The sequence below is a fragment of the Commensalibacter oyaizuii genome (genome assembly GCF_029953265.1).
GTDB lineage: Bacteria > Pseudomonadota > Alphaproteobacteria > Acetobacterales > Acetobacteraceae > Commensalibacter > Commensalibacter oyaizuii.
In genome coordinates this window covers 230,687-461,372 of sequence record NZ_JASBAO010000001.1, presented here as the reverse complement: position 1 = coordinate 461,372, position 230,686 = coordinate 230,687, and the positions used below count along the sequence as shown (strand labels likewise).

At 37.5% G+C, this 230,686-nt stretch carries 209 protein-coding genes, 2 tRNA genes and 1 pseudogene (1 of these 212 only partly in view); 89 read left to right on the top strand and 123 right to left on the bottom strand.

The features are described 5' to 3' along the window. Nucleotides 1-41 precede the first annotated feature (41 nt). The 5 genes from QJV27_RS02015 to QJV27_RS02000 form a co-directional block, all read right to left on the bottom strand. Nucleotides 42-200: a hypothetical protein gene (locus QJV27_RS02015; protein WP_281447317.1), complete on the bottom strand. Its 159-nt coding sequence runs from the start codon at nucleotides 198-200 to the stop codon at nucleotides 42-44. A gap of 187 nt (nucleotides 201-387) precedes the next feature. Then, nucleotides 388-1,449 carry a hypothetical protein gene (locus tag QJV27_RS02010; RefSeq protein WP_281447316.1) on the bottom strand — a complete coding sequence of 354 codons (1,062 nt, stop codon included), beginning with the start codon at nucleotides 1,447-1,449 and terminating at the stop codon, nucleotides 388-390. 935 nt (nucleotides 1,450-2,384) lie between these two features. Continuing rightward, a complete protein-coding gene (locus tag QJV27_RS11130) occupies nucleotides 2,385-2,504 on the bottom strand; it encodes a hypothetical protein (RefSeq protein ID WP_408869633.1) in 120 nt (39 codons plus the stop codon). A 46-nt stretch (nucleotides 2,505-2,550) separates the two neighbouring features. Continuing rightward, nucleotides 2,551-3,072 (bottom strand): hypothetical protein, encoded by a 522-nt coding sequence (locus tag QJV27_RS02005; protein WP_281447315.1) that lies wholly within the window; start codon nucleotides 3,070-3,072, stop codon nucleotides 2,551-2,553. Nucleotides 3,073-3,348: 276 nt separating this feature from the next. Beyond that, the gene (locus QJV27_RS02000; RefSeq protein ID WP_281447314.1) at nucleotides 3,349-3,477 is read right to left on the bottom strand and encodes a hypothetical protein; all 129 of its coding nucleotides are present in this window, start codon (nucleotides 3,475-3,477) and stop codon (nucleotides 3,349-3,351) included. 316 nt (nucleotides 3,478-3,793) lie between these two features. Here QJV27_RS02000 and QJV27_RS01995 point away from each other — a divergent pair, with 316 nt between their 5' ends. The 13 genes from QJV27_RS01995 (at nucleotide 3,794) to QJV27_RS01945 (ending at nucleotide 14,934) form a co-directional block, all read left to right on the top strand. Next, on the top strand, nucleotides 3,794-4,408 hold the full coding sequence (locus QJV27_RS01995) for an invasion associated locus B family protein (RefSeq protein WP_281447313.1): 615 nt from the start codon (nucleotides 3,794-3,796) through the stop codon (nucleotides 4,406-4,408). A 1,792-nt stretch (nucleotides 4,409-6,200) separates the two neighbouring features. Then, a complete protein-coding gene (locus QJV27_RS01990; protein WP_281447312.1) occupies nucleotides 6,201-7,163 on the top strand; it encodes a thiamine pyrophosphate-dependent dehydrogenase E1 component subunit alpha in 963 nt (320 codons plus the stop codon). Nucleotides 7,164-7,178: 15 nt separating this feature from the next. Next, entirely contained in the window at nucleotides 7,179-8,198 is a 1,020-nt protein-coding gene (locus tag QJV27_RS01985) for an alpha-ketoacid dehydrogenase subunit beta (RefSeq protein WP_281447311.1), read from the top strand. 1 nt (nucleotide 8,199) lies between these two features. Continuing rightward, nucleotides 8,200-9,732, top strand: a complete 1,533-nt coding sequence (locus QJV27_RS01980; RefSeq protein ID WP_281447310.1) for a 2-oxo acid dehydrogenase subunit E2 — start codon at nucleotides 8,200-8,202, stop codon at nucleotides 9,730-9,732. A 9-nt stretch (nucleotides 9,733-9,741) separates the two neighbouring features. Beyond that, complete coding sequence (gene lpdA, locus QJV27_RS01975; protein WP_281447309.1) at nucleotides 9,742-11,142, top strand: dihydrolipoyl dehydrogenase; 1,401 nt, start codon at nucleotides 9,742-9,744, stop codon at nucleotides 11,140-11,142. Between the two features lie 88 nt (nucleotides 11,143-11,230). Beyond that, nucleotides 11,231-11,518, top strand: a complete 288-nt coding sequence (locus QJV27_RS11125) for a RepB family plasmid replication initiator protein (RefSeq protein ID WP_408869609.1) — start codon at nucleotides 11,231-11,233, stop codon at nucleotides 11,516-11,518. A gap of 48 nt (nucleotides 11,519-11,566) precedes the next feature. Further along, complete coding sequence (locus QJV27_RS11120) at nucleotides 11,567-11,797, top strand: replication initiation protein (protein ID WP_408869632.1); 231 nt, start codon at nucleotides 11,567-11,569, stop codon at nucleotides 11,795-11,797. 953 nt (nucleotides 11,798-12,750) lie between these two features. Beyond that, the gene (locus QJV27_RS01970) at nucleotides 12,751-12,894 is read left to right on the top strand and encodes a hypothetical protein (RefSeq protein WP_281447308.1); all 144 of its coding nucleotides are present in this window, start codon (nucleotides 12,751-12,753) and stop codon (nucleotides 12,892-12,894) included. 651 nt (nucleotides 12,895-13,545) lie between these two features. Further along, complete coding sequence (locus QJV27_RS01965) at nucleotides 13,546-13,869, top strand: hypothetical protein (RefSeq protein WP_281447307.1); 324 nt, start codon at nucleotides 13,546-13,548, stop codon at nucleotides 13,867-13,869. After that, nucleotides 13,869-14,342 (top strand): xanthine phosphoribosyltransferase, encoded by a 474-nt coding sequence (gpt, locus tag QJV27_RS01960; RefSeq protein ID WP_281447306.1) that lies wholly within the window; start codon nucleotides 13,869-13,871, stop codon nucleotides 14,340-14,342. Before QJV27_RS01965 ends, gpt begins: the two co-directional genes overlap by 1 nt. Before the next feature lie 59 nt (nucleotides 14,343-14,401). Next, nucleotides 14,402-14,479: transfer RNA gene (locus QJV27_RS01955), tRNA-Pro, on the top strand. 55 nt (nucleotides 14,480-14,534) lie between these two features. After that, the gene (locus QJV27_RS01950) at nucleotides 14,535-14,843 is read left to right on the top strand and encodes an ETC complex I subunit (RefSeq protein ID WP_281447305.1); all 309 of its coding nucleotides are present in this window, start codon (nucleotides 14,535-14,537) and stop codon (nucleotides 14,841-14,843) included. A 14-nt stretch (nucleotides 14,844-14,857) separates the two neighbouring features. Then, nucleotides 14,858-14,934: transfer RNA gene (locus QJV27_RS01945), tRNA-Arg, on the top strand. Here QJV27_RS01945 and QJV27_RS01940 read toward each other — a convergent pair. Further along, nucleotides 14,935-15,699 carry a L,D-transpeptidase family protein gene (locus tag QJV27_RS01940; protein WP_281447304.1) on the bottom strand — a complete coding sequence of 255 codons (765 nt, stop codon included), beginning with the start codon at nucleotides 15,697-15,699 and terminating at the stop codon, nucleotides 14,935-14,937. Between the two features lie 137 nt (nucleotides 15,700-15,836). Here QJV27_RS01940 and galE point away from each other — a divergent pair, with 137 nt between their 5' ends. Genes galE through galK form a run of 3 tightly spaced genes read left to right on the top strand, consistent with a single transcriptional unit; the run spans nucleotide 15,837 to nucleotide 19,064 of the window. Then, nucleotides 15,837-16,850 carry a UDP-glucose 4-epimerase GalE gene (gene galE, locus QJV27_RS01935; RefSeq protein WP_281447303.1) on the top strand — a complete coding sequence of 338 codons (1,014 nt, stop codon included), beginning with the start codon at nucleotides 15,837-15,839 and terminating at the stop codon, nucleotides 16,848-16,850. A 19-nt stretch (nucleotides 16,851-16,869) separates the two neighbouring features. Then, nucleotides 16,870-17,916, top strand: a complete 1,047-nt coding sequence (gene galT, locus QJV27_RS01930; RefSeq protein WP_281447302.1) for a galactose-1-phosphate uridylyltransferase — start codon at nucleotides 16,870-16,872, stop codon at nucleotides 17,914-17,916. Beyond that, entirely contained in the window at nucleotides 17,913-19,064 is a 1,152-nt protein-coding gene (galK, locus tag QJV27_RS01925; RefSeq protein WP_281447301.1) for a galactokinase, read from the top strand. The genes galT and galK overlap by 4 nt, the downstream gene beginning before the upstream one ends. A gap of 4 nt (nucleotides 19,065-19,068) precedes the next feature. On the opposite strand, the gene QJV27_RS01920 is transcribed toward galK, so the two are convergent. After that, nucleotides 19,069-19,971: an alpha/beta hydrolase gene (locus tag QJV27_RS01920; RefSeq protein ID WP_281447300.1), complete on the bottom strand. Its 903-nt coding sequence runs from the start codon at nucleotides 19,969-19,971 to the stop codon at nucleotides 19,069-19,071. 164 nt (nucleotides 19,972-20,135) lie between these two features. Next, on the bottom strand, nucleotides 20,136-20,618 hold the full coding sequence (locus QJV27_RS01915) for a kinase inhibitor (RefSeq protein WP_281447299.1): 483 nt from the start codon (nucleotides 20,616-20,618) through the stop codon (nucleotides 20,136-20,138). A gap of 397 nt (nucleotides 20,619-21,015) precedes the next feature. Between QJV27_RS01915 and QJV27_RS01910 the strand changes: the two genes are divergently transcribed. After that, nucleotides 21,016-21,540 (top strand): AAA family ATPase, encoded by a 525-nt coding sequence (locus QJV27_RS01910; RefSeq protein ID WP_281447298.1) that lies wholly within the window; start codon nucleotides 21,016-21,018, stop codon nucleotides 21,538-21,540. A 168-nt stretch (nucleotides 21,541-21,708) separates the two neighbouring features. Here QJV27_RS01910 and QJV27_RS01905 read toward each other — a convergent pair whose 3' ends face one another. Then, complete coding sequence (locus QJV27_RS01905) at nucleotides 21,709-22,812, bottom strand: aldose epimerase family protein (protein WP_281447297.1); 1,104 nt, start codon at nucleotides 22,810-22,812, stop codon at nucleotides 21,709-21,711. Nucleotides 22,813-22,914: 102 nt separating this feature from the next. Between QJV27_RS01905 and QJV27_RS01900 the strand changes: the two genes are divergently transcribed. Continuing rightward, entirely contained in the window at nucleotides 22,915-25,011 is a 2,097-nt protein-coding gene (locus tag QJV27_RS01900; RefSeq protein WP_281447296.1) for an FUSC family protein, read from the top strand. A gap of 15 nt (nucleotides 25,012-25,026) precedes the next feature. Here QJV27_RS01900 and recO read toward each other — a convergent pair whose 3' ends face one another. The 5 genes from recO to QJV27_RS01875 all read right to left on the bottom strand — a co-directional run bounded on the left by recO (nucleotide 25,027) and on the right by QJV27_RS01875 (nucleotide 28,602). After that, the gene (recO, locus tag QJV27_RS01895) at nucleotides 25,027-25,770 is read right to left on the bottom strand and encodes a DNA repair protein RecO (protein WP_281447295.1); all 744 of its coding nucleotides are present in this window, start codon (nucleotides 25,768-25,770) and stop codon (nucleotides 25,027-25,029) included. A 27-nt stretch (nucleotides 25,771-25,797) separates the two neighbouring features. After that, on the bottom strand, nucleotides 25,798-26,703 hold the full coding sequence (gene tsf / locus QJV27_RS01890; RefSeq protein WP_281447294.1) for a translation elongation factor Ts: 906 nt from the start codon (nucleotides 26,701-26,703) through the stop codon (nucleotides 25,798-25,800). 120 nt (nucleotides 26,704-26,823) lie between these two features. Then, nucleotides 26,824-27,600, bottom strand: coding sequence for a 30S ribosomal protein S2 (gene rpsB, locus QJV27_RS01885; protein WP_281447293.1), 777 nt, complete (start codon nucleotides 27,598-27,600; stop codon nucleotides 26,824-26,826). 183 nt (nucleotides 27,601-27,783) lie between these two features. Continuing rightward, entirely contained in the window at nucleotides 27,784-28,155 is a 372-nt protein-coding gene (locus QJV27_RS01880) for a hypothetical protein (RefSeq protein WP_281447292.1), read from the bottom strand. A 312-nt stretch (nucleotides 28,156-28,467) separates the two neighbouring features. Continuing rightward, nucleotides 28,468-28,602 carry a hypothetical protein gene (locus QJV27_RS01875; RefSeq protein ID WP_281447291.1) on the bottom strand — a complete coding sequence of 45 codons (135 nt, stop codon included), beginning with the start codon at nucleotides 28,600-28,602 and terminating at the stop codon, nucleotides 28,468-28,470. Nucleotides 28,603-28,767: 165 nt separating this feature from the next. Between QJV27_RS01875 and iolG the strand changes: the two genes are divergently transcribed. Further along, on the top strand, nucleotides 28,768-29,772 hold the full coding sequence (iolG, locus tag QJV27_RS01870) for an inositol 2-dehydrogenase (protein WP_281447290.1): 1,005 nt from the start codon (nucleotides 28,768-28,770) through the stop codon (nucleotides 29,770-29,772). 21 nt (nucleotides 29,773-29,793) lie between these two features. On the opposite strand, the gene recQ is transcribed toward iolG, so the two are convergent. The 4 genes from recQ to cydD all read right to left on the bottom strand — a co-directional run bounded on the left by recQ (nucleotide 29,794) and on the right by cydD (nucleotide 35,507). Then, nucleotides 29,794-31,641, bottom strand: coding sequence for a DNA helicase RecQ (recQ, locus tag QJV27_RS01865; RefSeq protein ID WP_281447289.1), 1,848 nt, complete (start codon nucleotides 31,639-31,641; stop codon nucleotides 29,794-29,796). Nucleotides 31,642-31,654: 13 nt separating this feature from the next. Beyond that, nucleotides 31,655-32,044, bottom strand: a complete 390-nt coding sequence (locus tag QJV27_RS01860) for an OmpA family protein (RefSeq protein WP_281447288.1) — start codon at nucleotides 32,042-32,044, stop codon at nucleotides 31,655-31,657. 82 nt (nucleotides 32,045-32,126) lie between these two features. Continuing rightward, complete coding sequence (cydC, locus tag QJV27_RS01855) at nucleotides 32,127-33,812, bottom strand: thiol reductant ABC exporter subunit CydC (RefSeq protein WP_281447287.1); 1,686 nt, start codon at nucleotides 33,810-33,812, stop codon at nucleotides 32,127-32,129. Beyond that, nucleotides 33,813-35,507 carry a thiol reductant ABC exporter subunit CydD gene (cydD, locus tag QJV27_RS01850; RefSeq protein ID WP_281447286.1) on the bottom strand — a complete coding sequence of 565 codons (1,695 nt, stop codon included), beginning with the start codon at nucleotides 35,505-35,507 and terminating at the stop codon, nucleotides 33,813-33,815. Between the two features lie 213 nt (nucleotides 35,508-35,720). On the opposite strand from cydD, the gene QJV27_RS01845 reads away from it, so the two are divergent. From QJV27_RS01845 to QJV27_RS01815, 7 genes are all read left to right on the top strand, one after another. After that, complete coding sequence (locus tag QJV27_RS01845; RefSeq protein ID WP_281447285.1) at nucleotides 35,721-36,461, top strand: glycosyltransferase family 2 protein; 741 nt, start codon at nucleotides 35,721-35,723, stop codon at nucleotides 36,459-36,461. 6 nt (nucleotides 36,462-36,467) lie between these two features. Continuing rightward, nucleotides 36,468-37,187, top strand: a complete 720-nt coding sequence (locus QJV27_RS01840) for a TVP38/TMEM64 family protein (RefSeq protein ID WP_281447284.1) — start codon at nucleotides 36,468-36,470, stop codon at nucleotides 37,185-37,187. A 104-nt stretch (nucleotides 37,188-37,291) separates the two neighbouring features. Next, nucleotides 37,292-38,566 (top strand): hypothetical protein, encoded by a 1,275-nt coding sequence (locus QJV27_RS01835; protein WP_281447283.1) that lies wholly within the window; start codon nucleotides 37,292-37,294, stop codon nucleotides 38,564-38,566. 13 nt (nucleotides 38,567-38,579) lie between these two features. Beyond that, nucleotides 38,580-39,833, top strand: coding sequence for a hypothetical protein (locus QJV27_RS01830; protein WP_281447282.1), 1,254 nt, complete (start codon nucleotides 38,580-38,582; stop codon nucleotides 39,831-39,833). 108 nt (nucleotides 39,834-39,941) lie between these two features. Beyond that, the gene (locus QJV27_RS01825) at nucleotides 39,942-41,150 is read left to right on the top strand and encodes a hypothetical protein (protein WP_281447281.1); all 1,209 of its coding nucleotides are present in this window, start codon (nucleotides 39,942-39,944) and stop codon (nucleotides 41,148-41,150) included. After that, nucleotides 41,147-42,214 (top strand): acyltransferase family protein, encoded by a 1,068-nt coding sequence (locus QJV27_RS01820; RefSeq protein ID WP_281447280.1) that lies wholly within the window; start codon nucleotides 41,147-41,149, stop codon nucleotides 42,212-42,214. The genes QJV27_RS01825 and QJV27_RS01820 overlap by 4 nt, the downstream gene beginning before the upstream one ends. A 56-nt stretch (nucleotides 42,215-42,270) precedes the next feature. Further along, a complete protein-coding gene (locus tag QJV27_RS01815; RefSeq protein WP_281447279.1) occupies nucleotides 42,271-44,076 on the top strand; it encodes an ABC-F family ATP-binding cassette domain-containing protein in 1,806 nt (601 codons plus the stop codon). A gap of 10 nt (nucleotides 44,077-44,086) precedes the next feature. Here the strand turns inward: QJV27_RS01815 and QJV27_RS01810 are convergent, their stop codons facing one another. After that, entirely contained in the window at nucleotides 44,087-45,769 is a 1,683-nt protein-coding gene (locus QJV27_RS01810; protein WP_281447278.1) for a DUF262 domain-containing protein, read from the bottom strand. A gap of 56 nt (nucleotides 45,770-45,825) precedes the next feature. After that, a complete protein-coding gene (locus tag QJV27_RS01805) occupies nucleotides 45,826-46,824 on the bottom strand; it encodes a Gfo/Idh/MocA family protein (RefSeq protein ID WP_281447277.1) in 999 nt (332 codons plus the stop codon). 465 nt (nucleotides 46,825-47,289) lie between these two features. Between QJV27_RS01805 and secD the strand changes: the two genes are divergently transcribed. Both secD and secF read left to right on the top strand, forming a co-directional pair. After that, a complete protein-coding gene (secD, locus tag QJV27_RS01800; protein ID WP_281447276.1) occupies nucleotides 47,290-48,849 on the top strand; it encodes a protein translocase subunit SecD in 1,560 nt (519 codons plus the stop codon). Between the two features lie 10 nt (nucleotides 48,850-48,859). Continuing rightward, on the top strand, nucleotides 48,860-49,798 hold the full coding sequence (secF, locus tag QJV27_RS01795) for a protein translocase subunit SecF (RefSeq protein ID WP_281447275.1): 939 nt from the start codon (nucleotides 48,860-48,862) through the stop codon (nucleotides 49,796-49,798). 51 nt (nucleotides 49,799-49,849) lie between these two features. Here secF and QJV27_RS01790 read toward each other — a convergent pair whose 3' ends face one another. Together QJV27_RS01790 and mscL are read right to left on the bottom strand one after the other, a co-directional pair. Then, nucleotides 49,850-50,176 (bottom strand): hypothetical protein, encoded by a 327-nt coding sequence (locus QJV27_RS01790; protein WP_281447274.1) that lies wholly within the window; start codon nucleotides 50,174-50,176, stop codon nucleotides 49,850-49,852. Nucleotides 50,177-50,225: 49 nt separating this feature from the next. Beyond that, nucleotides 50,226-50,714: a large-conductance mechanosensitive channel protein MscL gene (gene mscL / locus QJV27_RS01785; RefSeq protein ID WP_281447273.1), complete on the bottom strand. Its 489-nt coding sequence runs from the start codon at nucleotides 50,712-50,714 to the stop codon at nucleotides 50,226-50,228. A 207-nt stretch (nucleotides 50,715-50,921) separates the two neighbouring features. Here mscL and rpmE point away from each other — a divergent pair, with 207 nt between their 5' ends. The 4 genes from rpmE (at nucleotide 50,922) to QJV27_RS01765 (ending at nucleotide 53,670) form a co-directional block, all read left to right on the top strand. Beyond that, nucleotides 50,922-51,149 carry a 50S ribosomal protein L31 gene (rpmE, locus tag QJV27_RS01780; RefSeq protein ID WP_281447272.1) on the top strand — a complete coding sequence of 76 codons (228 nt, stop codon included), beginning with the start codon at nucleotides 50,922-50,924 and terminating at the stop codon, nucleotides 51,147-51,149. 175 nt (nucleotides 51,150-51,324) lie between these two features. Then, a complete protein-coding gene (locus tag QJV27_RS01775) occupies nucleotides 51,325-52,002 on the top strand; it encodes a DUF1013 domain-containing protein (protein WP_281447271.1) in 678 nt (225 codons plus the stop codon). A gap of 23 nt (nucleotides 52,003-52,025) precedes the next feature. Continuing rightward, on the top strand, nucleotides 52,026-52,523 hold the full coding sequence (gene purE / locus QJV27_RS01770) for a 5-(carboxyamino)imidazole ribonucleotide mutase (RefSeq protein ID WP_281447270.1): 498 nt from the start codon (nucleotides 52,026-52,028) through the stop codon (nucleotides 52,521-52,523). Between the two features lie 16 nt (nucleotides 52,524-52,539). Then, complete coding sequence (locus QJV27_RS01765; protein WP_281447269.1) at nucleotides 52,540-53,670, top strand: 5-(carboxyamino)imidazole ribonucleotide synthase; 1,131 nt, start codon at nucleotides 52,540-52,542, stop codon at nucleotides 53,668-53,670. Here QJV27_RS01765 and QJV27_RS01760 read toward each other — a convergent pair. Further along, entirely contained in the window at nucleotides 53,648-54,340 is a 693-nt protein-coding gene (locus tag QJV27_RS01760; protein WP_281447268.1) for a JAB domain-containing protein, read from the bottom strand. The genes QJV27_RS01765 and QJV27_RS01760 overlap by 23 nt on opposite strands. Before the next feature lie 95 nt (nucleotides 54,341-54,435). Between QJV27_RS01760 and argH the strand changes: the two genes are divergently transcribed. Beyond that, nucleotides 54,436-55,845, top strand: a complete 1,410-nt coding sequence (argH, locus tag QJV27_RS01755) for an argininosuccinate lyase (RefSeq protein WP_281447267.1) — start codon at nucleotides 54,436-54,438, stop codon at nucleotides 55,843-55,845. Next, nucleotides 55,842-55,991, top strand: a complete 150-nt coding sequence (locus QJV27_RS01750; RefSeq protein WP_281447266.1) for a hypothetical protein — start codon at nucleotides 55,842-55,844, stop codon at nucleotides 55,989-55,991. The genes argH and QJV27_RS01750 overlap by 4 nt, the downstream gene beginning before the upstream one ends. Nucleotides 55,992-56,024: 33 nt before the next feature. On the opposite strand, the gene QJV27_RS01745 is transcribed toward QJV27_RS01750, so the two are convergent. Next, nucleotides 56,025-56,783: a trypsin-like serine peptidase gene (locus tag QJV27_RS01745; protein ID WP_281447265.1), complete on the bottom strand. Its 759-nt coding sequence runs from the start codon at nucleotides 56,781-56,783 to the stop codon at nucleotides 56,025-56,027. Nucleotides 56,784-56,924: 141 nt separating this feature from the next. Here QJV27_RS01745 and lysA point away from each other — a divergent pair, with 141 nt between their 5' ends. Both lysA and QJV27_RS01735 read left to right on the top strand, forming a co-directional pair. Next, nucleotides 56,925-58,265: a diaminopimelate decarboxylase gene (gene lysA / locus QJV27_RS01740; protein WP_281447264.1), complete on the top strand. Its 1,341-nt coding sequence runs from the start codon at nucleotides 56,925-56,927 to the stop codon at nucleotides 58,263-58,265. A 15-nt stretch (nucleotides 58,266-58,280) separates the two neighbouring features. Then, on the top strand, nucleotides 58,281-60,854 hold the full coding sequence (locus QJV27_RS01735) for a DUF4175 family protein (protein WP_281447263.1): 2,574 nt from the start codon (nucleotides 58,281-58,283) through the stop codon (nucleotides 60,852-60,854). Nucleotides 60,855-62,108: 1,254 nt separating this feature from the next. Here the strand turns inward: QJV27_RS01735 and tehB are convergent. Beyond that, nucleotides 62,109-62,699: a tellurite resistance methyltransferase TehB gene (gene tehB, locus QJV27_RS01730; protein ID WP_281447262.1), complete on the bottom strand. Its 591-nt coding sequence runs from the start codon at nucleotides 62,697-62,699 to the stop codon at nucleotides 62,109-62,111. Between the two features lie 173 nt (nucleotides 62,700-62,872). Between tehB and blaOXA the strand changes: the two genes are divergently transcribed. Further along, nucleotides 62,873-63,691 (top strand): class D beta-lactamase, encoded by an 819-nt coding sequence (blaOXA, locus tag QJV27_RS01725; RefSeq protein WP_408869631.1) that lies wholly within the window; start codon nucleotides 62,873-62,875, stop codon nucleotides 63,689-63,691. A 38-nt stretch (nucleotides 63,692-63,729) separates the two neighbouring features. Here blaOXA and QJV27_RS01720 read toward each other — a convergent pair whose 3' ends face one another. Both QJV27_RS01720 and QJV27_RS01715 read right to left on the bottom strand, forming a co-directional pair. After that, a complete protein-coding gene (locus QJV27_RS01720) occupies nucleotides 63,730-64,413 on the bottom strand; it encodes a Fe2+-dependent dioxygenase (protein WP_281447260.1) in 684 nt (227 codons plus the stop codon). 33 nt (nucleotides 64,414-64,446) lie between these two features. Further along, complete coding sequence (locus tag QJV27_RS01715; protein ID WP_281447259.1) at nucleotides 64,447-66,744, bottom strand: TonB-dependent receptor; 2,298 nt, start codon at nucleotides 66,742-66,744, stop codon at nucleotides 64,447-64,449. 221 nt (nucleotides 66,745-66,965) lie between these two features. On the opposite strand from QJV27_RS01715, the gene QJV27_RS01710 reads away from it, so the two are divergent. The 7 genes from QJV27_RS01710 to lptB all read left to right on the top strand — a co-directional run bounded on the left by QJV27_RS01710 (nucleotide 66,966) and on the right by lptB (nucleotide 72,625). Continuing rightward, the gene (locus QJV27_RS01710) at nucleotides 66,966-67,766 is read left to right on the top strand and encodes a M48 family metallopeptidase (RefSeq protein ID WP_281447258.1); all 801 of its coding nucleotides are present in this window, start codon (nucleotides 66,966-66,968) and stop codon (nucleotides 67,764-67,766) included. Nucleotides 67,767-67,844: 78 nt separating this feature from the next. Then, a complete protein-coding gene (locus tag QJV27_RS01705; protein WP_281447257.1) occupies nucleotides 67,845-68,282 on the top strand; it encodes an EVE domain-containing protein in 438 nt (145 codons plus the stop codon). A gap of 72 nt (nucleotides 68,283-68,354) precedes the next feature. Continuing rightward, complete coding sequence (locus QJV27_RS01700) at nucleotides 68,355-69,020, top strand: ribonuclease D (RefSeq protein ID WP_281447256.1); 666 nt, start codon at nucleotides 68,355-68,357, stop codon at nucleotides 69,018-69,020. Between the two features lie 77 nt (nucleotides 69,021-69,097). Further along, on the top strand, nucleotides 69,098-70,093 hold the full coding sequence (locus QJV27_RS01695) for a KpsF/GutQ family sugar-phosphate isomerase (protein ID WP_281447255.1): 996 nt from the start codon (nucleotides 69,098-69,100) through the stop codon (nucleotides 70,091-70,093). Further along, nucleotides 70,090-70,866 (top strand): LPS export ABC transporter periplasmic protein LptC, encoded by a 777-nt coding sequence (lptC, locus tag QJV27_RS01690; protein WP_281447254.1) that lies wholly within the window; start codon nucleotides 70,090-70,092, stop codon nucleotides 70,864-70,866. Before QJV27_RS01695 ends, lptC begins: the two co-directional genes overlap by 4 nt. 5 nt (nucleotides 70,867-70,871) lie before the next feature. After that, nucleotides 70,872-71,816: an LptA/OstA family protein gene (locus QJV27_RS01685; RefSeq protein ID WP_281447253.1), complete on the top strand. Its 945-nt coding sequence runs from the start codon at nucleotides 70,872-70,874 to the stop codon at nucleotides 71,814-71,816. A gap of 41 nt (nucleotides 71,817-71,857) precedes the next feature. Beyond that, complete coding sequence (gene lptB, locus QJV27_RS01680) at nucleotides 71,858-72,625, top strand: LPS export ABC transporter ATP-binding protein (protein WP_281448953.1); 768 nt, start codon at nucleotides 71,858-71,860, stop codon at nucleotides 72,623-72,625. A 74-nt stretch (nucleotides 72,626-72,699) separates the two neighbouring features. Here the strand turns inward: lptB and QJV27_RS01675 are convergent, their stop codons facing one another. The 5 genes from QJV27_RS01675 to kdpA are packed head-to-tail and all read right to left on the bottom strand — an operon-like array spanning nucleotide 72,700 to nucleotide 80,521. After that, nucleotides 72,700-73,398 carry a response regulator gene (locus QJV27_RS01675; RefSeq protein ID WP_281447252.1) on the bottom strand — a complete coding sequence of 233 codons (699 nt, stop codon included), beginning with the start codon at nucleotides 73,396-73,398 and terminating at the stop codon, nucleotides 72,700-72,702. An 18-nt stretch (nucleotides 73,399-73,416) separates the two neighbouring features. Beyond that, nucleotides 73,417-76,113: a sensor histidine kinase KdpD gene (locus QJV27_RS01670; protein WP_281447251.1), complete on the bottom strand. Its 2,697-nt coding sequence runs from the start codon at nucleotides 76,111-76,113 to the stop codon at nucleotides 73,417-73,419. After that, nucleotides 76,113-76,703 carry a potassium-transporting ATPase subunit KdpC gene (gene kdpC, locus QJV27_RS01665; RefSeq protein WP_281447250.1) on the bottom strand — a complete coding sequence of 197 codons (591 nt, stop codon included), beginning with the start codon at nucleotides 76,701-76,703 and terminating at the stop codon, nucleotides 76,113-76,115. Before kdpC ends, QJV27_RS01670 begins: the two co-directional genes overlap by 1 nt. Nucleotides 76,704-76,714: 11 nt before the next feature. Beyond that, nucleotides 76,715-78,790, bottom strand: coding sequence for a potassium-transporting ATPase subunit KdpB (gene kdpB / locus QJV27_RS01660; RefSeq protein WP_281447249.1), 2,076 nt, complete (start codon nucleotides 78,788-78,790; stop codon nucleotides 76,715-76,717). 12 nt (nucleotides 78,791-78,802) lie between these two features. Continuing rightward, the gene (gene kdpA / locus QJV27_RS01655) at nucleotides 78,803-80,521 is read right to left on the bottom strand and encodes a potassium-transporting ATPase subunit KdpA (RefSeq protein ID WP_281447248.1); all 1,719 of its coding nucleotides are present in this window, start codon (nucleotides 80,519-80,521) and stop codon (nucleotides 78,803-78,805) included. Nucleotides 80,522-80,835: 314 nt separating this feature from the next. Here kdpA and QJV27_RS01650 point away from each other — a divergent pair. Together QJV27_RS01650 and hpf are read left to right on the top strand one after the other, a co-directional pair. Then, nucleotides 80,836-81,603: pseudogene (locus tag QJV27_RS01650) on the top strand (DUF817 domain-containing protein). 203 nt (nucleotides 81,604-81,806) lie between these two features. Continuing rightward, nucleotides 81,807-82,391 (top strand): ribosome hibernation-promoting factor, HPF/YfiA family, encoded by a 585-nt coding sequence (hpf, locus tag QJV27_RS01645; protein ID WP_281447247.1) that lies wholly within the window; start codon nucleotides 81,807-81,809, stop codon nucleotides 82,389-82,391. Between the two features lie 108 nt (nucleotides 82,392-82,499). Here the strand turns inward: hpf and QJV27_RS01640 are convergent, their stop codons facing one another. Continuing rightward, a complete protein-coding gene (locus QJV27_RS01640; RefSeq protein ID WP_281447246.1) occupies nucleotides 82,500-82,766 on the bottom strand; it encodes a DUF1150 family protein in 267 nt (88 codons plus the stop codon). A gap of 64 nt (nucleotides 82,767-82,830) precedes the next feature. After that, nucleotides 82,831-83,364, bottom strand: a complete 534-nt coding sequence (locus QJV27_RS01635; protein WP_281447245.1) for an Hsp20 family protein — start codon at nucleotides 83,362-83,364, stop codon at nucleotides 82,831-82,833. 206 nt (nucleotides 83,365-83,570) lie between these two features. On the opposite strand from QJV27_RS01635, the gene def reads away from it, so the two are divergent. The 3 genes from def to truA are packed head-to-tail and all read left to right on the top strand — an operon-like array spanning nucleotide 83,571 to nucleotide 85,840. Continuing rightward, nucleotides 83,571-84,101 carry a peptide deformylase gene (gene def / locus QJV27_RS01630; RefSeq protein ID WP_281447244.1) on the top strand — a complete coding sequence of 177 codons (531 nt, stop codon included), beginning with the start codon at nucleotides 83,571-83,573 and terminating at the stop codon, nucleotides 84,099-84,101. Between the two features lie 28 nt (nucleotides 84,102-84,129). After that, nucleotides 84,130-85,059 (top strand): methionyl-tRNA formyltransferase, encoded by a 930-nt coding sequence (gene fmt / locus QJV27_RS01625; RefSeq protein WP_281447243.1) that lies wholly within the window; start codon nucleotides 84,130-84,132, stop codon nucleotides 85,057-85,059. 4 nt (nucleotides 85,060-85,063) lie between these two features. Next, nucleotides 85,064-85,840 carry a tRNA pseudouridine(38-40) synthase TruA gene (gene truA, locus QJV27_RS01620; RefSeq protein ID WP_281447242.1) on the top strand — a complete coding sequence of 259 codons (777 nt, stop codon included), beginning with the start codon at nucleotides 85,064-85,066 and terminating at the stop codon, nucleotides 85,838-85,840. Here the strand turns inward: truA and QJV27_RS01615 are convergent, their stop codons facing one another. The 9 genes from QJV27_RS01615 to rpmH all read right to left on the bottom strand — a co-directional run bounded on the left by QJV27_RS01615 (nucleotide 85,841) and on the right by rpmH (nucleotide 92,773). Beyond that, nucleotides 85,841-86,518, bottom strand: a complete 678-nt coding sequence (locus tag QJV27_RS01615) for a hypothetical protein (protein ID WP_281447241.1) — start codon at nucleotides 86,516-86,518, stop codon at nucleotides 85,841-85,843. Next, nucleotides 86,508-87,647 (bottom strand): succinyl-diaminopimelate desuccinylase, encoded by a 1,140-nt coding sequence (gene dapE, locus QJV27_RS01610; RefSeq protein ID WP_281447240.1) that lies wholly within the window; start codon nucleotides 87,645-87,647, stop codon nucleotides 86,508-86,510. Before dapE ends, QJV27_RS01615 begins: the two co-directional genes overlap by 11 nt. A 22-nt stretch (nucleotides 87,648-87,669) precedes the next feature. Further along, entirely contained in the window at nucleotides 87,670-88,518 is an 849-nt protein-coding gene (gene dapD / locus QJV27_RS01605) for a 2,3,4,5-tetrahydropyridine-2,6-dicarboxylate N-succinyltransferase (protein WP_281447239.1), read from the bottom strand. Between the two features lie 46 nt (nucleotides 88,519-88,564). Further along, a complete protein-coding gene (gene argB / locus QJV27_RS01600) occupies nucleotides 88,565-89,494 on the bottom strand; it encodes an acetylglutamate kinase (RefSeq protein ID WP_281447238.1) in 930 nt (309 codons plus the stop codon). 34 nt (nucleotides 89,495-89,528) lie between these two features. Further along, on the bottom strand, nucleotides 89,529-90,140 hold the full coding sequence (yihA, locus tag QJV27_RS01595; RefSeq protein ID WP_281448952.1) for a ribosome biogenesis GTP-binding protein YihA/YsxC: 612 nt from the start codon (nucleotides 90,138-90,140) through the stop codon (nucleotides 89,529-89,531). 53 nt (nucleotides 90,141-90,193) lie between these two features. Next, nucleotides 90,194-91,960, bottom strand: a complete 1,767-nt coding sequence (gene yidC, locus QJV27_RS01590) for a membrane protein insertase YidC (RefSeq protein WP_281447237.1) — start codon at nucleotides 91,958-91,960, stop codon at nucleotides 90,194-90,196. 44 nt (nucleotides 91,961-92,004) lie between these two features. Continuing rightward, a complete protein-coding gene (gene yidD / locus QJV27_RS01585) occupies nucleotides 92,005-92,223 on the bottom strand; it encodes a membrane protein insertion efficiency factor YidD (protein ID WP_281447236.1) in 219 nt (72 codons plus the stop codon). After that, nucleotides 92,224-92,565, bottom strand: coding sequence for a ribonuclease P protein component (gene rnpA / locus QJV27_RS01580; protein WP_281448951.1), 342 nt, complete (start codon nucleotides 92,563-92,565; stop codon nucleotides 92,224-92,226). Nucleotides 92,566-92,638: 73 nt separating this feature from the next. Next, on the bottom strand, nucleotides 92,639-92,773 hold the full coding sequence (gene rpmH, locus QJV27_RS01575) for a 50S ribosomal protein L34 (protein WP_188909907.1): 135 nt from the start codon (nucleotides 92,771-92,773) through the stop codon (nucleotides 92,639-92,641). 199 nt (nucleotides 92,774-92,972) lie between these two features. Here rpmH and QJV27_RS01570 point away from each other — a divergent pair, with 199 nt between their 5' ends. Further along, nucleotides 92,973-93,377: a hypothetical protein gene (locus tag QJV27_RS01570; RefSeq protein ID WP_281447235.1), complete on the top strand. Its 405-nt coding sequence runs from the start codon at nucleotides 92,973-92,975 to the stop codon at nucleotides 93,375-93,377. Here QJV27_RS01570 and QJV27_RS01565 read toward each other — a convergent pair. The 21 genes from QJV27_RS01565 to folK form a co-directional block, all read right to left on the bottom strand. Next, complete coding sequence (locus QJV27_RS01565) at nucleotides 93,374-93,619, bottom strand: MmcQ/YjbR family DNA-binding protein (protein ID WP_281447234.1); 246 nt, start codon at nucleotides 93,617-93,619, stop codon at nucleotides 93,374-93,376. The genes QJV27_RS01570 and QJV27_RS01565 overlap by 4 nt on opposite strands. 130 nt (nucleotides 93,620-93,749) lie before the next feature. Then, complete coding sequence (gloA, locus tag QJV27_RS01560) at nucleotides 93,750-94,145, bottom strand: lactoylglutathione lyase (RefSeq protein WP_281447233.1); 396 nt, start codon at nucleotides 94,143-94,145, stop codon at nucleotides 93,750-93,752. Between the two features lie 13 nt (nucleotides 94,146-94,158). Further along, complete coding sequence (locus QJV27_RS01555; RefSeq protein WP_281447232.1) at nucleotides 94,159-95,016, bottom strand: LpxI family protein; 858 nt, start codon at nucleotides 95,014-95,016, stop codon at nucleotides 94,159-94,161. A gap of 10 nt (nucleotides 95,017-95,026) precedes the next feature. Further along, entirely contained in the window at nucleotides 95,027-95,902 is an 876-nt protein-coding gene (gene lpxA / locus QJV27_RS01550; protein ID WP_281447231.1) for an acyl-ACP--UDP-N-acetylglucosamine O-acyltransferase, read from the bottom strand. A 110-nt stretch (nucleotides 95,903-96,012) separates the two neighbouring features. Then, entirely contained in the window at nucleotides 96,013-96,453 is a 441-nt protein-coding gene (gene fabZ, locus QJV27_RS01545) for a 3-hydroxyacyl-ACP dehydratase FabZ (RefSeq protein WP_281448950.1), read from the bottom strand. A gap of 132 nt (nucleotides 96,454-96,585) precedes the next feature. Then, nucleotides 96,586-97,656, bottom strand: a complete 1,071-nt coding sequence (gene lpxD, locus QJV27_RS01540; RefSeq protein WP_281447230.1) for a UDP-3-O-(3-hydroxymyristoyl)glucosamine N-acyltransferase — start codon at nucleotides 97,654-97,656, stop codon at nucleotides 96,586-96,588. A 32-nt stretch (nucleotides 97,657-97,688) separates the two neighbouring features. Continuing rightward, nucleotides 97,689-98,582: an OmpH family outer membrane protein gene (locus QJV27_RS01535; RefSeq protein ID WP_281447229.1), complete on the bottom strand. Its 894-nt coding sequence runs from the start codon at nucleotides 98,580-98,582 to the stop codon at nucleotides 97,689-97,691. Nucleotides 98,583-98,591: 9 nt separating this feature from the next. After that, nucleotides 98,592-101,036, bottom strand: a complete 2,445-nt coding sequence (gene bamA / locus QJV27_RS01530) for an outer membrane protein assembly factor BamA (protein ID WP_281448949.1) — start codon at nucleotides 101,034-101,036, stop codon at nucleotides 98,592-98,594. Nucleotides 101,037-101,190: 154 nt separating this feature from the next. After that, the gene (rseP, locus tag QJV27_RS01525; protein ID WP_281447228.1) at nucleotides 101,191-102,303 is read right to left on the bottom strand and encodes an RIP metalloprotease RseP; all 1,113 of its coding nucleotides are present in this window, start codon (nucleotides 102,301-102,303) and stop codon (nucleotides 101,191-101,193) included. 35 nt (nucleotides 102,304-102,338) lie between these two features. Beyond that, the gene (gene dxr / locus QJV27_RS01520) at nucleotides 102,339-103,499 is read right to left on the bottom strand and encodes a 1-deoxy-D-xylulose-5-phosphate reductoisomerase (RefSeq protein ID WP_281447227.1); all 1,161 of its coding nucleotides are present in this window, start codon (nucleotides 103,497-103,499) and stop codon (nucleotides 102,339-102,341) included. A 35-nt stretch (nucleotides 103,500-103,534) separates the two neighbouring features. Then, on the bottom strand, nucleotides 103,535-104,419 hold the full coding sequence (locus QJV27_RS01515) for a phosphatidate cytidylyltransferase (protein WP_281447226.1): 885 nt from the start codon (nucleotides 104,417-104,419) through the stop codon (nucleotides 103,535-103,537). 4 nt (nucleotides 104,420-104,423) lie between these two features. Then, nucleotides 104,424-105,185: a polyprenyl diphosphate synthase gene (uppS, locus tag QJV27_RS01510; RefSeq protein WP_281447225.1), complete on the bottom strand. Its 762-nt coding sequence runs from the start codon at nucleotides 105,183-105,185 to the stop codon at nucleotides 104,424-104,426. 32 nt (nucleotides 105,186-105,217) lie between these two features. Further along, nucleotides 105,218-105,739: a ribosome recycling factor gene (frr, locus tag QJV27_RS01505; protein ID WP_281448948.1), complete on the bottom strand. Its 522-nt coding sequence runs from the start codon at nucleotides 105,737-105,739 to the stop codon at nucleotides 105,218-105,220. Between the two features lie 99 nt (nucleotides 105,740-105,838). Next, a complete protein-coding gene (gene pyrH, locus QJV27_RS01500; RefSeq protein ID WP_281447224.1) occupies nucleotides 105,839-106,579 on the bottom strand; it encodes a UMP kinase in 741 nt (246 codons plus the stop codon). A 109-nt stretch (nucleotides 106,580-106,688) separates the two neighbouring features. Beyond that, nucleotides 106,689-107,573 (bottom strand): GTPase Era, encoded by an 885-nt coding sequence (gene era, locus QJV27_RS01495; RefSeq protein ID WP_281447223.1) that lies wholly within the window; start codon nucleotides 107,571-107,573, stop codon nucleotides 106,689-106,691. Beyond that, on the bottom strand, nucleotides 107,573-108,325 hold the full coding sequence (gene rnc / locus QJV27_RS01490) for a ribonuclease III (RefSeq protein ID WP_281447222.1): 753 nt from the start codon (nucleotides 108,323-108,325) through the stop codon (nucleotides 107,573-107,575). The genes era and rnc overlap by 1 nt, the downstream gene beginning before the upstream one ends. After that, complete coding sequence (lepB, locus tag QJV27_RS01485) at nucleotides 108,322-109,185, bottom strand: signal peptidase I (RefSeq protein WP_281447221.1); 864 nt, start codon at nucleotides 109,183-109,185, stop codon at nucleotides 108,322-108,324. Before lepB ends, rnc begins: the two co-directional genes overlap by 4 nt. Before the next feature lie 35 nt (nucleotides 109,186-109,220). Next, on the bottom strand, nucleotides 109,221-109,625 hold the full coding sequence (acpS, locus tag QJV27_RS01480) for a holo-ACP synthase (protein WP_281447220.1): 405 nt from the start codon (nucleotides 109,623-109,625) through the stop codon (nucleotides 109,221-109,223). An 18-nt stretch (nucleotides 109,626-109,643) separates the two neighbouring features. Further along, nucleotides 109,644-111,920, bottom strand: coding sequence for a RelA/SpoT family protein (locus QJV27_RS01475; RefSeq protein ID WP_281447219.1), 2,277 nt, complete (start codon nucleotides 111,918-111,920; stop codon nucleotides 109,644-109,646). A gap of 70 nt (nucleotides 111,921-111,990) precedes the next feature. Continuing rightward, nucleotides 111,991-112,395 carry a DNA-directed RNA polymerase subunit omega gene (gene rpoZ / locus QJV27_RS01470; protein ID WP_281447218.1) on the bottom strand — a complete coding sequence of 135 codons (405 nt, stop codon included), beginning with the start codon at nucleotides 112,393-112,395 and terminating at the stop codon, nucleotides 111,991-111,993. Between the two features lie 60 nt (nucleotides 112,396-112,455). Next, nucleotides 112,456-112,971: a 2-amino-4-hydroxy-6-hydroxymethyldihydropteridine diphosphokinase gene (gene folK / locus QJV27_RS01465; RefSeq protein WP_281447217.1), complete on the bottom strand. Its 516-nt coding sequence runs from the start codon at nucleotides 112,969-112,971 to the stop codon at nucleotides 112,456-112,458. 148 nt (nucleotides 112,972-113,119) lie between these two features. On the opposite strand from folK, the gene QJV27_RS01460 reads away from it, so the two are divergent. The 4 genes from QJV27_RS01460 to QJV27_RS01445 all read left to right on the top strand — a co-directional run bounded on the left by QJV27_RS01460 (nucleotide 113,120) and on the right by QJV27_RS01445 (nucleotide 116,439). Next, a complete protein-coding gene (locus QJV27_RS01460; protein ID WP_281447216.1) occupies nucleotides 113,120-113,707 on the top strand; it encodes a LabA-like NYN domain-containing protein in 588 nt (195 codons plus the stop codon). 18 nt (nucleotides 113,708-113,725) lie between these two features. Then, complete coding sequence (locus QJV27_RS01455; protein WP_281447215.1) at nucleotides 113,726-114,358, top strand: uracil-DNA glycosylase; 633 nt, start codon at nucleotides 113,726-113,728, stop codon at nucleotides 114,356-114,358. A 282-nt stretch (nucleotides 114,359-114,640) separates the two neighbouring features. Next, entirely contained in the window at nucleotides 114,641-116,146 is a 1,506-nt protein-coding gene (locus tag QJV27_RS01450; protein ID WP_281447214.1) for a PepSY-associated TM helix domain-containing protein, read from the top strand. Beyond that, nucleotides 116,143-116,439: a hypothetical protein gene (locus QJV27_RS01445; protein WP_281447213.1), complete on the top strand. Its 297-nt coding sequence runs from the start codon at nucleotides 116,143-116,145 to the stop codon at nucleotides 116,437-116,439. The genes QJV27_RS01450 and QJV27_RS01445 overlap by 4 nt, the downstream gene beginning before the upstream one ends. Nucleotides 116,440-116,486: 47 nt before the next feature. On the opposite strand, the gene QJV27_RS01440 is transcribed toward QJV27_RS01445, so the two are convergent. From QJV27_RS01440 to QJV27_RS01430, 3 genes are read right to left on the bottom strand one after another with little or no spacing between them, the layout of a single operon-like run. Continuing rightward, on the bottom strand, nucleotides 116,487-117,983 hold the full coding sequence (locus QJV27_RS01440; RefSeq protein WP_281447212.1) for a Ppx/GppA phosphatase family protein: 1,497 nt from the start codon (nucleotides 117,981-117,983) through the stop codon (nucleotides 116,487-116,489). Nucleotides 117,984-118,037: 54 nt separating this feature from the next. Then, nucleotides 118,038-120,215: an RNA degradosome polyphosphate kinase gene (locus QJV27_RS01435; protein ID WP_281447211.1), complete on the bottom strand. Its 2,178-nt coding sequence runs from the start codon at nucleotides 120,213-120,215 to the stop codon at nucleotides 118,038-118,040. Nucleotides 120,216-120,265: 50 nt separating this feature from the next. Further along, nucleotides 120,266-121,060, bottom strand: coding sequence for a P-loop NTPase family protein (locus tag QJV27_RS01430; protein ID WP_281447210.1), 795 nt, complete (start codon nucleotides 121,058-121,060; stop codon nucleotides 120,266-120,268). A 123-nt stretch (nucleotides 121,061-121,183) separates the two neighbouring features. Between QJV27_RS01430 and purM the strand changes: the two genes are divergently transcribed. After that, on the top strand, nucleotides 121,184-122,296 hold the full coding sequence (gene purM, locus QJV27_RS01425) for a phosphoribosylformylglycinamidine cyclo-ligase (RefSeq protein WP_281447209.1): 1,113 nt from the start codon (nucleotides 121,184-121,186) through the stop codon (nucleotides 122,294-122,296). Nucleotides 122,297-122,308: 12 nt separating this feature from the next. Next, a complete protein-coding gene (gene purN, locus QJV27_RS01420; protein WP_408869630.1) occupies nucleotides 122,309-122,929 on the top strand; it encodes a phosphoribosylglycinamide formyltransferase in 621 nt (206 codons plus the stop codon). A 102-nt stretch (nucleotides 122,930-123,031) separates the two neighbouring features. On the opposite strand, the gene ndk is transcribed toward purN, so the two are convergent. Beyond that, nucleotides 123,032-123,454 carry a nucleoside-diphosphate kinase gene (gene ndk / locus QJV27_RS01415; protein WP_281447207.1) on the bottom strand — a complete coding sequence of 141 codons (423 nt, stop codon included), beginning with the start codon at nucleotides 123,452-123,454 and terminating at the stop codon, nucleotides 123,032-123,034. A 124-nt stretch (nucleotides 123,455-123,578) separates the two neighbouring features. Between ndk and QJV27_RS01410 the strand changes: the two genes are divergently transcribed. After that, entirely contained in the window at nucleotides 123,579-125,465 is a 1,887-nt protein-coding gene (locus QJV27_RS01410) for an ATP-binding cassette domain-containing protein (RefSeq protein WP_281447206.1), read from the top strand. 148 nt (nucleotides 125,466-125,613) lie between these two features. Here QJV27_RS01410 and QJV27_RS01405 read toward each other — a convergent pair whose 3' ends face one another. The 3 genes from QJV27_RS01405 to QJV27_RS01395 are packed head-to-tail and all read right to left on the bottom strand — an operon-like array spanning nucleotide 125,614 to nucleotide 129,263. Next, on the bottom strand, nucleotides 125,614-126,120 hold the full coding sequence (locus tag QJV27_RS01405; protein WP_281447205.1) for a hypothetical protein: 507 nt from the start codon (nucleotides 126,118-126,120) through the stop codon (nucleotides 125,614-125,616). A 5-nt stretch (nucleotides 126,121-126,125) separates the two neighbouring features. Beyond that, complete coding sequence (locus tag QJV27_RS01400) at nucleotides 126,126-127,259, bottom strand: DegT/DnrJ/EryC1/StrS family aminotransferase (protein ID WP_281447204.1); 1,134 nt, start codon at nucleotides 127,257-127,259, stop codon at nucleotides 126,126-126,128. Nucleotides 127,260-127,292: 33 nt separating this feature from the next. Further along, nucleotides 127,293-129,263, bottom strand: coding sequence for a polysaccharide biosynthesis protein (locus QJV27_RS01395; protein WP_408869608.1), 1,971 nt, complete (start codon nucleotides 129,261-129,263; stop codon nucleotides 127,293-127,295). 120 nt (nucleotides 129,264-129,383) lie between these two features. Here QJV27_RS01395 and QJV27_RS01390 point away from each other — a divergent pair, with 120 nt between their 5' ends. Then, nucleotides 129,384-130,364 carry a glycosyltransferase family 4 protein gene (locus QJV27_RS01390; RefSeq protein WP_281447203.1) on the top strand — a complete coding sequence of 327 codons (981 nt, stop codon included), beginning with the start codon at nucleotides 129,384-129,386 and terminating at the stop codon, nucleotides 130,362-130,364. Nucleotides 130,365-130,408: 44 nt separating this feature from the next. Here the strand turns inward: QJV27_RS01390 and QJV27_RS01385 are convergent, their stop codons facing one another. The 3 genes from QJV27_RS01385 to QJV27_RS01375 form a co-directional block, all read right to left on the bottom strand. After that, complete coding sequence (locus QJV27_RS01385) at nucleotides 130,409-131,008, bottom strand: hypothetical protein (protein ID WP_281447202.1); 600 nt, start codon at nucleotides 131,006-131,008, stop codon at nucleotides 130,409-130,411. A gap of 130 nt (nucleotides 131,009-131,138) precedes the next feature. After that, on the bottom strand, nucleotides 131,139-131,498 hold the full coding sequence (locus tag QJV27_RS01380) for a MarR family transcriptional regulator (RefSeq protein ID WP_281447201.1): 360 nt from the start codon (nucleotides 131,496-131,498) through the stop codon (nucleotides 131,139-131,141). A 374-nt stretch (nucleotides 131,499-131,872) separates the two neighbouring features. Continuing rightward, on the bottom strand, nucleotides 131,873-133,279 hold the full coding sequence (locus QJV27_RS01375) for an amino acid permease (RefSeq protein ID WP_281447200.1): 1,407 nt from the start codon (nucleotides 133,277-133,279) through the stop codon (nucleotides 131,873-131,875). Nucleotides 133,280-133,461: 182 nt separating this feature from the next. Between QJV27_RS01375 and QJV27_RS01370 the strand changes: the two genes are divergently transcribed. From QJV27_RS01370 to fdxA, 3 genes are all read left to right on the top strand, one after another. Next, nucleotides 133,462-136,002 (top strand): helicase-related protein, encoded by a 2,541-nt coding sequence (locus QJV27_RS01370; RefSeq protein WP_281447199.1) that lies wholly within the window; start codon nucleotides 133,462-133,464, stop codon nucleotides 136,000-136,002. Beyond that, complete coding sequence (locus QJV27_RS01365) at nucleotides 135,980-136,273, top strand: RNA-binding S4 domain-containing protein (RefSeq protein WP_281447198.1); 294 nt, start codon at nucleotides 135,980-135,982, stop codon at nucleotides 136,271-136,273. The genes QJV27_RS01370 and QJV27_RS01365 overlap by 23 nt, the downstream gene beginning before the upstream one ends. Nucleotides 136,274-136,431: 158 nt before the next feature. Further along, nucleotides 136,432-136,764, top strand: coding sequence for a ferredoxin FdxA (gene fdxA / locus QJV27_RS01360; protein ID WP_281447197.1), 333 nt, complete (start codon nucleotides 136,432-136,434; stop codon nucleotides 136,762-136,764). 124 nt (nucleotides 136,765-136,888) lie between these two features. Here fdxA and cyoD read toward each other — a convergent pair whose 3' ends face one another. The 5 genes from cyoD to QJV27_RS01335 all read right to left on the bottom strand — a co-directional run bounded on the left by cyoD (nucleotide 136,889) and on the right by QJV27_RS01335 (nucleotide 142,013). Continuing rightward, on the bottom strand, nucleotides 136,889-137,230 hold the full coding sequence (gene cyoD / locus QJV27_RS01355) for a cytochrome o ubiquinol oxidase subunit IV (RefSeq protein ID WP_281447196.1): 342 nt from the start codon (nucleotides 137,228-137,230) through the stop codon (nucleotides 136,889-136,891). After that, nucleotides 137,230-137,856, bottom strand: a complete 627-nt coding sequence (cyoC, locus tag QJV27_RS01350; protein ID WP_281447195.1) for a cytochrome o ubiquinol oxidase subunit III — start codon at nucleotides 137,854-137,856, stop codon at nucleotides 137,230-137,232. The genes cyoD and cyoC overlap by 1 nt, the downstream gene beginning before the upstream one ends. Then, on the bottom strand, nucleotides 137,856-139,844 hold the full coding sequence (gene cyoB, locus QJV27_RS01345) for a cytochrome o ubiquinol oxidase subunit I (protein WP_281447194.1): 1,989 nt from the start codon (nucleotides 139,842-139,844) through the stop codon (nucleotides 137,856-137,858). The genes cyoC and cyoB overlap by 1 nt, the downstream gene beginning before the upstream one ends. Before the next feature lie 5 nt (nucleotides 139,845-139,849). Next, nucleotides 139,850-140,782 (bottom strand): ubiquinol oxidase subunit II, encoded by a 933-nt coding sequence (gene cyoA / locus QJV27_RS01340; RefSeq protein WP_281447193.1) that lies wholly within the window; start codon nucleotides 140,780-140,782, stop codon nucleotides 139,850-139,852. Nucleotides 140,783-141,236: 454 nt separating this feature from the next. Then, complete coding sequence (locus QJV27_RS01335; protein ID WP_281447192.1) at nucleotides 141,237-142,013, bottom strand: Bax inhibitor-1/YccA family protein; 777 nt, start codon at nucleotides 142,011-142,013, stop codon at nucleotides 141,237-141,239. 146 nt (nucleotides 142,014-142,159) lie between these two features. Between QJV27_RS01335 and thpR the strand changes: the two genes are divergently transcribed. Then, the gene (gene thpR / locus QJV27_RS01330) at nucleotides 142,160-142,699 is read left to right on the top strand and encodes an RNA 2',3'-cyclic phosphodiesterase (protein WP_281447191.1); all 540 of its coding nucleotides are present in this window, start codon (nucleotides 142,160-142,162) and stop codon (nucleotides 142,697-142,699) included. A 14-nt stretch (nucleotides 142,700-142,713) separates the two neighbouring features. Here the strand turns inward: thpR and QJV27_RS01325 are convergent, their stop codons facing one another. Both QJV27_RS01325 and QJV27_RS01320 read right to left on the bottom strand, forming a co-directional pair. Then, on the bottom strand, nucleotides 142,714-144,783 hold the full coding sequence (locus tag QJV27_RS01325; RefSeq protein ID WP_281447190.1) for a lysylphosphatidylglycerol synthase domain-containing protein: 2,070 nt from the start codon (nucleotides 144,781-144,783) through the stop codon (nucleotides 142,714-142,716). A gap of 52 nt (nucleotides 144,784-144,835) precedes the next feature. Continuing rightward, nucleotides 144,836-146,446, bottom strand: a complete 1,611-nt coding sequence (locus QJV27_RS01320; protein WP_281448946.1) for a lysine--tRNA ligase — start codon at nucleotides 146,444-146,446, stop codon at nucleotides 144,836-144,838. A gap of 126 nt (nucleotides 146,447-146,572) precedes the next feature. On the opposite strand from QJV27_RS01320, the gene QJV27_RS01315 reads away from it, so the two are divergent. Beyond that, on the top strand, nucleotides 146,573-149,398 hold the full coding sequence (locus QJV27_RS01315; protein WP_281447189.1) for an ATP-dependent DNA helicase: 2,826 nt from the start codon (nucleotides 146,573-146,575) through the stop codon (nucleotides 149,396-149,398). A gap of 97 nt (nucleotides 149,399-149,495) precedes the next feature. Here QJV27_RS01315 and QJV27_RS01310 read toward each other — a convergent pair whose 3' ends face one another. The 4 genes from QJV27_RS01310 to groES form a co-directional block, all read right to left on the bottom strand. Continuing rightward, nucleotides 149,496-149,699, bottom strand: a complete 204-nt coding sequence (locus tag QJV27_RS01310) for a cold-shock protein (protein WP_034337601.1) — start codon at nucleotides 149,697-149,699, stop codon at nucleotides 149,496-149,498. A 304-nt stretch (nucleotides 149,700-150,003) separates the two neighbouring features. Then, nucleotides 150,004-150,657, bottom strand: a complete 654-nt coding sequence (locus QJV27_RS01305; protein WP_281447188.1) for a DUF805 domain-containing protein — start codon at nucleotides 150,655-150,657, stop codon at nucleotides 150,004-150,006. Between the two features lie 208 nt (nucleotides 150,658-150,865). Beyond that, on the bottom strand, nucleotides 150,866-152,521 hold the full coding sequence (gene groL, locus QJV27_RS01300; RefSeq protein WP_281447187.1) for a chaperonin GroEL: 1,656 nt from the start codon (nucleotides 152,519-152,521) through the stop codon (nucleotides 150,866-150,868). A 70-nt stretch (nucleotides 152,522-152,591) separates the two neighbouring features. Beyond that, on the bottom strand, nucleotides 152,592-152,882 hold the full coding sequence (groES, locus tag QJV27_RS01295) for a co-chaperone GroES (RefSeq protein ID WP_456305220.1): 291 nt from the start codon (nucleotides 152,880-152,882) through the stop codon (nucleotides 152,592-152,594). 274 nt (nucleotides 152,883-153,156) lie between these two features. Between groES and QJV27_RS01290 the strand changes: the two genes are divergently transcribed. The 3 genes from QJV27_RS01290 to QJV27_RS01280 all read left to right on the top strand — a co-directional run bounded on the left by QJV27_RS01290 (nucleotide 153,157) and on the right by QJV27_RS01280 (nucleotide 155,647). After that, on the top strand, nucleotides 153,157-153,819 hold the full coding sequence (locus QJV27_RS01290) for a dienelactone hydrolase family protein (protein ID WP_281447186.1): 663 nt from the start codon (nucleotides 153,157-153,159) through the stop codon (nucleotides 153,817-153,819). Nucleotides 153,820-153,868: 49 nt separating this feature from the next. Further along, the gene (locus tag QJV27_RS01285) at nucleotides 153,869-154,459 is read left to right on the top strand and encodes a TetR/AcrR family transcriptional regulator (protein ID WP_281447185.1); all 591 of its coding nucleotides are present in this window, start codon (nucleotides 153,869-153,871) and stop codon (nucleotides 154,457-154,459) included. A gap of 108 nt (nucleotides 154,460-154,567) precedes the next feature. After that, nucleotides 154,568-155,647, top strand: a complete 1,080-nt coding sequence (locus QJV27_RS01280; RefSeq protein WP_281447184.1) for an alkene reductase — start codon at nucleotides 154,568-154,570, stop codon at nucleotides 155,645-155,647. Nucleotides 155,648-155,751: 104 nt separating this feature from the next. Here the strand turns inward: QJV27_RS01280 and QJV27_RS01275 are convergent, their stop codons facing one another. The 3 genes from QJV27_RS01275 to QJV27_RS01265 are packed head-to-tail and all read right to left on the bottom strand — an operon-like array spanning nucleotide 155,752 to nucleotide 158,679. Continuing rightward, entirely contained in the window at nucleotides 155,752-156,651 is a 900-nt protein-coding gene (locus tag QJV27_RS01275; RefSeq protein WP_281447183.1) for an S-methyl-5'-thioadenosine phosphorylase, read from the bottom strand. Further along, the gene (locus QJV27_RS01270; RefSeq protein WP_281447182.1) at nucleotides 156,641-157,432 is read right to left on the bottom strand and encodes a cytochrome c1; all 792 of its coding nucleotides are present in this window, start codon (nucleotides 157,430-157,432) and stop codon (nucleotides 156,641-156,643) included. Before QJV27_RS01270 ends, QJV27_RS01275 begins: the two co-directional genes overlap by 11 nt. After that, entirely contained in the window at nucleotides 157,429-158,679 is a 1,251-nt protein-coding gene (locus QJV27_RS01265) for a cytochrome b (protein WP_281447181.1), read from the bottom strand. Before QJV27_RS01265 ends, QJV27_RS01270 begins: the two co-directional genes overlap by 4 nt. 456 nt (nucleotides 158,680-159,135) lie before the next feature. Between QJV27_RS01265 and QJV27_RS01260 the strand changes: the two genes are divergently transcribed. After that, nucleotides 159,136-160,203 (top strand): hypothetical protein, encoded by a 1,068-nt coding sequence (locus QJV27_RS01260; protein WP_281447180.1) that lies wholly within the window; start codon nucleotides 159,136-159,138, stop codon nucleotides 160,201-160,203. Nucleotides 160,204-160,205: 2 nt separating this feature from the next. On the opposite strand, the gene QJV27_RS01255 is transcribed toward QJV27_RS01260, so the two are convergent. From QJV27_RS01255 to QJV27_RS01235, 5 genes are all read right to left on the bottom strand, one after another. After that, on the bottom strand, nucleotides 160,206-160,817 hold the full coding sequence (locus QJV27_RS01255; protein WP_281447179.1) for a Smr/MutS family protein: 612 nt from the start codon (nucleotides 160,815-160,817) through the stop codon (nucleotides 160,206-160,208). A gap of 101 nt (nucleotides 160,818-160,918) precedes the next feature. Further along, the gene (locus QJV27_RS01250; protein ID WP_281447178.1) at nucleotides 160,919-162,334 is read right to left on the bottom strand and encodes a cytochrome-c peroxidase; all 1,416 of its coding nucleotides are present in this window, start codon (nucleotides 162,332-162,334) and stop codon (nucleotides 160,919-160,921) included. Between the two features lie 94 nt (nucleotides 162,335-162,428). After that, a complete protein-coding gene (locus tag QJV27_RS01245) occupies nucleotides 162,429-163,298 on the bottom strand; it encodes a DNA-methyltransferase (protein WP_408869607.1) in 870 nt (289 codons plus the stop codon). 10 nt (nucleotides 163,299-163,308) lie between these two features. Beyond that, nucleotides 163,309-164,520 carry a murein transglycosylase A gene (gene mltA, locus QJV27_RS01240; protein WP_281447177.1) on the bottom strand — a complete coding sequence of 404 codons (1,212 nt, stop codon included), beginning with the start codon at nucleotides 164,518-164,520 and terminating at the stop codon, nucleotides 163,309-163,311. Between the two features lie 24 nt (nucleotides 164,521-164,544). Next, nucleotides 164,545-165,243, bottom strand: a complete 699-nt coding sequence (locus QJV27_RS01235; RefSeq protein WP_281447176.1) for a Tim44/TimA family putative adaptor protein — start codon at nucleotides 165,241-165,243, stop codon at nucleotides 164,545-164,547. Nucleotides 165,244-165,529: 286 nt separating this feature from the next. Between QJV27_RS01235 and secB the strand changes: the two genes are divergently transcribed. Continuing rightward, nucleotides 165,530-166,045 carry a protein-export chaperone SecB gene (gene secB / locus QJV27_RS01230; protein ID WP_281447175.1) on the top strand — a complete coding sequence of 172 codons (516 nt, stop codon included), beginning with the start codon at nucleotides 165,530-165,532 and terminating at the stop codon, nucleotides 166,043-166,045. 10 nt (nucleotides 166,046-166,055) lie between these two features. Here secB and QJV27_RS01225 read toward each other — a convergent pair whose 3' ends face one another. After that, nucleotides 166,056-166,769, bottom strand: a complete 714-nt coding sequence (locus tag QJV27_RS01225; RefSeq protein WP_281447174.1) for a uroporphyrinogen-III synthase — start codon at nucleotides 166,767-166,769, stop codon at nucleotides 166,056-166,058. A gap of 34 nt (nucleotides 166,770-166,803) precedes the next feature. Further along, on the bottom strand, nucleotides 166,804-167,877 hold the full coding sequence (hemC, locus tag QJV27_RS01220) for a hydroxymethylbilane synthase (protein WP_281447173.1): 1,074 nt from the start codon (nucleotides 167,875-167,877) through the stop codon (nucleotides 166,804-166,806). Nucleotides 167,878-167,934: 57 nt separating this feature from the next. Between hemC and tsaD the strand changes: the two genes are divergently transcribed. The 6 genes from tsaD (at nucleotide 167,935) to QJV27_RS01190 (ending at nucleotide 177,847) form a co-directional block, all read left to right on the top strand. Then, nucleotides 167,935-169,041, top strand: coding sequence for a tRNA (adenosine(37)-N6)-threonylcarbamoyltransferase complex transferase subunit TsaD (gene tsaD, locus QJV27_RS01215; RefSeq protein ID WP_281447172.1), 1,107 nt, complete (start codon nucleotides 167,935-167,937; stop codon nucleotides 169,039-169,041). A gap of 4 nt (nucleotides 169,042-169,045) precedes the next feature. Further along, nucleotides 169,046-170,005 (top strand): NAD(P)H-dependent glycerol-3-phosphate dehydrogenase, encoded by a 960-nt coding sequence (locus QJV27_RS01210; RefSeq protein WP_281447171.1) that lies wholly within the window; start codon nucleotides 169,046-169,048, stop codon nucleotides 170,003-170,005. A gap of 27 nt (nucleotides 170,006-170,032) precedes the next feature. Continuing rightward, nucleotides 170,033-170,524 carry a glutathione peroxidase gene (locus QJV27_RS01205; protein WP_281447170.1) on the top strand — a complete coding sequence of 164 codons (492 nt, stop codon included), beginning with the start codon at nucleotides 170,033-170,035 and terminating at the stop codon, nucleotides 170,522-170,524. A gap of 55 nt (nucleotides 170,525-170,579) precedes the next feature. Next, nucleotides 170,580-172,133 carry a murein biosynthesis integral membrane protein MurJ gene (murJ, locus tag QJV27_RS01200; protein WP_281447169.1) on the top strand — a complete coding sequence of 518 codons (1,554 nt, stop codon included), beginning with the start codon at nucleotides 170,580-170,582 and terminating at the stop codon, nucleotides 172,131-172,133. A gap of 83 nt (nucleotides 172,134-172,216) precedes the next feature. Continuing rightward, complete coding sequence (mutS, locus tag QJV27_RS01195) at nucleotides 172,217-174,835, top strand: DNA mismatch repair protein MutS (RefSeq protein ID WP_281447168.1); 2,619 nt, start codon at nucleotides 172,217-172,219, stop codon at nucleotides 174,833-174,835. A 66-nt stretch (nucleotides 174,836-174,901) separates the two neighbouring features. After that, nucleotides 174,902-177,847, top strand: a complete 2,946-nt coding sequence (locus QJV27_RS01190) for a [protein-PII] uridylyltransferase (protein WP_281447167.1) — start codon at nucleotides 174,902-174,904, stop codon at nucleotides 177,845-177,847. On the opposite strand, the gene QJV27_RS01185 is transcribed toward QJV27_RS01190, so the two are convergent. After that, on the bottom strand, nucleotides 177,844-179,706 hold the full coding sequence (locus QJV27_RS01185) for a tetratricopeptide repeat protein (RefSeq protein ID WP_281447166.1): 1,863 nt from the start codon (nucleotides 179,704-179,706) through the stop codon (nucleotides 177,844-177,846). The two genes, QJV27_RS01190 and QJV27_RS01185, sit on opposite strands and share 4 nt — an antisense overlap. 301 nt (nucleotides 179,707-180,007) lie before the next feature. On the opposite strand from QJV27_RS01185, the gene QJV27_RS01180 reads away from it, so the two are divergent. From QJV27_RS01180 to QJV27_RS01160, 5 genes are read left to right on the top strand one after another with little or no spacing between them, the layout of a single operon-like run. Further along, on the top strand, nucleotides 180,008-181,153 hold the full coding sequence (locus QJV27_RS01180) for an L-dopachrome tautomerase-related protein (RefSeq protein ID WP_281447165.1): 1,146 nt from the start codon (nucleotides 180,008-180,010) through the stop codon (nucleotides 181,151-181,153). 29 nt (nucleotides 181,154-181,182) lie between these two features. After that, a complete protein-coding gene (gene thrC, locus QJV27_RS01175; RefSeq protein WP_281447164.1) occupies nucleotides 181,183-182,583 on the top strand; it encodes a threonine synthase in 1,401 nt (466 codons plus the stop codon). A 21-nt stretch (nucleotides 182,584-182,604) separates the two neighbouring features. Beyond that, complete coding sequence (locus QJV27_RS01170) at nucleotides 182,605-183,870, top strand: M16 family metallopeptidase (RefSeq protein ID WP_281447163.1); 1,266 nt, start codon at nucleotides 182,605-182,607, stop codon at nucleotides 183,868-183,870. After that, the gene (locus QJV27_RS01165; protein WP_281447162.1) at nucleotides 183,867-185,204 is read left to right on the top strand and encodes a TldD/PmbA family protein; all 1,338 of its coding nucleotides are present in this window, start codon (nucleotides 183,867-183,869) and stop codon (nucleotides 185,202-185,204) included. The genes QJV27_RS01170 and QJV27_RS01165 overlap by 4 nt, the downstream gene beginning before the upstream one ends. Before the next feature lie 28 nt (nucleotides 185,205-185,232). Then, nucleotides 185,233-186,309 carry a Tim44 domain-containing protein gene (locus tag QJV27_RS01160; protein ID WP_281447161.1) on the top strand — a complete coding sequence of 359 codons (1,077 nt, stop codon included), beginning with the start codon at nucleotides 185,233-185,235 and terminating at the stop codon, nucleotides 186,307-186,309. Nucleotides 186,310-186,962: 653 nt separating this feature from the next. Here QJV27_RS01160 and QJV27_RS01155 read toward each other — a convergent pair. The 8 genes from QJV27_RS01155 to uvrB all read right to left on the bottom strand — a co-directional run bounded on the left by QJV27_RS01155 (nucleotide 186,963) and on the right by uvrB (nucleotide 195,116). Then, nucleotides 186,963-187,112 carry a hypothetical protein gene (locus QJV27_RS01155; protein ID WP_281447160.1) on the bottom strand — a complete coding sequence of 50 codons (150 nt, stop codon included), beginning with the start codon at nucleotides 187,110-187,112 and terminating at the stop codon, nucleotides 186,963-186,965. Between the two features lie 13 nt (nucleotides 187,113-187,125). Continuing rightward, nucleotides 187,126-188,073: a heme o synthase gene (cyoE, locus tag QJV27_RS01150; protein WP_281447159.1), complete on the bottom strand. Its 948-nt coding sequence runs from the start codon at nucleotides 188,071-188,073 to the stop codon at nucleotides 187,126-187,128. 8 nt (nucleotides 188,074-188,081) lie between these two features. Beyond that, nucleotides 188,082-189,398, bottom strand: a complete 1,317-nt coding sequence (locus QJV27_RS01145) for a cbb3-type cytochrome c oxidase subunit I (RefSeq protein ID WP_281447158.1) — start codon at nucleotides 189,396-189,398, stop codon at nucleotides 188,082-188,084. Nucleotides 189,399-189,481: 83 nt separating this feature from the next. Then, nucleotides 189,482-190,156, bottom strand: a complete 675-nt coding sequence (locus QJV27_RS01140) for a class I SAM-dependent methyltransferase (RefSeq protein WP_408869629.1) — start codon at nucleotides 190,154-190,156, stop codon at nucleotides 189,482-189,484. A 378-nt stretch (nucleotides 190,157-190,534) separates the two neighbouring features. Then, on the bottom strand, nucleotides 190,535-191,497 hold the full coding sequence (gshB, locus tag QJV27_RS01135; RefSeq protein ID WP_281447156.1) for a glutathione synthase: 963 nt from the start codon (nucleotides 191,495-191,497) through the stop codon (nucleotides 190,535-190,537). A 21-nt stretch (nucleotides 191,498-191,518) separates the two neighbouring features. Further along, entirely contained in the window at nucleotides 191,519-192,013 is a 495-nt protein-coding gene (greB, locus tag QJV27_RS01130; protein WP_281447155.1) for a transcription elongation factor GreB, read from the bottom strand. A gap of 5 nt (nucleotides 192,014-192,018) precedes the next feature. Next, nucleotides 192,019-192,906: an aldose 1-epimerase gene (locus QJV27_RS01125; protein ID WP_281447154.1), complete on the bottom strand. Its 888-nt coding sequence runs from the start codon at nucleotides 192,904-192,906 to the stop codon at nucleotides 192,019-192,021. An 8-nt stretch (nucleotides 192,907-192,914) separates the two neighbouring features. Further along, complete coding sequence (uvrB, locus tag QJV27_RS01120) at nucleotides 192,915-195,116, bottom strand: excinuclease ABC subunit UvrB (RefSeq protein ID WP_281447153.1); 2,202 nt, start codon at nucleotides 195,114-195,116, stop codon at nucleotides 192,915-192,917. Nucleotides 195,117-195,794: 678 nt separating this feature from the next. Here uvrB and QJV27_RS01115 point away from each other — a divergent pair. The 4 genes from QJV27_RS01115 to QJV27_RS01100 all read left to right on the top strand — a co-directional run bounded on the left by QJV27_RS01115 (nucleotide 195,795) and on the right by QJV27_RS01100 (nucleotide 201,411). Beyond that, on the top strand, nucleotides 195,795-197,615 hold the full coding sequence (locus QJV27_RS01115) for a M3 family oligoendopeptidase (RefSeq protein ID WP_281447152.1): 1,821 nt from the start codon (nucleotides 195,795-195,797) through the stop codon (nucleotides 197,613-197,615). A 2-nt stretch (nucleotides 197,616-197,617) separates the two neighbouring features. Continuing rightward, nucleotides 197,618-198,979: an ABC1 kinase family protein gene (locus QJV27_RS01110; RefSeq protein WP_281447151.1), complete on the top strand. Its 1,362-nt coding sequence runs from the start codon at nucleotides 197,618-197,620 to the stop codon at nucleotides 198,977-198,979. A 96-nt stretch (nucleotides 198,980-199,075) separates the two neighbouring features. Continuing rightward, nucleotides 199,076-200,977 carry an acyltransferase family protein gene (locus QJV27_RS01105; RefSeq protein WP_281447150.1) on the top strand — a complete coding sequence of 634 codons (1,902 nt, stop codon included), beginning with the start codon at nucleotides 199,076-199,078 and terminating at the stop codon, nucleotides 200,975-200,977. A 44-nt stretch (nucleotides 200,978-201,021) separates the two neighbouring features. After that, nucleotides 201,022-201,411, top strand: a complete 390-nt coding sequence (locus QJV27_RS01100; protein WP_281447149.1) for a hypothetical protein — start codon at nucleotides 201,022-201,024, stop codon at nucleotides 201,409-201,411. A 55-nt stretch (nucleotides 201,412-201,466) separates the two neighbouring features. Here QJV27_RS01100 and xylB read toward each other — a convergent pair whose 3' ends face one another. From xylB to QJV27_RS01080, 4 genes are all read right to left on the bottom strand, one after another. Then, nucleotides 201,467-202,921, bottom strand: coding sequence for a xylulokinase (xylB, locus tag QJV27_RS01095; protein WP_281447148.1), 1,455 nt, complete (start codon nucleotides 202,919-202,921; stop codon nucleotides 201,467-201,469). A 123-nt stretch (nucleotides 202,922-203,044) separates the two neighbouring features. After that, a complete protein-coding gene (locus tag QJV27_RS01090) occupies nucleotides 203,045-204,925 on the bottom strand; it encodes an SEL1-like repeat protein (RefSeq protein WP_281447147.1) in 1,881 nt (626 codons plus the stop codon). A 109-nt stretch (nucleotides 204,926-205,034) separates the two neighbouring features. Continuing rightward, the gene (locus tag QJV27_RS01085) at nucleotides 205,035-206,369 is read right to left on the bottom strand and encodes an SEL1-like repeat protein (protein WP_281447146.1); all 1,335 of its coding nucleotides are present in this window, start codon (nucleotides 206,367-206,369) and stop codon (nucleotides 205,035-205,037) included. A 103-nt stretch (nucleotides 206,370-206,472) separates the two neighbouring features. Then, entirely contained in the window at nucleotides 206,473-207,336 is an 864-nt protein-coding gene (locus QJV27_RS01080; RefSeq protein WP_281447145.1) for a tetratricopeptide repeat protein, read from the bottom strand. A 166-nt stretch (nucleotides 207,337-207,502) separates the two neighbouring features. Here QJV27_RS01080 and QJV27_RS01075 point away from each other — a divergent pair, with 166 nt between their 5' ends. After that, entirely contained in the window at nucleotides 207,503-207,937 is a 435-nt protein-coding gene (locus tag QJV27_RS01075) for a GNAT family N-acetyltransferase (protein ID WP_281447144.1), read from the top strand. A 42-nt stretch (nucleotides 207,938-207,979) separates the two neighbouring features. On the opposite strand, the gene QJV27_RS01070 is transcribed toward QJV27_RS01075, so the two are convergent. Next, nucleotides 207,980-208,237: a hypothetical protein gene (locus QJV27_RS01070; RefSeq protein WP_281447143.1), complete on the bottom strand. Its 258-nt coding sequence runs from the start codon at nucleotides 208,235-208,237 to the stop codon at nucleotides 207,980-207,982. A 327-nt stretch (nucleotides 208,238-208,564) separates the two neighbouring features. On the opposite strand from QJV27_RS01070, the gene QJV27_RS01065 reads away from it, so the two are divergent. After that, complete coding sequence (locus QJV27_RS01065) at nucleotides 208,565-210,733, top strand: TonB-dependent siderophore receptor (RefSeq protein WP_281447142.1); 2,169 nt, start codon at nucleotides 208,565-208,567, stop codon at nucleotides 210,731-210,733. Nucleotides 210,734-210,806: 73 nt separating this feature from the next. On the opposite strand, the gene QJV27_RS01060 is transcribed toward QJV27_RS01065, so the two are convergent. From QJV27_RS01060 to QJV27_RS00995, 14 genes are all read right to left on the bottom strand, one after another. Then, nucleotides 210,807-212,288, bottom strand: a complete 1,482-nt coding sequence (locus QJV27_RS01060) for a PepSY-associated TM helix domain-containing protein (protein WP_281447141.1) — start codon at nucleotides 212,286-212,288, stop codon at nucleotides 210,807-210,809. A gap of 106 nt (nucleotides 212,289-212,394) precedes the next feature. Further along, the gene (locus QJV27_RS01055) at nucleotides 212,395-213,324 is read right to left on the bottom strand and encodes a LysR family transcriptional regulator (RefSeq protein ID WP_281447140.1); all 930 of its coding nucleotides are present in this window, start codon (nucleotides 213,322-213,324) and stop codon (nucleotides 212,395-212,397) included. Between the two features lie 74 nt (nucleotides 213,325-213,398). Continuing rightward, the gene (locus QJV27_RS01050; protein ID WP_281447139.1) at nucleotides 213,399-214,334 is read right to left on the bottom strand and encodes an ABC transporter permease; all 936 of its coding nucleotides are present in this window, start codon (nucleotides 214,332-214,334) and stop codon (nucleotides 213,399-213,401) included. Next, nucleotides 214,334-215,380, bottom strand: a complete 1,047-nt coding sequence (locus tag QJV27_RS01045) for an ABC transporter permease (protein WP_281447138.1) — start codon at nucleotides 215,378-215,380, stop codon at nucleotides 214,334-214,336. The genes QJV27_RS01050 and QJV27_RS01045 overlap by 1 nt, the downstream gene beginning before the upstream one ends. Then, on the bottom strand, nucleotides 215,380-216,984 hold the full coding sequence (locus tag QJV27_RS01040; protein ID WP_281447137.1) for an ABC transporter ATP-binding protein: 1,605 nt from the start codon (nucleotides 216,982-216,984) through the stop codon (nucleotides 215,380-215,382). The genes QJV27_RS01045 and QJV27_RS01040 overlap by 1 nt, the downstream gene beginning before the upstream one ends. Then, complete coding sequence (locus QJV27_RS01035; RefSeq protein ID WP_281447136.1) at nucleotides 216,981-218,060, bottom strand: BMP family ABC transporter substrate-binding protein; 1,080 nt, start codon at nucleotides 218,058-218,060, stop codon at nucleotides 216,981-216,983. Before QJV27_RS01035 ends, QJV27_RS01040 begins: the two co-directional genes overlap by 4 nt. Before the next feature lie 62 nt (nucleotides 218,061-218,122). After that, on the bottom strand, nucleotides 218,123-218,551 hold the full coding sequence (gene uraH, locus QJV27_RS01030; protein ID WP_408869606.1) for a hydroxyisourate hydrolase: 429 nt from the start codon (nucleotides 218,549-218,551) through the stop codon (nucleotides 218,123-218,125). Between the two features lie 25 nt (nucleotides 218,552-218,576). Next, the gene (gene uraD / locus QJV27_RS01025) at nucleotides 218,577-219,437 is read right to left on the bottom strand and encodes a 2-oxo-4-hydroxy-4-carboxy-5-ureidoimidazoline decarboxylase (protein WP_281447135.1); all 861 of its coding nucleotides are present in this window, start codon (nucleotides 219,435-219,437) and stop codon (nucleotides 218,577-218,579) included. 4 nt (nucleotides 219,438-219,441) lie between these two features. Further along, the gene (gene puuE, locus QJV27_RS01020; protein WP_281447134.1) at nucleotides 219,442-220,332 is read right to left on the bottom strand and encodes an allantoinase PuuE; all 891 of its coding nucleotides are present in this window, start codon (nucleotides 220,330-220,332) and stop codon (nucleotides 219,442-219,444) included. 3 nt (nucleotides 220,333-220,335) lie between these two features. Further along, a complete protein-coding gene (locus QJV27_RS01015; RefSeq protein ID WP_281447133.1) occupies nucleotides 220,336-221,568 on the bottom strand; it encodes a pyridoxal-phosphate-dependent aminotransferase family protein in 1,233 nt (410 codons plus the stop codon). Beyond that, nucleotides 221,565-222,809, bottom strand: a complete 1,245-nt coding sequence (locus tag QJV27_RS01010; RefSeq protein ID WP_281447132.1) for an allantoate amidohydrolase — start codon at nucleotides 222,807-222,809, stop codon at nucleotides 221,565-221,567. The genes QJV27_RS01015 and QJV27_RS01010 overlap by 4 nt, the downstream gene beginning before the upstream one ends. Nucleotide 222,810: 1 nt before the next feature. Next, nucleotides 222,811-224,151, bottom strand: a complete 1,341-nt coding sequence (locus tag QJV27_RS01005; RefSeq protein ID WP_281447131.1) for an AtzE family amidohydrolase — start codon at nucleotides 224,149-224,151, stop codon at nucleotides 222,811-222,813. Nucleotides 224,152-224,160: 9 nt separating this feature from the next. Continuing rightward, nucleotides 224,161-224,325 carry a DUF4089 domain-containing protein gene (locus QJV27_RS01000; RefSeq protein ID WP_281447130.1) on the bottom strand — a complete coding sequence of 55 codons (165 nt, stop codon included), beginning with the start codon at nucleotides 224,323-224,325 and terminating at the stop codon, nucleotides 224,161-224,163. Between the two features lie 15 nt (nucleotides 224,326-224,340). Beyond that, nucleotides 224,341-225,792, bottom strand: coding sequence for an NAD(P)-binding domain-containing protein (locus QJV27_RS00995; RefSeq protein WP_281447129.1), 1,452 nt, complete (start codon nucleotides 225,790-225,792; stop codon nucleotides 224,341-224,343). Between the two features lie 689 nt (nucleotides 225,793-226,481). Here QJV27_RS00995 and QJV27_RS00990 point away from each other — a divergent pair. The 4 genes from QJV27_RS00990 to QJV27_RS00975 all read left to right on the top strand — a co-directional run. Continuing rightward, nucleotides 226,482-227,285 carry an N-acetylmuramoyl-L-alanine amidase-like domain-containing protein gene (locus tag QJV27_RS00990; RefSeq protein WP_281447128.1) on the top strand — a complete coding sequence of 268 codons (804 nt, stop codon included), beginning with the start codon at nucleotides 226,482-226,484 and terminating at the stop codon, nucleotides 227,283-227,285. A 146-nt stretch (nucleotides 227,286-227,431) separates the two neighbouring features. Further along, nucleotides 227,432-227,758 carry a hypothetical protein gene (locus tag QJV27_RS00985; RefSeq protein ID WP_281447127.1) on the top strand — a complete coding sequence of 109 codons (327 nt, stop codon included), beginning with the start codon at nucleotides 227,432-227,434 and terminating at the stop codon, nucleotides 227,756-227,758. 303 nt (nucleotides 227,759-228,061) lie between these two features. After that, nucleotides 228,062-229,027, top strand: a complete 966-nt coding sequence (locus tag QJV27_RS00980; protein ID WP_281447126.1) for a tetratricopeptide repeat protein — start codon at nucleotides 228,062-228,064, stop codon at nucleotides 229,025-229,027. Nucleotides 229,028-229,333: 306 nt separating this feature from the next. Continuing rightward, nucleotides 229,334-230,686: the beginning of an alpha-2-macroglobulin gene (locus QJV27_RS00975; protein WP_281447125.1), read on the top strand. 4,683 nt of this gene lie beyond the right edge of the window; the window shows 1,353 of its 6,036 coding nt (coding positions 1-1,353); it begins with the start codon at nucleotides 229,334-229,336; its stop codon lies beyond the right edge, outside the window.

Below are 230,686 nucleotides of genomic sequence, written 5' to 3'. Positions count from 1 at the left end.
CTGATTTGAAAGACCCACTTTTTACCCAATAAGGTAGGATATTAATATAAAACTGAAGAAGATAAACAATCTTCTATATAAGCAGGATCACGGGCATTAGTATCCATTGTGCCATACCCCTCAAAAATTGTTTCATAAGTAGAGGGATTATCTTTGCCAATCGGTCTAACGATTTTGATTTTGTAATAGATGAGGTTCATGGTCAAGGTTTATCCTTGTGTATCCCACATATTGGGTTGCCCCGTGGTATGATCTGTAGAAATAGGAACCTGCTGTGTATAGGTCTTATCATACGTCTCTAATACACCAGAATCCACCATCGCTATCACATTAAGTTTTCCACCTTCGTCATTACCTCTTGTGAATTACCTTAACTATCTAACCATTTTATAGATTTAGATGCCCCCCTGTATTCTTAAATGTTTGTAACGCGATACCCGAAGACCCATAATCTAAACGAATATTCCCACTGTCACTGGATAAAATGCCATTCGTATTGTCCAGATTTTGTGTGGCTACCCAAAGACGATTATAGGCCTGAATATTGCTATCATTATTCATTACAGAAGCAACAGGAAGGATATTCCCCTCTGTTGAGCCTATCCCTTGTAAAGTAACATCCCCATTCGTGCTTAAAATGACTCCTTTTTGAGTATTCGTAATCCTATTTGCCGTCAAATTTATGGCTTTATTCCCTTGCATCCAACCATTTTGACTTTGGATGGTTTGCGCTGATAGTCGTAGGTTTCCACCAATGAATGAGCCAGAGACAAGTGATTGGTTATTAAAAATCAACTCAGAACCAGCAGTGTTATTCACAATAGAATTCTCAGCAGTAACCTTTAATTGCTGATCTGCTGAAACATATCCCGTATTGGCTACGGTTTGAGCCGTTATTACTAAATCGGCGGGACTAATCATTAATCCGTCATTATTAATAGTCGGCGCATCGATAATTAAATCCCGACCTTGCGTAATAACTTTGCCAAATATATCTTGATTACGTTGATTATTTAATTGTTGATTAGCATTGATTACAATACTATTCTTGGACAGAATAATCCCTTGATTATTAAGAACAGAACTATTGATTGATAACTGACTATTATCCCCAGTTGCTTGAATATTCCCACAATTACTAAGACCATTCTGACCTGTGACAGCTAAATTAATATTACCTTGCCCACTATACATTAATCCTTGAGTGCCATTAAGTAATGAATTCGCTGTAAACGTTAAATTAGACCCTCCAACAATCTGATCATTATTCGTAACATCATCAGAAAAATTAGCTTGTAATTGTTGTTGCGCTATTAAATAAGACTGGTCTGAACTTTGATAAGAAGACCCATTAAGGATAATATTGCCATTGGCTTGGATCTTACCATTTATATTATCAATAGCAGTAGGTTGTAATAACCCAATATTAAGATTACCACCCAAAGCCAAAATACTACCCCCATTATTATTTAAATTAGGTGTGGTTAAATGGATTGCTTTATTGGCCTGTAGGTAACCATAATTGATAATCGCATTTTGAACCGTCAGATTTAAATCTGCATTACTTAAAATCTGTCTATTATTATTTTGTAAATTTTGTGCTGTGATTTGAATATCTTGACCATTACCGATTGGAGAACACCAGAATATTCGCCTAAAGATTGATTGAGTATATCTCCAGAAACTTGCAGATTTATTCGCTGTAAACTTTGGATAAATCCAGTATTTTCAAAAGAAACGGCAGTTAAACGAATATCTCTGTCTGATTGGATCATACCACCAATCAGTTGATTATTCGAAAAAATACCTATATTTTTTAAAGATTGTCCAATATTTAGATAAACAAAATCTTGACCATATAAAGATTCTGAATTCTCTAAAGAGGCAGCACCTACTTGTAATCTACCAAGGGATGCGTAAATACTCCCATTATTGACTAGCGCTTTTGCAATGGTAAGGGATCCATTTCCATTTAGACTACTGATAGATGCATCTTTGTTGGCAATGATTAAATTATTAGCTTGTAAGGTAAACTGCCCCTGACTTTGGATGGCATTGGCGATCGATACATCCCCAGAAGCATTCAGGGTTAGATCTTTACCCGCATAAATAACCCCTTTATGTGTATCCGTATAATTGCCTATTGTTACATTGATAAAACCATTGGTGAATTGAATCGTACCATTACTATTCTCAACATCCCCACTCGTGAGCGTTAAATATCCAGAATTATTCTCTGTTCCAGAAAAAATATTCCCTGAGTTATTTGTTAATTTGTTAGATTGAAGAAAAACATTACCAGCACCCGAAGAAATCTTGCCATTACTATTTTGTAAATAATTTTGTGTAATAAGATTAATGTTCCCAAATTGTTCTGATCCAATCTATCCGTTATTCACCAAGTTTTGACTTGTCAGTGAAATATCTTTTTGCGCATGAACCCTTGCCGATTGATGATTATTGATTTGGCGAGCATTAAATTGCAATCCTGATTGTCCCTCAATAGCACCTGCGTTATCAATGGTATCATTTCATAACAATATTGCTATTTTACTGTCCTTTAGCGATAATACTACCCCTATTGGTTAGAGAATGTCGCTGTAAAAATAACCTATTATTCGCACCAATTGTTCCCATATTTTCGATAACATCAACATGGGCATCCAAATTATTTTGTGCTGATAATTCCCCAGCAACCACTAATTTACCATCTGCGGTTAATTGCATATTCCCAGCCGTAGAGGCCATGCGTCTATCAACACGAACCCCAGCCCCCTTTTCATTTACAAGCATTTGAATATGGTTACCCGTCATCCCCCCCCAAAAAGCAGAGGTTTCAATCGCAAATTCAGGTGTTTGAGAACCGTCTGAAGCAAGTAGCATAGCCGCACCATCAGCATAATGGTACGTATTACGACCCGCAATTATACGAATATTTTGACCATTAACAGGTGCATCAACACGAACTTTACGGCTAATAATATCTAAAACTGAAACTTCTGCAAAATCCCCCCCCTGCACCCTCAAAACCAATTTCTCCACCACTAACAGTAATAGATTGCAAATTACCATTAACGTCTAAGTTAGTCCTACCCGTTGCTAAAGAGGCTCTGCTGGTATTAATAAATCTACATGCAGCACAAGTGACCCCATTGGGGATCACAACAATAATTACTGCTTGTTTACTTACCAATCTCAGTATAACGTAATAATTTCGTTGGAGAGTATTCTGTAACCTCATTAATAATCGTATGTGCAGCTGATCCATCTTTTAAATTAGAATCTCCTGTAGATTTGTCTTGCTAATTTTGTATTAGTAATCGTAGGAAAGTTATTTAATATCTGACCTTATTCATTAACATTATACTGATCGAACCTATTATGAGGTAAACCTGCCCCATTTGAATGAGCAATATTTACCTGATCAACTCTATTATGCGTCACGTCAATCGTTGGACGTTGATTGACAAGAGGCACACTGTATCCACCACAATATTGCTGATGGCCTAGGCATCGCCACTACTAGTACAGTTAAAATCAAATTTCGTGCAAAGAATAACCCCGATATTACTATTTTTTTCATACGTTTGTAAGCAAATGAAACACAAAAAGATGTGTAATAATGCAAATTCTTAGACACAAAAAACCTGGGAAATACCGATTTAATAATTGTGAGTAATTATTGCAACAAAGACACCTTTTTAAAATTGATTATTTTTATATTAATAATCTATTAATTACGATATAGGTAGTTTTACTTCAATTTATAAAACGAACCAAACAGGAGATTTTTATGAAAAAAATACTATTATCCAGCGTTTTTATTTGTCTCTTTGCCCCTAACAACAATCAAGCTTTTGCTCAGGAAAAATCAAATAATACACCTAACAATAGTGCAGCATCATCTCCTATCACGGTAAATCGACAAGTTGGTTCCTGGCAAGTTCATTGTGCTTACCCCAACCCTAATGAAATGAATAAACAAAAAAATAATTCCCAAGGATGTATTGCTCAACAAAGTCTGATGGTCAAAGGAAAAGATGACAAACAAACCCCCGTTGCTTCTTTATTATTAGAAAAAGTACGAGACAATCAAAATCCGACAAAAATTAATCCCTTTAGATTAACAATTATTACGCCTTTGGGTTTTTCACTACAACAACCCATGACCATATCCATAGATCACGGGATTCAAAAAAACTTACCATGGATAACATGCACAACAAACGGATGTCTTGCTTCTGCAAATATTGATAGCTCATTGCAAAAGTCTTTAGAAACTAACAAAATGGCACATCTGGTTGTTCATCGGGTAAATAAGACGACAGTTACAATCAATTTTAATATTGCAGATCTTCATAAGGTGCTAATATCTATGGATGAACTTATCAATAAAAAAGCGCAATAACCATTCCTCCATAAAATAGGGAAATATAGAGTAACCAATTCATTGATTTACTGTGATAATATATTATAAAGGTATATAATGTTACGTAAAGCCACAATGTTACTCTACCAAAATATTTAACTCTTAAGGCAAAAGTATACTGTAGAAATGTATCCCAAGCCTGTAAACAAAGTTTACGCTTAGCAGAAAACAAAAAAGCAATTAATTTCTATAGAATAAAACTGTAACTAACAAAAATATCCTATTAGTAGAATATAGGCAATTTTACGGTCTAATTTGGTGTTTACCTTATGCCTAACAAGGCATAAAATCTGGGGTATATCAGATGTCCAATCAGATTAATCAAAAGATTAAGCAACTAGAACATTTGTACCACTTATTCATTATACTCATAAGAAAAGTAAAATTATTAAAGAATTGAACCCATTCTTTATATAGAAGATATACCTTATACTGTGCTTACATAATCAGCTGCTACTATACCTTTGAGATTATTAAAATTTCATATAAGTTCTTTAGAAGAACAGCATAATGAAATAGTTTAAGCCCTTGATTTATTATTCATAGGATTTTAGATTTTGTCATTTTTTATAAAGGGATTATTTATATTATTAATTATGGTTGCCTCAATTTTTTCAATTGTTTTTAGCCACAGTCTAAAACTCACATTTTATGATGTAACTAAATCTTCAGCTTCACTGTTCAATGCTCTTTTCAAAGCTTTTAGCTGCTCTTCTTTTTGTTTTGAAATGTCTTCTTCAGAAAACAATTGATCATCTGGACCTTTTGCAAACTGAGTGTATTTAATTTTAATCAGTTATAAATCTGAATAAAATGTTTTTATTTAGCGACGAAATATGCTTGTTGAAATGCAAAAGAAACTGATTCCAAAATCATCAATTTAATGCCATGTTGATCCTTCAAACTGTTAACCTATATTCACGTTATTATTTAAATTATAGAGATATAGAAGAATTATTCCTAAAACGTAATTTGGGGATCGATTATGGAACCTTAAAAAAATAGGTATTACATTATATGCCCTTATTAGAGCAAAAGTTGCCTAGGTTTAGGAAACCTCACTGTAGTAGAATTAATAAAGTCTGCATCAAGATTAACAATAAATGGAAATATTTATATAAAGCGATTAATTGAGATGACCCTTTTGTTGGTTTCTTACTCACTACAAGACGGGATATTAGGGTAGCTTAACATTTATCTAGTAAATCCTTTAAAAATAACAAGCTTCTTATATCCATCTAATATCAACGCTGGAAAGACCTCTTTTTTTTAAAGGTCATATAAAAAATGAAAATAAAAGTATTATTTTTTCCAACTTATACCAACTTATGACAGGAAAGCTTTTACAACGAAGTATAGAATATAGAAGGTAATCATTTCAAATTTAAGAAAGTTATATTAAAAAAAGCCGTTCCCAGTCTTTTTTATACTACGAAGAAAGCATTCAAAGGATATAAGACCACACCCTCTAGATTTAAAGGAAAGTAGGCGATCAACGAACAAATCAAGCCCATTCAAAACTTATTCGCTTTAAATACCCCTTTGTTTGCTAAATCACCAAAGCATAACAGCAACAATATAAACAAAGAAAGCTCTACCTTGATAAAATTCAATCTAGTTTTTTAGGTAAAGCTTTCAAATTAAGCGAAGTAGGTTGATGTCTTACAAGTTATTGTGATTTTTATAATATTTGAAATGTGTATACGTTATTAAAGTATTAAATACATCGTTAATATTACCTTTATATGTCTAATACAAAAGGATAATCATCATGCAATTAACAGAACAACAAATCCTCAAAGCTTATAAAAAAATGCGAGACATTCGTGAATTCGAAGATAGGCTTCATGAGGAAAATACTACAGGTGATATTGCTGGTTTTATCCATTTGTATAGCGGAGAAGAGGCAATTGCAGTAGGTGTTTGCGAAAATTTAACTGATAAAGATTATATTACATCAACACATAGAGGACATGGGCATTGTATTGCTAAAGGATGTGATATCGATGGAATGATGGCAGAAATTTTCGGTAAATATGATGGCTTATGCCACGGTAAAGGAGGATCCATGCATATTGCTGATCTTAACAAAGGAATGCTAGGGGCAAATGGTATTGTTGGTGGCGGCCCTCCTTTAGCAATTGGTGCGGCATTATCTGCTAAAACGTTAAAAACGGGAGGTATTGCTCTCTCTTTTACTGGGGATGGAGGGTCAAACCAAGGATTAACTTTTGAAGCAATGAATATGGCTGTTGTGCTTAAATTACCCGTTGTATTTGTATTTGAAAATAATGGTTTCGCTGAGGGAACAGGTTGTGATTATGCTGTGGGAAGCAAAGATATAGCAAAACGTGCTGGAGGATTTGGCATGCCATCAACTAAAGTTGATGGGACAGATTTTTTTGCTGTTTATGAGGTTGCGCATAAAGCAATTGAACATGCCCGTACTGGTAAAGGTCCGTATGTTATAGAAGCTACAGCAAACAGATTTTACGGACATTTTGAAGGAGATCCTGGACTGGTTCTATCGAAAGAAGAACTTACCGAGATTAAGAAAAATTACGATCCCTTAGTAATTTTTCGTCAAAAAGTAGAAGAACAAATCGGTAAAGATCAACTTGATAAAATTGATTTAGAATCAAAAAAGGCTGTTGAAAATGCAGTAATTAAAGCTCGTGCAGCAAGTTTTCCAGATATTTCTGAATTACTTACTGATGTTTATGTTTCATATTAAGAAGAGATCAGTTACATGTCAGAAAAAAGCTATAGAAGTGCAATTAAAGAAGCTATTGAATTTGAAATGCGTCATGATCCTACTGTGGTTGTAATTGGTGAAGACGTACGCGGGGGACACGGTGCAAAAAATACTGAAGAAAACAAATTAGAAGGTTTTGGAGGCGTTTTAGGCGTTACCAAAGGGTTATGGACCGAGTTTGGCTCAGAAAGAGTTATTGATACCCCCATTACTGAATCTGCTATTATCGGAATGACAGCAGGGGCTGCGGCAACTGGATTACGTCCAGTAACAGATTTAATGTTTATGGACTTTTATGGTGTTTGTTTTGATATGCTTTATAATCAAGCAGCAAAATTTCGCTATATGTTTGGTGGTAAAGCAAAAGCCTCAATGGTTGTTAGAGGAATGATTGGTGCGGGGTTTTCTGCAGCAGCACAACATTCACAATCCCCATATCATGTTTTTGCTTCAGTTCCAGGGTTAAAGGTTGTTGTTCCTTCAAATGCTTATGATGCAAAAGGATTATTAACACAATCTATTCGTGATGATGATCCTGTAGTTTTTTGCGAGCACAAATTACTTTATGACACTCAGTGTGAAGTCCCAGATGATGCTTATACTATTCCTTTTGGTGTTGCTAATTATACGCGAGAAGGAACAGACATTACAATAATTGCTTTGGGGTTTATGGTGCATCGTGCTAACGAAGCTGCTGATAATCTTGTCGCAGATGGCATATCTGTTGAAGTTGTGGATCCGAGGACTATTTCCCCATTGGATGAAGAGGGTATTTTAGAGTCAGTTGCATCTACTGGTCGGGTAATAATTGTTGATGAATCTGCGGCACGTTGTGGTTTTGGTCATGATATAGCGGCTTTAATTGTACAAAAAGCTTTTTATAGTTTAAAAGCACCAATTGAATTAATCACTCCTCCTCACACACCTGTTCCATTTTCTAATGTCTTGGAGCAAGCATGGCTACCTAGTGTCGATCGTATTGAACAGGCTGCCCGTAAACTGATGGAGGTTTAATATGAGTACTATTCAGACCTTAGAAATCCCCAAATGGGGCCTTTCAATGCAAGAGGGAAAAATTACTAAATGGAGCGTGAAAGAAGGAGATTTATTTAAAAAAGGGGATGAGATTTGTGTTATTGAAACGAGTAAGATAGCGAACTCTTTAGAGGCCACTTTTGATAGTGTGTTAAGAAAAATTCTAGCACAATCAGGATCCACTTTGAAAGTTGGTTCAATTATTGCAATTTGTGCTGATAAAGATATTTCTGATGAAGAAATAGAACAATTTATTCAGTCTTTAAATGTACAACAATTTGACAAACCTAATAAAGAAATACCTAAATCTAATGAAATAGAGTTACCTAAGACTGTCACATCTAAAACATCAATCCAACCTCAAGTCTCTGTTGCTAATAATTCATACAAAGACAAAGCCTTTATAACACAGACAATTTCAATACCTTCGTCACTGCAAGGATATCAGGAACAAAAAGCTTTATTTACAACACCTCATGCGCAAAAGTTGGCCAAAAAATATAATGTGAATTTAGATAAAATTATAGGAACAGGCCCTCAAAAACGGATTAGTTTAAAGGATATTCAACTTGCGGTTATTGCAAATGGGGGAAAATGGCCAGAAATACAATCTCAAGCTAATGTAAAACAGATTAAATCAATTGAAGATGATAGTCATGTTCTAGCCACACCATTGGCTCGACGTGTTGCTAAAAAGTGGAATATTAATTTACATGATTGTCGGGCTTCAGGTAGTCGTGGGCGCGTCTGTAAAGCTGACGTAGAGGCTGTATATTATCGTGATGCAAATAATATCTCTAAAAATGATGGTTTGGAAGATGCAAAACAACCAACTATCATTCCTATGGATGGAATGCGTCAGACAATTGCTCAACGCCTACAAGCTGCAAAATCTGAAATTCCTCATTTTTACCTAACAATTGATTTCAATGTTGAATTATTACAAAAACTACGTGCAGAGATTAATAACACACATCCTGAAGTGAAATTATCAATTAATGATATGTTTTTAAAAGTAGTTGCACGAGCATTAGTTGCTGTACCAGAGGTCAACGTGCAATATGATGAAGAAAATAAGCAAATTATTCAATTTAACCAGGCAGATATTTCTGTTGCAGTGGCAATTCCTGGTGGATTAATTACCCCTATTGTTAAAGCAGCAGATCAAAAATCTTTATCTGAAATATCGACGACTGTTCGGGATTTAGTAACACGTGCCAAAACAGGGAAATTGGCAATGGACGAGTTCCAAGGCGGGAGTTTCTGTATCTCTAATCTTGGAATGTATGGAATTAAACAATTCGAGGCTATCGTAAATCCCCCACAAGGTGCAATCCTGGCTTTAGGTGTATCAGAAAAACGTGCTGTGGTAATCAATGATGAAATTGTTATGCGTCATATGGTAACGGCAACCCTATCTTGCGATCATCGTGTTATTGATGGTGCAACAGGAGCTAAATTTTTGGCTAGTTTAAAAGGATTTGTTGAAAATCCTGCCTTATGTTTAGTGTAGGAGTATAAGATGACAGATACAAAATTTGACTTAATCGTTATTGGCGCAGGGCCAGGTGGATATGTTGCTGCAATTCGTGCAGCTCAGTTAGGATTAAAAACTGCTATTATTGAGGCAAAACACTTGGGGGGTATTTGTCTCAACTGGGGATGTATTCCAACAAAAACTCTCTTAGCAGGTGCTGAAATTGCTCAAAAAATACAACACGCTCAACAGTTTGGTTTTTCCATAGAATATTATGATTTTGATATGAGCAAGCTGGTGGACTATAGTCGTCAAGTATCTCAGCAATTAGTACAAGGGATTAATTATTTATTAGAAAAAAATAAAGTAACTTTATTTACAGCAACAGCTAAATTTTTAGCTAAAGAAAAGTTACAAATTATTAATAATAAAGGAGAAACAAAAATTTTGTCAGCTCCACATATTATTGTAGCAACAGGGTCAAAGCCTGCAACCTTACCTCAATTACCCATTGATGGTAAGTATGTGTGGAGTTACAAAGAAGCTTTAATTCCAAAACAATTACCAAAATCTTTACTAGTTGTTGGATCAGGTGCAATTGGTAGCGAGTTTGCAAGTTTATATAATGATCTTGGCTCGCAAGTAACTTTAATCGATATTGCAGCACAAATTATGCCCACAGAAGATCGCGAAGTGGCACATTATGTACAGCAACAATTTGAGCAACGTGGAATACATATTCTAACAAAGACGTCCTTAGAAAAAATCACTATTGAAAATGATCAAGTGATTTGCGAAATTAAAACACTGGATGGAATACAAGAAATTACTGTTGATCATGTTTTATCTGCAATTGGCGTTCGTCCTAACTTTACAAGCTTAGAATTAAATAAACTTGGATTGGGAACTGAAAAAGGATTTATAAAAACCGATCAGTGGTGCAGAACAAATATCGTTGGTGTTTATGCTGTTGGAGACGTTGCAGGAGCACCTTGTTTGGCACATAAAGCTAGCCACGAGGCTATTTTATGTGTTGAAAAAATTGCAGGTATAAATGATATACATCCTCTTGATCGCACGCTTATACCTAGTTGTATTTTTACTAACCCACAAGTTGCCAGTATTGGCTTGACCGAACAACAAGCTAATGCAAAAAGGTATCCTGTCAAGATAGGAAATTTTCCATTTCAGGCAAATGGCAAAGCCCTTGCTTTAGGTTATCCGATAGGATTCGTTAAAACTATTATACATCAAGATACTGGAGAAATTTTGGGTGTTCATATGGTAGGACACGAAGTAACAGAACTGATCCAAGGTTTTTCTATTGCCAAAACATTAGAAGCAACAGATGAAGATTTGACACATGTCATTTTCTCTCATCCTACTCTTTCTGAAGCGATGCATGAATCAATATTATCAGCGATGCAAAAAGCTATTCATGTTTAAATTTTAGACCTGACGCAAATAAATACAGAAATTGTAATGATTTGAACTTTATCAGGCAAGAGAGTTATTAAGTCTGAATAGCTATTTAATGAAATTGATTTATTCGTTGATGGTCCATTTTTCTTTAAATTCTTCACTGTTAAAAGTGAATGAATCTTCTGAGATTTTTAAAATTACGCCTTCTGTAGCATATCGACAATTGAAAGAAGCTGTTAATAATATTTCGAAACGCTATATTACTTATACAACTTACCATGAAAAAACTGTTGGTATTGGAAGAATAAATTGGCTGAGTGCCTATAAATATTTTGATACAGAAAGATATGTGCGTTTCAGATTTAACGATGCTCTCTTTTCGTATTTGTTTGAACTTTAGAGCCACTTTACCAAATATAAATTATAACAAGCTTGTGCATTACGTTTTATTTATTCGCGGAGATTATTAGAGCTGTTCGAACAACAAAAACAAATCGATAAAAATCATTATCGATGGTTAAAAATATCTATTGGTGATTTCAACCATGCAATGGAATTACTAAAAAGCTATCAAAGAATCTTTGGTATCATTAATCAAAAAGTTATTGAACCTGCTGTAAAAGAATTATCGGAAAAAAGCCAAAGAATTAGATATATAAGATTAAGACTTGTGGGATAGTAATTTGCCACGAATATTACTAAATATGCCACATCTAGTACCATCAAAATTACCTAAACTTACAGTTTGCTTACTTTATTTTTTAGTTCATATGTTTTTTATTATATAATTTTACGAAAATTAACACTCTAATTATATAATGACTACGGCTTGCAAAGCATTCCATCTACGCAGATGGCTCAACAACTTGGAATTACTTAAAAAAGCGCATGGTTTCTAGCACAAAAAATTAGAGAGTCTTGGTTATCTTAAAAGACTGATAATGATCAACTAGATAAAACTATAGAAGTTGATAAAACTTTTATTGGCGATAAAGAAAAGAATAAACATACATCTCAAAAATTGTATTATGGACACGGAGCAATTGGCAAAGTAACTGCTCAAGCAATCGACGATACAAAAGCAAAAACATTGCATAACTTTATTAAAAGTAACACAGAGCAGAATACTCAAGTATTTACTGACAATTTTACTGGATACAAAGGATAATCTGGCTTTCAACACCCAGAACAGTTGATCACTCCATAGACGAATATATAAAAGACCCAGTTCATACACATGGTATCGAAAGTTTCGGACTTTATTAAAACATGGTTATTATGGAATATTTCATCAATACAAGTTTTAAACATTTACATCGATATATAAGTAAATTTACCTTTCGACCCAGTCTAGATTTAAAACTGAAATTAAGAAAGAGGTTAATGACATTGATATGAGGGTGCTGTGCGGACAGCACTCTATATCTTAAACCAACGTGGTTTGGCCGTTCTATACGGTGTCCAAAATGCTCATATTGGCACCATTAGTTCTTAGATGCAGGCGCAAATTGTCAAAAGCAAGCTAGAGACAATTTTAGGTTATTGATAGGCTCTAAACTTCGAGAGATGATATATAGTCCAGTTCGATACGATCCAACTGGACGTGATTAAAAATCGATTTAAAAGAGTGGTATGAACCGTATCAAATTAGATCATCAATCAGCACCAAAAGGGTTCTTCTTTATCCTTAATGAAGCACATACAATTATCTGTAAAATAATACAAGCAGAAGTCAATGTAGAAGGAAAAAATGTAATCGATATTTCTATCGGTTAACCAGTTAATAAATAGATTGGTCTTTTCTTACTTTAGAACCGTCCTCTATTCTTATAACCACGGTTACTTGTTGCCAAGGCTTGCTATGGGATAAACCAAATGATATTAGCAATGAAAGCTGGTTAAGGTTTGGTCAACTGTCAAGGTTAAACCTTCCTATAAACGTTGTTTTAATTCTCATGCCTAGTAATTAGAATTTGAATATGATGCCACGCCCGAGCTATTAAATCTGCTTTATCTCTCAACAGCTGAGCTTATTGCATATAACTGGGCGAGGCACAGTAAGGCTATGAAATAGACCTATTGAATGAATCACATAGAAAACTAGAACAAACAGTGCTCAAGGCAATATTTTTAAATTCGTTGTTCTAAATATAAATTTTATTGCAAAACAAAATTTTCGAATCGTATAACGCTTATCCAAAAAGCACTGGTAATTGCTCATATTAAATTAGTAGGACCTATTACCGTGGAAAATAGTTTCACATCTATATTTTTAAATATATCTCTATGCACAAGAAGACAAATTTAAACACATTTAAACAAATAATATTTTAATTATAATAATATTATTCCAAATATATCGACATTCTATTATATTCTGATTTCCTTATCGCTATTCATCCAAACTGAATATAAAGATAGACTATTATGAGTATCCAGCCCTCCTTATCTTTTGACGTACGTGCAGGCACAATCATTCATGTCACCCCAAATACGTTAAAAGGTTCTTATGAATTAAAGGTCAATTTCGGATCCATTATTGGTATCAGAAATTGCTTATTAAGCACAGCACCTCATATTTCTGCAGAATCCCTATTGGAAAAACATGTTTGTGCAATTATTGATTTTTCTGGTTACAAAAAAAATAGAAAAGTTTTACATACTATATTGCTTTGTATGCCAGATACCACGGGATATTCAATCCCCATTCAACCAGATTACTGTATTCCAAACGGAGGTTCTTTATTTTAATGACAACAAATTACATGGTCATTTCATGGGATCAACTGCACAAAGATGCCCGCCTACTTGCTGAACGTGTCAGCACAAAAAAATTCAAAGGGATTGTCGCTATTACTAGAGGAGGAATGATTCCTGCTGCAATTATTGCTCGTGAACTAGAATGTCGACTAATTGAAACTGTCTCTATCGTTAGTTATGATGAGGAAATTCAAGGGGAACTTAAAATCATTAAGCACCCAACCGTTGCTGGTGACGGCGAAGGCTTCTTGATTGTTGATGATTTGGTTGATTCGGGAATAACCGCCCAAGCAATAAAAAAATTATTACCTAAGGCCTATTTCGCGTGTTTATATGCAAAGCCTGCAGGCAAACCCTCTACAGATGAATTTATAATGGAAGTTCAACAAGATACCTGGATCTTATTTCCATGGGACGCAGCACCTGCTTTTGCACCTCCTTTAGTTAAATCCACAAAAAAATAAAAATTTTTACAAAAAAGGGCTTGCTTTATTTACTAGAACCATCTAATTAAAAACTCATTCGGGGTGTGGCGCAGCCTGGCTAGCGCGCTTGTTTTGGGTACAAGAGGCCCCCGGTTCGAATCCGGGCTCCCCGACCATTAATAAACTCTAATCCCTAGGGATTAGAGATGCTGTTAAAACAAAGAGGATTTCATGGCAAGGGCTCGTATTTACAAGCGTCCCAGAAAAGTAACTCAATCTGGTAATAGTCGCAGCCATGTATGGGTTCTTGATTACGGTCAATCCTCTGCTCGTTCACACGATCCCGTTACAGGTTGGGTTGGTAGTTCCGATACACAGACTCAGGTAAACCTCACTTTTCAAACCAAAGAACAAGCAATTGAATATGCCAATCGGAAATCAATTGCTTATGATATTGAAGAGCCTGGAAAAGAGCGCTATGTTGTCAAAAATTATGAAGATAATTTTCACAACAATCGTAAAATGAACTGGACCCATTAGAAATATAGAGTTAAGCGCCCTTAGCTCAGCAGGATAGAGCAACAGCCTTCTAAGCTGTGGGCCGCTGGTTCGAATCCAGCAGGGCGCACCATTATTTCTCTGTTATAACTTTGGGCAAATTCCATTCTTGTTGCTTTTGATTATAAACACTGACTGGCAACAAAACCATAACAGGATGATGATCAGCCTTTAACCAACTTAATATGTTATTCATATCTTGTTCGTTCATTGCTGTACATCCTGCTGTTGTTGCATCTGGTGTTGTCCTTAGATGCACAAAGACACAACTGCCCGCTTTTGAAAGTCGTTGATCGTTGTGATGAACAACTATTCCTAGTTTATATAATGAATCCCCTTTAAAATACAAATCACGGCGCATTGGTTCGGTGGATAATGATTCAATATTTCCTTTTATTTGCTGACGATCAACGATTTTATTGTAATATTGTGATTGGGTATTATCGATACAAAAATCATCAGCAGTCGTCGAAAAATATGGATATGAATATTGAACTTGGGCAGCATAGCCAAAACTTTTACCCAATGCAAATATACCAGCGGGGCTTTTTAGATCCCCTTCTACTTTCATAGGATTTTGATGAACAAAAGGATGCAGTCCCAGCCCCCAAGCAGATCCATTCTTACCTAAAGAAACCGAAATTGGGGCCCCTTCCATAGTCCAATGATGAGAACGATATTGAAATTTTAATAAAATTCCTGTGTTTGTGCTCCAATCACTTGATAAAACCAGAAGCATTTGCTGATTTTCTTGCCATTTCATAACGGGTTGTGGGTATGAACCAGCACATCCAGAAACAAAAAGACAGCCAATAATAGGAACATGTTTATGAAGCATACGATATATATAATCTCAATTAAATAACATTTTATTGAGGATCAATACCCTTTTAAATGTTATTTTCATCCTCAGTGACTTCAGTATATAGTAACAGATAAATTATTTTAAAATATATTTTAAAAGGTCATAAATTTATGCAAATTTTAGTTACTGGTGGATGTGGTTATATTGGCAGCCATACCTGCGTTCAGTTAATTCATCAAGGATACGAACCCGTAATTATTGACAATCTATGTAATAGTAAAGAAATTGTTCTAGATCGTATCCAACAAATTACTCAAAAACGTCCAAAGTTTTATAAGGGTGACATAAGGGATAAACCGCTCCTTTTAAAAATATTTAATGAAAACAAAATCAATAGCGTTATCCATTTCGCAGGATTAAAAGCAGTAGGGGAATCTGTTCATAAACCTTTGGAATACTATAACAGCAATGTATATGGTTCTTTGATCCTGTTTGAGACACTGCGTGAAGCCAACATAAAAAAAATCATATTCAGTTCATCAGCAACAGTTTACGGAACGCAGCCAATCGTCCCCTATATTGAGACAATGGAGACTGGCGAACCAACCCAACCTTATGGACGTAGTAAATTAATAATTGAAAAAATTTTGCAAGATTTAAATATTGCAGAACAAGATTGGTCAATCAGCCTATTACGCTATTTCAACCCTGTGGGTGCCCATCCATCAGGATTAATGGGCGAAGACCCCCAAGGTATTCCCAACAATTTGATGCCCTATATTACACAAGTAGCTATCGGAAAACGAGAATCTCTGGCAATCTTTGGTGATGATTATGAAACCCCAGATGGTACCTGCGTTCGTGATTATATTCACGTTATGGATTTGGCTGATGGTCATCTAGCCGCACTGAACTATAATCAAAACCATAAAGGGATCCATATCTTTAACCTTGGATCGGGTCAGGGAAATAGTGTTCTGGAAGTGGTTAAAGCATTTGAAGCAGTCTTTGGAAAGAAATTAGCATGGCATTTTGCCCCTCGTCGTGCGGGCGACCTTGCTGCTTACTGGGCAGACTCAACCAAAGCAAAACAAATGTTAAATTGGCAAACCAAATTAAGTTTACATGACATGGTTAAAGATTCCTGGAATTGGCAAAGTAAAAACCCTCAAGGATACGTTTAAATCCACAAAGGAAATTACCATGACACAATTTAATCCCATTGATCATCCCCATCAACGATTTAACCCGTTAACCAATCAATGGGTATTGGTCTCGCCTCATCGGGCAAAAAGGCCATGGCAAGGGCAGACAGAGGCCCCTGCCCTAAAACCCATTGTTCATCACGATCCTAATTGTTATCTTTGCGCTGGAAACACAAGAATAACGGGGGATATTAATCCAGATTACACATCAACCTATGTGTTTGATAATGATTTTGCTGCCCTTTTGGTTGACACCCCTTTTTACAATCAAGACCAAGATCCATTGTTCAAAATTCAAAGTGTACGCGGGTGTTGCAAAGTAATTTGTTTTTCCCCAGACCACAGCAAAACGTTACCAGAACTAACAGAAACTGCGATTGAAGCCATTATTGCCACGTGGATAGAGCAACTTAATGTTTTGGGAAAAACCTATCAATGGGTACAAATTTTTGAAAACAAAGGACCAATGATGGGATGTTCCAATCCCCATCCCCATGGACAAATTTGGAGCAGTGATTTCATTCCCAATGAAATTCAACACGAAGATCAAAACCAACGTCTTTATTACAAGCAATATCAAAGTTCTTTATTGTTAGATTATGTTCAAAAGGAAATAAAAAACAAAGAACGCATCGTCGTTGAAGAGGAGCATTGGGTGGCTTTGGTTCCTTATTGGGCGGTTTGGCCATTTGAAATTTTATTATTGCCTAAATTTACAGTCAGTCGATTAAATGAACTGACTATCTCTCAACAAAAAGATCTAGCGATTATCTTAAAAAAGCTGACTATAAAATATGATAATTTGTTTAATTGTTCTTTTCCTTATTCCATGGGTTGGCATGGTGCACCGTTTAACAATGATAATCGTCAGCATTGGCAATTACATGCCCATTTTTATCCCCCTTTGCTAAGGTCGGCTTCAACAAAAAAATTTATTGTCGGTTATGAGATGCTGGCTCAAGTTCAACGCGACATTACCCCTGAACAAGCAGCAGAACGATTAAGAGCGTTAAGTACTATTCATTTTAAAGACATTAACCCATGAAACAACTTGCCCAAGAATCCTTAAAGCATTTTGAAAAAATATACGGGTATACCCCACATCATATTATCCAGGCCCCTGGACGCGTAAACATTATTGGTGAACATACAGATTACAATGATGGCTTCGTTTTACCCTGTGCAATTAATTACGGTACAGTCATTGCCAGCGGTAGACGCAATGATCACAAAGTCAACGTTGCTGCACTAAATTTTGAACAGCAAGATCAGTTTGATTTAAGACATCCCATAACAAATTCTGCAACCGGATGGGCAAATTATGTCAGAGGTGTATTTAAATATATTTTTGAGCTATACCCTCATATACAAGGGATGGACTTAACCATTTATGGCAATGTTCCCTTGGGCTCAGGTCTCAGCTCTTCTGCAGCGTTAGAAGTATCCATTGCAACGACAATTAAGACACTTTATGATCTCTCTGTTGATCCAAAAATCTTGGCACAACTTTGCCAAAAGGCAGAAAACCAGTTCGTTGGTATGAATTGCGGCATTATGGATCAATTCATCTCGACATTAGGTCAAAAAGACCACGCTTTATTGATTGATTGTCGCAGTCTTGAAACACAATCCATTCCTATTCCTTCTGAATTATCTGTTGTAATCGTTAACAGCAACGTCAAACATGGCCTAGTTGACAGTGAGTATAATTTACGCCGCCAACAGTGTGAAGAAGCATCCAGTATCTTAAAAGTTTCTAAATTACGGGATGCAACCCTCACTCTTTTAGAAGCAAACAAATCATTAATGACAAATGTTGTTTACCGACGAGCACGCCACATCATCACAGAAAATACGCGTACCTTAGAAGCTGCCAAAGCTTTGACCCAAAACGATATCCAAACCATGGGGATACTTATGGCCAAAAGCCATAATTCAATGAAAGATGATTTCGAAATTACCACCCCTGCTATTGATATATTGGTTGATATTATCAAAACTCCATTGGGTGACAAAGGCGGTGTTCGCATGACAGGTGGTGGATTTGGTGGCTGCGTTGTTGCCCTTGTCCCTAATAACCAAGTCGAAATTATTCGCCATGCTGTCGAACAAAATTATTATCGTCAAACAGGGTTAAAAGAAAGTTTCTATTTGTGCCATGCTATGAACGGTGCGGATATTGTTCCCATTTAAAGTATTAACTTTTTAACCATTCTTCATAATGTTTGGGCCATTCAGAGGGGGGCGTTCCAGGTTTTCCCAACGCAAAACCATGCCCCCCTTTTGGATAAATATACATCGTAACAGGAACATGTTGTTTTTGACATGCAGCAGCCATAATCACCGTATTTTGTACGTTAGCAATAGGATCATTTTCTGCCTGAACTAGAAAAATTGGTGGAGAATGTGAAGTGACGTAATTTTGCACTGACCACGCAGCGTCTTGCGCTGTGGTTGCTTTTTTTCCAACCAACACATTATGAGTGGACGTATGTGTAAATGGAGGTTCCAACGTAATAATTGGATAAATTAATGCCGCCCTATCCACAATCACAGGGGTCTTATCCAAATGATCCACAGGATCATAAGAGATGAATTCAGGACGAAGTGCTGCCATTCCCATCAGATGCCCACCAGAAGAAAACCCAAGAACACTGACTTTTTTTTCATATTGTCTGATAATTCGGATCGCCCGCTGGGCATCTTGCAAAGGTGCCAACGCACCAGCCTTCCAGCCTTCACCTGGTAATCGATACGTTAATATATAGGCAGTATAGCCTCTTGCCACTAACCATTCTGCTGCTGCCCGCCCTTCTAAACGAACCGCTACCTTTTTATAGCCCCCTCCGCCTGCAATCAAAACCCCATGACCATTGGGATTTTTGGGTGTTAAAATTGTTAATGTTGGTACTGCAATATTACTGACTGCCCCTGACATCGTTAATGTCATTGCGCCAACAGGTCCACCCCCACCTGGTGGAATTTCTGGCCACAATCTTATTATTTTTTCATGATAATTTGAACGTGCTGCCAGCACTGTACGTATATTTATTGTAAGGCCAGCAGTAACACAACCTGTCAAAAATTGACGACGATTCATAAGATAATAACTCTTAATAATTAATTTATCTTGTTAAATAGTTTAAACACTATCATTTTCATAATTACTGATATTAAATTGATATCAATAAAATTAATTATTTATATTATTACTGCTATATTAAAAAGCCCTTTATTTTAGGGCTTTTTAATAATTAAATAGTTTTATGTCTCAGTTCCAAAATAGCAAGTCAGTTGTGCTGATCCTAAAGAATGAGCATGAACATTGAACCCAACATAAGCAGGGGATACGTCTTTGGTAATTTCTAATTTTTCAATATCCAAAGCATGAATAGTCATAATATAACGATGTTTTGCCCCTGGGGGTGGTGCAGCCCCACCATATTCGTAAAAACTAAAATCGTTACGTACTTGAATAGATCCGTCAGGCATCCCTTTTGATGATGCTCCTTCCTCTAAATGGGTAACGGTTGCTGGAATGTTGGCAACGACCCAATGCCACCATCCCGAACCCGTTGGTGCATCAGGATCATAACAAGTAATAACAAAACTTTTTGTTCCCTTGGGGGCATTTTCCCAAAATAATGAAGGAGACAAATTATCACCATCCTGACCCATTCCATTAAAACGTTGAGCCTTAGGCATAATGTCGCCATCCTTGTAAGAATTGCTCCATAATCTAAACATTCTCTACTCCTTTGGTTAAATCATTGTTATTTGATGAATTTATCACATCGTAACTAAAGCTTATCCATTAAAAATAATATTTCTTATATTTATTATACTTTTGCAAAAAAGATCATGGATTTATTCCTATAGGTTTAAAGGAAGAAGTGATTTTTCAGAAATAAGAAGATCTAATATAAATATCAATACATGAAATTATCGTATCATGAAAAATTCTACTTACAAATTAAGTATATATAAAATTTATATAATAACTCTGGAAATATATACTCTTTTAATCAAGATTCAGTTTCACGAAGAGGTAATTCTCTATCAGAATTAATAAAAGATTTTAAATCGACTTATTTTAGATTATGATTAACTTACAAAACAATTTATAAAATAGTAAAATGATTAAATGATTATTGTATTTGGTGGATTTCCTGGGACTGGAAAAACAACAATTTCCAAACAAATTGCTCAACATTTTTCGGCAGTATATTTACGAATTGATTCCATAGAACAATCTCTAAAGAATATTCAAAATATTACTGATCTTCCTATCGGATCAGAAGGATATTTTATTGCCAACAGCATTGCTTTGGACAATTGTTTTTTAGGAAATAATATAGTTATCGATTGTGTTAACCCTCTACCTATAACCCGTCAAGTTTGGCAAGAAACAGCAAACAAAACCCACCAACAACTTATTACTATTGAACTGATTTGCTCTGATCGACAACAGCATCGTCAAAGAATTATAAAAAGAAAAAGTGATATTTTTGGATTAACCCAGCCAAATTGGAATGATATCATAAACAGAAATTATGTCCCATGGGATCATGCAAATATAACGATTGATACATCTTTTTATACTATTGAACAAAGCACTAAGAAAATTTTATCTTATATTCGCAATGAGAATAATCCACCACTTATATAATATATCTTATTATTTTTAATACAATTCTAAAAAAAATAATATGATGCAATGTCGTGATTTTTTTAAATTAATTTCTCTTAGACATTGCGGGGACAGACATTTTTCCGCATCATTCAATACGGTCAACACAAGAACAAATTACCAATTCCATCCCCAATTTCGTAAAATTTAGGAAATCACTGAAAAATAATAAACCGTTTTCTCATCATAAAGCTCGTTTGGATTTAACACCGTCGATGGAAAATTATTTTGGTTAGGGCTGTCTGGAAAATATTGAGGTTCAAAAGCAATACCATCCCCTTGGCGATATACTTTGCCAGATGACCCTATCAAAGATCCATCTAAACCATTCCCTGTATATACCTGCATACCAGGGGTCGTTGTAAAAACATCAACTTTTCTGCCACTAATTGGATCATACAGCTCTGCTGCTGGTCTAACGCTCTTCCCAGGTTTTCCGTCAACAACCCAATTATGATCAAACCCTTTTGCTTTATGTAATTGTTCAAAAGAATCCCGTAGATGCACCCCTATTAACGTAGGTTTATTAAAATCCATAGGGGTTCCTATAACCGAAGCGACCTCTCCCGTTGGAATCATATATTGATCAACAGGTGTATATGCGCTGCAAAATAGTTTTAATAAGTGGGATTCAACCGTGCCTTTACCTTCGCCAGATAAATTAAAATAACTATGATTGGTTAAATTCACAACTGTCGTTTTATCAGTTGTGGCCTGATAGTGAATGGAAAACTCATTATTATTATTTAAACTATAAGTAACTCTTGCCAATAAATTCCCTGGAAACCCTTGATCACCATCTGGACTTTCCAAAGTTAACCGAACCTCTGCTATTTGATCGGTATTTCTTACAACCTCTGCCTTCCAAACCTTTCTGTCAAAACCATTCATCCCCCCGTGAAGGCAATTGGGGGGTTCATTCAAAGACAAAGAATACTCTTTATCAGCGATAGTAAATTTCCCTGCAATGCGATTGGCATATCGTCCAATCAAGGCCCCAAAGTAAGGTCTTGCCCCTGGATTATTTTCATATTCTTGCAAGGATGCAAAACCAAGCACTATATTTTCGCAATTACCGTTCTTATCCGGGGCCATAATAGACGTGATAGTACCACCATAGGTTATAAATCTGACCTCTATTCCATTATTATTTTTTAATATAAATTCTTTGACGTATTCACCATCAACTGTTTGACCATAAGGTTGTTCACGTAAGGAAATTTTAGCAATATTATTAGAATCATTAGCCATAATTTGACCTCGAAAAAAAAGGGGTAACAATGTTAATTATGCCCATCTTTTTATTGTAATAGTTAAAAATAAAGTAAAAATAAGGTGATGCAAGGTAAAATAATGGAACTTGATAATACAATCAGAAAATGGAAGTGGTTGTATGCACCTTCTTCCTCTGCTCTAGGGCTTGCGTTTCGAACGGCTTTTACCTCTTTATTTGCTTTATATGTTGCTCTTTGGATGGAAATGGATTCACCCTTTTGGGCGCCTTTGACTGTGTGGATGGTTGCGTTGATCACACCACAAGAAAGCAACGCAAAGGCAAAATGGCACCTATTTGGTACTATTTTAGGAACAACAGCAGCGGTAATATTAATTGGACTTTTCCCTCAAGAACCTTTTATTTTTGTTATTTTATTGGCCAGTTGGGTGGGTGGGTGCTGCTTTGTTGCCGCTTTTTTAAATAATTTTCGTATCCATGGGATGCGCGTATCCGCCTTTACATTTGCCTTAATTGCAATTGATGCCATTCCTGACCCTAATCAGATTTTTGACGTTGCTATGGCCAGAGCCTCTTATATTATTTTGGCAATTATACTTCAAAAAACAACAACCTCTATTTTCGTGGGTGATCAAAAACAAATCCAAATTACGTGGTTGCACGATAATTTAAACAAAGCCATTCACAAAACCTGTTTTATCTTATCACAATTTTTCAAAGGAAATCATTACATATTAGACAAAAATAGGTCTTTGTTCTCGACATTTTATCAATTAAACCAAAAATCAGAATTTGCAGATATGGCTATTGCCCCACACAGCCACCTTGGTGCGCATGGGCGATTAATATTAGCCATTGCGAATAATATTTTATTAAGAACTTATTGTTTACAAAAACTCGTAACAATGAATAAATCAGGCGAAATTGTTAAAAATCTTCCACAACAAGCTGCTTCTTTTTTCTCCGAATTGCCGAATTTAATTACTTCTCAAAATAATGCGAATAAGTTGCTGACTGAAGTTAAGTCAGTAAGACGTCATCTTTATACATTACTGGTGAAATTTAGTGATCAACTGGCTCATTGTTCTGACTTTAACCATAAAGATCTATTATTTACTGAAATTTCTATTATTTATGGATCTTTAGTTCAACTTGAAGAAATGCTATCGCAATTTAGCACCTATACAATATTAAAGGTAGGTAGTGGGTTTTCCTATCATATCAATACGTATCGTAATATTCGTAAAGCCCGCTATAACGGTTTACGTGTTTTCATTGCCATCGTTCTTTCTGGATTAATATGGGAAATAACGGCATGGGATCACGGTATGCAATTTTTGATGTATGTTTGCGTTGTTTGCGCTATCAGTTCGATTGCTGAACGTCCAACAATAGCCACAAAAGCCTATTGGAAAGGGGCATGTTATGCAATTATAACCACTGGATTTATCAATTTTTTAATTATTCCAGTCATTAACGATTTTGAAGTTCTCGTTTTTGTTTTATTGCCTTTTATGTTTGTTGCAGGATTGGCCGCATGTCATACACCAACGGCTTTGATTGCGATTGCTTTTAATTTTTTCTTTTTTGTATTGCTGGCTTTCAATAATCAAAACCGAGCAAATGAATCAAGCTTTATCAATTTAAGTTTTTCATTGCTTGCTGCTATAATTTTTACGTCTATCATCTGCCATTTAATTTTCCCTGTAACAACAAAAAAAGAGCTTCTTTTTACATGCTCTGATATGATTAAAAACTTGAAAAAAGTATCAAAACAATATTTATTACCATCAAGACAATATTGGATAAATCAACAAGTCAGTAATTTGGTTTACATTGTTGATGACAGTAAAAATATACCAAGCCAAAACAAAGAAATTTTTTTCTATGGGGCTCACTCCATAATATTAATCGGTGAACAAATACTTAAAATACGTTCCTTTACTAAAAATAATAGAAATATTGACAATGAGTTGCGCGATATTATTAAAAATATATTATATAAATTGAGTAAAAATCCAAGCACACTCTGTATTAATCAACAATTAATCACCTATGAATATCATCGATTTCTAAGATATTATTCTAATTTAAATAATCAAGAATCAAAAAAGAATTTACTACCGATTTTATCTTGTATTGCGATTATTAAAAACCAACTTTATTATTACACACGCTTTACGAAACTATTGTATATTTTAGGACAAAAGTCCTAATATTTTAGGTCTATGTTATTTGATCAAATGTTTTATTTTTTCGATTAATAATAATCTAGCATTTGGCAATGACTTATTTTTCAAAGAAAAAACATGTTTTTCTAATAAATATCCCGTCATTAATAGACCATCGTACCAATCTTGCGCATTGCCATTATCATTTTCATCAATAAATAGAGACGGCATTCGAAATAATCGTGGTTTCCATTCCCCAGCCATGGCCTCGGTCACCACTTTACCCGTTTTAGGTGAAACATAATAAGCAGCATTGGCACCATATTGCTGACAAATTGTATAATCCAACCCGTATCCAAGCTCTGCTAATAAAGCAGCTTCCCATCGCAATAAGGCTGGTAGGATTTGGATTGATTGCTCGTGTGGCTCAAGGCTCAGCAATGTTAATAATTGAAATAAACTTTTGGCAATATTTTCAACAGGTTGTCTTTCCAGCAACCCAATCTCAGCAACAGAACATATAGAAGATAAAATTGTAAAAGCCAAAGGGTGCCCAGATAAAGAGGCAAAGTTGGCTCTAACCAATTCACCCTTAAGATAGCCAAGTTGGTCTTGCAATCTTGCCGACCATGAAGCAGCAACGAAATTACCCATTTGCCAGATTGGGGATTGCTTTTTTGAAGCCATACCTTTGACCAAACCACGATATAGTCCATGATCAAGCGACAAGATACTGGCAATACCGTCTGTTTCCCCGTACAAACGTGCATTTAATACAATGCAGGGAGAAGACCATGTCAACATCGTCCCCTCCTTTGCAGTAAACCAAAATTAGCCTTTGACAGCTTGAGCAACTTCAGCAGCAAAGTCGCTTTCTTCCTTTTCGATACCTTCACCAAGATGGAAACGCTCGAAGGCTACCAGCTTAGAACCACTTTTTTCAACAACAGCTTTAACTTTGCTGTCACCATCATGAATCCATGTTTGTTCTAGCAATACAACCTCTTCATAGAATTTACGAATACGACCATCAATCATTTTTTCAATGATATTATCAGGTTTACCAGAAGCACGAGCTTGTTCAACAAAGATTGCTTTTTCACGTTCCAAAGCATCTGCTGGAACCTCTGATGTACTCAAAGAGATTGGGCGAACAGCTGCAACTTGCATTCCGATTTTACGACCTAAATCTTCAAGATCACCAGATGCTGCTGGTGCTTCAAGGGCAACCAACACAGCAATTTTACCCAAACCTGGACGTAACGCACCATGAACATAGCTTGCAACCACACCAGAACCAACTTCTAGAACACGAACGCGACGAATTGTCATGTTTTCGCCAATCGTTGCAATTAAGTTAGTTAAGTTTTCAGCAACCGTTTTACCATTTTCCATGGTTGCATTTTTCAATGCTTCAACATCATCGCCTGTGGTTAATGCTACTTTTGCTGCATCTTCAACAAATTGTTGGAATTGTTCATTACGAGCAACAAAGTCTGTTTCAGCGTTAATTTCAACAATCGCAGCTTTGTTTCCAGCAGTTGCAACACCAACAAGACCTTCAGCAGCAACACGACCTGATTTTTTTGCAGCCGTTGCAAGACCTTTTGTACGCAACCAGTCGATTGCTTCTTCGATATTACCGGCGGTTTCATTCAGTGCTTTTTTACAATCCATCATACCAGCACCGGTTTTTTCGCGTAATTCTTTAACTAATGCAGCTGTAATTTCAGCCATAATATTCCTCTTTTTCTAACGCAGAAGCGTCTCGATAAATTTCGAGACGCTAATTTATGTCCCTATCAGGTTTTTCTTAATAAAAATCTGACGAACCCAATCATTTAATCGTTACAACGATTAAGCTGGAATTTCAGGACTTTCTGCTTCCATCATAATTTCAGGAGGCAATTCTTCTGAAGCACCAATATCTTCACCAGAAGCACCAAGCTCAGCAGAAATACCATCTAAAACAGCACCAGCGACAAGCTCACAATACAGATTGATTGAACGTAAAGCATCATCATTTCCAGGAACAGGATAGGTAATCCCAGCTGGATCTGAATTACTGTCCAATATTGCAACAACAGGAATACCTAATTTGTTTGCTTCTTGTACAGCTAACTTTTCTTTATTGGTATCAATAATGAACAAAATATCAGGAAGACCGCCCATTTCTTTAATACCGCCCAAAGAACGCTCTAATTTTTCACGTTCACGGGTTAATTGCAAAACTTCTTTTTTCGTTAAACCAACAACATCCCCATCAAGGGTTTCCTCAATTTGACGTAGACGTTTAATTGAGTTTGTAATTGTTTTCCAATTGGTCAACATTCCACCCAACCAACGGTGGTTTACATAGTATTGACCGCAGCGTTTTGCAGTTTCAGCAACAATTTCAGATGCTGTACGTTTTGTTCCGACAAAAAGAACACGACCACCATTTGCGACCGTATCACGCACTGTATTCAATGCGCGATCCAACATAGGAACGGTTTGTTGCAAATCGATAATATGAACTTGGTTGCGAACCCCAAACAAATATGGGGCCATCTTTGGATTCCAACGACGGGTATGATGTCCAAAGTGAACACCAGCTTCTAATAATTGACGTAAGGTAAATTGTGGCATCGCCATAAGCGTGCATCCTCTTTCTTCTGGTTGAACCTCCGTAAAGCGCCGATCTATATTTCAAGCACCAGTGGCTAAAACTTTACGTGTGAATTATCGACTAATTTCGATGATTTATTTTATGAAAGGATTTTGCCAAAAAATCAAGTGTTTATTTAAAGATATTTGTATTAATACCTGTATTATTTATCATATATTCTTTGCGTTCTTTCCAAATTTACTTTTTTGAAAAGAATTATAATAATCAACTAATGAAATATGAAGCTCGTCTGAGTAACCAACGGTCGTATTTCCTAGTTTTCTAACACTGAACTCATCATGATTACCACAAAAGAAGCGAAAAATTAATCCATCCATATAAAAACGAAAAATTTTATCTTTTTCCAATGGATATAAGCTACCACTAACAGGCATTGCTATTGGTGTAAAATTATGATTTTCTCCTCTAGTCGACAATTGAACAACATTTATTGGATAAAAGGTTATTGGTCCAGGATCCCTAGAAATCAATAAGTTACGAAGGAATTCTAACTTTTCTTTTGATAAGGTAATCTCTGACATCTCGAATAAATCTGATGCAGCAGCCCTCTATAGTAAACTTAAACAAAAGAGCCTTAATCGAACAGGATCTATACCTTTAATTATTCTAAAACTAAAACCAGGTATCTCATCATTATCCGTGTTTAATCTGTATATATCATAAATATTTGAAATATCAGATAATCGTATATTCATTCCCCAACTTGTCCAAACCATACGGTGTTTAAAAAATTCTTTAACTGCAAAATTATCAAACTCAGATAATATATCTTCTCCTTTCCTTATGACTAGATGATCATCATACCAACTATCCCAACGTTTAATCAGCCTTTTTTACCCTACTCCTCCTTGAACGAAAGAATCTCCCCTTCTTAATGGACGCGTAAAAGCTTTGGGAATGATATGGGATTTTACAAATTTCCCTTTACTACCAGTTAATTTACATATCCCTATTTTCTGTTTGGTCATGATTATCTTACACTTTTTTATTGTTATTTTTATAATGATGTCTCACATTTATTTGTATTCCAAACATCATAAATTACATTGATCATTTTACCATAAACACGATATGTATAAATTAATATAGAAAATATATTCTATTTTTAAAAAAAATAGAAAGGAATTTATAATATGGTTAATATCGCTGTTCTTGGTACAGGTCGCATTGGTCAAATGCACGTTGATAATCTTGCAGCCCATCCTAGGGCTCAGTTAGGGGGTGTATTTGATGTTAACACCTCAGCAGCTCAAGCAGTTGCCAATAAACATAATACGATTTTATTTAACTCTATTAACGATGTATTTGCATCGCCAAAGGTTGATGCTGTTTTAATTTCTACGTCCACAGCAACGCATGCTGACTTAATTGAACAAGCTGTTGCCGCAAACAAAGCTATTTTTTGCGAAAAACCAATTGACTTATCTCTTGACCGTATCAAAAGCTGCGAGCAAAAAATTAAAGGTACATCCCTACCAATTATGTTAGGATTTGTCAGACGTTTTGACAAAGGACATAGTGCCGTACGTCAAGCTGTCGAATTGGGAAAAGTCGGGGATTTACATCAAGTTATTATTACTTCTCGTGATCCTGACATGGCTCCAGACGCATATATCGAAGTTTCAGGTGGAATTTTTAAAGACATGACCATTCATGATTTTGATATGGCACGTTTTATATTAGGGGAAGATATTACAGAAGTTTTCGCATCGGGATCGCGTTTGGTCAATGAATCTTTGATGAAACGATGCAACGATTATGATACTGTAACAATCGTTATGAAAACGGCTTCGGGAAAACAATGTATTATTAATAATTCTAGACGTGCTGTTTATGGATATGATCAACGTGTTGAAGCCTTCGGTTCCCAAGGAATGGCCATATCCGAAAATCATCCAATGAATAACCTTAGACTTTACAGCACCGAGTTTACAGATCAAAAACCAGCATTAATGAATTTTTTCATCGATCGTTATGGTGATGCATTTAATACTGAAATCAGTCATTTTGTCGAATGTATCGAACAAGGCAAGCAACCTAAAGTTGGATTTGAAGATGGAAAACAAGCTTTAGTTTTAGCCGAAGCTGCCAGTCGATCCATTATCGAAGGCCGAACCATTCACACAAAAGAAATATAATTTAGTCGATTTTTAATTAAATTATACGTTATTTTTATTGCGGGTATATCGTAATAAAAGATCCCCATAACGTTGAATTTTTGTATCGCCTAACCCCTTTATACATCGCAGGTCTTGGTTTGTTTGCGGACATGAAACAGCTATTTCTCTTAATACAGAATCATGAAAAATAATATAAGGGGGGACTTCTTGTTCTCTGGCTTCAGAAAGCCGCCAGGCTTTTAATTGGTCAAATAAATTCTGTTGTTCTGTTGTTAACGTCACCTGAACCTGATTGGACGATGTTTTTTCAATCTCTGCTTGGGCAATATCCTCACGCAAATACAATTGTTCTTCGCCCTTTAACAAGGGTAATGCTTTTTCCTGATTTAAAAACAAATTGGAATGTTCAATCCCCTGTCGCAGGGCATCTTTGGCCATTAATTGTCTGATGACCGCACGCCAAAATTGATTTGTTTTATCTTTGCCTATTCCAAACAATGACAGACGATCATGCTGGAAATGTTCAATATTATTGTTTTTCTTGCCCTTTAAAACATTAATAATATGCAAAGCACCGAAACGTTGACCCGTACGATAAACTGCGGACAATACCTTTTGTGCGGCAATCGTACCATTAAAAAGAGAAACTGGATATTTGCAATTATCGCAATGCCCGCACGGATGTGATAACTCCTCACCAAAACATCGTAATAGAATTTGTGTTCGGCAATGGGTTGTCTCTGCAAAAGCCACCATCATATCTAATCTTGAGCGAGCAATTTTCTTTTGCTCCTCTGTGCTTGTAGATTGTTGCACCCAATATCGGGCTTTGACGATATCCTCACCCCCGTAAAGCAATACTGTCTCGGCAGGATCACCATCGCGACCAGCACGGCCGATTTGCTGATAATAGTGTTCTGGCCCTTTAGGCATATCCAAGTGCACAACCAACCTGACGTCTGGACGATCAATTCCCATCCCAAATGCAATAGTGGCAACAATAATCAAGGGTTCACCTGAACGAAAACGCAGCAGCACCCCCCTCTTCTCTAATGATGATAGTCCTGCGTGATATGCCAGTGCTACAAAACCACGCTCGACTAACATTGCGGCAACACGCTCCGCTTTGTTACGACTGCCACAATAAATAATGCATGCATCATTTTGATATTTATCAAGAATGGTTAAAAGCTGCTTGGTTTCTCCTTGCTTTGGCAAAGATCGTATGAATAAATTTTCACGATGAAAACTGGCTTGAAAAACTTTGGCCTCCTTCATCGCTAATGCGGTTAGGATATCTTCTTTCGTTGTAGGGTCTGCCGTAGCAGTTAAGGCTATTCTTGGGACAGAGGGGAAAATGGAGGGTAAATTCGTCATCAATCGATATTCAGGACGAAATTCATGCCCCCATACAGAAACACAATGTGCTTCATCAATGGCGATTAGGGAAATCTGCACTTTTTGAAGGAGACGCCACATCTCGTCAGATAATAAACGTTCAGGGGAGATATATAATAGATCCAAAGACCCATTCATTAAATCACGACGAATAGTCGCGGTTTCCCTAGCATCTAGTTCTGAATGCAAAGCACCTGCATTGATCCCTAATTGTCGAAGGGCTGCGACCTGATCATCCATTAACGCAATCAAGGGGGAAATAACCAACCCCATACCAGCACGACATAAAGACGGAATTTGATAACAAAGGCTTTTGCCGCCCCCCGTGGGCATTAACAGTAAAACATCCTGCCCTTGCATAACAGTATCGATCGCTTGTTTTTGTAATCCACGAAATTGTTGATAACCAAAAACATGCTCTAAAACCGCCTGGGGGGATTTATCCTTCCCCATTGCATGAGGATCATTCAATAAGAAAGGATTATCCATCAAATTAAAACTATTATTTTACTTCGATTTCAACGCGACGTGCAGCAATTTGGCTTTTTCTGTCTTCTGGTGGTCTGGGTGTATCGTGAACACGATCAGCAGAAATACCATCTTGAGTGATTTTTTGAGCAACAACTTTTGCACGTTGTGCGGCCAGCATTTCATCGACACTTAAATCACCGTAAACTGCTGCATATCCCTCAACATAAACCTGTTTTTGAGGGAAATGTTTGGCATATTTAACGGCTTGATCAATGGTTTTAACAGATGCATCATCCAATTCAGCGGATGCAAATGGGAAAAAAACTACATAAGTTCTGTTATTGTTTGCTGTTAGCTTTGAAGATTGAGAACAGGCCACTAACAACAAGGACATAAATACAACTGGTATAAAACGACGCATTTATCTTTTCCTTAATTCTAAAAATAAATTTTGACCTGTAACCATAACTACATTCTAGCATAAAAAAACATAAATATTTTTTTTATTTCTCAGAAATTATATGACTGTCAGATAAACGCCATACTTTATCCAGCTTTTCAACCCCAGTTAATCGATGAACAATTAAAATAATTGTGCGATCCGATCCAATTTGGTTTAAAATTTGAAAAAACTCTTTCTCTGTATCAGCATCTAGTCCTGTTGTAGGTTCGTCTAATACAAGAATCGGGGCTTTTGACAATAATGTTCTTGCCAACGCTACCCGCCGACCTTGACCACCAGAAATCTTAACCCCACCCTCACCAAGCCACGTATCCAAACCATCGGGCATGGCACGGACAACATCTGCCACTGCTGCTTCTGACAATGCCTGCCATAACTCGTTTTCTGTGGCGTCAGGCTTTCCAAGCAATAAATTTTCTCGAATCGTATCATCAAATAAGTGCGTTTTTTGTGATAACCACGCTATTTTTTTCCGAACGGAATCTGCACTTAGATCGGAAAGATCCTTTCCACCCAATAAAATACGTCCACTTTGTGGTGTAACGACTTTTAATAATAATGCCGCCAAGGTTGACTTTCCAATACCCGAAGGACCAACGATGGCTACTCTTTCCCCTTGGTTTATTATCATATTTAAATCTTGATATACCCAAGGTCGATCTTTACTCCATTGAAAACACATATTTTGAAATTCAATGTGGGTTTGTATGGGTGCCTCTAACTTGCCATCGGGATTGTTATACCCAATTTGTCCTTTATTTACACCAACGACACGCGTTGCTGCATTCATGATCTGTCCAGCTAATCCCCCCGCCTTGGTCAGAGGCAAAGTGCCTTCAAAAGCAGTAATGGTTAAAAACAAACAAAAAACGATATGAGTCGTTCGAATATCATGGAATACCATATTTAATGCCGCCAATAAAATAAGCAAAATAGCAACTTGGCCACACAAAAAAGTAATAAAACTAATTCCAGCAATATTTTTAGCTTGCAGGTAATGTTGGCGAAATAGTTGACCTTCAATCGTTTGTAAATGTGCAGACACGCGGTCCCCTACACCAAAGGCTCTTATTTCCCGTAGACCCTGCACAAAATCAAACACACCAATCCGTAATCGAGCTATCCCCTCTATTAATGTTTTTCCCCGTTTTCGCGTAATAATTGCAGACAAAAATGGACAAACGAACCCTGCCACAGCATATAAAGCCGCAATGGAAATAGCTAAAGGCAGGTTAATCATGCCAATACCAATTAAAAGTACCAAAAATGTAACAATAGCCCCTAAAAAAGGCAGAATGATGCGTAAATATAAGCCATCCAAAGTTTCGATATCCGAGACAAGACGTGATAATATATCCCCACTATGGCGAAATCCCAACCCTGCAGCAGCACCCTTGGATAAAGTAGAAAAAAACCATACTCTAAGATCAGCAATAGCCTTGAACATAACATTATGCGTATATAATCGCTCTATATAACGCATCAATAAACGCCCACCCCCCAATAATTTTAATAGGGCAGAGCTGATCATTACAATACCCATGGCAGTTAATGCAATTTTTTCACCAGCAAAACTCATCAAAGCCAAACCAAGAGCAAGAGCAATAAGAGAAAAAACACACCCTAAAAATAAAGAATTACGATGAGGACGCCAGACATGAAAAATCTGCTTGAAAGCAGCTTTTATCGTTTCAGATCGTGTTAAAGGATCCTGGATTTGTGACATTTATCCTATCCTTTCTTGTGAAATTAAACGGCCATGTTCTAGACGTAAATGTAATCCATTCAGTTGTTGACCAGCTGCAGAATGAGTTGCCAAAATAACCGTTCTATTTTGAGCCAATTTTACTAACCTTTTAAAAATATCCTGTTCTGTCAAAGGATCTAAATGGGCAGTAGGTTCATCCAACAATAATAATGGTGCATCCTTTAAATAAGCCCGTGCAATCGATATGCGTTGGGCTTGTCCTCCAGAAAGTCCAAAGCCACCTTCGCCGATAAATGTATCAAGTCCTTTGGGCAAGCTGGACAAATATTGATCAATGGCCGCAAATTTTATAGCGGATTGCAGCTCGTCTTCTGTTGCTGTAGGTTTGGCGAATAGAATATTTTCTTTGATCGTTCCTGCAAAAATAACAGGTTTTTGACCAATCCATGCAGTAACAGAGGATAAAGAATCATATGAAATTGTTGAAATATCAATATTATTAAACAATATTCGTCCCTGATTGGGCTTTATAAACCCAAGCAACATACTAATAATCGTTGATTTGCCCGCACCAGACGCACCAATTAATAATGCTGTATCCCTTGCCTTGATATCGAAACTGAGATGATTAAGCACATTGCCACGCTTTTCATCCCAGCGATAAGAGACGTCTTCGAATGTAACTTGAATAGGTTGAGTATGGTCTAATTGGTTTTCCCTAATTATTTCTAATACAGGTTCTGGTAATTCAACCACCGAAGCTGCCGTTCCAGACAACTTAGCCTTGTCTTGATAGGCCAATGCCAAACTTCTTAACGGAGCAAAAAATTCAGGAATTATTAAAAGAGCAAATAATGCATGCGTTACGTGAACAGAAGATGTATCGTGATGATTTAAAAACTGCCCTACATCCATCATAGCTACCAAGACAATGGCGACTATCATAGCACAGTCTATTGATGCCGAAGATAAAAATGCAACGCGCAATACTTTCATCGTACGTTTACGAAGCTCATTTGCTGCTTTTGCTAATTTTTCAGTTTCACCTTCGGATCTACCAGCCAATACAATTGTTGCAATCCCTTGAATACGATCCAAAAATCTGGCTTGTAAACGGGTCATTGCCACAAACTGTTGTCTTGCTGCAACAGCGGCACCAATTCCAAAAGTTGCTTGTGCAATGGGTACCATTAAACCGCATAGTCCAATAATTAATGCCGCCCATGGCTGAACAAAGAAAATAAATACTAAAATTATACAAGGCGATAAAAACCATAAAATCGAAGCAGGCAACCAACGGGAAAAATATCCATCTAAGGATTCAACATGGTCAGCAATTAATGTTGTCAGCCCACCACTGGATTGTTTGTATAAGATTGATGGGCCAATTTGCATAATTCGTTGTACTAATTCTTTTCTAAGGCGATGCCTGGCCTGCAACCCTATTTTAGCAGCAAATAATTCCTCACTATAAATGAATATAGCCCTAAATATCGATAGCAATACAAATGCAATAATAAAAACTGAAACATCAAATGATAAAGACAAAGTTGGAACAAGCATAATTCCCAGTATTTGTGCAATACACCAAGATAAACCAACAGCAATCATACTGGATAACAAACTTAATATCACTATTGGAAAAACAGCCTTTTGACCAATTTTTGTTTGTTGTTTTGCCCAAAGTTTACTTTTTATTTTGTCTTTTTGCATTTAAATCTACTTTGTTTCATTTCTGAAGACTGATTTCTATCGACAAAAATCGATGTGCCTCTTATCTACTGCTAAATCCAAATATAAGTAAAATTAAATTTCGCCCTGTTACCTAAATAAAACAATTTAACGCAATATTTATTTTCACACTTTGAAAAAAAAACTGCATTATGTTAAAGGATTTAACACACCACAACCAAGTATTACAGAACCATGATGAATAACAAACATATTGCTATTATTTTGCCTGCTTATAATGCTGCAAAAACATTAAGACAAACATTTGAAGAAATTCCTCATGAAATTATTGATGACATCATTTTAACTGACGATGCAAGTAAAGATAATACTGTTGAAGTTGCAAGACAATTAAATATTCATACAATTATTCATCAGAAAAACAAAGGGTATGGTGCTAACCAAAAAACCTGTTACGATGCTGCTTTGAAAAGAGGGGCTGATATCGTTATTATGTTACACCCCGATTATCAATATAGTCCAAAATTGCTGCAATCTATGATTAGTATGCTAACCTCTGGTCATTATGATGTGGTTATAGCGTCCCGTATCTTGGGAAAAGGTGCGTTACGGGGGGGTATGCCTTTATATAAATATGTTGCCAATCGTATTTTAACCTTTATACAAAATATTTTATTAAATGCTAAATTGTCTGAATACCACACGGGTTATAGAGGATGGACAAAAGAAGTTTTAGAGGATTTGTCCCTAGATAAATGTTCTGATGATTTTATTTTTGATAATCAAATGCTAGCACAAGCAATTTTTAAGAACTATCGTGTTGGTGAGATTTCATGTCCAACGAAATATTTTAAAGAAGCCTCATCTATAAATTTAAAACGTAGCATTATTTACGGTTTAGGGGTTTTAAAAACTTCAATAGAGTATCGTTTGCATAAATGTGGTATTATTTCAAATAAGTTATTTGAAAAATAACCTTATATGGCAGCGTATTTTTCAAAAACAGCTTTTTGGTTGATCTTACTTTTCTTTGCTGTCACTCTTGTCATAGGGTGCATATTTTTTATTGGCCCTTATGCGCAAACTTTTATACAATATTTACAAGCGTATCAAAATACCAGTCATACTTCTTCGTGGCAGGGATTGTTTTTTTCTGAAATTATCCAAATTATAATTTCACTGTGTGGCATTTTACCAGCTTCTACGGCTGCTTTTGGTTCTGGTTTGCTTTATGGAATATGGAAAGGCTTTTTATTATCTGCCTCAGCGACTTTGATTGGAGCCATTATTTCTTTTTTATTAAGTCGATCCATTTTTCGGCCTCTTATTGAAAAATTTTTGCGGCGCTCTTCAAGAATGCAAAAATTGGATCATTTATTGCACATAGATGGCTGGAAATTAGTTTGTTTGTTACGTATTTCCCCTATCATGCCTTTTGCAGTTACCAGCTATGCCCTTGGTTTGACATCAATTTCGTTTCGCTCTTACCTGATTGGTACGCTGGCCTCGCTGCCAGCACTTTTTGGATATGTGCTTATGGGACATATCGCCAATACGGAGGCAAATAATATACAAAATCAACATATTCATTTTATTCAGCATTTATTGTTTATTGTTGCATTTATTGGTACTGGAATATTGGTCTGGCATCTAAGCAAATTATTGAATAAGATCCTAAAAATCCCTAAGCAAACATCATAAATTACTAAGTATTGACCCACATATTTTCAAATTATTAATATTTAAAGAGTACCTGCATTTTGTTTCATAGCTTCATAAAAAAACACCCTTATCAAACATTTTTTTTGTTGGGCTTTTATGCAATCTTTTTATATTTAAGAGCCCCTGATATTCTAATACAAGGACGTTTTTGGGCCGAAGAAGGAAATATATTTTATGCAAATGCATGGAATATGAGTCCTTTACATGCTTTATTTGTTGTCTATGGTGGATATATTAATTTAGGGGCCAGTGGGGCCACACTAATTACACGTTATATGTATATTCCCTTGGAATATGCACCTTATGTAACAACTTTTATTGGTTTTTTGTTTCAACTAACCCCTATTTATCTTTTATTAACGGCATCTGATGAATGGCTGCAACCCTTTCATACGAGGATATTGGCTACTTTATTACTTTTATTTATTCCAGAATCTTCCGAAATTTCTTTGCAAAGCTTGCATATTCAATTTCATCTGGCCCTAGCGTGTACAATAATTGTTTTTCTGAATACCCATAAAAAACACCAACGATATTTAAAACTTTTTCTATTATTTTGGGCACCTTTATGTGGATTGTTGCCGATTGTTCTTATCCCAATTTTTGTTGGAAAATATTTGGTTGAAAAAGATCGTTTACGCTTGGAACAAACGATTGCTATCATCATCGGTGGTTCAATTCAAATGGCGTTCTTTTTATTTAATATACGATATAATATCGATTTAAATAATGTATCCATTACGCGTAATAGTCACATATCTTTTTATGATTTTTGCAATGTTTTCTATATTCGTGATCTCATATTTCCATTTTTAGGTCATCGTCACCAATTTGCTTTGGATATGATGGGACGTATATTCATTTTAGTACAAGATCATAAAAGATCACTACAAGCCTGCGTTGCGACCTTTGTCACCTTTGGTATTTTTATCAGTATCTTTATAAGATACCCTAAAACAAGACCCGCAATCCCATTATTAATCAGTATTATTTTATTTTCCTGTGTTGCGATTTATGGGGCTATTGGCGGGACTGTGCAACTTATCAATCCTTATTTTTCCGAACGTTATACTTTTATCAGCCAAGCTTTATTAAGCATTTTAATTCTTTATTTCTCTGTGACCCTGCCATATTGGGGAAAAATATTTGTAAATATCATCATACTGTGGCTGTTGATTATTGGAAGCTACAATTTTTTTCAAACTTTTCCCGAAGCAAAAGATGGTGCAGGACATATATGGCAAAATGAATTACAAAAATGGAGAAAAGATCCAAACTATCATCCTAAAATTTGGTGCAGCGGTTGGTATATTATTATTCCCAAGCAACTTCAAGATGCTAAAATCGATAATCCTTGATGATTTGTAATCAATGAATAAACTTTGTATCAATAAAACTTATCAAACAATAGGGTTACTCTTATTAACCATTACTATTCATTGTACAAGATCCCCTGAAATCATTATGCATGGACGGTTTTGGGCAGAAGAAGGCGAAACATTCTTTCATAATGCTTGGATCATGCCACCATTAAAGGCGTTATTTGTGTCCTATGGGGGATATTTGAACCTTACAGCTAATGCGGTTCCCTTGATTGCTAAATGGTCTGTACCCCTTGCATATGCACCCTATGTAACTATGGGGATAGGGTTATTATTTCAACTTTTGCCTCTTTTCCTCCTTTTAACTGCAACAGATCAATGGCTTATTTCATTTAAAAATCGTCTATTCGCTACTTTGCTTTTATTATTCGTTCCAGAGACATTAGAAATTTCACTACAAAGCCTGCATATTCAATTTTCATTAACCTTGGCATGTGCAATAATTGTCATGCTTGATATTTCAAAATCACGTCAACGGTGGTTTAAATTAAGCATTTTATTATTATCTGCACTTTCTGGTGTGATGACGCTACTGCTATTACCTTTGTTTTTGTTACAATCAATTTTTCAAAGAAATTGGCTTAGAATTGAACAATTCATCGTATTATGTATTGGCAATATTATACAATTTGTATTTTTCTATACTCCTTTTCATGAACGGGAATATCATGCGTCCCTTTCTGAGTTTTTAAGTATTTTCTTTATTAAAGATATTTATATTCCTTTTTTAGGAAATAACAGTTTTTCAAACGGTTACAGTTTATATATCGAACAATTATTCAAAAACCATCAAGTACCGATTTTATCCTCTGTTTTAGGGTTCTTAGTTATCACTATTTTATTAGGATGCGTGTATAGATATCCTAAGACCAGACCATCTGGCTTTTTAATTGCTTACGCTTTGTTAAATCTAGGATTATCTATTATCGGATCAATTGGTCCCAAATACTGGTTCTTTGAACCCTATTTTAATCAAAGATATGCCTTTATTAGTCAATCGCTATTATCTATAACTCTACTTTATTTCTCATCTAGTTTACCAAAACCTGGACAAATATTATGTAATTTATTAATGGTATGGCTGATTATTGCCAGTGTAAATAACTACTATCACTATATTTCTTATTCTTACGGTGTCCCCCCTTGGCAAGAACAAGTTGAATTGTGGAAAAAAAATCCAAATTATACTTTCCAAATTTGGCCTAAAGGGTGGACAATGAAGCTGCCTAAAACAGATGATTAAACCCTATCTATTTCAAGAATTAATCGAACTTTCACTATGTCCTTTTTATTAAATAAACTAAAGAAGCGTCATTACCAAACGTTGTTTTTGATTAGTATTTTTGCCCTTATGATGTGCCTTCGCGCACCAGACGTTTTTATTTACGGGCGCTTTTGGGCAGAAGAAGGAGATGTTTTTTTCCACAATGCTTGGACAATGCCCCCTTTACAAGCATTATTTCATTCTTTTGGAGGTTATCTTAACCTTCCAACGAATGCTGTAACCCTAGTTGCTAGATGGTTGATTCCTTTGGAATATGCCCCATATTTTACAACAATTGTAGGATTATTATTTCAACTCCTTCCTTTATTTTTATTATTATCAGCCAAAGATGAATGGCTGAATTCATTTAAAACACGATTATTCTTGACCTTATTGTTATTATTTGTTCCAGAAACTTTGGAAACTTCCCTACAAAGTTTACACATTCAATTTCAGTTAACCTTAGCTGCTGCAATTATTCTTGTTTTGCAACCTAATTATTCTTACCAAAGATGGCTAAAATTACTGGTTTTAATGTTTGCTGGCCTCTCTGGATTAATGAATTTTGCTCTCATTCCTATCTACGCAGTTCGTTGCTGGCTGGATAAAGATAAACTTCGAATTGAAGAATTTATTGCCCTTTCAATCAGCTGTTGCGTTCAATATTTTTTCTTCTACGAAAAAATAGAATCTCGTTTCCATTCTTTTAATTTGTTCGATTTTTCAACCATTTTTTTTGCTCATGAATTATATATCCCATTTGGTGGTATTAATCGATTTACTGTACCCTATATCGATTATCTTCATGATAATATGCATAATATTAAGGCTGTTATTATCCCCTTTACGGTAACTATTTTATTTATAGCGGGTGTTTTATGGATTTTTCACGCATATGTAAAAACACGTCCTGCAATATTTTTATTTGCTTCTGCTCTCGCACTTTTTTGTATTTCAGTTATTGGATCGATAGGAGATAGGAGTGGCTTTCTAACTCTATTTACCAACCAACGGTATCTTTTTATAAGTCAGTCTATTTTATGCATCACACTGGTGTATATTACCAATCAACTCCATCATTTAAGTCAGAAAATTGGGCGGGCTGTTATCTGTTGGTTAATATTAGTTGGAGGTATCCATTATTTTGCACATCCAACATTTATTATCAAAGCGCCAGCAAATTGTTTACCATGGCAGCAACAGGTCGAACTGTGGAAGAGAAATCCCAGCTATAATTTTCAATTGTGGCCTGATTGGGTTCATATGACCCTTACTCATCATGATGATAAAAAGTGAAAAAACAAACCTTAAATACTATACAAGCCTTGCGTGGAATTGCTGCTTTATTTGTTTGCTCGATACATTGTATTACAACAAAAATGCGAACAGATGGAAATTTACATTCATTCACAACAGAATTATCACGTATCGTTATCTCTATTGGCAGTTGCGGAGTCGATATTTTCTTTGTAATCAGTGGATATATTATAACCTTATTGGTTTTGAAAACAAATGAACGTTCATTTAAGAACGCTTTCTTCTTCTTAATTAAACGCTTCTTTAGAATATATCCTCTTTTTTGGATAACGCTATCTATTAATATATGTGTTGCCTTAGTAATAGGTTATCAAGCAGATAAACTTCAAAAGAAAATAAACATTAATGTCATACTATTATTAACTAGGAATATTCCATTTCAAGAGGTCGCTTGGACCTTGGCCTTTGAGATATATTTTTATTTAGGTGTATTTTTATTTCTTTGTGTTTTTAATAAAAAGCATTTTCTATATTTTTTGCTTTGTTGGGGCATTTTTTTATTTTGTTTTTTGTACCTTCATTTTATAGGTATACGTACGATAGAATACTTTATTTTAAAAGATCCAAAAGTATTAGAGTTTTTTTTAGGTGGATTGCTATTTTTTTTATCAAAAAAAAGAATTGCTATTTATGATAAGTATTTAGGTGTATTATTAGGGCTTACACTATTTACCATAGGTTCCGTGTTATCCTATAAAAACTTTGCTCAACATTTTTATCTTGATTACTGGCAATCTTTATATTTGAATGGTTTTGGAGCAGCATTACTTTTGTATGGTTTTATAGGTTTAGAATATCGAAAAAAAATTTATGTACCCATGTTTTTTATAAAACTTGGAAATATATCATATTCCATATATTTATGGCATTTTCCAGTAATGGGAATGAGTGGTTATATTGCTTTAAAACTACATTCTTATCAACAATTATCAGGACTACTTCACTCTTTAATTGAAATAGTATCAACCATTTTCATTAGTATTATCTCTTACCGTGTGATAGAATTACCATGTATTAGATTTTCTCAACGAATAACCTCATAAAATTTTTAAAAAACAGATTTAAAAATTATATATCAATTTTAATTTCTGAGTGCTTTATGTCCACACCATTACTTCTGCTACAAGATATCTCTTACACCCTTGGTGGTAAGCCCTTATTAGATAACGCTTCTCTAAGTATTGCTGCTGGGGAACGTGTTTGTCTGGTTGGGCGTAATGGTTCAGGTAAGTCAACATTGCTGAAAATTACCGTTGGCCAACAACACGCTGATTCAGGTAATATTTTTCTGCAACCTGGAACATCTGTACAATATTTATCACAAGAGCCAGACTTGTCTGGATATAATACAACATTGGATTATGTTTGTTCAGTATTACCCAATCCAGAGGATCATTACAGAGCCCGCATTTTACTAAGTGCTTTGGGGTTGGAGGGAGATGAAAATCCAAAAAACCTATCTGGTGGAGAGGCACGCCGTTGTGCCTTAGCCAAAGCATTAGCACCAAAACCCGACCTATTATTATTGGACGAACCAACGAACCATTTGGATCTGCCTGCGATTGAATGGCTAGAAAGCGAGTTAAAATCCCTCTCCTCTGCCATGATTATTATCAGCCATGATCGACGTTTTTTAGAAAATATGGCCAATGGAATTATCTGGATTGACCGTGGACAAATTCGACAGTTGAATCAAAAATTCTCACAATTTGAAATTTGGAAAGAAGAATTTTTCGAACAAGAAGCCGTAGAGCATCATAAATTAAACCGCCAAATTGCCAGAGAAGAAGATTGGGTCAGATATGGCGTGACTGCGCGACGTAAACGTAATGTTCGGCGCATGGCGGAATTGGCAGATCTGCGTCAAAAACGTCAAGATATCGTTAAAAATCCCTCTATGTCATCGTTGCAAGCCAGTCAAGCCGATATATCAGGGAAATTAGTCGTAGTGGCAGAGCAACTTAATAAATCCTATGGGGATCAGATTATTATTAAGAATCTCGACCTGCGTATTTTGCGTGGGGATCGGTTGGGAATTGTTGGTCCCAATGGGGCTGGAAAAACAACATTATTACGAGTACTAACAGGACAAGAACCCCCTGATAGTGGGGAAATTAAAATTGGTTCAAACCTTGAAATTAATACCTTGGATCAGCAACGTAACTTATTGGACCCCAATAAAACGTTAGCTCAAACTTTAACAAGTGGCAGTGGTGATTATGTGCAGGTTGGTGGAGAAAAAAAACATGTTGTCGGATATATGAAGGAATTCATGTTTAATCCAGAACAAGCAAAAACTCCCGTTCACGCACTATCTGGTGGAGAAAAGGCACGGTTACTTCTTGCTTGTGCATTGGCGAAACCTTCCAACGTATTAATCCTTGATGAACCGACCAATGATTTGGATTTAGAAACATTGGATTTATTACAAGAACTCCTCGCCTCTTATCCTGGCACTGTCCTAGTCGTTAGCCATGATCGTGACTTTTTGGATCGTGTTGCGACCTCTACCCTTATTGCTGGTGGAAATGGGGAATGGATTGAATATGCTGGTGGATATTCCGATATGATGGCTTTGCGTAAACAAAGTCAAAAAGATGTCGAACCTATTAAGCAAAATTCCAATAACAAATCTAATACTTCAAGCAAACCGACAAAAGGAAAATCGCAAAAACTTTCTTATAAAGATCAATTTGAACTGGATCACTTGCCTGAAAAATTGGAAAAGCTCAATACTCAAATTGAACTGTTAAATCAAAAACTGGCTGATCCATCCCTGTATGAAAAAGATCTAAAAGCATTTCATACTTACACAGAACAATTAACCAAAGCACATCAAGACCATCACCAAATGGAAGAACGTTGGTTAGAGCTGGAAATGTTACAGGAAGAGTTAAAACAATAATTTTTGAAACTCAAGGCTTATTTTTCCATCTCCTTACAGCAAGCTTTGCAAGCTCTTTTTGTCTGTTATTTATCTCATTAACATCCCAAGACGAACAACTTGCTATTTCTTTTGTTAGTAAGAAGTCAGATTTTGAATAGACTTTCTTTTTATCAGCAAATGAACAATTGCCAACTAGTGAATTGTCTTTCGCTTTCAATAAAGCCAAATTGCCCAATCTATGAAGATATTTTGAAATATCCTTAGAAGCTTTTTCCCAAGAATCACCAGATTTCTCTGGAAAAACATGTTCAAGATTGACCTCGTTTGTGTCAGGGTTTGCAATTTTCTGCTGATTACCATTTTTTTCTATTTCTAATTCTGATAAACACCATCGAGCTAATATACCTTTGGCATTCACTGTGGCAAAACTATTTTCAAATCTTATATCAGTTGGCAAAATCTTAAAAGAATCAAATAATTCTAGAGCTGTAGTTATAGTTTTGTTGGAAATTTCTTTTGCTTTTTGCGCATAATTTTTTTCAAGCTCTCCACTACCACCTTCACCACAGATTAAAAACCTAACACTCCATGAGGCAAGCATCGGAATAGTTTTATTAATTTCTTTTTTATTAAAATTATTAAAAACAGACATCAACAAAGGCCTAACTTGCGTAATTTTAGCTATATTAAACAAATATAGTGCTTGCTTTACTTTGTCGTTATAGTCTTTCCATAAAGATGAATCTAAATTTAAAAAAGCAGCATATATTTCAGAATTATTCGATAAATTAGTTATATAGTTAGATACAGATGTCTCATTTGTAATTGTCCGCTTAATTTCATCATATAAATCTCTTTCCCTAATAAGACCATTACGTGAAATCCAATCATGTCTGATAAATTTTTTAACATCACCCTCACCATGAGAATTCGATATTAATGTATTCATCTTATTCCATTGTGCTTGACACTCAGATAATTTTTCTTTTCCTGCTGCACCAAACACATAATTCTTCAATAAATCTGCTACGGTTAAATCAAGCCCTCTATCATTCAACACTTCAAATATTACATATGCATTGGCCTCATCTCCTACATCAAGGGAAACCAGAACTGTTTTCTTTTCAATAAACTCAATAAGATCAAACAAATCATCATCTGGAGTTTTTGTTAAATCTTTATCTGTTATTTTTGCTATAGTTTCCTGTGCTTGTTTAATCGCATGGAAGAGACGTTTTTGCGTATCTGATAAATTTTTAGGAGCTTTTTGCCCAATATGTTTAATTTTAATAACATACTCAGTATAAAATTTTTGATCATCAGGAAGGATTAAAACATGAGATATTTCATTTTTAGTGCGTAAATCTTTACTTGAAATATAATCTCGCGTAATGGTTTCTACACTATCTGTATCCTTTTTCTTTGCAAAATAATTTCTTATTGCTGAAATTAATATAGAGGCTGTTACAATTCGCTGCTGACCATCAATTATATTTTTTATATTGTCATGCTCGCTTTTTGTTATAACGACCGTTCCAAGAAAATACTGCTCACTTTTTTTATTTTTTGCATCAATTATGTCTTGATACAGCTCTTTAACTTGCTGCAACTCCCATTTATAAGATCTTTGGTAAGAAGGAACCGCCAAACGCTGTTGTTTTAGTAAAGCTCCTACTCCAATTAATCTTGAATCAATTGATGTTACAGACATTTATTTAAACTTTCTTTTGTTTTTATATAAGAATGATAAACGAAAATTAAAAAAAATTAGAAACTTATTTTCTTCGGACTTAACAACCCCGATGCTTGCATGCGTTCTCTTGATTCTTTCACACTATTAATTACCGCCAAAGCAGCCTTTAGTGCATTTCTTCCTGCCAAAGCATCGACAATCACGGGTTCACCGTCCAAGCAAGAGGCTGCAAAAGCAGCATGTTCTTGTTCCAAGTTATCATGGTCTTTCCATTTGACTGCCTCACGTCTAAATCCATTGGTTCCTGGCAAGGGTAAACCTTTTTCCCGACCGATCATTACCAATTGTTTTTCCATAAAATCTGCTGACAAATACCCCTCTTCGGAAAAAATACGCATCTTGCGTTCGGTTTTTAAGGAAATTCGACTGGCAGCAATGGTGGCAACACAACCATTTTGAAATGTTACCCGCGCATTGGCAATATCTTCAAACTCTGAGGTTACCGCAGCACCCAAGGCATCAACCCGTTCGATGGGCGAGTTAACAATAGCCATCACCAAATCCAAATCATGAATCATTAAATCCAGCACCACTGAAACATCAACCCCTCTGGGTTTAAACGGCGCAATACGGGTGGTTTCGATATAAAGAGGCCGTTTGATCCGTTCACTAATTGCCTTTTGCTCGGCGGAATATCGTAATAAATGTCCCACCTGCAGCACTGTCCCTGTCTGTTTGGATAGGTCGATTAAATGATCCGCCTGTTCCAAGGTCGATGCTATAGGTTTTTCAATTAAAACATGTTTCCCCGCTTGGATGGCTTTCACCGCCAGAGGGTAATGCTCCTCGGCTGGGGCTGCTATAATCAGTGCATCGCACTGTAACAATAATTCATCTAATGGCAAATAAGGGGCACCCCCTGCCTCTTTTCCAACTTTTTTTGCATTATCAATAATAGGGTCATAAATACCGACCAGTTGTTCTCGTCGAGAATGAAATACTTTTAACGCATGAAAACGACCAAAATATCCTGCACCTGCGATGCCTACGCGTAAAATTTCTGTTTGTGCCATGCTGAACTCTTGTAATTTAATGAATAAAATAATGAATTTATTGAATCATGATGACATATCGCAGATAAAATAAAAATATTTTCTTTTTTATCTAATGTTAACCTTTGAAGTTGGATTCAGATAAATGAAGTAAATTCGTATTATATACGCAATTATACGATCGGACATTCTTTCATTCTATTAATAAATCATTATGATTTAGTGATTTTTAAGTGGCATATTGAAAAATGTTGCAAGCTGAAGAGTCAAAAACGTATATTTTTTATTGATTCAATGTAAAATATTAAAATCTATATTTTATAATATCTATTTTTATCTTATACAGCTTTTACCTTGACAAGTTTTTGCTGTATAGCCAAAACAATATTGCATCCCATACGTAATAACGACATCGTCGTTAAACGTTTTCATCAACCATTTCTAGGTCTATAATGGTCTAAAAATAAGGATTTAGTCGTTACTGCGATGATGTATTACAGCCGCAAGAAACTAGCCCTGGTTATTCTTACCTGCTTTATTGGGCTATTATTATGTTTACCTAATTTTATGTCTGCACCATCACCCAAAATTCCTTGGCGCCAAGTGCATTTAGGGTTGGATCTACGGGGAGGATCATATCTTTTGATGCAGGTTGATGTAAATACCATCACCAAAAACCGCCTGCAAACCCTAAGTGATAATATCCGCCAAACCCTGATCTCAAAAAATCTGGGATACAAGAATATTCACAGCTCTCTCCCCAATCATACCATCACCTTTACTTTGCGCAGTCCGTCTGAAAAAGAAGCGGTACTAAAGGCATTACGTGAAATGCCTAAGGCAGTTATGAATGAATTTAATGTTAGTGCGGACAATAATAATCAAATCATTCTGACATTGTCAGAAGAGGCGATGAAACAGCGCGCTAGCGAGGCTATAACCCAATCTATCGAAATTGTCAGACGCCGTATTGATGCTACGGGTGCAGTTGACCCATCGATCACCCGTCAGGGCGATGATCGAATTGTGGTGCAACTGCCAGGGATCAGTGATCCAAACCGTATCAAACAATTATTGGGCACAACCGCAAAAATGACATTTCATCTGCTTGATGAAACTGCAACTAATCCTGATTTCCCCCCACCTGGCGTGACATTTCTACCTATGGCCGATGATCCTGCAAGAAAGCTACCCGTACGTGATCATATCGAGGTTGATGGTGCTGAGTTAACCAGCGCCAGTGCCGGAATGGACCAACAAAATGGTGAATATGCCGTTAACTTTCAATTTGATACTGCTGGCGCACAAGCCTTTGCCAGTGTGACCCGTGCCAATGTTGGCAAACCTTTCGCCATTGTTTTAGATAATAAAGTTATTACAGCACCCGTTATCAATACCCCTATTACTGGCGGCAGTGGGCAAATTACAGGTCACTTTACCCCACAACAAGCAACTGATCTTGCCCTGTTGCTGCGTGCGGGTGCTCTGCCGGCCCCGCTAAAAGTTATGGAAGAACGCACTATTGGCCCATCTTTGGGACTTGATGCTATCAAAGCTGGGGGGATCAGCTTAGCAGTAGGCTTTGCCTTAGTTATTGTATTTATGTTGGTTTTTTACGGTCGTTTTGGTTTTTACGCTGATATCGCCCTATTTGCGAATTTGATTTTAATGACCGCCATATTATCCTTGTTTCAGGCAACACTGACACTGCCAGGAATGGCTGGAATGTTATTGACATTGGGAATGGCTGTTGATGCTAATATTTTAATCAATGAACGCATTAGGGAAGAAGTCCGTAACGGGCGTAATCCTTTAAATGCTTTACAAGCGGGCTTTGATAGGGCGTTAAGTACTATTATTGATAGCAACGTTACCGCCTTTTTATCTCATGTTATGCTGTTTATATTTGGAACGGGTCCCGTACGTGGTTTTGCTTTGACGATTACCATTGGTATTGTGACGACTCTTTTTACGACTTTATGCTTATCATGGATGTTAATTATTCGCTGGTATGCCGTTACCCGTCCTAAAGAACTTCCAATTTGAAAGAAAGATCATGCTTGGCCGTCCTTTATTACATCTAGTTCCAAATGGCACTAAAATCCATTTTATGCGTGGACGCTTTATCGGGTTAATTACCTCTGCGGTTTTATCTATTGCGTCTATTATTCTCTTTTTTCACCCAGGGTTGACATTGGGTCTGGACTTTCGTGGTGGTATTGTTGTTGAAGCACAAACCCAAGGTCCAGCAGACTTTACCAAAATAAGGCAAGAGTTAACCCAAGCCCATATATCAGCAGCAGGATTGCAACAATTTGGCGCAAATAATAGTGTATTAATACGTCTTGATGCCCCTAAAGAAAATAATGCAGAAGCCACACAAACTTTAATTACTGATGTGAAGCAAGCTATTTTAGCAGCCCATGATGGTACTAAAATCGTTAGAGCCGATGCGGTTGGGGCATCTGTATCCTCTGAATTGTTTCGAAATGGGTTGTTGGCTCTTGGCCTTAGCCTATTAATGATTATGTTTTATATCTGGTTTCGATTTGAGTGGGAATTCGCAGTTAGTGCGATTATTACCCTAGTGTTGGATTTAACAAAAGCGATCGGTTTTCTTGTTATTACTCGTTTTGAGTTCGATCTTGTAATGGTTGCGGCTTTATTGACAATTCTAGGTTATTCGACCAATGATAAGGTGGTTGTATATGATCGTGTTAGAGAGAATCTACGTAAATATCATTCGATGCCCATTCGGGAATTAATCGATATGTCAATTAACGAGACCCTAAGTCGAACCTTAGCCACCTCTGCAACCGTTTTCTTGGCAGCCTTACCTTTAGCTTTGTTCGGCGGGGCGTCCCTCTCTGGCTTTGCTTGGGTCATGTTGTTTGGAATTGTTGTTGGGACATCTTCATCCATCTTTATTGCGGCCCCTCTTCTTTTATTTATGGAAGAAGGCAGCCTAAGAAGAAGAGCGAAAAAAACACAATAAATTCTGTCATTAGGTTGATTCTAAAAGAGGTAGCAAAGGCTACCTCTTTTATTACGATTTCTGATTAACTGTTATGAAATGAATAACTTGTTCAATAGAATCTTTGGCTTTTTGCATGTTCTTTGACGATGGGTTAGATAATGCATTAACCACATAAAGCTTAGCTTGATGATCGTATTGTACCAACAGTTTGAATTGATCAAACGATACATCAGGATTCTGCAAAAAACCCATGCACATTCCATGAACGAACAAATAATTCAAAGCCAAAGAGCGCGGTGTTGGCTGGTCTGTTAAATAATGATCACTTTGTGTTTGACACCCTGTCTGGGTCGAAATCAAAAACAGGCTTACAAATACACACAATAATTTTTTCATTATTTATTCTCTGGCTATGAAATTGTCGTTTTATACCAATAAAAATCCCTTATACGCAATCTTTATCGATTTTCTTTTGGCTGTTTTGAATTAAGACATCCCTGATTTCAGTTAATAGTAACTGTTCTTTCGTTGGCTTTTCCACTTTTACTTCTTTAGCTTTGGAATTCGTATAAAGCTTGTTTAAAATGCGTACCAGCCAAAAGACAGCAAAACCAATAATTAAAAATTGAACAATGGCATTAATAAATACACCTAAATTTAAAGTAACAGCTCCGATTTTTTGAGCCTCTGCAAGGGTTTGAACATGTTGCCCTTTTAAAGTTATAAATATATTACTAAAATCTATTCCACCTACCAATAATCCTATAACTGGGTTTAATATATCTTTTACCAAACTATTAACTACAGTTGTAAAGGCTGCACCAACAATAATACCGACAGCCAAGTCAATAACATTCCCGCGCATAATAAATGCTTGAAAGTCAGCAACCCATTTTGGTGTCCTTTTGCTGACCGTTTCTTGTTCGTTACTCATAGCTTTTTCCCCTAATTTATATAAAGTTTTGAACAGTTTATATCTTTACTATTACCCTAGCTATATCAAAGAAATCATAACAGGGAATAGAAAATATAAAAAGATTTCATTCAATGGATTGATTTAACGCTATAAAATGTTTATAAGATAAGCTGTTTCTCCGTCTGTTAACGGAGTTTTTTTTTTATAGTCTGTTAAGAGAAAATCATGAAAGCCGATATTCATCCAGATTATCACGAAATCACAGTCGTCATGACAGACGGTACTGAATTCAAAACTCGCTCTTGCTATGGCAATAGTGGTGATACGCTCCGTCTTGACGTTGATCCTAAGTCCCATCCTGCTTGGACAGGGGTACAACGTATCAATGATTCTCGTGGTCAAGTTGCTAAATTTAATAAACGTTTTGCTGGTATTGGTCAGAAAAAAGGATAAGATAATTATCCATTCTGATAATACTAACGTAATGTTTTATCTTAAAATAAGGGAAGCTATTTTCCTTGTTTTAAGATAACATGATTTTAACACATATAAATATTATATAAATTATTATTACCGATATTATGATTTGTATAATATTTAATAAGCCATATTCATTTATAGGATCGTTATGACTTTACCCCTTATGCCAAAAGCAACAGCAGTATGGTTGATTGAAAAGACTGCTCTTACTTTTACCCAAATTGCCGAGTTTTGTGGTATGCACCCCCTTGAAGTGCAAGCCATTGCAGATGGCGAAGTGGCACAAAGCATCATTGGGTATGATCCAGTATCAAATGGACAATTAACACAAGAAGAAATTAGTCGTTGCGAAGCTGACCCCTCCCGAAAATTACGTTTGTCATCTTCTAGAATGCAAATTGTTAGACGCTCAAAAGGTGCAAGATACACCCCTATTTCCAAACGAAATGATCGTCCAGATGCCATTGCATTTTTATTAAGAAATTTTCCGCAATTATTGGATACACAGATTGCAAAGCTTTTGGGAACAACCAAAGACACGATTTCAAAAGTGCGAGATAAACAGCATTGGAACTCTCCAAATATTAAACCTCGTGATCCTGTTATTTTAGGGTTGTGTAGCCAGATGGACTTAAACGCTGCTATTGCCGAGGCCAACGAACGGGTTTCAAAAGAAGAAGTCGATCATCCAACACAACCAGCAGAAGATAATTTTGCAGCTTCTTACGATGATGCCAATAAATCAAATTCCTCATCATCTGAAGAATTAGATATTGATCATATTTTCTCCGAATATGCCAATAGAACAAAAGAATCAGATCAATAGTTAGTTTTTAGTAAGTGGTGAATATGTCCTCGTCTGTTGAAACCTTGCCCCTTGTCGGTGTTATTATGGGTAGTCAGTCCGATTGGGACATTATGCGCAATACGACATTGTTACTTCAAGAATTAAAAATCCCACATGAGTCTCGTATTGTTTCAGCCCATCGCACCCCTGATCGTTTACAGGAATACGCCACCTCTGCCTATGATCGCGGTATCAAAGTTATTATCGCGGGTGCAGGCGGGGCAGCACATTTACCAGGAATGACAGCTGCTTGGACGCATTTACCCGTTCTTGGTGTGCCGATGCAAACCCATGCTCTTAATGGTAAGGACAGTCTACTTTCGATTGTTCAGATGCCAGCAGGTATTCCTGTTGGTACATTAGCTATCGGTAAAGCTGGTGCAATCAATGCAGCACTGCTGGCAGCATCAATTTTATCGCTTACAGATACTCAATTACAGCAGCGTCTAATCGAATGGCGAACCAAACAAACAAAATCTGTATCTCTTTCCCCTGTTTAGTAACATGAGGTTTAAAATGCTTTCTCCTAATTCTACCATTGGTATAGTTGGCGGGGGGCAATTAGGTCGTATGTCTGCTGCTGCTGCTGCTCGTCTTGGGTTTCGTACTCACATATTATCTGATATTCCAGATCCACCAGCCAGCCAGGTTGCTTCTATGACCACGGTTGGGGCTTATGATGATCCAAATATTTTAACACAATTCGCTAATGCCGTAGATGTTATTACCTTTGAATTTGAAAATATCAGTGCAACTGGTATGGATATTTTATCAGCAATTCGCCCTGTTTATCCTTCAGGCCAGATTTTAAGAATCAGTCAAGACCGTATTTTAGAAAAGACATTTCTAAAAGAACATAATATACCAACAACATCATGGATGGTTGTTAATCAACTGAGTGATGGTCAAAAAGCTGCTGAAAAATTACAATATCCTTTCATCTTGAAAACAACGCGATTAGGGTATGATGGAAAAGGACAGGCCGTTATAAATAGTAACGATGATTTTGTCCATGCATTTGGTACGTTAAAACCACATCCTCTAATTGCAGAAAAACGTGTCCTTTTTAGCTGTGAAGTCAGTGTCATGGTGGCCCGCAACCCGCAAGGCGCTATTTCGACCTTTGATACAACAGAAAATAAGCATAAAGACGGCATTTTAGACTTAAGCTTTGCACCTGCTCGTATATGCAAGGAACAACAATCAAAAGCTCAAAAATTAGCTATAAAAATCGCTGAGTCTTTAAATTTGATTGGTATCTTAGGGGTCGAAATGTTTATTGATCAAAATGGTATGATTTTAGTTAACGAAATCGCCCCTCGCCCCCATAATTCTGGACACTGGACTATGGATGCCTGCCCTATTGATCAGTTTGAAATGCATATTCGCGCAGTAGCAAATCTTCCTCTCCCACCCGCCATTAGGCACTCAGATGCCGTAATGAAAAACCTTATCGGCCCAAAAACAATGGAGGTTTGGCCTCAAATCCTTAATACCCCTGGTTTGATTGGCCATTTATATGGAAAAGATCATGCCAAGATAGGTCGAAAAATGGGACATGTTAATATCTTATTCCCATACAACAGCCTGCCTGGGGAATTTGGTGTATCGTCTATTTTGCAAACTATAGATTTTGATAAGGGATAAGGTTATTTTCATAAAAAGAAAAGTAACATCCGTTGCCTATTATCAAATGATCTGCAACTTTGACGTTAACAATATTTAACGCTTGTATAATCATCTGAGTTAATTTCTTGTCTGCGGGCGATGGCGCTGCAACACCACTGGGATGATTATGCACAAGAAACAAAGCCGAAGCATTATATTGCAAAGCGACCCTGGTCACTTCTCGAATATAGACGGATGTCGTATTTACGGTTCCATATCCTTGCAAACTTTCAATAATCACCTGATTCTTAACATCCAAGAAATACAGTAAAAAATGTTCAGTCTGTTTGCGTGACAAATACGCCATTAAGTAATTTATCAGTCTCCTTTTATGCTTTAAAATGTCACAATTATAAATTTTTGCTTTTAATAAACGCAATGCTACTTCATAACATAACTTAATATTTGCAGAGTCTTTTTCTGAAAGATTTAAGCTTTTTTGTAATTCATCTTTATTTGCTGTTAAAATGGCTGGAAATGATCCAAAGCGTGATAAGGTTAAATTTTGCCAATCTGATATATTTTCATCAAATTTTATCCATTTTGATAAAAGTGAAAGCAACGTATGATCGGATTCAGCATGTTTTACCCTCTGTCTCATTTTATGATTAATTTGGATATAAAATGAACTCTCATTACTCTTGTCCATTATTAAAAGAATCCCTGATCTAAAGATGTTTCACAATTGATATAAATATATCATTCATCCTTGCATACATAAAGAAAAGATAGGAGGCATATCCTTTGACACAGAACTCAAAAAAACTGGCTAACCAACAATGGGGCGGACGCTTTGCAGAAGGACCGTCTGCGATTATGGAGCAAATTAATGCCTCTATCGATTTTGATAAAAGAATGTGGCAACAAGACATTCGTGGCTCTTTAGCCCATTCTGAAATGTTGGCCAATGTTGGCATTATCTCTGAACAAGATAAAAACAGCATTCACCAAGGGCTAGAACAAATAAAAAAAGAAATTCAAAACAACGAATTTGAATTTAGCCGTGCATTAGAAGATATCCATATGAATATAGAGGCCCGTCTGGCCGAACGTATTGGTGAAGCAGGGAAAAGATTACACACTGGTCGTTCACGAAATGACCAGGTGGCCACTGACTTTCGCCTGTGGGTACGGGACAATATTGATGAAGTCATTCACAGTGTTGAACAATTGATGCTGACTTTGGCGCTACGTGCACAAGAGTATGCCGATGTACCTATGCCAGGCTTTACACATTTACAATCAGCCCAACCCGTTACTTTTGGACATCATTTATTGGCTTATGTCGAAATGTTATCACGCGACAAAGGTCGACTGATCGACACTCGCAAACGTTTAAATGAAAGCCCTTTGGGTGCAGCTGCACTTGCTGGAACGTCATTTCCAATTGATCGTCAGATGACAGCAAAAAATCTTGGTTTTGATCATCCGATGAGAAATTCTTTAGATGCGGTCTCTGATCGAGATTTTGCCTTAGAATATTTATCAGCCCTGTCAATCATGGCAATGCATTTATCTAGAATGGCTGAAGAAATCGTTATTTGGTGTTCTTCGCCATTCTCTTTTATTAAATTATCGGATGCATACACAACGGGCTCGTCCATTATGCCGCAAAAGCGTAACCCCGATGCAGCCGAGCTTGTAAGGGCTAAAGTAGGTCGTATCTCTGGAGCACTCATTGGCCTCCTTACGGTTATGAAAGGTTTGCCTTTGGCCTACGCCAAAGATATGCAAGAAGACAAAGAACAGGTTTTTGCAGCTACTGATACAATTGGTTTATGTTTAGCCGCTTGTTCAGGTATGATTGCTGATTTAAAAGCCAACACCGATAATATGCGACGTTGGGCTGGTTCTGGATTTTCAACAGCTACAGATCTTGCAGACTGGTTAGTTCAAAAATTGCAAATGCCTTTTAGAACCGCCCACCACGTTACAGGTCGTATCGTTGGATTGGCTGAACAAAAAAATGTAACACTTGATCAAATTTCTTTGGCAGATATGCAAACGATCGAGCCAAAAATTACCCAAGATATTTTTTCAGTTTTAAGTGTTGAAGCTTCGATTGCTTCACGCACTAGTGAAGGCGGAACAGCCCCTAAAAATGTTTTGCAAGCCGCACAATACTGGATTTCAATTTTGAAAGATCACCCATGAGACGTATTTTATCTTTATGTTTACTAATAAGTTGTCTTACAACATTCACGTTACAACTTTCAGGTTGTGGGCGTAAAGGCCCGCCAAAACCACCAGGCCCGCCCAGCAAAGTAACCTATCCTCGCGCTTATCCCCCTGCGGATTAAAGTAAACAATAAAGGCCGTATTCATTACGGCTTTTATTGTTTATCAATTGTTAATGCTGTTGCCAGCCCACCTGCTTTGTTGCCAAAAGCTGCAACTTGCATACCAATAATGCGCCACTTGCCGTCCTCATTTTGTGCTAACAAAGGGGCACCACTGCTGCCATATGTTCCTTGACAGTTATGTTCTAATGTTGCTTCTGGTAAACTTGTATGCAGCACATTGATAATGGTGCACTGTTTGTCTGCGTATAGAACTTCTTTTCTATCTTGTTCATACCCTCCTAACCACACAGCGTGACCTAACAGCTTTTCCTCTGACTGAACAGGAATAAGCTGAGAGGGTGAAAGAATATTAGTGGGTAAAATCAAAAATGCCTTATCTTTTGGAATATCTTGTTCAGATGTTTTACCTGATAACGTTCCTTTATAACCTTGGGTAATAACAATTTGTTGCACCTTTGTAGCAACTTTGTATGTTCCATGTTGATACCCCAGCAGAAAATGAACGGACTGGGGATGTATGAAACGTTGTGTTTTCCTTATCCAAAGGCAATGCGCAGCAGTCATAACGATACGAGGTTTGATTAAAAAGCCAGTGCATTTTTGCCCTAAATCTGTTTGCACTCTGCCCACAATTTGCCACGGTTCTTGCAACACATCAACGATTTTACGATGCTCGTTCTTACGATCTATTCCTGGCAGTTTCGGTGTCTTAATGATTTGGCTGAAACTTGCAGATAAAAAACAAAAAAATATCCCAAATATAAACAAAAAAACGTAATATAGTCTCATGCTTTTCTTTTATCCTTATATTAAGAAATTATCAAAACATATCACTTCTTATTTGCACGATGAGATAAGAATAGATAAATTAATATCTTCGTTCATCTTTAAGATTATGCACAATGATCTTTAATAAAGGCCTTTTAATATATGACTTCGCTAATTCAACCATTGCATCCCAATGTTCAATCATTTTTAAAAACGCATCCAGACATAACCATTGATCCCAAAGACGGATTATTATTTGGCACGACCTCGTTAAAAATTATTGCAGAACAATATGGCAGCCCCAGTTGGATTATTAATAGCGATATTTTAAAATCAAGATACGAACGATTAAATCAGGCCTTTAAAAATAAACAGTTGGATGTTTCTATTCATTATGCAATGAAAGCCAACGGGCATTTAGCCATCTTGGATTTACTAGCAAAAGAAGGCGCTGGTGCAGATATTGTCAGTGGTGGCGAATTAAAACGTGCCTTAAAAACCAATATACCCGCATCCAAAATTTGCTTTTCTGGCGTAGGTAAAACCGAGGACGAATTACGGCTAGCTGTTGAAACAGAAATTGGGCAAATTAACGTTGAAAGCCGTGAAGAATTACATCAATTATCTAAAATAGCCCAAAAAGTTGGAAAAAATGCTGCGATTTGTTTACGCATAAACCCTGATGTTGATGCAAAAACCCACCATAAAATCACAACAGGTCTAGCAGAAAATAAATTTGGAATTGCCTATCAACAAGCCATTACAGTGTATAAAGAAGCTTATCAACTGCCCAATATCACCCCTTTGGGATTTGATGTTCATATTGGCAGCCAAATTTCTTCAACCACACCCTACCGCCAGGCTTTTCTAAGGATGGTTGACCTTATCAAAGCAGCACGCACACAGGGGTACGATGTAACAACCTTGGATTGTGGTGGCGGGTTTGGAATATCTTATCAAAACGAGCCAGAGGCAAATCCAGAAGACATTGCAGCATTAATGAAAGAGGTTTTGGCCCCCCTCGATTTAAAATTGGGTATTGAACCAGGTCGATGGTTAATTGGGCCATCGGGACTTTTAATCAGTAAAGTATTAATACGCAAAGATAACGGCCCCAATACCCCTCCCTTTATTATTATTGATGCTGCAATGAATGATTTAATACGCCCTGCAATGTATGAAGCATGGCATGGTATTTTACCTATTTCACCAGAGGCCTATCTTCGTCCTTCTGAAGCCCTTCATATCGATGGCCCTGTATGTGAATCAGGTGATGTATTTGCTCGTGATCGTATCTTACCCTCTTTGCAGCCTGGTGATTATATTGCCATTTTTGACGCTGGTGCCTATGGTAGTGTTATGAGCTCTACGTATAATGCACGTCCTTTGGCGGCCCAAATCATGACAAAAGGAAGCCAATCGGCAATTATTCAGCCCCGACAAACCATAGAAGATTTATGGAAAAATGAACTTGTTCCCTCTTGGTATCCTAACAACATTTAACATATTTTGAAATTGATGAATCCTATTCCCCCTCGCCAGTACGCTCAGATTAAAAAAGCAATAAAAATAGCAAAGGTCAATTTTTGGTTAGAAAAACGTTGGCCAATTCTGGCTTTTGTGCTGGCATTATGGTTGTTTTATATCTGTTTAGGATTATTGGGTATTCCCCAACAATTCTCTGATTTAATTCGAGTCCTTATTCTTGTTCTGTTCGCTGGGATAAGCATAGGGGGAATATTTTATTACAGCCGAAATTTGCCTTCTATTTCTTTCAAAGATATTATAAAACGTCTTGAGAAGGTTAATCGCCTTTCATCTAACCCTTTATATACAATTCATGATTCACCAATAATTGCGCAGTCTCAATCAACGTGGGATATTCATTTACAACGTGTTTATAATGACCTTCCCCCTTTGAAAACGGGATTGCCAAAATTATTGTTTCAAAAACCCTATCTAAACTGTGCTTTAGGGGTACTATTAATAGGTTGTGGTGGCTTAGTAGTTTATAATGGGAATCATGCATCCTCTCGTCTGGTATCTGCATTTCGACCAGGATATGATGATACCACCATGCCACTAGCAACCTTACAAGCATGGATTATTTCACCACCCTACAGTCATCGTGCCCCTGTTTACCTTAAATCCGATAATAAGTCGGTAACTTTTGACCAATATGCTCGCTTACACGTTGCTGTTTCTGGCCTTTCTCATCCGCCTGAATTAATTGATTCAAACCATACTATTTTAAAAGATCGCTCTATTCAAAAGCTTGACCCTACTCATTGGCAAGTTGAGGGAACCTTACACCATTCCGGCACCATCACTGTTAAGGCCAGAGGGCGTACGTTGGCACAATGGGATTTAACAATGCCTGCTAACGATCCACCAACAATTACCTGGACTGCCCCAATAAAAACCGACAAATCCAACTGGAAAACGGTTTTTCCCTTTAAGGTTGCACAACGTTATGGTGTAAAGTCAGTACAATTGGACATTGATATCCCTAAAACCCAAGATCATGAGGCCATTCATCTTCTTTCTGTTCCATTGGGACTGGGGGACCACCCAAAGACTATTGAACAAAAACAATATCACGATTTATCCAGCACAATATGGCCTGGTGAACACGCCATGGCAACTTTGAAGGCGACTGATGTAACTGGGCAAACAACCACATCCCCCGCACAATCATTTATCTTGCCAAAACGTCAGTTTTCATCACCTGTCGCTCAACAAATTAACCTTGCTCGCCAACAATATGGAAAACAACAACTTACAAAAGAAGAGATAATCAACGCACTCTCAAACTTACAAGATCAACCCGATATTACTAAAGACTATGACTTGTTCTTAAATTATGTTGCTATTATTTATTTTCTAAATTATTCAGATCAACAAACACAAGCTGTGCAACAAGAAGCATTATCAAGATTATGGGATTTAATCCTAGATATCGAAGAAAGAAACAACAGCAATTCCGATATTGCCAGAGCAAATACTGAAATTCGTGCGGCCCAAGCCAGTGTGCAAGAACAAATACAAAAAATGCAACAATTGGGAAAAGATAAAATTACCCAACAAGATAAACAAGAACTGGATGCTCGTCTGCAACGCTTACAAAATGCAATTGCTCAAAAAATGGTTGCGTTGACTAAACAAACACCAACTAAACAACAAGAATCTCTTGATTTATCTAAGGCTCAATTTATCAGTGTTCATGCTTTTGAAGATATGTTCAAAGATATTAATAAAACCATTCGTGAAGGCGATATTAATAAAATATCCCAACAATTAGAGGATGCCAATAATGCGTTAAATACTTTACGTCAAGCAACCCCCGAGGATTTAAAACAATTATCAGAACATATAAAATCTCAAGAGCATCTACAAAAACTGACTAAAGCTTTGGAAGAACTGATTAAAAAACAACAACTATTACTAGATCAAAGTCACATCAGGCTAAACCAAGCTGCCCCCATTATTTTACGCCCTGGTGAGGATCTAAGCCAGCTCTCAACCCCACAACTAATGAAAGAAATTGGCGCAGACAAAGGCAAATCAACACAATCCACTACCCAGACCACTCAGCAAAGTGCTGAAAATCAACGAATTTTGAATCAGGCTCTTCGGGAACTTCATCGTCAATTTCAACAGGAAAGCAAGCAGCCAATTGAAAATTTATCAAAGGCTGAACAAGAAATGGAGGATGCATATCAAGCATTAACCCAAAAGGATGATACCAAAGCAGCCAAATACCAGGAACAAGCCTTGATAGATTTGCAAAAAGGCAATCAATCTATAAAACAAGGTATGAAACAAGAAGCAAAAAAATTCTCTAATTTTTTTCCTGTCCTTACTGTTGGGAAAAATCAAAGCAAACCATCATCTTCTGACAATTCAGGTTCATCTGATAAAAAAACAGATCCATTAGGAAGACCTGTTGAAAACGAAAACGCTAATATTGATTTAACAGGTAATAAATCAAATGCCAGAGCTATCGAAGAAGAATTGAGAAAACGGGCCGATGACCCCAATCGTTCAGAAAAAGAACTTGATTATATTTATCGATTATTAAATATGTTCTAAGTGATGAATGGTATTATATATTAATGAAGCGACAGAAAGCCAAGATTTGGATGTCGTAAAAAACAATATATAAAAACAAAATAGAATTATATAAAAATGAATAAAAACGAATATTTGCCTATTCTTTAACCACCTATAAGCAATTAAATGAAGGTATAGCAATAATAATTATTCCTAAAATATTCTTACCTTAATTCAATTGAAACAGTAAAAATAGTGTAAGAAATATTAAAATAGACGAAAAATACTTTGATATGTGTGGTATATTATTAACTCTACTCGTTAATTTTATACGATATATTTTATTATGGTTCATCTATTATCCAATTCTGGAACATAAACGATTTTTGAAATGACTGACAAGATACTCAGTGAAATCGGATGTGTTTCTTGAGAATGAGCAGCTCAACCCCTTTCAAGCACATACACCTCATAGTCTCGATCATGCGCATCGCGTACCGTGAATTAAATAGCCTCCAAAGATATACCATAAAATGCACTGACTCTTAGTTTTATAATGGTAAAATCTATTTCTTTAACTTCTAACTTTTTATGAAACTGCGTTTCTATGTCCCTTAAACATAGCACTTTTATCTGGTGCAATTGTCCAAAAAAAAGAGATCTTTTTAGTTATTCAAGATAACTATTGGAAAAGCCTACTTTTACCAAAATGTACACCGCATCACCCTTTATTCAGAGCTATACGCAGGACTTTGTTTGCATTATCAATACAAGATTAAAAGTTAAAACTTGATCGGCAAATCCTGAAATTCACCGCTTTGTTAAGTAATATTGACGATCTAATAAATGCTGTATTCATTTTAATACTTACCTTTAAATCTTTTATTACGATTTATAGAGATTAACACGCACTAAATATTAACCAGTCTGCAGCAATGATCCAATTTCTTTGTCGTGCAAGTTATATTATTTTACGATATAAAAAATTAAATTAATATGGAGCCTACAATAAATGCGTATATACGTGAATTTAGATTAAATAGTTAATTAAACACGATGAGCCTGTTGTAAACCGTTAACTATTTATAATAGACTGTTTTTCGTATGAATTATGATCAAGCGATTAATAATAACAAACCTGATATTGGCTAAAAAAATTTTTAATCATCATGTAAGAACAATTAAAAAAACAAGGAAATAGGTTGATAATTATATCCAATAAACAAGATAGATTACGCCAATACATTACCACAACCTTGTTCCTTTAAAATTATCTATGTTTTCCAATGAAATTTAATTTTTTTCTGCCAATAATGTTGCAAATCGCAATTGAATTCGGTTTCCATCTTTATCAGTCTTATGAAGAAACCCCTTGTCTTCATTATATTTCTTGATCGTCCAAGAAGCATAGTAATTTGATAGTTCCTTCGTCTTAAAGGTAAAAGGGAAACCAACGGTACAAGGAGCATCGTCTGTATCCATTGCCGAAACAATGAGATTATACCCCCCTGTTTTGGTCGCATCCTGCATATTTTTGATAAGATCGGGAATAGACGTAGGCTGTAGAAACATCATAACAACCGTCGATAAGATAAAGTCATATTGTCCTGTAAACTGAATTGCGTTTAAATCAACAATCTTTGTTTTTATGGTATGTATGGCTTCTTGCTGGCAGATCGTTTCTAAATTTTTAACACTGTCGGGATTTCTGTCCCACGCATCGATATTAAAACCTTTCTGGGACAAATACAAACTGTTCCGACCGTTACCACAGCCCAAATCTAAAACTTTTCCTTGCGTTAAAAAGGCCGCTGCTTCAACTACCTCGGAATGAGGAGGCGTTAAGCCATATTTTTCAGCAAAATAACTATCTTGTAAATCCATCGTCCCTATCCTATTAAGATTATCATTTCATCAACATATTAGTAGCTTTAGTTAAAAAACATATCGAACCGTAATCAAGAAGAAGTGAGAGTTTTTGATCACTCGTTGCTCTACTATTAAAAGATTTTATAAAAATGCACGAAATATCACACTTATCGTATCGTAACAAAGCAATGAATTCAAAGGTAATTCTTTATTTCTTTTTAATTCTTTTGACCACCTTTAGTTCGATATTTGTACTAGCCCATGCAAGCCCACCCATGGATACGACAAAGCAAGCTGAGAAAATAAAACAACTTTTCGACGCATCACATGTTCAAGGGGTAATCGTCATTAACGATCAAGGAAATATTTCTATCTATGGCAATGCTGTTCAACGTGCTTCTACACAATATGTCCCTGCCTCGACTTTCAAGATGCTGAATGCTCTTATTGGATTGGAAAATAATAAGGTAACCCCTGATGAAATATTTCTATGGGATGGGAAAAAGCGTGCCTTGCCTGCTTGGGAAAAAAACATGACGATTGGTGAGGCTATGCGCCTATCCGCCGTCCCTGTTTATCAAGAATTAGCGCGCCGAATTGGACTAACCCTAATGCAAAAGGAAGTTAAACATGCTCATTTTGGGAATGAAAAAATAGGGACAAAAGTTGACCGCTTTTGGTTAGATGGCCCTCTTAAAATTACCCCAATCCAGGAAAGCAAGTTCGCCTATCAACTAGCCTATAAACAACTGCCTTTCAAAAAAACTACACAAGAAAAGGTTCAACGGATGCTTCTTATCCTGAAAAAGGATAGCTATAAAATATATGCGAAAAGTGGTTTAGGCACTGACCTGAAGCAAAAAGTAGGATGGCTTACGGGATGGATAGAACAGCCGAATGGGAAAAAAATAGCTTTTTCGCTCAATATTAACGTACCTTCAAGCATTGACCTCTCTTTGAGAGAAAGATTGGTTTACCGTTCTCTCACTATTTTAAATATTATATAAGACGACAAAAGACCACGTATAAAGTCCAAATAAGAAAACTATAAATCACACCATAATCGCATCAAATTATGATACACATTGGTCAATTCTAAAATCTGCGGATCATTGTCATTCATTCTTGTACGTAACTTTATAATGGTCATATCTAAGTCAAATAATATTTTTCTTTTATCGGCCTCTTTGATCATAGATTGCGTCCAAAAAAAAGATGCCCAACGACTGCCTTTTATAATTTTACTAACGGAATGCAGATTATAAGTAGGATAAACAATCATATCGCCTGCTGGCAGTTTAATTGCCTGAGACCCGCTATGATCGTGGATAATTAGTTCTCCTCCTTCATAGTCTTCTGGATCATTCAAAAATAACGTTGATGATACATCCGTTCGAATACGCATATTCGTTTCAGGGATAGGGCGAAAAGCATTATCAACATGATCAGGGAACTCCATCCCCGTATCATAACGGTTGAATAAAGGAGGAACCACACGATAAGGCATCACAGCCGAATTAAAAATAGGATTGCGTCCTAATGCTTTTAAGATAATTTCTCCTAATTCCTTACTTTCAGGGGAAGATTGATCGATCTGCACATTTTTCTTTACCTGCATGGATTGCTCACCTGCAGTTACTTTTCCGTCCACAAAGGTAGCATTAGCAAATACGGAACGTATGTAAAATAATTCTTCGTGCGTCAACACCTGCGGAATATGGATAATCATGATTGTACCTTCCCCTGTATAAAATTTATTATTTTATTGTAACATATTCAAGCTAAATAAAAATGCCCGCCCACTGGAAGGGGTCACACGATTACCAAATAAAGAATCATAATTTAAACGATTAGTAATATTATAGATATTGAAAGAAACCTTCCAATGCTCGTCAAATTTATGAGACAACATTGCATCTATACTGACATTTGCAGGGGCTTTTGCACTATTGGTATTGTTTAACCAAACATTCCCCCGCCACGTAACACCACCGCCAACAGTTAAATTATAAGGGGTTTTTGGCATAATTTGATATGTTGTCCATAAGTTTCCTTGCTGGGTTGGAACATATTGAACGCGATTACCCTTAGCACCTGCGGTTTGAGAAGACTTCACGTCACTATGATAAGCGGCAAACCCACCATATACGTCCCAATTTTTCATAACATTACCAGAAATACCCAATTCAATTCCTTCGTTTCGAACTGTATCCCCTGAACTGGTAACATCACCAGAAATAGGATCACTTACAATCTGGTTACTTTTATCAAGTCTGAATAACGCTGCTGTTATACCAACACGCTGATTTAATAAGCTCCATTTTCCCCCCAGCTCGTATAAACGGCTGCGTTCTGGTTTCATTCCATCTTGATTATCACGCATCGGCGCGTAAGAATTCGTCAAATACATTCCCAAAGGCGTTGTCGACATTGCCCACGTAAAATAATACATTTGATTTTCAGTTGGGGTAAACATCAGGCTGACTGTTGGATTTACAATATTATTGGTTGTTTTCATATTATTTGCCGCCCAAGTACCAGCCCCGCCTTCAGTTCCATATTTAGCATTCCAATTATCATAACGAACACCACCTTTTATCGACCATTGTTCTGTCATCCAAAACTGATCATAAATGAAAACCCCCACATCACGTGTGTGCCCTTTTCTTAACGCTGGGTCTCCTGACGTGGCTTTTGGATCACCAGGTAGAATTGAAATTGGATAATTAATGTTTGGTGTTGGATTTACTAAACTATTATTTGGTAAGGGAGCAGAAAACTGTCCATATGCTCTATTTTCACTGGCGTAGGAAAAATCAACACCCCCAGTTAATTGATGTTTTATACCCCATGTATGAAAATTTGCGATTGTGGATAAAACGTTCTGAAACGACCAAGTCCGCTGGCGATAAGGTGATGGACCTGCTGTGCTGATAATTGCATCCTGTGGCCGACCACTGAAATATGGGTTCACACAATTTACTGCTTGACATTGAGGGCGTGTAACAGAAAACTCACGACGGTAATTTCCGTATCGGGTATCATTGTGAATGACAATATCCGGGGTTACATCATATTTCAAACGACCCGTTAATTGATGGTCCTGTGTTTTATCACTGTCCATCTTATTCCCATACCAATTTCCGCGTCTGATCCCGTATTCAGTAATAGGTCTGGCAACTTTGGTTCCTGGTTTTGTTACAACAGGTACGCCATAGTCTGGAATTCGGTCATCTTGCTGATAAACATACTGTAATGTATAACTGACTTTTTCGCCCAACCCAAAAGCAATAGAGGGTGCAAGTCCCCAGTGATGAGAATAAATATAATCACGCCCCACAACGTTATTACTATTTCCCACACCAACAATTCGTGCTGCTATTGAATCTGTTATTTTTTTATTAATATCAACGGTGCCACGATAATAATCCCCATTACCGCCTGTGAAATCTACGTTATACTGATCTTTTAAAATAGGCTTTTTCGTAACAACATTAATTGCCCCACCTGTCGTACCATTCCCAAATACAGAAGAAGATGGTCCTTTAATAACAACAACACTCTCGTAATTAAAGCTATCTCGCGTATAAACACCAAAATCCCTTAACCCGTCTTCATAAATATCGTTTTGAGCTGGAAAACCTCGGATAAGAAACTGGTTTCCAGACATCCCCCCTCTACCTTCTCCAACTGATGAGGTCACACCAGGAACATTTTTTAAAGCTTCTTCTAAAGATTTCACATTTTGCTCTTGAAGGATTTTTTGAGGCACAACATTGATATTCTGTGGTGTATGCATCACATCTTGAGGCAACAGATCAACACCTGTGCTTTGGGTTAAAATATTCGAAGTTTTCTTGCCGCGTACCAAAATCTGCTCGTTAGAACTGGATATATTTTTATTATCTGCCTTTGTTTGCGCTGTTCCATCTGAGGGTTCATTACTATTGGGTATTTGAGTAGTTATATTTTGACCAACCGCAGAATTCCCTAATACACCAACCATAATTGCAGCTAATGATACTGGTTGTAAGGTTCTTTTTATACTGATATTTCGCATTATACTGAACTTTTTCAATTGAGAATGATTATTGATAACATAATAATGATAATCATTATCAATTGTCATTACAAAAAACAACAGCTACTCTTATATCTTCTAAATTAGTGATATTTTTAGCACAATTTCTTCATTATTTTTTATAATAATAAATAATGTTTCATAACTTTTGATAGTCATATAATTTAATTAACAAGGTAATATATAACTTGTAGGTTCAAATGGAATTTCAAATAAACAAAATAAGACACCCAAAAGAAACAAGATATGGCACGTTATTACTGGTTTATGGATGTCTTTTATGGACTATTTTGGCATTGATTTGTATTAGTACTTTCTTTTATGGAAATCTTGCAAATAAAATAACAATCGTCTTTTATATACTTGTATTTTTCTTGGTTACTTATATCTCCAGAGCTTTGATGCAAGCTTATATGTTCGGCCATTATGTTCTGATCGGACCCAATCAATTTCCACATTTGCACAAGATTGTTCAAGAAGGCGCAAAACAAGTTGGTCTGAAAGAGGCACCCCAAGCATTTATTTACAACTCTCATGGTGTAATGAATGCCATGGCGGTTCGTTTGATTGGTCGCAAACGTTATATTTGGTTGACCTCTGCAATTATCGATGCTGATAATGACGAACAAATTCGATTTGTAATTGGCCATGAGCTGGGTCACCACGTTGCAGGCCACTTGGATGGAATAAAGCATTATCTGCGCTTACCAGGATACATAATTCCTTTTCTGGGCAAAGCCTATTCACGTAACAGAGAATTAACTTGTGATCGTGTTGGTGCTTTTGTTGCACAAAACCTGTCTGCTTCTCGCTCTGCCTTACAAATGTTGGCTTGTGGCAGTGCAAAATTGAATGATCAAATGAATCCCACAGCATTTCAAAAACAAGAATCTTTGGTTCCTAACGTTGCTGGATATATTCTACATATCTTCTCGTTCTACCCTCGTTTAACAAAGCGCGTAGAGGCTGTATCCACATGGTATGATACTTTTCATAAATAAATTTGATTTATCCTTATTTATATCAAGAATATAAGCTATTCTTCTTTTAATACTTTGAAAGAAATAAGGATAAATATAATGAATTATTGGCTGGTTAAATCAGAACCTGATGCGTATTCATGGCAAGAACAAATACATAATCATATTGAACCATGGACAGGGGTTCGTAATCACCAAGCAAAAAAAAATTTACAATCCATGAGGAATGGCGATCTAGCCTTTTTTTATCACTCTAATGTTGGTAAAGAAATTGTAGGTATTGTCAAAATTGTTAAAGAAGCCTATCCAGATCCAACCGATCCTGAACATAAATGGGTATGCGTTGATGTTGAAACCGTTTGTCCTGTTCCCAACCCTGTAACCTTAAAACAAATCAAAACAGATCCAACTTTGCAAGATATTGGATTAATCAAGCAATCACGCCTATCTGTCATGTCTATTACCAGCGAACATTGGGCAATTCTTTGTCGCCTGGGTCAAGTTCCGACAAAATACCAACAAAACAAAGAAAATTAAATTTAACCCTTTTTAAAAACATATTATATATTTCGTTAATCAATCCTTTAATTCTATGAAATGACTATACCTATGACAATAAACGCATGCGTGATCCCCGATTACATCCATCTTTATCAAAATGATCTGCCTGATACTTTAGACCTTGGTTATGTTATAGCCATTGATACAGAAACGATGGGCTTAAATCACTATCGCGATCGTCTGTGTTTAATTCAAATTTCGAGTGGAGATGGACAAGTTCATTTAGTGCAATTCATCCCTGAACATCTGGGGGGAAACGGGTTTCACGCATGCCCCAATTTAAAAAAGATTTTAACCGATCCCAAGGTTACAAAGTTAATGCACTATGCACGTTTTGACGTAGGAATTTTACAATATGCATTAAATATCAAAATCCCTTCGGTCAAATGCACAAAAATTGCTGCTAAACTGGTCAGAACCTTTACCGACAAACATGGTTTGGCCTCCTTGTGCAAAGATTTACTAAAAATTGAACTTAGTAAACAACAACAGAGTTCTGATTGGGGGGCAGCTATACTAAGTCCTGAACAACTGGTTTATGCTGCTTCTGATGTTCTATATTTACATCAATTATGGCAAGTTCTCAAAGAATTACTGATCCGCGAAAACCGCCTTGAACTTGCAGAATCTTGTTTTGCTTTTCTTTCTGCACGTGCTGATTTAGATATTTTAGGGTATAATTTGCCAGATATTTTTGATCATCGCAGCTCGTAAAGGTTCTGTTTGATCACAAGCCATAACTGATTTATAGTATTTGTATTTTCATCTTTTTCATACAAAGTGCATCTATAATGAAACCACTAATATCCCCTTCTGATATTCATGTTGCTTGTGAAGCCTTGAACATCGAGAGTAAAGGTATTCAAGATCTTATTTATGCACTACAAAATACCCCTAACCTTTCCAACAGTTTTATCCAAACCATTGCATTAATATCAACGCTACAAGGTCGTGTTGTTCTGACAGGAATTGGAAAGTCAGGGCATATTGCTAAAAAAATACAATCAACGCTTGCATCAACAGGTACGCCGTCTCTTTTTGTTCATCCTGCTGAGGCCGCTCATGGCGATTTAGGTATGATACAACCCAAAGACGGCGTTATCGCAATTTCTGCATCTGGTGAAACACAAGAACTGGCCAGTATTATTGTTCATACACGTCGATTTGGAATATCATTGATTGCCATAACAACAAATCCACATTCTACCTTGGCCAAAGAATCCGATATCGCAATGGTTTTACCACAATCAAAAGAGGCCTGCCCCTTGGGACTGGCTCCGACTACCAGTGCCATTATGCAATTGGCACTAGGGGATGCCATTGCTATTACCCTACTTAAAAAGCGCCATTTTACAGCATCGGATTTTGGGACTTATCATCCTGGTGGGCGATTAGGCAATAAATTAAAAATTGTTCGTGACCTAATGCATACTGAAAATGAAATACCCTTGGGCTTGCCGTCCATGCCAATGCACGAAGCAATTATGGAGATGACACAAAAAGCATTAGGCTGTATAGGTATTGTTTCTAATGATAAAAAATTAATCGGATTAATTACAGATGGGGATTTACGTCGCACACTTGACAAAGATATCAGACAATTAACCACTCAAGATGTTATGAACACTGATCCATTAACCATTCACGCAGATATGTTAGCAGCAGAGGCATTACACCTCATGAATAATAATAAACATCCTATTACCTGTTTGTTTGTTGTTGATCATGATCACCATCCTATTGGCGTATTACACATTCACGATCTTTTACGTGCAGGAATAGCATGAACGATAATAAAAAAGAGCCATCCTTAAAGCCTCTCAACTCATCCTCTAAGGTTGAACGAACAGATTTTCAAAACAAGCAAAATTATCTAAAACAACGTGCAAGACCCTCTGTTGCTAGAAGACAAGTCCCAAAACCTGAGGAAATCCATCGGCGCAAGCAAGTTATAAAATGGACGAAATGGATACTTCCCGCCCTTGCTTTACTATTATTAGGGTCGATAGCCGTATGGCCAGAAATCGACCGAATAATTAATACAAACAAGGAAATTATTAAACAATTAGCAAGAATTAAAGTGGAAAGTGGTACCATGGTTGGTGCAACCTTTCACGGTCTTGACTCCCATGATCGGCCTTATACAATTACCTCAAATAAAGTCGTTCAAAAATCTAATAATAGTGATATGATCCGCCTCAGTGATCCCAAAGCAGACATTTTACTGCAAAATAATGACTGGTTGATGGTCACTGCTGATCAAGGGATTTATATGCAACATCAACAAAATTTGAATTTATATGATCATGTTGTTTTATATCGAGATGACGGGTTATTTATGTACAGCGACATTGCAGATATCGCATTAAAATATTCAGTTGTGACAGCAGATAATTGGATTCACGCCGAAGGCCCTTTTGGTCAGCTGGACGCACAGGCATATTTCTTGGATCTTCACGCCGGTATAGCCCAATTTCAAGGACCTGGAAGATTGATTTTAAATGATGATAAGAAATCTTCCTCATCTTCCCCTTCCCAACCATTAAAATCATCGGAATAACCCCTATGAACTACAAGCACGCTTTGTTATTAGCACTACTCTGTTTTACGAGTGAAGGATTATATGCTTCAGGTGCATTGGCACAAAATATAGATTTATCCCATGGGGGACAAATAACGGTTACTGCTTTGGGTGGGTTTAATTGGGATCAAAATGCAAAATCTGTTACTGCTTATGATCATGCCAAAGCCGTTCGAGGGGACGTAACCGTTACTGCTGATCGCTTGGTTGCCATGTATCGTAAAAAAGCCAACGCAGCAGACAATCAACCAAAACCCGAAGAAAAGAAAGACGACCAAAAAAGCGGTGATATTACCCAAGACAGCTCGGGTTCAAACGAAATATATCGATTATATGCATATGGTCACGTTCATATTTATACCAATACTGATCAAGCTTGGGGGGATAAAGCCATTTATGATATTGATCAGGCAACTCTTGTCCTGACGGGTAAAAATATGAAATTAACCACACCACAAAACATCATGACGGCTAGGGATGCAATGGAGTACCATTCCCAAACACGTATGTCCGTTGGTCGTGGGGATGCAACTGTTACCAGTATCAAAGATGGCCGCAGAATCAAGGCCGATGTGTTAGTTGGATATAGCGCGCCAACAGATCAAAAAAGCCAACCCGCAAATGCCAATAACAACAAAAATTCTGACGACGTTACTCGATCCAGCAAACTTGAAAAAGTAAACGCATTTGGTAACGTTGTTGTCCGTACACAAAATGAAACCGTAAGGGGTGATCGTGGTGTGTACGTACCCAATACAGGTATTGCTCGTGTTGTTGGTAATGTTCATATTACCCGTGGATCGAACCAATTAAATGGTCATGCGGCTATAATCAATATGCGCACTGGTATTGCCCATATGACAGAAGCACCAGGCAGACGGGTTCAAGGATTGGTAGTTCCTAATGAATCCAACCAGCCGAACAAATAATAAATTCATGAAAGCAAAATATTATTATGAATGATTCACCTATGGCTTCACATATTCATCATAATGACGCCACCATTCCCACGGAATCTGTTGGATTAGTTGCTGAAAATATTGGAAAAACGTATAAAAAACGCCCTGTTGTGCAAAATGTTTCTTTGCGGGTTCACCGCGGTGAAGCAGTTGGATTATTGGGACCCAATGGTGCAGGGAAAACAACCAGTTTTTATATGATTGTGGGGTTGGTTCAACCTGATACAGGATCAATTAAACTGGATGGTGCCGATATTACCAAACTTCCCATGTATAGAAGGGCACGCTTAGGTATTGGGTATCTTCCGCAAGAGGCAAGTATTTTCCGTGGCCTTAATGTCGAGCAAAATATTATGTCTGTTTTAGAAGTGGTAGAACCTGATTATGACAAACGACGCACCATTTTAGATGGATTATTGGCAGAATTTGGTATCACACATTTGCGTCGTTCGCCTTCTTTGTCATTATCAGGTGGGGAACGCAGACGTCTGGAAATTGCCAGAGCACTTGCCAGTGATCCAAACTATATCCTACTTGATGAACCCTTGGCGGGGATTGATCCGATTGCTGTTGGTGAAATCCGCGATCTTGTCTCCCATCTAAAAGACAGAGGGATTGGTGTGTTAATTACGGATCATAATGTAAGAGAAACACTGGAAATTATTGATCGTGCTTATATTATGAACAGCGGTCAGCTGTTAATGGAAGGGATTCCATCAGAAGTTGTCGCACATGAAGATGTTCGTCGCGTTTACTTAGGTGAAAAATTCTCTATGTAAAGAATAAATTATTGCAAATTTATTTTAAATACACTGAATGAATAAGCCACAAAGAATATACGTAACATTGGGTATCAATCTGATTTAGAGATCAACCGATATCCAATTCCCACCTCTGTTAACAAGAATTTGGGGTTAGTTGGATTATCTTCTAATTTTTGACGCAAATGCCCCATATATATCCGCAAATAATGTGGCTGTTCAATATAATTTGGTCCCCATACAGCAAGCAATAACTGACGTTGTGTACAAACGCGGCCAACATTTTTAATTAACTCGCCTAATAATTTGTATTCAATTGGGGTTAAATGAACCTCTGCATCCCCTTTTTTAACACATCGATTGCTAAAATCCACACAAACAGGCCCAAATTGAAATATATTGACTGATGATACTGACGGTAATGCTATCCTACGTAATTGTGCACGCATACGCGCAAACAGTTCTGGGATACCAAAAGGTTTTGTTATGTAATCATCAGCCCCCATATCCAAGGCAGCTACTTTTTCTTCTTCGTCATGACGTGCTGTTAAAATAAGAATGGGCACATTCGACCATTGCCTAACCTCTTTAATATATTCTTTGCCATCTTGGTCGGTTAACCCCAAATCTAACAAGACAAGACTGGGTTGTCTTGAAGCCGTTTCAATTAACGCACGCGCCACACTATCGCATTCAAATACTTGCCAATTTTCAGCTTTTAGTGCTTGGTTCAGAAAACGGCGAATGGGTTCTGAATCTTCGACAATTAGAACGCTGTGATTAATTTCCATAACAATATCCCATATATGTTAGATTGCCTCTTCAAGCTCAATAGAGGGTTCTGGATTGGCAGGGATATAAAACGTAAAGCAACTTCCTCCTCCTATGCGCTGTGATGCAAAGATCTTCCCATGATGAGCTTCAACAATCGTTTTCGCAATACTTAGTCCCAGACCTGCCCCTAATTTGGAACTTTCAGTTTTACCACGGTTAAATTTTTCAAAAATAGAAACCTCTTGCCCCAACGCAATACCTATCCCTCTATCTAATACAGAAATAAAAAGTCGTTTATCTTTATAGGTAATCTCAATACAAATATCTGGCGATTCATCACTATATTTGATTGCATTTTCAATTAAATTATTTATAACACGCCCAATTAAAACAGGATCAAATTCAACCAATGGACAATAAGATGGACGATTTACTTTAATATAAATTTCAGGGTGGCTTGATGAATATTGATGTAAAACACTGCCGATGACCTCTTCTACTGATTGCCAACTTATATTAATTTTGAAATGTCCAGTATCAATACGCGCCATATCCAAAACATTACAAACCATTTCATGAATGGAGCGCGATCCATCATAAATTGATCTTAAATTTTGGTAAAGCTGTTCTGATGTAAGATCTTTATAATGATGTACTAAATATTCTGCCTGCCCCATCAAACTGGTTAGTGGCGTACGCAAATCATGCGAGATAGTAGATAAAAGTGTATTTCTTAATTGTTCTGATTCAACTTGAATTAATACCTGACGTGCCGCATCAGCAAAATGAATACGCTCTAAAGCAATCGCAATCAAGCTAGTAATCGTATCCAAAAGTTGTTTTTTTTCGGGAACTAAAAAATCGTAAGGCTGCTTTGGGGATAATGCTAAGATCCCTCGAATTGAGACAGGTGCAGTTAAGGGTAGATAACGGTATTGATGTTTAGGTAACGTGTCTGTCGCAAAACCTGCCTCTGCTTTATGATGGAATGCCCATTGTGCGATCGCCATATTAATTTCTTTGGATTCATTAAAGCATAATTGATCATCAGAGGCAGGCATTAATATAACAGCTTTACCACCAAATTCTTGGGTAAGAACTTGTATACTTTTTTGAATGACTTGCCCATACTCTAAAAAACCTGACAAAGATCGGGCAAATTGGAACAAGGTTTGCACACGATTTTCACGAACTTTTGCAATCTTTGCTCTATATTTTAAATGCGCCATTAATTGACTGGATATTGATCCAACAAACAACATCACCCCAAAAGTAATAAGATATTGTAAATCACTGACATTTAACGAGAATTTAGGTCGAATAAAACAAAAATCAAACGTTAGAATTCCAATAATGGACGCAAAAATACCCACATTTCGTCCAAAACGAATGCTGCTTAACATTACCAACAATAAAAAGAATAGGACAATATTCGCACCGTCAATATGAAAAGATATTGGCCATAGAATGACTGCTAATGCAATTGTGGAAATAACAGTGTAAATGTAAGGAATAAGCCGTTTTTTAATATTAACCGTTTTTTGGGGATATAAAACAAAGGATGAATGCGTTGGTATTTCCTCTTTCCCAACAGATACGGTTGTTTGACTGATTTGGATATATTCCAATTCAGGCGCCAAAGACATTATGATATGAATTAAATCCTTTTTCCACCACGATCCAATTGTTTTAATCACAGGAATATACAAAATTTTTGCTAAATTATGTTTATATGCATAATGAATAATAGCGTTTTCGGGCTCATCATCATTTATAATTGATGTAACCGCACCCAAACTACGCGCAAATTGCAGTTGTTTTAGTATATAGTTATATTTTCCAATAGATTTTTTTTTATACTGTGCAGCCTCAATAAACAAAATATGCCAAACACATCCCAACTGCTGTGCCCATCGTGCAGTTGTACGAATTAAGTGTTCGTGATCTGTATCATAAGTCAAATAGGCCAAAATACCAGTTTCTGTTTGCCAAACCGTTTGCAAAGATTGTTCTTGACGATATGTTTTAACATCTGATTTTATACGATCTGCCGTACGTCTAAGGGCAATTTCTCGTAAAGAAATTAAATTCCCTTTGCGAAAAAAATGTTGAAAGGCACGTCTTGCCTGTTCAACTTTATAAATTTTTCCAGTTTTTAAACGGTGGAGCAATTCGTCTGTTGTGGTATCAACTAGTATAATTTCGTCTGCTGAATCAAAAAAAACATCGGGAACCGTTTCATAGACAGAAATCGTGGTTATTTGACTGATAACATGATTAAGACTTTCCAAATGCTGAACATTCAATGTTGTCCAAACGTCAATGCCATGCGAAAGCAATTCATCAATATCTTGCCAGCGTTTTGGATGGCGTCCCCCCTCGATATTTGTATGTGCTAGCTCATCCACCAATAAAATATCTGGCTTCATAGCTATTGCCTGATCCAGATCAAATTCAAGAATAATTTTCCCTTTGTAAGTTAAATTCTTACGCGAAAGGCACGTCAATCCTATTAATTGTTTTTCAGTCTCCTTTCTGCCATGGGTTTCAATATATCCAACAACAATTTTTTTATGACTATTTTTTTGCAGCTCTTGTGCTGCACGTAACATTGCATATGTTTTCCCAACCCCAGCCACAGCGCCAAAATAAATACGCAATTTTCCCCGCTTAGCCTTTTGTTCTTGCTGGTTTAATTGTTGCAGCAAAGAGTCTGGGTCAGGACGATCCATTAATTATTATCCTTTGCTAACATTAACGTATCTAAGGCAAGGTTAAGTTGTAACACATTAACGACAGGTTCCCCAAAAATTGTCAGAACACGATGGCGGCTGTGCTGGTCAATAACTGCTTTTACCGCATCTTTGGTTAATCCTCGTGCCTTTGCAATGCGCGGAACTTGATAAAGTGCAGCAGCTATACTGATATCAGGATCAAGACCACTGCTGGAATGGGTAACTAAATCAATAGGAATATAAGCATTATGATCAGGATCAGCATTTCTTAAAATCATCGCATAATGCTGAGCAGATTTTAATAATTCAGGGTTAGAAGGTGCTATGCTAGCCCCTGAAGAGGCCATAGCATTATACCCCCTTTCCGATGTTGCAGAAGGCCGTTCCCAAAAATAACCTAGTTTTGTAAAAGACTGTCCGATCAAAGCAGATCCAACTTTTTGTCCTTTATATTCAATAAAGCTACCATTCGCTTGATTGGGAAAGATTGTTTGTGCAATCCCAGTCACCATTAAAGGGTACAAAACTCCTGTAATCACTGATAAAATGATAAATAATCCCAATGCAGGACGAAATAAGCTTTTCATCAATTCCACCATTATATAACAGCCAAACACATATCAATTAATTTAATACAAACAAACGGCACTATAATGCCCCCTAGACCATAAATCAGTAAATTTTTACGCAATAATTGGATGGCACTGACGGCCCGATATTGTACCCCTTTCAAAGCTAAGGGAATAAGCGTAATTATAATCAACGCATTAAAAATAGTTGCTGATAAAATTGCCGATTCAGGACTATGTAACTGCATGATATTTAGAATACCCAGTGCAGGAAAAACCGTTGAAAAGGCAGCGGGAATAACCGCAAAATATTTTGCAATATCATTCGCAATTGAAAAGGTCGTTAAGGCACCACGGGTCATTAATAGTTGCTTGCCCGTTTTGACAATTTCAATCAATTTGGTTGGATCTGAGTCAAGATCAACCATATTACTGGCCTCTTTGGCGGCTTGTGTTCCAGAATTCATGGCAACAGCAACATCTGCCTGGGCCAGTGCTGGGGCATCGTTGGTTCCATCCCCTGTCATGGCAACCAATAATCCCTGTTGTTGGTAATTGCGAATAAGCGCCAGTTTGTTTTCAGGGGTGGCGTCTGACAAATAATCATCAACCCCAGCATCCGAGGCAATCGCAGCAGCAGTTAAAGCATTGTCCCCCGTAATCATAACGGTTTTAATTCCCATCGAACGCAATTCGCTAAACCGTTCTCTGATATTAGGTTTGACAATATCACGTAAAGCAATACAACCAATCACCTGGTCATCTAAGGCAACCACAAGTGGGGTTGCCCCCTCGCTGGCAATTTTATTAACTTGATTATGAATGGCTTGGGGAAACTGTCCACCCTGATCTTCTACGTATCGTTTAATAGTATTGGCTGCCCCTTTTCGTAAGAATACTGTTCCCCTGGCACTTGTAATATCAACCCCACTCATCCGAGTTTGTGCTGTAAAAGGAATGGGTGTGTATGTTGTATTTTCCTTTTCACTATTTTGATCTATATGATGTTCTTTAAGTATTTTTTCAGCTAAAACGACAATACTTCTTCCCTCAGGGGTATCATCAGCTTTTGATGCCAATAAAGATTGCTTTGCGATATCAGATAATTGATATCGGGGCGCAGGATAAAAATCAGAAGCTTGGCGATTACCATAAGTAATTGTTCCTGTTTTATCCAATAATAGCACATCAATATTCCCCGCCGTCTCAACCGCACGCCCAGAGGTTGCAATAACATTGGATTGCATCATTCTGCTCATTCCGGCAACGCCAATTGCAGACAATAATCCCCCAATGGTTGTAGGAATTAGACAAACCAGCAAGGCAATTAATGCGGTCAAGCTTATAAGATGGCCCGCACCAGCATGTTCAACGCTGAAAAATGTAAAAGGAAATAACGCAATGATAACCACTAAGAAAATTAGACTTAAGGTTACTAATAAAATTGTTAACGCAATCTCATTGGGTGTTTTTTGGCGTTCTGCGCCCTCGACCATACCAATCATTTTATCTAAAAATGATTCCCCTGGATTGGCCATAACCCTGATGATCAAATAATCAGAAATGATTTTTGTTCCACCCGTTACAGAGCAAAAATCACCCCCAGATTCACGAATAACAGGAGCGGATTCACCCGTTATCGCCGATTCATCAACAGATGCAACCCCCTCGATAACTTCACCATCAGCGGGAATAATCTCGCCCGCATTAACCAAGATAATATCCCCTTGCCTTAACAAATTAGATACGATTACCTCGCATTTTGCGTCTTTATGTGGGGCAGATAATCGAGTAGCCTGAATGGTTTGTTTCAAACCTTTTAATGCGTCTGCTTGGGCTTTGCTTTGTCCTTCGGCAATGGCTTCGGCAAAATTAGCAAATAATAGAGTAAACCATAGCCAGATTGTAATGGATATAATAAATCCAGTTTGTTCAGAGTGTATAATCACGCTATGAAGCGATAAAAAAATACTGAAAATGCTGCATATATAAACAATAAACATAACAGGGTTGTGAATTTGTACAAGCGGATTTAGTTTTAAAAAAGCATTTTTACAAGCTGCTTTCACTGATTGAGCAGTAAGCAGTTTATTTTGTTGCAACATAATAGGCCTCTATCAATGAAAAAACAGCTGGATATGTTCAATAACAGGTCCCAATGCCAATGCTGGCACATAGGTCAAAGCACCCACTATTAAAATGATGCAAATCAATAATCCGATAAAAAGCGGTGTATGTGTTGGAAACATATTATCTGTTGCAGGGATACGTTTTTTCATTGCAAACGATCCAGCCACCGCCAACATCGGAATAATAACCCCAAAGCGTCCCATAAACATTGCAAAGGCCAGCATTAAATTGTAAAAATTCGTATTTGCTGATAATCCAGCAAAGGCACTGCCATTATTATTTGCAGCAGAGCTGAAGGCATATAATATTTGTGAAAAACCATGTGGCCCAGGGTTGGTAATTCCTGCGATCCCTTGTGGGGTCAAAACGGCAATAACCGTGCAAATTGAAATAATGAATGCACTATTTAACATTGCGATAGCAATTAATTTCATATCTTTAGGTTCGATCTTTTTGCCTAAATATTCAGGGGAGCGCCCAATCATCAAACCAGCAATAAAAACCGTTAACATGATAAAGATTAATATTCCATATAAGCCTGATCCCACACCCCCAAAAACGATTTCCCCTAATTGCATTAACAACATGGTTATACCACCACTAAGCGGCATAAGAGAATCATGCATGTTATTAATCGCACCACAAGACGCCGCCGTCGTTACAGCTGAAAACAATGCGGATCCTGTTATTCCAAACCGTGCCTCTTTACCCTCCATATTCGTGCCTGTCTGTGTAGAGGATGAAACCGTATTAAACCCTGTTTGTTCCCATACAGGATTGGTTTGTTGTTCTGTAATTAATAACGCACTGGCAAAAACTATGAATAATATGCTCATCGTTGCGTAAATCGCCCATCCTTGCCTTGTATCTTTGACCATACTCCCAAAACAAAAACATAACGCTGCTGGTATAAGAAAAATACACAACATCTGTACAAAATTAGTTAATATTGTCGGATTGGAATAAGGATGAGAGGAATTAGCATTAAAAAACCCACCGCCATTTGTTCCAAGGAGTTTAATTGCCTCTTGAGAAGCATTTGGTCCCATTGCAATGGTTTGCGATGCCCCTTCTAAAGTGTTTATCGTAACTGGGGCAGACAAATTTTGTATAACCCCTTGGCTTATAAAAAAGAATGAAACAATGATCGATAAAGGCAGCAATATATATATCGTAACGCGGGTTAAATCGACCCAAAAATTACCTAATGTTTTTGCATCTTGTTTTGAAGAGCCAAACCCCCGAATAATTGCAAAGACGACGGCTATACCCGTTGCTGCAGACAAAAAATTCTGAACAGTTAACCCCAACATTTGGGTAAGGTAGCTGACACCAATTTCACCACTATAAGCCTGCCAATTAGTATTGGTAACGAAACTGACAGCCGTATTGACAGCGAGGGATAAAGATGGAGCCCGGGCATCATTAACATTTAATCCCAAATATCCCTGAATTAATTGCAATAATATTAAAAAGAAAATACCCAAGATATTAAAGGCAAGGACACTGATACCATATTGCTGCCAATTCATCGAAATATTCGAATTGATCCCACAAATTTTGAAAATAAAGTACTCGATACCTGATAACAACTTAATCTTAAAGGTCGGTTTCGCAATATTAGCTAAAATTTTTCCAAGTGGGTATGCCAATATCGTTAGTATCAGCATAAAACCAATTAACATAGAAATTGATTGCACGGTCATTTTAAAAGTCCTCGGCTCGATAAAGGACATATAATAAAAAGCCGACGAGACTCATTGCTAAAAGGCAAGCAATACCCATAAAAATAGACATATAATGAAAACTTTCATCAAATTCATATATGTCCTTCAACATAGGAAAATAAATATAAAAAAAGTGTAAAATTTATTTAAAAATATATAAAAAAAGTATAAATATTTAAACATTTCTTTCATAAATTATCCAAGATATACCTTTGCATTTCTTTCAACGATTTGATCATAAATTACTGTCTCCAAAACCATTGCCTCAATTAACAGGGATCAAACGCTTTTGTGTGGAATTTTTGTTTTTTGGAATCAAAGAAGCTAGGGCCTGTTTGTTTGTTGGATTATTTTTCTTATCTGTATTTATTATTCCAAAACATGGAATATGGGGCATTTCCAGATATGATCTTTTGTTTTTGATTGCCGTTATTATTCAACTTTGGATGGTACTCAGCAATTTGGAAACTTGGGATGAATTAAAAGCCATTATGTTATTTCACATCGTCGGTTTTGTTTTAGAGGTTTTTAAAACCTCTTCTCATATTCAATCATAGAGTTATCCCGAATTTGCTTATACCAAAATTCTTGGAGTACCTCTTTTTGCTGGCTTTATGTATGCCTCAATTGGCAGTTATATTATTCAAGCATGGCGATTATTTGATTTAAAGATTTACCACCATCCCCCCTATATTTTGGCTGTAATTGTTTCTTTATTAATTTATATTAATTTCTTTACCCACCATTATATAGGAGATTATCGCTGGTATATCGCTGCCACAATCTTGGGACTGTATGCAAGAAGTGTGGTCATATTCACCCCTTATGATCGTGAACGAAAAATGCCTTTATTGCTTGCTTTTGTACTAATTGGTTTTTTCATTTGGCTTGCTGAAAATATCAGCACATTTTTCGGCATTTGGAAATATCCCAACCAATTAACATCCTGGTCCGTTGTTCATGCTGGGAAATGGAGTTCTTGGGCACTGTTGGTCATTATGACATTTACCATTACTATTTTCATAAAACATATAAAAGAAAAAGTATATGTTACAAAATAACTGTATATAAAAATAAAAAAAAGCATTATATCAGCTTAAAAAGCAAAAATATATTGTATTTAGATAATAATAAAAAAAAATTAATTTTACCTTAATTCATATTGCATATATCCAAACGGATCACTAACCTTAATATATAAATATTCGAATATATAAATACTCGATTATTCTTAGAATACATAATTGCAAGATGGAGGTTATTGATGCAAACATCAATTTTCGGAAAAAAAATTGAAATCCCCGACTGGTTCCGTCAAAAAATAGAAGAAATTTTAGAAAAAACAACACAAAAATATTTTGATAATGTTATTAGCGCAGCCGTAACCTTCAACAAAAACCCCTCTGGCTATACATGTCAAATTCACGTGCATGTTTCACAGGATCTGTCCATTCGCAGTGAAGGAAGCTCTAGCGAAGTTCAAAATGCGTTTGAAGATGCAATCAACCACATGACAAAACGTTTGCGCCGTTATAAAGGTCGTTTGTTACGTCGCAGAGTCCGCCCTGCGGATCATCGTTTGATTGAGGGTCGTCAATATATTATTCAACCAGAAGATCAAAACGAGCTGTCTCAACAAGAACAAGTTGAACGTGCTATTTCTGAAAGAATTATTGCAGAAAAAGCAACAGAAATTGATACATTAACTGTTTATGAAGCAATCATGCATTTGGACTTGTCAGAACGTCCAGTATTAATGTTTAAAAATTCTGATAACCAACGCGTTAGCGTTATTTATAAACAACAAGACGGCAAGATCGTTTGGTTGGATTCAGGAATTAACTCATAATATCTTTTTAAATTTAAAAAAGAGTATAACTTTATTATTATACTCTTTTTTACAAATACTTATATTGCGCAACGTATAAGTATCTCTTTAATAGTTTCCTAATTTAAATTAATGCACCATTGTTGGCAGCATTTCATATTGAACAATTGCAGCATAAGCTGTCTTTGCATTATCGGTAACCGCCACAGGGGTTCCATCTGCTGCATGAATAGCAAAAGCTTGTTCGCCATTAATCATAATCGTTTTTACATAAGCAAGCTGTGAAACACCAAGTGCTTTTAATTGATCTTCTGTAAGATTATGAACATCAACAATCAATTCGTTACCTTTTGCTGCGATTAATTTTGTTTTGTCATCTGCAATTTTTTTATCCATCTTTATAATCCTTTTTGAAAAATAGAAGGACTTCTATACAGATTATTTTTTCTATATAATTGTCTTATCTTTCTTTAGTAATCGCTTGTATACTTCGTTCCAGACCAGAACGATCCGAAGAACGATGTAAATCTGGCAATCCCCCTTTATGAGAAGATGCCTTATTATTGACCTTTTTACGCGATGCGTAGTTTTGGGCAATTTCTATACGTTTAACAGTCATTTCTGGCTTGGGTCGGGTAATGTCAATATGCAATAGACCATTATCTAACCAAGCACTTTCTACTTCTATCCCTTCAGCAAGAACGAACGCCCTTTGAAACTGTCTAGCTGCGATCCCTCTATACAAAAAGATCCGTTCCTGACTATCCTCAGATTGTCTTCCCCGAATAACCAACTGGTTATCCTCTTGTGTGATTTGTAAATCATCCATCAAAAATCCGGCAACAGCCAACGTAATCCTTAGACTTGAAGAACCAATCTGTTCTATATTATAGGGCGGATAGCCGTCCGATGTTGATTTCGCAGCCCGTTCCAAGATTTGTTCCAAATGATCAAAACCCAGGAACATAGGCGATGTAAAAAGCCTTCCTGACATGAAAGCCTCCTCCTTATTATTGAGCGAGACATCTAATATATAAGCCCACAATGGCACTTACCTTATTATAATATGGGAAAAACGATTCAATATGCAAGCAAATCGTATAAAATTATGATTTATCATTATTACGAAATATTGTATTCATAGAGTTAATTTATATATTTAAATATAATAACCAATTAAACAACGGCATAAAATCAATAATGAATACACAACTTGAAACGCTACCTATTTTAATTGCAACCGATCCTGCATTACGTAAAAAAGCCCGTTTGGTTGAACAAAAAGACCTTGAAGAATTAAAAAAAATTGTTCCCGTCATGTTTAATACCATGTACGAAGCTGCAGGTATTGGCTTGGCGGCACCTCAGGTTGGAATAGGCCTACGCTTTTTTATTATGGACGTCTCCAAAAGTGAAGAGGAAACATCTGAAAAATATGTTATTATCAACCCAGAAATTATTGAAGAATCAGAAGAATGCTCTGAATATAAAGAGGGATGTCTTTCCGTTCCAGATCAATCTTCAGAAGTTATTCGTCCAGAAAAAATAAAAATTCGATATATTGATCTAGACGGAGTTTCTAGAGAGTTAGAAGCAGATGGATTATTGGGCAGATGCATTCAACATGAAACGGACCATTTGGATGGAATCTTGTTCATTGATCATATTTCATCACTTAAACGTAATATAATCATGCGTAAAGTTATTAAAGAACAAAAAAGAAGTCGTTAGATTTTGAAAATTTATTTAAGGAAATATAATGCGTATCGCATTTATGGGAACCCCTGATTTTGCAGTTCCAGCCTTGCGTGCCTTACACCAGGCTGGGCATGAAATTGTCGCTGTTTACTGCCAGCCTGCCCGACCTGCAGGTAGAGGTCGCAAAATTCGCCCCTGCGCAGTGCAACAAGCAGCTGAGTCACTTAATATCCCCGTGTACGCACCTGTGAAACTTAAATATCAACCTCAAGAATTCGAACAATTCTCATCATTAAATTTGGATGTGGCCGTAGTTGCAGCTTATGGATTAATATTACCCAGTGAAATGCTGAATACGCCTAGACTGGGATGTCTTAATATTCACGCCAGCTTGTTACCCCGTTGGCGAGGGGCATCACCAATACAAAGTGCCATTTGGGCTGGGGATCGACAAAGCGGTATCAGTATTATGCGTATGGATGTTGGATTGGATACTGGGCCAGTATATTTTACCCAATCCCTCCCCATAACTACGACTACAACTGCACAGTCTTTGCATGATGACTTGGCTGAATTGGGCGGGAAATTAATTGTTCAAACACTCGATTATCTACACTCTAATCCCAACTTGCCCTATACCCCGCAGTCATCTGAGGGTGTTTGTTATGCCAGACAACTGGTCAAAGAAGATGGAAAAATTGATTGGTCATTAACTGCCCAAGAAATAGATCGACAAATCCGAGCCCTAACCCCTTGGCCAGGAACCTATAGTTTTTTATGGGATCAGCCCTTAAAAATTACTAAAGCCACAATCGGAAGCTCTACAAGTCAGTCTGAGCCAGGTACTGTTATCACCGCAGACCTACAAATTATTTGTGGTGACGGTCAAACAATTCAGTTGCTTGAGGTACAATTGGCCGGGAAAAAAGCTATGCCTGTTGCTGATTTCTTACGGGGGAATGTAATTAACCCAGGAACAATACTAGGCTAGAATTATGGATATTCAACGTTGGGCCGTTAAAATTGAATATGACGGCACAGGTCTGGTTGGATGGCAACGCCAAACCAGTGGCTTGTCTGTGCAACAAATTTTGGAAGAGGCCGCATATGGCCTTTGCAATCAAAAACACCATGTTCCCAGCATTACCGCAGGTCGCACTGATTCAGGAGTGCATGCACTAGGACAAGTAGCCCATCTAGATTTTCCCGCTCACTTACCCTTAACAGCAAAAAAAATCTGCGATGGGTTAAATTATTATATGAAACCTCATGCGGTCTCGATTTTACAAGCAGGCCAAGTAAACCTTGAATGGAGCGCACGTTTTACAGCCATTCAACGCAAGTATTTATATGTCATTTTAAATCGTCACAGCAGACCTGCATTGAACACCAACTATGTCTGGCATGTTCGTAAACCCTTGGACGTTCAAAAAATGCATAATGCTGCGCAACGTTTATTGGGTTTGCACGACTTTACCTCTTATCGTGCAACGGCATGTCAAGCAAATTCTCCCATACGTATGTTGGATAAATTTGATATTTATCAAATCGAAGATCGCATCCATTTTGAATGCGAAGCACGATCCTTCCTGCATCATCAAGTTCGAAACATGGTGGGTACTCTTAAAATGATCGGGGACGGATACTGGCCTGAGAAACAAGCCTATACAATTTTACAAGGCAAAGACCGCAAACTAGCAGGAATTACCGCACCTGCAACAGGGTTGTTCCTGAAGGAAATCGTTTACCCTAAAGATCCATTTACAACGTAATTAGTTTTTTATGCCAGCTTGCTGTGCGGTTTCCACGTAACTTTGTAAAGAAACGTAAGCCTGTAAAACATCAAAATTAAACCAAATAACAAACCCAGTCAGTAGAATTTTAATAGCTAATATACTGATTAGCACCATTACAGATTGTTTATTAGAGACCTCTAATCCTTCTTTGACGACAAACCAATTTAGCCAAATAAAATAGACCAAGATAAAAACAGCAATCATTGCAAAAAAAGCAACAAGTATTTGTGGTGACCCCATAAAAAGCAAGCCAGCCAATGATGCTAAAAAGAAAAAATCAATAATCGGCATCCAAGAACACCACATCAATGCTGTGGATGTACGTCGCCATAACCTTTCAACTTTCCATCGAGCAGCAAACCATTGAATAATCAGAACAGAGCATAAAACGCCAACGATATTACTACAAAAAGCTGAAATATTTAAAAAAAGCTTATTCGTTACACCAAAGTCTGAAGAAAAAAAAGGAATTATAATATTCATAACAATTGCAAAAGCAACCCAAGGAGCCAAGGCACTTAACACCCCCTCATTTGTAGAAGGGAATTCTTTTATACCTTCTTTTCTCCCTTTTCCCAACAATACCATTCCCCGGAACACATTCTTAACATGTTCCCCTTTGGGTGATGACGGACCTGATGAATTAGGCATCATAGAATATTATTTCCATTATTTGTAAATACATAGAAGTCAGTTGTTTTAATTCTTCAATACTAACCGCTTCATTGACCTTATGCATAGTTTGCCCTACAAGTCCAAATTCTGCAACAGGGCAATATCTTGAAATAAATCTGGCATCAGATGTTCCCCCACCCGTATCCAAACGTGCAGTAACCCCGTTTACGTTATGAATAGCTTGACAGATTGCTCTGACTTCATTTCCAGGTTCTGTTAAAAAGGCCTCGCCAGAAATCAAGACATCAACATGACATTGTTCCGCCACACGATGACACTGTGTGGATATCCATCCTGCTAAAGCGGATCCTGTGTGTAGGTTATTAAAACGAATGTTAATTCTGGCTGTTGCCGTAGCAGGAATAAGATTAGTTATTTCATTGCCAACATCAATACTGGTAACTTGCACTGATGAAGGCTGAAACCACTCGTTCCCTTGATCCAGTACAGGATTGGTTAAAGATTGTAAGATCGTCATTAATTTATGGATTGGATTGTCTGCCAGATGAGGATAGGCAACATGGCCCTGTGTTCCCTCAACTTTAATAACAGCATTTAAGCTGCCACGACGGCCAATTTTAATAATATCACCCAATGTCTGTGCACAAGTAGGTTCCCCTACCAGGCAAAAATCAGGGATGTGGTGATGCTCTTGCATCCATTCTAGAACTTTAACAGTACCGTTTATTCCTGGCCCTTCTTCATCCCCTGTAATTAAAAAACTGATTGAGCCATTAAAATCTGGATGCTGAGCAAGTAGAGATTCTACAGCGACAACGAAAGCTGCGATCCCCCCCTTCATATCACAAGCACCTCGTCCATAAATGACATTTTCTTTAATTTCAGCAGAAAAAGGATCATTTTGCCAATTTGTTTGCCCTGCTGGAACAACGTCTGTATGTCCTGCAAAACAAAAATGAGGGCTGCCTGAACCATAACGGGCAAAGAAATTTAAGACTTGATCTTTCCCCTCGCCATAAGGCAGATCAAAAATTTCAAATCCCAGTTTTTTTAACCGTTCTTTTAAAATGCCTTGGGCACCTGCATCAATTGGTGTGACCGATGGACAACGAATTAAATCTTGTAGCAAAGCAACTGGATCACCCATTAACAATCACACCTTATTACTTCTAGCTTCTTAAAAGTTCATTAATAGATGTTTTTGAACGAGTACGTTCATCAACACGTTTAATAATAACTGCACAAGCCAAACCAGGCAAAGGATTCCCAGTTTCACTAACAGCTTGTTTTGGCGGTAATGTACCAGGAACAACCACTGAATATGCTGGAACACGACCCATAAATACTTCGCCCGTTGTACGATCGATAATTTTGGTAGATGCACCAAGGAATACACCCATAGAAAGCACGCTTCCTTTTTCTACAATCACGCCTTCAGCAACCTCACACCGTGCACCAATAAAACAATCATCTTCAATAATCACGGGGGCAGCTTGTAAAGGTTCTAAAACCCCACCAATTCCAACACCACCGCTGATATGGCAATTTTTACCAATTTGCGCACAGCTACCAATAGTTACCCATGTATCAACCATGGTTCCACTGTCAACATATGCCCCTACATTCACAAAACTAGGCATTAATACAACATTAGAAGCAATAAAAGCAGAGCGACGTACAATAGAACCCGGAACAGCTCTAAATCCAGCCTTGGCGAATTCTGCATCTGTCCAATTGGCAAATTTCAGAGGTACTTTGTCATATGCAGGCACTCCAGACTCACTTTTCATGCCGTAATTATCGTAAAGACGAAAGGAAAGTAAAACCGCCTTTTTAACCCATTCATGAATGGTCCAACCAGTGTCGCTGGGTGTTGCTACCCGCAATGCCCCAGAATCAAGTAATGTTAATACTTGCTCGACAGCTTCACGTTCTTTACCCGTTGTTTTGGAAGAGATATTTGCTCTATCCTCCCATAAACGATCAATTTCACTTTGTAATACAGAATGATCTGTCATGATGGTATTTTCCTAATAATAAAATAAAAACCGCTAAAATATTTCTCTATGAACGATTAGCACGAATTAAGGTGCCTGATCCACCCTCTGTAAACAATTCCAATAGACAAGCATGTGAAACACGACCATCCATAATTACAGCAGCCTGAGCCCCTGCTTTTACAGCCTCTAAGCAAGTTTCGATTTTAGGAATCATGCCACCTGTAATAACACCACTTGCAATCGCCTCTTTTGCTTCATCTTCGGTTAATTCAGGAATCAGACAACCATCTTTATCCAATACCCCGGGAACATCCGTCAGCATAAATAATCTAGAGGCTCGCACTGCACCAGCAATCGCACCAGCTGCAATATCAGCATTGATATTATACGTCTGCCCCTGCTTATCCATACCAATGGGGGCGACGACGGGAATTAGCCCTGAACCAGATAGAGCATACAATACGCGTGGATCAATTTTAACAGGCTCGCCAACCAACCCTAAATCAAGAGTTCTTTCACGCTTAAGCTTTTCATCCCAGACATGTTTTACCAATTTATGGGCTTCAATCAATCCACCATCTTTCCCTGAAATACCAACAGCCAAGGCACCAGCTTGATTGATCAAAGTTGCAACCTGTTTGTTAACAGTCCCAGCCAAAACCATTTCAATGACATCGATAATAGCTTCGTTCGTTACGCGTAACCCATCAACAAAAGTTGTTTCAACGTCCATTCGCTTTAACATGTTATTAATTTGCGGGCCGCCGCCATGCACGATAATTGGATTGATGCCAACTTGCTTTAACAATGCAATATCATGACCAAAATCACTGGAAAGCCCACTGTCAACCATGGCATGACCACCATATTTAACTACAATGGTATCCCCTGTATACCGACGAAGATAAGGTAAAGCGCGCGCCAAAACCCTGGCTTGTTCATGGGCCTCTTTGGCGGCTTCTTTTACTGAATCTAATGGTCCCTGCTTGGTCATAAATTTTATTATCCTGAATTAATTATATCACTACCTAAACGACTAAACGTGCTAAATCTGCGCGTAACTCTTCAATTCCAATATTTTTTTGACTGCTCGTAAAACGTATAAATGGATACGCAGCTGTATGGGATTGAAGTAACTGAGAAATTTCTTTTTCCTTCTTTTCTAACTGTGTTGCAGATAAATTATCACACTTTGTCAAAACAATTTGAAAAGTTACCGCGGCACGATCCATCAATTTCATAATTTGATGATCACTTTCCTTTAACTCTATACGGGCATCTAATAATAACAAAACACGCAGTAAGGTGGGTCTGCCTCGTAAAAAAGAAAACATCATTCCTTGCCAATCTTTTTTTACATCTTTCGAGGCTTTGGCATAGCCGTAGCCTGGCATATCCACAAAGACCAATTGATCACCAATATTAAAAAAGTTTAACTGTTTAGTACGACCTGGCTCAGAAGAAGCTCTTGCCAACATTTTACGACCTGTTATTGCATTAATCAGGCTAGATTTACCAACATTAGATCGTCCCGCAAACGCAACCTCTGGTAACGTCGCGGGTTCTAATTGATTTAAACGTTGCGCACCAAAGAAAAACTTTGCTTCTTTAGCAAATAAAAGACGCCCCGCCTCTATCATTTTGGCGTGTTCAATTTCATCAATAGAGGGGGGTAATAAATCTCCCACTTAGTTTATCCTTTACCTGCTTTTTTGAGGCCTTTATTTTGTTTTGCATCCATTCGCTTTTGAATTACCAATTGTTGCAAGGCGGTCAACAAATTGTTCCAGCTATAGTAAATAACCAAACCCGCAGGTTGAGTTGCTAAAACCACGGTGAAAATTACAGGCATAAATTGAAACATTTTCTTTTGAATCGGATCCAAAACAGCAGGGTTTAATTTTTGTTGCAAATACATAGTTGCACCAAAAATTAATGGCCAAATCCCGATATGTAAAAATGGTGATATGACGGTTGGGTCAAAAGGTAACAATCCAAATAAATTAAATATATTTGTTGGATCTGGTGCTGATAAATCACGAATCCAGCCAAAAAATGGTGCATGTCGCATTTCAATGGTTACATACAAATCCTTGTACAAACACCAAAAGATAGGAATTTGAATTAAGATTGGTAAACATCCACTGGCAGGGTTAACCCCTTGCTCACGATATAATGCCATCATTTGTTGATTCATTAATGCTTGGTCATCTTTATACCGCTCGCGAATTTCTTTCATCTTGGGCTGTAAAGCTTTCATTTTTCCCATAGAATGGAATTGCTTTGAAGCCAACGGATAAAAAATTGCCTTAACGATCAAGGTAAAGCTTAACAAAGCCAGGCCAAAGTTACCCCAAAATGTATTCAACCAATCCAGCACAACAAAAATAGGATAAGTTAAAAAAGCAAACCACCCAAAATCAACAGCCTTCCAAAAGTCAGGAATATGATATTCTTTTTCGTAATGATTTAATAGATGAACTTCTTTTGCTCCAGAGAATACATGACCAAAAGACGTCACTGTTTCACCTGGTGCAACAGTCATTAATTGACGAGAGGTAAAGCTTACCTTATAGGTGCCTTTTTCAACACCATCAGAACTGTTTACGGCAGGCTGTACGCTGCTAGGGGTAAAACCGTAAGTTACACTGACATCTTTGTCCTGCTGAGGAACAATTGCAGTGAGCCAATATTTATCTGTAATACCAGCCCATCCACCCTTACCGTTTTTGCTCCACGCAACATCGTTGGGTGCCTTGGAATCTTCTCTAATCGATTTATAGGAACTTTGTTCTAAACGATGATCAACAACACCAATTGGACCGTCATGAACCAAATATCCATTTAATTCCTTGGGTGTGTATCCACGATCAACACGCGCATAGAAAAAGAATGATACTGGTTTATCAGAGGTATTTTTGACGGTTTGTTCAATTTTAAACATATAGTCTTTATCAATTGAAATAACCTTTTGGAATTCTAACCCCTCACCATTATTCCATGTCAAAGTTACAGGATGGCCGGTGGTTAATCGTTCTTGGTCCGCTTTCCACACAGAATTCATATCTGGAAATTTAACATTATTACGTTCGCTGTTTAACCAACCTGTTTGAACATAATTAGGTTCTGGCGTCTTGATCCCAGACAACACCCTAACCAACGATGAATTTGGTTTAATTGTTTCGCGGTATCCTTTTAAAACCAAATCATCTAAAAGGGCACCTCTTAAATTAATCGATCCTTTTACCGCGTCTGCCTCGATAGGAAGTCGTATATCAGGGCCGTTAGTATCAGCAACCTCTTGGTGTGAAGTATCGACTTTTTGGGTTAAAAGTTTCGTTTGCTCTTGTTTTACAGTTTGTTGTGTATGTTGCTCTTCTTTTTTAGGCATAAAATATTCAAATGCAAAAAGAAGTAAAACAGAAAGCAAAGTCGCCAGAAAAAAGCGCTTGTTATCCATTCAAAGCCAGCCAATCATTCATTGAATTTAGAAAAAATATCGCTCTATTTTTTCGGAGGGACAGGATCATATCCACCAGAATTCCAAGGGTTACACCGCAATATCCGCCATCCCCCCATCAAGATCCCTTTAAAAGCACCGTGATTACGAATAGCTTCTTGTGTGTAAACACTACAAGACGGGTTAAAACGACAATGATGTCCTAGTATCGGACGTAAAATAAGTTGATATAGATAAATCAAAGCAATAAGCAATCGTCTCATTTACTTGTTTAATACAATCCCAGCCTTGCGCAGTGCATAAACCAAATCTTTTACAATCGCCTGATATGGTCTTGAAAACGTGGTCTTACGCCCAATCATTACCATATCAATACCGTTATATGAAAAATCTTTGGCCACTTCCTGCATAACTGCCCGTAATCGGCGTTTTACACGATTACGCACAACAGCATTCCCTACTCTTTTCGTTACGGTGAACCCTACTCTGCTTGGCTCATTATCGTTTCGATGCAATATTTGCAAAACCAAACCAGAGGTAGGAATCTTTCGACCGTTTACAGCTACATTTAAAAATTGTATCCGCTTTTTTAAACGCAAGATCATATGGGTATTGTTGGCTGGCTGAATTTCTTTATCTGTATCAACCACAAATTACACTCGTCTTAACACCATATTATTAAGCGGAAAGACGTTTACGTCCTTTTGATCTACGGTTAGCAATAACTTTGCGACCACCAACAGTAGCCATACGAGCGCGGAAGCCATGACGACGTTTGCGAACAATTTTTGAAGGTTGATATGTACGCTTCACGAATTTTCTCCTTGTAAGTAAACTTGATGACGAGAAGTTAACAAATTATCCCACCACCAAATTCATAGAATAAATATAGTCTTAAAAAGCAGGTTATAATCTGAATATGGAAAATCGTCAATCTAAGTCCATAGTCAGGCCAATTTTTTTATGATATTTAGTAACAATTATATCATTTTCCAGAGGATGCTCTAAAAACATGGCTACTCCTACCCCCTCATTATCCCCATATAAATCAGTTTTTATTTATATGATCAGTGTCTTGTCTGGAATTATTCCCTGTATTATTGCCTTTATATTATTTAAATACAATGTTCCATTATGGACTATCTTTGTAATTATTGGTGTTTACATTACTATACTAATGGCCAATATTTTTTACAACTTCTTAAAACAAATTGATGCGATCAAAAACAAACACGAAAAAGAACTATCTGTATTAAGACACGACGTAAAGGGCTTATTATCACCTGCATTGCTGATGGCGGACCGTATTTTATTAAATAAATCTGCGGATGAAAAGATACAGAAATCCGCAGAATCTATTGCTCAATCAATTGAAAAAGTATCAGAATATTTAACAGCAAGTAAAAACAAACATTAACGATTAACCGTTAAGTCAAAACTTTGTTTAATTAAATATTTTAATTCGTCTGCTGATACCGAGTTATTTAAAAGAATATTGACCCAATGTTCTTGGTCCATGTGGTATGCAGGTAAAAAACCATCCCTTTGCCTCAGAATATATATATGTTCAGGATGTAATTTAATATTTAAAATATCAATACGATTGCTAGTTGGTAAATTCAGCTGCCCCAATGTACATCCATAAGGACACCAAACCATTTTCTACTATTTTTATGTCTTAAAACAGCGTAATTAGGAAATCTTTTCCACGGGTAATCAGGAATAGTATCAAGACATGTTTTAACATACAAAAATATGTCTTGCCTATTCATGATTACAACAGCAATGGTTAGTACGTATTATTTTGGATCAATTCTATTTTGTATCCATCAGGGTCTTCTAAAAACGCAATAATTGTGGTTCCAAATTTAACAGGTCCTGGTTCTCTGGTTATCTTCCCCCCTGCTTTGCGTACTGATTCGGCAACTTGTGCAACATCATCAACACCTACGGCTAAATGCCCAAATCCAGTTCCCATTTCATAAGGAACGTCATGTCCCCAATTATAAGTTAATTCAATTTCAGCCTGTCCTGTAGAAGGATCCCCAAACCCCATAAACACAAGAGAATATTTACCTTCTGGTACATCCTTGCGACGGTTTTCACGCATCCCCAATAATTTATAAAATTCAACGCTTTTTTCTAAATTATGTACACGAATCATCGTATGTAAATAAGTACTCATGACGTATCTCTCTTTACTTTTTTATATATTTTATTTCAAAATTATCTGGATTATAGCTTAACAAGAATAACCCTTTTTCATTTGCAAGGCGAATAACTTCCTCTTGATTCACCAACAAGGTACCTCCAGCTTCGAATGCGATACCTTTTAAACCCGAATCAAATGCCTTTCGTATCGTCTGGGGCCCAATTGTCGGCATGTCAGCACGCCGTTCCTGTCCAGGCTTTACCTGCTTCACTAAAACACCGCCAGGGCCAGGTTGCTGGCAATCTTTAGCACGAAGCAGCATTAAATCTGTGCCTTCCATCGCTTCAACAGCAATAACCACACCATTTTGAATGATACATGCTTGACCAATATCTAGTGCACCCAAAGCACGATTAATTTCTATTCCCTTTATTATGTCTTCCAATGCTTGGGGATCAGGTTTGATTTTACCTAATACACCTTCAGTAACAGGGTCTAAGAATTCGTGAGCCCCAAGAACATTGAAGCCTTCATCCCCCAATACTTTAACCAATGCCGCCAATAAACCATCATCGCCTGCAAACAATGCTTTACCAATTTTAGCTAATATCTTAGCCCCTTCGGCATCTGGACGTAAATCTCGCCAAGATGGCCGTTTTACAGGGCCAATAAGAACGATATCCCTGCAATTATTTTGTCTTAAAAGTGACAAAATACGCCCAGCAGCTGCCAACCTGACATATTCATGAGGCCATGGCTCAACGATATTGGCTTCAGCAAAATCCTGAAATGCAATAATGAAAACGGGACGTCCTGTTGCGCTTACAGCTTCGGCAACTTTACCAGGAAGCGCCCCCCCTCCAGCTAGAATACCAACAGCCGTTCTTTTTGGTAATTCTGACATTATGGAATGCCTACTCTTCGCCTTCAGAAGAAGCGATCGAACGTCCTATTTTAACCAAACCACGACGGCTAGGTTGTTCTATAAATTTAATAATTTCTTGAACACGATCATTCTGTCCAAATTTTTCTTTTACAATTAGTAATCGATCTTCAAAGACGTTATTCGATAACTCATCGCGAGGGAACAAGGTACGATACACATTTCTTAAAATATGCAATTCTGTATTTTTAACACCATTTCGTTTTAACCAAACCCAATGCATACCTACCAAGCGTGCTCGATTCCCTACAACGCTGCCATAAGGAATAACATCAGATTCAACCCCAGTTACACCACCAACCAAAGCGGCTCGACCAATACGAACGAATTGGTGGATTGCAGCCGACCCCATTATCCGTGCATCATCGTCGATGTGAACGTGGCCGCCAAGTACAACATTGTTAACAATAATCACCCGATCGCCTAAATGACAATCATGAGCGATATGAGCATTAACCATTACTAAGCAATCTGAACCAATATATGTAATTCCAGAACCTATTTCAGTACCACGATGAATGGTTACTTGTTCACGCACAATGGTTCGACTACCAATGACGCATCGTGTTGGCTCACCCTTATATTTTAAATCCTGAGGTGCTAAACCTATCGTAACAAAAGGGTAATAAACTGAATCCTTGCCAAGGGTGGTGTGCCCATCAACGACAACATTAGCAACTAGCCGAACCCCGTCTTCAATCACGACATTTGGACCAACCATGCACCAAGGGCCGATGACAATCCCTTGACCCAATTGAGCACCAGGGGAAACAATCGCTGACGGATGAATATGATTACCCATAGAATCTGTATTGACTTGTGAGCTATCTGCCAATGTTTCTTCCATCACTATCAATTTTAAAAATTCATCTTCAAAATTATGAATATAGATTATAATTTACATTATACTATTATTCATGAATTATTAATATTTATGAATAATAACAAATAAATAATTTAATGATCCAAAATCATTGCGCTAAAGAAAGCTTCTGCTACGATTACATCGTTCACTTTTGCAAGGCTGCGAAATTTCCACACGTTTGCACGGTTACGTTCTTTCGTAACATGGATATATAACTGATCACCAGGGACAACAGGACGGCGAAACTTGGCGTTATCTATTGTCATGAAATAAACCAGTTTCCCTTCACATTCCTTACCTAATGTTTTTACAACCAACACCCCTGCTGTTTGTGCCATTGCTTCCACAATTAAAACACCTGGCATCACTGGGCGTCCTGGGAAATGTCCTTGAAAGAAATTTTCATTTACAGAAACATTTTTTATTCCTGTTGCAGAATGATCCCTCGTAACATTAACAACACGATCAATGAGCAAAAAAGGATATCTGTGTGGAATTGCCTTCATAATTCCTTCAATCTCAATCAAAGGAATATCAACAGGCTGATTTAATTCTGATTTTTGATCTAAATTTTTATCTTCTGCGTTCACGTTTCAAACCACTCGCTATAACAATTTTGTAATAGAGTTACGCACCTTATATGAAAATTACAAGATGCTTTTATTTTATTTCTTTTCTTTAGTGCCTGACGTTTTAACAAGACGGCGCAAAAAAGCAACGTTTTTAAAGAATTCTCGGAAAGGCATGGCTGGACTGCCAATAACATCTGATTTTGGTTCAACGTCTGACATGACTCCACATTGTGCGCCGATCCGCGCACGATCACCAATACGAATATGACCAATTAATCCTGCTTGTGCTGCAACAGTAACAAAATCACCAAGTTGTGTTGAACCAGATATTCCAGCCTGGGAAACAACAATACAACATTTTCCCATTTGTACATTATGACCAATTTGAACCAAATTATCCAAACGTGACCCTGCACCAATGATGGTATCTTTAACTGATCCACGATCTATAGTTGAGTTAGCCCCCACCTCTACATCATGATTCAATATCACTTTTCCAATTTGTGGAACACTAACAAAGCCTTCGTCACCAACAGCAAACCCAAAACCATCTTGTCCAATACGTGCGCCTGGATATATGGTAACCCGATCCCCTAAAACAGCATGGCTTAAAGATACGTGACTACCAATGCGACAGTTATTTCCAATAACGACCCCTTGTTCAATAATACTATGAGCCCCGATAATACAATTTTTCCCAATTTCAACATTATCCATAATCACAGCAAAAGGTTGAACTTCTATGCTAGGGTCAAGCTTGACATTTGGATGAATATAAGCAGTAGGGTGAATACCTGCTTTTGCCTGAGTTCTTGGGTAAAAAAGATTGGCAACTTTAGCCCACGCTAAATAAGGATTGGTGGTAACCAAAGCAACTGTATCTGATGGTACTTTATCAGCAAAAGCTGGTGACACAATAACAACCCCAGCCTTTGTTTCAGCCAACAAAGGTAAATAACGTTTGTTATCTAAGAAACTAACCTCTGAAGAATTTGCAATCTGCAAAGGCGCAATCGCCGTTAATTCGGAAATTATGTTTTTCCCCGATTGCGCTGGTATCAGCTGAGCACCCGTTTCTTTTACAAGTTTTTCCAATGAATAAGGACCAGATTTATCAAAAAAACGAGAATCACCAGGTTGGTTGTTATTTTGCTCAGCGTTCATTTTGCTTATACCTACTTTTAATTACACATTAATTACTGTGCAGGTTTTTTAGTAACGACACTCTTTTCATCAGATTTTTTACCACCATCAGGATTTGCCGTTGTAGGCATAGAGCCATTTTTTGCCAATTCTTCTGGGTCTACATCTGCCGCAGGAATAAAAACGGAAGGCAGATTTTTGTTCAACTCTTTTACAACTTCACTTGTAATGTCCAATTCATTCACACTTAAAGCTACTTGCTCACGATGTAAAACGAGGTTCATATTACGACTAGAAGCAACATTTTGAATAAGTTGAATCAGCTCTCTTTCTATTTGACCAAAAGCAACCTGTGCTGCTTCTTGAATGATGCGGCTACGATTTCTAAAGTCTTTTTGTGCATTTAGGACGCGCGCTTGCAGTTTACGACCACGAGATTGAATTTGATCTGCTGTCATAGTTTTTGCTTTGGCTTGGATTTGCTGTTGTTCTGCCCGCCAAGCTTTTTGCTCTTTTTGAACATCGCGTTGTAATGCATCACGACGTTCTACCAAAACTTTTTCTGCTTCTTGCGCTGCAATAGATTGACGCATAACGTCTGGAACACTAATAACCCCAATCACCGCTTGAGGAGGAGGGTTTCCCTTAGCAATAGGAGCAGGCGTAGGAATAGGCGGTAAAGGTAAAACAGGTTGTGCCTGTCCTTGAACATCCCCTTGTTCCCCGCCATCTATATCAGACGGTCCAATAGGCGTTGGTGCTGCCACTTTGGGTGCAACATGTTTTACAGCTTTTGGGGCAGAAGCAGCAGGTTTTGGTTGACTTGACTTTGGAATAAACCATCCACTATTTTCTTCTGCTGACGCTGTTGATGCTAATATCCCTGTTAAGGGCGAGGCGAATAATATTCCTGCAACAGCATAATAAACACTTAATTTCTTAACCATTGTAAATCCCTAAAACTGTTGTCCAAAGCCAAATCTGACAAGTTGTGTACGATCATGTTTTTGCTTAACAACGGGGTAACCAAAATCGACATTTAATAAACCAAATGGGCTTTTCCAAGAAACTCCAACCCCAGTGCTGACACGTGGTGACAAGCTATCTCCATAAACACCTGTATAACGCGCACCATCCTGAGCTTGGTTAGTATAACGCCTTTTTACACGCAATCCATCTAGCGCACCCATATCAACGAAATATCGTCCAGAAAGCCCTAGGTCCCGAGCAGCAGGCATCGGAAAATTAACTTGTGCAGACGCTGTATACATAAAACGTCCACCTAAAAAGTCCTCTTGATCATGACCTTGGATTGCATGACTGCGCGGTCCAACACCACCATCATAAAATCCTCTAAGATTATTACCACCAAGATAGAAGTTATCGATGATCATCGTATCTTTTTTACTACCATAATCTCCGATATATCCTGCCCCTGCTGTTAAGCTGAAGGTCCAATCACGGTTACCCGTAATGTCATCTAGTGGAAAATAATGAGACGCATCAATTTTACCACGCAAGTACTTCGCATCACCACCAATACCAGCAAAATCACCCCCAACTTTGACAAGGGTACCAGTATGGGGATTGATGCGACTGTCTCTAGTATCATAAGCAATGGTTGTGCTCAATTGAGAAAGTAAGGAATATCCTTTTTGATCCAAGATATAGTAAGAAGAACGATCCCAAATATCATGTACCCGACGATCAATAATTGAGTATGTCCATTGCTGTGATAGCACATTGTTAAAGGCATACCCTAAACGAAAAGAAGCGCCTAAACGATCCTCGCTATAATTTTGATAGGTTTGATAACTATTTTGAATATAAAATAAATCAATACCCGCCACTAAATTCTTATTTAAAAAATAAGGGTCTGTTACTGATAAATTTACCTGCTTTGCATAATACGCAGCAGTCCCTGAAATACCAGCATCAACCCCTGTACCCAAGAAGTTACGTTGTCTTAACCCAATATTCCCCAGAATACCAGAATCGGTAGAATATCCACCACCCAAGGAGAATTCACCCGTTGGTTTCTCTTGAACATTAATTGCAACAGAACGCTTATCTGGGGCAGAACCTTTGGCTTGTTGAACTTTAACCTCTTTAAAATATCCCAGATCTTCAGCTGCTTGCTTCATATATTTTTCAGTTGTACTGGTATATGGATCATTTTCAGCTGCGGGTAATTCACGACGAATAACATTATCCTTGGTTACTGTGTTTCCATTGATATCAATACGTTCAACATAAACACGTGGACCTTCCATCACATCGAATAAAAGATCTACAATCTTTTTCTCGGGATTTCTGGCAATTTCAGGCCTTACAACAGCAAAAGGGTGTCCCTCTGCTTGCAGATTCTCTTGAATATACTTGGCGACATCCTCAATTTCCTTGCCGTCGTAAATCTGGCCTTTACGCATGGCAACCATTGATTTAACTTTTTGCGCTGAAACCCCTTCTAAATTTGAACGAGCATCCACTTTGCCCAAACGATATTGAGGACCTTCTTGCAAAGTATAGGTAATGTAAAAGGATTTATGGTCAGGTGACAATTCACCAGTTGCATTAATTAATTTAAAATCAACATACCCGTTGCGCAAATAAAAACGTCTGATTAATTCGCCATCATATTTTACGCGCTCAGGATTATATTCATCTGATGAGGATAAAAACCGATACCAAGCAGTTTCTTTAGAAGAAGTTACTTGACTTAAACGTGCCTCACTAAAAGCGTGGTTTCCAACAAAGGCAAGCTTTTCAATCAGGGTCTTGGGACCTTCGTTAATCTTAAAAATAACATCAACACGATTACGTGATAAATGAATAATTTGCGGCGTAACCGTAACTGAGTAACGTCCCTTGGCAGCATACATTGCTAAAATACGTTGTCGATCAGCAGAAATTAACGCAGGCGAATAAATAGCACGTGCTTTTAAAGAGGTGTATTTTGTTATATCGGCATCTTTTAACTTACGATTACCTTCATAAGCTACGCGGTTAATAACTGGATTTTCTACAACCTTAACTTGCAATACGTTACCAGAACGATGCAGCGTAATATCTTTAAATAATCCTGTTGCGTACAACGTTTTTAAAGAACGATCCAATAAATCCCGATTAAACGGATCGCCAGGTTGTGCCAACATATAAGAAAGAACTGTTGGAACTTCAACACGATCATTTCCAATAACCTGTATGGATTGAATAATCCCACCCTTACTGGTTACTTGCTTACCAACAGATTTTTTACCCTTTGCATGATGAGCCCCTTTTACAGCTTTTTTATCATGCGAAGAATGAGACACATTCCCAGTTGTTTGAGCATGGATAGAGCTACATACAAACGGAAATATACATACAGAAGCAAACAGAGCCGAACGTTTACCTGACAAATCAGCCACCCTTTATTACTAATGGAAATCCACCAAATTGCATATCACAAGAGTTTTTATAAGCAAATACAAATCATCTTATTTTACATTAACAGTGAGTATCCGTTTTTTATACCTTTTGACAAGTCATTGCTTACGATTAACAGCATACTATTTAATTACTGTGTCCTGTAAGCCAACGTATTACTGATAATTGAGAAACATCATTATAAGTAGAAAATACAAAAAGTAATAAAATTAATGCAAAACCTATTTGAAATCCCCAAGCCTGTATTTTTTTGGGCACAGGTTTACGAATAACTGCTTCGATCGCATAAAAAACCAAACGTCCACCATCCAAAATAGGAATCGGAAATAAATTAATTAATCCCAAATTAATTGACAGCAATGCCATAAAACTTATTAAATCAGCAAATCCACCATGAGAAACCTGTCCAGACATTTGAGCAATCTTGATTGGCCCACCTAGTTCTTTGGCTGATCGTTGACCTGTTACCATTTGCCCTATACCAACAACGGTTTGATAGGTAATATTCCATGTTGCACTAAATGCAGCAGGTACGGCCTTAATTATTGAAAGAGGTTCCTTAAAATTAACACTACTTTTGAATTCAAGACCTATGCGTCCAATAGATTTATCATTTTGTATTTGAGTGCCAATCGTAATAGGTAAAGACACATCTTTATTATCTCGTTTAACAACAATGTTCGTCGTTAAATCTGGGTGTTGCGCGATAAATTCAACAATATTTTTTGCACTAGGTTGAGACAGATTATCTATTTTTATTATTGTATCATTAATTTCAAGGCCTGCTTTACTGGCTGGACTGTCTTTAACAATACCTTTTACGATAGGTTGCACGTCCAAATGTGGAGTCCCAACGATAGAAAACAATCCAATAAATAAAATAATTGCCAATAAGAAATTAAAAATAGGTCCCGCTGCGATAACAATAGCCCTACTTCCAACATCTTTGCCATGGAATGTTTTGCCAGGAATGTAGGTTGCACGCTCTTCTTCTGTAACATCTTCCGGATCAGCAAAACCGTGAGGTTTAACATATCCCCCTAAAGGTATGGGGCAAATACGCCACTCTGTTCCAACTTTGTCATGCCAACGATACAAAGGTTTGCCAAAACCAATGGAAAAAACATCGACATGAACCCCGCGCCAACGTGCTGCCAGATAATGACCCAATTCATGAATGAATACGAGCACACCCAAAACAAAAATAAACGATACTATCGCTCGTAAAAATTCATACATATCAATTAACCCTGTGATATCTAAAACTATAGAACCTAAATTTTGTAACGATTTTTAATCCACTCTTCAGCATGTCTTCGTGCTTCTTGATCCCAATAAATAACCTCCTCTAAATTATTTGCCTGTGGAGCTCCTAATTTTTGCATAACAGCCTCTACAGATTCAGGAATATCCAAGAATCCTATTTGCTCTTTTAAAAACGCATCAACAGCAACTTCGTTGGCTGCAGAAAGAATCGTTGGCGAACACTTACCAGCACGTAATGCTTCACGAGATAATCTTAATGCTGGAAAACGTATGTCGTCTGGGGCTTCAAATTCTAGTTTAGCAACTTCAGTCAAATTTAAGCGTGCCACATTCGTATGCATTCTTTTTGGCCAAGTCAGAGTATGAGCAATCGGTATTCGCATATCAGGCGATCCTAATTGTGCAATCGTACTGCCATCTGTATATTGAACCATACTATGAATAATAGACTGAGGATGTATTAAAACGTCTATTTGCTCCTCTGTCACCGAAAATAATCGTGCCGCCTCAATAATTTCCAATCCTTTATTAAACATACTGGCAGAATCAATTGTTATCTTCGCACCCATGGTCCATGTTGGATGTTTTAAAGCTTGCTGTAGCGTAACCTTTTTCATATCTTCAAATGAAGTTTTTCTAAAAGGTCCACCTGATGCAGTTAGTATAAGTTTTTCAATGGAGCGATATTGTTGATCAGCCATAGATTGAAAAATAGCATTATGTTCAGAATCAACAGGTAACAAAGTAGCACCAGCCGCGTTTACGGCCTTTAACATTACATCACCCGCAGAAACCAATGCCTCTTTATTTGCAAGGGCAACATATTTACCATTTTTAACCGCAGCCATTGTTGGTTCCAGGCCAATAGCACCCGTAATTGCAGCCATTGTCCAATCTACTGGGATGCCAGCAGCCTCTACCACTGCTTGTCTGCCCCCCATAACTTTGGTATTATACCCTGCTAGCAATTTTTTTAATTCAGGTAAAAACTGTTCATCTGCAATCACAGCATATTGAGCATGTAGAGCAATTGCTTGTTCGGCAAGTTTTTTTACATTTTTTCCACCAACCAAAGCAATCGTTTTAAACGAGGCTGGATCTTGTAATAACAAATCAACTGTCGAACATCCAATACTACCAGTACTACCCAATATAGAAACAGTTTTCATTTTCAAGATTTTCCTTATTGAAGGTTTATCGATATTTAATATCTAAAAATTGTTAAAGGAATATAAGAAGGCTTATCAGCGCCGATTTTATTTTTACTTAATAATAAACCCCCGCCCCATTTTTGCAAATTATCATTCTTAGGTAAAGACCAAGATATCAAAGCCACAAAAACTGAAACCAACAATAATGCATCAAAACGATCCAATACCCCACCATGACCTGGAATGATTTTACCTGAATCCTTTACCCCTAATTCTCTTTTTAACTTGCTTTCCAGTAAATCACCTATTTGGGCAACAATACCTGTAACCATACTAAAAAGAGCCCCTCCGATAAAAGCGGTATAACCCTCTCCACTAAAGTAAAAGATTATATATCCACCAACCATACCTGCACCAATCAATCCACCGATGGCACCAGACCAGGTTTTGCCAGGGGAAACAGAGGGAATAAGTTTGGGACCTCCCAATAATTTACCAACAATATAAGCAAAGCTGTCGCTAGCAATAACGACTGAGATCAAATAGATCACTGCCCACATTTCTGAGACAGTCATAAAGCGCAGCCACAACAGCGCAATCCCCGCACCACCAATGACGACAGAACCAAGCCATAATTGCCTACCTAAAATAAAGGAAAATATGCAAGCGATTACAATCCCTGGCCACCACATCCCCTTAATTGCAGCGCAATAAGCAACTATGGGCCAAATCAAAAATAATATAACAGGAAAGCGTTTAAAATTTGCTTTAAATAACGTAGCCCACTCATACGTCATTGCAATACTGACCAAGAACAGCAAGCCGATATATAGTGCGCCACCATAAATAATGCACAATAGCGCTAGTGGAATAATAACCACTGCCGATGCAATACGTAACGGCAGGTCCTGCCAAGAAGATTTCGCTTTATTATTCACTTATTTATAACCCTGGTCGCGCGCCAAATCGACGTTCACGACGTACATAAGTCTCTAATGCAGCGTTAAAATGATTTTCTGTAAAATCGGGCCACAAAGTATCTACAAAAATTAATTCTGCATATGCAGATTGCCATAATAAAAAATTGGATAGGCGACATTCACCACTGGTTCTGAGAATCATATCGGGATCAGGAATATCTGGCGCAAATAAATATTTTGCAAAAACATTCTCTGTAACTTGGTCAATAGTCAAATTACCCTGCTGGATATCCTCAGCAATACGTTGTGCAGCTCGAACAATTTCACCTCTACTACCATAAGACAATGCCAACGTTAGTGTTAATCGGTTGTTTTTTTTTGTCAGTTGTTCAATTGCTGAAAATTCATCTTGTAATTTCCGATCGAAACGATCTATTTCGCCAATAATACGAACACGTATACCCTCTTTATGCAATTGCCGAGCCTCATATTTAAGGTAGTATTTTAACAATGATGTTAAATCAGAGACTTCTTCAGGGGTTCTGCGCCAATTTTCAGATGAAAACGTATAAAGGGTTAGCCATTCAATATTATTATGAATGGCTGCTTTAATACAACGTTTGACCGACTGCGCACCTTCTCTATGGCCTGCAATTCTTGGCATTCCCTTGGCTTTCGCCCACCGACTGTTCCCATCCATAATAATGGCAACATGTTTAGGCAACTCTTTACGCTGTGACAATTTTAAACATTCAGCAGAAATATCCAAAGAAGAACAAGCCATGTTTTAATTACGCTTTATCAATCAGTCACTGTCTAGACCTGTTTGATATCACGTTCTTTTTCACTAAAAATTTCATCAATTTTACTTACATATTGATCTGTAATTTTTTGAATTTCATCAGACCAATCTTTAACGTCGTCTTGACTTATATCTCCATTTTTTTCTGCAGCTTTAGTTTTATCCATTCCATCACGACGAACACCACGAACGGAGACTTTTGCTGCTTCGGCATAACGACCTGCAGCTTTTACCATTTCATTACGACGTTCTTCAGTTAATTGGGGAATAGGCACGCGGATTAATTGACCATCAGGCATTGGATTTAAGCCTAATCCACTTTCTCTAATGGCTTTATCAACCGCACTGGCCAAAGTTTTATCCCAAACCTGAACCGATAACATTCTTGGTTCTGGTGCTGTAATAGATGCAACCTGAGTAATGGGAGTAACACTGCCATAAGCTTCAACTCGAATAGGTTCTAATAATGCAGGGGTTGCACGACCAGAACGTAAACCTGCTAAATCATGCTTAAAAGATTCAATTGCCCCTTGCATACGACGTTCTAAGTCTTTTTTTAAGCTATCAATATCATCAACCACGAGAAAACCCTTATCAAGAAATAAATTTACTGTACCTTATGAAACTAAGGAACCCTAAACATCTGTTTCAGAAACAACAACTTTGGTAAATACACCATCATTGTTCAACACACGGCTAAAATTACCTTTTTCGTGCACATCAAAAACAACAGTTGGTAGCCGATTATCACGTGCCAAACTTAATGCCGTTGCATCCATCACGTTTAATCCTTTTATCAAAGCTTCGGTATATGTTAGCACATCATAGCGTTTTGCATCAGGATTTTTTTTCGGATCTGAATCATACACTCCATCAACCTGCGTTCCTTTTAACATAAGATCGCATTCCATTTCAATGGCACGCAAAGCAGCAGCCGTATCGGTAGTAAAATAAGGGTTTCCCGTGCCTGCTGCAAAAATAACAACATGCCCCTTATCCATCAAATGCATGGCCTTATCGCGAATATAGGTCTCAGCAACCTGTGGCATTGCAATTGCAGTCATGACATGGCTTTCGACATCGTATTGTTTTAATACATTGTTCATTACAATAGCGTTGATTACTGTTGCCAACATACCAGCATAATCCCCTTGCACTCGATCCATTCCTTTGGATGCGGCCGTCATGCCTCGAAAAATATTGCCTCCTCCAATAACCAAACAAACCTCTATTCCAGAATTAACAACATTGGCAATATCTTGCGCAATTGCATTGGCAATTTCTGGATCAACACCATACATCCCTTTTCCTAGCAAAGCTTCACCAGAGATTTTCAAAAGGACACGTTTGGGGATATATTTTTTTAAAGAAGTCATTATTTTTCACACTGGTTATTTTTATTCAACGGTAACAAATACTACAACAGCAATTTTTTTTTTAAAAGTATGGAATTTTATTTTAACCTAATATTTTGGTCACAAATTTTTAAAAGTCTTCTAAGCCAATCGCCTTTAAGCGAGCCTTTTCGCTATCCCATCCTTTACGTTCCTTAACCACTAAAAATAAATGGCACTGACGCTCTAACAAGCGACCTAGCTCTTTCCTCGAACGTTCACCAATCAAACGGATTTTTTGACCTTTGTCACCAATAATAATAGCTTTATGATTGGCACGTGATACATAAATCGTAGCATCTATGCGAATGGAACCATCTGGCCTTTCTTTAAAACTCTCTGTTTCAACGGTAACAGAGTAAGGAATTTCCTCGTGCGTTTGTAAAAAAATTTGCTCACGGACTAATTCTGCTGCCAACAAACGGTCTGGTAAATTGGTTAAATCATCTTCTGGATATAACCAAGGTCCCTCAGGCAGATCCTCAGCCAAAGCATCCAACAAATCATCAACACCACTTCCATTCCGTGCGCTAACCATAAAACTGCGTTCAATAGGTAATAATGTTGTAATAGCCTCTGTCAAAGGTAATAGCTTTTGAGGGATTACTTTATCAATCTTATTAAGCACCAGCCAGATTCGACGTGAAGTTTCTTTTAACTGCTGAATAATTTTTAAATTTTCTTCTGTTAATCCAATATTGGCGTCAATTAATAACGTTGTAACATCGGCATCAACCACACCTGTCCACGCAGCAGCAACCATTGCTTCATCTAATTTACGTTTAGGTTTAAATATACCAGGGGTATCCATCAATAAAATCTGTGTTTGTTGATGAACAACAATGCCCAAAACTCGCATACGCGTTGTTTGTGCCTTTGGACTAACAATAGAAAGTTTCGCACCAACCATTTTATTTAATAACGTGGATTTCCCTGCATTAGGTGCCCCAATCAAAGCCACAAAGCCACAGCGCATTATTTTATCCTATTTTTAACTTTTTTAATTTTATTTAATTTATCAAGCAAGTCTTTGGCAGCAGCACTTTCCGCAATCCGCTTACTGCGCCCCTCGCCACGCCCTTCTATATCTTGAACAACCACTCTGATAACAAAAACAGGGGTATGAGATGGCCCTTCTTGAGAGATCAACTCATATATAGGTAAAGGTAGAGCTCTGGCTAAAACCCATTCTTGCAGTGCAGTTTTAGAATCTTTGGGGGGCAAAGGTTGGGATTCAATAATATCCGCCCACACTTTATGAACTAATTTGCAAACAGGCGCCAAGCCACCATCGAGATACATTGCCCCTAAAATAGCTTCAACCGCATCGGCCAACACACTATCAGTATGGTGAACACCCACTTTTTCTTCATGAGAGGCAACGTGAATTGCTTCAAATAATTCCAGTTTCGCAGCAATTTGGGCTAACACAGTTTTAGAAACTAGATGGGCATGACGAGGTCCTAAATCGCCCTCTTGCTCGTTTGGATATCGTTTCAACAACCATTCAGCCATGACCAACCCTAAAACGCGATCACCAATAAATTCTAAACGTTCGTTTGACCGCACTCTTCGGGCTTTATTGCGAGAAGATCTGTGTTCATAAACCGCTGAACGGTGGGTCAATGCCTTCTGTAATAGGGATTTCGATCTGAATTGATATCCTAGTCGATCCTCTAACAATTTTTCAGATGGATGCAGCGGTTTCTCTTGTGTTTCTACTTTCATTTTACAGACTTAAATAATCGATTCCAGCGGACTTCTTGTGGCCAATGCCAAAACTGCCAAACAGGATATTTACTATCATATGAATAAAAAATAAATTGCACCTTACCAATTAAATTCTCAATAGGAACATACCCCAAATAATCTGGACTGTCTGGATCGATAAAACGACTGTCAGCACTATGGTCACGATTATCCCCCATGGCGAAAAAATGCCCTTCAGGCACTAAATAAGGGATTGTATAATCGACATTCAAGTTTCCATCAGGGAGAACAGGAGATTGATAATATTCATTTACAATCGACTGTAAGATTTTATGCTCGACAATTTGGCCATCTTTGCGGGGTAAAAATTCCGTGTATAAATTCTCAGTAATTTCAGGTTTATTTAAAGATTCTTGGTAAGTAAAAGGCCCATCAAACTTCCGTTTAACTGCATCACCATTAATATACAAAATACTATTTTTTACCTGTATGGTATCTCCTGGCAAGCCAATAATACGCTTTACATAATAATCAAAAGGCGGTTTTGTGCTTCTAAAAACGGCAACATCCCCACGTTGAGGTGGGGAGTAGAATATCCGCCCCTGAAAATTAGGTTGCGAAAAAAAGAAGGAATATTTTGAAAAACCATAACTATATTTACTTACGAAAATATAATCACCAATTCTTAATGTCGGGATCATGGATCCTGAAGGAATATTAAATGGAGCAAACAAAAAACAGCGAACAACAACTATAATAACAACAGCCCAAAACACTGTTGAAATTAATTCTTTTACCTGTTGTGCTTTGGTTGGCTGTTGTTCTGGATGATCAACAGATCCATCATAACCTGGCTTCTTTTTAAACTGATCACTCATATATTTTTATCAATCATCTTTATATATATTTTCCTTTAATCAGGGATAGATTCTATAATGACTTGTGCAAAAGCATATGGCAATTCATCTGTCATGGTTAAATGAATATTCGCGATATATCCCTCTTTGATTACCCGTTGTAATTGTCTTAGAGCACCATTTCTTAATTGTAAAGCAGGCTGACCACTGGGCAGGCTAATAACTTCAATATCGTTATAAAAAACACCTTGGGAAAACCCTGTCCCTAAAGCTTTGGCACAGGCTTCTTTTGCTGCCCACCGCTTTGCATATGTCCCGACACGGGTCTGTCCGTGTCGCTTCTCTGCTTTTTGTATCTCACTTTTGGTAAAAATGCGCTCGATAAACCGTCTGTCATGACGCTCTAAAACAGTTTCGATACGACGCACATCGCATAGATCAGAGCCTATTCCTACAATCATAAAGCCCCCTTATATTTCCTAAGACTGTGATCGTTCAACATGAACAATCCCCTTGGCCATTTGCAATCCTAAAATAACAGAATTTAAATGATGAATATCTCTTACTTCTAGATCAAGTAATATCTCTATAAAATCGATATGACGATTAATAATTTTCAAATTCAAAATCCCCCCATCATACTGAGCCGTACGATTCGCAATGACAGCAAGAATATCCTTGTCATTTTCACTGACAACTTTAATTCGACCAATATAATTTTTCTTTGAATCAGCGTGGGCTATAATATCATAATCCCAATTCATATCCATAAAACGCTCAGGCGTGGCAGAAAAACTGCTTAACGTTGGACATTCTTTACGATGGATGGTAATTCCTTTTCCCGTTGCAACGATTCCAACAATCTCATCACCTGGCAATGGATGACAACAACCTGCAAAATGTACAGTAATCCCTTTACCCATACCCCGCAGCGGAACTATAGATCGATGTTGATCCGAAGAATTTGTATTATTAAAAGTTTTAGATTTTTCACTTAACCCTGGAACAAAGCGTGGGGCTCTTTTAGTAGGTCTAAGTTCTGGATAAGCTGTATACACAACATCTTTGGCAGATAAGGAATTATTTCCAACAGCAATATATAAATCTGTAACAGAGGCTAATTTTAATGGCTTTAAAATAGTTTCTAAAATCTTTTGAGAACCATCAATTCCTTCTTGCCTAAAAGCTTTGGCCAAAGCCACACGACCAGTTTCAATTTTAATTTCTTTTTGCTGTGCACTGACATAGTGGCGTATACGCGCCCTAGCTTTCCCAGTGACGACAAATCTTTCCCATGAAGGGGAAGGATTGCCCTCACGCGCCGTCATGACCTCTACCTGATCGCCGTTTCGTAACTGATGCCGTAATGGAACCAAGCGTCCATTAACCTTCGCCCCGACGCACCGATCTCCCACCTGACTGTGGACTGCATAGGCGAAATCAACAGGCGTTGCCCCTCTTGGTAATTGAATCAATTCCCCTTTTGGGGTGAAACAGAAAACCTGATCTTGATATAACTCTAACTTAGTATTTTCTAAGAATTCATCAGGTGCAGAAGAGTCTTCTAATATATCTAACAGATCTTGCACCCAACGTAATTTTTTGAGTTTTGGGGCGATCTCAGATGTATCATTATTAACTTTGTTCTGGTCGGCATTATTCATCACTGGCAGCTGTTTATATATCCAGTGAGAAGCAACACCATTTTCAGCAATATCATGCATTTCTTGTGTACGGATTTGTATTTCAATCCGCTGGTTACGTGGCTGTCGTAACGTTACCCCTGTATGAATACTTTGATAGCCATTTGCTTTGGGGGCTGAAATATAGTCCTTAAATCGTCCAGCCACAACAGGATATGAACTGTGAACAATTCCAAGCGCAGTATAACAATCCTCTTTCGTATCCACGACAATGCGAAAGGCCATAATATCAGATAATTGTTCAAAAGTCACCTGCCGTCTGTTCATTTTCTCCCAAATGGAATAGCATGATTTCTCGCGCCCAGTAACTTCTACATTTTTTATACCGGATTTTTGACAAACTGCTTTTAGCTCTCGACAGACCTCTTCAATAATGTCAGCACCTTGCCCACGCAAGAAAACCAACCTGGCACGGATTGAGGCATCGGCTTCTGGCTCTAGAACAGAAAAGGCAATATTTTGCAATTCCGTTTTGACATTATCCATACCAATACGCTCAGCCAAAGGCGCGTAAATATCCATTGTTTCACGGGCAATACGCTGCTTGCGATCAAGCCGTTGTACATAATGCAATGTGCGCATATTATGTAACCGATCCGCAAGCTTAACAATTAAAACGCGAATATCTTTGGACATAGCTAAAACAAGCTTGCGGAAATTTTCTGCTTGTTTGGTTCGATCTGATTGCAGCTCTAAGCGTGTCAGCTTGGTAACACCATCTACCAAATCTGCAATAATAATACCGAATTCTTTTTCTAAAAATTCGCGAGTAACCTCAGTATCTTCGATTGTATCGTGTAATAACCCTACCACAATAGAGGCTATATCTACACGCAAATGCGCTAGTATATTAGCAACTGCTAAAGGATGGATAATATACGGAGCCCCATTATCACGAAACTGCTTTTCATGTGCTTTAAAAGCAACCTTAAATGCTTTTTCAACGATTGATACATCAGCGTCTGGATCATACTTGCGAATATGACGAATAAGACCTTCACAATCGATATGATCACTTTCGCTTAATGCTATGGGAATATGTATATTATCCACTTAAATCCTAATTGTTATATGAATCCCATGTTCTATTATAGGTGTAAAAAGCAAAAGAAGAAAAATAATTTTAAAAATTTTCATTATTTGAACGACGTCGATCCAATTCGTTCATAATTTCATTAATATTTTCAAATGAATTTGTAGGAGCGTTGCGCCTTTCCTCTTCCGCAGAGACATCCTGTAATCCGAAAATATTCTTTTCTGTTGGGATTAAATCAACAACTTCCTCTTCCACGGGCTCTGGTTCTGGCGCGCGCGCAAGCGAACGAATAATGTCGCTTTGAATTGAATCTAAATTAACTTTTTCTTCTGCAATTTCACGCAGTGCAATGACAGGATTCTTATCATTATCCCGCTCAACTGTTATAGCCTCACCTCTTGAAATATTTCGAGCCCTTTGTGAAGCATATAAAACCAGTTCAAATCGGTTAGGGATTTTTTCAACACAATCTTCAACAGTAACGCGTGCCATAGATAACCAGTCTCCAAATTTCAAATTAATCTTTACTTTTAATCTAACTAAGAAAAAAAATCAAACCTTATCTACTTGGTTATGGTATAGGTCAATTTCCTGATCTAAAGGCAATTCAGAAATCAGTTGTTCAACACTTTTGTGTGATAATGGATGGGTCCACATAGGGGCAATATCGCGCAATGGGTATAGTACAAACCCGCGTTGGTGCGCACGGGGGTGAGGCAGAATTAACCTTGGAAAATCGTCAATAACAAGCCCATCGATATCAATAATATCTAAATCTAACGGTCGTGCTTCGTTAACTTTATTACGCATACGACCAGCTTCTTTTTCTATGTCATTCAAAATAAATAACAATTCGACCGGTTGAATTTTTTTCTGAAACGCAATAATACCATTAATATAAAGTGGTTGAGGAGATGGTGGAATTGGGCTAGTTTCATACCATGGAGAGATTTTGATTGGTTGGCATTGTAATCGACTGGAAATTTTTTGAATGGCTTCTTGGCACATACCATAAGGAGTATCAGACCAAGCACCGGGCAAATTGCTTCCTATTGCTATAAAAATCATTATTTTTATCAATCGTATAATTCGTAACTTAATTGAGACATATTAAGGATATTATGCATATACTATCTGAGACTTTATTGATATCAACTATGATTTGAATTTAAATTTCAATTACACCTTTTGATATAAATTACTTTGGGAATATTAAATGTTTTTTAGAGAAAATGAAAAAGTTTGTCTGTTTATTGATGGTGCAAATTTATATTCCGCCTCGCGCAATTTGGGATTTGACGTTGATTATAGAAATTTATTAGTTTTTTTCAGAAAACATTGTAACGTTGTTCGCGCATATTATTATTCAGCCGTACTGGACACTGAAGAATATTCCCCTCTAAAGCCTCTAACGGACTGGTTGGCATATAATGGTTTTTTCCTAGTAACCAAAAATGCACGTGAATTCACCGATCAAAATGGACGCAGACGTATTAAAGGCAGCATGGATATCGAACTTGCAGTGGATATGATGGAAATCGCCCCCCATATCGACCATGCTGTCCTATTTAGTGGAGATGCCGATTTACGCCGTTTGGTTGAATCTGTACAAAGACAGGGCGTACGGGTCACTGTTATTTCATCCGTTAAAACCAATCCCCCGATGGTTGGCGATGAATTACGTAGACAAGCAGATCAATTTTTAGATTTGGTTGACATTGCCCCAGAATTCACCCGTCGTTCTGGTGACAATAATTCACAAAACGATATTCCTAATCCTGTTATCCCTTTCGCCGAAGAATAATTTCACGCTTAATTTTAAATGAAATCTACAGAACCTGGTACTAATTGTCCAATATGTCCGCGGTTAGTAGCATATAGACAACAAAATAAGCAATTATATCCTGAAGGATGGAATGGGCCTGTCTCCCCTTGGGGGAAACAGAATGCTGAATTACTAATTGTTGGTTTGGCACCAGGGGTAAAGGGAGCTAATCTTACTGGACGTCCTTTTACTGGGGACTATGCTGGTATGTTGCTTTATGAAACCCTTATTAAATACAATTTTGCATCTGGAATTTATAAAGCAAATCCACAAGATGGATTACAATTAATAAATTGTCGCATATTAAATGCAGTACGCTGCGTTCCACCAGAAAATAAACCAACAACACAAGAAGAAAAAAACTGTCGCCCATTCTTGCTGCGCGAATTGCAAAACATGCCTAATTTAAAGATAATATTGACCTTAGGCGTTATCGCTCACAAAAACATTCTAGCCTGTTTTAACCAACCTGTATCCAAAATTAAATTTAAACATGGCCAGTTTTATCAAATCAACGAAGCCATCACTGTTGTTAACAGTTACCATGTCTCACGCTATAATACCAGCACTGGGGTTCTGACGACTGAAATGTTTGAAGCTGTCATTCATTCTATTAAAAACAAATTATAGTTTATATAGTTTACTCATCTATTACGAATAACTTTAATGATGATCAGAACTATAATGCCAATCATAGCAATACCGTAGGCAATCAGGGGTGCTAGGGCTAGAGCTAATTCAACAGTCATTTATACCCCCCTAGTATTTGTAAATAAAATCGACATTACAATATTTTAATACCGAGCCAAAATGACACATTTCGATATAATAATACCAAGCAAAAGAATATAAAGTAGAATTTATTTTCTTACATTGATATTGATAATCATTATTAATTTTGTAATGGTTAAAATGTCTGAAACACTCCTCGCATTTTGTAAATGGAATCATCGCTGGATAGGTTTAATCAGTGGATGGTTTTTGTTCGTTATTTTAATTTCAGGGACAATATCCATTTTCGACAAAGAAATTACACTTTGGATGCAACCTGAATTAGGACAATACAGACCTTCCTCTAACATTACCACCGCAGCTTTAGATCATGCATATATATTATGGTCACAAAACAAACATGTTAGAAAGAACCTTATTGTGTTGCCTTCTGATCGTGACCCTTTCATCCGTGTCATTCACCATCAAGGGAACTTATTACAAGGCTCTATAATCCATCCCCAATCGGGAAAGGTAATTTTTACACGCGCAACGGGTGGAGGCTATTTCATCGATAGCTTACACAACAACCTGTTTATCGGCCGTGAAACGGGAGGAATGATTGTATTAATCATTTCTATTCTATTTATTTTTTCAATTATCACTGGTCTTTGTATTTACTGCGTCCATTATTTAAAATTTGTTTTTATTATCCAGCCCAAGCCCACATCCCCACGATTTAAGTTTGATCTTCATACCTCTATTGGTCTGTTTTTTTTACCCTTCTTATTAATTATCGCCATTAGTGGACTGCTATTCTTAGCACCACGATATTTACCTAATACATCGACTACACACTCTAGGGTCAATATTTCACAACCAAATCTTCAACAACCTGCAGATAATCCAGGAATTATTCCAAACTTGTACCCCCTGATGAATAAGGCTCAAGAACATTTTTCCAGCCTTCCTGGCACTATTGCCTTTACCCCTAAAGAAATTCGATTTTACGAAAAAGATGATCGTCATATCGCACGTTTAAAGAATTTTATTGCTTTTAATAAACAAAATTACGAGCCCTCTTCATCTACCCAACAAATATCTCGTCCATTATTCGTAAAACAGACTTTGTTGGGGATTCATACTGTCAGGACAGGTTCTGTAATCATACGAATATTGTTTTTTATTATGGGTTTAATTAGCGCCATCTTCTTGGCTGCTGGCCTTTTGTATTACTCAAACAAAAAGCCAAATGACGCTTCTGATGCTTTGTTACCCACACGACGTTTTTTTAACAAATTAATCGAAGGTGTTAATATGGGAATAATCATGGGGACATTGATCTCAATATCATCACTATTTTGGATTAATCGCTTATTACCCATTCATCTTGATGAGCGAATAGTATGGGAAATTAATTGTTTCTTTATCACATTTCTCATTATATTTGTATTTAGCTTGCTTTCAGCATTATTAAACAAAATAAGATTTGGTTGGAAATCTCTAATTTTATTGCTTTCTTCTATATGTTTATTGTTGCCTATCGTGGAATATATTACAACTTATTCACTTTTAAAAACGGCATTATTAAATAGGAATTATATATATATCACTATTGATGTAATCATCTTTCTCTTTGGATTGTTTTTTTTAACGCTCTACTGTCATTTAAATGTAAAGACGACGAACAAGGCTCTGATACGATGATAATTTTTGTTACGATAGTAAATTTAATTGGCTTATTTTTACTTATTGCTTCATTAAAACATGTTAGAGCACGACATAAAATCCCCCCAGCGTCTTTTAAAGAAAAAGTGCTATATCAAATAGGATTCATAGCCCTAAACATGTTTAGCTTACTACTTTGCTTATATTACTGGTCCAATCCTGGATGGTTAATCTGGATAAACCTGACTTCTTTAAATGCATTAATTGCTGCCTTAATTATTGGGTTCTATCCAAAATTGTATGCGAAATATATTACGCGCACCAACCAATAATTTACTAGATCAAGTTGATTTCATTTTATTAATTAAACTTGTATCTATTAAGCATCGTCATGATCTGGAAGAAGTTGCGTTTCCAGCCCCATTGACTGTCCCAAACGAGTGAGCCGCCTAGTAACAGCATCACTAATAACAGCATCAAGATGATGGGAAAAATATAATGTTAACTTCTTCTTGCCAACCTTTAAGCGGGTTCTTAATAATAAACTAGGAAGATTTCCAGATAAAGTATACGCCACCCGAAAAGCCATACCCAAAACAACTGCTTGTTCAAATTGTTTATGCGTTAAAATTTTACGTGAAGGCATCAGAAAAGGTTCATCGACCCCTGCTTCGTAACGCATGGCTGTCGTTAATGCCAAAAAAGCACGTGTAGGGTGATCAAAAGCCATTCCCGCCATACATAAGATTCTGTGATAAGATTGCTCTTTTCGATAAGCAGGATGATCATGATAACTTGCATCTGAAATCAAACAAGCATTCCAGCGCAAACGTTTCATATCCATGTCTTCATTTTTAAATAAAGATCCAGTCCATTGCATTAATGCCAATGGAAATTCTTTAACACGTCCCAAACGTTCACAAATATCCATCGCTGCAGCCTCTTGAGGGTCTTGATCTCTGACATTTTCAGATACGACGTTACGCATGTACCACCCTTCTCTTACCCCCTCAGCGCAAAAAACAATCTGTGTTGGTTTTAATCTAGATAGTAGTTGTTCTAAAACCGTGGCAGCGTACGGTAAGTCATTCAAACGTTTATGAATAAAAGTTGGGATATTGTTAACTCCACCTTTTGATTTTTCAATGGTCCACTCTACCATTCGCTTTGCTTCTTCGTAAGGCAACGTAAAATAGTGAACAATTGATAATGGATAAGACGTATATTCAATATAAAGTTGAGCCATCGCCCGAAAAGCCCCCCCAACTAAATACAAAGTTTTCTTTTTAACCTCGGTTAACCATTCTACTGTTTTCAAATCCTTGCTGGCAATTGCCTTAGCTTTGGCCAACTTTCGCTCTGAACGATCGGTTAATCTGATTACCCCCAAAGGTAAGGTTTGGGCATTAAAGCGTTTTTTCTCTGATAATTGCACCAACTCCATAGACCCACCACCGATATCTGCAACAACCCCATCTGCATTTGGAATGCTGCATAATACCCCAGCAGCTGCATAATCGGCCTCTTGTTCCCCCGTTAAGATATGAACAGGGACGTTTGGCATCCATTGGTTAAGTTTTTTAATAAATTCCTCCCCATCCAATGCATCTCGAACAGCAGCTGTTGCCAAAACAACGAAAGGATCCGCACCCATTGTGGTTGCAACGGCATAAAAACGTTTAAAAACATCTTCGGCCAAGGTTACTCCTTTAGGGTTCAGCCGCCTTGTCGTATCAAGACCACTTCCCAAACGTAACGTTGCTTTTTCATTAAAAATAATAACTGGATTACGTTCTCTCCCTTCAAACACAACTAAACGAACAGAATTGGAACCTAAATCAACAATAGCTGAGCGTATCAAAGAATGAGAGTTCATAAGAAAATTATCCTTTATTATCAATGGATCTATACTTTGTCGAAATTATTAAAATTATTTACACAACAAAGATGGGTTACTCATAAAATAATCATGTGCTGAAAAAGGTTTCTCTGCTGCATGAAAGCGTTTCCACTTCTTATCACTATCAAGATGCCACGATTGTAAATCATCTTTTAAATTCGCAACCATTAGTTGATTTAAAACTTTATCATGAATCTCTTCAGGAATAATTGGAATCATGGCTTCAATACGGCGATCCATATTGCGTTCCATCCAGTCTGCAGATGCTATATATACCTTAGCATGTTTGGAAGGCAGTGCATGACCATTTCCAAAGACAAAAACCCTAGCATGTTCTAAAAAACGACCGACAATTGACTTTACTTGGATGTTTTCAGACAAGCCCGGAATTCCTGGGCGCAGACAACATATACCCCTGACGATCAAATTAATTTTAACGCCTGCATTGGATGCTTCGTATAATCTATCAATTAATTTATGATCAACTAAAGAATTAATTTTAATCCATAATGAACCTGGCTTACCCTCTTTGACAAAATTAATTTCTCCGTCAATCAATTCGTTTAATGTTTTACGAATGGTCAAAGGGGAAAAAGCAATCTCTTCCATTTGTGATGGGCGTGCATAACCTGTTACATAATTAAATAATTTAGCAGCATCACGTGTTAACTTAGGATTACAGGTAAAATAAGACAAGTCCGTATAAATTCGTGCTGTAATCGGATGGTAATTTCCAGTACCAAAATGAGCGTATGAACGGATTAAATTCCCCTCGCGCCGAACAACCAAACTTAATTTAGCGTGTGTTTTCCAGTCAGCAAAACCAAAAACCACTTGCACCCCTGCGGCTTCTAAATCACGAGACAATCGAATATTGGCCTCTTCATCAAAACGAGCGCGTAATTCAACAATGGCTGTAACTGATTTGCCACTTTCAGCGGCTTCGATTAATGCTCTGACAATCGGACTATTGCTAGAGGTGCGGTACAAGGTTTGTTTTATTGCTAAAACCTGAGGATCTTGCGCTGCTTGTCGTAAGAATTGGACTACAACATCAAAACTTTCAAACGGATGATAAACTAATAAATCTTTCGACCTTAAAGCTGTAAAACAATTCCCTCCCGCTTCACGAATACGCGCAGGTACATGTGAGGTATGATATGGAAATAATAAATCAGGGCGATTATCAACAATTAATTGTTTGACATCAACCAATCCTAAAATTCCATGATGAATCATCACTTCTTCGGCAGGAACCTCTAAGGCATGGGCAACAACATCGGCCAGTTTTGCAGGTAGTTGATTATCAATGTCCAAATGAATAACAACGCCGCGCCGCCTGCGTTTTAGCGCTGTTTCGTAAGATCGAACCAAATCCTCTGCTTCTTCTTCGAATTCAACATCGGTATCGCGAATAACCCGCAATAAACCGTAATTACCAATTTTATACCCTGGAAAAATTACCGAAATAAAAAGCGTAATAATATCTTCTAATAATACGAAGCGTTGTATTTTAGCCCCTTTTATAGATACAGGTAGAGCCAAGAAACGAGGTAATTGCGATGGTAGTAAAATCAACACATATTTACGATTTCTATCATTTTTTTGACCGACCAATCGTAAAGCAATTGCCATATTTAAATTAGGAATAAAAGGAACTGGATGTGCAGGATCCAAGGCAATAGGTGTTAAAATGGGAAAAACGCGCTCCATAAAATAACTTTTTAACCAATTTAAATCTGCTGGACTTAGATCTTGTGGGTGGCATACCGTTATACCAACCTCTGTTAACAAAGATTTTAAGGTTTTGTAAATACGTTGTTGATCTGCAAATAATCCTTTTACCCGCTCTCTAATTGCTGCCAATTGTTGCGCAGGGGTTAATCCATCTGGAGATGGGGTAATAAACCCTTCTCTAACCTGCCCAGCTAGACCAGCCACGCGTACAGAGTAAAATTCATCTAAATTACTGGCACTAATGGATAAAAAACGCACCCTCTCTAACAAAGGGTTTCTAGTATTTTCAGCCTCTTCAACCACTCTTTGATTAAAGTCTAACCATGATAACTCCCGATTTATAAAACGTTCAGGACTTCTTTTATATATTACTGGTGCATCGCTGTTATCCTTCTTTTCAGAAGGATGAACCACTTCACGCTGACGTGAAAGAGTGGATTTATTTGTAACGTTTTTTCTTTTAGTCGTCATCAGATATTCTTTAAAATGAGTTTGTACTACAAAACTAGCATAACGGTGCTTTATTGATTCGAAAACAGGAATAAATCGCTTTCTTTATCTGAAGGTTGTTGAACGTAAAACGCTAACAAATCGCTTAATACCCTGATTGCTAGTCCTCGGGTTATCCCCCCACCTTCTTCCATCGCGGCTTTGTCTAAACGATTAACCGCTTCCCGAATTGAAAATGCTGTTCTTGGTAATCGAATAATTAACCAATCAATCATTGAAGATGAAACAACTAATTGTCGTTCAGCCAATAGACGTAAAAGCAATATCCTTAGCAACTCGTCCTCAGCAGGATTGATTTGAACGGCTGTAATTGCGCGCAGTCTGCTAGTTAAATCTGGCAAATCAAGTCCCCAACGTGCAGGTGGAAGCTGACCACTTAAAACAACGGGCAAAGATAATTCTTTGGCTAGATTAAGTATATGCAGCAAAGCTTGAGCATTCTCAACCATGTCTGCATCATCAATAATCAAGGCCTGAACCCAATTTTCACGTAACTTTTCCAACCAATTTACAGAATGCGTTTTGGCAAACACGGACCCTGGCAAAAACAAAGCGGATTCTCTTTGCGCCCATATTTGCAATAAATGCGTTTTCCCGGTTCCAGAATCGCCCCACAATGCTAACCGCTTATCTGGCCAATCGGGTACTGAACGAATATTTTGGTTAATTCCAAGCCAGGCACGAGCCGCCGCATTTGACGGGGCGCTGATAAACTCTGAACAAACAAAACGTGGGCAATAGGTAAAAGGTAATGCCAACTGTCTGGGTGGGGAGCAAAATCCCAATTGTTGTGATTTTTTGTACATTCCTACTTTGCCAAAACCCATATCTGCCGTAAATAAGTAAATAATTAGTTTAATATGATGTAAAATTAATCCATAATCAATTAAAGATAAATAACCAAAGCAATAGATAAAGGCTGCTTAAGAATGACTTCAGATTCCCTGGAATTAAAACAAACCAACATAGAAAATGGTGCAACATATGAACAATCAGGTGTTGATATTGCTGCTGGTGATGCCTTAATTGAAGCCATCAAACCAGCAGTCTCTAAAACAAGCCAAGCTGGCGTTATGGGAAATTTGGGGGGATTTGGTGCCTTATTTGACGTTAAAGCAGCGGGCTTCAAGGATCCTATTCTTGTCTCTGGTACAGATGGGGTCGGCACAAAATTACTGATCGCCATCGAAACAGGTCTGTGCGACCATATTGGCTTTGATCTGGTTGGCATGTGTGTCAATGATCTAATCGTCCAAGGGGCAAAACCCCTATTCTTTCTTGATTACTTTGCCACTGGTAAATTGGATATTAAACAAGCACAGCGTGTTATTACTGGAATTAGTACCGCATGTGAACAATGTGGATGTGCATTAATTGGTGGTGAAACAGCAGAAATGCCAGGTATGTATCACAACGATCATTACGATTTAGCTGGATTTTCTGTGGGGGCTGTTGAACGCAATGCGTTATTGCCACAAAATATTGTCCCGGGAAATAAAATTATAGGATTAACTTCCAACGGTGCACATTCTAATGGTTATTCCTTAATTCGTTCAATTGTAAAATCACAAAATCTGGCATGGGACGATATTGCCCCCTTTGATCCTGATCAGTTTTTAGGTGAAGCCCTACTAACCCCAACCAAACTTTATGTAGAACCCGTTATTAAACTTCATAATGCAGGATTGCTGCACGGGGCTGCACACATAACAGGCGGTGGTATTATTGGCAACCTCCCCCGTATTTTACCAAAAGGAACCATTGCTACAATCGATGGTGAAAGCTGGCCTATGCCACCTGTTTTTTCTTGGTTGGCCCACGCAGGAAATGTTAAGACCGAGGAAATGTTAAAGGTTTTCAATTGTGGTATTGGTATGATCCTAATCGTATCCGATGTGGCCGCAGTGAATGAATTATTAAACGATACCGATACAGAAGCTTACGTCATTGGTCATATTGCCGCCAACGATGATCCAAACAGCGATCCTGTAGTTGAATTTAGTGACTTGCCTGATTTTACCTTTGTGCCAGAAGAAGAATAAAGTTGGAGATGTCTGATGGCTCTTAAAGAACGTGTAGCTATTCTTATCAGCGGCAGGGGCAGTAATATGGATGCCTTGATTGCAGCATGCCAAAAACCTTCTTTTCCTGCCTCTATCGAGCTAGTTATAAGCAATAATCCCGATGCTTTGGGACTGGACTCCGCTCGTAAAGCTGGTATCTCAACCCAAGTGATAGATCACCATAGTTTTGGTAAAGATCGCCAAGCTCATGAACGTCAGATTGATGCGGCTTTGCAAGCGCATAATATTTCGACCATTTGTCTGGCTGGATATATGCGAATCTTAACGCCTTTTCTTATCAATAATTGGAAAGGCAGAATTTTAAATATTCATCCCAGTATCCTGCCATTATTCCCTGGTCTAAATACGCACGCCAAAGCAATTCAAGCAGGTATGAAAGTGCATGGATGTACCGTGCATATCGTCACCGAAGATATGGATCAAGGTCCTATTTTAGGACAAGCCATAGTACCAATTCTGCCCTTTGATACAGAACACACTCTAGCACAACGATTATTAAAGCAAGAACACATCCTCTATCCGCAGGTTCTAAAAAATTTCTTGCGTAAAGAACCCGCCGATTGTTCAACTGAGGCATTGCTAAATGGTTAAAAAAAGCCCCAAGAAAATATCCTCTTGGGGCTTTTTAATATTCATTAGATCATTTAACCAAGTCCATAAATAATTTTAGGGCTCTTTTAAATTCAAAATGAACTAAGCATTAATTTCAATTTCAGCAAAGAAAAATTTAATTTCGTTTGCTGCATTTTCAGCAGAATCAGAACCATGGACCGAATTTGCTTCGATAGATTCAGCAAATTGCGCACGAATTGTGTGGGCAGCTGCATCTTTGGGATTAGTTGCACCCATAATTTCACGATTTTTAGCAACAGCGTCTTCGCCCTCTAACACTTGCACAACAACTGGACCACTGATCATAAATGAAACAAGATCATTAAAGAATGGACGTTCTTTATGAACTGCATAAAAAGCTTCTGCTTGGGCTTGGCTTAATTGTAAACGTTTTTGTGCAACGATTTTAAGACCGGTTCCTTCGATTAACGCATTAATTTTACCTGTTAGGTTGCGGCGGGTTGCATCAGGTTTTAAAATAGATAATGTTCTTTGAAGTGCCATAATTTTTTTCCTTATTTGGGATAAATACAAATCATTCTTTATAAAAGAAAAACTCTATTGGTAAATAAAAGAAATTTTATTATCTTGTCGACAATTTTTTACACTATTTTACACGAGCAAAGCTGTGAGCACTCTGGTTATTAATAATCTAACCCTTCGTATATTTGGCCGCCCTCTCTTAGAAAATGCTTCTTTAACGATCGAAAATGGCCAAAAAGTAGGCTTGGTCGGGCGAAATGGAACGGGGAAATCAACATTACTGGCAGCAATCGCGGGCGATATCCCTATTGATGGCGGGGATATCTTAATTCCTAACCGAATCAGAATGGCACGTGTAAAACAAGAAGCCCCCTCTGGCCAACATTCCCTAATTGATACCGTTTTGGCAGCAGATCAAGAACGCAGCCAATTATTATATGAAGCTGAACATATTCAAGATGCCTATCGATTAGCAGAGGTTCATGAACGATTGATCGCTATTGATGCCGACAGCGCCCCCGCCAGGGCCGCAACGATTTTAGCTGGATTAGGATTTAATGAAGAAAATCAACAGCGTCCTGTTGCCGATTTTTCAGGAGGATGGCGTATGCGTGTTGCCCTGGCCAGTACTTTATTCTTAAATCCAGATTTACTGTTGCTAGATGAACCTACAAATCACTTGGATCTAGAAGCAACCTTATGGTTAGAATCTTGGCTTGAATCCTTTGCGGGCAGTGCGCTGATTGTCAGTCACGATCGAAATCTATTGGATCGTTCTGTTAATGCCATCGCACATCTGCATCAACATAAATTATCTTTAACCGTTGGTGGATATGAGGAATTCATTAGAATTAAGAACGAAAAAACGCTGCAACAAAATCGTGAGGCCGAAAAGATTGCTGCAAAACGAGCCCATATGCAGTCTTTCGTTGATCGTTTTCGCGCCAAAGCAACCAAAGCACGTCAAGCCCAAGCACGATTAAAGGCGTTGGAAAAACTGCCCCCTTTACAGGCGGTTGTAGAAGAAACTTCTATTCATTTTGAATTCCCACAACCAATTGAATTGCCCCCTCCTTTGATTACTTTGCAACAAGTCAAAGCTGGATATGGGGAACGGATTATCTTATCTGATTTATCCTTACGAATTGACCCTGACGATCGTATTGCCCTGCTGGGGGCAAATGGAAACGGAAAATCAACTTTTATTAAGTTAATTGCTGGACGGTTAAAACCCTTTGAGGGCAACATTAATTATAATCCAAAATTATCTGTTGGATATTTTGCACAACATCAGCTTGAAGATCTAATTGCCGAACATACGCCATTGATGCATATGCAAACCGCTTTACCCAAGGCAACATCCACAGAATTGCGCGCACAGCTGGCGCGTTTTGGACTGGATGCTGCACGGGTGGATACGGCTGTGCAATCCCTTTCTGGTGGTGAAAAAGCGCGATTGGTTCTGGCTTTGGCAACACGTCATAATCCAAATATTTTGCTATTAGATGAACCTACTAACCATTTGGATTTAGATGCGAAGGAATCCTTGGTTCATGCCCTTTCCTCTTTCGAAGGTGCAGTTATTTTAATTTCCCACGATGCCAGATTAATCGAATTAATTGCTGATCGCCTGTGGTTGGTTAATAAAGGCTCTATTCAGCCTTTTGATGGGGATATTAATGATTACCGTCAATGGTTAGACGATCAACGCAAAGAAGCCAATCAACATGCAAAAACAATAAATGGCACAGCTTCTTCCCAAAAAGAGGCCCGCAAAGAACGGGCTGAAAAGCGTAAATTATTGCAACCTTTACGCAATAAAATCCGAGATACAGAAAAGTTAATGAATAAATACGCGTTAGAAAGCAAAAAATTAGAGGAGAAATTGGCAGATACAGATTTGTATATATCTGCCAAACCAGAGGAAATTACAGCCCTTCAAATTAAGCTTGCTGACTGGCAAAACAAGCAAAATGAAGCCGAAGAACTGTGGTTGAAACTGCAAGAAGAATTAGAGAGCAATCAAGAGTAATTGCTAAAATAGTCAATTAAATGTAAAATTTTTCCTAATAATTTCTTCATTTCTTTTCGAAAACCATAAACCAACCAGGCGGATTTAACCGAATTGGCATTTCTTGCACCCTTGGCAATGTCTTAAATTACGAAACATATACTAAAACTTATGGAAACTGTGTACGCTCATAATCGTATTGATCCACTAACTTTCTCAAAGGATCAAATTCTTGGTCACTACATTTTTTCAAATAGACTTTACTCTCATTATGATCAATAACCTCATAAAACACTTGGTTATTCCAATCTGCTTGGCTAATTCCTAACCATAATACTAAGGTAAAAGGATATGGGCGTTGATCTTTAGGTTTATTGGCATAATCAGCCTCATTAATACCTTGATTAAAGCGGATTTCGACGTCCCCAGTCGAAGGTGGGTTACGGCGCAACGGACCCCAACCTTTTTCGTTATCCTTAATCCATTTTTGAACGACCTGTAATTCTTGTGGGGTCAATATGCGCACCTTATGCAAGGGGCCCACCACTAATTCTGCGTTAACAACTTCTGGAAAGGTAACAGGACGCAACTCTGTGCGAACCATCAACCAAATACCGATGACCACAACAAAACAAAATGCCACGATCAAAGTCAAAAATATATTTTGTTTCCGCATTAATTTTATGCCTCTATGTTCTTAATCGCATGAATAATTCTGAATACTTCTTCATCGGTTAACTCTGGATGAATCGGTAATGCCAATATTTTTTTTGACAGAGCTTCTGAAACTGGTAGTGCATTGCCATCATGATACTGACAATAAGCTGGTTGCTGATGCAGAGGTAAAGGATAATAAATAGCGGTTGGTATCCCCTGCTCTTTTAACATACGCTGCATTATTGTTCGCTTTGCTTCATTTTCCAATAAAACAGAATAGATTGCCCAAGCACTCTTACTGTCAGGAACTCTAGCTGGCGTGGTTACATACGCAGACAAATGTTGATCGTATAATGTGGCTATTTCTTCACGACGTGCAATTTCATCCTCAAAAAAATCAAGTTTAGCCAACAATACAGCGGCTTGTATGGTATCCAGACGCCCATTCATCCCTGTTCTTAAGACTTGATATCTTGTTTTCCCCTCGCCGTGTGTGCGTAAAGAACGATATAACTCTGCCTTTGCTGCATCATTGGTAAAAATAGCCCCCCCGTCACCATAACCACCAAAGGGTTTCGACGGAAAAAAAGAAGTAACCGTTGCATCGGCTTCGCAACCTAACTTACGGCCTTGATAAAAGCCACCAAAAGATTGCGCACAATCATCTAAAAGATACAAACCTTCTTGATCAGCAATTTTACGTAATTCGTCCCAAGGGGCTGGTTGCCCAAATAAATCCACCCCAATGATGGCTTTGGGTTTTAATTTTCCTGAAGATTTTATTTCGTGGATACAAGACTTTAGATGTTCGGGATCAATTTGAAAAGTTTTAGGATGAATATCGACAAAAACAGGTGTTGCCCCTATTACTAGCGGGACTTCTGCGGTCGCGGTATAAGTGAAAGCAGGTAAAAAAACAGCATCCCCTGCCCCAATATTTTCTGCCATTAATGCAATCTGAATGGCATCTGTTCCCGAAGAAACACCAACACAAAATCGTGCCCCAACATATCGAGCCAAACGATCCTCTAACTCTTGAACCTCGGGACCCAGTATAAATTGACAATGACATAAAACTTGATTGACACGATCTGTAATCACATTTCCCAGACGCTGTTGTTGTTTTTTTAAATCAAGAAATAATATTGGGGTATTCATTATCTATCTCTTTTCTTAATATAATAGCAATAATTACTGCATATTCGATTTATGAGTAAATTCTGGCACCAATTGTTGAACAAGATGAATGGCTTGCTTCACATCCCCTTGGATACAAATTGCCTCTATTTGATTAATTAACTCATTAACCTCTTGTAAATTGACCATCCGTGGTGTGGCCATCATTAAAGCTGCATGATCTGTTGGCATGGGTGCTTCTTTACCATGAAATAATTCCTCAAACAGTTTTTCACCTGGACGTAAACCTGTAAACTCGATTTGAATATCTTCTTCAGGTTTTAATCCAGCTAATCGAATAAGTTGACGTGCCAAATCTAAAATTTTGACAGGTTCACCCATATCTAATACAAAAATTCCACCGTTTTTTAGCATCTGATCTGTTAAATCATTTCCGCCTCGGTAAATTGTTGCCCGCACACTGGCTTGCAGTACCAATCCTACTGCTTCTGACACGGTCATAAAATACCGTTTCATTTCAGGATCGGTTACTGTTAATGGTCCCCCATGGCGCAACTGCCTACGAAACAGTGGTACTACTGATCCTGTTGATCCCAATACATTACCAAACCTTACAGTTACGCATCGCATCATACTTGTTGGTGGAATATCAACAATATCTTTTAACTGTTGTTCATCATGATTATGAATTGCCATATCCAGCGCTTGACAATACATTTCAGCAACCCGCTTCGAAGCCCCCATTAAACTAGACGGGTTTACGGCTTTGTCCGTCGAAATCATGATTAATGCTTTGACCCCTGTTACAGCCGCAGCATTGGCAATGATACGAGTACCAATAATATTAGTTAAGAACCCTTCAATTGGATTATTTTCAATCATTGGTACGTGCTTTAGGGCCGCAGCGTGGAACACAATTTCAGGACGATATTGTTCAAATAAACTATATATTCGATCTTGATCTCGAATATTTGCCAACACACATTGACGATCCCCATTCAACTTGCGTTCAGTCAATTCTACATTTATTTTCCATAAAGCATATTCACTATGATCCAATAAAATAAGCAATTTTGGCAATAAAGCTGCAATTTGTCTGACTAACTCTGAACCAATGCTGCCTCCTGCACCTGTTACAACAACAACCTTATTGCGAATCATTAACTCCATCCCTTCGTGATCTAAGGGGACTTGGGGTCTATTTAATAATTCTTCTAAGGCGATAGGTTGTAGTTCTACGTTACTGGCAGGGGTTAGGCTGGTTAAAGTAGGGGTTCGTTTGACTTGTATTCCCCATTTTTCCGCAACTGATAAAAGTGCTCTTAATTGAGGGCCTCTTAAATCCCCCCCTGTGATTACTAAAGTTGCTGGAAGTTTTTGTTGATTTTTTAGATTTGACAAAATATCTGCCAAATCTTCAAAATTCCCCAAAATGGGTGCGTTATGAATACGGTGTCCCTTTCGACTTTGACGAAATGAAATCAATCCAACAACACGAAAAACAGATTGCGTATCCCGCTTGATTGCACGAATAAACAAGTCGATATCTTCATCGCTGCCTAACAATAAGATTTTTTGCTTTTTTTGACGATTAATCCGTATATTTTCTGACGTACATAGACGATAGGTAACACGCCCACCCCCCATTAACACCAATAATACCAAGGCATAAATAATGGGAAAAGTATCAGAAGGCATTGGATAACCATTAAACACCAGCAGACATGAAAATAAAATGGAACTGCCAACGGCAGCAGCAGCTATATTTAATAAATCTGCAATCCCAGAAAATCGCCAATATTGTTGAGGTATGTGAAAAGGAATACCACTAACCAATAAAGTAATAACCCCACTGGTTAAAAACCATAATGGATGCAACAATCCATCCTGTGGATCAGCAAGCCAACGTGCCAAAGGGGCAGCAATAGCAGCAAGAATACCATCCATTAACAGATTAACCACGATACGGTTATATCTCTTTGTTTGCTTTGAAACCTCAGATAAATTAGACTGTTGCAATGTCAATATTCCATCTCTATAGCCTTATAAACGTCGTTAACATATAGCATTTCATTATCTAAAAAAACAATGATCACTCTATCGTCTCACTCTTTATTTGTAGCATGGCTGATAGGAACCACCCTATTGTCTGCAATAATTGTAAAAATTATGACGCGTATTGGCGTTATGGATACCCCTGTTTCAAGAAGCTCGCATACCATCCCCACCCCAAAAGGTGGAGGAGTTGGGATTGTATGTGCGTTTTTAATAGGCAGTATAATAATTTTTCCTTTGTTACACCAACCTTATCTGTTTTCGGTTCTTGCTTTGTTAATTACCGTTGCATTTCTGTCTATTATCTCATGGTTGGATGATCTAAAACAATGGCCCGCACTTATTAAACTTGTTGCTCAAATTGTGTGTGCCATAGTTATTGTAATCTGTACCGTCCCGATCTCTGTTTTACAAAATAGTTCCTATATTCTGGTGCCTATTATTTTAATATGGCTGGTATACGTAACGAATGCTTTAAATTTTATGGATGGTTTGAATGGTTTGACTTCTGGGGTTACCGCTATTTGCTGTTTATTTTTCTATATCTATACCCAACAATTTGATTATCGTCTAATTTCATTGGCTCTATTTTGTGGATTGCTTGGTTTTTTACCATTTAATTACCCAAAAGCCGAAATATTCATGGGGGATGTTGGCAGTCAAGCATGTGGATTTTTACTGGCGTATTTTGCGATCTCCCCTTTGAGTCAAAAGAGCCATTTTGACTTTAATATAATACCTACAGAAACCTTTTTAATTTTTTTCGTATTATTCGCAATGATCTACGATGTAACTTTTACCCTAATTAGAAGGATAAAAGAAAAAGATCCACTTTTGAAAGCACATCGCAGCCATTTATATCAAATGGCCCATCGATGCACGATTAAAGCATCCGTCATCACTTTAATTCACTGGGCATTTTCTATATGGGGTGGAATTATATTCGTTTATTTCCCACCGACATCATCCTTTCCTATTTTTTTGGATTTAGGGTTATTATTGTGCCCGCAATTGGTTTGGACTTTATATATTTATTATCAAACCGTTAAATACGGCATAAAAAAATGGTAAGGCCTAAATATTACCTTACCATTCTTAAATAGGACTTAAGAAGATCAATCTTTAACTTTGTTTAGTTGTTGTTGATTAAGATCTTCGGTAGTCGTATGGCCTTGTTTTTTCTGTTTAGCAGACTTACTTTCAGCTTTGTCATTTGCCTCTGCAGCACGTTGCAATTTGCTATCTACAAATTTAATTGAAAACCCTCCAGGGGCGCCAGCTAAACGACCACCCATTGTTTTGGTATCAATCGCAATAACAACATTTTTTGTGTTTTTAAGATTAGCAGCACCAACTCCAACACCTGCAGTGGCTTCACCCGCTGCTGAAGCATAGTTACCAGCAAAATCATATATATTTTTTAGGTTATATACATGTCCAGAAGCTTGAGATTTTGAAAACCCAAGCGCAACAACATTGCCGCCTTTGATTTTAAACTTGTAAGTTTTGCCATGATATTTTAAAATGCCGTCCCCCCAAGTATACCCAACACCAACATCTGCAGAATGGAAGGTCATATACACAGTGCCAGAAGGTTTATCAGAAGTTGCAGCAGGATGATCAACAGGTTTGTGATCATTTGCTGCAAATACTTGATGACTTAAGACTGGGGCACTAATAAAGGTTGCTGCTAACAACAAATAAATCTTTTTCATTATAAAACCCTTAAAAAATTTGTAATTAATCATATATTACACCGAATATATAAAATTACAAATATGTTAATAGGTTATAATAGAAGAGATCAATCCCTAATCATCAAAATATAATTAAATTACATAAGTTTTAGTGGTTTTTATTATCATCTTTTGAAGCGATTGTCATAATGGATTGAATATTTGTTAAATATTCAGCGCCAGCGTCTGTACGTTGAACCAATACAGAACGACGATCCATCGGATCAATTTTCCTAGAAACTAGACCTAACTCTTCTAAACGATCCAAAGCACGCGTAATAGCGGGTTTTGAAACTTGTAAAGCTGTAGCCAGTCCACGAACTGTTTGGACAGTATCAGTTAAATAGCAAATTAAAAATACAGCCAATTGACGTGCTGATAGATCTGGTGTTTCTTGACGGACCAAAGTCGTAATTGTTTCTTTTAAAACCATAATTTGTTGTTCAGAAGAAGTATTATTGTAAACCATAATTTTTAACCATTCATTTTTTCAAAACTGATTCAAGATTATTTCAATAATTACGCAATAATTGCGCAATATTATATTCAACAAATGAGTATTCGAAGTGCAAATATCAACCTCATATGCAAAATAATATTGTTATAATTATAACTTTTTTAAAATACAACCAATCGTGGTAAAAAACAACCTAAACGTTTTGATACTAAACTTAAAATAGATACAGAATAATATCGCCTCCAAATAAAAGAGGAAAATATTTTGTCTTATCAAAACGTTTTCGTAATATATTTCAAATAAGAAAAATATCTTCGTTACTAATATCAAATAAAATAGCAGTAACGAAGGAATAATAAAGCAAAAATTTATTATATATCAAATAGTTAATTTAAAGATTTATTGATTAATGCTTTCCAATCAGTTTTTACTGACTTGGGTATTAATAGATAACTACTTGAAATAAAAATAAACCACACACACCCTAAATATAAAGCTATTCTAGTGCTGGGTTGTAAAGTTAGGGTAAGAATCGCAACGGCGATAAAAATAATACAAACCCAGCACGATAATATTCCCCCAGGCATCTTAAAGCACGATTCTAAATGACGCTTAGGGTATTTTTTTCGATAGCGAATATAGGACAGTAAAATTAAAAACCATGTAAATAAAGAAATAATCGTGGCAACTGAAGAAACTAAAATAAAACTATCCATGATATTTTTATTACCAATTGCCAATAAAATGACCGATGATAACAAACAGATACATGAAAACCGTAAACCATTAATAGGGACAGAGGACTTTGAAAGAATAGTGAATATATTCGGTGCTTTTTTCAGCAAAGCCAAGCCATACAACATACGGCTAGTAGAAAAAATACCACTATTTGTTGAAGACGCGGCTGATGTCATCACAACAATATATACAATCGCAGCAGCAGCAGGCAGCCCAGCAAATAAAAATAAAACAATAAAAGGGCTTTTATCTGGATTAATACTGTGCCAAGGGATTACGGCCATAATCACCATCACAGCCAGAACATAAAACATGATGATTCTGATAGGAATATTATTTATGGCTTTGGGTAAATTTTTAAAAGGGTCTTTAGATTCCGCAGCAACTGTTCCAACCAGCTCTACCCCAATAAATGCAAAGGTGGCACTTTGAAATCCTGCTAGAAATCCACGATATCCATTTGGAAACAAATCACCATTGTTAAAAATATTGCCTAAAGACGCAACATCACCAGATGGTGATTTAAAAGCGATACCAATGAAAAAAATGCCAATTAAAATTAATAAACAAATAGCAATGACTTTGATAATTGCAAACCAAAACTCCATTTCCCCAAATAAACGTACCGTTAATCGATTCAAAAGATAGAAAATAACAATACAAGCCAAGGCTGGTATCCACGAGGGCAAATGAGGGAAAAACATATGTGTATATCCCGATATTGCGATCAAATCAGCAATACCGATAACAACCCAACACAACCAATATGACCACCCCAAGATAAACCCAGCAAAAGGTCCCAAAAGCTCGCTAACAAAGTCGACAAAAGACTTATATTTTAAATTGGACAGTAATAACTCACCCAACGCTCGCATGACCAGAAAAACAATGGCACCAATAATCGTATAAATTAGAACAATCGAAGGTCCCGCAAGATGAATAGTGCTACCAGCCCCTAGGAACAAACCAGTGCCAATGCACCCCCCGATTGCAATTAATTGAATATGGCGGTTACTTAAGTTTCTTTGTAACGTGTCTTTATTATCCTGATCCATATAAAAGCCTTATTCCTTTGCTATAGTGCACATAGTGATTAATAGAATTTTGTATCTTTAAATCGTATAGAAAGATTTATCATGTATTATACGTTTTTTTTAAAGTAAAATAATAATCGATATAACATCTAACGGATTTAAATCATTTTCCTATCCAAATTTTATCACAATAAAGTATTTTTATGTCCTCTACCCACCACGTCAAAGCCATCCTTGGTCCAACGAACACAGGAAAAACACATCTGGCCATAGAACGTATGATGGCCCATTCTTCGGGGATTATTGGCTTTCCCTTGCGCTTACTAGCCAAAGAAAATTATGATCGAATGGTCAGTTTAAAAGGTGAAAAATACGTTGCATTAATCACAGGCGAAGAAAAAATTATCCCCCCAACAGCAAAATGGTTTTCCTGTACTGTTGAGGCAATGCCAATTACAACTGCTGTTGATTTTATCGCCATTGACGAGATCCAGCTTTGTGCCGATCCCGATCGAGGACATATATTTACCGATCGGTTATTAAATTGCCGAGGAAACATTGAAACCATGTTTTTGGGGGCAGATACAATGACCCCGATCCTAAAGCAATTAATTCCTGGAATAGAAATTGAATCCCGCCCTCGCCTTTCTTTATTAAACTACAGTGGTTTTAGTAAAATTACCAAACTACCCTCACGCTGTGCCATTGTTGCCTTCTCCGCGACTGAGGTATACGCTATTGCCGAATTTATTAAAAGAAAGCACGGGGGCTGTGCCATTGTGATGGGACGTTTATCACCACGAACCCGCAACGCACAGATGGAGTTGTATCAAAACAAAGATGTTGATTATTTAGTGGCAACCGATGCCATCGGGATGGGACTGAATATGAATGTCAATCATGTGGCTTTTGCCAGTCTATCTAAATTCGATGGTCGCCAAATGCGCAATCTATTTGCAACTGAAATTGCCCAAATTGCTGGACGGGCTGGCAGAGGAATGCGAGATGGAACTTTTGGCACGACTGCAAATTGTCATGCGATCTCTGAAAAAATTATAAATTCAGTTGAAAATCATCATTTCGATACATTAAAACAAGTCTATTGGCGTAATCACCACTTGGATTTCTCTAACCCTTCTACTTTATTACATTCATTAACGCACGCCCCTCCACTAAAAACCTTAATTGCTGGAAATCATGCTTCGGACCTGCAAACACTTGTCTATTTAATTCAAGATCCAGAAATTATGGCTGCCTGCTCAACCCAGGAGAAAACGCAGCTTCTATGGGAAAACTGCCAAATCCCTGACTTTAAAAAATTAGGAGGGGATAGCCATGCCCGTATTTGTAAAAAGACTTTTCTTTTTTTATTAAAACAAGGGTATGTCCCCGAAACATGGTTGAATCAACAAATTGAACAATTAAACCATCCCTATGGCGACATCGATACCTTAATGCAAAGACTTTCAGGTATTCGCATTTGTGCCTATATAGCAACAAAAAATCAGTGGGTAGAGCATGCACCCTACTGGCAAGCTCAAGCAAGGGAAGTTGAAGATCGTCTTTCTGATGCGCTTCACACTGCGTTAATGAGCCGTTTTGTGAATCAACGTGCAACTTCGTTAATTCGCAATTTAAATAGCCACGAAAAAAATGATTTACTGACTTCTATAACTCCTTCTGGTGATATTTTAATCGAAGGACACAGTATTGGTACGTTCAAAGGGCTTTCCTTGGTTATGAAGGAAACTTTGGCAGATGAAGAACACAAGCTTGCCCTCAAAAGTATTCGCAAAAATATTAATGCCATTATCCCCCGCCAAATTAATAAAATAGTAGATGCAAACCACAATGAATTTAGCCTAGATTATAAAGCAGGATATATTTTATGGGAACAAACCCCTATTGCACGACTAAAAAAAGGTTTAGATCTTTTGCATCCCGAAATTACTCTATTTGAAAATGAATTTCTTAATGATTATCACCGTCAAGTAATTATCAAAAAATTGCAACACTATGTTACGGCAATCGTCCGTAATTTTTTTCCAAAATTACTAATATCAAAAAACAAAAACATTCCAGTTGAATTGCGTGGAATATTACATCAAATTTACGAAAATGGTGGAATACTTTGGAAAAGCAAAACATATAATTTAAGCAAGGATAATAGAAGATTTTTATATAAACATGGGATCCTTACAGGCCCACATGCGATTTATATAAAGAATATATTTAAAGAAAAAATATCCAATCTAAGGATCATGCTCTTTCACATTTATCATCATTCGGTTAACTTTTCTATCCTACCTGCATCCAGTCAAATTTGTATTAATGCCTTAACTGATTTTGATGTAGAATTTATGCGTTATTTAGGCTGGATGCCAGCTGGAACACAGTTTATTCGCATAGATATTGCAGAAAAAATAACAAATAAATTAATCCACAAAGCCCAGCTTTTCCCAAATGCCTTTAACAAACAGACCTTGGTTCCACTACCTTACCAACATGACAATATTAATGCTATTTTAAAAGCTTTCAATTTCTTTACTCAAAAAGCGCAATCTCTGTCAAAGCTACCAATGGGCCCTCCAGCACCATTGCTCTTTGCAGCTTACCCATTCCAAAAATCGAATAAACCGAAAAAACTGCACCATACGTTTAAGCGTAATCAAAAAAAGCCTCAGTCAACACGAAAAACTTTTTTGGCACTAAAACAGTTCTATGAAAACAATCGATATCATTGATACAGAACCTCTTTCTCAAAGGATAGATTTGTGGCTTTGGCATGCTAGGATTTATAAAACGAGAAGTATCAGTGCGACCATTACGAAATCAACAGCTATTCGTTTAAATTCTATTTTAATTCACAAACCATCAACACAAGTTAAAAGGAATGATATTTTGACTTTCCCCTATCACAATAAGGTCAGAGTTATTAAGATACTAAATTTCTCAAAGCAACGGGTTGCTGCCAGAAATATCTCACTTTTATATGAAGAAATTCTTGAAAAATAATTTTTAAAGTAATAATAAATGAAATTAATTTTCTTGTATAAATCTCAAGAAATACTTAAATCTAAATAAATCAACGTTTAGATTTTACCATCAATAACTGTAAAACTTAAAATTATAAGGGGTGATACCCTTTTAACAATTATGAATCGGAGAAAGCAATGACCTATGTGGTCACGGAAAACTGCATCCGTTGCAAATATATGGATTGTGTAGAAGTCTGTCCCGTAGACTGTTTCTATGCTGGTGAAAACTTTCTGGTTATTAATCCCGAAGAATGTATCGACTGTGGTGTTTGCGAACCAGAATGCCCTGCTGAAGCTATTTTCCCAGATAGTGACGACCGTTCCACCGACTGGATTGAAATTAATAACGAACTCTCTCAATCTTGGCCAAATATTACCCGCAAAGGCAATTCACCAGCAGATGCCGATGAATGGAACGGAAAACCTGATAAAAAAGATATGCTTTCAAAAGAGCCACATAAAGATTAATTCATTTAATTTAATCAAACGTACTAACTATATAAAAAAACCCTTTAGTAATTCACTAAAGGGTTTTTTAGTTCTGAAAACTCGTTTTATATTTTTACATACAAAACGAGTATTTTCTAAAAAGTTATCGTGCCATCATTAAGTGACCCACATTGTGCATCACAAATAATGTTCCAAAAACGATTACTAACGCAACGAAAATACTGAATAAGAAAGAAATCAAATCAGAACGTTTTTCAGGTGCAGCACTAACATGCAAAAAGAATGTAACTTGAACAAAAATTTGTAATACAGCCAACACCCCTAATGCTGCAGTGGTTGCAGAAAAGGATAAAGAATGTGTTATAACGATTGCAAAAGAAGCGACCGTAAAAAGCACAGATAATATGAACCCGATAATATAAGATGTTACAGAACCGTGTCCATGATCCCCCGCGTGGGAGGATACTGCATGATTTTCTGTCATTAGGCCATACTCAACAAGTAAACAAAACTAAATACGCAGATCCAGATGATATCCAAGAAATGCCAGAATAAACTTAAGCAAGTTAGACGTGGCATCATCTTTGGATTAACCCCTTTAATCATAACCTGAATAATTAAAACAATCATCCAGATTAATCCCAAAGTCACGTGCAATCCGTGCGTACCAACCAATGTAAAGAATGCAGACCAGTGTGCACAAGACGCTGGTGTTGCACCATGAGCAATCAAGTGCATAAATTCCTTAATTTCTAAAGCAAGGAACCCTGCACCAAGCACAGCAGCCACAACCATCCAAATTAATGTTCCAGACTTTTTGCTTTTGTGTGCTTCAATCATTGCAAAACCAAAGGCCAAAGAACTTAACAACAATAAAGCTGTTTCCCAAGCCACTGTTGAAAACTCAATATCATGAGAATCTAAAAGCCCTTTGAAAGTTGGAGCATTAAAAAATTGACCGTGTAAAACCGCATAACTGGCAAACAAGCAGCCAAAGATAATGCAGTCGGACATCAGGTAAATCCAGAAGCCAAATACTGAATGATTTTCGTGCTCATGTGCGTGCTCATGATGAGCAGCATTTGCTGTCATTGTATTATTCTCACTCATTATTCAGCCACCTGTGTCATAAGTTTACGAGAATGCTCTTTTTCAATACGTTCAACTTCAGATGCAGGGATAATATACTCTTTATCATCGATAAAGCTATACCCAATCGCAAGCACTAATGTTGCCAATACTGTAAGACCAACTAGCCACCAAATATGCCATATTAATGCAAAACCTAGAACTAATGAAAACATACCAATCCAAAAACCAGCAGAGGTATTCTTTGGCATGATAATATCTTCGTAAGGTTTTGAAGTCGCGCGTGTATCAATACCGTGTTCTTTATCATAAGCAAAAGCATCACGGGCTTGAACAACAGGAATATGTGCAAAGTTATAAACTGGTGCTGGTGAAGAGGTTGACCATTCCAAAGTACGACCATCCCATGGATCACCTGTAACGTCTTTATTTTCAGGTTTATTCATGGTTAAAAGACCAAGGAACAGTTGTGTCAATTGACAAACAACGCCAAGTAAAACACAGAATACGCCAACACATGCAATTTGCAACCAGAAATGCCACTCTGGATTATCGTAGTGATTCAAACGACGTACCATTCCATCGAAACCAGTAATATATAAAGGTACGAAAGAAAGGAAGAAACCAAAGAACCAGAACCAAAAAGCAGCTTTACCCAGTTTTTGACTTAGCTTAATGCCTAAAACTTTTGGTGCCCAGAAATTCATACCAGCAATATAACCAAAATACACACCACCAATAATTGTGTTATGGAAGTGAGCAATCAAGAATTCACTGTTATGTAAAACAAAGTCACTGGCAGGAATGGCCAACATAACGCCAGTCATACCACCAATAACAAACACAATCATAAACCCAACAGTCCAATACATAGAGGCTGTAAATTCAATACGCCCTCTATACATGGTGAATAACCAGTTAAAGATCTTGGCTCCTGTTGGGATAGCAATAATCATTGTCATAATACCAAAGAAGGCATTAACATTTGCACCCGCACCCATAGTAAAGAAATGATGGACCCAAACTAACAATGATAATACTGTAATAGCAAGCGTTGCATACACCATGGTGTTATAACCAAATAGTGGCTTCTTGCTGAAAACTGGAACCAATTCAGAGAAACAACCAAAAGCTGGAATAACCAAGATGTAAACTTCGGGATGTCCCCACGCCCAAATCAGGTTAAGGTATAACATAACGTTACCCCCACCATCATTGGTAAAGAAGTGCATACCTAGATAACGATCTAATGCCAATTCTGCAACAGCAACTGTCAAAGCAGGGAATGTTGTAAAGATCATGATACATGATGCAAATACAGTCCAAGTAAAGACAGGCATACGCATCCATGTCATACCAGGTGCACGCATTTTACAAATTGTGGTCATGAAGTTTACAGCGGTTAATACTGTGCCAATACCAGAAATCTGTACTGCCCAAATATAATAGTCTACACCAACACCAGGGCTGAATTGCAATTCTGACACTGGGGGATAAGCCAACCAACCAGCAGTAGAAAATTCACCAATAAACAAAGAAATATTAACAAGAATAGCACCTGATGTTGTTAACCAAAAACTCAAAGAGTTAATAAATGGAAATGCAACATCTCGAGCGCCAATTTGCAAAGGAACAATAAGATTAAACAAACCTTGCATAAAAGCCATGGCCATGAAGAAAATCATGATAGTTCCATGAGCAGTAAAGATTTGATCATAATGTTCTGGAGGCAAATAACCAGGACTGTTAAACGCAATGGCCTGTTGTGTACGCATCATCAATGCATCACAGAAACCACGGAATAACATCACCAACGCAAGAACGATATACATAATACCAATGCGTTTATGGTCGACTGAAAACAGCCAGTTTTTAAATAAAACGCCCCATTTGCCATAGTATGTTATTGCAAATAAAACGGCTAATCCTACGACTGCTACCCCGATAAATGTTCCCACCAATATGGGAACATGATACGGAATAGCTGAAAGACTTAATTTTCCTAACATCTTTCCTATTCCCCTGCATGCATGTTATCAGACTGAGCAGAACCTACATGATGAGACCCGTGGCCTTGAACATTAAAGTTTCCATCATTGTATTTAGCAACAATATGATCAAATAAGGCAGGTTCTACGTGACCATAATATTGTACTGGATCTTTAATGCTATCTACATGTAATTTTGCATAAGTTTCATCGTCAAGTTGTTGTGAAGAAGCTTTCACTTTTTCAACCCAATCTTTGAAACCTTTTTCATCTTTTGATAATGCTCGGAATTTCATATCTGAATATCCAGCACCACTATAGTTATTTGAAACACCAGCGAAATCACCATTGGATGTGGCCATTAAATGCAATTGTGTCTGCATTCCAGCCATAACATATACTTGTGACCCTAGTTGTGGGATCCAAAATGAATTCATTGTTGCATCGGATGTTAATCGAAATGCCACGGGTGTATTCACCGGCATTGCCATTTCATTAACAGCCGCAATTCCGTAATCGGGATAAATAAACAACCATTTCCAATTCAAAGCAACAACTTGAATATTCAATGCTTTTGCTTGCGGATTAACAGCAGGAGCTTTAATTGGTTGATAAGGATCCAATTCGTGAGACGAAATATAAGTTTTGTACGCAAGAAACGCAATCAAACAAATAGGAATACTCCAAACGAAAAACTCAATTGTATTTGAATGAGCCCATTTGGGAGCATAAGTCGCACTTGTATTTGATTTACGATATCGTCTGGCAACAATCAGGGTTGCAATGATTACTGGAATAACAATACATAACATTGCCCCAGCGCACATCAAAATTAAATGTTTCTCAGCCTCTCCAATGGTTCCTTTCGGATCCATTATTGCAAGATTACATCCACCCAGCATTAGGATAGATGTTAGCCCTGCTACCGATAATGTTAATTTCGGTAAATTTTTTTTCATTCTATGCCTCGTTGATTCTGACATTGCTCAACTCATCAGCTTGTTCATCTAGAACTTCTTTCTTTTGGGAATTTCGTATAAAACAACCAGGATTATTTCATACGAAATTCCTTATTCATAATAATACCATAATATACGCCCTAAAAAGACATAAATCTACGTTTAATACGGCATTAGTTTGATTTGACATTCCTACTATAAATTACAAAATGTTACAACCAACTTTCATAAAATGCGATAATCTTAATTAATTTAATATATTAACCATTTACAATGTAGGCAAACTCTTGCAGTTACATTTACTGTACTAAAGGATAGTTTGAACCTATTCTTTTTGCGTAATAAAGTGACAATTTCAACACAGTTTTGAAAGATATGACATAAAAAAACGCATTAAGAAAGGATTCCCAATGCGTTAATTTTGACCGTATTTTAAATATTTGTAATATCAATCCTAGTTATTACTGCCTTGACGAACACCCATTAATTGCAACAAAAATTGAAATAAATTAATGAAGTTTAAATATAACGTCAAAGCATCATATACACTGTGTTTGGCAGCCATCTCTGCGCCACCATACTGATAGAAGTTTTCGTACGACAATCTTATTCTCTGCGTGTCAGTAGCAGCTAAACCAGTAAAGATAAATACACCTATAACACTGATCAACATGGACATAGCAGAACTTTGGGTAAAGATATTAACAACCATCGCCAAGATCAATCCAAACAAGCCCATCATTAAAAACGAACCGATTCCTGACAAATCTTTACGGGTTGTATATCCCCACAAGGACATACCTGCAAACATTCCTGCGGCTACAACGAACGTTCTTGCGACAGACCCACCAGTATATATAAAAAATATATTTGCCATACTGATGCCCATTACGCCACAAAAAACCCAAAACAAGGTTTGCGCAGTCTGGGTCGATAGACGGTTAATCCCAAAAGACATTACCATAACGAAAACCAAAGGTGACAAAATAGCCAAAAAGCCAAGACCTGTTGGTGCAACTTTGACAACTTCACCTGAGGAATTAATTAATATTTTGTAAAATAACCCTCCAAATGAGGTATTTACAACCAAATATGAAACCAATGCAGTTAACAATAAGCCAGATGCCATCCAGTTATAAACACGGAGCATGTAATTACGCAGACCGGCGTCAAATGCTACCTGAGCATTTACGTTGGATGTATTATTATATGAATCAGGACGAAACACCATGTACTTTTCTCATAATATTGTTTTCAGTTCAGTAAGTATTATATTGCATTTACAACATAAATATCAAGTATACAAAAAATAAGTTGTTTTTATGAAGATATTGATTATAAATTTATCGTTATCCCGAAGTATTATAATCAGATCATATGCGTATTTTTATAGGACTATCTTTTCCTGACCCTGTTAATTCTGCCCTAGCTACATTACGTGGTAGCTTACCATTTATAAACTGGAACGATCCTGACACCTATCATCTAACGTTATGCTTTGTTGGTGAAATAAAAAATTATAATTTATTGAATGAACTGGATCTGGCTTTGGAAAAAATCAAAGTTCCAAGTTTTGATATCCACCTAGAAGGTGTTAATTATTTTATGTCTCCAAATCAATCTATGACTTTTGGGGTATTATTACGCCCATCCGACCCTTTATTACATTTAAAGAAAAAAATAGAACATGTCGTACGCAGCCTTGATATACCAATCGGTAAACAAAAATTAGTTCCACATATTACACTAGCAAAAGGTACAGGGTTGACCGAGGAACAAATTGGTAATTGGTTACATACCTATAATCTGTTTAAGATCTCTCCTATAACTATACAACAATTTTCTCTGTTTAGTTCTTATCCCAAACAAGATGGCCCATGTTACATTACTGAGTCTGATTATATTTTATCAAAATAAACATTTAAAAACCATCATTCCTTACATTTGTTCTTAATAGCTTTATAAAGATACGCTGTGTAATATGGCTCACAACATACATAGCGATCTTCTTTTTCAAGACACATGTTGGTCAACCCAAGATCCTTATAAATCGAAAGATATTTTTTCCCCACACTCCAAAACGCAAAAGAGCGATTTTCTTGAACCGCCAAATCACGTAACCGCCAGATCGTATTAACAATTTCACTTTCCTTACCAACGGGATCGCCAATTCCAATCAAAAAACCATCTTTACGCAAAAATGGCAGAACCGTTCCCTCGATAGAACAAATCAAAATAGCATTTGGTTTAATCGTTGTTAATGTATCAACTGTTGAATTTGAAAGCAATTCATACAACTCGTTGGCTTCACTGGACCATGGCTCAAATTTAATCTTAGCCGGCATCATCATTTTGAACAGAATAACCACTCCGACAGCAGCCATAAAAGCAATAATCCATTTAGTTTCAAAAGGAACATGCCGTGATAGGAAAATCTCGATAATACCGTGACTTTGTGTATGATGGGGACTGATCCAGACAATAACATATACCGTTACTATTAAAATCATAATCTCAATTGCTGTTTTTAAAGACAAGGGTGAGGCTGAAAAATTGGCTGTTCTGTAATAACAATTTCGAAAAGGGGCAATAAAGAAAACAACCAAGGTCAATATTGCTGGAATAAAAAGAGGGACGCCCCTTAAAAAAGTAATAACAATCAAGACCATTAACGATACTAAACTTAAAATCCATGCCATCGTAATGCGACGGGCCAAACCTACCGTTAAAGTTAATAGCAATAATCCTAAAAATGAAATTATATAATCACCAGCAACCTCAATCAGTCCAGAAAAAGACCAATTAGATTGCCATTCCCTTGGGTCAAGAACGGGAATAGTTAGCACCAAAATACCACAAATACCAATTGCAGCGGCGGCAATATTTACCGAAAAAGCTGCATCGCTTTCCCTTAAATTGTCATTTAAGGGGGGCATAGGTCGTAATTTGAAAATAAAAAGTCTTTTCGCATTTTTATGCAGAACATTTCCCCCCCGCAAAAAGACTTCATGCCCTGCAAACATAATTCCTGCAAAAAACAATGGTATCAAATAATAAAATAAACGGAATATAAAAATAACCGAAATAATATCTGAAACAGGCATGTAAGGTTTTAATGCTAATAGCATGCTGCCTTCAAATACCCCTGCCCCACCTGGAACGCTGGCTACCAGTCCAGCAGTATATGATGCGATATATACCCCCAAAAATACTGAAAAACTTATTGGCTCATATGTTGATAACTGAGAATGATCTGGAATAACACAATAAGGTATAGCAGCCGTTGCAATAACTTCCAACGTTGCGATAACGATCTGAGCAAATGCCATCAAGGGATTGGGGAATGAAAAGCGATATTTCCAAATCTTTAATTCATTACAATAAAAAGAAATAATGACGTATAAAACAACAAATAACCAGGCAAGAGAGCCTAATAAAATAAATACGTAACCTGGTAGCTCTTGACCAATTAAAGGCAGTTCACTTGATTTAAAGATAAACAATCCGCCAACAATTACCGCAGCCCCTAAAATATAGGTCACGGAACAAAAGGCAATCACCTGCACAATAGCCAAGGTCTGTAAACCCCAACTACCATATAATCGAAATCGTACGATCGCCCCAGAAACAGCAGAAAAACCAATATTATGTGACAATACATAAGAGCAAAATGCAGCAAAAGCCGTTTTTAGAAATGAAAGTCGATACCCAACTTGAATAACAGCCAATTTATCGTAGAATGACAAAATTAAAAACGATAAAAATGTACATCCCCCTGCACTGTAAAGTGCCAAAGGGGGAATTCGTTCCAGCGAAAACTGAATTTCTTTTAAACTAAGATGTTTGAATTCATTTTGAACAATATAAATCGCAACTATAAAAAGGATAACACCAAAAAGCTTAGAACAATATTTAAAATAAGTTTTCCAACTTTTATCTTTAAATTGATTCCTTTTACCTAAAAAATTTTGATCTTTAGAACAGGGCTTTTTTGACTGCATCTCTTTACTATATAGCTATGAATACTGGCTTTTATGATTTTTTGACCCAGGCCTATGCTCTGGCTAAGGCAGAGTCAATAAGCGCAATTGTTTCTTTAACTCCATACAAAGCAATAAACATTCCAAAACGAGGCCCTTCCTTTTGCCCTAACAAAACCTCGTACAAACATCCAAACCAAGCTCTTAAAGGTTCAAATTCGTTTTGTTTACCAACAGCAAATACCATATTTTGTAATTCATCTGCCGATACAGTATTATCACCAATTTTTCTTAGTTGTTGTGCAAGTTCAGTCAAAGCTTTTATTTCATGAGCTTCTGGTTTTCTGTAAATCTTGTTGGGTTTGATAAAATCTGCGTAATAGGATAATGCACAATTAACTAACTGCGATAACATCGGGTTATTTTCAGGCGTAACCGTAGCATCATACCGCTTTAAAAATCCCCATAAAATCTCTGCTCTTTCAACATTTGCAACACTTGCCAAGTTTAATAACATTGCAAATGTTATGGGACTGCCAGCTTTTTGAGGCAACTGACCATTGTGAATAAACCAAGCTGGATTATTATAAATCTTTTCTTTTTCAGAAGGTTCAACAGAATCTTTCTTGGCTTCAAGTTCAGCCCAATTAGAAACATGTTGTAAATATTCGTCCGTAGCTTTTGGAATAACATCAAAAAATAAACGTTTTGCCCGCTTGGGCGCATTAAACATATATTGGGCTAAACTTTGCTCTGGGGCGTAATTCAACCATTCTTCAATTGATAATCCATTCCCTTTGGATTTCGATATTTTTTGACCTTGGTCATCCAAAAATAACTCGTACGTTAAATTAGTTGGTGGAGTTCCACCTAGGATTTTACAAATTTTAGTCGATAGACGAACACTATCAATTAAATCTTTGCCGGACATTTCGTAATCAACACCCAACGCATACCACCGCATCGCCCAATCGGCCTTCCATTGCAGCTTGACATGTCCACCTGTTACAGGTGTTTCGAATAATTTACCGTTTTCATCACGCCAGATAACCGTTCCCGCAGCGATATCAAGTTTTTCCATAGGAACTTGCATCACAATCCCAGTTTCTGGATGAATAGGTAAAATTGGCGAATAGGTTGCCCGTCTTTCCTCACGTAATGTTGGTGCAACAACAGAAACAATTTTATCGTGAACTTCTAAAACACGTTTCAATGCCGCATCAAAACGCCCCTGCTGATAATAATCTGTCGAGGACGCAAATTCGTATTCAAACCCAAAGCGATCCAAAAATGCACATAATTGCGCATTATTATGCGCACCAAAAGAATCATGAGTACCAAACGGATCTGGAATACGAGAAAGTGGTTTGCCTAAATGCTGCTTTAGCATTTCTTGATTCGGAACATTTTCTGGTACTTTACGTAAACCATCCATATCGTCCGAAAACGCTAAAATTTTTGCAGACTTTCCCGTCAATGCTTGATAAGCTTGACATACCCAAGAAGTACGAGCCACTTCGCCAAAAGTACCGATATGGGGTAAACCAGAAGGTCCATAACCCGTTTCTAATAAAGCAGGTTTATCATCAGTGTTCTCTTTCTTACTTTTTAAATGTTCAACAAGCTTTACTGCTTCCTCAAAAGGCCAAGCTTTGGGTATCGAAGAAAAATCACTTTTAGACATCATTTTACAGACATTATAAAAACGTCTGCCCTCTTACTAGATATAGGTTACACAAAATTATCTGTTTTACTTAACAGCACAAGAAATTAGAATATCATTATATATTCTGTTATTGTTAGAAAAAAAATGTTTTTAGAAAAATATTCAGCATTAACTGTTCATCACAATCAATACTCTATCCTTACCGATGAAGGTGAAATTCTAAATTTAACCCGTCAAGAAGCAACAAAGTTCTTGAAAAAACAAGTCAATGTTTTTGTTATTCATGCTCCAATTACATATCGTAAATTACGTAACGATAAAAATATTCATACCCAAGAATGGTTGGATATTTTAGAACTTGCTGCTTTTATCTATCCAACCCAATCTTTTGGCTTTACGCCCGAAACTATTGCTCAGGCATTAAATATTCCCTGCCCCATCCAGATAGAGGCTGACTTTTTACTGACCATTATTCATACGCTTGCTCAACGTTTACAAGAAAAACAAACACATTTCCCATCAGAAACACTGAATGCCCAAGCTGCATCATTATATTATGCTGGATGGAAATGGGCACCCTTTGTTTTAGATCTTTTAAATATTACTCTGCCCTTGCCTAAAAAAAATCTACAACCGATGGATGGACTAAAAGTTTGGCGTCGTCTACCTAAATGGGAGGAAACCCCACCACGACCACCCCCCAGTCAAAAACCTGTTGAACGTAAAGAGGCATTATTAAGGTTATCTGAACTATTAGGCCCCAATGCAGAAGATCGTGTTGGACAAACCGATTTTGTAGATATTGCCCGCACTGCTTTTGCACCACGACAACTGCCTGATCAACCTAATGTTGTTTTGGCTGAAGCAGGGACAGGGACGGGTAAGACATTGGCTTATATTGCCCCTGCCACCTTATGGGCCGAACGAAATGAGGGAACTGTTTGGATTAACACTTATACCCGTCATTTACAGCGTCAAATTGAAAATGAATTTTTCAGGCTTTATCCCGATCCTGAAATCAAAAAAAAACATATTGTCGTTCGCAAAGGACGGGAAAATTATCTTTGCCTATTAAACCTTGAAGAAATCCTTAATTCCTACTCAAACCAACCTTCGTTAAACAAAATAGCCCTAATTTTATTGTGCCGATGGGCAGAGGAAACAAGCGATGGTGACTTGTTTGGTGGTGATCTGCCCAGCTGGTTTAATGATTTATTTCATGAAAAACTGATTTACCAACTGGCAGAAAGAAGGGGAGAATGTATTCATGGGGCATGCCCACATTATCAATGTTGCTTTGTTGAACATTCCATTCATCAAGCACAAGAAGCTGACATTGTCATCGCCAATCACGCCTTGGTTATGAACCAAATTGCCTGGCATTTAGAGAATGATCATCCAGAACAACAACAAACTTTCCCTACCAGATTTATTTTTGACGAGGCACATCACATCCTTGACGCAACTGATAGCACTTATTCATCAGCACTGTCGGCTATCGAAACCAGTGAACTTCGCCGCTGGCTACTAGGTAATGAAGGAACAAGGAGCCGATCAAAAGGGTTAAAAAAGCGTATCCATGATGTTATCATTGGAGATGATAAACTGGAATATCTGCTGGAAAAAATCCTGCAAGCAGCCCATGCTTTACCAAGTTTGAATTGGTTTGCTCATTTTCCAGTTAATGATAACTCCGAGCATACGGCGACCAACCCTTCAGAGCAATTCTTTTACCTCGTTTATACCCAAATTCAAGCAAGATCTAATAAAGGGGATCCCAATATCCCCTCTGTCGAATATTTTGATCAAAATGAGTGTGATTTATTCCCTATTCTGCCAGAATTACAGTCGTATGCCAGTACACTTGCTGAGTGTTTTTTAAATATTTTATCGCCTTTATCACAGTTTATTAAAACCCTTGAACATAAATTAGAAACAGATGTTAATACATTAGATAAATTTTCAAAGGATCGTATCGAAACAACAATTGCTTCTTTAAAACGTCGTGCTGTCAATCCTTTAACTTTGTGGAGCAGTATTTTAAGTATTCTAAGCCAACCAGACCAAAACAAATCCGAAACTGAAACCCACGTAACCTTTTTAAAAGTTGAAAAACAGGGACAAAGAATTGTTGATGTTGGTATCTTTCACCATTGGCTAGATCCAACACTACCCTTTATGAACAGTCTATCCCATTATGCGCATGGGATCATTATGACCTCAGCAACACTGCGCGATGAAAACGAAAATCAAAAAGATATTGAGACTTCATGGCAGGCTGCTGAAAAACGTGTGGGTACTGCACATTTACCAATACCGCCTACTCGTGCCTCGTTAGCTTGTCCGTTTGATTATAAAAAACAATCCCTTGTTTTTATCGTCAATGATATTAATACCCATTCTATACATAGTTTAGCACACGCTTACCTGCGATTATTTGTTGCGTCGAATGGGGGGGCTTTAGGTTTATTTACAGCGATCAGCCGCCTACGTGCTGTTTATCAAAGGATTATTGATCCCTTGGAAGAAGAAAATATTTCCTTATTTGCACAACATGTTGATCCTATTAATAACAACAGCTTGATAGACCTGTTTAAGTCAGAAAATCACTCCTGCTTGCTGGGTACTGATGCAATGCGGGACGGAATTAATATCCCAGGCGATGCATTAAGATTGGTCGTATTTGAAAAAATCCCCTGGCCTAGACCTGATATCTTGCACCGTGAGCGCAGAAAATATTTTTACCCTGATACGCCTCAGCTCTATGACGGACAGATCGTTCGATTAAGACTGCGTCAAGCTTTTGGAAGATTGATCCGCACTCAACAAGATCGGGGGGTCTTTGTTATATTGGATCGTCGAACTCCTACCCGTATGCTTTCGGCATTTCCCGAAGGCGTTACAATTCAACGCGCTTCTTTAGAAGCAGTTATAACTAAAGTACAAGATTTTTATAAAGATATGACTTAATGATATAAAAAGCAAAAAGCCGACTCTGTAAAACAGAACCGGCTTGCGCTTACGGTAACGAGCTAACTCTAATACCAGTAACCTAATGCATCAACCCTTACAAAGGCTTGAGGTTTGCAGCAGCAGCTTTTCCTCTTTCAGTTACGATATCGTAACTTACTCGTTGATTTTCTTTCAAATCACGTAAGCCAGCTGCTTGAACAGCAGTGATATGAACGAAAACGTCCTTACCACCTTCTTCAGGGACAATAAAACCAAATCCTTTTGTAGGATTAAACCATTTCACGGTTCCAGTTTGCATTAACCGCGTATCCTTATCAATTAAGAATATCAAGCCCTTGAAACACAGACCTGATATAGAGTTAAAATATCAAAACGGAGGATTCCGTTTACTTATCAAAAAAACTTGCTATAAGTTCTTTCTGTTCCTATTTGACACATAAAAGGGTGATTGTGTCAAACAAAATATTAAATTTTATTATAAAAAATATCTTCCAACTAAAAAAGTGTCTTATTTTGACCATTATTTATTAATATTATACTAATTTTATGTTAATAAATAATAATACTTGTTACTTAATCGATTATATTGATTTAAATTGCAATCAGACAAAATCCTTTGATGGTGGACCCCACTGATTGATTTCAAAATCCGTTTCTTTACAAAACCAGATTAACAATGGAATTACACCTATAATCGTAAATGCAATAAGAAACCACCAACCAGAACGGCCAACATCGTGTAAACGACGTACGCACACAGCAAGATCTGGAAAAAGAAATAACATTGCCATGATCAAAGCAATAATATTTCTATACAGCTTTAAATCATCGTCACTAAAACCCATTATTGCAAATGCTGCAGCCGAGACCAAACCTAAAAGAAATGCAAACACCATCTTACTTAGTCGATAATACCAATATTCTGAACGTCTTGCTCTGCCAGAGAAATTAAAATAATTTTTCAAACATTTTAAAAACCAGTCAAACATATTATATCTTTTTTCAGCTTCCAGCTGTACAAGGTAAGCAGGATCGTCTGACTGTTCAACTTGCTCTAATATTATAGCAGAGCGAGATAATGTTGATATCTGTAATGCTTTTCCCAGATGATCAGTATCGAAGGTTACAGTAACACCTGGTTTTGGCACCCTACTTGCCTTCCACTCACTACCTTTAAATAAGTAGTGATGCCCATCATCACCTAAAATATATCCTATATTTTCTTGTATCGAAAAACTTAATATTTTACCTTGCATTTTTTAACCAACTGTAAACTGACGATTATCTCAACGATATGATAAATACATTGTGATTAGTCTAAAATATAAAATAAATAATTATAATAATAAAATTATCATAAGTGCAATTTACCAAAATAAAAAGTCGTTACTGAATAAGTAACGACTTTCAAAAATCAGGAGGGCATCCCCTCCTTTAATATGCGTTTATAGAACTGGTAGGGAATTAGAAATCCATTCCGCCCATACCACCCATTCCGCCCATGCCACCCATACCAGCAGCAGCATCAGCTTTCTTTTCTGGACGTTCAGCAACCATAGCTTCGGTTGTAATTAACAAACCTGCAACAGATGCTGCATCTTGTAAAGCGGTACGAACAACTTTGGTTGGATCAATAATACCAGCTTGAACAAGGTCTTTATATGCCCCTTCTTGAGCATCAAAGCCATAGCTATAAGTACTATTTTCAAGCACTTTACCAGCGATTACTGCACCATCTTCACCAGCATTTTCAGAGATCTGACGTAAAGGAGCTTGCAATGCACGGCGTACAATTTCAACACCGACACGTTGATCATCATTTGCATGTGAAGCAATTTCAGCAAGCTTCAATGATGCACGTGCAAGCGCTGTACCACCACCAGGAACAATACCTTCTTCAACAGCAGCGCGTGTTGCATGTAAAGCATCGTCAACGCGATCACGACGTTCTTTTACTTCAACTTCTGTAGAACCACCAACGCGAATAACAGCTACACCGCCAGCCAATTTAGCCAAACGTTCTTGTAATTTTTCACGGTCATAGTCAGAAGTTGTTGCTTCGACTTGTGCACGAATTTGGTTACAACGACCTTTGATTTGTTCAACATCGCCTGCACCTTCAACAATGGTGGTGTTCTCTTTATCAATGTGAACTTTTTTAGCGTTACCTAACATTTTTAGGGTAACACTTTCAAGTTTAATACCTAGATCTTCACTGACAACTTGTCCGCCTGTAAGAATTGCAATATCTTCCAACATTGCTTTACGGCGATCACCAAAGCCAGGTGCTTTGACAGCAGCAATTTTTAAACCACCACGTAATTTATTAACAACCAAGGTTGCCAGTGCTTCACCATCAATATCTTCAGCGATAATCAATAGTGGGCGACCACTTTGCACAACACTTTCCAACAATGGAAGCATAGGTTGTAGTGAGGATAATTTCTTCTCGTGGATCAGAATTAAAGGGTTATCCAAATCAGCGGTCATTTTTTCTGAGTTGGTTACGAAATATGGTGAAATATATCCACGGTCAAATTGCATGCCTTCCACAACATCTAATTCTGTTTGCAGACCTTTTGCTTCTTCAACAGTGATAACACCTTCTTTACCAACTTTTTCCATAGCTTTGCTGATCATTTCACCGATTTCAGCTTCGCCATTGGCAGAAATAGTACCTACCTGAGCAATTTCAGATTGTGTAGAAATCTTCTTTGTTTTTGATTGAAGTTCTTCAACAACAATAGCAACAGCTTTATCAATACCGCGCTTTAAATCCATTGGGTTCATACCAGCAGCAACTGATTTTAAACCTTCACGGACGATTGCCTGTGCCAAAACAGTTGCAGTAGTTGTTCCATCACCAGCGATATCGTTGGTTTTGGAGGCAACTTCACGCACCATTTGTGCGCCCATATTTTCAAACTTATCAGCAAGTTCGATTTCTTTTGCAACGGAAACACCATCTTTGGTAATACGAGGTGCACCAAAACTTTTATCTAAAACGACGTTGCGTCCTTTTGGACCCAAGGTTACCTTCACTGCATCAGCAAGGATATCAACACCACGTAACATACGTTGACGAGCGTCTGCACCAAATCTTACGTCTTTGGCTGCCATGATTAAATCTCCTACAAGAATAAATTAAAAGTCAAAAAAACAATATATTATAAAAGGAAAAGTTCGGTGATTAACCGATAATTCCCATAATATCGCTTTCTTTCATGATCAACAGATCTTCACCATTTAATTTAACCTCGGTGCCTGACCATTTACCAAACAAAATTTTGTCACCTTTTTTTACGTCTAAAGCAACAATTTGACCTTGTTCGTTGCGTGCACCTGGTCCAACGGCAATGACTTCACCTTCTTGTGGTTTTTCTTTTGCTGTTTCAGGAATGATAATACCGCCAGCAGTCTTTTCTTCGCTATTTAGCCGACGAACGACCACACGGTCGTGTAGAGGACGAAAATTCGTCATTTGGATCGCTCCATTAATTTCTATATAATGCCCTTAATCAAAGCAGCATTATGGGTTTTAACTACGCGCGTTTTGCCGCGTTACTCCAATTCTTATTAGTTATCAATTTACAACTAATAATTGTCTATAATTTATGGATTAGTAAGCTAAATGTCAAGAAAATTTAGTAATTTGATATGAACAAATTCTTTTCAAAGTCTTCATCTAAAATTGATAACAGATTATGGTATCCTTTTCTAATATTAGTTTAAAATAACCAACGGAGATCGTAATTATGAAACAAGATACGACAATAATCACTTCTGATCATCATCATTTACATGCTTATGAATCGACCCATAAAAACGTCACGGCTGGGTTGGTTGTTTTGCAAGAAATATTCGGCGTAAATCATCATATTCGCAACGTATGCGATAATTTTGCAAATCAAGGATATCACGTTATTTCACCAGCTTTGTTCGACAGAGTAGAAAAGAATGTAATGTTAGGATACGAACAAACTGATATTCAAAAAGGATTTTCTTTAAGATCCCAAATTGATCCACAAAAAACTTTATTAGATATCATCGCTGCTGCACAATATTTACCATACTCTAAAATTGGGGTCGTTGGTTATTGCTGGGGCGGCAGTCTGAGTTGGAGAGCAGCAACAGAAACCGATATTTTTTCTGCAGCCAGTTGTTGGTATGGTGCAATGATCCCTTCTTTGTTACAGCATCCACATCGTTGCCCTGTGCAAATGCATTTCGGTGCATTGGATGCATCTATCCCTCTTGATCAAATAGAACAAACTCGTTTACATTATAATGATGTCGAAATATATATTTATGAAAATGCTGATCACGGTTTTGGATGTCAGGCTCGATCTAGTTTTAATCCAACCGCCTATCAACAAGCCCAACAACGAACTCTAGATCTCTTTAAAAAATATTTATAATCACTATCTACAATATGAACGTTTCTTTCTTCGATATAATTATGTAACAATGAATGCAACACATCAAAACGATAAAAAAGAACTGTTACTAAGAACAGGCCTAGAAATATTCTCGACCCACGGATTTAACCACGTGGGTTTATCAACATTGCTAAAAAAGGCTGGGATACCAAAAGGCTCGTTCTATTATTATTTTGAATCAAAAGAGGAATACGGTGTAGCAGTCATTCATTATTATTTTGATAACTATCTGAAAACCATATCAACTCTATTTGAAAATAATGCCCTATCGGGTAAAGAGCGCCTGTTGTCATATTGGAAAAAATGGTATGATGTGCAGTGCGTGAATAATTTTGAAGGACGCTGCTTAATCGTTAAAATCAGCTCTGAAATTGCTGATTATTCAGATTCTATGCGAGAAGCTTTTCGTCAAGGAACTGAAAAAGTATTATTAGAAATTACAAAAATACTTATTATTGGTCAACAAGACAACTCTATTCCAAAATATCTTAACCCGTCAGATACTGCACATTTGCTATATCAACAATGGCTAGGAGCAAGTTTACTGACCAAAATACAGAAAAACAGTTTTCCTTTTGAACAAGCGTTTCAATACACACATAATTTATTAGCCACTTAATAAGAATAAAATATTTTATTTATTGTTTAGCCACTAGACGACCAGTCTATTATTTGTATAATGATATTTATCGTAACTGATTCTCTTATACAGATTAAGGATGATATCATGCCTACTCTTTTCGATTCCCTTCAACTAGGCGCTATTCACATACCAAATCGTATTATAATGGCCCCAATGACACGTGGTCGTGCAACTAAAGACCATATTCCAACACCCATTATGGTTGAATATTATCGTCAACGTGCAAGTGCAGGGTTAATCATCTCCGAAGGGACTGGTATATCCCAAGAAGGTCTTGGCTGGGCTTATGCGCCAGGAATATGGAATAAACAGCAGGTAGAAGCATGGAAACCAATCGTAAAGGCTGTGCATGAAGAAGGTGGAAAAATTATTTGCCAATTGTGGCATATGGGGCGAACAGTTCATCCATCCTTTTACCCCTCCCCCATTTCTTCTTCTTCAACGGTAGCACCAAAATATGCACATACGTATGATGGGAAACAGCCTTATACCAAAGCACGGGAATTACCTATCAATGAAATCCCACGCTTGCTAAATGACTATGCTATGGCTGCAAAAAATGCCTTAGAAGCAGGGTTTGACGGTGTCCAGATTCACGCTGCTAACGGATATTTAATTGATCAGTTTTTAAGAGATAATTGTAATTTACGAAACGATGAATATGGGGGATCTATTGAAAACCGTCTGCGTTTATTAATTGAAATAACACAAACTGTCTGCAACGCAGTTGGTTCGGATAGAACCTCAGTTCGCTTATCCCCAAATGAATTAATCCAAGGAGTACACGACAGCAACCCAGAACCTTTATTTACGGCTGCAGCTGAAGCATTAAGCAAAGAAAAAATTAATTTTCTCGAGGTCAGAGAACCCAGACCTGGTGAAAATAACTTTGTTATGTCAGACCTTACAGATGATGATTTTTATCCTGCCATTGCCCCAGCAATGCGAAAACACTTTTCAGGCAATTTTATCATTAATGGTTCTTATAATGGTAAATCAGCACAAGATGTAATGCTTCATGACCAAGCCGATGGCGTTGCATTTGGACGCCCTTTTATCTCCAATCCTGATTTGGTTCACAAAATCAAAGCAGGAATTCCCTTCACCCCAGATGATGCCAAAACATGGTTTACGCAAGGGGAAAAAGGCTATACCGACTATTAAATAAATTATAATAAAATTAAAAGATCCACAAAAGAAAAGGAACTGCATATTTGAAAGTGCAGTTCCTTTTTTTAACTTATGAATTCTTTATGTTCAGCAAAACTTCAAGATAAAACACGACCTGCAATCCATTTTAGCTTTTCAACGATTTGCGGATCGCGTTTATGCGGAGCTGTGATAATCGCATGATTCAATGCGTGACAACATCCAGCATAACATTCTTTTCTTGTGTGTCCCAAGCTTGGAATGACTTTGGATACTAGGGATCGAGCGTTGCTGGCATTTGCAGTCAAAGTTTTAATCACTGCTTCAACACTAACCGCATCATGATCTTCGTGCCAGCAATCATAATCGGTAACCATTGCCACCGTCGCATAGCAAATCTCCGCCTCACGGGCCAAGGCTGCCTCTGGCATATTTGTCATTCCGATCACTGATGCACCCCAAGAACGATACAAATTACTCTCGGCTCGTGTTGAAAATTGGGGCCCTTCCATAACTAAGTAAGTCCCCCCTTGTACTACAGACAATCCCAATGTCTTGGCATTTTCAAACAACACTTGTCCTATCCTTTGACAAAATGGGTCTGCCAAAGAAACATGAGCAACCAATCCAGTTCCAAAAAAGCTTTTATTTCGTAACCGTGTACGATCGATTACCTGATCAACAACAACAAAAGTACCTGGTGCCAGTTCTTCTTTTAACGATCCAACCGCTGAAACAGATACAATGTCTGTAACCCCTAATTTTTTCATAGCAGCGATATTGGCATGATAATTTACCTCAGAAGGAGAAATACCATGACCACGCCCATGACGGGGTAAAAATACGCAAGATACACCGTTTAAATTACCCGTTAGTAATTGATCTGAAGGACTGCCCCATGGTGTTTCAACAGTTACCCATTGCTGATCAGTTAATCCCGAAATATCGTATAATCCAGAACCACCGATAATTCCAATAACAGGTTTTACCGACATTAAAGAAGCATCATTATTTGACATTAGACCAGACTTTTCGTTTTACAAATATAATTAATATGGCAACAAAAATACCATATATGAAAATCATTATCCCAATACGGTGACGTTCTACCAGATGTGGATGTGCTGTCCAACTTAAAAATGTCGCAACATCACGTGCTTGTTGTTCTATAGATGCGCTTACACCATCCGTATATTTTATACCATCTTTGGTCAAAGGAGGCGGCATAGCAATCTGATGACCCGCTGCATATATATTATAGTAAAATCCAGGTTGATCGAAGTGGAAACTTTCTGGGGCTTTTCGATAACCTAATAAAATAGCCGTGATATAATCTGCCTGCCCCCCCACGGTCATCGCGTAACGTGATAAATCCAAAGGCAATTTACCCACATTAGCATTCTTAGCAATCATATCATTGGCATAAGGAGGAGGCAAAAAGTCTTCTACAGTTGCAGCGCGATAGTGATCTAATCCTTGCGCGTCCTTGCCGTCTAGCATACGATCCATTGCAGCAAGTTTATCAATTTGTTCCAAGGTAAGGCCTGTTTGTTGTAAATCAGCGTAACGCATATATTTAATGGTATGACAAGACGCACATGCCTTACGATACACCATATATCCCCGTTGTACACTGGCCATATCATACGTTCCCAATGGGCCAATAAATCCCCATGATTGTTTTGGATAATGACCTGTTTGATTTGCAGATTGTGCGTCTTGACCATATAAAGAAACAATATTTAGCAAAAACAACGTAATACTTGCGAACACTGTTAGGGGTATTTTTTTCATAATCATGACTTTTTCCCCTCGTCATCTAGTAGTGATGTTGGTAACGTTCTGGATAAATCAAAACGAGCAGACAAAGGCAAAATCAACAAAAAATGCAAATAATAATATAATAAAGCCACTCTACCCAACCATATTAATCCAGTATGCGTATGGTATTTACCCACCAATCCTAAAATAACAAATGAAACAACCAACAAAAGCAAAGCTATGCGATATAAGGGACGATATCGTGCTGATTTAACAGGGGATTTATCTAACCAAGGTACAAAAAACAAAACCAACAACGCACCAACGGATAAAATTAATCCCATAAACTTAAAAGGAATAATTTGTAAAATTCCGTAAAATGGTAAGAAATACCATTCTGGAGCAATATCAGCAGGCGTTTCCATTGGATTGGCAGGAATATAATTTTCGCTGTTTGTCAGTAAATTTGGAAAAAAGAAAATCAGCACGATCATTACTAAAAAAGCAAGAATAATTCCTATACCATCTTTGGCAACATAATACGGATAAAATGGTAATGTTTCCGTTGGTGTTTTGGGTTCAATCCCTTTGGGGTTATTGGATTTAACCACATGCAAACAAAGAACGTGAATACATACGATCGCTAAAATCAAAAACGCCATTACAAAATGCAGGACAAAATAACGATGCAAGGTCAAATCATTTGGAGAGCTGCCCCCCATTAACCAATGTGCCAGTCCCTCTCCTATAAAGGGAATAGAAGATATTGCTTGAATAACAACATTTGCAGCCCAATACGACATTTGCCCCCAAGGTAAAATATACCCAGCAAATGCCGTCATCATAACCATGATCATCAATATTAAGCCAGAAAGCCAGACCAACTCACGTGGGGATTTATATGAACCGTAATACAAGCCTCTAAATATATGAAGATATAAACAAGCCAAAAAAATATTCGATCCAGCCATATGCATTGAACGCAGCAACCACCCACTTGGCACGCGACGTTCGATCATTTCAATAGAGGCAAAAGCATCACGCACTGATGGTGTATAAGACATGGTTAAAAAAATGCCGGTGGCCACCATCAACAATAAAACAACAGATAGGATTGCCCCAAACACCCACCAAAAATTCAGATTTTTTGGCATTGGAAACTGCACAAATTCTCGTCGAACTACAGAAAAAATAGGTAAGCGATTTTCGATCCATTCATTTAAGCATTTTTTCTTGTTTACAAGATTTGCCGAAACATCAGGTTTTGAGGTATTATGATCTGTCATTAGAACAACTTGAATTTAATATCGTAGATACAACATTTTTTGAAAAATATTCTTTTGAAAACATATTTATGTTATAATACATATCGGGCATACGATCTATTATTTATATAACAACGAAACAATTATTGGGTCAAAATCTACATAAAATTCTATCGTTTTTATAATTTATCTTAAGATTTTGTTCTAACAAAATATCCACAATATTTTATGTTCGTCTCAATCTGAATCGAGTAGTCAGAATGTATAATAAATCTTCTGATACTAGATAGATATATCCTAAAACCATTCATTTCGAATATATTATATTTCTTCATATCTAATAGCGAACCTAAATTTGAACGCAAGAAAATCACAATCTTGCCAAACTTATACCTTTATATTCCCCTTAGTTTATGTAAAACTGCATATCGCAATTCATTAACTATATATAACCTTTATTCTTAAGAAGCATCCATAATGCCTGTGCCGTTGACCAGACGCCGACTTCTACACCTTTTAGCTATTGCTGGAACAGCTGCAACTTATCCCCTTATTGCCAAAGCCGACGAGCTTTCCCCCGTTGATTCATCGCCAAATGGAGATGATATTAATTCATTATCTTTGATAGTCGGCAGCCCTCAAAATAGTGATCTTGGACGATGGTCATCGCGTATTGCCTCTGCATTTGCGCAAGGATTTCAATTTAATGATCCATTGCCTTTACGTTATACAACAGGGTACGACGGTGTTACAGCTGCAAATCTATTCGACACTAGAATAGCACCCGATGGTAATACTGCATTGATAACATCTGGAAATACTATAATTGCTGCAATGGCTGGGGACAAACGAGTTCACTTTGATTATGAACGCTGGATTCCTATTATAACGACTTTATCACCGTCCATAGCAATTGCTAGACAACCTTTTCATAATTCTATTCCAGACCTTTTAAAAAATAGAACGATGAAGGTTGCTGTTTCTAATATTTTGGGAAAAGAACTTCCTACCCTTCTTGGAATTAGTTTATTACAAATCAATGCTGTTCCAGTTACTGGTCTCACTACCCATGACATGGCCGTCAAAGCTTTGAGAAACAGAGAAGTTGATGTGATTCAACTTAGCACAGCCCAAGGTTTTGCTGATCTGCCCATTTTGTTAAAAGAAGGATTTCACGTTTTCTTTTCATTAGATAATTCAACGCAATATGGCCCGAATTTTATCAGTTTGTACAACCAATTACATCATTCCAGAGAAGGTAATACATTATTAGAGGCTTGGAATGCATTAACCTTGGCTGCACGGATGGATATTGCCGTTATCTTACCAATGCTAACACCATCAGCTTTAGTTACCAAGTGGCGTTTATGCACTTCTAAAGTATTACAAACCCCTGATATTATTCAAATAGCCCAACAAAGCAATTTGACTTTTCAAGAAAATCCAGCATGTAATGACACAATTAATCAAATGAGTCCTTCTATCATTACAACTATGGCTTTACGCCGTTGGTTAACGATGAAAATGTCAAAGTGGGAAAAATGATTTTATTTAAAACGATTTCTTTTTAGCAAAATCCGAACTGCCCCACCATTCCATTGGGCTGGATATGTTGTCGCCAAAATCAATACTTGAATATTAGGTCGATTTAACCAATAGGGCAGCTCTCTTTTTAGAATTCCACCCTCTTTATATCCAGTACCGATCCCTGTAATGACTTCTACACATCGAATATTACTGCGTTGAGAGCGAAGTAAAAACTCTTCTAGTATAAAAAAAGCACGTTGGGCTGTATATCCATGTAAATCTAAAATTTTTTCAGGGGACATTTGCCCTTTATGAAATTTTTTCCAAGTACTCGTATCTAATCCAGACTGCTTGGTACCAATGGTTATAAATTGATTTTGAGAGACATGGGAATGCTGAATCTGTTTTTGCTTGAAAATCTTATAATGTTGAATAAAAGCATCATTTACAGATAATTGCTTCGAACGCTGTTCATTAAGAAATAACTTTTCCTTATGATAAGGTCGTTCGACAAAAGGAACTTTTACTTCCTTCTCTATACTGTATTTTTCACGATTTGAACTTTTTATGCCATTTGTAAAATAATTCCATAAAGATTGTTCTTCCTGATTTAACTTTCGCCCCTTAGCCAATCTTATAACTTTCTTCACATTCATTATTTGAATTAAACATAATAAAAAACCTTTCACTAGATTACTAGTGAAAGGTCTGCAATTGCGCAATTTATTTTTTATTAAGGTGCTAACTTATCAATTGGTTGACCTTGATATTTACCTGTCAGTGTTTTTAAGAAAGCAACAATATCATCCACCTCTTGATCTGACAGTTTATGAAATGGAGTTTGATATTTTAGCATCTTCTCTACAGCCACCTTTAAGCTGGTTACACTGCCATCATGAAAATATGGACCAGTCAGGGCAATATTACGTAACAATGGAACCTTAAATGCGTGTTTGTCCATTGTATTATGCGTTACGTTAAAACGTCCTTGGTCAGCATCAGTTAATTTTCCACCACGGTCTTTAAAATAATCACTTTGTAGTCCCAACTCTTCATAAGCGGCACCACCAAGAGCAACCCCATTGTGACAGCTGGCACATCCATTATCCTTAAATAACTGATAACCACGCTTTGCCTGAGTATTAATGGCACCTTCAACCCCTTTTAAATACATATCAAAAGGACTGTCGGGCGTAATTAATGTTTTTTCATATGCACCAATAGCATCAGTAATCGTTTTTTTATCGATCACTGGACTTCCAAAAGCTGCCTCGAACTCTTTTTCATACGAAGGTTCTTGACGCAGTTTATTGGCAACTTCCTCCCAACTGGTAGATCCCATTTCTAATGGATTCATTACGGGACCAGCTGCTTGCTCTTCTAGATCGGCTGCACGACCATCCCAGAACTGACTGTGATTAAAGACCGCATTATATACTGTTGGTACATTAATAGGCCCCTTTTGTCCGTTAATACCTGTTGCAGTCACCAGACCATCTGCCCCCCCCTTTTGTAAATCGTGACAAGAGGCACAACTTAAGGAATTATCCCCTGATAATCTTTTTTCAAAGAACAATTTCTTGCCCAAGGCAACCACTTTTGGGTCAACGGGTAATGATTCAGGTATAGGCTGTACAGGTTCAGATGCAAACCGTTCCGCCACCCCTTGGGTAGAGTAATATTGCTTACGTTCTTGTTTAACCCATTTAATAACAGCATCGCGTTGTTCCGCTGACAAACGGGAATGCCAATGCATCAATAAATATAATGAAGGCGGCATTAAGTTTCTCTGCATAACAAATTCTATTCTAGAAAGAGCAGACAAACTAACAGGTTTTCCTTCATTCATCGCTGCCAAGACAGGTTCCATACGGAAATTCCTTAGTCCCTTAACACGATCTTGTTCCATTAATGTATTAGCAATAGGAAGCTTAAAATAAAAAGGTAAATTAACTTTTTCAGCGTGACAATAATCACAACGAGCTTCTTTTAAAACGTCAAAAGCAGCCATAGCCACTTTATCATGACGTAAAGGGGAGTTTTCAGCCAGTACCGGAGCAGTTTTATGGTCAAATCCGTTAAGATACATTACTGTACCACCGTAAACCACACAGCCAATCACGATAACGGCTAAGATCAATTTTTTCATGACCCAGCTTTCTAATTAACAATTACTTAAAAATAGTTACTTAACGATAATTAAAGGCGATACTATCAAAAGCTTTAAAAACTTCCTATTGTTTTTAAGATTTTGAACTATGTTCATCGCTGCTAAAAAGCGTTTTTATTCTTTCTTTTGCAATTTTGACATAGTTTCGATCAATATCGATACCGATTGCCCGCCCACCCTCTAAATGAGTTGCCAAAAGAGTTGTACCTGTTCCCATAAAAGGATCAACCACCAAGGGATTTGGAATGCCGTGCAGTTTTAAACACATTTGAGGCAAAGTTACAGGAAAAGTCCCAGGATGGTTAAATTTCTCAGCTTTTTTGCGTATCGTATCATAAGGTACAAACCAAACATCCCCCCGACACCGTAAGTCATGTTGATGAGAACGCCTTATAATATTTGACTTGTCTTTATAAGGTACACCAACACCCAAACGATTAATTTTAACATTTCCTGTTTTCGTTAAATGAAACAAATTTTCATGATTACGATGCAAGAAACGATTGCTGACAACAGGTTTAAAATGGCCATGGCTATTTGTACCAATTGAAATAGATTTCACCCATTCAATATGATTTTGTAAGTAAAATATTTTGCGTAACCGAACCATTAATTCAAATGGCAACCAAGGATTAGAGGAAGAGCCAGCTATATTTAAGAAAAATGCTCCATCTTTTTTTATAACCCTTTTAATTTCGATACATATACTTACCAACCAATCCAGATACTCTGTCTCTGCTTTTTGATCTTTGTAAGAGTTGTAAGCAATACCCAAATTGTAAGGTGGCGAAGTAACAACAACATCTACGCTGCTTTCTGGCATTTTACGTAAAACGTTTAAACAATCCCCTCGAATTAACGTATGGTTCCCAACTTTAAAACTATAAGGCCGAGATGAATCCTCCTCGATCTGGCTACAATTACCTTTTAATTTCTTAGGCACACCCTAGACCTCACTCATTAGGCATAGGATTTTGCTGTACAGCAGGTACTGCTTGTTGGTTAATAGTACGGCGGGGCAACAAAAGAAAAATTTTTCCTTTTTCATTCATTAATCCCGCATACCACTCTGCTGATCGTCCATAACCTGTGAATAAATCGATACGATTAATTCCCGTAATACCCCCACCTAAATCATGGGCAAATACCATGTGTTTCCATGGATGTCGCTCTTGATTTGGCGGTAGAGGCATCGAGATTTCCAACCATAAAGGTGCACCAAGAGGTACCCAATTTTTATCAACAGCAACAGATCGTCCTGCCGTCAAAGGTATACCAAAAGCACCAACGGGTGCCTGGGCAGTTACATCAGCGTTAAGCGGTTTAAAGAAAACATAATTTTTATTTTCTTGCATCAATGACATTGCTTGGTCTGGATGATTGTGTAACCATGCGCGCAAGGTATACATATTTACATCATTCGAAGCCATTAATCCTTGATCTATTAATACTTTACCTAAAGCTGTATAAGGTTGCCCATTTTTACCCGCATATCCTAGACGCATTGTCTGACCATTAGGCAATAAAATGCGTCCAGATCCTTGGATTTGCATAAAAAATAAATCTGCAGGATCCTTAACCCAAGCGACTTCTAACCCTCTTCCTCGCAAGGCACCTTGATCGATTTGTGCGCGTGTATAGTACGGGATGAATTGTCCATTTTGAACAATACCATATTGAATTTGACCATTACCGTCTTTGCGTGCAATTAATTCTGGTGGCTTGCCGTAGACTGGGATTTGGTAAGCCCCTCCCTGAACAGTTGAACCTTCAATTTCTGGTTCATAATATCCTGTAACTTTGCCTGTTTTTGCTTGAACAGAATACTGATAGGGTTGTAGCCAGTTCTCGAAAAATTGCTTTGATTGAACTGCATTATTAGGATTGACCACCATTGATGCTTGACACGCAGGTATCCAATCTTGAACGACACCACCAAATAAACCACTAGCACCACCCAAACGCGTGTTGGGGGGTTGACGGTCCATTTTTTGACAATTCTGTTGAAATAATACCAACAGTTGGCCGTAGTTCTCTTGATCCCAACCCGATAAATTTTGATAGGAAACAGGATAAAACTCTGTGGGGTTTTCTGGGGTTTGGACAGCACAAGCTGTAAGGCCACCAGTCAATGTTATAATAAGTAAACGCGCAATTGATTTCATAACTATATTACAATTAATTAATTTTTAGCCACTACGTGCAGATTTTAAACGCCACGAAATACCCTGATTATTAACCCCAAGCATCCGTTCGAACGTCCAGAAATCAATAAATTCTGTTACGGATTCAGTTCCCGTTACTGGATTTTTATGTTTATCAAATGTACAATTAATTTGATTAGAAATAAATTGCACTTCAATTACAGCTCGATTCATTGATGCATCTTCGATTACTTGTGCTTTCGTCAAAGTAATTGAATGAATAGACTTAATTTCAATTACTTGCCTTTCTTCCATATTGCGCCGTTGATGAATTGCCCCTTCAAATGCGCGATAAGCCTCCGTAATCAACATTGATTGTAACGTTGGCAAGTCTTCATTTGCAAAAGCAGTCAGCACTTTTCTAAAGACAATTTCAGCACCCTCTACGAATTTTTGAGGTATAAACGTTGGATCGAGCTGGCTAATCCTGCTGAGGGTCTGTCCAATTTCTGTATCAGGTGAAGGGATGTTAATTTCAACTTTTGGCTTAACTTCTTCAACCGGTTTGGTAGGTTGGTCAGAATTTGGCTTGAACTTGGCAACCACCATCGCAGGTACGGGGTGTTCTTTCTTATCAATTTCAGTTTTATTTCCCAGTACGCTTCGCAACCTTAAAATCAAAAATCCTGCTACCAGTGCCAAAATAACAATATCTATTGGAAAATGACCCGAAGAAAAATCCATTATCTAACCTGTCAATTGAATGGTGAAGTCCTAATCAAAGTTCTTTATCTTTTGATGAAGTAAGTAATCGTAATGTAACCAAATCTTCGTCATTATTAAACAACTATTTAACCTTATCCCATAATTATGGGTATCGATTCAATAAATTTAACCTTACACTCACTAAAAAATTAACACTTTAACAAAAGATCAACGTATTATTCGCAGATAAAGAAAATAATTTTTTTGACATCTCACAAGATGATCTTTTAAAATATAGCTTTGTTTAACTCTAAGAGCCAATTTAATGTCAGAAACAACACAAAATACACTTGAAGAAGGGCCTCCAGCACTTCCATTAACTTTAAATGTGCAATTTACGAAGGATCTTTCATTTGAGGTCCCTCATGGAGCCTCTATTTTCGCAACATTAGAAGATGCACCACAAATTTCGGTTGCAATTGATGCTAATGCCAATCGCCTCAGCGAAGAAGGTGTATACGAAGTTAGCCTTTCAATTAAAGTTGATGCCGTAGAAACACCAAAACAAAATCAGACCTCGGGTCGCACAGTATTCATTACTGAACTTGTATATTGCGCTGTTGTTTCCTTAAACAACCCCCCCGAAGAATTGGTTGAACCAATTTTATTGGTTGAAGTGCCAAGATTAATTTTCCCCTATGCACGCAATATCATCAGTGAGGTTACACGTGACGGTGGGTTCCCACCTGTTGTTTTACAACCCATTGATTTTGTTTCCTTATGGCAAAATAAGCAAGCTCAACAAGCAGCCCAAACACAAACAGAAGTTGGCCACGCTTAATTTAGAAAACTCAGGGATGCTCTTGCATTAAAGAGAGCATTTCCTGCGTGTTTGGATCCTTAGCAATATGAATATCACGCCATTGTAACGCTCTCAAAGGGTCTATAACTTTAGAGCTTATACCAATGGCTCGGATGGATTCGAAATATTTCTTTAAATCCTCAGAAATTAAATTGCAAAAAAACTGAGCACTTAACGAAGAGAAAAATAAAATTGTATGAATAGCCTTAGCTTTTAATTTTTCAATAAATTGTGCTGATAATGCGCCCACTGGCTGTGTTCTATAGACTTCATCATGCACAATATCAAATCCAAAACGCCGTAAATCCTGTGCCAACCCTTGCCCTTGTCCTTTGGCGGATGGGAAAAATAAAGAACCTTTTTTAAAATCAAGAGATTGACTAATAAGATTTGCTAACGCTTTTGCATCTTTATGAGCACTGTAAACATTCGTAAAACCAATTTTCTGAGCATCGAGCGCGGTACTATCCCCAACTGTAAATATTGGAACCTGTTGCCAATTTTTATATTGCTTTGATAACTGCTGAACCGTCGGCAGAATAGCTTGACGACTGGTAAAAATGATGGCTTGCGTTGCTTTTAAATTTACATCCATAACAGGCATCACATGGATTTTCATAATAGGCATGGACAAGACTTGCCATCCCAAAGCCTGAACTTGGGCAATGGTTTCTGACAATCCAGGTTCTGGACGGGTAATCACCACATAAGTTCTTTTAAAAGTCATGACTGGTATTTTAAGATTCAAAGATATCTGCTGGACTATCTTTACGCAATTGACGGCCCAATTCATATCCTAATGCTTTAGCATCAGATGGGGAGCCACTAATTTCTTTTTTCAATAAGAAAGTACCATCTTCTCTGGCAACTAATCCGACCAAGTGCAATTCAGCATCCCCACCTGCGACAATAGGTAATAGTTGGGCATACCCGCCAATAGGTGTGCGACAAGATCCATCTAACTCTTCTAACAAAGCACGTTCTGCCGTTGCAACCGCATTGGCTTCTTTATCTTCAATTGCGGCCAACATCTCTCGTAATTCAACATCACTTTCCCTGACGGTAACCCCAACAATCCCCTGACCTGCTGCTGGTACCATAATTGATGGATCTAAAACAACATCAATTCTGTCCTCCATCCCTAATCGTTGCATCCCCGCAGCAGCTAAAAATGTTGCGTCAAACTGTTTTGCTGCAATTTTATCCAAGCGTGATTGTACATTTCCCCTTAATAAGCCAAATTGTAAATCTGGACGAATATGTAATAATTGCGCTTGTCTGCGCACAGAGGATGTACCGATCATGGCCCCTTGGGGTAAACAGTCGAATGGATAATCACTTTCAACAGGTCGATAATCAGCATTTACGATCAATGCATCTCGTGCGTCCTGACGTTTTAAAGTGCAAGCCAACACCAATCCTTCAGGTAAATTGGTTTCCAAGTCTTTTAAACTATGAACTGCAAAATCAATTTTTCCTTCCAAAAGCTGCTCGTGAATTTCTTTTGCGAACAACCCCTTTCCGCCAATCTCAGCCAATCTGCGATCTTGTATTTTGTCGCCAGATGTATTGATTTGGAATTCCTGAAACGCCCCAAGTTCCCTTAATAATGGGCAAAATTGAGTAAGCTTGGTTAAAAAATTACGAGTCTGTACCAAGGCTAATGGGGACCCTCGGGTACCTACTCTTAATGGTAACCCTCTCTTTTTATGCGATTCATGATGATCAGCTAAGCCTTGTTGGGCAGCTTTTGCTGCTACTTCTTGCAAAGCAGAGTTAGAAGAAATATTTAATAATTTATCCATGACCATTAAGATGTACTTTATACTTTGATATCGATATCTTTAACTTAAAAAATGCTTTATATTATGCCATCCATACACCAAAGTCATATAAAAACAAATAACAGCTTTACAATTCTTGCTATCGAATCTTCTTGTGATGACACAGCTTGTGCTTTGGTTCGTTCTGATGGAACAATCATTTCTGAACAAATTTATTCCCAAAAAGAACATATTCGTTTTGGCGGGGTAGTACCAGAAATCGCAGCACGAGCTCATCTTTATCACTTACGCAACTTAGTTGAAAAAATGATAAACACCTCTAATCTCAGTTGGAATGAAATTGATGCCGTGGCTGCAACTTGTGGTCCAGGATTAATTGGTGGAGTCATTGTTGGCAGTAGTTTCGCCAAAGGTTTGGCTTTATCGCAAAACAAACCTTTTATTGCAATTAATCATATTGAGGCACATGCATTAACCGTAAGAATCCCTAACATATCTAATATACAGGTACAATTCCCTTATCTTTTATTACTGACCTCAGGCGGACACTGCCAATGTATCGAAGTAACAGATGTTGGACATTATCGACATTTAGGGGGGACTATTGACGATGCTGCGGGTGAAGCCTTTGACAAAGTTGCAAAAATGTTAGGATTACCCTGGCCAGGAGGACCTGCACTAGAGGTATTAGCCAAAGAAGGCGATGAAGATCGTTTTGCCCTACCTCGCCCATTATATGGCAGACCAGGATGTGACTTTTCTTTTTCAGGTTTAAAAACGGCTGTTGGTAACTTACTAAGTGATTATGATACTACAGTACCGTTACCTCGCACTCTAGCGGCTGATATTGCTGCAAGTTTTCAAAAAACCATCACACAATCCATCCTTAATCGCTTGGAAAATGCCATCCAAATGGTCTCTGGTATCAGTTTATTAGCAACTGCTGGGGGGGTTGCTGCCAACAAGTATCTACGTAATCATTTATTAAACTTGGCCAACAAGTATAATTTGCCCTTCATTGCACCACCGATGCAATATTGCACTGATAATGCGGTTATGATTGGATGGGCCGCAATTGAAATATTGCAACAAGCCAGGCAAAACCATATGATCATAGATGATATCGCCATCCTGCCACGCCCCCGATGGCCTTTGTCAGAACTTTCACAACGAATTCATCATAAAGGATAGTTCAATGCCCATAAATATTGCTGTTATTGGTGCAGGTGCATGGGGAATTGCCTTAGCCCTTCAGGCTCAACGAACTGGGGCTAATGTATATTTATGGAGCAGAAAAGAACTACCCAATCCAGAAACTAAAATCCTATCTAGATTGGACTGTATCCCCATTCCACCATCCATCACTGTCAGCAATCTTTTTCCTAAAACTGCTGATCTAATTTTGTTGGCTGTGCCTTTACAACATTTACGTTCGATTTTATCCGAATTACCCGACCATGCACCTTTAATTGCATGCTGCAAAGGCGTTGAACTAAATACATTAAAATTTCCATTAGAGATACTAGAGGAATTTTTCCCTAATCGTCTGCATGGTGCTTTATCAGGCCCTAATTTTGCCCATGAAGTTGCCAAAGGTTATCCTACTGCCAGTGTCATTGCTGCTAAAAATATAAATCTAGCCCAAGAATTAGCAGAAACGTTATCCTCTCCCAGTTTTCGATTATATGCCAATAACGACCCCATTGGCGTAGAAATTGGCGGAGCGGCAAAAAACGTCTTTGCCATCGCTGCTGGTGCGGCCATGGGTGCGGGTCTTGGTGAAAATGCCAGAGCATCGCTGATTACACGGGGTATCGCAGAACTGTCACGTCTTAGCATTGGTTTAGGTGGAAACCCTGCAACGTTATCGGGATTGGCGGGTTTAGGTGATTTGATTTTAACCTGCACAGGACAAAGCTCGCGCAATTATTCTTTGGGGGTAGAACTGGGACAAGGAAAAAAATTGCACGATATTTTGCAAAATCGAACAACCGTCGCAGAAGGGGTTACCACTGCCCCTGCCATCTTGCAAAGGGCAAAAAATCATCATATTGATACACCTATTATTGAAATGGTCTCTGAGCTTTTAAACGAAAAAATTACAGTAAAGGACGCGCAGCATATTTTAATGGCACGTCCTTTAAATAACGAATAAATAAAACTAAATTCTATGGATCATCATATGACAAAAAAAACAGCCTATGACTTTGATTTACCCCTACTCTCTGGAAAAACAATTAATTTAAATGATTATCGTGGCAAACCATTATTAATCGTTAATACAGCTTCACGTTGCAAATTTACCCCACAATATGAAGATTTACAGGATTTATGGTCTTTATATCGCAACTGGGGATTAACCATTATCGCAGTACCCAGTGGTGATTTCGGAGGACAAGAATATGATTCAAGTGAAGAAATTAAGCGTTTTTGCTCTACTCGTTATAATGTTGGCTTTCTGCTTTCCCAAAAAAGCCATGTAAAAGGTCAGTCTGCAATACCTTTATTTCACTGGTTATCCACCCAAGGGGGAATTTTGGCCCAGCCTCGATGGAACTTTTATAAATATATAATCAACCGTCAAGGCAAGTTATATAAATGGTTTTCCAGCATTACACGTCCATCCTCTAAACGATTTATTAATGCTATTGAACGCGTATCTTACGATATGTAAGAATTGTTTCTTATCTCTGACATCATCTTAAATACATCTGAAATATTAGGCAGGAATGTTAAAAAATTTTTTAACGGTTGGCAGCTGGACAATGATCAGCCGCATATTAGGACTAATCAGGGATCAATTGCTTGCAGCCTTTTTAGGGGCCAGCCCTTTGCAAGATGCCTATCAAGTTGCCTTCCGTCTGCCCAATATGTTTCGACGACTGTTTGGAGAGGGTGCTTTTAACGCTGCCTTCGTCCCTCTTTTTACGTCTACGTTAACAAAACAAAATAAAAAAGAAGCCCAGCGTTTTGCGAACGAATCTTTTAGTGTTTTAGTAACAATCCTTCTGTTTTTAACAATTTTAGGTGAAATATTTATGCCTGAAATTGTTAGGGTTATTGCACCTGGATTTACCTACGACGCTCATCGCTTTCAAGAAGCTGTTATTTTAAGTCGTATTACTTTCCCATATATGGTGTTGATATGTGCAGCCGCTTTGGTTGCAGGTGTCCTAAACAGTTTACATCGCTTTGGCATTGCAGCAGCAGCTTATGTCAGTTTTAATATTGTAGGAATTGCAGCCCTTTTGTGGTTGACACCTTTAATGCCAAATGCTGCGTGGGCTGCCGCCACGGGCGTTACTTTATCTGGTGTTATTCAGTTGGGTATTTTATGGATTGCAGCTTGGAAAGCAGGTTTAAAAATCACACCGCAAATCCCAAAACTTACCAAAGATATTCGGCAATTATTTAAAAAAATGGCCCCAGGCATTGTTGGTAGCGGTATTACACAAATTAACCTGACGATTGACACGATCATAGCAACGTTATTACCCGCTGGCAGCGTATCCGTTATGTATTTCGCAGATCGTATTAATCAATTACCACTAGGTGTCTTAGGTGCTGCTGCGGGAACAACACTTTTACCTATTCTGACCAAAGAAATTAGCAAAGGAAATAAAAATGGCGCCTATGACGTGCAAAATAAAGCAATTGATTATAGCCTATTATTAACAATTCCTGCTGCTTTTGGATTATTTACTTTATCCATACCCATTATTTCGACATTATTTGGACATGGTGCTTTTACGGTAAACAATGTCTATGCATCGGCACAATCTTTACAAACATACGCTATTGGATTACCTGCTTTCGTACTAATAAAAGTACTATCACCTGGCTTTTTTGCGCGTGGAGATACATCAACACCAGTAAAAATTGGCATGGTAACCATTGCTCTTAACCTGATTTTAAATCTTATATTGATGAAACCTTTGGAACATATGGGTCCTCCTTTGGCCAGCAGCTTGGCAGCTATTGCCAATGTTGGTTTTCTATCCTTTATTTTATGGAAACGAGATGCGCTCTATCTTCCTATGGCCTTAATGAAGCGTATCGGGGGAATGGTCTTTTCTGCTGTTATTATGAGTGTTGTTATAACATTGCTAATGGTTTTTCTATTTCATCATATTCCTGAAAATACTATTTTATATCGCTTATTTGCGGTTACCAGCCTTACCTGCATCGGTGCCCTTACTTATGGGATCATGTTGCATAGTCTTAAAATTATCAATTTGCAACAAACATTCACAAAATTGAAACAAAAATTAACCAAAAAGTAAGAGAATCAATTTGACAATCCCCGTTAAATTATTTTCATTAGACATATAGTTATTTATTTTGTTTGTAAAATAATCGAGTTGATATGACAATTCCATCCTCAGAAGGTGCCACCCCTGTTATGGCGCAATGGTTCGCACTTAAAAAAGAACAACCAGACGCATTGCTATTTTTTCGCATGGGTGATTTCTTTGAATTGTTTTTTACAGACGCAGAAGCCGCAGCCAATGCCTTGGACATTGCCTTGACGGCTCGTGGGACGCATGCAGAACAACCTATACCCATGTGCGGGGTTCCCGTGGGAACCGCATCTACATATTTATCTCGTTTGATAAAAAAAGGATTTAAAGTCGCTGTTGCTGAACAAGTTGAAAGTCCAGCTAATCGCCCCAAGGGGCAAAAAGGTCCTTTGGCCAGAGCTATCGTTCGTTTAATCACCCCTGGCACCTTAACAGAAGATGAATTACTAAATGCTACTCAAGCGAACTATATTTTAAGTATTATCCCCCAAGCAAAATCTAAAACCCCACATCTAGGAATTGCATGGATTGATATTTCAACAGGTATTTTTGAAACAACATCCATTGTCCAACCCCAATTACAAGATCTATTGGCTCGTGTTAATCCATCTGAAATTTTAGCCCCTAAAGACTTTGTCTTAGAAAAACATGAAACTATCAAAACATCCTTGAGCCATCTTCATAGTTTTAAGACAGCACAACAGGAACTAGCAACGTTATTTAATGTAAACTCCTTTAATGCCTTGGGAGATTTTACCCAAGAAGAAACAATCGCCAGTTACGAGTTGGTGTATTATATCCAAAAAACACAATCTGGTCGTATCCCTCAACTATCAAGGCCACAATTACAAAATTATCAGAGTATTCTGGCCATTGATCCTGCAACACGCAGTAGTTTGGAAATATTACAAAACAAAGAAGGACAACAAGACTTTACCCTATTTTCCAGCGTTGACCATACGATCACTGCTCCTGGTGCCCGTTTATTAGCGCATTGGTTATCATCACCATCAACTAAAATCGAACAAATTAGAGCAAAACAAGAAGGCTGGATTTATCTTCAGCAAAATACCCCCCTATTATTAGAATTACGCAACACTCTTAAAGGATCGCCCGATCTGTCACGATCCTTAGGACGTCTTTCATTGGGTAGAGGCCAACCCAGAGATTTATCTTCTATTCGTAATGGTTTGCGAATTGCACGTGATCTTGCCATAGTTTTAAAAAAAATCGAGCAAGAAACAGGTCGGTCATGCAGGCTTATTCAAACAATTCATCAACGTTTGCTTTTCGGTGATACAGTTTTACAAAAACTGACAGAATCCCTAGAAGAAAATCCTCCTTTAAAAATTGAAGAAGGGATGATGATCAAAGAAGGATATGACAAGGAATTAGATTCTTATCGCAGATTGCGCGATCATAGCCACCAAATCATCATTGCACTGCAAAAAAAATATCAAGAAAAATACAATATCAATACACTAAAAATTAAGCACAGCAATCAACTGGGATACATTATAGAGGTTACGAACTCCAACAGCAGCAAACTGCGCGATCATCCTGATGTTATATTAAGACAGGGAACTGCTAATTTATCGCGCTTTACAACAGTAGAATTAAATGAGCTTAGCGAAAAAATACTAGAAGCAAGTATGCTGGCAGCTGAACGTGAAAAATCATTGTTTTACACACTGATTGAACACGTTCTTCAAGATGAGCAAATCCCTATACTTGCTAATGCAATGGCAATTATCGATGTGCTACAATCATGTGCAACCTTATATGCCTCTCATCATTGGTGTGTACCAACCCTAACAAACGATACCAATTTTAAGTTAAAAGAATGCAGACATCCCGTTGTTGAAGCAGCCATACGCCATCAAACAACATTTACGCCTAACTCATGCGATCTGTCTGATGATAAACGGGTTATGTTACTAACAGGTCCGAACATGGCAGGAAAATCAACATTTCTGCGCCAAGTTGCCCTGAGCGTGATTTTGGCACAAAGCGGATTGCCCGTACCCGCCGCACAAGCAGATATTGGTATTGTTGATCATTTATTTTCCAGGGTGGGCGCATCTGATGATCTGGCTCATGGGCGATCTACCTTCATGGTCGAAATGACAGAAGCTGCGTCAATATTACATCAAGCAGGCCCAAAATCCTTGGTTGTGATTGATGAAATTGGGCGTGGAACATCAACTTTGGATGGATTGGCAATTGCATGGGCAATGTTGGAATCATTACATAACACCATTCAATGTCGCACCATTTTTGCCACACATTTTCATGAATTGGTAAAATCAACCCAACATTTACACTGTCTGAAACCATTTACCATGAAGGTACAAGAATGGAAAAACAAGATTATATTCCAATATGAAGTCATCCCAGGGGCCGCAGAACATAGTTGGGGTATCCATGTTGCCGAACTAGCTGGCGTTCCACAACAGACCTTAAAGCGTGCACAATATTTATTAGATATGCTTGAAAATCAACGCAATAGTGAACAAATCACCTTACCTCTACCCCACACAGAGTTGGAAAATACTAAACAAAAAGCAGTTTCTAAAGAACATGAGTTACTACGCAATATGTTAAAAAAAATTGATCCCAATGAACTTACCCCCAAACAATCATTAAATATTCTGTACGAACTTAAAAAAATCATTGATAAATAGGGCAACCCTTCCCAAATAATATTCATTACTGTATCATTAAATTTTTACGTAACTTGGTCTAAAAAATTGAAGCATCCTCTTCCCGATATCTCCTCTAATCCGCAACAGGCAACTGAAGATTTCCGCAACTATATAAAAAAAACTTTGACTGAAAATCCCGAACTATGCCGGGATGAGTTGTTGCAAATCTTTCGTCGTGCCGTGGGAAGAGTTCAGTCTAAAGTACGCAGTGATTTTGAATTATACCGACTGCCAGGATTGCAAGCAACAAGACAACTGACCTCTTATATTGATGGTCTGATGACCGTTTTATTTGATCTAATTTACAAAAAATTGCTTACTTCTAACCAAGAATCAAATTTTATTGCCCTAGTTGCCACAGGCGGATATGGTCGAAAATGCTTAGCACCTTTCAGTGATCTGGACATATTATTTCTAACCTCTGAACATCCCTCAAAAGAGTTATTGGATACAATTGAGCTTCATTTATATTTTTTGTGGGATATGGGACTCAAAATTGGGCATGCTATTCGTTCAATTCCACAATGCCTTGCAACGGCAAAAGAAGATGTAACCGTTCTTACTGCATTATTAGATTCAAGATTTATCAGTGGGCATAAAGAACTTTTTGATCAATTTATTCCTCAATTTAAACATTTATGTGAGGAAATCGGTTCATCACGTTTTATCTTAGAAAAAAACAAAGAACGCCATGCACGTCATCAGAAATTTGGTGAAACTCCCTATTTGGTAGAACCAAATATAAAAGAGGGACGTGGAGGTCTTAGAGATTTACAGACCATTTATTGGGAATATCGCTTTACTTTGGGAATGGATCAATTTTCTGATTTTATTACTCCAAGGATACGAGACCTTAATTTATTGACGGATCAGGAAATTAACCGCATTCGTCGCGCCCATAATTTTTTATGGACAGTACGTTTTCAATTACATTATATCGCTGGTCGGGCCGAGGATCGTCTAACCTTTGATATGCAACCCGTTGTTGGCGGACGCATGGGTTATACTAAGCATGGTAAACAAGTCGGAGTTGAACGTTTTATGCGCCATTACTTCCTAACTGCTAGGGAAGTACAACGTTTGACCTATGTCATTGAATCAGCATTAACCCTTCACACGCAAAAAACTAAGCTGAATAAGTTTGAAAACGGTAAATTTATTCCTCATACAGGGTGTACTTTACTTGAAGGAAAGATATTGCCAACTGCGCATATTTCTTTTGCCCAAGACCCAATTGAAATGATGCGATTACTTAAATGCGCACAAACAGAAAAACGTGCAATTCACCCACTGGCTATTCATCAACTTATTCGATGGGAACGTGGGGCTGCTTCCTTACGTGGAAACGAAGAAGCAGCAAAAATCTTCCTAGATCTATTATGTGACACGCCAAAACCTTTGTCACCAAAGGCAAGATACAAATTATTACATAATGAAGACCACGTAGAAAATAAAAAAACAATTCTATTACCATCACCAGATGAGCAATATAATACGAATTGGCTGCATATTCTGAATGAAACTGGAATTTTAGGACAGTTAATGCCAGAGTGGCGTCGCACAGTAGGACAAATGCAATTTGATACCTACCACATCTTTACGGTTGACCAGCACAGTATTGAGGCTGCCAAGTTATTGGCATTATTAGAGGCAGGATATTACCAAGACGATTTACAATTTGCTCATAAATTGTTGCAAGGTGTACAATCAAAACGAGCATTATATATGGCGACTTTATTGCACGATATGGGCAAGGGTCGAGGCGCAGACCACTCCGAATTAGGTTCTCAAATGTCACTGGATATTTGTGCCCGCTTGAATATGACCGCCGAAGAGGCAGATACCGTTTCATGGTTAATTTTACATCATTTATTGCTAAGCCACACCGCTTTTCAACGTGATATTGATGATCCAAAAACCATTTTAGATCTGGTTGATACCATCCAGTCCCCAGAACGACTAAGATTGCTATTTTTATTAACCGTTTCTGATATGCGTGCTGTTAATAAAAAAGTTTGGAATGCTTGGAAAGCAACCTTGTTGACCGAACTATATAACCGCGTTGCTGAAGTTTTGGAGGGCAGTCTTGCCACCCCTGAACAAGATTCTCGCGTTTATCGAATTAAACAAAATATAACTAAACTTCTAAATACACAAAAACTTGCCCAGTCTTCGATTAACGAATTTATGAATTTAGGTTATGCCAGTTATTGGTTATCTTTTGATGAAAATACACATCTTCGTCATGCTCATTTAATTACAGAAGCAACTAAAAACAACGCATTACTGACAATACAGACCCATCCACTGCCCGATCGAGGGGTAACAGAAGTTACGGTATATGCCGCAGATCATTCTGGATTATTTTCTAAAATTTCTGGGGCATTGGCTATCGCTGGGGCATCCATCGTTGATGCACGTATCCATACCTTAACCAATGGTATGGTCTTGGATACTTTTTGGATTCAAGATGCTTCGGAAGATGTTTTTGATGAACCCCATCGTTTGGAACGAATATCGGAATTAATTCAATCTGCACTGGATAATACCATCGATATTGAACAACGTATCCACGATTATAATCGTCATGCTCTGTATGGAAGGCGGATGCGTGCCATCCACGTTCCCCCGCGTGTTGTTATTGATAATCAGGCATCAAACGGATTTACCGTCATCGAAGTGAACGGTCGAGATCGTATTGGATTGCTTTATGATGTTACAAAAACAATCAAAGAACAAAAACTACAAATTAGTTCAGCACACGTCACCACATATGGCATTCGCGCTGTGGACGTTTTTTACGTTAAGGACGCGTTTGGCTTGAAAATTCAGGATAAAAAACGTTTATCAATAGTACGTGACGCTATCCTTACCGTATTACAAGAGGTCGAAGAAAACATTACAGGGGTTCAACCTAACACCTTACCAACTAATGAAACTGTCGAATTGATTTCGCAAGAAAGCAATCCAGACTCTTTGTTAAATCCTTAGTGAATTTTCGTAAGTAACATCTGTTTTACTGTTTTAATCGTACGTTCCCAAGCACGATTGGGCGGTAAAACCTCCGACTGTTGGAAAACTTTGACCGTTGGATACCATAAATTAACACCCTGCTCGTTATGGTGTGCGCGATACCAACGCCAATCCCCACCATAGCGGTTTAGTAACCACACTGTTTTTCCCATTGCACCCGCCAAATGTGCAATCATGGTGTCAACGGTAATCACTAAATCAAGTTGGTTGATATAATGTGCTGTTGAAAGAATATCACCAGCAGGCAGTACATGCGTGAATTTGTCTAACAAGTTGTCCCCCTTTTTTGGCAATTGCAAAGCATGAAATTCAACCTGATCAATCTCTAACAAGGGATGAAAATCTTGCAAGGAGGCAGATCGAATTCTATCAAAGCGATAATTTTCATTGCCAGCCCAGCATAATCCAACTTCATAGCGTGAATGAGCAGTCGGTGTTTGTTGATCCAAAACTAAATACGGGACAAAAAACGGGATATGTTCAATTTGTAACAAATGCGGCAAACTCATCAAAGCACATTGATGTGTAATATGGTCGGGCAGTAACTGCCCTTGTTCAATTAAGACAAAGTCATTGCCGAGCGAATATTTTTTGGAAATATGTTGCATCATGCTTATCAAAGATTTAGGAACTTCGAAAATGACAGCGCAACGTTGTAACAACAGGGGTAAAAACCGAATAAACTGGATAGTGTCCCCCAATCCCTGTTCAGATCTTACTAAGAGGCATTTAGGAATTTCGTCACCAGTCCAAACTGGAATTTGATTCAAATCTGACAAAGCTTGCATCAGATAAAGGCGGGATTCCATACATCCCCACCCTTCGCACAAGTTCCCCTTTGCTAATAGTACGCTGGACAAATTATAGCATGCCCGATGATCTTCCAAATCGTAATCATCATAGTACTTATTTTTTAATATATTTCGATAAATTGCTTCTGCATCATTTAGTAATCGTAATTCATAATAAACCGATCCTAAATTAATCCCTATACGCTTGTCATCGTCACAAACACTATAAATGCGTTCTAGATAGGATTTGGCCGTTAATAAATCGCCTTTTGCCATTTGTACTAGTGCAAAATTAACCTGTGTTTCAGTCACATCTGGGGATTTTTCTAGCGAGAAAGACAAAGCTTTATGTGCGTCTTCTACTTTACCTATTTGAAAGAGCAATGCCCCCAAATTGGCATGTGCAACAGGATCATTAGGGCGCAATCGAACAATTTTTTCAAAAATCAACAATGCCTCTTCTGCTAAATTTAACTGATGTAATAATGTGCCCAGTAACTGCAGGAACTCAACATTACCAATATTTTTTTTAACACCTTCTTGTGCTACTTTTAATGCTTGATCAACAGCTTGCAGATCCCAATAAAACTGAGCTAGATCTTGCCAATATGTAATAACATCAGGCTGTAACTCAACCGCCCTGCGCAAAGCATGCCCCGCAGACTCAATATGATCTAGTTTAGCTTGCACAATACCCAGTGCATGATAAGCCCTAGCATCATAAGGGCTGAGTAAAGTGGCACTTTTTAATGCGGCTTCACCCTCAACGCCATGACCTTGCTCATAAAGTGCCATCCCAAGAGTAATATAATAATGGGGTTCGGCCTTAATCTGAATGGCTTGACCTGCAAACCCAATGGCAAGCCCAGCCTGACCCATCGCCCTTGCTACACATGCGCGACCATGCAAGGCACCAGCATGATCTGGACAGTGGGTTAATACAGCACAAAAAACTTGATCCGCGTCTTGTACTTGCCCCGATGCTAACAATTCTAATCCGCGGCATACTTGCTGTTCGTAACACATAAAATACAATTCTGTCTTGTTTGACAATTTACCTAATGAACATCTGATAATTTTTATAATTACACGCGTTCTTGACCCAATTTAATACTTTATAGTTTTAAATTATCTGTATCTCTTTCTATAACCTTATAAAATACAAAAGATATTATATAATATTACACAATTTAACTTTAGAACTAAAAATCACTTTCTTTTTTTTCATAAAATATCCTTGCTTATATCAGATATTCCCTATCATCTTTTTTAAATTTATCTTATAAATAAAGCTTGCAATCTAATATCAGCAATAGAACATTTCATTATGACCTTATTAAAGTCTTTTACACTTCGTGCATCTTTAGCCCTCGCCGTTTCTTTGGTATCATTAACAATGGTACAAGCCAAACAAAAACTAGATCAACCAGCACTATTGGCAGCGGATGCGTTAAAACCTGTTGCTGAAGTTAAAGAATATATTCCTGACTATATCGCTGTTGGTGATGATGGTCGGCTATTTGCTGAATTTTCACGATATAATACAAATATTGGTCCTGCCCTAGCCATTATCCAGCACGATAACTCAATTATCCCCTATCCAGGGGGAACATGGAACGAATGGAATAAATCAGCTCAAAATCGTGATCCTGCCAATAGTTTTATTGGGTTGGATGGTATGACCATGACCCAAGACGAAAAATTATGGGTTTTAGACAGTGGTATCGATAAAACAAGCAATACCATGGTCAAAAATGGGGCAAAAATTGTTGAAATTGATACCAAAACCAACAAAGTTGTTAAAACACACCCTATTCCAAGTTCTGTTTTGCGCGATAAAACTATTTTAAATGCAATTGCTGTATATAATAATCATGCCTATATTGCGGATCGTGGGGCACCTGCCTTAATTATATTCGAACTGAATACAGGTCAAGCCCGCCGTGTTTTAGAGAATTCATCAACTTTATATTCTAGAAATGCAATTGTTGTCGACGGTCAAACATTGCGCCCCAGTTTAGACCAAAATTCACGCTTCAATGTTAATCAATTGGCCATCTCCCCAGATGGCAAGCGACTATATTATCAAGCTGTCAGCGGTCCACTCTATCGTATTGACACAATGTATTTAAATGACCCTACCTATTCCGAGGCAGAGTTAAACGAAGCTATGATGTTATGGTTTAAAACGCCTTCTTCTGGTGGGATTGTTTGTGGTCCTGATGGAACATTATATTTTGATGATATTGCTACAAACAGCGTTTATCGCTTCACCACGGGGCGTATTTTAAATAAACTGATTACTGACCCTCGATTAAAATGGCCAGGACATCCATTTGTAACTAAAAATAACGTGTTATATATTCCAACAACACAACTGAATCAGACAAAACTTTTTAACAAACAAGACCATTCAACCATTCAATGGCCACTACCTATATACAGTTTAACCCCACCACCTTTAAAAAATTAATCTTTATTGTTATTGTGAATTAGGTTCTTATGCGTTACGTTTCTACTCGTGGGCAAGCCCCCACCTTAAATTTTTCTCAAGCTCTTCTTGCTGGCCTTGCCGAAGATGGGGGGTTATATATCCCTCAAACTTGGCCTCAACTTTCCGCTGACGAGTTTCGTCAGTTGCGCGGCCTGAGTTACCCAGAATTAGCAGCCAAGATCATAGGGCTTTTTACAGGCAACGATATCCCCCAACCTGTTTTACTGGATTTATGCCAACAATCTTATGCAGGATTTAATCACAAAGCCATTGTTCCCTTGATTCAATTAGAACATAACTTATTTGTGCAAGAACTATTTCACGGCCCGACTTTGGCTTTTAAAGACATGGCCATGCAACTGCTTGGACGATTATTTGATTATGTTCTTAGCCAAAAAGGGCAACGTATTAATATTGTTGGTGCAACCTCAGGGGATACAGGCTCTGCCGCTATTGAAGCATTTAAGGACAGCAAATACCTTACTGTTACCATTTTACACCCCTATGGCCGTACTTCTGAAGTACAGCGCCGTCAAATGACGACCGTTTTATCTTCAAATATCAATAATATTGCTGTCGAAGGATCGTTTGACGATTGTCAAGATTTGGTTAAGGCAATGTTCGCTGATGCCTCTTTTCGTGACGAAGTACAACTCTCTGCTGTAAACTCTATTAACTGGGGCAGAATTGCAGCACAAGTTCCTTATTATATTTATGCAGCCCTTGCCCTTGGGGCCCCAGATAGAGAAGTATCCTTTACAGTCCCTACTGGAAATTTTGGAAATATTCTGGCTGCTTGGACTGCTAAAAAGATGGGGCTGCCCATTAATGTTTTATGTGTTGCATCCAACCATAACGATATTTTAACCCGCTTTATACTTAATAACGATATGAGCATTCAAGGGGTAAAGCCCAGCCTCTCTCCTTCTATGGATATTCAAATCTCGTCTAATTTTGAACGGTTATTGTTTGAACTGTTAAATCGGGATGCAAACCAATGTCGTCAGATTATGCAAGATTTTCGTAAAAATGGAAAAATGGATATTCCTGATCTTTTATGGAACAAAGCCAAGGAGTCATTTAAGGGTTTGGCACTAAGCGATGAAGAAACAAAAACAGTTATTCAAAACTGTTATAATGATTCTTTATATCTTGCCGATCCACATACTGCCATCGGTATTGCAACAGCACAAAAATATCGTTCCAAAGATGTACCAATGATCACTGTTGCAACAGCGCATCCAGCTAAATTCCCCGATGCTTTAAAACAAGCTACTGGAATTTTGCCTCCACTCCCCCTTGCTTTGGCGGACTTATACGATCGCAAGGAAAATTATCAGATTTTACCCGCAGATTTGCAGAAAATTGAAAATTCTGTCAGAGCTGTTATTCTTAAAAATAATTTCTAAACTATAATTACTAGGATAAATATGAACGAAGCTGTAAACATAACGCGTTTGCCCTCTGGCATGCTGATTGTCACCGAACGCATGGATCGTGTTGAAACGATTTCTCTTGGTGCTTACGTCAATGTTGGTACGCGTTGTGAGGCAGCACAAGAAAATGGAATATCTCATTTTCTTGAACATATGGCCTTTAAAGGAACCAAGACACGTTCAGCCCTTGACATTGCAGAGGCCGTGGAAAATGTAGGGGGGCATATCAATGCCTATACAGCACGTGAAGTTACGGCTTATTACATAAAATTACTAAAAAACGATAAAGAGCTGGGCGTGGATATTTTGGGGGATATTTTAACCCACAGCACATTTGATCCCAATGAATTGGAACGTGAACGGGGGGTTATCTTACAAGAAATTGGTCAAGCCAATGATACCCCTGACGACATTATTTTCGATTATTTCCAAAGCACCGCCTATCCCAATCAGCCAATGGGCCGCCCCACCCTAGGATCAGAAGAATTAGTACGCACCATGACGCGTGATCATTTACTGCAGCATATGCATCGTCATTACAGTACAAATAATACAATTTTTGCCGCTGCTGGTAATTTAGAACACCAACATATTGTATCTTTAGTTGAAAAATACTTCAAAGATGTCCCTCAAGGTCAAGCCATTCCTCCAGAACCTGCAAATTATCAAGGTGGCGAATTTAGAAAAGAAAAAGAGCTAGATCAAGCGCATATTATCTTGGGATTTCCATCAATTAATTATAATCATCCTTTATATTATGCTGCAATTTTGCTCTCTATCATTCTGGGTGGGGGAATGTCTTCACGGTTATTTCAAGAAGTTCGTGAAAAACATGGGCTGGTTTACTCTATTTATGCCTATAACAGCGCCCATCAAGACGACGGATTGTTTGGAATTTATGCTGGTACGGGTGAAGAACAAACAAAAGAGCTTATGCCTATTTTGGTTCAAGAACTAAAAAAGATTCAACAATTCATTAAACCCGAAGAGTTACAACGTACCAAAGCACAATTAAAATCATCATTATTAATGTCCATGGAAAGTACTGCCAGTCGCTGTGAACAAATTGCACGTCACTTGCAAATTTATGGTCGCTTGGTTTCTGCGCAAGAAATGGTGGAAAGAATTGATGCTGTGGAGATCAATGACCTCTATCAAATAGCATCCCAGATTTTTCATGGAAAACCAACCCTTGCTACTTTGGGGCCTATTCGACATGTTCCCTCATTGGCCGATATCACTGAAAGTCTAAACGCATGACGCAAAACCAAAATTTCATCAAAGATTTAATTCTTCAGGCACAAAAAAAGGGGGCAACAGCCGCAGATGCAATCATGTTGGCCTCGACCTCTGTTGGTGTACAAGTTCGAAACGGCCAACCAGAAGAATTAGAACGGTCAGAAACCAAAACCGTTGGGTTAAGAGTGTTCATCGATAAACGCTCTGCCACCATCTCGACTACAGATTTACAAAAACACAATATAGAAAAGTTGGTCGAACAAGCCATTTCTATGGCTAAAATCTTACCTGAAGATCCCTTTGCAGGGTTGGGCGAACCATCAGATAAACCTTGTATTGATCCAAAATCACTTGATTTATGTGATGAATCAGAACGCTCAACCAAAGAAATGTTGGAACAAGCCAAGCAAACCGAAGCTGCTGCTTTGTCTATCAAAGGAATTACCAACAGTATTGGGGGCAGTTGCGGCTATGGTAAAACAGAAATTATTTTGGCTAATAGCAACGACTTCTTTGGCACGTATGCTCGTACCTCGCATTCTTTGTCTGCCTGTGTACTAGCGGGAACAGGCACTGATATGCAGCGCGATTACGATTATCATTCCACCGTGCATTTAAAGGATCTAGAAGATCCCGAAAAAATCGGACGTAATGCAGGGGAAAAAACAGTAGCTAAATTGCATCCCAAAAAACCCAAGACGGGCATACTCCCAATCGTATTTCATCCAAGAGTAGCCAATAGCATCATAGGACATCTGGCCAGCGCGTTAAATGGCTATTCCATTGCCAAAGGGACTTCGTTCCTTAAAAATGATTTGGGAAATCTTATATTTCCTGAAAATATAACAATTATTGATCAACCTTATCAAATTAAAGGTCTTGCATCACGCCCGTTTGACGGTGAAGGTTTATTTCCAGAAGAGCTTAAATTAGTTGATCAAGGAAAAATTGCCAATTGGTTATTGGATAGCCGCACAGCAAAGCAACTGGGACTAAAAAGCAATGGTCACGCAGCGCGTGGGCCTTCTTCCCCTCCTTCGCCAACTACAACTAATTTATATGTAATGCCTGGAAATGTCACGCCAGCAGAACTAATGGCAGATATCCAAGAAGGAATTTATATCACTGAAATGATTGGATCTTCAGTCAATATGGTTACTGGGGACTATAGCCGAGGGGCAAGCGGTTTCATGATCCGTAATGGGGTGCTAGCCGAACCTGTTATGGAATTTACGTTGGCCTCGACCCTAAAAGAAATGTTTTCGAAACTTCATGTCGCAAATGATTTGGAATTCCGATATAGTACCAACAGCCCTACATTACGTATTGACGCAATGAGTATTGCAGGCAATTAACATATTATTACCGAAATAGGTGAAAGAAATGAATCGTACGACCATTTACAGCCGTACCCTCCTTTGTCTTTTAAGTTTTACTTTGGTTTCAACCCCACTTGTGGTCGACCTAATCCCTCAAGCTGAGGCCAGAGCAGGACGTGGATCATCTATGGGTAGTCGTGGCAGCAGAACCTACAGTGCGCCATCTTATACCAGAACCGCCCCTAGTGGCGGGCAGTCTATGCAACGTTCAATGACACGCCCACCTTCCACACCCACCCCTTCCAGACCCGCACCGACAAGTGGGGGATTTAACAATACAGGTCCTGCAAATCGTCCAGCCCCTCCCGCACAGCAGCCCTCTGCTGCTGGCAACTTTACCCGCGGTTTGGTTGGTGGGGCTGTAGGGGCGGCGGCCTACAACATGCTAGCAGGTGGTCATAAAGAAAGTAACGCACAAGCACCAACCAATGGACAAACCCAACAGCAACCTGAAAATAGCAACAACCAGCAACAAGTTGCACGTCAAGACAACAATTCATTTGGTGGTTCACTATTGTTTCGTTTGATTGCAATTGGCTTGGTCGTATGGCTTGTCATGCGCTACCTACGTCGACGTCGCCAAAATAATTCTGGGAACCAAGGAATGAATATGGGCATGAATAACAATACCATGCGCCAACAACCAGCCCAGGCCCAGCCCACACAACAATCAAACATACAACTCAGCCAAGATGATTATCTAGCCTTCCAACAACGTCTGTTAGAAGTGCAAGAGGCTTGGAACCGACAAGATCTAGGTAGTTTACAAAAAATAACTACACCTGAAATGCTTGCTTATTTTAACGAGCAATTAACTGATCTAAGCAGTCAAGGCCTTCACAATAGTACTTCGAATGTACAATTTATCGAAGGTGATCTATCTGAAGCTTGGGCAGAAGGAAACAGAGAATATGCAACGGTTGCAATGCGTTACTCATTAATTGATATTACAACAGACAATACAGGTCGTGTAGTAGAGGGTAACCCAAATCAACCAATTACAATTACAGAACTTTGGACATTTGTTCGGGCGGCAAATAATAAATGGTGGTTATTATCCGCAATTCAACAAACCAATTAACATTTAAATAATAATACTTTAGCTCGTTAAAGCTAGCAGGATTTATTTTAACAATTGCTACTTTAATGAGCTTTTAAATACCACTGATATTTAGCATAAAAACAAGCTGAGCACTTTCACACATTTGAAATAATACTAAAATAACCAAAATATATAAAATCAAGTCGCTTTATAAAGCAATAAATAAAGCAAACTTTATACCAAAATGGTTATTTAATAATTATTTAACACTAAATCTTATGAAATATAATAGTATTTTGCCTTAAAAGATCATCTAAAAATGCATTATCTGAATACATTACTAACAAAAGACTTTGTATAACGAATTTTATTGATACTTGCATGACTATATAATCTAACAAACCACTCTATAGAACACATCATCATCGTTCTTGACGGGTTCTTATCTAACAATATGATCCGTTCACTTGTACTGCCAAATATTGTTAGTTTATACTTAGTGAATTCACATTGATTTCAGCACATATAACGTACTTATTCAAAAGATTATCTTTTTGAATACCAATAACCTATCAACAACAGCAGTTATAAAACTACTAATTATTAAAAACATATATAATTAGCGATCTTTTTAAAAAATGCCACCAATACGTATCACTATCTATCGCATTTCATATTTTTGCTTATTGGTTTTACATTTGAATTAATGCAAGCGTATATAAAATACCACTTAATCCAAATAATGCAGATAATAGTGCAACATTTCGTTTATACTGACGTCGTCTGTATTCTTCTTCTGCAGTGATTGAAATTACAATAGCTTTAGCTTGTCGTTTTTTCATTTTTTAGTTTCCTTTAAACAAAATGATCAATAATAAGCGCAAAAAATAAGAAAAAAAGATATATTAAAGAATAACGAAAAGAGTGACGGGCTGCCTTATCATTATTTAAACTTAATCCTTCGAGCGTTTGCTTCTCTAATAATACCTTAATAGCCATATAAATAAAACCAAGGTTTAAAAGAATGGCTGCTATAGTATAAATATAGGATGTATATCCAAAATAAACAGGGAGTAAGGAGACAATAGCTAAAATAATTGTATAAATAAGGATTTGCCAACGTGTGTGCCTTGCCCCTTTAACAACAGGCAACATTGGAATTCCAGCCTTACCATAATCTTTACAAGCATATAAAGCCAATGACCAAAAATGAGGAGGCGTCCATAGAAAAATAATTGAAAATAAAATCACTGGAAATAAATCTAATGTACCTGTAACGGATGTCCAACCAATCAATGGTGGAAATGCACCAGCAGCCCCGCCAATGACAATGTTTTGTGGGGTAGAGCGTTTTAGCCAAATCGTATAAATAACACTATAAAAAAAGATCGAAAATGCTAAAATAAAAGCTGTCAAAATATTTGTTGCTAAAAACATTAAAACAACTGATAAAACCGACACCCCTATTCCGTAAATTAATGCATCAGAGGGACGTAAACGCCCAGCAGGCAAAGGTCTTGTAATGGTTCTTTGCATGATTTGATCAATATCACGATCATACCACATATTAATTGCCCCAGCCCCACCAGAAGCCAAGCAAATACATAAAATACTAACCAAGGCAATAAAAGGATTAACATGCCCAGGTGCTAAAATAATACCTACGACCCCTGTAAAAACCACAAGGGAAATAACTCTGGGCTTTAACAATATAAACCAATCACGTAGATCACTGCCAACCAATGCAGGATCGAATCGAATTCTTTTTGAACCAACCACTTCGTCAGATATCGATTGACTCATAACATATCCTATTTTGATTTCGAGAATAAAGGAGATGGACGTTGCCATTCATAGGTTATGGCACCCTCTCCCCAATAATTATTGGGTAATTTTTCTTTACTTTTCACAGCCTGAATAACCACAATCATAAAAGCTAATAAGGACATTCCCATGAACACTGCCCCTAATAATATTGATTGGCTGCCCAACGAAAAAAAATCAACTGTAAATACAACACCGGCAAACGTTAAAGCAAGATGAATTTTGCCCAAAAGTTCGGAATATGGTTTGCCAAGAATTTTGCCCATCCAAAAATAAAATCCAGCAAAAACAGCGAACAATAAAGCATAGGAAATACAAGAATGGATCTGTCCCATTTGACTAACCAACCCCTTATAGGGCCAACCCATTCCTAAAATGATCATAAATCCGAATGACCAAAAAACTGGAGTAACAAGATAACGACCACCCCTCCGCAAAAGACTGACCGCATATAGAAGTAAACCTAGGGTTAATACATATACTGCACTTGCTAGGACGGCATGTATTTCATAAAATTGATTGAAGCTGTTCAGTGTGCCGTTAAAGAGTATTTTATTCCAAAACAAAAAAACACAGAGCGTGGTAAATGCCATTAAGCTTATAATAAATGACTTGTAACGAATAGTCTGACAAGAAAGGCTGGCGACAATATGAAAAATAATTCCAAATGCAGGGACAATTAAAATCGTTAACATAGGATATGTAAAAATCTTTACCGTATAGGCGATTTTAATTGCAAGATCACCACTGTTTGCCCAATAAATACGTGTCAAAGCTGCCAAGAACAACGAAGACATGGGAACCGTTAGTGCTGCTGCAATTCCTTGTCCCCATACAAATAATGGCAAATTAGTATATTCAACACCAGGCCCACGATTATTAATAATACTGATAAGCATGTTAATTGAAAAAATAAGCACAGACAACGCCCAGAAGACCAAACTCAATAGAGAAAACAAACTGACAGTGGGCTGAAAGAACGTAACAAAATTACAAGAAAAGCCAATTAACAGGCACGTCAACGCGATATAATTCAGTGATTTGAATGCCATGTCTTTTGCCGCAATTAAAATTGGGACAAACCATGCCCCAAATCCCATCATTAATGCAGGCTGTAAAACAAAAAAAATCATCATACGCGCATGGGTTTGCGGCAAATTCTGCATAAAAGCAGGATGAATCAAAGAATTAAAAGTTGAAATATAATAACTTATCTGAAAAAATAGTGCAGCAATACCACCACTTATTCCAGCGAATATAGCCAAAAGTAAGGCACCCATTCCAACTTTATAATGACTGTTCATGCGAGTTTCTGTCAAGTTCTTCATGGTTTCATAATGGTGTTAACCATATCATAAACTTTTTTTAATGTCTTCTAAACTATTTGCTATCTAGCAAGGCTAACTAATGTAAACAAACCAAAGGGTTGTACTGGCTGAGTTCTTGCTTTTCTGAGTTCTTCTGGAGGCAAAAGCGATTCAATTGAAAAATCAGGATGCCAACCCAAAGCTTTAGAAGCTGGGGCCATAATACGTTCAACGTAATAACGTATTCCTTTTTGGGCAATAAAGTGATTAACAAATAAAATATGTCCTCCTGGTCTTACAACCCGTTTTAACTCTGCAAACAATCGATCTGGATGTGGCACAACAGATGCAACAAACATACCAACTGCAATATCAAAATACCCATCTTCGAAACTGGTTGCTTCGGCATCCATTTCTAGTAAATTATCTACATTTACCAAATTTTGGCGTTCGACACGTTGCTTTGCCCTTTTCAACATATCTGTTGACAAATCAATTCCAGTAATTCTCTTGTCTTGGTTATAAGCAGGTAAGGCCAGTCCTGTTCCCACACCAACTTCTAAAACTTTTTTCCCGGGTAAACGATTAACTTCGGCAACTGCACAACGGCGTCCAAATGACGAGATACTTCCAAACACTGTATCATAAACCGTAGCCCATCGACGATAAGCTGTTTTAACAGCATCTGCGCTTAACGCAGTATGAGGCGAAGGAGGCACGTTATTGCTCCTGAGTAAATTGTGAATGACGATAATTTTTTGACAAAATCTTATTAACCAAAAACAAAGAAAAAACCAACGAGTTTTTTAAAGATGGATCTAACGAGATGAGTTTGTTCAATCATGTATCAATTTGACAAATGATTTTATTGCTGTCCTCTTTATTATTTATCGATTTGCAATTATATACTATAATCAATTCATAAAGTAAATAAATGATAATACCAGGACCGGATCTTCTTTATGTGGATATCTTCTCTTAATTGGCTTCTTGCTTTCATAAGTCTTATTTTATGGGTAGCGGATTTTTCTTATATCTTTCGTAAGGATATTTACAAATGGCTTGATAACAAATTTGGAAAAGATGATCCTATGCCCCCGACCCCTCATCAAAAAGATTCAGACTCTTAGTTTTTATGAAATATAATTTTTAATTTTATCCCAAATAATAGCTGCTGAATTTATTTTGTTAAAGCGATCTAATTCTTGCAATCCAGTTGGAGAAGTTACATTAATCTCAGTTAAATAATCGCCCAACACATCAATTCCAACAAATAATAATCCTTCTTTTTTTAAAGTCGGGCCAATAATATGGCAAATCTCCTTGTCACGTTCAGTCAATTCAACCTTTTGCGCAACACCCCCCACATGCATATTAGAGCGAAGATCCCCTTTTTGAGGTACGCGATTAATAGCACCGATAGGTTCGCCATCAATTAAAATAATTCGTTTATCACCTTGTTTAACCGCTGATTCATAACGTTGGATCATTAACGGTTCACGAGAGTAAGAGGACTGTAACTCTAACAAAGAATTAAGATTTTCGTCATCTTCACGAATACGAAACACCCCTATGCCGCCATTACCAAATAAAGGTTTAATTATAATATCTTTATATTGTGCCCTAAATTCTTTAATCGCAACAATATCACGTGAAATCAACGTTGGCGGCATAATTTGGGGCCATAAAGTTGCGAAAATTTTTTCAGGGGCATTACGCACAGATCGTGGATTATTCACTACGAATACTTTATTTGCCCCAACACCATGAATATGTTCTAAAATATGCGTTGCTGTAATATATCCCATATCGAACGGTGGATCCTGACGCATTAATAAAACGTCAAAATCATTTAAAAAAACAGTTTTCTCCGTACCAAAATGTGCATGGTCACCTTGAACTCGCTGCACAGATACGTTTCTTCCACGTGCTGTTACTTGACTTGAATGATGATCATTTTTTAAGCTTAATGTATCCACTGAATAAACAAATAATTCATATCCTCTGGCCTGCGCTTCTAACATTAAAGCAAAGGTTGAATCACCGTTAATATTCACAGTTTCCAAAGGATCCATCTGTACAGCAATTTTTAACATGATTTTATATTCTTTCTTTGATTATTTATTTTGTGAAGGATAAGAAATTTCAAGAATTTCTAAGAATTTTTCACCTGTTGGACTTTGAAATCTAACTTCGTCACCAACTTTTGCATTCATTAATGCTTTGGCAATTGGGGATATTAGACTGATTTGTCCATGTTCCATTATAGCCTCGTCAACTCCAACGATCGTTACCTCGTGTTCTATATCTTCTTCAGTAATATATTTAACGGTGGCACCGAAATAAACTTTGTCCCGACACGATTGATCTTGTGGATTAACAATCACCGCATTTTCTAATCTTTTTGACAAAAAACGAACACGGCGATCAATTTCCCGCAATCGTCTTTTACCATAAATATAATCTCCATTTTCAGACCGATCGCCATTCCCAGCAGCCCAGGAAACAATTTCGACAATCTTGGGTCGTTCTTGATATAGAAGTTCGTTAAGCTCTTTTTTTAAACGGGCATGACCTTGAGGTGTAATATGAGGTGGGGTTACAGAAACCATCAATCTTAAACCCCCGTAAAGGAATAAAAAATATCCCCTCGTAATTCTTGATCAGGCTTTAAAATAGTCAGTCCTCGATCTGAAATTTCAGGCATATTAATTCCATTATTCATGTTACTTGCCGGCTCGAGCGTGAAATAAGGTTGATTTTCAGGCGTAAATACGACCAAATGCTTAAAAATTTGACTGCAAGTCATGGTTAAATAAGCATGGCTATATTTCCAACGAATAAATGCAAATCGATCCCATCCTGCATAACAATTATCTAGTACGGTGTCTTTTTTCAAAACTTGCATTTTCTCAAAAGACCAATTCCCTTCAATTGACATGCGCCCTTGGGGCAAGCCATCTGTTCCATTATTCCAAACACTTCTTGCTGTAAATCCAACTTCAACCTGATCGCGTCTTGGGAAATAAGGATGAAACCCTAAACCCACGGGTTGTTTTTCATGGTCTGTATTCTTAAAAGATAAATGAACAGCCAATCCGTTCTCACTCAACGCATAAACAATTTTTGCAAAATAAGAAAAAGGCCATTGTCCACTAAATTCCCCATTTGGCTCGTGGGTTAACGATAATGTCACGGTTTTTTCTGTTAATGCTTCTAGGGACCATTCCCTTTGCCAGGCGTTTCCATGAATAGAGTCTTTGCCATTCGCTGCATTTAAGTCCAATTGATACGAGCGATTTTCAAACTGAAACTGTCCATTTGCAATACGATTAGAATAAGGCAACAAAGGATAGGCAGCGATAATCTGTTTTGAGCGTGAGGCCAAATGTGAGTTAACAATTGGATAGAAAACCGGAATATCTCGCCTTAACCAATAGGCAATTGACCCACCCAAAGCAGGATATATACCAACACGATTATCACCCGATTTAATTTCTAACATAATTGATCTTAGCCTTTCTTCACGGTTCGAGTTCTTCTACGTGGAGAGGGTTTATACCCGCCACCCCCTGGCCCCAAGGGCTTTGGAACAAAAGAGGTCTCTTTCTTTTTTGCCACATAATGCAAGGAAACAGATGATTTTAATTGATGATCCAGCCCCAGATCCATATCTTCTAGCCTTTTAATCTCGTCTCGTATATGTGCTGCTTCCTCAAATTCTAAATTTGCAGCCGCAGCATGCATGCGCTTTTCTAATTCAGCAACGGTGTGTTGTAAATCTTTTCCTACAAATGTATTTGCATGCTTTGATTGGATTGGCGAAACGGTTACATAATCTTGTTCGTATACAGAGGCCATTGCTTCCCCAATTTTTTTTCTTACGGAAGCTGGAGTAATATTATGCTGTTTATTCCACAAGGTTTGTTTTTCCCGTCTCCTGGCTGTTTCATCAATGGCATATTTTAAACTGTCGGTCATTTTATCCGCATATAATAAAACACGTCCATCGACATTTCGTGCCGCCCGTCCAATTGTTTGCACTAATGACGTACGAGATCGCAAGAATCCCTCTTTATCGGCATCTAAGATAGCGACCAACTGACATTCTGGAATGTCTAACCCTTCGCGTAACAAATTAATACCAACCAAAACATCAAAAACACCAAGACGTAAATCGCGAATAATTTCAATCCGCTCTAGCGTATCAATATCAGAGTGTAAATAGCGAACCTTAATCCCTGATTCAGTCATATAATCAGTTAATTTCTCAGACATTTTTTTGGTCAACGTTGTTACCAAAACACGTCCACCTTGTTGAATAACCTTACGTGATTCAGCCAATAAATCATCAACCTGCAACTCTACAGGACGAACGTCTGTAATAGGGTCGGTAAGCCCTGTTGGACGGATAACTTGTTCGACAAAAACACCTGCGCTTTGTTCAAGTTCCCACGGCCCTGGTGTGGCACTGACAAAAATACTTTGAGGTCGATACGAATCCCACTCGGCGAAATTTAACGGCCGGTTATCCATACAAGAAGGTAAGCGAAATCCAAAGTCAGACAATGTCTTCTTGCGTGCATAGTCCCCACGCTCCATACCCCCGATCTGTGGAACACTAACGTGGCTTTCATCAACAATTAATAACGCATCTTCTGGCAAATATTCAAACAAAGTTGGAGGGGGTTCCCCGGGATTGCGCCCCGTTAAATAACGAGAATAGTTTTCAATCCCCTTACACAGTCCCGTTGTTTCAATCATTTCCAAATCAAATGTCGTGCGTTGTTGTAAACGCTCAGCTTCTAACAACTTACCCTCGGCAACAAATTGATCCAACCGTAGCTTTAATTCAGATTTGATGGTTTTCATTGCTTGGGTTAACGTGGGACGTGGTGTCACAAAATGACTGTTGGCATAAACAGCAATATGTTGCAAGCTGCCTGTTTTTACCCCAGTTAGGGGGTCAAATTCATCTATTTCTTCAACTTCGTCACCAAATAGATGCACACGCCACGCACGGTCTGCATTTTGCACGGGGAAAATATCAATAGTTTCCCCCCTTACCCGAAAAGTTCCCCGTTGAAAGGCCGCATCGTTACGACGATATTGTTGTTCTACCAATCCCTTTATCAGTGTATCACGATCGATTTCGCCACCAACCTCAACACGTACCACCATTTGGGAATATGATTCAGGTGATCCAATACCGTAAATGCATGAAACAGACCCAACAATTACTACATCATTACGTTCTAACAAAGCCTGAGTAGCAGCATGTCGCATTCGATCGATTTGCTCGTTAATTTGGCTATCTTTTTCAATATAAGTATCTGAACGTGGAATATAGGCTTCGGGCTGATAATAATCATAATAACTGACAAAATATTCAACAGCATTCTCAGGAAAGAATTCTTTCATCTCTCCATAAAGCTGAGCTGCTAATGTCTTATTGGGGGCCAAAATCAAGGTTGGTTTTTGTACAGCTTCAATGACCTTGGCCATGGTAAAGGTTTTACCCGATCCCGTCACCCCCAACAAAACCTGATTGCGATCCCCTGCCTTAATGCCCTCGGTTAATGCAGCTATCGCAGAAGGTTGATCGCCAGCAGGCTCAAAATCAGATACAACTTTGAATTGATTAATTTTTGGTTTTGCAGGAATTTTCTCAGGGTGAAAAATAACTTGATAGTCTCTATTTTTATGCTTTTTCATAAAGCCATTTCCCATTACCTATCAAAACGTAACCTTCAAGACAAAATAATAGCAAATATATAAAGAGATTTCTATCAATTTAACATTGCATTACTGAACAAATCAATGCTGTCAAATACAAAACGACAAGCATCTATCTAGGCGCTATAACATAATTTTCAGTATAAAAAATTAGTTAAATACCCTCTTTTTCTACTACCTGTGGTATTATAATTAAAACTAGCAAGTCTCGCCGTTACTTCTGTGCCTAGTTTTAGTAATAGTAAAACGCCATAACACCATCAGAGAATTGATTTTTTTTGAGATCAAGTTTGTTCTCTCCATATATTCTTAATGTTCGTGACATAATATATGATTGTAGTGCTGCAAAAGATTACGCCGTCTAAGCAACTAATTTAATCAATATATCCGAAGACAATATTGTTTATTAAATCGGCAGACACTAATAATTATTTACTACCTAGTGGACTAGTTATGAACGCTACAGTTGATTAAAGAGCTATATCTATAGCATACACTAAAAGTTATAGTAACCATGTACTTACATATCTATTATCGTCACTCATTTATTTAAAATGAGGATTCTCTTTCTTTTATCGTTTATGTTTAATATAATTTATCTGTAAGTGTCGAAATAAAATAATATAATTAACATCTCAACCTTTTACCAGGATTACCATGTTGTCGTTTGATCATATTACCCGCAGTCAAAAAAATAGCTCTGGCATCGACCAAGATCATCAAGACCATTTACCATCTTGGGATTTGTCAGATTTATATTCATCTCCTGATTGTCCTCAATTACAAAGTGATCTGGACAAAGCTCAAAATCTGGCCTCACAATTCATCAAAACATGGCAGGGCAACTTACAGACAGCTTCAAGTCAGCAAATTGCCAAAGCTATTCACGATTACGAAGCAATCAGTGAATTACTGGGGCGCATCGGGTCCTATGCACAATTAATCTTTACCACTGATTCTACGGATCAAAAAAACACACAATTCTATCAACATATCAGTGAGAAAACCACTGATATTAGCACAAAAATTTTATTTTTCTCGCTCGAATTAAACCGTATAGACGAAGATACGCTTAATGAAAAATTAAATGACCCGGCTCTGCAAGTTTGGAAACCATTTTTGGATAGTATCCGATTATTCCGCCCCTACCAACTGAATGATGATCTTGAAAAACTGCTGCATGAAAAAGCAGTGACAGGGCGTAATACTTGGTCAAGACTATATGATGAAACCTTGGCAGCAATGAAAATTACAGTCGATGGAGAAAAAGTCAGCCTAGGTGAAGCATTAAATAAATTGTCATCTGCCGACCCTGTAACGCGTCAGAATGCTGCGACAGGGTTAAGCAGCAGTTTTACTAAAAATCTACGCTTGTTTTCATTAATTACAAACACATTGGCCAAAGACAAACAAATTACCGATCAATGGCGACAGTTCCCAAGGGTGGATTCCGAACGCAATTGCGACAATATGATCGAAGATCAAGTCGTTGATGCCTTGGTTAATGCCGTTACCAATGATTATCAACGTCTTTCCCATCGTTATTACTTGCTTAAAGCAAAATGGTTGGGATTAAAAAAATTACAACACTGGGATCGTAACGCCCCTTTGCCTGATGACAGCGATCAAAACATCCCTTGGGAACAAGCCAAAGATATCGTATATTCTGCTTATCAAGAGTTTGATCCACGTATGGGTGAAATGATCAAAATATTCCTGGACAAACCTTGGATTGATGCCACATTACGACCTGGCAAAGCATCGGGGGCATTTGCACATCCAACAGTCCCTTCGGTCCATCCTTATATATTGTTAAACTATCACGGTCGAAATCGCGATGTAATGACTCTGGCTCATGAATTGGGGCACGGCATACATCAATTATTAGCAGCAAAACAAGGGTATATTTTAGGCAATACCCCCCTAACATTGGCTGAAACCGCTAGTGTTTTTGGTGAAATGTTAACCTTTCAAAGTCTGTTACGAACGCAAAAAACCAAAGAACAACGCCGTATCATGCTAAGCCGTAAGGTCGAAGACATGCTAAATACCGTTGTCCGCCAAATTGCTTTTTACCAGTTTGAACGCAAAGTGCATGAGGCACGTAAGGAAAATGAACTGCTTCCAGAACAAATTGGGCAATTTTGGATGCAAACCCAGCAAGAAAGCTTAGGTCCAGCATTCGAATTTACCCAAGATTATGCCACCTATTGGACATATATTCCCCATTTCATTCATTCACCGTTTTATGTCTATGCCTATGCTTTTGGGGATTGCTTGGTAAATGCTTTGTATAAGGTTTATCAAGATGGTCATCCTAATTTTCAAGATAAATATATCAAGCTATTAGAAGCAGGCGGCACAAAAAAGCATCAAGATTTACTGGCTCCTTTTGGATTGAATGCATCCGACCCTCAATTTTGGCGTAAAGGTTTGGATGTTATCTCTCATTTTATTGATGAATTGGAACAAGCATAATCATGGAAAAAGACGATAATCTTGATAAAACCAGCCTGTTTGGCGGAATGAGACGAATGATTAAATCGACCACAGCCGTCGGGGGAATAGCAGCACGCTTAGCAGGTGAAAAAATGGGAATACCCATTAATAAATCCGCCCATGCGGAAGAATTGAAAAGCATATTGGGTGGGCTAAAAGGCCCTATGATGAAAGTTGCTCAATTAATCAGTACTATTCCAAATGTTCTGCCTGATGAATATGCTAAAGAATTGGCGCAATTACAATCCAACGCACCACCGATGGGATGGTCATTTGTTCGTCGTCGCATGAAATCAGAGCTGGGACCTAATTGGGAGAGCCGTTTTAAAAATTTTTCCCACGAGGCCGCAGCGGCAGCAAGCCTTGGACAGGTTCATCGTGCAGCTTTGCATGATGGACGTGAAGTTGCCTGTAAATTGCAATACCCTGACATGGCCAGCACAGTGGAATCTGATCTTAAACAACTGCGTTTACTAATTACCGTTTACCATCGTTTAGACAATGCGATTAAACAAGATGAAGTCTACAAAGAACTAGTAACCCGTCTACAAGAAGAGTTGGACTATGAACGTGAAGCCGCGAATTTGCGTCTTTTTTCCTTAATGCTTCAAGATAGCAGCCGCACTATTGTTCCTGATTTAATCGAAGATTTATCAACCAAGCGTCTTTTAACCATGGAATGGGTGGAAGGGAAAAGCCTGCAACATATGATTAATTCAGGCTTGGACCAGGCACGAAAAAACGATATTGCACGCTCTTTATTCTTTTCTTGGTACATCCCTTTTTATCATTATGGGGTAATTCATGGCGATCCCCACATGGGGAATTTCCTAATTAATCCAGATAATCGTCTGTGCTTGCTGGATTTTGGTTCAATTCGTATTTTCCAAGGTAAATTCGTGCAAGGTGTTATTGATTTATGCAAAGCTATCGAAACCCACGATGATGAATTAGCCCACCATGCCTATACCTCCTGGGGGTTTAAAGATATTTCAAAAGAAACCATGGAAATCTTAAACGAATGGGCACGGTTTTTGTATGCCCCCCTTACCCAAGATAAAGAACGTTTAATCCAAGATGATAGTGATCCTGATCTTGGACGAAAAATTGCAGCCAAAGTCCATAAAGGTTTGCAAAAAGCAGGGGGCGTAACCCCACCAAGAGAATTCGTCTTGGTTGATCGTTCTGCCATTGGGTTGGGCAGTTTATTTACACGATTAAATGCTAAATTAAATTGGCATCATATGTTCCAAGAAATGATCGCTAATTTTAATCAAGAAACTATGGATCGAGCACAAAAACAAGCACTTGAAACAGCCAGAGTCCCACCCCCATTAGAATAAAATAAATCGTATTATTTATTTTTAATCAGCCCTTCATTATTCTTTATGATATGAAGGGTTTTTATTATCAAAACTTATAATTTGTAACAACCATCTATGGCATCGTTCCCTTTTAGGTATGACATTAACGGACTAAGAGCCATTGCTGTCATTGCCGTTCTCATTTTTCACTATAATCATGCTTGGTTACAAGGGGGATTTACTGGGGTCGATATTTTCTTTGTAATTTCTGGTTATCTTATTACTACAATTATTTTAAAACAATCAAAAAAGAGCACTTTTTCCTTAATCCGTTTTTACAAATCCCGTATCAAACGTATTGTTCCTGCATTATTAATGGTTTGCATTATATTAATAATTGTAGGATATGCATTGTTTGAACCAATGACTTATAAACCTATTGGGCAATACAGTTATAGCAGTTTATTATTCGTTTCGAATTTCGTATATTATACAAAATCTGGATATTTTGATGCCAGCTCCGATGATAATTTCCTGCTGCACACATGGTCTCTTTCTGTAGAATGGCAGTTTTATCTGATCTATCCTATTATTTTGTTATTATTTTACAAAATTTTTCATAAAAATACAGTCAAGCTTATCTTAATTCTTATAACTATCACTAGTTTTTCTTTAAATATCTACTTTGCTACCTTTAATTCCAATTTTGCCTTTTATATGCTTCCTACTCGTATTTGGGAGTTGCTGATAGGGGCATTGGCCTTTTTATATCCTATAGCGCTAACATATTATTATAAAAAAATAGTTGCATTGCTGGGAATAGCAATAATCATTATTTCGCTCCTTATTATTCCTGCCACTGCTCCTTGGTCCAGTTATTTCATTATTCTGCCAGTTGCTGGGGCTTATTTACTGATCATCAGCAAACCTGATAAAATATTTCTTTCTAATTTTATATTTCAACTGATTGGCAAGTTGTCTTATTCAATCTATTTAGTCCACTGGCCAATTATCGTTTTTTTTAGAACTATACAAGTTAATCTGAATATTTATAGTTATATCTTATTAACGTCGATATTTTCCAGTTTACTATACGTTTTGATAGAACGAAAAAGAAATTACAGTTATATATTTATATTATCTTACTTAACTACAATTCTTACTGGACTTTATATTTCGATTAACGGGATAAGTGCTAGAATACAAGATGAAAAATACAAACTTGATGCAACTCAGTTTCATCAACAATATTACGGTGGGAAAAATATTCCTTCCTTATCAATGGTAACATCATTCAACAAACAAGCTAATCCCCAACCTGAATTCATCTTAACAGGGGACAGCCATGCGCGCCAATATGGAAATTATTTCCTAAATCAAAAGATTAATTTTATTGGATTATTTGCAGATGGTTGTCTGGCTTTTCATGATTTTTATATTAATATTTTGACACAAAATAAATACCTCAAAGCCTGTATAAAACAATATGATAATTTACAAAAGACATTAAGAAAAAATCCAAACAGTGATATAATCATGGTTCAAAGGTGGGATTTATATGAATTTTATCCCATTCATCACATCGCAAACCAACCAAATACATCAGATTTATTCAAAGCCTTAAAGCAAGAAATTGAACAATTAATAAAAGAAGGTGGAAATCAGCGCCATTATTTTATCATTGGCAGAACCTTTGACAGTAATTACAGCAGCTTCAAATGTAATGCAAAAAAACAGTTGTTCTTTTATAAATATATTAATCCCTTACCCTGCCAAACAACCATTCCTAAATCTGCAATATATATCAATGATCTTTTGAAAAAAATTACTAGCGACATTCCTAATGTGTATTTTATTGATCCCAACGATGCTATATGCAGCCAAGATACATGCAAAATTGTTGATAATCGTAATAACCCTATTTTATCAAACGAAGATCATCTGTCGATTTTTGGCGCAGACATCGTTGGGTCATATATTTGGCATAAAATCACCACAATAAAGAAACATGATCGAAACATAAAAGATCACAAATAATCATTATCGTTAAATATTGTTATTAAACGTTGAGGAGAAGAACGATGAAAAAAATTTCTACTATTTTTTTAGTTTCCTTTGCATTTGCATCTGCAGCTTATGCTGGGGACCCTGGTCGTGCTGTCCAAGAAATCTCTAAACAAAGGGATATCGCAGATTATAACTGTAAAAATAATTTACCAAACCGTTATGCCGCAGAGGGTTTTTGTAGAAAAAGAGATGCCTTACAAACCAAATTAGATAGAATGGGCCAAAATCAATCCTCAAACGATTCTTATCATAATCAACGTTATGATCGTGATCATGACCGTGATCGTGATCGTGATCGTTATAATAATCGTTCACATGATAATAAAAAACGTTATAATCGTAACAACAATCGTCATCATCACAGTCATCACAACAATCATAATAATCGTTATGATCGCCGTTAATAATAAATTATAAAACAAAAGCCAATATTACTATTGGCTTTTGTTTATTCATAATTTAAAAAATTGGTTTGAGGGCCTTATAAGTAGCCTTGAATTTTAGATATTTTTCTTGATACTTATCTCTCATTTCAGCATGAGGATGATAAGATGCCTCAACAGGCGGTTCTGGCAGAAGATCACCAATAGTAACATTAGGATTACAACTTAACATTGCCAAGCGTGCAGCCCCTAATGCGGGGCCGACGTCGCCACCTTGACGATAATCCAAGACTTGTCCTGTAATATCGGCTAACAACTGACGCCAAAAGGCACTTCTTGCACCTCCACCAATCAAACTAATGTGATCTGGTTTTAATCCTGTTGCGTGTAAAACCTCCATACCTTCAGCTAATCCAAAACTGACACCTTCGACAACCGCACGTGCCAAATCTTGTCGATCATGCTTGTGCGTAAGGCCAACAAATACACCCGTTGCCTGAGGATTGTTATGAGGGGTACGTTCACCAGAAAGATAAGGTAAGAAAATCAATGACGAAGGATCTTTTGCGGTACTTTCAGCTGCTTTTAATAGCTCTGGAACAGAAGCAATTCCCGTCATTTTAGCAACCCAATCCAAACAAGAAGCTGCGCTCAACATTACTGACATTAAATGCCACGTATTGGGCAGAGCATGACAAAAACTATGCACGGCTTGTTCAGGGTTACACAAAAATCCATCTGCAGCTACAAAATATACCCCAGACGTCCCAAGCGATAACATGGCTTGACCTTTACGGTAAATTCCAACACCAATAGCGCCCGCTGCATTATCACCCCCACCTGCAGTAATTGTTACTGTATTCGACAGTCCCCAACGTTCCGCCAGTGCGGATTTAATAGTTCCTGTTGATTGATTGCCTTCAAACAACTGTGGCATATGATCTGTTGTCAATCCACATGCATTTAATAATGGCTCACTCCATACACGTTTACCCACGTCTAGCCACATTGTACCTGCAGCATCAGACATATCTGATGCAAAAACGCCATTCATTAACCAGCGTAAATAATCTTTAGGTAATAAAACTTTGTCAATTTGTCGGTAAATTTCTGGTTCATGTTTACGCACCCAGCAAATTTTTGGGGCTGTAAATCCTGGCATCATTAAATTACCAGTGATTTGACGTGAATCTGGGACCGCCTTTTCTAAATCAATGCACTCTTGATAACTACGCCCATCATTCCATAAAATAGCAGGGCGCAATATTTTACCGCTCTTATCCAACAAAACAGCGCCGTGCATTTGACCTGTCAAGCCGATTGCCTTCACATCTTTTAAAGGATGTTGCTGTCCCAAAGACAACATAACTTTATCAGCAGCCTCCCACCAATGATTGGGGTCTTGCTCTGACCACAAGGGATGCAAGCGGGACACTGTTAATTTTTCAGTATGGCTTGCCAATATATTATGCTGATCATCTAATATAATCCCTTTAATACCAGATGTGCCTATATCAATACCTATATACATTACGCTCTCCTATACTGAAATATAATACGAATCAAATTCGTATAATTTGATACTATATCTATTTTGTTAAATATAAAAATCATTACAATTATTTCTCTTTAATAGACAAACTTTTTTAAAAATCTACCGCATCGACTTTAACATCACGCAGGAATCATGGAACCCCTTATCACAACTTTGCTGTAATAATGATTTAGCAAGATCTAAGTCTTTTGGGATTTGATGGCCGTTATGATACAAATTTGCCAATAAATACATGGCTTTGGCATTACCTTGTTTAACAGCTTGCTCAAAATACTCCTTAGCTTTGATAACATTAACGGCAGTACCCTGCCCATTCAAATACAAAGTTCCCAATATTAAATCAGCATCGGTAGACCCCTGATATGCTGCTTTTTCAAATAAACTTGCAGCTTTACTGTAATCTTTATTTGTTCCTATCCCTTGGTAATACATCATTCCCAAACGATACAATAAATCAGTGTTATTGCTATTTATTCCTCGTTGGTAGATTTCAAAAGCTTTCTTGTCATCTTGAGGGGTGCCAAGACCTTGCTCATACATCTGCCCTAATGCTAAAAGTGCATCCATATTTCCTTTATTGGCAGCTTGCTCGTATAAAGCCAATGCTTTAGCGTAATCTTGGGCAATATCTTGACCATCTCTGTATAAATTTGCCAACGCCAGTTCTGACTCTACATCACCACTTTCAACACCTTTTTCATACCATTGAACAGCCTTGGCGTAATCTTTTTCGACACCAAGCCCTCTTTGATATAATTTGCCAAGTGCGTAATAAGCATTGGCAGAATGCTGTGCAGCAGCCTTCTCGTACCATTCTTTGGCTTTTACATAATCTATAGGAACATCTTTATCCTGCTCACCTTTTTCATAAATCTGGGCAACCTTTAATTGCGCAGCAACATTCCCATCTTGCCCAGCACGTTTAAATAAATCAAAGGCTTTGCGAAAATCTTCATTGACACCACGTCCTTGCAAAAACATCATGCCCAGTGCATAGGTTGCCCTGTTATCGCCATCACGCGAGGCTTTTTCATACCAATAAAGTGCTTTTGGGTAATCTTGAGGTACATTATTGCCATCATCATATAAATGAGCCAGGGTATATTGTGCCTGAACGTTATTTTTTTTCGCAGCACTCTTTAATAATTCAAAAGCAGTATTGTAATTGACATCGACACCTAGACCTTCTTTATACATTCTAGCCAATTGATATTGTGCGGATGCATTCGTTTTTGCTGCTCTTTCATACCAATAAATTGCTTTTGAATAATCCTGTTCAGTACCATCACCTTTTTCATACATAAGTCCTAAATAGAACTGTGCTTTTCGATCCCCCTTATATGCTGCTCGTTCAAAATAACTAAACGCTTGTTGATCGTTTTTAGGGACATCTTTACCTTTAAAATATAATTTACCAAGATAGGCCATAGCCTTGGTATTACCTTGTTCAGCCGCTTGTTTTAAAAAATCCAATCCTTTTTGAATATCCCTGCGTCCATTAAAACCTTCGTAATATTCTATTCCTGCAGCATATTTTCCATCAATATCGCCTGATTTTGCAGACTGTTCATACCATTTAACGGCCTGAGCAGGGTCAGCTGCAACCCCTTTGGCATATTTATACATATTTCCCAAGGCGTATTGTGCCTTGGTATATCCTTGTTTGGCCGATTTTTGATAAAATTCAAAAGCTTTGCGATGATCTTGTTCTGCCCCACGCCCCTTTTCGTACATAACCCCCAACATATATTGAGCTTCGTCATTGCCAGCATTTGCAGATTGTTCTAAATATTCACGCGCTTTTTTAAAATCTTGGGATGTACCATCGCCTTGCATGTAAATATTAGCCCTATTAAACTGTGCTTCGATAAATCCAGTTCGAATAGTTTTATAAAAACAAATACATAAAATAATAAAAATAACAGAACAAGCCGTGGCGACTTTTCCAACAAGTGCTATTTTCGATCTGGACATAGGCATAGTAAAACAACTAACTTTTATAACTTACGAAGACAATATTTTTTTTAAATTAATACTTAAAAATATAATAAACTAGTTTAACAGGATTATCATTGTTTTTTAGGAAAAATTAGCTTTTATGATAACTTTTTTCTATTAAAGCCATCCCTTTTGCATGATCATGCGGCACGCCCTGTCCTTCTAGATACATTTTGCCTAAAATAAAGCTGGATTTTAAATGTCCTTGGGCCTCTGCCTTGGAAAAATAATCGACTGCTGCATTAAAATCCTGTGCGATCCCGTCCCCTTTATAATACATGACCCCAAGATTAAACTGAGCAAGCATATATCCTTGATCAGCAGATTTTTTAAACCAATAATAGGCTTTGTCTAAATCAATTTTAACAATTTGCCCAGTCAGATATATATACCCCAAATTATATTGTGCCTGCATATCATTTTGGGAGGCTGCTTTTTCATACCAATATATAGACTGTTGATAATCCTTGGAAACACCTTCGCCTTCTGCGTACATAGAGGCAATCAAATTTTGCGCCTGTACATGCCCCTGTTTGGCAGCTTTTTCATAAAAATAAGAGGCTCTTTTGTGATTCTTAGGGGTTCCCTGACCATTATAATAGACATTTCCCATGAAATATTGCGCATTCATTTCGCCCTGACAGGCAGCTTTTTCAAAATACCCCCTAGCTTTGGCACGATCTTGTTCACCACCTTCTCCATTCCACAACATTAATGCCAGATTATATTCACCCTGCATGTTTCCTTGACGTGCTGACAACTCAAAATATTCACGTGCTTTTTCAAGATCTCTTTCAACCCCTTTAGCGTCGATATACATATAAGCTAAACTATTTTGAGCCTGAGGAACGCCTTTATAGGCAGCTTGTTCTAAATAAACACGTGCCTTTGTATAATCTTTGGAAACACCAACCCCCTCGTAATACATCATTCCTAGATTAAGCAGGGCATCTACCTCTCCTTGACGTGCTGATAATTCGAAATATTCGCGCGCTTTGTCATAATCTTGTGTAACAAGATTACCCATGATATAAATCCTGCCTAATGCAAATAACGCTTTGGCATTTCCTTTTTTTGCAGCTTCTTCAAAATAACTTAATGCCTTTTGATCATCATAAGGAACCCCTAATCCTTCATAATATGTAATGGCTAGGTATAAAATTGCTTGCACATGGCCGTTGGCTGCCGCTTTTTCAAAAAACTCACGTGCCTTAACATAGTTTTGAGGCACACTGTCCCCGCGAAAATACATCAATCCTTTTTCCATTGGACTACTGACATCCAAGGTTACAGATTCTGCATCCTCTTCATACTTGTGATCACGAGTTGTATTGATTTGACGTCGCAAAAAGAATTTTTTATATATAACAAACGTAATACCAATGATGCATATGGCAATCAATATAATCAATATAGTTTGATACATATGAATCCTATTAATTTAAACGTAACGTGATCATAAATAAAAATAATCGCTGTACAAAAGATAATCAATATCAAATGATTGCAAGATTTTTATAATAGTTATTTTAATCTAAATTTGCATAGGTTTCACATGCAGGCTTGTTATTTTGTTGACAAGCCTTGGTTAACCAGAGTTTTGCCTTTTTTATATTCTTTACAACGCCTTGCCCACTAAAATAACACATTCCAACTAAGTACTGGGCCTCAGGCACATTCTGCTTTGCTGCCTTAAGATACCATTTAAAAGCAGTCTTATGATCCTTTTTTATCCCGTTTCCTTTGTCATATGAAATACCGATAAATAGATTGGCATTTTTATTATTTTGCTGTGCTGCTTTTTTAAACCATTCGAAGGCTTTTTTATAATCTACGGCCCTACCCTCACCGTCATAATACATGCGACCAAGATAATATTGGGCATCACTATTATTGGATGCTGCGGCTTTTTCAAAATATAGATAAGCTTTTGAATAACTTTTAACCACGCGTAAACCTTTATAGTAAATAAGACCCATAAAGAAATTGGCTTGTGGCTCACCTTGTGCTGCTGCTTTTTCAAAAAATTTTCTGGATTGTATCGCATCCCTAGCAACGCCAATACCCCCACCGTAAATTATTCCCAAATTTGTTTGAGCTTTGGCATTTCCGCCAGCTGCTGATTTTTCCAACCATTCAATCGCTTTGGCCAGATCTTGATTAACCCCTTGACCGTCTTTATATCTAATTGCCAAATAAAATTGTGCCTGATGATTACCTTGGGCTGCTTTTTTTTGTAGCTGGGCCAAAGGTAACGAGGAAAGATTTGTCTTACTTACATGCTGTTGGGAGTGAGATAATGGAAAAGCCATCGTGTAAGAAGGTATAAATAAAGTATTACCAAACATCGTTGCCAAAACCAGCAACAAACGATCCCTATTTAACCATTTCATAAAACATCTCTATACAACATTTAAGATACACTGTACTTTACAATACATGTTTTCAACGTCAATGAATATGAATTATCTAACATTAAAACAATTTCCAATTATTGCAATTTAAATAAAAGAAACTGTATAGCTTGATCTTGATGATCTTCAATTAAAGGAATTTATTGTGGAACCTTCTTATATTATTGAAAATATTACTTTAGAGGAATGCTTGCCCTTACGACGTGATGTATTATGGCCCCTACTACATACCCAAGATTGTATAGAGGCAGGCGATGAAGATGCAACACATTATGGTTATTGTGTGGATAATAAAATTATCAGTTGTTTATCTGTTTTCTTTCGTACCCCAGAACGTTATCAAATCAGAAAATTTGCAACGCATGCATATTATCAAAATAAAGGCATAGGAAGTATCTTATTCACGCACGTACTAAAAACATTAAAACAACAACAAGTACAAACCGTCTATCTTAACGCACGGTTCACAGCTGTAAGATTTTATGAAAAATTTAATTTTAAACGATTTGATCAAGAATTTACAAAAAATAATGTCCTCTTTGTGCCAATGGAATTCGATCTAAGAGCATTATCCCTATAGCAAAAAAACAATAACTATATATTTAAGATTTCAATTTATCAGTTAATGGTAATCCAATAGCTCTTTTTGTTGATGATCAAGTAATTCATCTTTTTTTTGTTTAAAAGCCAAAAAAGCTTTCTTTTTTTGTTCATCTACTTCTTTAGAAAAACGATCTGCCTGATCGTTTAAGACATGCACTGTATCTTTAAACCGTTGTTTGACGCTGGTTGTATTTTTTTGGTTGTTGGTTTGAATATAAAAACCAACCCCTATACTTGCAACAATTGCCAAAACTAGGATAATAATTTTTTGTACCATTGTACACCGTTATTTATTGTCAACACAGATTTAGATTTTATATAAACAAAAATACTGAAACTTCAATAATATTCGATCATTACTTTTATTTAAATATCATTTTAGTAATGAAATTAAAAGCGTTTTCATACGTATTTAGGCCAATAGCTTAATATCATTAATGCTCTTACAAATAGTTCATAACGATATAAATATATACTGTGTATAAATAAACATAGGCCAACAATTTATTAAAAATTTATGTATGAAAATTATTGAAAACTAAATACTGCTCTGATAATGAGAACGATTATCATCTTCATTATCATTACAAATTTACTGAAATCCATGCCTAATATATATCGTTCCCTTCTTTTGCTCTCTTCAAGCTGTATTTTATTTTTATCACCCGCCCTTACCAAAGCCCAAGAAACGACTCAAAACACGGACTCATCTAGTAAGGACGAACAAATTGTTGTTAAAGGCAGCAAGAATCCCCTAATTGTTAAATCCTCTTCGACAGCAACGAAAAGCTCTACTCCTCTTATCGATACGCCTGAATCTGTTTCAGTCGTAACAGCAGCACAAATGCAAATGCAAAATGCCCAAACACTGGGACAAGCATTACGATATACCAGTGGTGTCTCTGTTGAGCAACGCGGTGCCAATAGCCGATATGATTTAGGAACAATTCGGGGCTTTTCTATCTCAGGCAGTCAGTATCTGGACGGTTTGCTGATGTTTAAGGGACAATATTATGCTGACCAGCAAATAGATCCCTATTTATTACAACAAATTGATGTTCTTAAAGGCCCTTCTTCGGTTGTGTATGGTCAAAGCAGCCCTGGCGGGATTGTGGCATTAACCAGCAAATTCGCAAATGGCTCTCGTTATCGATATGTATCGCTAGAAGGGGGAAATTATAATTATGTTCGAGGAACTTTCGATTTAGGAGATAAAGTTGGTAATTTAGATAACCTATCTTGGCGTATTGTCGGAACAGGGTTTCGTCAAGATGGAAGGGATTGGTATACAAAGGCAGAACGTTATGCAATTCAACCCTCTCTTTACTGGGAACCAACAGACGATATTACCTTAACAGTTTATGGACGATATCAGGCTGATCCAAGCGATACTTCATACCAAACATTTCCTGTTTATGGCACTATTTTGCCTGGTCCTTATCATTTCCCTTCTAATTTTTATTCTGGTGATAAAAATTTCGAAAAATATGATCGTACTCAAGCCTCAGTTGGATATAATTTTACCTATCAAATCAATCCTGAATGGCAATTTATTTCCAGGGCACGTTATACCAACGTTGGCACAAATTATAATCAAGTATACGGCACTGACTCCTCTAACCCTGCCTCTAGTGCTGGTTATTATCCTGGCAGCAGATATATGTATCGACTGGCCAATGGTTCAAAAGAACATCTTGATACCATAACCATCGAAGAGCAGCTCCATGGTCAAGTACATACTGGCCCCGTAAAACATGATGTACTGGTTGGGGTTAGTTGGCAGAATTTACGCGATAGTTTTGATTATGGTTCTGGATATGCCCCTCCTCTTGACCTGTATCACCCCAACTATTCTGAACAAATTACCATTCCCACCCCAACCCTACAGACAAGTGTTACAACCAACCAAGAAGGTATTTTCTTGCAAGATAACATGAGTTACAAGCGTTTACACGTTCAATTGGGCTTTCGTAATGATTGGTCAAGTATTAAAACCAGAAATCATAAAGATTTAACCCAAAGCTTTACCCAAAGTGACCAAGCGTTTACCTTTCGTGGGGGAATTCTTTACAAGCTGCCCCATAATATTTCCCCGTATTTTAGCTATGGCCAATCCTTCCAACCCCTTAATCAGTTATCGCAACAAGATCAAAAACCTTTTAAACCAACCCGAGGTGAACAATATGAAGTTGGTGTTAAATACCAACCAGAACATTTCAAAGGTTTCTTTTCAGCGGCTTTATATAACCTAACGCAAAGCAATACGTTAACTCCGGATCCAGCTAATCCAATATGGAGTATTCAAGCTGGTGGACAACGCTCTCGTGGGGTTGAACTGGAAGCTCATGCATCCCCTATTGCAGGGTTAAATTTGATCCTATCCTATACCTATCAAGATGTTAAATATGATAAAGGAGACCTAAAAGGAATACGTCCGACTCAGGTTCCGGCAAATATATTTTCCTTTTGGGGGGATTACACCATTCAATCAGGAACCTTTAAAAACCTTGGAGGCAGTATCGGTGTCCGATACAACGGTAATACCCTCGGAGACACCAGTACATTTATCAAAACCCCTGCCTATACTTTGATTGATATGCAAGCACACTATCGATTTGACGATACAATCCCAACGTTAAAAGGACTAGATGCACAAATAACTGCGCAAAATCTGACGAATAAACGTTATTTCAGTGCTTGCTATAGTCAATCTTTTGGTTGTGCTATTGGACAAGGTCGAACCGTTATTGGAAAACTTTCTTATAATTGGTGATTTACTTGTCGTTAACTCATCTAAGTTCTGAATAGAACTTAGATGAGTTAATACCTCTTTATAAACCACTCGTTTAACTAATTTTTTTTTTATACTTTAAATAGGCATATAAAATCATGAACAGAACACCATTACTCATAATTACAAAATCCATTATAATAAATAATGGGTAATAACCGTTAAAAAAACTGTTCCATACCACTGGATATTGTATCCAACGCCAAACAGGCAATAATAAACATAGAATACTTAACAAAATTAATTGTTGCTTCCACGCTTTCATAACCATGCCATAAAAGCTACAAATTAATCCTTGGGCTGTTGATAATCCTAATATAATAAAAAATACTGATATTTCCCACTTTGGTTTATTAACACCATCAAAAAGCAAACTATTTGCCCAAAAAACTGCAATTATTGCCAATAAATTTCCTAATATGATCCCAACATGGATCCCATCTATAAATTTATAAAAATTTTTTAACATAGATGAAAGATGATCTGGATTAAAATGACGCCGTTTATTCGAGAAAAATATTAAACCACTGGCAACTAAAAATGTTCCCCCTGCACCTAATATAAAATAAATCCATCTAAGGACATCCCCCCCACTGCGCGCCAAATGCATTCCAAACATAAGGTCTAAGAAATATTCTCCTCCTTTGGCTTGATTTATATTTAAAGAAGTTTTTCCAGATTTTATATCCAGACCTACATAATCCCGAACAATAGCCAATTGATCGGCATCACTTTGCACAACCCTAATTTGATCTGGAGTTTTAAATATAAAACCAGGCATTCCTGAAAACAATCGTTGTGCAGCTTGTACCATTGGAAATAATTCTGTTTTGTATTCCATATCAGGTACTGGATAAGAAATAGTTTGATAAGATGGAACTTGGTAATTCAATATTGAAAAATATTTAGGGGCATAAAATAGAAAACCACTGACCACCATAACGCTGATGAAGGGAATAAAAAAAACACCAATACCAATATGTATATCCAAGATAAATCTTAAAGAAGATGCTTGTGGTCTGATTTTAAAAAATTCTTTCCATAGATGCTTTAAATGAATAATTATCCCGCTAATAATTGATACTAAGAAACAAATTGACAAGGCTACAATAACAATATCCCCAACACGATGTCCCATCATCAAATTATTATGTAAATCATCAAAAAAATAACCGCCAGCAGTCGGTTGTGTTGAAATAAATTTACCGTTTTTGGGATCGATGATGATCCATTTTAAAAGACCATTTTCACTATATGAAATTCGAATAAATGGATATCGTTCAGAGGGTAATTCTATAAAACTAAAGGCATGACAGCGATTAACTTTCTGCCATACCTCATCAGCCTTATGTATTGAAAGATCAGAAACTTGCTTTGATCCTGAATAATATGCCAATTGGGGCTGCATCCACTGGGTGATTTCTTGGTCAAAAACAGTAATGGTGCCTGTTAGCATCAAAACAAAACAAAACCATCCCCCTATTAATCCACCCCAACGATGGACAAGTGTGCAAATAGAAAGGAATTTTCTGCTCATAAATCAAATATCATAAAACTGAGAATAATTATAAATATCAATATTAGAAACTTGTTAAAATAGCAAAAAAATTCTTAATATTTTTCCTCAGCTTACTTGCCACAATCTAGAAATTCTGATCAAGATATTCCTTGATAACTTCTAAAATAACCTCAACTGATCGGGTTTGTTTTTTTTCTTGTATAACATACACCCCTAAAGATGTTTTTGTTTCTTCGTTCAAAACAGGAATACGCACGAAATCTTCTTTATCTTGCGAAGCGTCGGTAATCAGCCTTGAGCAAAAGGCTATCCCAACACCTGCAGCAGCCATCCTGATCATTAAATCAATCGAATTGCTTTCCATTCGAATGTTTAAATCCTCTTGAAAGCTTTTTAACAAGGGATAAATCGCCTTATATAGTGATAACGAAGGCGACGGCATAATTAACGGGTAAGATACACATTCTGATAACATAACACTCGTTTTACCAACCAAGGCATGTTTTGTATGAACAATTGCATCCAATGCAAAGGGTTGAGATACAATATTTTTAAATTTTCTTGGTTTACCCAAGGCTAATGCAATACCTATATCTGAATGTTCGCTCTGCAATGCATTCCAAATTTCTTGTGAAGACCCCGTATCAACACGCAGCCGAATACCTGGATAGTTTGTCGTTATTTTTTGAATAACATAAGGGATAATTTCGCTTGCAGCACTTTCAACGACCATAATATTCACTTGCTCGTCTTCAATTTTCTGTAAAATCGAAATTCTTTCTTCTATTCTTTTTAAATCCTCCATTACTATTCTTAAATGACTGGACAAAATATCCCCTGCTTGGGTTAAAACCATCCCATGGGAACGGCGTTCAAACAAGGGGGTTCCAATATCAAGTTCAAAATTTTGAATCTGACGGGTTAATGCTGATGGCGTAATGCGTAAATGTCTTGCCGCTGCTCTTACTGAACCATAGGTTAAAATAGCCTGAAAATATACAAATACCCGCGAGTATAAATTTAACATTTTATTAGAAAAAGGATGGGTATTCATTTTTTCAACCTAAAATTAAAATTATAATGCCAGTCCTTCTTTTTTAGAAACAATATTTACAGATTTCTTGTAAATTATCGATATGAACGAAAAAACGAAGTACACAACGCTGCGGGGGCTAGCCATTTTTTTGAATGATGCTTTGATATAAAAGAGGGGAAAATAGAAAATAAAATAGTACATACATATAATAAACTGTTCAAAATAACTGGGGATATCGGCCAATTAAAAGCCTGACCTTCAAATCCAATAGCGGCGATAAAACCAAAAAAAACACCCGATAAAATCATATATATTAATCGATATCGTCCTAACATCACCAAAGCAATTGCCACCCATCCTTGACCCGCAATTAATCCACCTGACCATGTAAACACAGTGGCCAAAACTAAATATCCACCTGCCAATGTGCCGAATACCGTCCCCAAGCAACTATAGATAAAACGAACACGCATCACTGAAATTCCAACAGCATCAGCGGCCTCTGGACTTTCACCCACCGCACGAACATTCAAACCGTGTTGTGTTCTAAAAAATACATAATGAACAATTAACGGCAGCACAATATAAATTAAATAGACCAAAATATTTTGTGAAAAAAAGATATGTCCAACAACTGGAATTGAAGACAATATTGGAACAGATATGGGTTGCAAATGTACAGGCGCAGCAATTCCTTCATAGGGTTTACCAATCAATTCTGCGATACCGATCCCTAACATCGTAAATGCTAATCCACACAAAACTTGATTGGCTCTGATCACCACGGCAGAAACGGCAAAAATAAACCCACAAACGATTCCAACCCCACAAACGATCATCAAGGATAACCACAAACTGTGAAAGGCAAAAGCCGCAATAATTGCCGTCACAGCGCCCAATGACATCAATCCTTCTTGGCCCAGATTCAGAACACCAGAACGCTCTGATAACCATTCCCCAATTGCCGCCAAAACCAATCCACCACCACTGGCTATTGAAAAATATAATAAATTAGTAACGACATCCATTATTGACCTCCGCGTTGGGGGGATATTTTCATAAACTGGTAATGTGCTAATTCATCTGATATCGCAATCAACAATAATAAAAGCCCAGTAATGATCAACGTAATGGCATTATTAAATTGCTGGGTCTGCATGATAATTCCTGTGTTCAAAATAAAAGCAATAAAAAAAGCTGAAGGAATTAGACTTAAAAAAGAATTCCTGGCCAAAATGGAAACGATAATTCCCAGATATCCCAAACCATTGGAAATGCCTGGCTGTAAACGATGCACCGTACCAATCACTTCTAACATCCCTGCCAACCCTGCAAGACCACCAGAAATCAACATAATCAATAATAAATATCCATTAATAGGTAACCCGATATAACGAGCGGCCTGCGTATTTGCCCCACATACCTTTAATTCATATCCCCATTTCGTATAAGTAGATAACCAAGCCAAAACAAAAACACAAAAAAAAGCAACTAGAATTCCAATATGCACATTTCCCCATAACAAAGGTAAAGAAATAGGAATAACAGGGCTTGATGAAAATGAACCGGCCAAAGGACCAGTCACACAATATATAATCAAAAACGAGGCGATAAAATTCATCATCAACGTGGTTAAAATTTCATTAACCCCAGCATATACCTTGGCCAAGGTGGGGATTAACATCCATAAAACACCGCCAAAAATCCCCGCCAGTCCAGCAATCAAAATACATATCCATGCGGGAAAATTACAATGCAACCCAACCCATGATGCCGCCAATGCACCTAGTAAAAACTGTCCTTCGGCACCATTATTTACAATCCATAACCTAAACGCCAATAAGCATGATACCCCAGTTAACAATAAGGGGGTAAAATATAAAAGGATGCCTTCAAAACCATCACGTGTTCCAAAGGATACCGATAAAATCACATAAGCAACAGACAACGGATTATAGCCTGCAATCAACGCTGCCAATGCACATAATAATAAGACAATCCCAAAAACAATGATACGATATAACGTAACCAAAGATAGTGGGGCAATGGATAATCGACGAAGATATCGCTGCATTATACTCGACCCCCTTCATCGATTGCATGACCACCTATCCATAAACTGAGTTGCTCTTTTGTAACTTGACTTGCTGCCTTAACCCCCATCAATTGACCGTGGCATAAAACCCCCACCCGATCGGACAAGTTCAATAATTCTTCTAGATCTTCAGAAAACAATAATACAGAAATATTACGTTGACGTAATTTAAAGAAATATTCCTGCATTTCTTTTATTGATCCAATATCTAGCCCTCGACTGGGATATACTGCAACTAACAAACAAGTGGTAATTTCCTTTTCACGGTAACTTACCAGTTTTTGTTGTGTTCCCCCCGACAAGTTACTGATTTGAAACGACATACCATGAATAGAAATTTTTGAATCTCTAACCATATTGCAAGCTTTTTGGTAGGCTTGACGTGGGGAATATAGAAAAGATTTGCCCACTGGTTTTTTAAAATATGTGCGCATTAACAAATTATGGCTGATATCTAAATGCGACATTAAAGCTGTTTTCAACCGATCTTCTGGAATATGCCCAATTCCCACGCTAGAAAATATTTTTGGATTAGGCTTTTTTACTTCCAAACCGTGAATGAAAATTTGTCCCGTATAAGGTTTGGTTAATCCCGTTACTACTTGGCTCAATTCTCGCTGTCCATTACCCACCACCCCTGCAATTCCCAAAATTTCACCAGGATATACTTCAAGGTCAATGTTTTTTAATGTTGCTATTTTTTGATCGTTTATCACGCTGACGTTGGATAAACGCATAAGGGGGGGAATATTAGGATCTCTGTCTTTTGTTTTTAAAAATGCAATATTATTCTCATTGTGAAATCCTACATCCCCATCAATCATTTTACTAGCTAAAAACTGCGCATTACAAGTTTTAGTTGCATAGGTTCCTATCTTACACCCTTGACGTAAAACACTAACAGTATCTGAAAATCTTAATACTTCATCCAGTTTATGCGTAATAAAAATCACCGCATTTCCATGTCTGCGAAATTTGGATAAAGAAATAAAGAGTTGTTCCACCTCTTTAGGGGTTAATACAGCTGTCGGTTCATCTAATATTAAAATACGCGCACGACGTGATAACGCGCGTAAAATTTCAACACGTTGTTGTTCACCAGCCGAAAGATCACTGACCATCGCATCGGGATCAACATAGAATCCATACTGGTCAAATAATAAATTCATGCGCTGACGCATTTCTTTTTTTGAAATAAAAATACGTTTGGTCTTTTCTCCAAAATAAATGTTTTCGGCAACGGTGAACGCTGGAACCAACTTGAAATGTTGATGCACCATACCAATACCAATTGCCATTGCATCTTGGGGCGAGGCCAGATGATATCCATACCCATCAACAATAATCTCGCCTTCATCAGGTTGATAAATTCCATTCAAAATATTCATTAATGTTGACTTGCCAGCACCATTTTCACCTATGATGGCGTGTATTTCGCCTGGAAATATATCCAAATCAATTTTATTATTAGCAATAACCTCAGGAAAATATTTGCTTATTTTCCAAAATTTAATTAACGGTGGGTCTCCAGGACGAATACGGACCTCGGACTGAACAAATCGTTCGTCATTTTCATTCTTCATAATCCCACCACTCCTTGGACAGCCCAATTCCATCGATATAGATCCGCATCTTGCATTTCAACGCCAGGATCTATTTTCAATTTACCAAGATGATCATAAATTGGCCCTTTGAAAGGATTACGTCCTTGTAAAATCGTCTTACGCAATTCGGAGGCTTGACGGCGGACCTCGGCGGGAACTGATCCGCCCCATTTGGATAAATCATAATCGCGACCAAATTTAAGAAAAGTAGAGCCAGTTCCCCAAGTCCCATTCACCCTATTTTGTAATTGCTGAAGATAAAAGTTGCTAAAATCACAAGTGATTGAACTCATGTAAGCGTTAGATGTTTGGGGTGTGGTATTATGATATAATATGGCCTTAACATTACGCTTTTCCGCAACACGTAAATAGGACGCATCATTAACCAACCCAAACAGCACATCACATTGATTATCACACAATGCGTTTGCTGCTTGAATGGTAACTTTGGGATTAAACCACGATCCAACATGAATAACTTGCATTTGAATATTGGGATTAATTCTTTGTGCGCCAAGTACAATGGCATTTACTGCTGCATAAACACTTGGAATTGGAAAAGAGCTGATAAAACCTAATTTATTGGTTTTTGATGTCAACGCTGCAACATACCCATAAATATAAAAGGCATACCAGTGATCCAAATAAAACCATCCAAGATTAGAAGTCGTCGCATGTCCGTTGCATTCTAAAAAAGATACTTGTGGAGCATGATCAGAAACGGTTCGTAAAAAATTGTCATAATTAGAGTCCGTGACAATCATCTGAACCCCTTCGGCCACTAGGTACCGAAACAATCGAGAGGCATGAACAGAATATGGAACATTTTCAATGGATACCACATTTAATTTTGGAAAACTTTTAATTGCTGTGGCTATACCCTGCTCGTGATTTGTTCCCCATCCACCATCTGCTTTGGGACCGCTATAACAAAAAGCAATCGATCCGTTCAAAGCTAGAGGTTTGATTAAAGATGAAGGTTTTTGTCTTCCCTGTGCACTGTGAAAAGTTAAAGTTGTTCCGATTCCCAGCAAAAAACTGCGACGTTTTAACATGTGCTTTTCCCTTCCATCTTTAAAAAATTAAACCAAAAGTAAATCCTCCTCCTTACATCGTCTTAACTGCCCCTATAGGTCGAAAACCCATAAGGGGACACCAATAATGGGACATGATAATGTTCAATATCCTTAGCAACCCCAAAGTCAATTCTAATAACATCAAGAAACGGAGGATCTGTTAAAACATATCCCTGTTTTTTAAAATATTCAGCCATATGAAATGCGAATTGATACGAACCAGAAACCAAAGGTTCCTTTAGTCCTGCAACCCTGCAACGTCCGTCATGATCAGTTTTCCCCTCAAAAATCATCTTTTGTCCATGAAATAAATTAATTAAAACCAAAGGCGCTGGTTTACCTGAAACCATATCTAAAATATGAGTAGATATTGTAGTCATATTTTTTTCTCCTGCTGTTGGAACCTTTGCGTTGACAACCGGAATAACCATCATACCCCCTAGTCCCCCTAAAAAATGACGTCGTTGCACGATAATAATCCCCCAACTAATAAAATTAACTGCCTTTATACGTTGAAAACCCATAAGGTGAAATCAACAACGGAACATGATAATGCCCCACATTTCTAGTAATTCCAAAATCTACTCGTATCACATCTAAAAATGGAGGGTCTGTTAAAGCATATCCTTGCTTTTTGAAATAATCAGCTACATAAAATGCAAATTGATAAGCACCAGACACAAAACCTTGAACGGATGCGGGCAACTGGCACCGACCATTTTGATCGGTATATCCCTCAAAAACTGCTTTATCTCGATGATACAAAACAACCTTGACATTGGCGGCGGGCTGACCAGAAACTAAATCTAAAAGATGTGTGGAAAGAGACGATGCCGTGGTTTGAGCTATTTTTTGTGCAATATCTTCAATGCGTAAAGTGGCAATTTGACAGATTTCAGCAATCGCCGTATCCATTTCTTTTTTAGCAGAAGAAGATAACCGCATCTGTAATGCTTTTATAATAGAGTCATAGCTATTATAGTTTCTTACACAAATCACAAAGGGAAAATGAAACTTTTCACGATAAGCTTCATTAAGCTCAATCAATGTTGTGCGCTGTTCTTTGGTCAAAGACGTCAACTGAGCTTGATTTTGCTCGTGCTGAGAATCAGCAGTTAATTTAATCTTATCATATCCCAATTCTGGATGGCTGCGAATTAAAGCAAGTTTTTTCTCGTCACTAGCACGTTTAACCACACCAGTCATAACTGCAATCATTTCATGGAGACTGGAAAATGGTCGATTATTTACAACAGCTTGGGCAACCCATGGGGAATGTTCAAAAACGTTCCCAAATTGCTGAACAAACTGATCAACAGATAATCGATTAATATTCTGAATTGCCACTGTTTTCATTTATTTACTCTGGAAAAATGTTCAGCCAATGATTAGCAATATCTAAACGTGATGCAATCCATACGTGATCTTTTGACAAAATATAATCCAAAAACTTAGATACCGCGCGTGCTCTGCCTGCTTTACCAACAATTCGACAATGTAACCCAACAGACATCATTTTTGGGTTTTTATCACCTTCCTCATACAGCTGATCAAACGTATCGCGCAGATAATTAAAAAATTGTTCGCCTTCAGTAAACCCGTTTAAGGCCACAAAACGCATGTCATTAACATCTAGAGTATAGGGAACAATCAGTTGTTTTTTACCAAATGCATCATTGTAATAGGGTAAATCGTCGCAATACGAATCTGCATCATAAACAAACCCTCCCTCCTCAGCCACGATACGGGCTGTATTAGGGCTGTTTCGACCTTGATACCATCCTAAGGGTCTGCTGCCTGTTAATTTTGTATGTAACTCAATGGCTTGATAAATATGCTCTTTTTCAACAGCCTCTGGAACATATTGATAATCAATCCATCGCAACCCATGACTGGCAATATCCCAGCCCGCTTTAACCATTGCCTCGACAGCTTTTGGGTTTTGCTCCATAGCGCGGGCAACAGCAAAAACAGTCAATGGAACTTGTCTGGAAGTGAATATGTCATGTAAACGCCAAAATCCTGCTCTGGAACCGTATTCATAAAGGCTTTCCATCGCTATCGCACGCATTCCCTGAATGGGGGGGGCCCCTATCATCTCTGAAATAAAATATTCAGAATGACGATCACCATTTAAAATACAATGTTCGCCACCCTCTTCATAATTGATAACAAACTGCACTGCAATTTTTGCTTTGTTTGGCCATTTTGGGTCAGGGGGATTACCACCATATCCGATCATATCTCTCATTATTTATTTTCCTTCATAAACCGCAAAGGCTGCATCAATTGCTTTGCCTGGAGTAATATCCAAACCAGCTCGTCTTAATACTGTCTCAAAAGCCATTAGGGTATGGAAAACTTTATGAGGTCTAGCATTATGTCCCATAGTACCAATACGCCAAATTTTACCTTTTAGTGGCCCAAAAGCACTGCCAATTTCAATTTCAAAACGATTGCGCATTTCAGCCCTGATTTGTTCCCCGTCAATGTGGTTGGGAATGTAAATCCCAGTTACGTTATACATACGGGTTGCATCATGACCAAACAGGGTCAGGCCCATAGCTCTTGCCCCTTCGGAGATTGCTGTGGTTGCCAAACGATGCCTTTCAAAACAATTTGCCAATCCTTCCTCTAATAAAATACAAGCAGCTTCACGGGCAGCATATAACATACTGGTTGCTTCAGTATGATGATTCAAACGCTTCTCAGACCAATAATTCATGATCATAGCCAGATCAAAATAATTGGATTTGATCCGACTGCGCTGGGATTGGGTCTGAGTTCCATCTTGCAAACCCAATTCAACATGGGCTCTGGAAAAAATAAAATCTGCCGCACGATCAGAAATGGTAATCAACCCACATCCAGGAGGGCCACCCATTGATTTTTGCAAACCTGCACTGATAATATCAATTCCCCATTGATCTGTAGCCACAGGCATGGCACCTAAGGTAGCCGTTGCGTCAACATAAGAATAGACATTATATTTACGACACATTTCACCAACACCATCCAAAGGTTGTGCAGTGGTGGTTGACGTATCACCATGGACACAAGCAAAAATATGAGGTTCATGCTTAATAATCGCTTGTTCGATTTCCTCTAAAGAGGCAACTTCACCCCAAGGATAATCAAGCGTTACAATTTCTGCACCAATGCGTTCTGAAATTTCAGACAGTAACAATCCAAAACGACCATTATTAATAATTAAAATCTTATTCCCTGGTTCACACAAAGAAACCAGTGCTGCTTCGATTGCCGCACGCGCTGTGCCGTTAATCAGTAAAGTCCATTGATTTTTGGTCATGAAAACATCACGATATAACGCCATGGTTTCATTCATATAGGATGTCATCTCTGGGTCGAATTGACCTAACATATCTGCAGCCATTGCCCGTAACACACGCGGATATGTATTGCTGGGTCCAGGGCCCATTAATAAACGCTGTGGAGGATTAATTTGCGAAAATAAAGTCCCTGTCATTTTTTACCTTCTTTAAGTTCAATAAAGTGAATCATCGTTTGTAAAGCAGCTGTTACATCGTTACAACGAACCGTTTCATCAGGTGAATGACTGATCCCATTCGGTGATTGAATAAACAACATAGCCGTTGGGGCAAGATGTGCCAAAATCATCGCATCATGACCAGCACCGCTGGTGATATAGCGAACTGGTACCCCGACCTTTTTGACGGCTTGTTCTAATAATGACATAAGATCTTGATTACATAAAGACGCTGACAAATCATGTTGAATTAATAACTCATGTCGCAATTGTCTCTTTCGACAAATATGCTCTATAATTTCATTCACTTTTTCAGCAAATTCATTACGTTGTGCATCAGTAGGTGCGCGTAAATCAATTGAAAAAACAACCTGGCCAGCAATTACGTTGGGGGCCCCGGGGCTTGCGACAATCTGACCCGTAGTAATAACAACCCCCTCTTGACCACAACTATCCACACATTGTTCCAATTTATAAATAATCTCTGCCGCCCCCGCCATGGCATCTTTCCTTAATGCCATGCTGGTTGTCCCTGAATGACAAGCTTGTCCCTTAAGCGTTACTTGGAAACGATATTGTGAAGCAATCCCCGTAACAATCCCCAAAGGCAAACCTTCGGCCTCTAGAACTGGGCCTTGTTCAATATGAGCTTCGAAGTAAGCAAGAACTTTCTGAGGATCATAACGAGCTTTTTGAATATCTTGGTAATTTAAACCAAACGCCTCGAAAGCTTGTTCAATTGTAACACCATCTTTATCTTTCAGTCCCGTAGGTAATTCATTTAAAATACCAGCAACAGATTTTGATGTTAGCATCGCAACAGGAAAACGTGAACCTTCCTCGTCCCCAAACGCAATGACATCAACGCCAAAGGAAAAACGCTTTTGTTGCCTATTAAAATAATCGATGACTTCTATACCCAACATAATGCCTAGATTACCATCAAAACACCCCCCGTTCCTTACGGTATCCAAGTGTGATCCAATCACAAGTATTGGGCCGTCTGATGTTTGTCCTGCATATCGACCAATTAAATTTCCAGCAGGATCAATATGTGTGGTCATTCCCGCCTCGTGCATCCATTGAACAAGCAAGTGCTGGGACTGCTTATACGCTTGACTTAGATAGGGACGAAATAAATATTCAGAAGACTCACTATAAGGTGGTTTTCCCAATATTTCGCACCTGGTGACGGCACGTTGACCATACTCATCAATCATATTATATTCCCCGCTGCTGAATAGAAGCTTTTGCTATCCCTTTTTGCTCTAAAACAGCACCAAGTGCAAACAAAACGTGTTCACAATGCGGCTTGGCAATAACTTGTATTCCAACTGGTAATTTTTCGCCTCTGTTTAGAGGCACTGTTAAAATTGGACATCCACTTAGGCTTAAAGGTTGTGTATAAATGCCCAAATTTACACGTGCTGAAGTTTCAACACCATCAACTTTTACCACAGGATTATCGATATAGGGGGCAACACATCCCGTAGCGGGCGCAACCAAAATATCGTATTCACCAAATACTTGATGGATATATTTTTGAAACCATTGCTCAATTTTTTTTGCATGTATATAAGTCGAGACAGGCAACATAGATCCCGCAATAAGGCGATCCCTGGTTGCAGGATCATATTCCATAGGATGCGCACGCAAATTGGGTAAATGCAACGTCCCTCCTTCTGAAGCTGTAATTAGAAAAGATGCGGCTCTTACTGCTTCAACATGATCTAATTCAATAGCATCACTTCGATCTCCCAATGCTATTATTTCAGATATAGAATCTAGAATATCCGTATCAACATCCCTTTCAAACCACCCTTGTAACCGAGCCATCCGTAAGGAGGAAACATCCCCACTAAAAACGTCCTTTCTATTTGCCATAACATGAAAAACACGTTGCAAATCATCGATACTTGTACAAAAAGGTCCAACAGTGTCCAAAGTCTCAGAAAATGGGTAAACCCCATCCAAAGGTATTGACTTGTAAGTGGGTCTTAACCCCCACACCCCACATAAAGAAGCAGGAACACGTATTGAACCATTCGTATCAGATCCCAACGAAAAGGCTAACATCCCTGACGCAACTGCGGCTGCAGATCCTCCAGACGATCCCCCTGCAAATCGTTGAAGATCATGGGGATTTTTGGTGATTCCATAATGAGTATTATCGGTAACAAACCCATAAGCAAATTCATCCATATTTAACGTAGCCACAGGGATAGCACCCGCATTACATAATCGGGTAATAACTGTTGCGTCTTTGGTGGCAGGGGCTTGATCTGTCAATAATGCAGATCCTGCTGTTGTTACTATACCTTGAACATCAAATAAATCTTTAACCCCAAACGGAACCCCTGCCAACGGCCCAGGGTCTTTTCCCTGAGAAACTAAATCATCAATATGACGTGCTGTTGTCATAGCACGCTCTTTCAATATTGAGGTAACACTTTGGATCTGTGAATTACATTCATTAATTGCGTTAATGGCATTGGATACAATTTGTGTTGCACCATAATTGGCTGTACGAACGTTGGATGAAATCTTTTCTATTAAATTCATACTATCCCTTTAATCTTTCACTTGTGGTACAACAAAACTGTGAATTAACTGACTATATTTTTTTAAAAGTTCAGCGTTCCTATTAACCCCTTCTAGACATTCTTGTGGAATATCTAGAAGAATAGCTTGCGACAAAACCTCAATCCCTTTATTAAAAAGATCGTCTTTTTTCATCAGTTTTTCCTTTGTCTAGACGGATTTCGGGGGGTTTAAATCAACCAATTCTTTGACATTGTAATCTAGTAAACTTTGCAGATGATAATCACCATCCTCAAGAAACAGTCCCCTACCCACACTTTTTACAAGGCGATCAACCCCAAAATACATTCCACTTATTGAAGCACCAGAAAGCCCCATACTAATTAATGCACCGAAGGTAAAATTATAAATGCTTGATAACATTTCTTTTTTAGGATCGTCTGGATTTTTCGGCAAAAATTGATAATTTTCTGTCAAATACGGGTAAGAGCCCAACACAGCGTTTTCCATACCTTCATCAGGGGTAAAACGATCCGACCACAATGCCACAGACGACGCATAAGAGGCCGTTTCAGGACGTGCGGTCAAATCAATTGTAAATCCTGTTCCAATAATCAAGAAATCAAAGATCATTTTTCCCGTTGTGGTTTCAACATGGATTTCGTTATCGACCAGCTCTACAGATGTCCACTGACATCCAGTATGATAAAAGAAATTTTCATGTTGACGACAACGCCAAAATGTATCCTGTGGAGGTGGCTGATTAAGATCACATATGCGCTGCATGAATGCCCAACGTTGATGATCAGGTAGATATGCGTAATGACATAAAAAGCCAGTTTGTTCCATCCAACGATGAGGATTCACAGAAGGAATGATTTTACGTCTCAAACATAAATCAACGCGGCCAGCCCCTTGTTCCAGTGCGGTTGCTGCATTATCAAATGCAGATGCTCCCCCACCCAAAACACCAATGCGTTTTCCTTTTAACTTGTCAAAATCTATGTGCTCTGAGGTATGTGCATAATATTCTTTGGGTAAAATTTTTAAAAAATCTGGACTGAACCATTTACCATTTCCATCGATCCCCGTTGCCAGTACAATCTTACGTGCATAAACGGTATATTGCTGGCCTAGATGATCCTGAAATAATAATGTAAAAATACCATTATCCCATTCAACACCAACACAGTTGCGATCACTTTCAACTGGTAATTGATTTATATCGCGAAACCAATCCAAATACTCTTTCCAAGTCTCTTTTGGAATTTTATCCAGATCTTGCCATGCTTGTTCGCCAAAAGAGGCTTCATACCATGATCTAAAAGATAAATTTGCATAACCTAGTTCTGGTCCTTTTAGATATTTTGGGGTTCGCAACGTCACCATGCGAGCATAGGTTGTCCATGGCCCTTCTTCCCCACGGATGGCTTTATCAAATATACGTATATTTTTAATATTATGACGCGACAATCCAAAACCAATCGCCAACCCTGCCTGACCTGCTCCTAAAACGGCAACATCTAAAACAGGTTGACCATTATATTCTTTTTTAGGGCTCCAATCTTTGCTTGGGAAGCTCATAATATCTAAATCACGTTTTACAGCCTGCTCTAATTCAGTCAAGGATGTATAACCAGAGTAATTTTTTGTTTTGTTCATCACAAACCGCCTTTATGTATTCAAATTTTCGTGATCTGTAACTATTAGAAATTTTATTACCCAAATTGTCTAGCAGCAATTAAGTTTCCATCTGTTTACAAAAAAGCAACGGTCAGGCAAAAATAAAACGATATCAATGGTTTATACAAAATTGTGAGAGAGATAATAATAAAGTAATTATCTCGAATACGTTTTTTGTATAAGTTCGTAACTAAAATATTTTTTGTTATAGATCGAAATGATATTACTGGATGCTTAACAATAATCAGAATACGAATACGAACCTACAAAGATATAAATTTTGACAAGATAACACGATAAAAAACAATGTTTATAATAAGTTGCATATATTTTCTAGATTCAAAATTCACTTGCACGCCTATACAAAGCCATTAAATATGGTCACAAAGACGTAACAAATACAATCAAAATACTTCTGTCGTGCTTGATGGCCAATTAAACAATCTATGGAAATCATTTTTCCCCTACCCGCCTCGAAAAGCTATGACCAAAACCATATCTATTAGGTCAAAAAGAAAACAATCCCTCATGGAAAAATCTCTGATGTTAAATCATCGACTATTGATATAAACCATCAAATTAAAGTATATCAATATTAGGCAGAGCAAACCTAAAACTATATTCAATATTTACAAGATGATGATAACTAAATAGGGTACCTATCCACTATGAATAAAGATCAAATATTATTAAAATCTTATATTCGATCTTTACTTATTATTTTTACTGCCTGTTTTCTTTACCAATCAATACCAGCCCATGCACATCCATCTGTTCAAACAGATAGTAGTTCTATTAACAAGATCAACCAAATCCTTGCTATCAAAACAAATAATTCTATTAACGACCAATCAGCAGCATTTCTTGGAGTGCCCTATCGAGCCAATACTCTGATTGGTTCTGTAACTGTTCCTGAAAGGCTAACTATAAACTTAAATGCTGTAGATTGTTTAACATTTATTGAATATGTCCATGCGTTAAATCATTCAACCAACCTACAAGATTTTACCACTAATCTTATCAAAACCCGATATATTAATGAAAATGTCAGTTTTTTGAACCGCAAGCATTTTTTTTCTGACTGGTTTGCAACCTATCCACGCAATGCCCGCGATATTACCAAAACTCTCAGCCCGAATGTAATAGCTGTAAGAAAACATCTCAATCTTGGGCCAAATAACAAAGAATATATTCGTGGTCTAGGGATTATCCCAAGAACAATATATTATATTCCTACAGCTGGTATTAATGCACATGTCGTTTCACAATTGAAAACAGGCGATTTCATTGGTATCTATACCCCTTTAAATGGATTAGACGTTAGCCATGTCGGGATAATTATCAAACATCAAAATAAAACCTATTTTCGCAATGCATCTTCGCTTGCGCGGAATATGCGGGTTATTGATTCCCCTTTATTACCCTATGTTCGTAATAAACCAGGTATTATTGTACTACGCATCACTCCATAGTCTTTACCGTTATTTTCATATCATCAGAATGTCTGTATTTAAACTTTCTGAAAATTAAAGCATTTGTTGCGATAACCGTATCGATATGATAATAAATTTTTGCTATTTTGGTGAATAGTTTACAAAAAATAAGTAAGGATATTTTAATGCGTGAAATTACATATATAGAAATACAGAATATAGCTGGAGGGTTTAGTTTTGCCTCTGTTGGTAAAACAATTGGATCCTATATCGGTTCTCTTTATGATTTTGGATTTAATCAATTTAGATCCACACCTTCCACCGCTTTAAGCAGCTCAATTGGTTTATTGGGATCAGGACTGGGTGGTCTTTTAGATGTTCCTATTGCTTTGTTTTCAGGTACTGCATCGACCACTTATCAAACAGCAAAAGAAAATATTATAAATGGATTTAATAGCACGATATCAAATCTGGGAGACGGATTTAACGCAATGTTGACAACTGCAAATTAATTTTTTCTATTATAATAATTAAGAAGTTTTATAAAAACTTCTTAATTTCAAAAAAATCTATTTTAATTCTACATAAATACACTATGCTAAATATTATAATATAATCTCGTTTGTTTTGACCGATCTTGAAACGCATTTAAATTACGTTGTCGTTACTTATTATTAACAAATATTGATTAGCACGTTCTTTTTAATACTATTTTATTAAGAATATAATTTTTATAAAGTTATAATTACATGCCAAAACTATCGTATATATCATTCATTATAGGAATTTGCTTTTTACTAATTCATCAGCCTAGTATGGCCCATTCAACTGCTGATACAATAAACATTTTACAACAAAAAGCAGACCGGGGGAATTCAGAAGCCCAGTTTAAACTAGGCCTAATCTATGATGAGGGAAAAATTGTCCCTCAAAATTATTTAAAAGCCAAAGCATTATACGAACAAGCCGCACATCAAGGAAACAGCCTTGCCCTCAATAATCTGGCACTTCTATATCAAAATGGTAAGGGAGTTATGTCAGATGATACAAAGGCCAAAACGCTTTTTGAACGAGCTATCAAATATGGGAACGATAAAGCTATATTTAATTTAGCTTTACTTTATGAATCTGGGAACAACAATGTACAAAATTATACAAAAGCAAGAAAACTTTATAAACTGGCTGTTCAAAAAAGAAGTATTCTAGCATTAAATAATCTAGCACTTTTATACAAAAACGGATACGGTATTCCCAAAAATCCCTTAAAAGCAAAAGAATTACTAACAAAGGCAGCTGACCAAGGAAATGATTTGGCTCAATTTAATCTAGCTTTAATGTATGACAAGGGTCAGGGCATACCAAAAGATTACCTAAAAGCTAAAAAGTTATACGAGCAAGCTGCCAATCAAGGAAATAGCCTTGCTTTAAATAACCTAGCACTTCTATATCAAAATGGGCATGGTGTTATGCAAGACTTTCATCAGGCTTTAAAATTATTAACGTTAGCAGCCAATCAAGAATGTGCACAAGCCCAATATAATCTTGGCTTAATGTACGAAGTGGGGTTGGGAAGCGCACAAAATTTCGATGAAGCAAGAAAATTATATCGCCAAGCGGTCCAACGAAATGATAAAAAGGCTCAATATCGCCTTGGTCTTTTATATCAATATGGTTTTGGTGGCGAAAAAGACATTCCAAAAGCAAAAAAATTATTTAAACAGGCCTGTCTAAATGACCTACCTGACGCATGCTATTCATATCAGACCCTATCAATGCAATAGTTTTTTTAAACTTTAGAAAATAATATAACTAATTATCACTTTTTAAATCAATGACTAGTTGCGACAAGATCATTTATACTCTGGTTAAATATATTTATAAATAATCACATTTTATTTATATATTTAATTTTGTCATAAAAATACTGTAAAATAGCTCTTTTTGCGCTGATACCAAATAAAGATTTTCATATCTGGTAATATCAACTTAATCCTTATTGATTTTTATAACGTCTTAAAATAAAAACATAAATATCATTAATAATATTACGTGCTATTCCATTTTTTGGAATATGATAGAGCAAAACCATGCAATTTATTCGATTTATTTGCTTGCTTCCTTTTAAAATTATAATTTTCTTATTACGATGCGTCAGTTTATTATTGCGTCCCATAATCGGTAAAATTCATTTTTCATGGTCTGCACCCATATGGTTTTCGCCCATTGCACGTCTAGCCCATCGATATCAAAGACGATTGGTATATATTCTACCCAGCCTAATTATTTTAGTTTTAGGAGCGGGATATGGGATATATTGGTACCAACATCGCCCACTCCCCCCCATTCCTAATTTAGTTAAACTTTACGCTGTTGCCCCCAAAGCAACCGATTACACTGAAAACCCACCCGCCATACAACCTTTGCGTATTAATTTTTCTGGGTCGGCAGCCCCACTGGATAAAGTGGGAAAGGACTTGCCCAACGAATTCCCCATTCAACCTGAAATCAAGGGAACGTGGCGCTGGGTCAATGATCACAGTTTGATCTTCACCCCAACAACAGAATGGCAAGCAGGCAAAAATTACACGGTCGATTTTTCACAAGAAACTAAATTTAATCCTAATATCGTTTTACGTAATGCTTTACATTTAAAAAACAAAAAACCTTTTGCTGAATTTAAAACTACTGCTTTTGATGGTCAAATAACATCTGCCCAATTCCAACAAGATGATAAGACCCCCGATATAAAAAAAGGTATCTTCGAAGTTGCGTTCAACATGCCTGTTGACCCAATTAGCCTGGAAAAAAATATAGATCTGGATTTACAAAGTTATACTGATCCTGAAAAAGAAAAGAAAACGCATCAGAAAATATCCTTCGAAATTACATATGACTATAAAAGAATCAATGAACAAAACCACCTAAAATTAATTGCTATTGTTACCTCTGCTCCTCTTCCTATTCCTCAACATAACAGCAAACTCGTTTTTACGCTGCACAAAGGGACAAAAACACAATCTGGGCAGGGAAATCTTCAAAAAACCATCAGTAGCAGTGTGTCTGTTCCCAGCCGTTATACCTTAAAAGTTCAGAAAATCTCTACGGATATTGTGACGGACGAACGCAATAATTCTGAACAAATTTTAAATGTTGAATTTAATTCGCCCGTTCACGATGAACAGGTTGCTCAAAATATTTCTGCCTGGATCTTACCCGAACTTAAGAATAATGAAGGCATTTGGGATATTGAAAAAATAACCCCCCAAACCCTTAGCCATTTTGAGCCTTTAACATTAACCCCTATTCCAGCAGAAAATAACGCCCAGTCGCTGCAAAGTTTTAAGTACAAAGCCCATCCTAATCAACAAATTTTAGTACAAATCAACACAGGTATTCAATCAACAGGCGGATACGTTATGGGTCAGCAATATCGCCAACAA

What these genes read in the sequence shown, in the direction of transcription:
- QJV27_RS02015 (WP_281447317.1), bottom strand. Translation starts at nt 200, where the DNA reads ATGAACCTCATCTATTACAAAATCAAAATCGTTAGACCGATTGGCAAA.
- QJV27_RS02005 (WP_281447315.1), bottom strand. Translation starts at nt 3,072, where the DNA reads ATGGTAATTTGCAATCTATTACTGTTAGTGGTGGAGAAATTGGTTTTG.
- QJV27_RS01995 (WP_281447313.1), top strand. Translation starts at nt 3,794, where the DNA reads ATGAAAAAAATACTATTATCCAGCGTTTTTATTTGTCTCTTTGCCCCT.
- QJV27_RS01990 (WP_281447312.1), top strand. Translation starts at nt 6,201, where the DNA reads ATGCAATTAACAGAACAACAAATCCTCAAAGCTTATAAAAAAATGCGA.
- QJV27_RS01985 (WP_281447311.1), top strand. Translation starts at nt 7,179, where the DNA reads ATGTCAGAAAAAAGCTATAGAAGTGCAATTAAAGAAGCTATTGAATTT.
- QJV27_RS01980 (WP_281447310.1), top strand. Translation starts at nt 8,200, where the DNA reads ATGAGTACTATTCAGACCTTAGAAATCCCCAAATGGGGCCTTTCAATG.
- lpdA (WP_281447309.1), top strand. Translation starts at nt 9,742, where the DNA reads ATGACAGATACAAAATTTGACTTAATCGTTATTGGCGCAGGGCCAGGT.
- QJV27_RS11125 (WP_408869609.1), top strand. Translation starts at nt 11,231, where the DNA reads ATGAAATTGATTTATTCGTTGATGGTCCATTTTTCTTTAAATTCTTCA.
- QJV27_RS01970 (WP_281447308.1), top strand. Translation starts at nt 12,751, where the DNA reads ATGAACCGTATCAAATTAGATCATCAATCAGCACCAAAAGGGTTCTTC.
- QJV27_RS01965 (WP_281447307.1), top strand. Translation starts at nt 13,546, where the DNA reads ATGAGTATCCAGCCCTCCTTATCTTTTGACGTACGTGCAGGCACAATC.
- gpt (WP_281447306.1), top strand. Translation starts at nt 13,869, where the DNA reads ATGACAACAAATTACATGGTCATTTCATGGGATCAACTGCACAAAGAT.
- QJV27_RS01950 (WP_281447305.1), top strand. Translation starts at nt 14,535, where the DNA reads ATGGCAAGGGCTCGTATTTACAAGCGTCCCAGAAAAGTAACTCAATCT.
- QJV27_RS01940 (WP_281447304.1), bottom strand. Translation starts at nt 15,699, where the DNA reads ATGCTTCATAAACATGTTCCTATTATTGGCTGTCTTTTTGTTTCTGGA.
- galE (WP_281447303.1), top strand. Translation starts at nt 15,837, where the DNA reads ATGCAAATTTTAGTTACTGGTGGATGTGGTTATATTGGCAGCCATACC.
- galT (WP_281447302.1), top strand. Translation starts at nt 16,870, where the DNA reads ATGACACAATTTAATCCCATTGATCATCCCCATCAACGATTTAACCCG.
- galK (WP_281447301.1), top strand. Translation starts at nt 17,913, where the DNA reads ATGAAACAACTTGCCCAAGAATCCTTAAAGCATTTTGAAAAAATATAC.
- QJV27_RS01920 (WP_281447300.1), bottom strand. Translation starts at nt 19,971, where the DNA reads ATGAATCGTCGTCAATTTTTGACAGGTTGTGTTACTGCTGGCCTTACA.
- QJV27_RS01915 (WP_281447299.1), bottom strand. Translation starts at nt 20,618, where the DNA reads ATGTTTAGATTATGGAGCAATTCTTACAAGGATGGCGACATTATGCCT.
- QJV27_RS01910 (WP_281447298.1), top strand. Translation starts at nt 21,016, where the DNA reads ATGATTATTGTATTTGGTGGATTTCCTGGGACTGGAAAAACAACAATT.
- QJV27_RS01905 (WP_281447297.1), bottom strand. Translation starts at nt 22,812, where the DNA reads ATGGCTAATGATTCTAATAATATTGCTAAAATTTCCTTACGTGAACAA.
- QJV27_RS01900 (WP_281447296.1), top strand. Translation starts at nt 22,915, where the DNA reads ATGGAACTTGATAATACAATCAGAAAATGGAAGTGGTTGTATGCACCT.
- recO (WP_281447295.1), bottom strand. Translation starts at nt 25,770, where the DNA reads ATGTTGACATGGTCTTCTCCCTGCATTGTATTAAATGCACGTTTGTAC.
- tsf (WP_281447294.1), bottom strand. Translation starts at nt 26,703, where the DNA reads ATGGCTGAAATTACAGCTGCATTAGTTAAAGAATTACGCGAAAAAACC.
- rpsB (WP_281447293.1), bottom strand. Translation starts at nt 27,600, where the DNA reads ATGGCGATGCCACAATTTACCTTACGTCAATTATTAGAAGCTGGTGTT.
- QJV27_RS01880 (WP_281447292.1), bottom strand. Translation starts at nt 28,155, where the DNA reads ATGTCAGAGATTACCTTATCAAAAGAAAAGTTAGAATTCCTTCGTAAC.
- QJV27_RS01875 (WP_281447291.1), bottom strand. Translation starts at nt 28,602, where the DNA reads ATGACCAAACAGAAAATAGGGATATGTAAATTAACTGGTAGTAAAGGG.
- iolG (WP_281447290.1), top strand. Translation starts at nt 28,768, where the DNA reads ATGGTTAATATCGCTGTTCTTGGTACAGGTCGCATTGGTCAAATGCAC.
- recQ (WP_281447289.1), bottom strand. Translation starts at nt 31,641, where the DNA reads ATGGATAATCCTTTCTTATTGAATGATCCTCATGCAATGGGGAAGGAT.
- QJV27_RS01860 (WP_281447288.1), bottom strand. Translation starts at nt 32,044, where the DNA reads ATGCGTCGTTTTATACCAGTTGTATTTATGTCCTTGTTGTTAGTGGCC.
- cydC (WP_281447287.1), bottom strand. Translation starts at nt 33,812, where the DNA reads ATGTCACAAATCCAGGATCCTTTAACACGATCTGAAACGATAAAAGCT.
- cydD (WP_281447286.1), bottom strand. Translation starts at nt 35,507, where the DNA reads ATGCAAAAAGACAAAATAAAAAGTAAACTTTGGGCAAAACAACAAACA.
- QJV27_RS01845 (WP_281447285.1), top strand. Translation starts at nt 35,721, where the DNA reads ATGATGAATAACAAACATATTGCTATTATTTTGCCTGCTTATAATGCT.
- QJV27_RS01840 (WP_281447284.1), top strand. Translation starts at nt 36,468, where the DNA reads ATGGCAGCGTATTTTTCAAAAACAGCTTTTTGGTTGATCTTACTTTTC.
- QJV27_RS01830 (WP_281447282.1), top strand. Translation starts at nt 38,580, where the DNA reads ATGAATAAACTTTGTATCAATAAAACTTATCAAACAATAGGGTTACTC.
- QJV27_RS01825 (WP_281447281.1), top strand. Translation starts at nt 39,942, where the DNA reads ATGATGTGCCTTCGCGCACCAGACGTTTTTATTTACGGGCGCTTTTGG.
- QJV27_RS01815 (WP_281447279.1), top strand. Translation starts at nt 42,271, where the DNA reads ATGTCCACACCATTACTTCTGCTACAAGATATCTCTTACACCCTTGGT.
- QJV27_RS01810 (WP_281447278.1), bottom strand. Translation starts at nt 45,769, where the DNA reads ATGTCTGTAACATCAATTGATTCAAGATTAATTGGAGTAGGAGCTTTA.
- QJV27_RS01805 (WP_281447277.1), bottom strand. Translation starts at nt 46,824, where the DNA reads ATGGCACAAACAGAAATTTTACGCGTAGGCATCGCAGGTGCAGGATAT.
- secD (WP_281447276.1), top strand. Translation starts at nt 47,290, where the DNA reads ATGATGTATTACAGCCGCAAGAAACTAGCCCTGGTTATTCTTACCTGC.
- secF (WP_281447275.1), top strand. Translation starts at nt 48,860, where the DNA reads ATGCTTGGCCGTCCTTTATTACATCTAGTTCCAAATGGCACTAAAATC.
- QJV27_RS01790 (WP_281447274.1), bottom strand. Translation starts at nt 50,176, where the DNA reads ATGAAAAAATTATTGTGTGTATTTGTAAGCCTGTTTTTGATTTCGACC.
- mscL (WP_281447273.1), bottom strand. Translation starts at nt 50,714, where the DNA reads ATGAGTAACGAACAAGAAACGGTCAGCAAAAGGACACCAAAATGGGTT.
- rpmE (WP_281447272.1), top strand. Translation starts at nt 50,922, where the DNA reads ATGAAAGCCGATATTCATCCAGATTATCACGAAATCACAGTCGTCATG.
- QJV27_RS01775 (WP_281447271.1), top strand. Translation starts at nt 51,325, where the DNA reads ATGACTTTACCCCTTATGCCAAAAGCAACAGCAGTATGGTTGATTGAA.
- purE (WP_281447270.1), top strand. Translation starts at nt 52,026, where the DNA reads ATGTCCTCGTCTGTTGAAACCTTGCCCCTTGTCGGTGTTATTATGGGT.
- QJV27_RS01765 (WP_281447269.1), top strand. Translation starts at nt 52,540, where the DNA reads ATGCTTTCTCCTAATTCTACCATTGGTATAGTTGGCGGGGGGCAATTA.
- QJV27_RS01760 (WP_281447268.1), bottom strand. Translation starts at nt 54,340, where the DNA reads ATGGACAAGAGTAATGAGAGTTCATTTTATATCCAAATTAATCATAAA.
- QJV27_RS01750 (WP_281447266.1), top strand. Translation starts at nt 55,842, where the DNA reads ATGAGACGTATTTTATCTTTATGTTTACTAATAAGTTGTCTTACAACA.
- QJV27_RS01745 (WP_281447265.1), bottom strand. Translation starts at nt 56,783, where the DNA reads ATGAGACTATATTACGTTTTTTTGTTTATATTTGGGATATTTTTTTGT.
- lysA (WP_281447264.1), top strand. Translation starts at nt 56,925, where the DNA reads ATGACTTCGCTAATTCAACCATTGCATCCCAATGTTCAATCATTTTTA.
- QJV27_RS01735 (WP_281447263.1), top strand. Translation starts at nt 58,281, where the DNA reads ATGAATCCTATTCCCCCTCGCCAGTACGCTCAGATTAAAAAAGCAATA.
- tehB (WP_281447262.1), bottom strand. Translation starts at nt 62,699, where the DNA reads ATGGATTTACAAGATAGTTATTTTGCTGAAAAATATGGCTTAACGCCT.
- blaOXA (WP_408869631.1), top strand. Translation starts at nt 62,873, where the DNA reads ATGAATTCAAAGGTAATTCTTTATTTCTTTTTAATTCTTTTGACCACC.
- QJV27_RS01720 (WP_281447260.1), bottom strand. Translation starts at nt 64,413, where the DNA reads ATGATTATCCATATTCCGCAGGTGTTGACGCACGAAGAATTATTTTAC.
- QJV27_RS01715 (WP_281447259.1), bottom strand. Translation starts at nt 66,744, where the DNA reads ATGCGAAATATCAGTATAAAAAGAACCTTACAACCAGTATCATTAGCT.
- QJV27_RS01710 (WP_281447258.1), top strand. Translation starts at nt 66,966, where the DNA reads ATGGAATTTCAAATAAACAAAATAAGACACCCAAAAGAAACAAGATAT.
- QJV27_RS01705 (WP_281447257.1), top strand. Translation starts at nt 67,845, where the DNA reads ATGAATTATTGGCTGGTTAAATCAGAACCTGATGCGTATTCATGGCAA.
- QJV27_RS01700 (WP_281447256.1), top strand. Translation starts at nt 68,355, where the DNA reads ATGACAATAAACGCATGCGTGATCCCCGATTACATCCATCTTTATCAA.
- QJV27_RS01695 (WP_281447255.1), top strand. Translation starts at nt 69,098, where the DNA reads ATGAAACCACTAATATCCCCTTCTGATATTCATGTTGCTTGTGAAGCC.
- lptC (WP_281447254.1), top strand. Translation starts at nt 70,090, where the DNA reads ATGAACGATAATAAAAAAGAGCCATCCTTAAAGCCTCTCAACTCATCC.
- QJV27_RS01685 (WP_281447253.1), top strand. Translation starts at nt 70,872, where the DNA reads ATGAACTACAAGCACGCTTTGTTATTAGCACTACTCTGTTTTACGAGT.
- lptB (WP_281448953.1), top strand. Translation starts at nt 71,858, where the DNA reads ATGGCTTCACATATTCATCATAATGACGCCACCATTCCCACGGAATCT.
- QJV27_RS01675 (WP_281447252.1), bottom strand. Translation starts at nt 73,398, where the DNA reads ATGGAAATTAATCACAGCGTTCTAATTGTCGAAGATTCAGAACCCATT.
- QJV27_RS01670 (WP_281447251.1), bottom strand. Translation starts at nt 76,113, where the DNA reads ATGGATCGTCCTGACCCAGACTCTTTGCTGCAACAATTAAACCAGCAA.
- kdpC (WP_281447250.1), bottom strand. Translation starts at nt 76,703, where the DNA reads ATGAAAAGCTTATTTCGTCCTGCATTGGGATTATTTATCATTTTATCA.
- kdpB (WP_281447249.1), bottom strand. Translation starts at nt 78,790, where the DNA reads ATGTTGCAACAAAATAAACTGCTTACTGCTCAATCAGTGAAAGCAGCT.
- kdpA (WP_281447248.1), bottom strand. Translation starts at nt 80,521, where the DNA reads ATGACCGTGCAATCAATTTCTATGTTAATTGGTTTTATGCTGATACTA.
- hpf (WP_281447247.1), top strand. Translation starts at nt 81,807, where the DNA reads ATGCAAACATCAATTTTCGGAAAAAAAATTGAAATCCCCGACTGGTTC.
- QJV27_RS01640 (WP_281447246.1), bottom strand. Translation starts at nt 82,766, where the DNA reads ATGGATAAAAAAATTGCAGATGACAAAACAAAATTAATCGCAGCAAAA.
- QJV27_RS01635 (WP_281447245.1), bottom strand. Translation starts at nt 83,364, where the DNA reads ATGTCAGGAAGGCTTTTTACATCGCCTATGTTCCTGGGTTTTGATCAT.
- def (WP_281447244.1), top strand. Translation starts at nt 83,571, where the DNA reads ATGAATACACAACTTGAAACGCTACCTATTTTAATTGCAACCGATCCT.
- fmt (WP_281447243.1), top strand. Translation starts at nt 84,130, where the DNA reads ATGCGTATCGCATTTATGGGAACCCCTGATTTTGCAGTTCCAGCCTTG.
- truA (WP_281447242.1), top strand. Translation starts at nt 85,064, where the DNA reads ATGGATATTCAACGTTGGGCCGTTAAAATTGAATATGACGGCACAGGT.
- QJV27_RS01615 (WP_281447241.1), bottom strand. Translation starts at nt 86,518, where the DNA reads ATGATGCCTAATTCATCAGGTCCGTCATCACCCAAAGGGGAACATGTT.
- dapE (WP_281447240.1), bottom strand. Translation starts at nt 87,647, where the DNA reads ATGGGTGATCCAGTTGCTTTGCTACAAGATTTAATTCGTTGTCCATCG.
- dapD (WP_281447239.1), bottom strand. Translation starts at nt 88,518, where the DNA reads ATGACAGATCATTCTGTATTACAAAGTGAAATTGATCGTTTATGGGAG.
- argB (WP_281447238.1), bottom strand. Translation starts at nt 89,494, where the DNA reads ATGACCAAGCAGGGACCATTAGATTCAGTAAAAGAAGCCGCCAAAGAG.
- yihA (WP_281448952.1), bottom strand. Translation starts at nt 90,140, where the DNA reads ATGATAGAGGCGGGGCGTCTTTTATTTGCTAAAGAAGCAAAGTTTTTC.
- yidC (WP_281447237.1), bottom strand. Translation starts at nt 91,960, where the DNA reads ATGGATAACAAGCGCTTTTTTCTGGCGACTTTGCTTTCTGTTTTACTT.
- yidD (WP_281447236.1), bottom strand. Translation starts at nt 92,223, where the DNA reads ATGAGACGATTGCTTATTGCTTTGATTTATCTATATCAACTTATTTTA.
- rnpA (WP_281448951.1), bottom strand. Translation starts at nt 92,565, where the DNA reads ATGATCTTGCGTTTAAAAAAGCGGATACAATTTTTAAATGTAGCTGTA.
- QJV27_RS01570 (WP_281447235.1), top strand. Translation starts at nt 92,973, where the DNA reads ATGGCTACTCCTACCCCCTCATTATCCCCATATAAATCAGTTTTTATT.
- QJV27_RS01565 (WP_281447234.1), bottom strand. Translation starts at nt 93,619, where the DNA reads ATGGTTTGGTGTCCTTATGGATGTACATTGGGGCAGCTGAATTTACCA.
- gloA (WP_281447233.1), bottom strand. Translation starts at nt 94,145, where the DNA reads ATGAGTACTTATTTACATACGATGATTCGTGTACATAATTTAGAAAAA.
- QJV27_RS01555 (WP_281447232.1), bottom strand. Translation starts at nt 95,016, where the DNA reads ATGTCAGAATTACCAAAAAGAACGGCTGTTGGTATTCTAGCTGGAGGG.
- lpxA (WP_281447231.1), bottom strand. Translation starts at nt 95,902, where the DNA reads ATGGAAGAAACATTGGCAGATAGCTCACAAGTCAATACAGATTCTATG.
- lpxD (WP_281447230.1), bottom strand. Translation starts at nt 97,656, where the DNA reads ATGAACGCTGAGCAAAATAACAACCAACCTGGTGATTCTCGTTTTTTT.
- QJV27_RS01535 (WP_281447229.1), bottom strand. Translation starts at nt 98,582, where the DNA reads ATGGTTAAGAAATTAAGTGTTTATTATGCTGTTGCAGGAATATTATTC.
- rseP (WP_281447228.1), bottom strand. Translation starts at nt 102,303, where the DNA reads ATGTATGAATTTTTACGAGCGATAGTATCGTTTATTTTTGTTTTGGGT.
- dxr (WP_281447227.1), bottom strand. Translation starts at nt 103,499, where the DNA reads ATGAAAACTGTTTCTATATTGGGTAGTACTGGTAGTATTGGATGTTCG.
- uppS (WP_281447225.1), bottom strand. Translation starts at nt 105,185, where the DNA reads ATGGCTTGTTCTTCTTTGGATATTTCTGCTGAATGTTTAAAATTGTCA.
- frr (WP_281448948.1), bottom strand. Translation starts at nt 105,739, where the DNA reads ATGCAAGGGGCAATTGAATCTTTTAAGCATGATTTAGCAGGTTTACGT.
- pyrH (WP_281447224.1), bottom strand. Translation starts at nt 106,579, where the DNA reads ATGACTTCTTTAAAAAAATATATCCCCAAACGTGTCCTTTTGAAAATC.
- era (WP_281447223.1), bottom strand. Translation starts at nt 107,573, where the DNA reads ATGCGCTGTGGCTTTGTGGCTTTGATTGGGGCACCTAATGCAGGGAAA.
- rnc (WP_281447222.1), bottom strand. Translation starts at nt 108,325, where the DNA reads ATGAAAGTAGAAACACAAGAGAAACCGCTGCATCCATCTGAAAAATTG.
- lepB (WP_281447221.1), bottom strand. Translation starts at nt 109,185, where the DNA reads ATGAGTGATCAGTTTAAAAAGAAGCCAGGTTATGATGGATCTGTTGAT.
- acpS (WP_281447220.1), bottom strand. Translation starts at nt 109,625, where the DNA reads ATGATTGTAGGAATAGGCTCTGATCTATGCGATGTGCGTCGTATCGAA.
- rpoZ (WP_281447218.1), bottom strand. Translation starts at nt 112,395, where the DNA reads ATGGCACGCGTTACTGTTGAAGATTGTGTTGAAAAAATCCCTAACCGA.
- folK (WP_281447217.1), bottom strand. Translation starts at nt 112,971, where the DNA reads ATGATTTTTATAGCAATAGGAAGCAATTTGCCCGGTGCTTGGTCTGAT.
- QJV27_RS01460 (WP_281447216.1), top strand. Translation starts at nt 113,120, where the DNA reads ATGTTTTTTAGAGAAAATGAAAAAGTTTGTCTGTTTATTGATGGTGCA.
- QJV27_RS01455 (WP_281447215.1), top strand. Translation starts at nt 113,726, where the DNA reads ATGAAATCTACAGAACCTGGTACTAATTGTCCAATATGTCCGCGGTTA.
- QJV27_RS01450 (WP_281447214.1), top strand. Translation starts at nt 114,641, where the DNA reads ATGTCTGAAACACTCCTCGCATTTTGTAAATGGAATCATCGCTGGATA.
- QJV27_RS01445 (WP_281447213.1), top strand. Translation starts at nt 116,143, where the DNA reads ATGATAATTTTTGTTACGATAGTAAATTTAATTGGCTTATTTTTACTT.
- QJV27_RS01440 (WP_281447212.1), bottom strand. Translation starts at nt 117,983, where the DNA reads ATGAACTCTCATTCTTTGATACGCTCAGCTATTGTTGATTTAGGTTCC.
- QJV27_RS01435 (WP_281447211.1), bottom strand. Translation starts at nt 120,215, where the DNA reads ATGACGACTAAAAGAAAAAACGTTACAAATAAATCCACTCTTTCACGT.
- QJV27_RS01430 (WP_281447210.1), bottom strand. Translation starts at nt 121,060, where the DNA reads ATGTACAAAAAATCACAACAATTGGGATTTTGCTCCCCACCCAGACAG.
- purM (WP_281447209.1), top strand. Translation starts at nt 121,184, where the DNA reads ATGACTTCAGATTCCCTGGAATTAAAACAAACCAACATAGAAAATGGT.
- ndk (WP_281447207.1), bottom strand. Translation starts at nt 123,454, where the DNA reads ATGGCACTTCAAAGAACATTATCTATTTTAAAACCTGATGCAACCCGC.
- QJV27_RS01405 (WP_281447205.1), bottom strand. Translation starts at nt 126,120, where the DNA reads ATGCGGAAACAAAATATATTTTTGACTTTGATCGTGGCATTTTGTTTT.
- QJV27_RS01400 (WP_281447204.1), bottom strand. Translation starts at nt 127,259, where the DNA reads ATGAATACCCCAATATTATTTCTTGATTTAAAAAAACAACAACAGCGT.
- QJV27_RS01385 (WP_281447202.1), bottom strand. Translation starts at nt 131,008, where the DNA reads ATGAAAAAGATTTATTTGTTGTTAGCAGCAACCTTTATTAGTGCCCCA.
- QJV27_RS01380 (WP_281447201.1), bottom strand. Translation starts at nt 131,498, where the DNA reads ATGGTTTACAATAATACTTCTTCTGAACAACAAATTATGGTTTTAAAA.
- QJV27_RS01375 (WP_281447200.1), bottom strand. Translation starts at nt 133,279, where the DNA reads ATGGATCAGGATAATAAAGACACGTTACAAAGAAACTTAAGTAACCGC.
- QJV27_RS01370 (WP_281447199.1), top strand. Translation starts at nt 133,462, where the DNA reads ATGTCCTCTACCCACCACGTCAAAGCCATCCTTGGTCCAACGAACACA.
- QJV27_RS01365 (WP_281447198.1), top strand. Translation starts at nt 135,980, where the DNA reads ATGAAAACAATCGATATCATTGATACAGAACCTCTTTCTCAAAGGATA.
- fdxA (WP_281447197.1), top strand. Translation starts at nt 136,432, where the DNA reads ATGACCTATGTGGTCACGGAAAACTGCATCCGTTGCAAATATATGGAT.
- cyoD (WP_281447196.1), bottom strand. Translation starts at nt 137,230, where the DNA reads ATGACAGAAAATCATGCAGTATCCTCCCACGCGGGGGATCATGGACAC.
- cyoC (WP_281447195.1), bottom strand. Translation starts at nt 137,856, where the DNA reads ATGAGTGAGAATAATACAATGACAGCAAATGCTGCTCATCATGAGCAC.
- cyoB (WP_281447194.1), bottom strand. Translation starts at nt 139,844, where the DNA reads ATGTTAGGAAAATTAAGTCTTTCAGCTATTCCGTATCATGTTCCCATA.
- cyoA (WP_281447193.1), bottom strand. Translation starts at nt 140,782, where the DNA reads ATGAAAAAAAATTTACCGAAATTAACATTATCGGTAGCAGGGCTAACA.
- QJV27_RS01335 (WP_281447192.1), bottom strand. Translation starts at nt 142,013, where the DNA reads ATGGTGTTTCGTCCTGATTCATATAATAATACATCCAACGTAAATGCT.
- thpR (WP_281447191.1), top strand. Translation starts at nt 142,160, where the DNA reads ATGCGTATTTTTATAGGACTATCTTTTCCTGACCCTGTTAATTCTGCC.
- QJV27_RS01325 (WP_281447190.1), bottom strand. Translation starts at nt 144,783, where the DNA reads ATGCAGTCAAAAAAGCCCTGTTCTAAAGATCAAAATTTTTTAGGTAAA.
- QJV27_RS01320 (WP_281448946.1), bottom strand. Translation starts at nt 146,446, where the DNA reads ATGTCTAAAAGTGATTTTTCTTCGATACCCAAAGCTTGGCCTTTTGAG.
- QJV27_RS01315 (WP_281447189.1), top strand. Translation starts at nt 146,573, where the DNA reads ATGTTTTTAGAAAAATATTCAGCATTAACTGTTCATCACAATCAATAC.
- QJV27_RS01310 (WP_034337601.1), bottom strand. Translation starts at nt 149,699, where the DNA reads ATGCAAACTGGAACCGTGAAATGGTTTAATCCTACAAAAGGATTTGGT.
- QJV27_RS01305 (WP_281447188.1), bottom strand. Translation starts at nt 150,657, where the DNA reads ATGCAAGGTAAAATATTAAGTTTTTCGATACAAGAAAATATAGGATAT.
- groL (WP_281447187.1), bottom strand. Translation starts at nt 152,521, where the DNA reads ATGGCAGCCAAAGACGTAAGATTTGGTGCAGACGCTCGTCAACGTATG.
- groES (WP_456305220.1), bottom strand. Translation starts at nt 152,882, where the DNA reads ATGACGAATTTTCGTCCTCTACACGACCGTGTGGTCGTTCGTCGGCTA.
- QJV27_RS01290 (WP_281447186.1), top strand. Translation starts at nt 153,157, where the DNA reads ATGAAACAAGATACGACAATAATCACTTCTGATCATCATCATTTACAT.
- QJV27_RS01285 (WP_281447185.1), top strand. Translation starts at nt 153,869, where the DNA reads ATGAATGCAACACATCAAAACGATAAAAAAGAACTGTTACTAAGAACA.
- QJV27_RS01280 (WP_281447184.1), top strand. Translation starts at nt 154,568, where the DNA reads ATGCCTACTCTTTTCGATTCCCTTCAACTAGGCGCTATTCACATACCA.
- QJV27_RS01275 (WP_281447183.1), bottom strand. Translation starts at nt 156,651, where the DNA reads ATGTCAAATAATGATGCTTCTTTAATGTCGGTAAAACCTGTTATTGGA.
- QJV27_RS01270 (WP_281447182.1), bottom strand. Translation starts at nt 157,432, where the DNA reads ATGATTATGAAAAAAATACCCCTAACAGTGTTCGCAAGTATTACGTTG.
- QJV27_RS01265 (WP_281447181.1), bottom strand. Translation starts at nt 158,679, where the DNA reads ATGACAGATCATAATACCTCAAAACCTGATGTTTCGGCAAATCTTGTA.
- QJV27_RS01260 (WP_281447180.1), top strand. Translation starts at nt 159,136, where the DNA reads ATGCCTGTGCCGTTGACCAGACGCCGACTTCTACACCTTTTAGCTATT.
- QJV27_RS01250 (WP_281447178.1), bottom strand. Translation starts at nt 162,334, where the DNA reads ATGAAAAAATTGATCTTAGCCGTTATCGTGATTGGCTGTGTGGTTTAC.
- mltA (WP_281447177.1), bottom strand. Translation starts at nt 164,520, where the DNA reads ATGAAATCAATTGCGCGTTTACTTATTATAACATTGACTGGTGGCCTT.
- QJV27_RS01235 (WP_281447176.1), bottom strand. Translation starts at nt 165,243, where the DNA reads ATGGATTTTTCTTCGGGTCATTTTCCAATAGATATTGTTATTTTGGCA.
- secB (WP_281447175.1), top strand. Translation starts at nt 165,530, where the DNA reads ATGTCAGAAACAACACAAAATACACTTGAAGAAGGGCCTCCAGCACTT.
- hemC (WP_281447173.1), bottom strand. Translation starts at nt 167,877, where the DNA reads ATGGTCATGGATAAATTATTAAATATTTCTTCTAACTCTGCTTTGCAA.
- tsaD (WP_281447172.1), top strand. Translation starts at nt 167,935, where the DNA reads ATGCCATCCATACACCAAAGTCATATAAAAACAAATAACAGCTTTACA.
- QJV27_RS01210 (WP_281447171.1), top strand. Translation starts at nt 169,046, where the DNA reads ATGCCCATAAATATTGCTGTTATTGGTGCAGGTGCATGGGGAATTGCC.
- QJV27_RS01205 (WP_281447170.1), top strand. Translation starts at nt 170,033, where the DNA reads ATGACAAAAAAAACAGCCTATGACTTTGATTTACCCCTACTCTCTGGA.
- murJ (WP_281447169.1), top strand. Translation starts at nt 170,580, where the DNA reads ATGTTAAAAAATTTTTTAACGGTTGGCAGCTGGACAATGATCAGCCGC.
- mutS (WP_281447168.1), top strand. Translation starts at nt 172,217, where the DNA reads ATGACAATTCCATCCTCAGAAGGTGCCACCCCTGTTATGGCGCAATGG.
- QJV27_RS01185 (WP_281447166.1), bottom strand. Translation starts at nt 179,706, where the DNA reads ATGTGTTACGAACAGCAAGTATGCCGCGGATTAGAATTGTTAGCATCG.
- QJV27_RS01180 (WP_281447165.1), top strand. Translation starts at nt 180,008, where the DNA reads ATGACCTTATTAAAGTCTTTTACACTTCGTGCATCTTTAGCCCTCGCC.
- thrC (WP_281447164.1), top strand. Translation starts at nt 181,183, where the DNA reads ATGCGTTACGTTTCTACTCGTGGGCAAGCCCCCACCTTAAATTTTTCT.
- QJV27_RS01170 (WP_281447163.1), top strand. Translation starts at nt 182,605, where the DNA reads ATGAACGAAGCTGTAAACATAACGCGTTTGCCCTCTGGCATGCTGATT.
- QJV27_RS01165 (WP_281447162.1), top strand. Translation starts at nt 183,867, where the DNA reads ATGACGCAAAACCAAAATTTCATCAAAGATTTAATTCTTCAGGCACAA.
- QJV27_RS01160 (WP_281447161.1), top strand. Translation starts at nt 185,233, where the DNA reads ATGAATCGTACGACCATTTACAGCCGTACCCTCCTTTGTCTTTTAAGT.
- QJV27_RS01155 (WP_281447160.1), bottom strand. Translation starts at nt 187,112, where the DNA reads ATGAAAAAACGACAAGCTAAAGCTATTGTAATTTCAATCACTGCAGAA.
- cyoE (WP_281447159.1), bottom strand. Translation starts at nt 188,073, where the DNA reads ATGAGTCAATCGATATCTGACGAAGTGGTTGGTTCAAAAAGAATTCGA.
- QJV27_RS01145 (WP_281447158.1), bottom strand. Translation starts at nt 189,398, where the DNA reads ATGAACAGTCATTATAAAGTTGGAATGGGTGCCTTACTTTTGGCTATA.
- gshB (WP_281447156.1), bottom strand. Translation starts at nt 191,497, where the DNA reads ATGTTAAAAATTGCTGTACAGATGGATCCTTTGGAAACTGTGAATATT.
- greB (WP_281447155.1), bottom strand. Translation starts at nt 192,013, where the DNA reads ATGGTTTCTGTAACCCCACCTCATATTACACCTCAAGGTCATGCCCGT.
- QJV27_RS01125 (WP_281447154.1), bottom strand. Translation starts at nt 192,906, where the DNA reads ATGTTAGAAATTAAATCGGGTGATAATCGTGTTGGTATATATCCTGCT.
- uvrB (WP_281447153.1), bottom strand. Translation starts at nt 195,116, where the DNA reads ATGAAAAAGCATAAAAATAGAGACTATCAAGTTATTTTTCACCCTGAG.
- QJV27_RS01115 (WP_281447152.1), top strand. Translation starts at nt 195,795, where the DNA reads ATGTTGTCGTTTGATCATATTACCCGCAGTCAAAAAAATAGCTCTGGC.
- QJV27_RS01110 (WP_281447151.1), top strand. Translation starts at nt 197,618, where the DNA reads ATGGAAAAAGACGATAATCTTGATAAAACCAGCCTGTTTGGCGGAATG.
- QJV27_RS01105 (WP_281447150.1), top strand. Translation starts at nt 199,076, where the DNA reads ATGGCATCGTTCCCTTTTAGGTATGACATTAACGGACTAAGAGCCATT.
- QJV27_RS01100 (WP_281447149.1), top strand. Translation starts at nt 201,022, where the DNA reads ATGAAAAAAATTTCTACTATTTTTTTAGTTTCCTTTGCATTTGCATCT.
- xylB (WP_281447148.1), bottom strand. Translation starts at nt 202,921, where the DNA reads ATGTATATAGGTATTGATATAGGCACATCTGGTATTAAAGGGATTATA.
- QJV27_RS01090 (WP_281447147.1), bottom strand. Translation starts at nt 204,925, where the DNA reads ATGCCTATGTCCAGATCGAAAATAGCACTTGTTGGAAAAGTCGCCACG.
- QJV27_RS01085 (WP_281447146.1), bottom strand. Translation starts at nt 206,369, where the DNA reads ATGTATCAAACTATATTGATTATATTGATTGCCATATGCATCATTGGT.
- QJV27_RS01080 (WP_281447145.1), bottom strand. Translation starts at nt 207,336, where the DNA reads ATGAAATGGTTAAATAGGGATCGTTTGTTGCTGGTTTTGGCAACGATG.
- QJV27_RS01070 (WP_281447143.1), bottom strand. Translation starts at nt 208,237, where the DNA reads ATGGTACAAAAAATTATTATCCTAGTTTTGGCAATTGTTGCAAGTATA.
- QJV27_RS01065 (WP_281447142.1), top strand. Translation starts at nt 208,565, where the DNA reads ATGCCTAATATATATCGTTCCCTTCTTTTGCTCTCTTCAAGCTGTATT.
- QJV27_RS01060 (WP_281447141.1), bottom strand. Translation starts at nt 212,288, where the DNA reads ATGAGCAGAAAATTCCTTTCTATTTGCACACTTGTCCATCGTTGGGGT.
- QJV27_RS01055 (WP_281447140.1), bottom strand. Translation starts at nt 213,324, where the DNA reads ATGAATACCCATCCTTTTTCTAATAAAATGTTAAATTTATACTCGCGG.
- QJV27_RS01050 (WP_281447139.1), bottom strand. Translation starts at nt 214,334, where the DNA reads ATGGATGTCGTTACTAATTTATTATATTTTTCAATAGCCAGTGGTGGT.
- QJV27_RS01045 (WP_281447138.1), bottom strand. Translation starts at nt 215,380, where the DNA reads ATGCAGCGATATCTTCGTCGATTATCCATTGCCCCACTATCTTTGGTT.
- QJV27_RS01040 (WP_281447137.1), bottom strand. Translation starts at nt 216,984, where the DNA reads ATGAAGAATGAAAATGACGAACGATTTGTTCAGTCCGAGGTCCGTATT.
- QJV27_RS01035 (WP_281447136.1), bottom strand. Translation starts at nt 218,060, where the DNA reads ATGTTAAAACGTCGCAGTTTTTTGCTGGGAATCGGAACAACTTTAACT.
- uraD (WP_281447135.1), bottom strand. Translation starts at nt 219,437, where the DNA reads ATGAAAACAGTGGCAATTCAGAATATTAATCGATTATCTGTTGATCAG.
- puuE (WP_281447134.1), bottom strand. Translation starts at nt 220,332, where the DNA reads ATGAGAGATATGATCGGATATGGTGGTAATCCCCCTGACCCAAAATGG.
- QJV27_RS01015 (WP_281447133.1), bottom strand. Translation starts at nt 221,568, where the DNA reads ATGACAGGGACTTTATTTTCGCAAATTAATCCTCCACAGCGTTTATTA.
- QJV27_RS01010 (WP_281447132.1), bottom strand. Translation starts at nt 222,809, where the DNA reads ATGATTGATGAGTATGGTCAACGTGCCGTCACCAGGTGCGAAATATTG.
- QJV27_RS01005 (WP_281447131.1), bottom strand. Translation starts at nt 224,151, where the DNA reads ATGAATTTAATAGAAAAGATTTCATCCAACGTTCGTACAGCCAATTAT.
- QJV27_RS01000 (WP_281447130.1), bottom strand. Translation starts at nt 224,325, where the DNA reads ATGAAAAAAGACGATCTTTTTAATAAAGGGATTGAGGTTTTGTCGCAA.
- QJV27_RS00995 (WP_281447129.1), bottom strand. Translation starts at nt 225,792, where the DNA reads ATGAACAAAACAAAAAATTACTCTGGTTATACATCCTTGACTGAATTA.
- QJV27_RS00990 (WP_281447128.1), top strand. Translation starts at nt 226,482, where the DNA reads ATGAATAAAGATCAAATATTATTAAAATCTTATATTCGATCTTTACTT.
- QJV27_RS00985 (WP_281447127.1), top strand. Translation starts at nt 227,432, where the DNA reads ATGCGTGAAATTACATATATAGAAATACAGAATATAGCTGGAGGGTTT.
- QJV27_RS00980 (WP_281447126.1), top strand. Translation starts at nt 228,062, where the DNA reads ATGGCCCATTCAACTGCTGATACAATAAACATTTTACAACAAAAAGCA.